This window comes from Gilliamella sp. M0364 (genome assembly GCF_016100565.1).
GTDB classification, from domain to species: Bacteria; Pseudomonadota; Gammaproteobacteria; order Enterobacterales; family Orbaceae; genus Gilliamella; species Gilliamella apis.
The window spans coordinates 603636-826876 of the sequence record NZ_JACFSF010000001.1 but is presented as its reverse complement, the minus strand read 5'-3'; the positions used below and the strand labels follow the sequence as shown (position 1 = coordinate 826876).

Sequence of the window (223241 nt, the reverse complement as noted above, 5' to 3'; positions counted from 1 at the left end):
ATAACTTTTGGGGCTTTTCTCGTTGGAGTGGTTTCCCAACCACGGGTTTTCAAAATGCAGCATTTACGTTAATCGGTGCAGGTGCGGACCAAAGTCGTTATCGATGTTATTCACATAATGGGGGAGGCAAAATATGGTTATCGACCATCAATGGTTATGGTGAAAACTGCACGGTTAATTATGCGGCAGAACAAAAATGGCAATTTATTGAAAATGGTACGCCGGTAATAACCATGGAGTACTTTAACGGCCGAGATTGGATTTGGATGGATAGTTTTACCATACCGGTACCGAGTAAATGGCCATCGAAAGGAGGTAAACGTTTAGGATTTACCAATTATGCTGAATCATCAGAATCATCAGAATCATCAGAGATACGTTACAGAACATTCGAACGTTTTACTGAAAGACAGACTTTTCTTGTATTAGATTATTGTACAGGAAGAGAGACTCCTGGTGGTTATAATCCTAGACGAGTGCGATTATATGAAGCATTGGATGACAACTTCCGTCAACAATATTTGTATAAATCAGATGAAATAAGAATGAAAAATCCCAATAGTAATAGTGGTTGGGTACGTTCAGTCGGTAATTTTATGGGAGAATGGGGGAAATTAAAGGGATATAATATAGGACTGTGGGGCGATAGAGGAATATGGACAGCAGATAGAGGTATAGACAGGAATGATGCGGGAAATGGTCTAGTAATAACGCATACAAGTCCAGTTTATGTTTACCATGATGGCACTATTTATCATGATAATTGGATAAATATATATCATGCTGTAGAAGCAGTTTGTCGTGGAGATTAACCCGAGATTATGTTAACGACTACCAACATGGTAAATATAACTTTATTTTAAAAACGATGATAAGTTGTGTTAAGAATTTTATGAGTGACCTGATAATTTAGTGTATAAATAACTAAAAACTCAATGTGATTAAAAAAACAATGATAAATAATTGAGGAACGGGGTTTTTAAAGCCCAAAATCTTCTAAAAAAACAATTCTACGGTATTAGGTTGCGCAAAAACAGCTATTTGCCTTTTGCTGTACAATCTCCCAGACTATGTTTATAGTAGTTTATATTTTGAATTAATATTGGTTTTAATTACTAACGATATTATGAAGCTTCAACAATTACGTTACATTTTAGAAATTGCCCGCTCAGGCTCAATCAATGAGGCTGCTAAAAATTTGTATATTACTCAACCAAGTTTATCAACTGCAGTGAAGGAGTTGGAAGCTGAATTTGGTATTGAAATTTTTGTACGGACATCTAAAGGAGTTTCATTATCGACTGATGGAGTTGAATTTTTAGGTTATGCAAAACAGGTTTTAGATCAAGCTCAGTTGCTAGAACAGCACTATGCTAAAAAAGTACCTTCCAAACAATTGTGTAGCATATCTACCCAACATTATGCATTTGCGGTAAACGCTTTTGTTAATTTAATCAAAAAGAATCATACTGATGAATATGAGTTTACCCTACGTGAAACTCGTACTTACGATATTATAACTGATGTGGCTAATTTACGTAGTGAAGTAGGTATTTTGTATCTAACTGATTTTAATCAAAAAGTTATTTTACGTTTGCTTAAAGAACATCGTTTAACTTTTAATCCACTATTTGAGGCTGATCCACATGTATTTATCAGTACCCATCATCCTTTGGCGGCCATGAAGTCTTTAACATTAGATGATTTAGAGGATTTTCCCTATCTTTCATTTGAACAAGGTGAATATAACTCTTTTTATTTTTCCGAAGAGATTTTAAGTACTGTGTATCATAAAAAGAGTATTCATGTCAGTGATAGGGCAACTTTATTTAATTTATTGCATGGATTAAATGGTTATACCATTAGTACCGGTGTGCTCAGTACTGATTTAAATGGTTCAGACATTCTATCTATCCCTTTAGATGTCGAAGAAAAGATATTAATTGGCTGGATAACATCACAAAAAGCACAGCTAAGTTTATCAGCACAAAATTATATCGAAGCGTTGAAAAAGCTTATTCAAGAAGAGTATGGTTTTAAGCTCAAATAAGCGTTTGCGATTAATAAATCAAATTGCTATTTCAGTAAATTCTAGTATAATTGCGCACGATTCATATATTTATTATATGGATGCCGAGGAATGTCTGAATTAGAGATCGGTCATTCCATTTTTTATATTTATATTAAGAGGTTTATTATGTCTCTAACTGTAGAAGCTAAAGCGAAAATCGTTGCTGAATATGGTCGTGGTACTAACGACACTGGTTCAACTGAAGTTCAAGTTGCTCTTTTAACTGCACGCATTAATGACTTACAAGGTCATTTTTCTGAGCATAAAAAAGATCACCATAGCCGCCGTGGTTTATTACGCATGGTGTCTAGCCGTCGTAAATTATTAGATTATTTACGTCGTAAAGACTTTGAACGTTATAGCCAATTAATTCAAAGACTAGGTTTACGTCGCTAATTATTTATCTACTTGAAAAGAGGCCTAGGCCTCTTTTTTCGTTGTGAAAATTCAAGGCTTTGATATAATGCAGAGTCCGAAAAGCTAAATAAATGCTTTGAAGATAGAAATTAATAAAATAAAAGATTGTATCTCATGTTTCGCGCGACTAATGAGAGCTCTATAGTTTATAGATTTGTCATTAGTCGTGACAGTGAAATAATCTTTTGTTTAGTATCCCACACATAGTTGAAGTGTGTATCAATATGTTCCAGCGTCATGCTGCTTCCTGTCGAAATATCAAACTTCAACGTGATTTATTACAAGAGGACATTATTTTGTTTAATTCGACATATCAAAAATTCCAATATGGTCGCCATACTGTTACTTTAGAAACGGGTATTATGGCGCGTCAAGCAACTGCTGCAGTTATGGTTAACATGGACGATACTGCGGTATTTGTCACTGTAGTTGCTAATAAAAAAGTTAAAGAAGGACAAGACTTTTTCCCTTTAACCGTTAACTATCAAGAACGTACTTACGCTGCTGGTCGTATTCCTGGTGGCTTTTTCAAACGTGAAGGTCGCCCAAGTGAAGGCGAAACATTAATTGCCCGTTTAATCGACCGTCCACTTCGTCCATTATTTCCTGAAGGTTTTGTTAATGAAATTCAAATCATTGCAACAGTGGTATCAGTGAATCCTGAAGTAAGCCCTGATTTAGTTGCTATGATTGGTGCATCAGCTGCACTTTGTTTATCTGGCGTTCCTTTCCATGGCCCAATTGGTGCTGCTCGTGTAGGCTTTATCAATGATGAATTTGTGTTAAATCCATCAGTAAAAGAATTAGCAACTAGTCGTTTAGATTTAGTTGTAGCCGGTACCAAAAGTGCGGTATTAATGGTTGAATCAGAAGCCGATTTATTAACTGAAGACCAAATGTTAGCGGCAGTGGTATTTGGCCATGATCAACAACAAGTTGTAATTGATAATATCAATGAATTTGTTGCTAAAGCGAACTGTGAAAAATGGGATTGGGTTGCACCAGCTAAAAATGAAGAGCTATTTAATGCGGTTTCTGAATTAGCCAAAGATCGTTTAGGTGAAGCTTATCGTATTACTGAAAAACAAGCTCGTTATGCGCAAATCGATTTAATTAAAGAAGAAGTGTTAGCAGCACTTAAAGAAAAAGATGAAGAACTTGACGAAAATGAAGTTATTAACATTATTGTTGATTTAGAAAGCCAAATCGTTCGTCAACGTGTTATTGCTGGTGAACCACGTATCGATGGTCGTGAAAAAGATATGATTCGTGCTCTGGATATTCGTACCAATGTATTACCAAGAACTCATGGTAGCGCATTATTTACTCGTGGCGAAACGCAAGCATTAGTTACCGCAACTTTAGGTACTGAACGTGATGCACAGATTATTGATGAGTTAACTGGTGAATATACCGAACGCTTCCTTTTACATTATAACTTCCCTCCATATTCAGTTGGTGAAACAGGTATGGTTGGTTCACCAAAACGTCGTGAAATTGGTCATGGTCGTTTAGCTAAACGTGGTGTTGCTGCGGTAATGCCAAGCAAAGAAGAATTTCCCTATACTGTACGTGTAGTTTCTGAAATTACTGAATCTAATGGTTCTTCTTCAATGGCTTCAGTTTGTGGCGCATCATTAGCATTAATGGATGCTGGTGTACCAATTAAGTCTTCTGTTGCTGGTATTGCCATGGGCCTTGTTAAAGAAGGCGATAACTTTGTAGTATTATCTGATATTTTAGGTGATGAAGACCATCTTGGTGATATGGACTTTAAAGTAGCTGGTACCCGTGAAGGTGTAAGTGCACTACAAATGGATATCAAAATTGAAGGTATCACGAAAGAAATTATGCAAGTTGCCTTAAACCAAGCTAAAGGCGCTCGTTTGCATATTTTAGGGGTAATGGAACAAGCGATTAATAAACCTCGTCAAGAGATATCTGAATTTGCTCCTCGTATCTATACGATGAATGTTAATCCAGATAAGATCCGCGATATTATCGGTAAAGGTGGTGCAACGATTCGTGCATTAACTGAAGAAACCGGTACTACTATTGAAATTGCAGATGATGGTACAGTGAAAATTGCAGCATCGGATGGTAATAAAGCACAAGATGCAATTGCCCGTATCAATAATTTAGTTGCTGATGTTGAAATTGGTAAAATCTATACCGGTAAAGTAACACGTATTGTTGATTTTGGTGCTTTCGTATCAGTTATTGGTGGAAAAGAAGGACTTGTTCACGTTTCACAAATCGCTGATCATCGAGTGGAAAAAGTTGCTGACTACTTAAAAGTAGGTCAAGAAGTGAATGTTAAAGTACTAGAAATTGATCGCCAAGGTCGAATTCGTTTAAGTATGAAAGATGCGGTTGAGTCAGCGCCAGAAGTTGCGCCAACAGCTGAATAAAATATGATTCACTAGGAGCTTAATATGAGATTATTCAACCTGCGAATGTTGTGCTGTATTTTTGCAGTCATTATCTTGTCAGGTTGTTCTAATTCTCTGCCTTTACTTGCTGTTCCTGAGCAAGTTTCGTATGATGATGAGTTGAAAATAGCTGAAATCAGTCAACAGTTATCAAGACGAGATCTTGATACTGTTTCTCGAATGCAGCTGATTTTTGAACGAGGAATTGTTTACGATTCATTAGGTTTTAAAGCATTTGCACAAAGTGATTTTAATCACCTTTTAAGCTTCAATCCTGAGATCCCAGATGTTTATAATTTTCTTGGTACTTATGCGCTAAGAGATGGTGATTTCGATAATGCTATGATGGCATTTAATACTACACTAGAAATAGATCCATCTTATGCTTTTGGTTATTTGAATCGTGCAATTACTTTATATCGTACAGGACATTATCAAGCTGCACAGCTTGATGCACAAAAATTCTATCAATTTGACGTCAACGAACCTGTTCGCGTTTTATGGCTTTATTTGATTGAAAAAGAAATAGATAAACAAGCTGCCTTAACTCAGTTACAAAATCGTTACGATAAACTAAGCGATAAAATGAGTTATGGTGGTGATATCATTGCATTTTATTTAGGTAATATTAGTGAATCTAAATTAATGCAAAACCTTCAACAAGGTGTTGAAAATGACCGGCAATTAGCCGAACGCCTATGTGAAGCGTACTTTTATTTAGGTAAATATTACCAAGGTAAAGGTAACAATGAGCGTGCCAAAATATTATTTAAATATGCTTTAGCTAATAATATTTATAACTTTGTTGAACATCAACAAGCACTCTACGAAATTAAGTTACTTGAAGAAAAGTAACAAGGGTCATGCCAGTTTTAAAAGTGAAAATATTGTTATAGCGTAGTTCTGATTTGCCCATAATATTCTCAATTATTTTTATGCTATCTATCTTTTGTATTAAATAAAGTAATTATTTAAGCAACAGTTATGCATATTTGATTGCGTGATTATTGGCAGTTAGTTATTGGGGTGAGTTGTAAATTTTCAATTTAGTGAGCTGGCATAAATTTATATAGTGTTTTATTTAGGTAAGCTAATATTTTATGAGCAATATTGTAATCCTCATAAATTATCTTGATTAGTAATTATCAGGTGTGTTGCTAACTTAAAAGTAAGCCTATATATCCAATTTGCAAGCGAGTTTACATGACAACAGAAATATCTTTTATTGACCTTGGTTTATCTGAGGAAATCCTTAACGCATTAAATGATCTTGGTTTTACTAAACCATCGCCAATCCAAGCAGAATGTATTCCTTTACTTTTACAAGGGAACGATGTGTTGGGTATGGCACAAACTGGTAGTGGTAAAACAGCTGCTTTTTCCATTCCTTTTTTGATGAATATTGATGCTAATTTAAAAGCACCACAATTATTGGTTTTAGCACCAACTCGTGAATTGGCAATTCAAGTTGCTGATGCCTGTGCTGAATATGCAAAATATGTGAAAGGAGTAAAAGTTTTACCACTGTATGGTGGTCAACGTTATGACGTGCAATTACGTGCATTAAAACAAGGTCCACAAATTGTAGTGGGTACTCCAGGTCGATTATTAGATCATTTAAATCGTAAAACGTTAGATCTTTCAAACCTTAAAGGTTTAGTTTTAGATGAAGCCGACGAAATGTTAAGAATGGGCTTTATTGATGATGTTGAAAGTATTATGGCTACGATCCCAGAAGATCATCAAACAGCACTGTTTTCAGCAACAATGCCGGCACCAATTCGTCGTATTACTAAACGTTTTATGCATAATCCGAAAGAAGTGCAAATCAAAGGGACTAAGCAAACTGCACCAGATATCGATCAGAGTTATTGGTTAGTGCGCGGCATGCGTAAAAACGAAGCAATTGTACGCTTTTTAGAAGCTGAAGATTTTGATGCAGCAATTATTTTTGTTCGTACCAAAACAGCAACATTAGATGTCGCCGAAGTATTAGAAAAAAATGGTTATAGTTGTGCTGCATTGAATGGTGATATGACCCAGCAACTTCGTGAGCAAACGCTTGATCGTTTGCGTAATGGCCGATTAGATATCCTAATTGCAACTGATGTGGCTGCTCGAGGTTTAGATGTTGAGCGTATCAGTTTAGTTATTAATTATGATATCACTCTTGATTCAGAATCTTATGTTCACCGTATTGGGCGAACTGGTCGTGCTGGTCGTGCAGGACGAGCAATTTTATTTGTTGATAGTCGTGAACGTCGTTTACTTAAGAATATTGAACAAACAATTAAAAAGCCGATTCCTGAAGTAGCATTACCATCTAAAGAGTTGCTTGAAAAACGTCGTTTAGCGAAATTTACTCAGAAGATTCAGCAACAATTAGAAAGTGCCGATTTAGATCAATATCAAGCGTTATTAGAGCAAATCCAAGCAGATAGTGGCGCAGATCTTGAAACGATTGCAACAGCATTATTGAGATTAGCTCAGAGTGATCGTCCGTTAATTCTACCGCCAGATCCAGTATTTAAACCATCAAGAGAATTTCGTGATCGTGATAATCGAAGTGGTGAACGTCGCTTACGTGGCGATAATCGTGAATCACCAAAACGTCGTGAACGCCGAGATGTGGGTGAAATGGATATGTATCGTATCGAAATTGGTAAAGAAAACGGTGTTGAAGTGCGTCATATTGTTGGTGCAATTGCTAATGAAGCCGATATTAGTAGTCGCTATATTGGTAATATCAAACTTTATGAAACTTATTCAACCGTTGAGTTACCAAAAGGCATGCCGAAAGATATCCTTAAGCACTTTGAACGGGTTAGAGTACTTAATCAACCAATGAAAATGAGCTTGGTAGCAGGTAAGCCATCTGAAGCTAAACGTGGACGTAAAAGTAGTAAACCAGAATCTAATGACAAAGGTTTTGCGAAAAAACGTGGCCGTCCTAGTGCACCTAAGTTCTAATACTTTTTAGGTTTGATTCTTAAGAACCTCTGCCAAATGGCAGGGGTTTTTTATTGCTTATCTTTTAGATTGTTACCTGCATTTTTTGGCAAGGTAATAAAGTCAATCATTGCTAACAAGGTCATTCCAGCTACCATTAATAGTGCTAAGCTAAAATCTTCCACCATTAAACCCGTTTGGCTATGGCCATTATAGCTAGATGCAATAAATAGAAATAAAGCACTTAACACAATGCCGAGTACGTTATTTAGCTGCTGGAAAATGGTAGATAAAATGTTAGCGCTCTGTATTTCTGTTTTATCAATTTCTGAAAAACTAAGCGTGGTGATGGTAGTAAATTGAATAGAACGAGCACCACCGGAAAAGAATAGAACTAATATAATCCAGATGATAGGTGTTTGTGGCGTGAAAAGGGCACATAACACAAAACTTGAAGATAATAACAGCCCATTGATAATCAGAATTTTGCGGAAGCCAAACTTATGAATTAAAGGTGTATTTACTGTTTTAAGCAGGATATTGCCGGCAAATAATGATAGCAGTAGTGAACCTGCAGTTAACGGTGACCAACCAAAACCGACTTGAAACATTAGCGGTAAGATAAACGGAGCACTATTTAAGCCAATACGTATTAATGAACCACCAAAAAAGGTCATTCTAAATGTGCGTTTAGAAAAAGCATATAGACTAATTAATGGATGTTGAGTATGAGCTAAATGATAGTAAGCAAAGATTAATATTAGGCTACCGACTAAAGATAGTGTTACGCCTACCCAGAGACTACCATTTGAATGAGAAATCATTTCAAGCCCATAAACAAATAGTAAAAGGCCTAAACCACAGGTGATAAATCCAACACCGTCAAATGTACGTTTTTCAGGTGATTCTTTGGGTAATAATCGATGAGCAAAAAATAGGGCGATAAAACCTAATGGAATATTAAGAAGAAATATCCAGTGCCATGTTAGATATTGCGCAAAGAAGCCACCAATAATCGGCCCCATTAATGGCGCAATTAAGCCTGGCCAAACTAAAATAGAAATAGTGCTGACTAAATGTTGTTTTTCCGTTCGACTTAATACCACCGTTCTGCCTACAGGCACCATTAATGATCCACCTAAACCTTGAATTAATCTTGCGACGGTAAACATGGTCAGATTAGTCGATATGGCACACAATATTGATGCTAACATAAATAAAACAATCGAAATCGAAAAGACTCGATAGGCGGTAAAACGGTTGGCGATCCAGCCACTGGCCGGTAAACCAATTGTAAGTGCAAGCATATAGGCACTAATCCCAATAGATAAATCTTGAGGATTGGTTAAAAATGATTTTGCCATAGCTGGAATTGCCGTGGTGATCACTGTAGCGTCTAGATTTTCCATGAAAAACGTTGCAGCGACTAAAATCGCCATTTTTCGGACGTGACTATTCTGTTGCATCATGTAATTTGATTAATTCGGAAAAATAATAATAAAACTTTAATATACGCCAAAAATTTGTGTTGTGGTAAAGGTTTTTAACATTTTGCCCTTAATAGTGATTAAGAGTATACTAATGCCATATTAATCGGTAAAACAGAGGTAGAGGTACACAATGACAGATTCTTTAAATAAATGTAAAGCTAACGAAACACCTGCATGTTGTTGCGTTGATGTAGGTACAATTATAGATAATGAAGATTGTAGTGCAGAATATGAGCATGTTTTTACATCAGAATCAGAAGCAAATGCCAAATTAGCTACATTAACTCAAGCGGCAAAAGCTGTTGAAACAGAGCCTTGTGAAATTAACAGCAGCATTGATAAAGTTGAAAATGGCTATAAATTAACGGCCAAATTTACTTTCTGTTGTGGCGCTGAATGTATGATTTTCCAATTGAAATTACGTTAATCATTCTTTTATGAAAGTTTGTATTATGAGACATGGTGAGGCAGGTTTTGCTGCTTCATCTGATGCAAGTCGTACTTTAACTAATTATGGTTTAAAACAAGCCTGTCAGGCTGGACTATGGCTTAATCAACATAATTTTAAATTTGATTTAGGGTTAGTTAGTCCTTATTTAAGAGCTCAACAGACCTTCACTGAACTATCCTCACACTGCCGAGTTTCTCAATTCGAAACTGATAATCTTCTGGTACCTGGTGGTAGCCCTTCTCATATTGCTGATTTATTAATGACACTACCCGATCGTGGTATCGAAAATGTGATTATTGTTTCGCATCTACCTCTAGTTGGTTATTTGGTTAATGAGTTATGTCCAGATGTTTCACCGCCAATGTTTCCTACAGCTGCTATTGCTTGTGTTGATTTATCCGCCAATACGGCAGGAAAGCTAGAATGGTTTCATGTAGTGAAATAAAAAAGCTTAATTTATTTGATTTACCTTTAACTGGTCGAACGCTAATCGAAGCGTCAGCAGGAACAGGTAAAACCTATTCGCTCGCATTTATTTATCTGCGATTATTATTGGGGATTGGTAAAAACAGTTATCCCATACCTCTTGATGTTAATCAGATTTTAGTGGTGACCTTTACTAAAGCCGCTACTCAAGAACTGCGATCTCGTATCAGGCAAAATATTCAAGAATTACGATTAGGGTTGTTACAAGGTCATCATGATGATCCAATTTATCAACAATTAATTGATTTAGTTGATGATAGCAACCAAGCGATACAAAAATTAACCCAAGCTCAACAATCAATGGATGATGCGGCGATTTATACGATTCATGGTTTTTGTCAACGTATATTGACTAGTCATGCTTTCGAATCAGGTGTACTGTTTGAACAAACATTGATAACTGATGAACAAGATCTAAAGTTACAAGTTGTGCAAGATTTTTGGCGTCACTACTTTGTTCCTCTCGACAAAGCATTAGCCTACCTGATTCTTGACTATTGGCAGGATCCAGAAAGATTGCTATCCGACATCAGACCTTATTTAAATTTTGAATTTGATGAGCAGCAAGAAGAACATATTGATATCAGTGGCAAGATTCAGCAATTTCATCAAAAATATTTTCAGCAGATCAGTCTGATCAAAAAACAGTGGTTAGATTCAATTGCCGATCTGCCAGAAATAATTGCTCAATCAGGCGTTAATAAACAATCCTATAGTAGCCGTAATTTACCTAATTGGTTGGCTAAAGTTACTGCCTGGGCGCAGATGCCAATCCGTTCATTTAAACTACCTAGTGAGTTAACTAAATTTAGTCAGTCGATTTTAATTGAGAAAACCAAGCAAGGTAAAAATCCTCCGCGTCATGCTGTTTTTGAGGATATTGAAGCGTTATGTAATAGTTTTATTGATTTACGCGGCGAAGTTCTAATGGATATCGTTAAAGTCATTCAAAAGCGTATTTATATTCAGAAGATCAAACGTGGTGAAATGAGTTTTGATGATCTCTTAAGCCAGTTGAACCGAGCTCTACGTGCTAGAAATGGTAATCGATTAGCAGAGAGTATTGCGAAAAAATACTGTGTAGCGCTGATTGATGAATTTCAAGATACCGATCCGGTGCAGTATAAAATTTTTGATCGTATCTATAATCGTTATCCGAAAGAGACTGGGTTACTGTTTATTGGTGATCCTAAACAAGCGATTTATAGCTTCCGTGGTGCAGATATTTTTACATATCTAAAAGCAAAATCATCAACCGGTGAAAATAATTTTACTATGCAGGTCAACCACCGTTCTTCATCATCGATGGTGAATGCGGTTAATGCATTGTTTAATCATCATGATAATCCGTTTATTTTTGAAAATATTCCATTTTTACCAATGGAAAGTGCCGAACGTAATCAACAAAAAGGTTTAATTATAAATAATCAGGAGGTTAATGCTTTAGCGGCATATTTATTACCTGATGAAGTTAGCACAAAAATGGATTATCAAGAACATATCGCTAACTGTTGTGCTAAGCAGATTGTGACGTGGTTGATGGATCCGACCATTTTATTGAAGGATAAAGATGGTCAACGACCAATTACAACTGCTGATATTGCCATTTTAGTCCGTACCGGATACGAAGCAGAGATCATCCAACAAAAGTTAACCAGTGTTGGGGTTAAAAGCGTTTATTTATCTAATCGGAGTAGTGTCTTTCTAGCTAAAGAGGCACAGGATGTCCTGTGTTTATTACAAGCAGTGCTTATGCCAGAAAATGAATCGGCTCTACGCTTAGCTTTAATGACGACACTGTTGGGTCAAACCATGACTGAACTTGAGCAAATAACTGACGATCAAGATATATGGGAAGGTTTAATAGAAGAGTTTAAACAGTATCAGATTATCTGGCAATATTATGGTGTGTTAGTCATGTTGCGCCGGATGATGAAAAAACGTCAGTTAGCTGAAAATATATTAGCTAGCCCAAATGGTGAACGTACTTTAACTAATTTGATGCATCTAGGCGAGCTATTGCAAGAAGCGGCAGACGAACTTGATGGCCCACATGCTTTGGTTCGTTGGTTATCAAGGCAAATTGTCAGTCCTGATGCAAATTTAGAAAATCATGAACAACGATTGGAAAGTGATGAAAATTTAGTAAAAATTATCACTATTCATAAATCTAAAGGTTTAGAGTTTCCTATTGTTTGGTTACCATTTGCTGCTCAATTTCGGAATTCAGATAGTCAGTTTTATCATGACAAAAATAATGACTATCAACCAACTTATGCTTGGCTATTAACCGATGAAATAAAACAACAGATTGAAGATGAACGTTTAGCCGAAGATTTACGTTTACTTTATGTTGCTATGACACGTTCAATCTTTCATTGTAGCGTTGGTTTAGCATCATTAAAAAACAGTCAGTCTGCGATTGATTATTTATTAAAAGGTGACTTACGTTCAATTGCTAAATTTGCTGATTTGGTTGAATTACAATTACCTATTTTAGGTGAGCAGTATAATGCTGAATTTGCAGCCAATCTTTCACTTAGCGCCAATGTATTTAAACGTAAATTATCTAATAGTTGGCGTGTAACTAGCTATACCGAATTACAAAAGCATAATAATTTGGTTGGTTTTAATTCGACTATACTTAGTGATTGGCGTGAAAATAATCTCGAATCCGCCGATTCATTATCAACTGAAGAGCAATATGATATCCATCATTTTCCAAAAGGTGCATATGTTGGTACATTGTTGCATTCCATTATGGAAAATTTAACACCAACTAATGCCGAGGATTTGTGCGCTAGTACGATTAAAAAATTGAGTTTACCACCGCATTGGTTAACAGTGCTAATTGATTGGTTACAACAGGTTTTAGCAACGAACCTAAATAAAAGACAAGATCAAGATGGGCCGTTATTAGCCGATGTTTTAAATAGCCAATGTATTAATGAATTACAATTTTATTTTCCCATTCGCAGTGCTGTGACCAGTAAACAATTAGATAGTTTATGTAAAGAGTATGATGATTTATCCAAACAATGTCCTCCTTTAGATTTTGAAACTGTACAAGGCATGCTAAAAGGATTTATCGATTTAGTGTTTGAGTACCAGGGTAAATATTATATTGTAGATTATAAATCAAATTGGTTAGGTGATGGGGTAGAGGCTTATACCGAGTCAGCCTTAAATCAAGTTATGTGTGAGCATCGTTATGAGCTTCAGTATCAAATTTATTGCTTAGCCTTGCATCGATTTTTACGCAGCCGTTTAGCTGATTATCGATATGAAACGCATTTTGGTGGTGTTTATTATTTATTTTTACGGGGACTTCCTAAACAAGGGATATTTTATCATCTACCAAAGCAACAGTTTATAGAAAAACTCGATAAGTTATTTGATGGGAAAGATTTAACTTAAATAACGAGGCACAAATACTTGTGATTTTGTGATATCTGGACAACATAATGGCAAAGAAAATCAAATTAGTTTTGGTGTGCAAACTGAAGTTTGGTTTTAGGTAGTCTTATCTGGGTAAATAGGTCAATGTCGAAAACTGTTATTATAAAGTTTTCGACATTTCCTAGCGCCTTGTTCGTTTTAAACTTAATCTTAATTAGCGAATATTATTAACGGAGTATCGTTTAGTTAACGTTGGAATAAATACATTGATTAAATTTGCTGGAGGTGGTTCTCCTTTTGCTAATTGTAATGCAAGTTCAGCTGCTTGTTTGGCCATTGTGTGTAGTGGATAACGAATCGTTGTTAGCTTAGGATGTAAATATCTAGCAATTAACAGATCATCAAAGCCAATGATTGAAACATCACCCGGAATTTTTATATCATTATCATATAAAACTGACATAGCACCAGCAGCCATTGAGTCATTGTAACAGGCAATCGCCGTAATTTGTCGATTTCGCTCTAAAAGAGACATCATTGCTTGTTCTCCTCCTTCTTCATTAGGCGAGGCGAAGGCAATAAAATTATCATTAATATCAATATTATGTTCGATTAATGCATCTTTATAACCTTGTAATCTGTCTGCTGCGTCTGAGACACTATGGTTGGAACATAAATATCCAATGTTAGTATGACCATGCTGAATTAAATGTTTAACTGCTAGGTATGAACCATAACGACCATCAAGCGTAATACAGCGTTTTTCAAAGCCTTTCAATATCCGATTAATTAGAACCATACCAGGAATTTGCTGCATTAGCTTTATTAATTGATCATCCGCTAGCATTTTTGCATGCACGACTAAAGAAGAACAACGATGTTCTATAAGATTGGTTATAGCATTATATTCTTGTTTTTTATTGTGGTAACCATTGCCAATAAGCAAAAAATGACCGTTTTTCGCTGCAACTTTTTCAACAGTACTAATCATCGCGCCAGAAAATGGATCGGATAGGTCTGCTACCACGATGCCAATAGTATTAGAGTTTTGTTGGGATAAAGCTCGGGCGTTAGCATCAGGATAATAATTTAATTTTTCCATGGATTTTTTTACTGTTTCACGTGTTTTATTACTGACATTGTCAGCGTTATTAATCACCCGTGATACCGTTGCAACGGAAACTTTTGCTAACTTTGCAACATCTTTGATTGTCGCCATAAAAAATCCTTTTAACTTTTTTTAACTTATTGCCAATATAGAGTTTTCAAATTATCGATTGATTAGAATAAATAGCTCGTAAATTGGCTGAAAACCTAAGATTCAAATATTACGATTACATTTGCTATTGTTGTTGCCCGTAATATTCTGAATATCAACTTAACTGGTTATAATAGAACAAAATTTTTAGTTTGCCAATAAGCTCATTTTTATATGAATTGTTTCAATAAAAAATATATTAATGTAGAAGATTGAAAATGCTAAGCTGTTAAATTGAATGAAAAAAGTAAATATTTTAGTTTGTTATTACGTCTATTAACATGGTTTAACTGGGTTTGGTTCTAGTAATAGTAAATAAATATTTATTAACCAATGGTGTTGGATAATAAATTGCATAGCATAATTATTGACTATTAACTTTATATTTTGCTGAGTCCTAAATAATGTGATGATTTTTTTTATTTATTCACATCATTGGATTATTGTTTTGTTATTTATATTTTGTTTAATGTAATCGGTTTCATTTATTGTTAATAAAATTTGAGACTATCAAATTTTTATTATAATTGGTTGTGCGAAAAGGCTACTTTTTGTGTTATCATGTTTTTATTGTGGGTAAAAATTTAAAATATTATGAAAAAACAGAATATTATTACTTTACTTTCTTTTATTGCTGTAGCTTTTAGTGCAAATGCAGTTGATAAATATGTTACTGAAAATGTTGATATTTATCTACGCCGAGGCCCTAGCTCTCAATATGCTTATTCAAACGCAGTTAAAGCCGGTCAAAAAGTAATTGAACTTGAAAAAAGTGCTGATGGTAAATATACACGAATACAGCTTCCTAATGGTAGTTCAGCTTGGATTGAGTCTAATAAATTAAAAGATCAACCTAGTTTTAAAGAACTTGTGCCATTATTAGAAGCACAACTTGCTGAGTATAAAGATAAAGTTGATAATGCAGAAAAAAATCAACAAAATGCTATCCAAGATTATGCCGAAAAACTACAAAAAGCTGAACAATCGATTGAAAGCTTACAAGCTAAGAATAATGAGTTAGAACAACTTAATAAACAGCAAGAGATGAAGCTTGAGTCTATGTTAAATCAAGTTGATGATAAGCGCCGTGATCTGATTGTAACTTGGTTTACTTATGGTGGATTAGTTGCTGGTGGTGGTTTTCTTCTTGGTCTGATTTTGCCGGCTATTATGCCTGGTCGTCGTAAAAAAGATCGTTGGATGCGTTAAATGAGTAAAATCTATCTTGTTGGCGGTTCAGTTAGAGATAGATTGTTACATCTCCCTGTTGTTGATCGAGACTGGGTTGTGGTTGGTGCAACCCCAGATGAACTTTTAGCATTAGGTTATCAACAGGTTGGTAAAGATTTTCCTGTTTTTTTACATCCCAAAACTAAAGAAGAGTATGCTCTAGCTCGAACAGAGCGGAAATCAGGTAAAGGCTATACAGGCTTTATTTGTGACTTTAGTAAAGATATTACTTTAGAGCAAGATCTTATTCGACGAGATCTTACTTTAAATGCGATTGCCATGGATCAAGAAGGCAATATAGTCGATCCTTATCATGGTGTTGATGATATTAAGCTTAAATTATTACGCCATGTTTCTCCTGCATTCAGAGAAGATCCCCTACGAGTTTTGCGAGTGGCCCGTTTCGCTGCCCGTTATCACCATTTAGGTTTCAGAATTGTTGATGAAACGAATAATTTAATGAAAGAGATGGTCTCTGCTGGTGAAATAAATACCCTTACAGCAGAACGGGTATGGAAAGAGACTGAAAAGGCGCTAGCGACCGAGGATCCGCAAGTTTATTTTCAAGTACTGGAACAATGTGGTGCTTTAGCATTATTATTTCCATCACTCAAACTTTCCAGCACTATTACTGATGCATTAAAAAAATCGACTTTACTGACGAATGATCTGACCGTGCGCTTTGCAGTCTTGTGTGGTGAATTTGTATCCAAAACTGAGCTAGAAAAACTTTGTTTACAAATTAAAGCCCCTAATCAATATACGAAATTAGCAATTATGGTGCAGCAATTTCATAATAGTGTTACTAACGTGATACAATTAACTGCGGAACAAATTATCGAATTGTTCAATAAAATAGATGTATGGCGCAACCCAGCCCATCTTAATCAATTGATAATTGCTAGCCAATCTTATGCTAAAACGGAATTATTTCCTCAAGCTCAATACCTTGAACAAGCATATAAATTAGCTCAAGCAGTCGATGTTCAAAATATAATTGCCGAAGGTTATACTGGAAAGTTAATTCATAATGAGTTACAAAAAAGGCGAATTGAAGTGATATTAAACGGTATTTGATTGCATCTTAATCAATCGTCACTTTTTTTTAAAATATCTAAAAAAAAGGGTTGACGATTTGCCGTAACACAAGCATAATGCGCCTCGCAGTGTTGGTTATGACGTTGCGAATGAAATGGCTACGTAGCTCAGCTGGTTAGAGCACATCACTCATAATGATGGGGTCACAGGTTCGAATCCCGTCGTAGCCACCATTAAGATTAGTTTGTACTTTTACCGAAAGTATACAGTGCGGGTGTGGCGAAATTGGTAGACGCACCAGATTTAGGTTCTGGCGCCGCAAGGTGTGTGAGTTCAAGTCTCTCCACCCGCACCATTTTAATCTTAATGTCTATCCTTTATTGGGGTATAGCCAAGCGGTAAGGCAGCGGGTTTTGATCCCGCCACGCCCAGGTTCGAATCCTGGTACCCCAGCCATTCCAATCTGCTCATATTTTTATATCCGACTTTTTAGTCTATTTTTATATTGGAACTTTGCCACTATAATCAATTCTATAAAAATATGCGGAATTAGTATATTTATCAGATATCTAATCTCCATTCATATTGGGGTATAGCCAAGCGGTAAGGCAGCGGGTTTTGATCCCGCCATGCCCAGGTTCGAATCCTGGTACCCCAGCCATTTAATTTTCAAACATTATCTATGTATCACTCTTTTGAGTGAATTGATTAATGTCAATTGATAGTCATAGTTGAAAAATCAGCCACTAGTTATTTTTTGGATTAAGTTTATTTATCTTATTTAATATATAAATGATGAGTTGCTTTTAACAGTAAATACTAAAGTGGATTATCTGCTTTTTAAAAGCGAAATTAAAATTATTTTAACTATAATAACAATGAAAATTGCGTTATATCATCTTATAACGCAATTTATGAATAAATTTTCTATTTCAGCACACAAACAAAATATAATTCATTATCTTTCAACTGCCATTCAATAGCCCCTTTTGTTGAACCTACTGCATATTGGTTATTACTATCTCTTTCGTCTGAAGTCCAATATAAATGTCCTCTAGGAAAATGGTTACCGGGATAAGTGTGATGATAATAGTTTTCTTCGTTAGTTACATCACCCCATTCAGCTAGAAGATTGTTTCCAACCTGACGATAATAGTGATTTGTTGTAATGGCTAGGCAATTATCTGAGTTATTATCAGATTGGCAAGCACCGCCACTAGTTATAAGACCTTGGTCACTGTTGGTTAAATCTTCAATAGATGGAACGATATAGTTTCCCTGACAAACACTTCTACTTTGATTATAAGGATAAAAATCTTGGCTGGGTGCGGAGAACCATTTCTTAATAGTAAACGAATAAATATCTTCACCGTTGGATTTTATAGAAAATGTAGGATTTGCTTCAGTGGCTTCTCCTAGCAATTTAACTTGAACAGCCGTGTTAGCCAGGTGGCTATCTACATCATTATCACTAATTGTGTTTATTTGAACATTTACTCCTTTTGAACTATTTGATGATGTTATTGTCGATAAATCAAAAGGTGCACCAGCTATAAACATGAGAAATCGTGCTTGATCAAATCCAGTAGTTGGAAAACCACCAGCACTGACTTTATTGACGAAGCCAGAATCAACTATGTGTTGATTGTTATCACCCCAAGTTAAATGTGCCCAGTCACCAGTGTAATCTCGATTTTCGAAAGGGAATGAATATACAATTGATGGTCGATTTGCACAAACGGTAGGTTTGATCGCATTGTAAATCAAAAAGTCACTTTTAGGCGTAGAATAAATTGTATAATTTGGCATGCCATATTCAGAAACTAAAGCGATAGTGCCTGAAATTCTGATATATGGGTTCCACCCCAACCGTGCTAGCTCACAAAAGGTTCTATTTCTATCTGGCTCCAATAACAAATAGGATATATTGGCAGCTCGATAGAACCAATCTATTTTAAAACCGCCATCAGGTGGGGTTATTGTAGTTATAACATCGCCGTCATCATCAGAGACGTTCTGGCTATCAATTGGATTAGTAGGTGAAAATGGCATTATTATAGGTTCAAAACCATAATCAGACTTTAACATAGTTAACAATTGATTTGGTGTGGTTGTATTAGGATCAACTTGAGGGAAATTTATGGACTTTATTGTGTCGTTTAAACTATTTAATTCAGAGTTTATTGTAGTTTGTAATTTTACTCCAAAATAGTGAAAGTTTTGTTGATTATATTCTCGAGATCCATTTATGCCTATCGCATCTGGGTTAATAAAATAGGGAGCGGAACCATGAATAACCTCTACTGTTTTTGTATCCAATGCCAAAGCTAATCCGCTCATTAAAAACACTGAAATTAAAAAGAATATGATAAATCGTGTTAAGCATTGAAATTGAGAACACAGAATAAATTTAAATCCTTTCAATAACATCATCTTACCTTACCTTTTAATTCTTAAATTTAAATAAAAAAGATATATTTATTGTGTTTAAATTATGCTGATACTTATTACTACAAACTTAAATCGTGAAAAGCTTAATTCTTGGATAAAAATCTTTTTTATGAATTGCATTGTTAGGTAGAGCTTGAAACTAAAAGTTAATTTTTGTAAAAAATCCATGTGTAAAAATATGATATTTAACACATGGATAATTATGTAGTGGATCGTTATTTATATAAATTTACATAAACTGTTTGAGCGGTGCCGGCACGATTGGCAGAGACTTCTTTGACATAATAGAAATGAGCATCATTAGCGATAGCATATTTTTGTGCAGCAGCACTAATTTCGCTAGTATCATTAAATGTGCCATGGAACACAATAGTTTGATAAGGTTTCATCACTTTGAATGCATCACTAGTGATTTCATAAGCATCTTGACCTGCAATGGCTTTAGAGATAATAAAGTCACGGACTGGTGCATCTTTTTTAAATAAAGCAACATCAATTTCCTGCTCATTATTTTTAACATCATCGGCAGTAATTGAATACACATAAAATGCATAAGCATTTTTTTCCGCAGCTATTTTACTTGCTGAATCCATTATTTCAGCGGTATTGTTATAGCTACCTTTGTATTTAACTATTTCAAATGGTAAATAATAAAGTGCTTTAGATCGAGGATAAAGCACAATGCCATTATGGGTAGCTTCATCTTTGCTGACAGCAATTGGCGCATTTGATAAATAAATATCAGCATAAACAGTAGCACGATCGGTTGAAGTACCAGTAGCTGGTTGTTCAATACCAGTGATATGATAATATTTTGCTCCAGCTTCATCAGCAGCTTTAGATATATCATCTGCTGCATTTTGTGCTTGTAAATAGCTACCAGTTACTGAAATTTCTTTATAAGGAATGAGGTTATTACTTTCCTCAGCTGTTAATGGTAATGCCGCATAAATATTGGCAACAGGTAGAGATAATAGTAAAGCTAATGCAATAGATGATTTATTAAAACGTTTCATAATAATGTCCTTCATATTTATGTTATAAAAATTAAAAAACAATTTGTAACGCTTATTTTATGGGGGTATTGCATGAGAGTTTTGAAAAACGAATAACGCTCTCGAAATAAATCTTTTACTAATTCTTTCAGACAGCTAGATAAAACAGGGTAGAAATGATAGAAATGAGAAATAACCGATTAATAGTATATATTAATCAAAATATTTGTGTAGGTACCACTTGGTTTTTTTTGAAAAAATTTTTCTTAAAGCATTTTATGTTAAAGTCAGAACTGAAGCATATTTAATTTAACTGTAATTTATAATTTAGTATTACTTTTGATGGTACTTATAAAACTATTAATAATTTGTGCAGTCAATCCCCAAATAACAAAATTATCATATTGATAAAAATGAACATTATGTTGAGATTTTTGTTGCCAATTTGCGGTTCGATTAGGTACCAATTCAAATGGAAAATTGTCATCAGGCTTGAAACCGACTAACATGTTAGCTTGCTTCGGTGGATGGTTAATAAACCAGTCAAGTGGAACCGTAAAAACAGATTCAACTTCATCTTGATTAAGTAGCAAGTTATCTAAAGATTCAATTTTTGCGACAAATGGATAAATCATCATACCTAACGAAGCAATAAATTTCGGCAATTGCCCCAAAATAGTTATTTGATCAATGGTAATGCCTAATTCTTCAAAGGTTTCACGTTTAGCTGTATATTCAGGGCTATCATCAGTTACTTCAACTCGACCACCAGGAAAACAAATATCCCCGGGTTGCCATTTAAGTTTCTTTGAACGTACTTGAAAAAGTAGGTGTAATTGATTTTTGATAGAGATAATGGGTATTAATACTGCTGCTTTATTAATGGTGTGAAATTGTTTTTTGGTTTTTTTTAAAGATTGTGATATTTTTTCGATTGTGGTCATAATATTTATTTCGTTTTATTTTTAGGTTTACATTCTTTTTACGTTATAATATAAAATTATTGGAGAAATTGTTCGTCAATAGTACATCTGTTTCACCTGAATAATACTATGCAATACGATATTAATAACATAAAAAAAGAACTTGATGATCTTGCTATTCTGAAACATGAGCGAGCTCGAAGTGGAATGCCTTTGGAATTCCAACGAGTTTTTACCTTGTTACCAGTGCTTTTTCATTTTCATCATCCAGATCTTCCCGGTTATCAAAATATAGATACCCCATCAGGTATTGCATACTATCAACCTTCAAATGAGATTATTGAACAACTACAACATTGTTTCAATTTTAACAACGCTACACAGACAAAATATTCTGACATATCTGCACTATATTCAATGGGGAGTACCTGCTCTATAGGACAGGCGGTTACCTCTGATCTTGATATATGGGTTTGTATCGAAAATAATTTATCTACAGTTAAAAAGCAAGCTTTAATAACGAAGTGTCGATTGATTGAAGAGTGGGCTGAGGAACTAGGTGTAAAACTTACATTATTTGTCGTTGATGTCGATCGATTTATCAACCAACATCATGAATGTTTGATGGGTGAAAACTGTGGTTCAGCACAACATATTTTATTGCTGGAAGAGTTCTATCGTTCCGCCAATCTTTTAGCTGGTAAACGACTACTATGGTTTGCAGTTCCAGCTGATTTTACTATTAATGATGTTACTTACCCAACTTATGAAAAATGTGTTCAAGCATTAGTGGTCGCTAATATAATCAAACGTGAAGAATGGATCGATTTTGGACCACTCACTGGATTGTCTGCCGAAGAGTATTTTGGCGCAAGTTTATGGCAACTCTATAAAAGTATTGATTCGCCATTTAAAGCTGTATTAAAAACATTACTACTTGAAGCTTATTCTTCTATCTATCCTGAAAATAGACCAATTGCTTATGAAATGCGCGAGTATATTCAAAAAGGTGAAATTCACGTTCATCATTATCTTGATTCATACTCTATGTTATTAGATCGGATTTCTAATTATCTAATTGAAATTAGAGATTTTCAACGCCTTGAATTGGTAAGGCATTGTTTTTATTTAAAAGTAAATGAAAAATTATCAGATAGTGATCAACCATCGTCATGGCGTCGTAAAATATTAAATGAATTAGTACAACAATGGGGATGGAAGCATAAGTTATTGGTAAAATTGGACGCCAGTAAAACATGGAAAATAGAACAAGTACGTGAAATACACGAAATATTGCTCCATACCATGATGACAGGTTATCGTAATTTACTCAATTTTGGTCGTCGTAATAACTTAGATTCACTTATTAGTCCACAAGACTTGGCTATACTGACTCGTAAATTATATGCCTCTTTTGAAGTTCTACCGGGTAAAATTTCAACATTAAAACTTAATATTTCGGATAATCTGCAAGAAGATGTATTAACTTTTATCCATGTCAAAGAAGATCGTATCAATCGAGCCGGTTGGTATGTTTACAATCAAACACCTAAACTAAATTCTATTATTGGTCACCAATACTTAGAATATAGTAAATACTTGGTTAAATTAGTTGGTTGGTGTTACTTTAATGGTTTAATTTCTGATTCAACCAATTTTTATTATTACGATGGTGATGAGCGAGATAATCAAAAAATAACCAAGCTCATCGAAGATCTGAAAAATTATTTTCCGATAGATGTACCTACCGCAACGGAGGAACAGTTATATGGGCCTTGCGAAATACGCCATTTGGCGATTATCTTGAATTTAGAAGATGATCCAACTATTAATTTAGAACTTGAGGATGAAATTAGTACTAATGTTTTAAATTATGGCAAGCAAGAGGTAAGTTTAGTTGGTTCTATAGATTTACTTTATCGTAACTCATGGAATGAAATTCGGGTATTACATTTTAGTGGTTCTTTATGTGTGCTGGAAGCCATAAAAGCGTTACTTAATCGTATGCATAAAGATGCTGATTTACCTAATTCGGTCGAAATTTTTTGTTATAGTAAACATCTTAGTCATGAAGTCTGTAAACAAATGAAAAAACTGATGGATGACTGTGTTGATTTACGATTGACGACTACTAAAAATAACTTAACCCAAGTCAAACCACTTAGAATAGATGGTGCTTCATGGTATCTATTTTTTGAACGATTTGGCGTTTCATTTCATCAATTCGAAAATGCTATTGATTTTTATGGAGCGGTATCGAATAATAAAGTTCAAGGTAGGCCGTTAAATATCTTAGATGAAAGTAATGAATTACCTAAAGAGATAGATAGCGTCGCTTATGAAGGTATTATTCAATTCTTCTTTGAAGATACCACTACAGGATTTGATTTATATATTTTAAATGAACATAATCAAATAGAAATATACCGTAATTGTAATGGTACTAAAGAAAATATGGTTAAAGATATCAATGATTTTTATGTATTATCTGATGACCGTTTTACTTTCACTACCAGTAGTTCAGTTAATTTTAATTTACCGCAATTTTATCAAATCACATATAACGATGCGGGCGAGCGCGAAATCTTCTTATTGAATTAATTATCTAAAAAATTTTTTATCTAAAAATTTAATAAAATCATTGTCTTTTAGTATATAAATAATTAAAAATGAAAATGATTGATTAAAAAAATGAAATTTCTATTAAAATAATGGGAACTTTTTTTAAATTTACGAATCTAACTGTTAGAGTGCACAGTTTTGGGCCAACTAATAGTTATTAACATAATGAGGAATGGCCTTTAATGGGGGAGCAAATAACAGACCAAGTTTTAGTTGATCGCGTTTTAAACGGAGATAAAAATGCGTTTAATTTACTTGTCGTTCGTTATCAAAATAAGCTAGCTCATTTGGTATCACGTTATGTTTTACCTTCTGAGGTCCCTGATGTTGTGCAAGAAACCTTTATCAAAGCTTATCGTTCGTTAAGCTCTTTTAAAGGGGAAAGTATTTTTTATACTTGGTTGTACCGAATTGCGGTTAATACAGCAAAAAATTATTTAATTTCGCAAGGTCGACGACCGCCATCTTCGGATATTGATGCTAGTGAAGCTGAAAGTTACGAAGGTGCCGACTCATTGAGAGATGTCGATAACCCAGAAAGTTTAGTTCTTTCTAAAGAAGTTGAAAAAGTTGTATTTGAAGCAATTGAAGCATTACCTGATGATTTGAGAACAGCTATCACATTACGTGAAATTGACGGTCTAAGTTATGAGGAAATTGCCGAAATTATGGGAACACCGGTTGGAACAGTTAGATCACGTATTTTTAGAGCTCGTGATGCTATTGATGAAAAAATTAAACCTTTAATTGGTTAAATAAATTAAGTAGCAAGAAATTTAAGGTATCTACTATGCAAATAGAACAGAAACAGCAACTTTCATTATTAATGGACGGTGAGTTAACTGATCAACACTTTGTTGAGATGGTTAGCCATGATGAAAGTTTGCAATCCTGCTGGCATCGTTATCATATTGCAAGAGACGCAATGCGAGGAGAATTGCACGGTAGTTCATTAACATTAGATATTACCAATCAAGTTGCTATGGCGATTGCTGATGATGACTTATATCCACAATTAACTGAGCAGCCATCCCAAAGTGAGATTTCAATTCCAAAAGCCGAAAATTTATTCTGGATTCGAATGAAAGATATTATGGCTAAAGTTAGTCAAATTGGATTAGCTGCTTGTGTTACCTTAGCTATTATTGCTGGAGTCCAATATCATCAAGGTCAATCAGATGATGTTAGTGGTGCGCCTACGCTAAATACTATCCCTATGGGGGTAAACGTTGCGCCTGTTGGTGGTATACAACAGCATAATGATCAGCAACTTCTTGAAAAAAGACAATATGATAAGATTAGGTTGTTGGTTCAAGATTATGAATTACAAAAAAGGTTAAATGCCCGTTAACTAAAAATGAATTTTCTTTATTCTTTGATAAAATTTATGTTAAAACAGAGTAATAATTTTTTTATTACTCTGTTTTTTATATTTTTTTCCGCATCTGTTATGGCGGAAGAAACGCATGATGCGTTGAGTTTACTCAATAAAATGACCAAAGCTGTGCAGACGCGTGACTATCAAATTCATTTTATTGCGCAAGATAAAGATCAATATGCAACTACCTTTGAATATAATCATTTAGGTGCTGACAAAAAAGAAAATATCAATGCTCAACTGCTTTATCTTGAAGGTCCAGCTAAAGAGATAATTTTACATAATAATACCACTAGTTATTTTCAACCTGATAGTCCTTCTTTTTCGATTTCAAGTTCTCGTATAACAGAAGCTTTTCCTGACGTTATTTATAATGATTTTAATTCATTAGCTAATATTTATGATTTTATTTTATTAGGTAAGGCTAGAACGGCTAATCGAGGAGCTCAATTAGTCAAAGTCATTGCTAAAGATAAAGATCGTTATAGTTATGTTATATGGATCGATGACGAAAATTTTTTACCTCTACGCATTGATTTATTAGATGAAGATAATGATATTGTTAATCAATTAAAAGTGATTGATCTTGATAGAGATTTTGATGCAAAAAAATTTAAAAATTATATTGATAATCGAACCTACCCAATTTTATTATCAATTGAAAAACAGAATAATCTTCTTGATGCTTGGCGTTTAGCATGGTTACCTAAAGGGTTTAAAGAGATTGCTGCTTATAATGTTAACTTTTATAGTTCTGATATAGCGACTAAGCTGTTTTCTGATGGTGTATTTTCATTTACTGTAAATGTTTCTTTAGAGCAGGCAAGTCAATTAAATCAAATTATTCAGCAAGGTGGCCGAACGATTTTCTCAACTAACATGGGTAATAAAAATATCATAATTATTGGTAATTTACCACAAGTAACAATAGAAAAAATTGCACAAAATATTGTTGAGAAATCACCGGAAAACTCTCGATAACACTATGCTTACTCACTATTAATGTGTAGAATGTCTGCTTTCAAATTCGTGATTATTTGACTTGTTATTTATAGCCAATAACATTAATGATAATTAACAGTACATAACTAAAATATAACTTATTGATATGAATAAAAATATCCGCAATTTTTCAATTATTGCTCATATTGACCATGGTAAATCAACGCTTTCTGATCGTATTATCCAAATTTGTGGTGGACTTTCTGATCGCGAAATGGAAGCTCAAGTTCTAGACTCGATGGATTTGGAACGTGAACGAGGGATTACGATTAAAGCTCAAAGTGTTACTTTAGATTTTCATGCTAAAGATGGCCAAACATATCAGCTGAATTTTATTGATACTCCTGGACATGTTGACTTCTCTTATGAAGTATCACGTTCGTTAGCTGCATGTGAAGGCGCATTATTGGTAGTCGATGCTGGACAAGGTGTTGAAGCGCAAACACTGGCCAATTGTTATACGGCACTTGATATGGATCTAGAAGTCGTACCAGTACTTAATAAGATCGATTTACCTGCGGCTGAACCTGAACGAGTGGCGGAAGAGATTGAAGACATTGTTGGTATAGATGCTAGCAATGCAGTCAGATGTTCCGCTAAAACCGGTGTTGGAGTGGTTGATGTACTTGAACAACTTGTTCATGATATTCCTGCACCCGAAGGTGATTCCAATGCACCATTACAAGCGCTAATTATTGACTCATGGTTTGATAATTACCTAGGTGTTGTATCACTAATTCGTATTAAAAATGGTGAACTACGCAAAGGTGAGAAAATCAAAGTTATGAGTACCGGAATGACTTATAATGTTGATCGTTTAGGTATTTTTACACCAAAACAAGTTGATAAAGACTGTTTACATTGTGGTGAAGTAGGTTGGGTGGTTTGTGCTATTAAAGATATCTTAGGTGCACCAGTCGGTGATACCTTAACATCAGCTAGAGCACCTGCTGAGAAAGCATTACCAGGTTTTAAGAAAGTAAAACCACAAGTCTATGCCGGTTTATTTCCAACTAGCTCAGATGATTACGAAGCATTTCGTGATGCATTAGGTAAATTAAGCCTTAATGATGCTTCACTTTTTTATGAGCCAGAAAATTCAGGCGCATTAGGATTTGGTTTCCGTTGTGGTTTCCTTGGCTTGTTGCATATGGAAATCATTCAAGAACGGTTAGAACGCGAATATAACCTTGATCTTATTACTACAGCTCCAACGGTTGTTTATGAGGTTTTAACTACTCAAAATGAGATCATTTATGTTGATAGCCCGGCTAAACTACCGGCCGTAAACAATATTCAAGAACTACGTGAGCCGATAGCTGAATGTAACATTTTAGTACCACAAACTTACTTAGGCAATGTAATAACATTATGTGCTGAAAAACGTGGTGTACAAGTTAATATGGTTTATCATGGCAATCAAGTTGCATTAACTTATGAAATACCAATGACCGAAGTTGTATTGGATTTCTTTGATAAACTTAAATCGACTTCACGTGGCTATGCATCTTTAGATTATAGTTTTAAGCGTTTCCAAGTTGCTGATATGGTAAGACTTGATGTATTAATCAATGGTGAACGAGTTGATGCATTAGCGCTTATCACGCACAAAGATAATGCACCTTACCGTGGCCGAGAACTAGTGGAAAAGATGAAAGATCTTATCCCTCGTCAACAGTTTGATATAGCAATTCAAGCGGCAATTGGTAATCATGTAATAGCACGTTCTACAGTAAAACAATTACGCAAAAACGTATTAGCCAAATGTTATGGCGGTGACGTTAGTCGTAAAAAGAAACTTTTACAGAAGCAAAAAGAGGGTAAAAAACGTATGAAGCAAGTAGGTAATGTTGAACTACCTCAAGAAGCGTTTTTAGCAATTTTGCATGTAGGAAAAGATTAATCAGTTAAAGAGGAAAACAAATGGCTGGAACATTTGCCATCATATTAACATTAGCAACTTTTATTACCGCTATCTTCTGGTTTTTAGAAAAATTTAGATGGAAACCAGCTAGACAACGTAAAGTAGAAGAAGTGCGTAAAGCCCATAATGGTGAGGTTGATGGGCGAGTCCTTGCTGAGGTTGGAAAACCAAAAGGTTGGGTTGAAAGCTTAGCATCTTTTTTTCCGGTTTTATTCGTGGTTTTTGTTATTCGTTCATTTATTTATGAACCCTTTCAGATTCCTTCAGGATCGATGATGCAAACTTTATTAATTGGTGATTTTATTGCGGTTGAAAAATTTTCTTATGGCTTAAAAAATCCAATTAACAATAAAGTACTAATTGCTACAGGAAAACCCCAAAGAGGGGATGTTGCTGTATTTAAGCATCCTAACATACCGCAAATGGATCTAATTAAACGTGTGGTTGGTTTACCTGGTGATAAGATTGTTTATCTGGTTAATGAAAAGAAAATAGTTATTTATCCTGCTTGTCAAACAACGGATAGTAATTGTGTTGGTCAACGATCTGAGCCATTAGATTTGCACTATACTCAACCACAGCCAAGCAATTGGAAACAAGTACACGAAAAAGATAAATCTAACCCAAGTTTTTATACCTTGGAACAATATAAGGACAAAGGTATTGTTGATTCTCAATCCATAAGAACGTTTGATATAAAAATTCAACAAGAAACCTTGGGTAACAAGTCGCATGATATTTTAACCACGTCAGGAATAGAGGAAGATCCGAGTTATTATTATCATCAAAAAGGTCAACCTGTTGCTACTTGGGTAGTACCACAAGGTAATTACTTTATGATGGGCGATAATCGTGATAATAGTGGTGATAGCCGATATTTTGGTTTTGTTCCCGAAGAAAACTTTGTTGGTCGTGCAACCGCTATTTGGATTAGCTTTGAAAAACAACCTGATGAATGGCCTACAGGAATTCGATTCAGCCGTATCGGTGGGCTCCATTAACTGTGATAACTATGAAAAATTTGAATCAAATACAACAATCGATTGGTTATCAGTTTAAAGATACATCTTTGCTACAACTCGCACTGACTCATCGCAGTGCGAATAAAATGCATAATGAACGGCTAGAGTTTTTAGGTGATTCAATCCTTAGTTTTGTTATTGCTGATGAGCTTTATCATCGATTTAGCAAGCAAGATGAAGGAGATCTTAGCCAAATGAGAGCAAGTTTAGTTTGTGGCCAAACTCTTGCTGAAATGGGTAAAGAGTTTAAATTAGGTAATTATCTTATTTTAGGTCAAGGCGAATTAAAAAGTGGTGGTTATCGCCGTGAGTCGATTATTTCTGATGCCGTGGAAGCTATCATCGGTGCTGTTTACTTAGATAGCGATATTGAAAATATTCGGCAGTTAATTTTAGCTTGGTATACAACTCGTTTAAATGAAATTAAACCCGGCATTAAGCAAAAAGATGCTAAAACACGATTACAGGAATATTTGCAAGGTATTCGACATGAACGACCATGCTATTTAATTCTTGAAGTTACTGGTGATAATCATGAGCAAGAGTTTCTCATTCAATGTAAAATTGACAATGATGATCATCAATATTTAGGACGAGGTTTAAGCCGTCGTAAGGCTGAACAAGCCGCAGCTCAAGAAGCACTAAACCAATTAGGTATAAAATGACAGAATCAAAACAACATTGTGGATTTGTTGCCATCGTCGGTAGACCGAATGTCGGCAAATCAACTTTATTAAATCAACTACTTGGCCAAAAAGTATCAATCACTTCACGCAAGGCACAAACTACACGCCACCGTATTGTAGGTATTGATACTCAAGGTGATGATCAGATTATCTATATTGATACTCCCGGTCTTCATATTGAAGAAAAAAGAGCAATTAACCGTTTAATGAATCGTGCTGCTAGCAGTTCAATTGGCGATGTTGAATTGGTTATCTTTGTTGTTGAAGGTACACACTGGACTGATGATGATGAAATGGTTGCAGGCAAACTTAAAGATTGTAAAGCGCCTGTATTACTGGTGATTAATAAAATTGATAATGTGACAGATAAAACCGAGCTATTGCCTCATATTCAAGAAATCAGCCAAAAAATCAAATTCTTGGATGTTGTGCCCATTAGTGCTGAAAAAGGTGAAGGCGTTGATATCATCAAAGACATTGTAAAAAAACATTTACCTGTTGGTGGACATCATTTCCCCGAAGATTATATTACTGATCGTTCACAACGGTTTATGGCTTCAGAAATCATCCGTGAAAAACTAATGCGCTTTTTAGGTGATGAACTACCTTATTCTGTCACGGTTGAAATAGAACAATTTAAAGTCGATGAACGTACCGGCATGTACCGTATCAATGGGTTAATTTTGGTTGAACGTGATGGTCAAAAGAAAATGGTCATTGGTAATAAAGGTGAAAAAATCAAAAAAATTGGCATAGAAGCACGTAAAGATATGCAATTATTTTTTGATAATAAAGTTCATTTAGAATTATGGGTAAAAGTTAAAGCTGGCTGGGCTGATGATGAGCGAGCTCTTCGAAGCTTAGGCTATAGTGACGATTAATCCAAATCCTTTTGTATAAATATCAGGCAAAGATTTTGCCTGATGATTACTTTCTAATTTATCAACTCCTGTTCCGATTTATTTTTCAAAAGTTAATGCTAAACATCTACTCTGGTTTTATATATAATAGCCTTTCACTGACTTGGATTTAGAATTTTAATTTCGGAGCTTTTTCATGCAGCAGTTTCGTCCTATCCGTCGTGCTCTACTTAGTGTTTCTGATAAAACAGGAATTATTGAATTTGCCAAAGCTTTATCAGATCGTAATGTAGAACTCCTTTCCACTGGTGGTACCGCCAAACTATTAATCGACAACCATATTCCTGTTACTGAAGTATCTAATTATACAGGTTTTCCTGAAATGATGGATGGTCGAGTTAAAACCTTACATCCTAAAATACATGGTGGTATTTTAGGCCGTCGAGGTGTTGATGATGACGTTATGCAACAACATAAGATCGACCCAATTGATATGGTCGTTGTGAACTTATACCCTTTTGCAAAAACTGTTGCTGGTCCAAACTGTAGTTTAGAAGATGCGATAGAAAATATCGATATTGGTGGGCCAACTATGGTACGTTCTGCCGCCAAAAATAATAAAGATGTTGCGATTGTGGTTGATTGTCAGGACTATAACACAATCATTGATATGTTGGATAACCAACAAAATTGCCTTTCTTTTAAATATCGTTTTAGTCTAGCAATAAAAGCTTTTGAACATACTGCTCAATATGACGGTATGATTGCTAACTATTTTGGTAAACTTGTCCCATCATATTATGGCGACACTGATAAGCCTGCTGGAGAGTTTCCTCGAACTTTAAATCTACAGTTTATTAAAAAACAAGATATGCGATATGGTGAAAATGCTCATCAACAAGCTGCATTTTATGTTGAAGAACAGCTTGAGCAAGCCTCTATTGCAACTGCTAAACAGTTACAAGGTAAGGAATTATCTTATAATAATATTGCCGATACTGATGCCGCATTGGAATGTGTAAAATCCTTTGATGAACCTGCTTGCGTAATTGTTAAACACGCCAATCCATGTGGTGTTGCAGTGAGTGATAATATTTTAACTGCATATTTAAATGCTTTTAAAACTGACCCAACCTCTGCATTTGGTGGCATTATTGCTTTTAATCGACCTTTAGATGCTAAGACCGCTCAAACTATTGTCGATAAACAATTTGTTGAAGTGATTATTGCACCTTCAATTGACCAAGATGCTTTAGCTATCACACAAACTAAAAAGAATGTTCGTGTACTTGAATGTGGTAGTTGGTCAAATAATTCTACAACTAGTTTAGATTTTAAACGTGTTAATGGTGGGGTTCTTGTACAAGAAAGAGATTTAGGTATGGTTACTAAAGATCAGTTAAAAGTTGTTACCAAACGTCAACCAACTGAAAAAGAACTATCCGATGCACTATTTTGCTGGAAGGTAGCAAAATTTGTTAAATCTAACGCCATTGTTTATGCCAAAGATAATATGACAATTGGTATTGGTGCAGGGCAAATGAGCCGTGTTTATTCAGCGAAAATTGCCGGTATTAAAGCAAAAGATGAGAACCTAGAAGTTGCTGGTTCAGTAGTTGCTTCTGATGCATTCTTTCCATTTAGAGATGGCGTAGATGCAGCCGCTGCGGTGGGCGTTACTTGCGTTATTCAACCGGGTGGATCGATTCGTGATGATGAAGTGATTCAAGCCGCAAACGAGCATAATATTGCGATGTTTTTTACCAATATGCGTCATTTTAGGCATTAATCTTTAAAAGTATTGAAAGGACCTTGTATGAAAGTTTTAGTTATTGGTAATGGTGGGCGTGAACATGCCTTAGCATGGAAAGCAGCACAATCACCATTAGTGACCAAAGTATTTGTTGCGCCGGGTAATGCAGGTACCGCACTTGAAGCAGATTTAGAAAACATCAATATAAAAGCAACCGACATTGCCGGACTATTAAATTTTGCACAGGAGCAACAAATAGACTTAACCATAGTCGGACCAGAAGCGCCATTAGTAATCGGTATTGTTGACAGTTTTCAAAAAGCTGGATTGAAAATTTTTGGCCCATCTAAAGCTGCTGCACAGTTAGAGGGATCAAAAGCTTTTACTAAAGACTTCTTAGCTCGTCACAATATCCCAACGGCTGAATACCAAAATTTCACCGAAATTGAGCCTGCTATTGCATATATTCGCCAAAAAGGTGCGCCAATAGTGATAAAAGCCGATGGGTTAGCTGCTGGTAAAGGTGTGATTGTCGCTATGACGCTAAAAGAGGCTGAAGATGCTGTACATGATATGTTGGCTGGTAATGCCTTTGGTGATGCAGGTCATCGAGTTGTCATTGAAGAGTTTCTTGATGGTGAGGAAGCCAGTTTTATTGTTATGGTCGACGGTAAACATGTTGAACCAATGGCAACTAGCCAAGACCATAAACGAGTGGGCGATGGGGATACAGGTCTTAATACCGGTGGAATGGGGGCTTATTCACCCGCACCAGTGGTAACTGATGATGTATTTACTAAAGTGATGGAACAAGTCATCTATCCAACAGTTAATGGCATGGCGCAAGAAGGTAATGTGTATGTCGGCTTTCTTTATGCTGGTTTAATGATAGATAAACAAGGTAATCCAAAAGTTATTGAATTTAACTGTCGATTTGGTGATCCTGAAACCCAACCAATCATGATGCGAATGCAATCTGATCTGGTTGAACTCTGTTTAGCTGCCGTAGAGGGTAAATTAAACACAGTTAAATCACAATGGGATCCAAGACCTGCTTTAGGGGTAGTTCTTGCTGCAGGTGGATATCCTGGCGATTACAATACTAAAGATGTTATTTTAGGTTTAACTGCTGAAACAGATAAAGATTGCAAAATTTTCCATGCTGGAACCAGTTTAGAAAATGGACAAGTATATACTAATGGTGGGCGAGTTCTTTGTGTCACTGCATTAGGTAACTCGGTATCAGATGCTCAAAAAAATGCTTATGAACAACTTAAAAATATCTATTGGCATGGTTGTTACTATCGTCATGATATTGGTTACCGAGCTATTGAAAGAGAAAAAAATAGTTAGAAGACTAATGAATAAAATAGCGCTGTATAGCGCTATTTTTTATCTGTTAATAAGAAGTTAAAAAAGTTGAGGAGAGGGGTTTTTAACCCAAAAAGTTAAGTATAGTTTCTTCATGGCACTGATAGAGCCCCAAAAACTTTTCCTAAAAAATATTTTGGGGATATTGTGAGTGAATGTATAAATAAACTATATTCTTTTGATAACAATTGAGGTATTAATACCACCAAAAGCAAAATTATTAGTTTGAAAGTATTCGATATCTAAATTTCGCCCAGCCCCGACAATATAATCAAGATCTCCGCATTGCGGATCCACATGATTTAAGTTGATAGTTGGGTTAAACCAACCTGAATGCATCATTTCTAATGTTAACCATGCTTCTATTGCACCACAAGCACCAAGGGTATGACCAAAATAACTTTTTAATGATGATATTGGTGTTTTATTACCATAAATATTTGCAACTGCGTTACTTTCAGCTACATCTCCTCGTGCGGTAGCGGTGCCGTGTGCACTAATGTAACCAATTTGGTTGGCATCTAATCCTGCATCTTTTAATGATTGTTCGATACAATACTGGATTGTTTCTTGTCTTGGCTGAGTAATATGACTGGCGTCACAGTTGGTTTTAAAGCCAATAATTTCACCATAAATTTTCGCTCCACGAGCTTTAGCATGCTCATATTCTTCCAAAATTAATGCTCCTGCACCTTCACCAATAACTAAACCATCGCGATCGCGATCATACGGCCTTGGTGATAGTTTTGGTGTGTCGTTAAGTTGACTAGTAGCAAATAGAGTATCAAAGACTGCTGCTTCTGAAGGACATAACTCTTCAGCACCACCAGCTACCATGATTTTTTGCATACCGTATTTTATTGCTTCGTAAGCATAGCCAATCGCCTGGCTACCAGATGTACAAGCACTTGATGTGGTGATCAATCTACCTTTCAAACCAAAAAATAGGCCAGTATTAACAGCGGTAGTATGCGGCATCATTTGAATATAGGTTGTTGCTGTGATGTTATTAGTATGCTTTTCATTTAACATAGTCGCAAATGATGCAACTGGTTGAGTACTACCCGTTGATGATCCAAATGCGATGCCAGTATTACCATTAGTGAGCTCGGGGGCATCTAACAATCCAGCCTTTTCCAAAGCAATTTCAGTTGCCTTGGTTGATAGTAGGGATACTCTGCCCATTGAACGGGTTTTTTTTCTTGTATAGTGATCAGGTAATACAAAATTATCAATAGGAGCACCAAGTTTGGTATGTAAACCGTCATAGATTTCCCATTCCGGCATGTATCGAACTGCATTGTCTAATTGTTTTAATTTGTGTTCAATTTCAGCCCATTCGTTACCAAATGCAGTAACACCACCAATCCCTGTTATGACTACTCGTTTTGTCATACCATTCCTCCATTTATTGAAATGACTTGCCGTGTTATATATCCAGCGTTGTCTGACATTAAATAACTTGCAAGTCCTGCGACTTCATCAACGTGTCCCATTCTTTTTAATGGAATCATGTTCATTGCTTCTTTTAAAGCTATTGGTTCCATATCCAATATCCCTGTATCGATTAGGCCTGGTGCAATGCAGTTAACGGTAATTTTACGTTTAGCTAGTTCAAGGGCTAACGCTTTGGTTGCGCCAATTACACCGGCTTTAGCTGCACTGTAATTAACTTGGCCACGATTCCCAACGATGCCTGAAACTGATGATATAACAACAATTCTTCCTCCATTACGTAATCCAATCATCGGCATGAGACAAGGGTGTAATACATTGTAAAAACTATCAAGATCGGTATGAATCACAGCTTTCCAATCATCTTGGGTTAAAGCAGGAAAAGCCCCATCACGTATAATACCTGCATTATTCACCACTCCGTAATAAGCACCATGTTGTTCAATATCGGCTTCAATTACTTGTTGGCATTGTTCCGTATTGCTGATATCAAATTGTATGAGTCTGCTTTTTTGACCTGTTTGTTCGATGAATTTTTGCGTTTCAAGCGCACCTTGTTCATCACGATGGTAGTGTATAACAATATCAAAACCATCTAACGATAATTTGCAAGCAATTGCTTTACCAATTCCTTTACTTGCTCCAGTGACAAGTATTGTTCGATTCATTATCATAATCCTCCTAGTCGCTGGGAACCAAAAAGTTGATCTAATTCATTGTGATCGGGTTCATAAACATTTAGTTTGCCTGATGAAACACATTGTTGATTGATGGTAATTTGGCAATCAAAATTAGCCAATTTTGTATCAAAAAGTACTAAATTAGCGGTTATTAGTAATTCACTATTAAGAGGAAATGCTGGTAATGTATTTTTTATTGCTCGACCGCCTAGTAACATACCCAATTGTGGTGAATGATTTTTTTTTGCATCATGATATCCATTCCAAACGCCAATGGTTTGAGCCATCAATTCGATAGCAAAAAAATTGGGTAGTTGATTATCTCTATTTAAAAATGGAGAGAGTATGCCATCTTTAGTAACTTTAACACTGCAAATGCTTTGTTTATTGTTAACTAAATGAACTTTATCGATCATGATCATTGGTGTCTTGTGTGGTAAATAGGAATTTACTGATTGATATTGCATTATACTTTTCCAATAATAAGTGATGCATTATTGCCACCAAAAGCGAAAGAATTTGACATTATAATTGGTGTTTGTAGCATCATTTTTTCTGTAACTATATTGATTTTATCTAGATTCATGTCATAGGGTGATATCGAAAAATCTTGCTGCGGTAAATAAATATTTTGGTTAAGTAACAAATAACCTATGGCCAATTCAGTAATTGCTGCACTACCCAATGTATGCCCAGTTAGATGTTTAGTTGAACTGCAATAAGGCAAGTTTTGATTAAATAAACGATAAACCGCCTTACTTTCAGCTTGGTCATTAAGAATTGTTGCTGTGCCATGTAAGTTAAGATAGCCAATTTCATTAGGTGTTAAGTTAGCATCATTTAATGCCATTTCCATTGCAGCTTGCGCACCAATTCCTTCTGGATGAGGGGATGAAATATGATAAGCATCTGAAGATTCCCCGGAGCCTAATAGAACAATTTCACTTGATTCTTCTTTGGTTAATAAGATTATGCCACTAGCTTCACCAATGTTTATGCCGTTACGATCTTTAGCAAATGGCATGCAAGGGCTATCTGATAGAGCCTCGAGTGCATTAAAGCCATTGATTGGCATTCTGCTTAAGCTATCAGCACCACCAACAATCGCAGCATCAACTAGACCTAATTCAATCAATCGTTGTCCACTCATTACTGCTTTTGCACTAGAAGTACAAGCAGTTGAAATGCTGTAACTAGGACCTTTTAAGTTGAGTAATTCTGTTAAAAATCTAGACGGATCACCCAGTTCTTGTTGATGGTAATGAAAATTTGGCTGACAATGGTGTGTTTTTAGGTAATATTTAATATTGTTGTCACCTTCATGTATTCCCGAAGTACTTGTACCCATTATGACGGCTATTCGTTTGGTACCATATTTTTCGATAGCTTGTTGTATTGGTTGTTTGATTTGCAAATATGCAGCATAGAGTAATTGATTATTTCTTGTTGAATATTGCACCAGATGTTCTGGAATTGAGGGCAAATCATCGGTAACTTTACCTAACCAGGTATTATGGCCATTTAGTAACCAACCGTCTTGTTTCGTTAAGAAATGTTTCGCACAATAATTCTCTGATAAATTATTGGCTATTTGTTGTTTGTTGTTTCCTAAAGTGTTTATTGCGCCAAGCGCTGCAATATAAATCATCTATTATTGTTCCATACTCTGAATTGCAATTTGATAACCAAATACAGCATGTTCAATTTTAATTGGTTTGCGTATAACAGTTGAGGACTGTTTATTATAGGTGATATTAATAATGGTTTCGTGTAGGTCATTAATAAGTGTTCTAGATAAATCTTTATCAATGAGCTGCCAATTGCTAGGTAATACTTTTTGCCATGCAACTGTTGGCAAAATGCTTAACATGATGTCCGATAATACTTGTTCTGGTGGAGGTAGTTGTTGGATAAATAAATGTTGTTTCGCTTTGACTTCACTGCCGTTATATTGGATTTCAAATAGACGAATACCGATAGTAGAAAGTCCCATTACAGTTAAATGGTTGTTTTTGATGTCAACGATTGTGATAATTGAGTTTTCTTGATTATTGTATTTAAAAGTTAACAATTGTTGATCGTGATAATCTTGGTTGAGATCTAATTTTGGCAAGTTAACTTTAGTTCCTTTGGTCAACCAAGCTTCTGATTTAGGTTGAGATGAGCAAGCTGAAATCAATAGACTTAATAATAGCAAAGTTAAATTTAAATATTTCTTCATCCTTTTGTACCTAATATTTCATTATTCGTTTTATTTATTATTGATAACTAATGGCGCAAATAAAAAAGCAGTAAAAATACCACTGGTTAATACCAATCCAAAACCTTTGATTGCGACAGTATGGCTTATTATTAGTAAGCCAAAAGATAATATTGTGGTTAGTGCTGCCATTGTGACGGCTAATAACGCACTTTGGGTTTGGCTTTTATCATTACTAAGAAATAAACTATAGTCGATACCAATACCAATAACAAGAATTAGTGCTAACATTGAAAATAAATTAAGTGTTTGGTTAGTTATGCCATGCATAGCTAATGCGATACCAATCGATAATAAGGTTGGCAATGTGCTTTTTAATGCTGCTTTTAAACCATATTTACGATGATAGAATATAAAACATAGGCAAATAATAGTTACTGCTCCAGCAATAAGTTGGGATAAGTGTATTCTATAAAAGGTAAACATAGTGTTAAATTCATCTCGACGATCAAGCCAATAAATACCTTTATCAATTTCAGATAATTTTTTAATTTCACTGATATTTTTAATACCGCTAATTGGAATTAAAGTAGCACTTTGTCCTGTTTGTAAGGTTAACCAAAGTAATTTTCTCCCCTGACTAAGTTCACTTTGTTGCCATTGCTCTGGTGTAATAATCGCTTGTTTCTTATTAAGGTCAGGTAACTTAGTTTTAATTCCCATTTGCGTTAATGAGGATAAAATTTCTGGACTGTATTGTTTTACTAATTCAATATTTTGTTGCTGTTTTTGTATCGAAGGTAAATTTATACTTTGATATTGTTCAAAATAACCTGCTAATTTGGCTTGTTCAAGTTTGAGTGAAAATTGTTCTAGTCGTTGCAAGGTTTGTTCAGCTGTATCACCAAACACGATAAACCATTTTTGATCAGTTGTCTGATGGGTGATGCTGATAATTTTTTGTTCTTGTTGTTGTAATTGTACTGGTAATGCTTGTAGTTTTCCAATATCGTCATCGACCTTTAAATTAATTAAGCCATAACCAATAAATAATACTGCAATCGATACCATTAACCATTGCATCTGTTTATATTGCCATAAATTTAACCAGCGATTTAATAATTTATAACCAACATGTTCACGGACAGGCAATTTGTTAACTAGTAATGGATACCAGCATATAACGGTTAAAAAAGCACCTATCAAGCCAAATACTGCAAATATGGATAGCTGTTTTAAACCAGGAAAAGGTGCAATTAGTAAAATAATATAAGCAATAAAACTTGTACATAATGCTAAAGTTAGCGTTGATATTAGTTTTTTTAAACTGGCATAAGGTGATTCTTGATTCCCATGTAACAGTCGTTCTGTTAAGTAGTGAAGTGAATAATCAACGGTTATACCTATGACACTAGTGCTCATAACTAGTGTCATAATATGAATTTCACCAAATAGAGTTAAAACCGCAATTAAACCACAAATTAAACCAATAAAAATTGACAGTAAAGATAGAATTATCGGCCTTATGGATCGAAATATGCTAATAATTAATATTACAATACCGATAATAGATAGACTACCAATTGTGGTGATATCATCTTTAGCTTCACTACTGGCATAATCGCTATAGAACAGCACACCTCTTTTTAAAATTTCAACACTTGGCCATTGTTCATGTAATTGTTTGGTAAGATCATTTAACTGAGAGGTGATCTGATGTGATTGACTCATATTAAATGATGAATCATTTAACTCAGCGTAAATCATATACCATTGATTGCCTAGGTTGTCTTGTCCAGACAACCAATTATTTTGGATAGTTAATCCACCTGAGTTTGCTAGTTGATTCAATTGTGATGAGCGTGTTAGTAAAAGCGGATCATTTTCTAATTCAGTCGCACTTATCCCGCTAAAAGGAGAATATAATTGGCTTTGAATCCAATTTAGTTGCGTATGATTTTTTAATCTTTCTTGGGTTTTCGTATCGAGCAATTGGTAGCGATATTTGAATGCAAACTCTCCCCACTTTGTTTGAAATTGTTCGTCGAAATAACCATTTACTTCACCGATAAAAGATTGCTTTTTTAAAGTTTGATACCACCAATTTACAGGTTCTAATTCATTATTTTCCGGCTTAATTAACCAGACTAACTGTTTGTCCAATCGATTTTGGAAGCCGTCAATGAGTTCAGTTGGAACATTGTTGGTTTGTTCTTTTGGCAATAAAGATAAAACACTACTATTGATTTTACTGCTAACTAAAAGATTATATGCAGTAAAAATCAGACAGATCACTATTATTAACCATAGAATTGCTCTTCTTGTTAATATTAATCGATTATCGGAATAACAATTGTTCATTTTGACTTAATTTCATTGTTTTATGATTTGCGAATGTCAGCTCTGTTTTATCATTTTGCATATCATTAATGGTAACTTTTTCCAAATAAGATTTACCATTGAGAATTATCTGTTTGAAAATTTTGTTTAAAGGAGCTAATTTTGGTTGTAGTGTTACGGTCCAATATTTATTTTGTTCGGTTAGCGTTATATCAAAATTACTTTCAAGCATATCTTTATCGGCAGTGAAAATTGCTGTTAAGAGATGGTTAAATTGAAAAAGTTGTGGCTGTTTTTCAGCAGTTATAATTTCTGGATCTTGGCCTTCTATTCGTTGTTCCATCCGTTGTTGATTCATTTTTAATGTCATCGCAAAAGGTGTCTTTTGTTGCCACCATAATCCTAATTCTTTGGATATGATCATTTTTCCTGTTGAATGAATGGGTGCAGTTAAACCATTAATATAGCGATCTTGAACAAAATCAGCACGAACAACTTGGTTTTTACTAAATAACTGTTGTAAATCAGTTAACGTTATTGCACTGGATATAGTTGAAAAGGTTAATAGTAGTGCCGAGAATAAAATAGTAAGGTATTTTTTCATTTGATTAATCCAAAACATTGCAAAAATATGTCAGGTGTGACAAAGGTCATTTCTTGATTGGTAGCCGATACAGCAACTTGAGTTGTATAGCCTGAGGTTGTTTTTTTACCTGTTTTTTTATCTTTTATCAGGTAACTTATTTTTATTCTATGTTCATATTCTTCAAGTTTGGCAAAAATTTCTAAAGTTTGTTCAGCTAGCGCTGGTGCTGTATATTTGATTTTTGCATCCACAATCGGCCATAGATACCCCGAATCGATCATTTCTTTATAACCATAGTTAAATTTTCTAAATAAGGCTTCGCGAGCTTTTTCGAAAAATTTAAGATAATTACCATGCCAAACAACACCCATAGCATCAGTATCATGAAAAGATGGGGTATAGTCGATTGTGATATAGCAGTTGTTAAAATTATTCATCTTTATTTCTAAGTGTTTCAGGTGGATTAAATTGCCAAAAATCGAAAAAATTGAACCAATCAAGTGGTGATTGTAGACAATAATATTCTAGCCTATTAGCGTAAAACTGTACGGTTTGTTCAAGTTCTTCTTGTCTGTTTTTTCTTGATAGTTTTAACTCATCAGTAAAGTGTTCAAGGTATATTTGGAATCGCCCGTTTGGTTTTAATCCCCAGCAAAAGTAAACAGGAAATTTTAATGCAGAAGATAATACAAACGGTCCTTTAGGAAAGGGAGCAGGTTTACCAAGAAAGTTTGCCCAAATAATTGAGTTTTCGGGTACTCTCTGATATGGATTAACCGAAGTCCTATCTGCAATGATAGCGACCCATTCACCAGCTTCTAGTTTTTGCTGAAGTAATATGGCTGTATCTGCACCTAAAGTTGCGACTTCAATTAAATTAATAATCGAAGCTTCATTAACTTGTTTTAATACTTGATTAAATCGTACTGCATTACGTTTATGAACTAGGGCATTAATTTTCACATTATGTGATATTTCAGCTAGTGCTCGACACATTTCAATATCACCTAGATGGGAACAAATTAATATAATGCCTTTTTGTTCCGAAACTAACTTTAAAAATTCGTTTTTATTCGGTGCATAAATGTCATCAAGTTTTATATCACCTTGCCAGCTGGCAAGTTTGTCTAAGAGTGATTCACCAAAATGTTGAAAATGTTGGAAAGAAGTTAATTTTTTCTTCTCTATTAAAGGAACATTTTGATATTGTTTAAGAATTTTTTCTAAATATATTTTGGATGCTTGCCGTTGTTTTTTTCCAGTTAACCAGAAATAACTAATTACCGGGAACATGATTATTTGAGCCGCTCGACGACCTAATAGGCGATATAACATTAAAATTAATTTAATACCAAATAGACCTTTGCGTTCTTCAGTTTGTGACCAGTGCGTACTTTTATTTTTCTTCAATCGGTTATGTTTTATTAATTTTGGTATTCGTGGCAACATGCTAAAAAAAAGTCGTGTATGCATCCAACTAATTAATAGGTTATCTTTGCAGGCTTTAAAGTGAGAAACTCCATCAATGGGATAAGTCACATGAGTTGGTACAAAAACTGAATCGATGCCTTGCCAATATAATCGAACCATGATGTCGGTATCAAAGTCCATTTTTTTACCAATTTGGTATTGTTTTATCAGTTTACATGTTGGTTTTAAAGGATAAATACGAAATCCGCACATACTGTCTTTTATATTAAAAGATAAGGTTTCTATCCATACCCAAAAATGGGTTATATACCTCGCAATGAGGCGATGTTTTGGCACTGAATCATCATAGACAGGACAACCAGATATCAATGCATTCGGGTTTAATTTAGATTGTTCGATAAGTTGCCTTACAATTTTACTATCATGTTGACCATCTGCATCAATCTGTATGGCATAATCAAAATTTTGATTAAATGCATGGTTAAATCCACACATCACAGCCGCACCTTTACCTTTATTTGAAGATAATCGAACTAGATTTACCCATGGGTACTGATTACTGATTTCAATTAGTTTTTGTGCTTGTTCATATGCACTACCATCATCAATTAAAAAGCAAGGAATCTGGTATTGCTCAATATTTTTGAGTACATTGGCTAATGCATCACTATGATTATAACAAGGGATAATAAAACAATAACTATCAGACAAGTGCGGTGCTGCTACTGACATAGGGTAAGCTTTCCTGTGCTTGCTATCTTATTGTTATTGTACTTGGTAATAAAACTATAAGTAAATTTTAGTTTTTGGGTATCTTTATCCCAAATTAAGGTTAATTTTAGATGATCATTGGGTAATATCGGTGATTGAAATTTTACTACTTCAATAGATGATATTGATAAATTAGAATTGAATAGCTTTTGGGCATAACTAATAACCCAATTAAGCTGTGTCACCCCAGGCAATACTGGTTGTGTAGGGAAATGCCCTTGAAACCAAAAAAGATCTGATGGTATGGTCATTTCAATATTAGCTTCTGTTTCAGTTTTTATAATGTTTATTTCTGTGGCTAACTCTTTTTTCATATCTTATCTGTTGCATCAAATAATGCTTTTAAGTCAGTATAAGTGCATTTACCCTGTGAATTTTTCGGAAAATTTTCAATAAAACGCCATTTTTTTGGCGTTTCAACTAATGATAATGTATCTTTTATTAAATGTCGAAAATATTGTGTAAGTTTAAAGTGGTTAAAGTTATCTATCTCTTTACTGTTGGTTGAGTCTATTTTGATAATGGCGCCTAAAATAGTTCGATTATTTTGTTCTAATGGAATAACAATTACTTCTTCAACTACTGCTAGTTTATTTATTTGCTTTTCTATAAATGTAAGGGATAGGCGCTGTTCGGCAATCTTGACTATTTTATCTATGCGACCTTTTAAATAGAATTTCGTATCATCTATCTTTTGTAATTTATCGCTTAGTAATTCAGCTTGCTGCAGTAATGGTGATATCAATAGTGGTTGATGATCTGGGGTGTATTTTATTTGAATTGGATAAAAAAGTTCCCAAGGCGTATTTAACGATTTTTGCTTTCTTTTTGCTATAATTCCTGTTTCACTTGAACCATAAATTTCACAAGGTAATACGTTGAAATTTTGTAAGCAAAATTGAGCATTGTCGAAACTCAGTTTTCCGCCAGAAGAAAACACATTTTCACACTTAATAATCGGTAATTTATTATCTAAATTTTTAACAATTGATGGCGTTGTAATGTAAGTTATTTTTTTTGATTGGTAAGTTGCTAATTGTTCTTGATAGAGTATTGTTTCGCATACAAAAGGTATTTTACAACTTAACGATAACATTATTTTAAAAGTTAACCCATACATATGTTCATGTGACACAGAAGCAACAAATAGATCATTGGTTGGTCCGCCTAAATTATTTATTAATATCGCAATTTCATTTTCAAGTTGAGAAATTGATTTCTCAATTGGTTTGGGTAATCCAGTTGAACCTGAGGTAAATAATGTCAATGATGTTTGTTTAAAGTTTAGATTGATTGTACTAATTTTCTCATCTAGTTGAGGCTGATTGATATCAATGATTTGTAGCGTAGTTGGTAAATTAATATTTGCGATATCGATATCAGTTAATATTGCCTGATAATAGTGTTGTAACTCAATATAGTTAGGATTTAGTAGCAGTGGATGTTTTCCTGAATATAGGAGAGCGAAAAGTCCTGCAACAAAATTAAAACTGTCATCCATGAATAAAACCCAGTTTTTTTCTGGATGTTTTCTGATTTTGCTGATAATAGTATTGGTTAGTTTTTTTAAATCACCAACTGTTAGTGGTTGGTGTTTTCTGTATGCTATTATTTCATAATCAGGGCGTAATAATTGCTCCGATAATAAAACTAATGTTTTAGTTTTTGACGAACAATCCATTCTCCCCCCATTAATAGTCCAGTAAAGATATAACTTATTAATCCGTTATATATTGTCCACCAATACATATCATTAATGAAACATGTAATTAGTGCAATTGAACCATTTAATATAAAAAGTAAACACCAACAAATAGTTACTTTTCTTGTATATTTAATTGTACTCGGTGTTAAATTACCTTCTTTTAATCTGGCAAATTTTTCAATAATATTTTGTGGTTGATATAATGAGTAGCCAAAAAAGATTAAGAATAGTAGGTTAGTTGTTACAGGGTAATAAAGTAAGAATTGAAATTCGTTAAATATCCAACTAATTAATGCTAATAACAACCCAAAGCACGTTACAACTTTAGCTAACCAACCTATATTTGAAAATAAATTGGGTAATGTAATTAGTCTCAATATTAACAATGTAACAATACATAAAATAGCAATATTGATTACTTGATATTTGAAAGATAAGTAAATAACTAAAGGGTAGCAAAACAGGATAACCCCTGTTATTGCTTTTATTATTAACTTTACCTTATTCATTATGCTATTTGGTATTCATTAAATTGTCTACTGCATCAACAACGTCTTGAACGGTTCTAACTGCTTTAAATGTTTCTGGATCTACTTTTTTACCAATCTTTTTTTGTAAATGTACGACTAAATCTACAGCATCAATACTGTCTAAGTCTAATTCTTCAAAAAGTTTAGATTCTGGCTTAATCTGATCGGCAGGTAATTCAAAAAGTTGCACTAGTGCAGATTGAACTTGTTGAAAAATTTGTTGCTTATCCATTAAAAAACTTCCTTATTACTGTTGAGAACTAATTAAATCAGCTAAAGTTGCAACTGAGTAAAATGCTTTTTTGGTTTCTTCACTTTCAGATGATAAAACAATACCATATTGATTTTTGATCGCAAGACCTAGTTCTAGTGCGTCTATTGAATCTAAACCTAATCCATCTCCAAATAGTGGAGCTTGGGTATCAATATCTTCAGGTGTGATATCTTCTAAATTAAGAACATCAATTATTAATGCCTTTATATCATGATGTAGAGTTTCCATTTTATTTCCTTTGTATCTGTTATTCTTTTAATTGTTCTAGGGTTAACAATGATGCAAGATGTCTTGTCAGTTTTCTTGCGGCAATAGTGGTATTTTGGTCTAAAAAGTCTTCAATTTTAATCTTTTCACCGACATTGATATTGAAAACTGCCTTTCTTTTAGGAATGTCATACCATTTTTGTTGTTTTATCAACCAAGGTGGATTGCATTGAATATGTATGATTCGAATATCTGCATGGCAACGTAATGCTATGTTTGCAGCACCTCTTTGTAATGTTATAGGGTTATTGGGTATGCTTCTTGTTCCTTCTGGGAAAATCAAAATTTTACCCTTGTTAGACAAGATTTCGTTGCATTGTGGTAGTATCCTGCTTGATTCTCCATTAAGAATATAACCTGCCGTTTTAATAATGCGACTGATGAAAATATTATTAAGTAAAGCTCCTTTAACCAAGCAATCACATCTACGCATAACGGATACCAGCAATACCACATCTAATAAAGAGGGATGATTTGCAATGATTAAACATCCTTCATCGTGTTTTAATTTTTCAATTCCTGTAAATTGATAATTAAAAATACCTAGATATTTTATTATCCACAAAAATACTTTAAAACTTATACTAATGCTATATTGAGCAATTATTGTTCTTTTTTGTTTATTCCATACGAATAACCTCAATAAACTAAACCAGATTATCGAAAGAACGATTAACCCATAAAGACCAAATATAATAAAACCCAATGCAGTTGCGAATAATCGCCACCACTGATTTAAGGTATATGGTTTTCGTTTTTTTATGTATTGAGAGTCCATTGCCAATCTTGAGATAAACCTTTTATGATGAATTGTTGCTGTTTATTTAAAAATGCATTTAAAAAAGCTAACGATTGAGGATAGTCGATTTGATTTGATTGTGATGTTTTTTCAATACTTTGACAAGTAAATTGATTACCTTTAGTTAAAATATATCCTACCGCATAGTAAGGAATTAATTGGTGAACAATTGTTTGATAAGATTGAGGTATCATACCATCAAAATCAATTAATAGTACTTTTTTATCTTTTTGAAGTAATATCGGTAGTGCTTCTAACAAACTTTGCTGAAAACTATCATCATTTGCACTAAGTGAAGTGACGGGCACTTTTTGTTTGGCAATAATCGTGAATAATCCTGATGCTGTATTATGTACTGATAATGCGAAGTCAGTTGGTGAAATATCAACATTTTGATTTAATGCTGTAAGTATTTTATATGTTCTTTCAAGTTCACCATGCCTACTTGAGAATATTGCTAAGTCAAGTTTGTTATTTTCAATAAGCTCCAAACCAACTTCAACAGCTAGGCGTGATGAAATACTCATCCTCCTTGCTTGCATCATAGGTAGTTTATTGAGTTTGGGTAGTGGTAAATCCCAATTGTGGTTAATCTGTTTTGACCATAATTGCCAGTCAGATTTAGAAGATAAACCCGCAGATAAAGCAAACCAATTTTCGATTGAAAAAGAAAATTTCATAGTAATGTTTTTAATTAATTCTTTACTTAGTTACTTTTTGTAATATTATTAAATCAATAATTCTTGAGAAACATCAAATTTAATTTATACAATACAGTAAAACAATAAAAAGGCAAGAGATTGACAGAACAAGAAAACAGCAAGTATGGATTTAATAAAGAAATTTATACTGCATTAGAAGCAATTACAGAAGCCCAAAAAATTGCCTTTGCACCAATTTTATTCCAAGCAATCATCGCTATTAAAAATCATGGGATTTTATCTCAAATTGATCAGGCTGGAAAAAATGGTATTAACTTAGATGACCTAACTAAAAAAGTTTCTTTATCTTCTTACGCAATTGAACTACTGTTAGATGTTGCACTTAGCATACGTGTCATTTATCAACAAGATTCAAACTATATTTTAGGTAAAATAGGTCATTTTTTATTACATGACAAAATGACAGAAGTTAACCTCAATTTTTCCCAAGATATTTGCTATCAAAGCATGTTTTTTCTTCAAGAAGCGCTTGAAAAGGGTGAACCAAGCGGCTTGAAAATTTTTGGTGAGGGAAAAACGATTTATCCAATATTACAATCATTACCAAAACAAGCTAAAAAAAGTTGGTTCGAGTTCGATCATTTTTATTCGGATCACTCTTTTCCTGCTGCTTTGCCTTATATTATTCAATTAAAACCAAAACATATTTATGATATTGGTGGAAACACAGGTAAATGGGCGATTTTTTGTGCTAAGCATTTAGAGAAAACTCAAGTAACAATCTTAGATTTACCTGAACAAATAGCTGTCGCTAACGAAAACATCAAACAAGCAGGTTATGATGATCGTATTGATGGTGTCTCTGTTAATTTATTGGATGCTCAAATTTTACCCAATCAAGCAGATGTATGGTGGATGAGTCAGTTTCTAGATTGCTTTAGTTTGGATCAAATTACCCAGATATTAAAATTAATCCATCGTAGTATGCATGATGATGCTACAGTCTGTATTATGGATCTTTTTTGGGATCGTCAAAATTTTGAAGCAGGAGCTTTAAGCTTAAATGCTTCCTCTCTCTATTTTACCTGTTTAGCTAACGGTAATAGTCGTTTTTATCATTCTAAAGTGTTTTATCAATGTTTAAATGAAGCTGGTTTTCACGTTGAGAAAGATATTGATGGACTTGGATTTGGTCATACTTTACTTATATGTAAAAAACGTTAATAAAAATAATCTTAAAGGAGTAAACAATGAAATTTTTTAAATATATTGCTGCATTTTTCTTAGTTTCACTATTATTTGGTTGTGCCGGTAAATATCAAGCACCACACAATATCACTACCCCTGTTAGTGGTTTAACTAAAGAACAGGTTAAACAAGCTATTTTGGATAGTGGAACAAAAGGTAAAGCAGCATTCGGTACTTGGAAAATGGAAGTCTTAAATAGCAATACAATTAGAGGTCATTTATTCAACCGTAAATTTGAAATTGTAGTTGATATCCCTTATTCTGCAACAAGTTACTCAATCAATTACGTGTCTGTTAGTCCAAACTTGCAAGATAGTAAAGGAAAAGTACATCGTAATTACAATCGTTGGGTAAATAATCTTGATGTTAAAATTAGAGAAAGTCTTTTCAGAGCTAAATAAAAATTTAATCTAAAAATAATTTTTATTTTCAAAGAAAGAACCACTAAGCCCAAAATTTGTTTGGGCTTTTTTATGTTGAATTCATTATTGATATTATATTTTTCCATTCACTACTTTAGACAATATAATGTTATTTACTGACAATAATATTAATCGTTAAAATTAACTATCTATTCTTGGTATTGAAGTTTAAAATATATCCATATTCATAAATTAGTATGAATATTATTCAAGTTCCAATCTTTTCTTTTCTATCTTTTTCTATTTCATAAATCTTAGCACTTGAGGACAATTATTATGTTTCAATGGCTTTCAAATTGGATTTTAGATGGACTTAAGCATTCACCCGAAATACTTTTATTTCTCTCTTTAAGCTTAGGGTATTTGATTGGTGGAATTCGAATTGGTAAATTTCAATTAGGTGGTGTTGCTGGTTCATTATTGGTAGCAGTGGCATTAAGTGTATTTGGTGTTACTGTCGATGCTGGCGTTAAAGCGGTGCTTTTCGCTTTATTTATCTATGCTGTTGGTTTCGAAAGTGGACCACAATTCTTCCGTTCATTAGGGGTTAAAACTCTTCGTGAAATCTTTTTAGCATTATTTATTGCTGTTGCCGGTTTTGTAACAGTAGTTGTGTTAGCCAAATTATTCCATTTAGATAAAGGTCTTGCTGCTGGTTTAGCCGCAGGAGGATTAACTCAATCAGCTATTATGGGTACGGCATCAGATGCGTTAACTCAGCTAGGTTTAAGCCCAGAAGAGTTAAGCCGATTACAAGGTAATGTGACCATTGGTTATGCAGTGACTTATATCTTCGGTTCACTTGGCGCGATTATTGTTTGTGTCAACATTTTGCCGAAAATTATGGGGAGAGAAATTAACGACGATGCAATTAAGGCCGAAGCAGAACAATTACATGGCTCACTTTTATTAGGTAGTGGTCAAAACTTTGCTTTATCTGATGTAACTGGTCGCTTATATCGTATTACTAATAAGGTTAATCAAACCGTTGAAAGTTTAGAAAAGGTGATTAATGGTATTAGTATTGAGCGAATCAAACGTGGCAATCGTATTATTGAAGCTGCACCTGAAACCTTATTAAAAGCCAAAGATATTATTTTGGTTGTTGGTCATCGGGATGCCATGATTGCTGCAGCTGATTTATTGGGTGAAGAAGTGAATTCAGCACAGGGTATGGATGTGGTGATGAATACCCAAGATGTTGAAATGCGTAATACTCGATATGTCGGTCAAAATTTAACGCAAGTGCTTTCATCTGACGAAGTGATGAAGTTAAAGCATGGTATTTATTTAATTGCTGTTCATCGTGATGGACAACCATTGCCATTAAATAATGATATGGTATTTAAATTAGGTGATGTCATTACTATTTATGGTACTGATGGTGATTTAAGGCGTGTAGTGGATAGAATTGGTGCGCCGATTACCAAAAGTGAAAAAACTGACTGGATATTCCATGGTTTAGGTCTGGTAGTTGGACTTATTATTGGTCTTATTGTGATCAGAGTCAGTGATATTCCAATCACTTTAGGTGCAGGTGGTGGTGCATTATTATCAGGCTTATTGTTTGGTTGGTATCGCTCCTTACATCAAACTGTTGGAAATATTCCAACCGGAGCAGTGCAATTACTTAAAGATTTTGGTCTAGCTGGCTTTGTAGCAGTGGTTGGTCTCAGTTCAGGTTTACAAGCCATTAATACAATTAAAGATCAAGGTCTTTCATTATTCTTAATCGGTGTTGTGGTGACTTTATTGCCGATGTTACTTGGTATTTATTTTGGTAAGTATGTCTTGGGTTATAAAAATTCAGCGGTATTTGCCGGGGCTTTAGCTGGCTCTCGCAGTGCGAATCCTGCTTTTGGTGAAGTACTTAATAAAGCGGGTAACTCAACGCCTACCAATTCTTTTGCTATTACCTATGCTTTAGCTAATGTTTTCCTAACGTTATTAGGACCATTAGTTGTTGCTTTTGTTTAATTGACATCTCAAATTAAGGATACATGGTTATGAAAAGTAATAATGAATATGCAAAATATGCGAATTTAAGTCCTTTTGAATTGAAAGATAATTTAATTAAACTAGCACAAAGCCATACTGACCGTGTGATGTTAAATGCGGGGCGTGGTAATCCTAATTTTTTGGCAACATGGCCACGACAAGCATTTTTTCAACTTGGTGTTTTTGCGTTACAAGAATCCGAAATGTCTTTTTCATATATGAATGAAGGTGTCGGTGGTATGCCAATTAAGGCTGGTTTAACTGGTCGTTTTGAACATTTTGTTCGTCAAAATTATCAAACTCCGGGTGTGTCATTTTTAGGTAAAGCATTTTCTTATATTCGCGATCAGCTTGGCCTAGATGAAAATGCATTTTTACAAGAGATGGTGGAAGGTATTTTAGGCTGTAATTACCCTGTACCTGACAGAATGCTACGTTTTAGTGAGGAGGTAGTTAAAGCATATGTTCTCACTCAAATGGGGGCACAATATCTTGGTCGTGATGATCTGGATCTGTTTGCCGTTGAAGGCGGTACAGCAGCAATGGCTTATATTTTCAATTCTATGAAAGAAAATAACTTAATCCAAAAAGGTGACAAAATTGCCATTGGCGCACCTATTTTTACACCATATTTAGAAATTCCAGAGCTTAATGATTATCAATTAGTAGAAGTTTTAGTTAACTCTGATCCTGATGCCAATTGGCAATATCCAGAAGCGGAACTGCGCAAATTAGAAGATCCTGCTATTAAAGCTTTCTACTTAGTTAACCCATCAAACCCACCATCAGTAAAAATTGATGATAAAAGCTTACAGATCATTGCTGATATTGTGAAAAAACGTCCGGATTTAATTATTTTGACTGATGATGTTTATGGCACATTTGCTGATAACTTCCAATCCTTGTTTGCTATTTGTCCAAAAAATACCATTTTAGTTTATTCATTTTCTAAATACTTTGGGGCAACCGGTTGGCGTTTAGGTGTTATTGCAACAGCACGTGATAATATATTCGATAAAAAAATTAAGGCATTACCAAGCAAAACGAGACAGATTTTAAATAAACGCTATAGTTCTATTGTAACTGATCCTGAAAACCTAAAATTTATTGATCGTTTAGTGGCTGATAGCCGTGCAGTTGCACTAAATCATACCGCTGGGCTTTCAACTCCACAACAAGTACAAATGGTATTATTTGCATTGTGTGAGATGATGGATACCGATCAAAGTTATAAAGCTGCATTAAAATCATTGATCCGTCGTCGAGCGGCTTCGTTATATCAACATTTAGGGCTTGCGCATCATACTGATGAAAACAGTGTTGATTACTATACCTTAATTGATCTAGAACATATTTGTCGTGAGCTTTATGATGACAAATTTGCTAAATGGATCCTAAAAAATAAGAATCCATCTGAGATGTTATTTAGAATTGCCGATGAAGCAGGGGTTGTTTTATTACCTGGTAAAGGATTTGCTGTACAGCATCCTTCGGCTCGAGCTTCATTAGCCAACTTAAATGAATATCAATATGCAGCGATTGGCTTATCAATGCGAAAACTTGCTCAAGAGTATTATGCTGAGTATCAAGGAAAAGCGAAGAAAAAATAGTTAATCACTTAGATTAATTCATCTGTCTACATATCAAACCCTAGTTTAACTAGGGTTTTTTATTTTATATATCATTTAACTTGATTATAAATTTTAGTTATTCCTTCTGAATAAAATCAAGTTAATTTAATAATATTGATTTTTTTAAACAGCTATTTGACAGCTTATTTTCTAATCTATATGATCGCAAATGAAAATCATTATCAACTTTAGTATATTCGGATGAAAAAAATAACTGTAAAATTTAGTCTATTTAGTTTGTACTTTATGTCCTCATCTTCTCGATATAGTACTTATCAACAACCACGACAAGTAGGTATTTCTGCACAAATAAACTATTGATAAATCAGTTAAATATTAGATGCATAAAGGATATAAATTTGTTTTTGTTTTACAAAACTGATTGTTTTAAATTTACCGAATTATGAGTGGTAAAGGGTTATTAAAATATATTTGTACTATTAAAGAATGATATTAATGAAAATATTATGACCACAAAATAGGTACTGCAAAAGGAAAATGAGTAAATGAATGACAAAGCAACAATTAGATTACCTAAAAATGTATGGTTTTTATTTGTAAGTCTTTATATTACAGAATATGTTGGTATTGGCTTTTTGACTATCGCCTTAGCTTTAATCCTAAGGAAAGATGGCATGGAGTTAGATCAATTAAGTCTTATTCCTTTAATGATGTTACCAATTGGTTTAAAAATTTTATGGGCACCGGTTATTGATAAATATTTAAAAAGACGGATATCTCATTATCGCAATTGGTTGTTTATCTCTTTAACTTTAATGTTAGTCTGCTTGGTGTATATAGCTTTATTAGATCCTATACAACAGTTTTATATCATTTTACCCATCATCTTTATTTTTTCGACCATGACTGCAACTCAAGAATTAGCCATATCAGGATTAGCCTGTAATATTTTTTTAGTTCAGCAACGTTATCTTATTTCAAGTATCAAAACCAGTGGTTCTATGATAGGTAATATTTTAGGCGGCGGAGTAATTTTACTACTTTATGCCTATATTGGTTGGATGGGTTGTTTATTATTAATTACTATTTTAATTGGATTTACATTAATTCAACTTTTCTTTTTTGCAGAGTACCGTTACTGTCAAAATAAACCAATATATGAAAATATGGATCCTAAATATTGGAAAGATCTGATTATCATCTGGAAAGGTAGAATTAATTGGTTAATTATTTTGATACTTATGCCGTTTAGTTTCCTACCGGCTTATAATCTATTATCACCAATACTTGTCGATGAGGGTTGGGCATTATCAGATATTGCTATTTTATTAAAAGTATTTGGATCCATTGTTAGCTTAGTGGCTGTTATATTAGTGGCAAAAATCCTCAAACGATTATCTAGGAAACAAAGTTTAACCTATTCATTACTTTTTCAGGCGTTTGCTTTACTTGCATTCATCCCGATCTCGTTAGGTTATGTTAATATTTTTAATGTCTATTTAGCCTGTTTTCTTTACTTCTTTAGTTTACCTTTAATGTCTATTGCGATTACTGCCATCATAATGGACAACTCAGATAGTTCACAGGCACGTTCTACTGCCTGTAATGCTCAATCGGCACCAAGTTTTATATGTGGATTTATCGTGATATCACTAAGTTATTATCTTGCAAAAAAATTTGGTTATTTTCCAGTTGTAATCGGCTCAATAGTATTGGCATTTTTAAATGCATTCTATGCAAGCAGAACAATGGGAAAATAGGAGCAGAATAGGTAGATAGGATAACTTTATAGTGTAATTGGATGGATAATTAAATTAGTATGCTTATTGCTCAAGATATTGAATACCAAATTCAAAATACCCTTGTAGTTATTGGTGTTATTACGGTGCGGAACGCAGTGTGGTAGGAACGCTTAACTATAAATGGTAGTTATCAACTATAAACTAACAAAATGCAAACAATTGTTTGCATTTTTTATACTATTTAAAAAAAGATATCATAAAAATAAAATAGTAAGAAAGTTCACCTTGTTGATACACTTGAACAGTTTAAAATGAAATTATCTTTCTATATTATGGTTTGACTTTTGGTCCATAGCCCCAATCTAGAATGTATGGTTTATAATTAATATCTTGTTCATTATACTTTATAGAAGAGTCCATACCTTCCTCTTCATCTTCCTCTGACGGAATTTTACCAACAAAATCATTTAAATCACCTACTTTAGGTATTGTAGCAAATTCTTCAATAGTGACTAATTTATCATTTTTGACGTAAGTGATCTTCCAAATGTAATTTGTAGGATCTTCACCATGATAGAAAGTATCAGCAAATTTTTCTACCGGGGTTAATAATGTAGGTAATTCACCACATAGATCAGTTTCGTCGACACAAAACTCAACTAAAACTACACGATAAATATTGTTACCGACGATATATCTCGCAACCGCTTCTCTGGAATAATCGTTTTTATCAGAATAATTATTAACAATAAATACAAAGCGACCATCATCAATATCTGCTGAGTAAGTTAAATATTCTATTCCATCATTTAAAACTTCCTTCTGTTTTTTAAATATGGATATGTTTTCAGTAGTTGGGTTGGCAAATAATGGGGCTGCAAACAACAAAGATAATAGAGTGATTTGTTTTAATAGTTCTTTCATGTGTTCTATTCCTATATTTTTATATGCAACAAATAATCTAAGTATGCATTTCAGTAAAGATTGTTGTTTATTGTATTTTAATTTTGTTATTGTACAAATATTTGGCGTTCAATATTGCCAATAAAATTGGTAGATAAGAGTTAAAAACAGATATTTTTCATAAAAACTCTAATATAAATAATCTTCTAATAAATAGATGCTAAAAGCAATGTTTCCCTTTAAAAAAACTCACTTTTTTGTTGGTTTTTGATAAACTAATTATCAATAAACTATATAATCTTAAAAGATATCATATGTAGCATTGGTTCTATTTTAGTATTTGTTTAAATTTTTTATTTAGGAAAAACCGTGCGAGCTTTTTTTCAGCAATCAAATTTTACTGATGGAGCACTAGCTTTAGCGCTTTCGCCTGCTTTGACGCCAACAGGTATTGTTCATCATCCGGTATTTTTTTCTGGTTTTTCGCTTTACCCGCAAATTATTGCAAGAGGCTTGCTTGTATTAGCAGACATTACTTCTACGAACTATTTCCAGTATAAGCCTGAGTTTCAAAAAGATCCGGTACTTTCAGCGCAAGGTGATCGTGTAAGAGCAGAGTGTTTTTCTGCCTGTAATGGGGTATATGCACGTTTAGATTTATTAAGAGAAGGCCTTGATGGAGAGATTTATCGAGGTACTACTAATGTTGATATTGGTATTGGTTTAAGACAAGCGCTTGCTAAGGTTAATAGTAAAGACAGACTTCATTTAAATATAGGTGATCAAGGGTTAGCAACACGGCATATAGAGGATAAAGGCAATCATCTCAATGGGTTAGATAAAATCATTTTACAACGGCCTGTTCAAATGCCTAATCGGTGGATAAGAGCTTTAGGCAATATCGCTGAAATTCATAAAAACATGAAGCCAGTTTTTACAATAAAAGGACTTCAAGCACAAATGTTTGTGAGTACTCTACCTAATGTAACGAGTAAAAATCAATCTGGTTGGCTTGTATTATCGCGTTCAGGTATTAAATTAATGTCTAGAAGTGATACGCATAGTGTTTATATATCTGGCTTGCATCGTCTCAATGCACTTAAGCGCCTAATAACTAATATTAAAAGTTTAACCTTTTACTGTTTGCAAAATAACGAGCAGGGGCCATGCATGATTGAAGTAAGCCTTTTAGGTGCTCGTTTAACACTTAGTTTAACAGCTGAAACATGGCAAGGATATTCTGGTGAAGGAGCATTGTTAACATCTTTAGTTTCATCTGCAGAACAAAAAGATTCAAAAATAGTGAATGATCTTTTACAGTTTGATGCGCTTATTAATAAAGAACAATTGTCAAATGCTTCAGCATTAGAGGCTTATCGTATTGAGCGCGCACTTGCTTATCTTGCCGTTTCTGGAAAACTTGGGTTTGATGCATATGAAGGTTCTTATTTTCATCGCGAATTACCAGAAGATCCGAACCGAGTTTTAAAAGATAATCCACGTCTTATTGGTGCGCATAAATTAGTTGATCGGATCGAAAAAATTGATGAGATGACATGGATGGTCAATTCTACAGATGATTGTTATCGAGTGTCTATTCCTACAAATCAACTGAATTGCAATCCACAATGTACATGTACTTGGTATCTTAAAAATCAACAGAAAAAAGGACCCTGTAAGCACGTTTTAGCTGTACAAATCAAGGAAGGTATTTATGAACTCTAAGCTTGAAGAAGCCGTTGCTATTTTTAACTCTTTGGGATGGGAAAAAGTAACTATAGATACCATATTACAGCAACCACTAGGCACAAAAGAACAACAAAAAATAGCGCTGAATGGTCTAAAAAATGGAGACTGGGAGCGTCTTATTAAAAGAGAGGCAAACAGCGATTACAGCAATGAAGGATATATTGAATGCAATCTCAAACATATCACATTGTATGCTATTAGGATTGGCGTTTCTATCACCCGTGCTCTAGAGTTTGCTTATTTTGCTGATAAGCCCTTATTACTGCCTATTATTAAGGATAAAGGTGAAAAATATGCGACTAACTTTATCAGTAAAGCTTGCGTATCCAGAAGAAGAGTATTTGAACACTCTTCAAGTGTATTTGGTGATATTGCCGTTCAACTTGTTGATCAGTTAAATTTAGCTATTCCTGAAAGCTACGAATATATGAAAGATTGGGCTGTTTATGCTGCTTTGTCTATGGGATTACCTGCTGAAGACTATTCTAGAGCAGTATCGACTCAAGAGTTACCAACACAAGAACAAATAAAACGCAGATTTTCTGAGCATATTAAAATAGGGATTGCCGTCAATGTACCTGCAACTGGACCATTTTTTTCTGTATTTATCGAAGGTGTTAAACAAGGTTGGCTCTCAAAACACGATGCAATAGAGTTTATCTTTTTTGCGTTAGATATTGCCAGTCGACCTGGGGATAGAAAGGTTTGGATTAGTGCAATAGAGGGGTTGGGGATAAGTACTACAACGTTATGTGAAAGAACAGCTGTTTTGATTCCTTTACTTGCCAAAGGTGAATCAGATGTAATTGCAAAAATTGCGCCTATATTGATAAAGAATGTTGATGATGAACTTTTAAATGAGGTAATGATAGCTTCATTCTCAGCAAAGGTTAAATCAACAAAACAGTTAGTTTTAAAAACAGCAATGACAAGAAAAGCCGCTAGTGATGTAGCGCAACTCACACCATGGCTGGCGATATGGTGTGACGATAAAGATAAATCTATTGCAAAGCTAGCTCGTCAATTGGCTTACCATTGGCAACTCAATTATGCACAAATTGAAGAAAGTCATACACAGGACATTAAATATCTTTGGCAAAAAACACCATCTTTGTGGACATGTCCTCAATTTGATTGGGGAGAAGTTACACCTCAAGCACTAACAGAGCTTGCCAGTGAACTGGTTAGTCGAAGAGAGTTTGTTTGTGATACTGTTGCTGAAAGATTTTTAGCTGTTGCAAATAAGATCGCTTATAACGATCCTCAATCGGCTAGAACAAGTTTGACGGGGGTGAAACCAACATCTGTTGATGTACTACTTAATTTGATTGCTTGTTGGGTGAAAGGAATTGAACCTGAAGGCTATTGGGGAGCAGATCAGAAAGATATGGTACATGAAGTACTGCATGCTCGTAATTATGTAGTTTGCAAAAATTTAGATCAATTGCCTTGTATTTTATCAACTCCCAGTAAGAATGACCTTTCAATTACAGTAGATGATCTTTGTAAACGACTAGAAAAATACCAGAAAAATAATATTGATGCACTTGAAGCGGATATATTTTTAGCTTTAACTCGTTTGGATACCAAAACACAAAGTAGTAAAAATTTAAACTTATTAAAAACGTTAAAGGTTGATGTCATTTTACAATCAGGTAAAAAAATGCCTGTTAACGCTGGTAACATAGTTTTAGCTTATCTTGATTGCCCTGTAAAAGAAGTTTTATTAGATTATAATGAGGAATATTTTTGGGATATAAAAATTCCAACCACTCCATCATTACAATATTTCCCTAAACGATTTGATTCTTTAGGTGATTTGACTAATGCGTTTTCAGTGTTTCCGCTCTGGGGTGATGCTGCTATACGACTGAGTGTTTCTTGTTTCAATGAAACGGAACATGTCAAGGGTCTCATTTTTAGACAAATTGCTAGGAGGCAAATACCGTTAACTGCTGGCGCGGCAATGAATTTTCTTGCAGCACAGCGTTCAGCATCATCTCGTGCTATAGCTGATATAGCCTTAGCCGTGAATGAGGCATGGGAAAGAGGCTTACTTATCCCAGGAATTGCTGATGTTTTCTTGCTAGATTGGGCAAATAGAACCCCTTCTAAATTAGTTAGCTTAGTTGCAACGCTGTCAAATATTGCTCAGCAAGGGCTTTTATCCGTTGTATGGCCAATTTTAGATGAATTAATTTTAGCATCTTTAAAAGCGCCGAGATTGCTATTAGGAACTGATGAAATTGTAGATGCTATGGCAGAATTTTTACCCGAAGTTCAGTTTGCAGTTACCAATGGACTTGCGTCGCCAAACCAACTGGATCTTTTAGGTTTGAGAGCTTTAGCTGAAAAAACAGGTAGTTCACGAGCAATCAGTGTAGCAAAATATATTATTACCCAATTACCAGACATTAAGTCTGTTAAATCAAAAAATTCTGATGAAGTTAATATAACTGATTTTGATAAAATTTGGCCTAAAAAAGAAAGAAACATTCCGGTACTTGATGATGGCGCTATTATCTCAATTGATTTATTTGAGCAAAGCAAATCTAATTCCGCTTTCATTTTTACATTGAAACTACCAGATATTAATGACCGTGTTTTTCATATAGTAAAAACAAATTGGTTTTTTGATTTAGAAATAGAAGGGCAATGTCAAGCATATCCGGCTCCCATGGAACACCCTAAATTTACAACAGATAGCCAAGAAAGTGTTTATTTGCATTGGGATAATGATAAAAAAGCCTTACTGGTGAGCAAATATCGAAATTGGTTAAAAAATGAAGATGGCCCATTGTCAAGTACAGAAATACCAGCATTATCGAATACTTTATTAATAATTGTTATTGGACTTCTCGCTCAAGATGGCGAGGGGGCCTATTTTGCTGAAAATTATGTTTTAACGAGTCGCATTGATGAAGAAACTGTTCGTAGAGCAATTTTACTATTTTTAAAAAATCCCATTGTAAGTCCTGCAAAACTTATTAGGTCATTAGAGAAAGAAATTAAATTTTTACCATTACTTTGGCCTATTTTAATTGAATGTGTTCGTTTTGTTGGTAATCTCGTTAGCCGAGGAGAAAAAATACCAGTCTGGACAAATCGTATTTTAGACATATCGTTACAGTATTCCGCTTATTTGAAAGAAGCTGCATTGCGTGGTTACATCAAAGATGCTAAATGGGAAGGTCTGCACGAAATAGCTTCATCAAAATTAAAGTCAACAGCAGTGGCGAAAGCAAAACAGTTACAAGAAGCTTTGAATATTAACCTTTAATCAAAGACTGTTACAGTACTATTAAATCTAAATTTATTTAGGTTATTGCTAGTGTATTATCAATTTTAATGCCTAGGTAGGATGTTATATTTTTGTAGTAGTATGTCTATTTAGGTAATAGTTTTAGTTAAAATGAGCCTTAAGCATAGCTAATTCCTTTATCCATAATCATCCAAACGAGAGTGCTTTATTAATCCCCAAATATTAATTTGATGGTATACACTCCTCAATTATTTTTACAAATAAATGATGGAGTGATACTACAGGGAAGAAAGATAACTAACACTACAATAAAAATGACTTATCCTGAAATCAGTTATTTCTTTACCAAAAAATTCCAGATAGAATACTTGCAAATATATATTTTTTATATAGTTATATTCTCGGTTCAACGTATATTGATTAAATTTAATTTTTTATCATAATAACGATGTGTATGAGGAATAGGTGTTCCTCTAGTTTTGTACTCAATATGAAAATGTAACATACTATCTTCAATATTTATCAAGTGTATTTTTTCCATATTCGGATGCATTGTTAATTGTTTACATAATGATTCAAAAGAGCAATTAGTCGTTTTATCTAATCTGCAAAGTATTAACTCAATCTTAATTCATCAAAGTATAAGTGCTTGCGAACGCTTGATACAACTCAATGGTATTGCGATTAATCAAATGCAATCTTTGGTCAATATTTCTGAAACGAAGAATCTTATATTCAGTTAGTAGTATATAAACGATAATACAGTGTATTTTAGGTATGTAATGCCTGAAATACGCTGTACAAACAGTAATGTTTTCCGCATATAGTGTCTTTATTATCAATTATTAAAGCTCGTTTGAGTTGTGATGGTCTCAGCCCCAAACTAGATAAACATGTTCTGCTAAAATGAGCCGAATCAGAAAATCCCATATCATTGGCTAATTTTGTCAGCGTTGTATGGGAGTCGAGTGTATCAATTACATCCTGCAATCTTTTCCACAATAGGTAACCCCTGAAATTAATACCCAACTCAGAACGAAAAAGATGAAGAAAGCGACTTTCAGAAAGGTGTATTTTTTCGGCGATTTCCCTCGATGAAATTTGCTTTATAGGTAATGATGAAATAATAGAGACTGCTTTATTAATGCGGTTATCTTGATCACATGAACAATTAGGATCTGACTCACATAATAACTTATAGACGTGATAAAGCTCAAATGGTTGGCTAACAGTAACAGATTTCATAAAATAACTGGCAATTTTTAATGCTTCTTCTTTAGTAAGAAAATAAACAGGATTAGTTTCAGTAAAATGCGATAATAAGTGATAATAGGGATCTTCTGGGTCAATAAGCAAATTAATACAACAGACATCTGGTGCGCGCAGTTTATGGGGAACATTTGATTGAATAATAAAACCAAACACATCTTTTTTTTCATCTGGTGTTTCTAGCTCAAAAGACATATTGTGCAATGATATTGTCAATTGAAGAGAAGGGTGACGATGCCAATCCGTCGTGATATTGTTTATAAAAAGCAATGTAGATAAATTTTGTCGGTGCACTTTAACTAACAAATCATTGTCTAACATGATATTTTATCCCTGCTAAATAAACATCCTTGTCATTAAAAACAGTAACATAAACCATATTTAAAGACTATATATATACGTAATTCGATTAACTTTAACTAACTAAAGGATAACACATATCATGTATAAAGTTAATCAAGAACAATACAAACGTATTTTTGGTTATTTTAAACCTATCACCAAAAACTTTATTATAGGATCGCAAAATATTTCGCAATCTTTTTGCCATTTTTCAGTAGATAATTTTAATATTAATAATTTTGATAATTTACTATTAAAATTAAAAAAAGATGTTAAATAATTTCCAGTAAGAAGAAAAATAGAGTTCTTAGCTGGTAGAGTGTTTTCTGCTATGGCATTAGAAAACTTATTGCGTGAGGGAGAATATTACTGGAGACTAAAAAGTTCCAACGGAGCCATTTTATGACCTAAAAACATAGCTGGTTCAATATCTCACTCTAATAATTTTGTAACTGCGGTTACAATAAAACACTCAAATGAGGTTCAAAGCATAGGAGTTGATATAGAAAAAATAATGTCCACTCAAAAAGCAATTGATTTAAGTCAAACGATCCTAAAATGCTCTATTCCCAGTGACATGATAATGGACATAACACATTACATTACTTTAGTATTTTCAGCCCAAGAGAGTTTATATAAGGCGTTTAGCTCAACTGGTATTACACTTTCATATGAAAATATTTTTTGCATAGGTATAAACAAAGAAAAAACATGTACATTACATGTAGCTAATCCGATCAATAAAGTTTGTGAAGTTCATTTTTATTTTTCAAAATATTATAATCTTGTTATTAATTAAGGGATTATATAACCAACTATTTTTCTATTTCATTCTTTGATGTAATGGTTGATTTTGCAAACCAAACAACTATGATTAATAGTAGAAAAATAATTCCATATAGCCAAAAAATTTCGTTGGTTGAGATTACCAGCCCCTGATTAGTAATATTTTGTGCCAGTTTTGCCGAAGCTTGAGTTTCAGAAAAACCTTGCAGCTGAAACTGCTGATATGTGTATTCTAGCGTTTGTATATTTTGATTCATTAGATCAGTTAGTTGGTTGTGATGAATTGCTTCACGATGTTCCCATAATGAATTTGTTAAAGAAGTACCAATGGAAGTAGATAATGTTCTAAAAAAATTAAATAAACTTCCTGCTGCCGCTAACTTGTGAGAAGGTATATCAGTTAAAATTATTATATTCAAAGGCATAACAAAGCAAGCTATCGCAAATCCTTGAATGAATTGGGGCCATGCAGAACTCGAAAAATCCATATTAGGCTCAAACGAGTAAGCTCTCCAAAAAAAGCACAAAGCAAAAACAATGAAACCAAAAGTCACAAGCTTCCTCATATCTAAATAAGGAACCAAACGGCCGACAATTGGAGCAAGAACGATAGGAACTAAACCGATGGGAGACAATGCTAATCCTGCCCACGTTGCAGTATAACCAAAAACTCGTTGTAATAGCTGTGGTTGCATAACTAATGTTCCTATATGTAGCAAAAATGCCAAACTTATGCAAATCGTCCCTACTGTAAAATTTCTTGATCTAAATAAAGATAGATCAACAATAGGATGATTCGATGTCATTTCCCAAAGAACAAAAAAAGAAAGTGTTACTAACGCTATCACAGATAAAATAATAATTTCAGATGAATTAAACCAATCCAGTTCTTTTCCTCTATCTAAAATAAGCTGTAAACTACCAACACCAAATATTAATAAAGCAAGCCCGATAGTATCTATTCGAGATTTACTTATTTCTGTTTCTCGTCCTTTTAATAATATTCTAATACTTATCCATGCTATTAGACCAATTGGCACATTTAGTAAAAAAATCCAGCCCCAAAATAAATTGTCACTTATCCATCCACCCAAAATAGGTCCGCAGACGGGAGCAATAATAATAGTCATCGACCATATTGCTAAAGACATATTTTTTTTGGAATCTGGAGAGTTAGCTAATAATAAGCTTTGAGAAAGAGGAATAATTGGTCCAGAAACCGCACCTTGTAGTACTCGTGAAATAATTAACATTTCAAGGCTGTTGGAGACACCACATAACCAAGAAGCAAATACAAACAACAAAATTGAAAACAAAAATAATTTAACTTCCCCAAAGTACTTAGCTAGCCATCCAGATAAAGGAATTGAAATGGCATTGGATACGGCAAATGATGTAATTACCCATGTTGCTTGGCTACTTGATGTTCCTAGGTTTCCAGCAATAGTAGAGAGAGCTACATTGGCAATTGTTAAATCTAAAATTTGTAAGAAGGCCACTGTTGCCAATGCAACAATAAGCCCAATTAATTTTGCACCTGATAGATATAATGGTGACATTTTATGATTCACTGAATATTACTCTCTAAAATTAAGTTATTTTGCATAATTTCTCGTACTAGTTGCTCGAATTCATCTAAGTCGTAAGCAAGTACATCTGTTTGATATTTAATTTCTTGAGGTGAAATATCAGTAAGTAATTTTCCACTTACATCACTGGTATCCACTGTTACATACATAGATAACCCTACCCGTAATGGATATTCCTTAATTTGCTCTTTATTCAATTCAATACGAACAGGTAAACGCTGAACTACTTTAATCCAATTTCCTGTTGCATTTTGTGCTGGTAATAACGAAAATGCACTTCCCGTTCCCATAGCAATTCCTGTAATCACCCCGTCGAATTTAATATCATCTCCATAAAAATCACTAGTTAACTTAACTTTTTGTCCTATTCGAATGTGTTTTAATTGAACTTCTTTAAAGTTAGCTTCTACCCAAACTTGATCCAAAGGAACAATAACTAATAATCGTTCTCCTCTATTAACCTGTGTTCCAACTTGGACTTGGCGCCTCGAAACATATCCAGTGACAGGGGAAACAATTGTTACTCGTTTTAAGTTAAGCCAAGCTTCCTTTAGTTTAGAAATAGCTTGCTGAATACGTGGTTGTTCTAATAATGAATTCTGCATTAATAGGGCATTATTAATTTCTAACTCTTGCTTGGAAATTTTTAAGTCATTTAACGCAATTAATACATCTTGCCTAGCATGCTCTATTTCTTCTTTTGAAATAGCATTACGAGACCAAAGGCCTTCTCTCCGAGCTAAATCTTTTTCTAATTTATCTAATGTCGCTTGCTTTAATTGAATACTTGCTGACAATTTTTCAGTTGTCAGTTTGATCTGTTGAATTTCTCTTATTACCTTGGCTAATTCATTTTTTGCATAACTAAAATTATTTTCAGCATCAATTGATTCTAATTGAGCGATAACATCTTTTTTTCTCACAAAGTCATTATCATCAACGTAAATGGAGGAGATTCCTCCGCTTATTTGAGTATGAATTGGAATTTGATTTCCCATAACATACGCATTATCTGTAGATTCTGTAAACCGAGAAAACATGAACCAAAAAATGAAGTATCCTATCCCTGAAACTAGGAAAATAACAGATAAAATAATCAATTTTTTATATCGTTTTAAACCATTGAATTGTCGGCCATCGGTGTTGTTTTCCATCCTACACTCCATTTACATCTTTCATTTTAATCATTGCTTCTATGAACAGCATCACAAAATGCTGTTTCATTAAGCAGACATTCCACCATCAATAACTAGAGTTTGACCCGTAATATAATTACCCCTACAACCGAGTAAAAAATTCACAGACATAGCCACTTCCTTATTATTTTCCATTATGTTACTCCATCTCTTGTTTGGTTATTAGATTGTGAAAAGTTAACTGCATTATATAAATGGGTGAGTAATATTGTCTTGAACAAATAAGCTGACTTCATTTTATAAAAAAAAATTATTCATTTATTTAACTCTCTATATTTCAAATAGTTATTTATTCTTTGACAATTATTTTCATTTAAAAAAAAGAATGAGAGATTTAATATAGCTAGTTTATTCAATTAAATAACCATTGAATTGATATATGCTCACCCAACATATATCTATTAGAGGATATAATTAATGACTTACGACTGTGTTTAGCATCATTTCTGACTAAAAAAATATTACTGTTCTTATATTAGAAAGAGATGAACGTAAAGGAGACGTCTGGCGTAGACGACCAGATAGTATGCGGTTATTTACACCAAGAGCAATGAATCAACTAACAGGTTTAATTATGACTGGTGATCAAAGAGGGTATCCAGATAAGCATGAAGTGGCTGATTACTTAGAGTTTTACCCTCAACATAACAAATTACATGTATTGCTAAATAAAAACCAATAAAATTCCGAATAAAAAAGGAGTTAGGCTTTACTCTAAACTTACTTTTTTAATTAGTGTTTTAAATTTAAAAAAATTTCATTATTTTTTTACTAATTCGGCTAAATTAGCCGTTTTAGCCATAAGTTAGTGCGTATTGACTTAAAATATTGGCAGATGAGAACTTATTTAAGATTGTAAGATTATTTAACTAAAGTGGTATATTAGATGGAATACTAAAAAAATTCTATTTCAACTTTTTGATTTTTAGATAATATTTAAAGAAGATGGCGGAAGCGCAGAGATTCGAACTCTGGGAGGGTCGCCCCTCGCCGGTTTTCAAGACCGGTGCTTTCAACCGCTCAGCCACACTTCCGCAATGGCTGTGAATATTAAAGGAGACGGACTTGTTTGTAAATAGTAAATTTAATATTTTTTATCGACTGCTTTAATTTTCGCCAAATTCGGATGAAATTCAGCAAAACTAGCTTGTTTACTCGCCAAAACTAGTGTTGCAATCTTATTAATCGAGTATAATACGCAGCAAATATTAAGTTATGTTTTGAAAAATGTTAAATCAAATAGACACTGATGATAAAGGGTATTTAAAAAATTGGCAGGATTGGACTGTTGATTTAGTACCTGAATTAGCTACTTTAGAATCTATAGAGTTAACTGATGCTCACTGGGAAGTGATTTTATTTGTTCGTGATTTTTACTTAGAATATAAAACTTCACCGGCAATTCGTGCATTGGTTAAAGCAATGGAAAAAAAATTTGGTCCAGAAAAGGGCAATAGTAGGTATTTATATAAGTTATTTCCTGATGGTCCAGCTAAACAAGCAACTAAACTAGCAGGCTTACCAAAACCTGTTAAATGTATTTAAGTTAAGAGATAAATTAAACTTATGATTAGGTGGAAAATTCCATTTTTATTACTACTAGTGCTGGGTTATTTACAGTACTCATTGTGGTATGGCAAGAATAACATTTATGATTATCAAGAAAATGTGCAAATGTTACAGAATCTGCATCGAGAGAATGATATGTTGAAAGCACGTAACGAACAGATGTTTGCGGAAGTTGACGATTTGCAAAAAGGCTATGAAGCGATTGAAGAAAGAGCGCGCAGTCATTTAGGCATGGTTAAAGCCAATGAGTATTTTTATCGAATAATTATTGATTCTCAAGCAAAACAATAAGGTATTACGTGACAAATAATAGTGATATTATCGCAATCGTTCCTGCTGCAGGAGTGGGTTGTCGCATGAAAAGCCAATTACCTAAACAATATCTAAAAATTGGTCCAATGACAATATTGGAACATACTATACAAAAATTGTTAACTCATCCCAATATTTCCTGTGTAGTGGTGGTCATTAGTCCTGACGATAAGTTTTTTAATACCCTTGAACTCGCTTCGCAAAATAATGTTAAAGTGGCTTATGGTGGTGAAACTCGAGCTGATTCTGTTTTAGCAGGTTTAAATTTAGTTAATGATAACCAATGGGCCTTAATTCATGATGCCGCAAGGCCATGTGTTACTCATGAAGATATTACAAAATTAATTAATCGAGTATTACAAGAAAATAAGGGTGGAATATTAGCAACACCACTAAGTGATACGATTAAACAAGCTTATAAAGATGATCAAACTGTTATTGCTCACTCTATCGATCGAACTTATTTATGGGGAGCTGCTACGCCGCAATTATTTAATGCTGGTGAACTTAAAATGTGTTTAAGTAAAGCCTTAAAAAATAATATTGCAATTACTGATGAAGCATCGGCTATAGAGTATTGTGGTGGTCATCCATTATTGGTGGAATGTCGTCGAGATAATATAAAAATTACTCGACCAGAAGATTTAAACTTAGCATCATTTTATTTAACTAATCAAAATTAATATAGGTAGATTATGCGAATCGGTCATGGGTTTGATGTCCATAAATTTGGTGGTGAAGGGCCAATTACATTAGCTGGAGTGAAAATCCCTTATCAGTTTGGTCTTGTTGCTCATTCTGATGGTGATGTGGTATTACATGCTATTACTGATGCATTAATTGGTGCATTGGCTTTAGGAGACATTGGTAAATTATTTCCAGATACAGATCCTAAATACAAAGGTATAGATAGCCGATTATTATTGAAAGAAGTGTATGGTATTATCCAATCTAAAGGTTATAAATTAATTAATTTAGATACTACTATTATTGCACAAGAACCTAAAATGAGACCTCATGTAGATCAAATGCGGGTTAATATTGCTGAAGATTTGCAAATTCATTTTGATCAGATTAGTGTCAAAGCAACGACGACTGAACAATTGGGTTTTACTGGCCGTAAAGAAGGCATAGCTTGTGAAGCCGTAGTGTTATTAGCAAAGAAATAGAGATAAATTAGACAATAGGCGATTACGTGTTAGCAGAGCTCAATTATTTTTATGGTAAACCTACAAGCCATGGTTTATATAAGCAACAATATGAAGATTTTATTGTTATCGAAGAACTAGGTTTTGATTTAACTGGTGAAGGTGAACATGTTTTAGTTTATCTCGAAAAGATAGATTGTAATACGGTATTTGTGGCTGAACAGTTAGCTAAATATGTTGGCATTTCAGCGAAAAATGTCAGTTATGCAGGCCTTAAAGATCGCCAAGCTGTTACCCAACAATGGTTTAGTTTGCATATGCCTGGCCAAGATACCCCAGATTTTTCACAATTTGATTTAATTGGCTGTCAAATATTGCACGTTACTCGGCATAATAAAAAATTGAAAATAGGGGCTTTAAAAGGTAACCGATTTAAAATTGTTTTAAGAAATTTGACTGGTCAACAAGAAGTCGAATCAAAATTAGACTTAATTAAACAACATGGTGTTCCTAATTATTTTGGCGAACAACGATTTGGACGTGAGCAAAATAATATTAATCAAGCAATAAAGTGGGCTAATGGTGAAATGTCAGTTAAAGACCGTAAAAAAAGAAGCTTTTATCTTTCTGCTGCACGTAGTGCTATTTTTAATGATATAGTCAGTCAAAGGATTCAACGCCAGATTCAGCAAACAGTTGTTGATGGGGATATATTACAATTATCAAAAAGTAATAGTTGGTTTTTGTCTAAAACAGAGGAATTATCACTTTTACAACAACGTTTACAAAATGGTGAGATTAATATTACCGCTCCTTTGGTGGGGGATTCAGGATTAGGTACTGAATCTATTGCTTTAACATTTGAACAAAATTGTTTGGAAAATTGGGCTTGTTTTGCTGAGTTATTTAGAAAGGAACGGGTTGAAACGATGCGACGCTCAATATTGTTGCGTCCTGAGCATCTAGAGTGGCAATGGCGAGATGAAAATAACTTGGACATCAGTTTTTATTTACCTTCAGGTTGTTATGCAACAAGTGTATTACGTGAATTGATTATTGGAAATGAGTAATTTAAATGCAAAGTTTAAAAAGGCAGCAGTTGATTGACTTATTACGCCAGCAGGGCATAAAAGATGATCGTGTTTTAGAAGCTATAGCTTCAATACCACGTGAAAAGTTCGTTGATGAAGCGCTTTCACATCAAGCTTATGATGATCGCTCGTTACCTATTGGTAGTGGTCAAACTATTTCTCAACCTTATATTGTTGCTAAAATGACCGAATTATTAAACTTAACGCCTAATGCTAGGGTACTTGAAATTGGTACTGGTTCAGGATATCAAACAGCAGTTTTAGCCAAACTAGTTAATCATGTTTTTTCAGTAGAAAGAATAAAAAGCTTACAATGGAATACCAAACGACGATTAAAGTTACTTGATATCCATAATATTTCAACTCGGCATGGTAATGGTTGGCAAGGTTGGCCAGAACGTGGGCCATTTGATGGCATAATTGTAACTGCAGCAGCAACCGAAGTGCCTTCAAGTCTGCTGACACAACTAGCTGACAAAGGGCGACTAGTGTTACCTGTAGGTAAAAACCAGCAAACGTTACAATTAATTGAGCGAGATGGTGATAATTTTATTACTCAGAATATCGGTGAAGTGAAATTCGTACCGCTTGTAGATGGCGATATAGAATAATGAAAAAAGGAGCAAATAATTTGATTATTTGCTTCTTTTTCAATTTAACTATTATCTTTCATTTATCGAAAATTAATTTTTCTTCTCTTTTTCTTTTTGTTCGGAAAGTTTCCACTCACAAATACCGTATACTGCATTAAACAGATAAATTAAATACTGAGTTGCGATAACAATATTGTCAGTATAAATATTTAAACTAATAACTAATACATTTAATAAGACCCATAAATACCAATTAAAAGCATATCTCATCATTAATAAAAGTTGAGCAACTACGCCTAGCCCGAATATAAAGCAGTTGGTAATAAGTTGGTAGGAGGTATTTATTGCGCCGATTTCATTAGTTAAATAAATATTGAAAAAAGCAGCCGCAATGAGGAATATTAACGCATATAAAAAGGCATTTTCATTTAAAGTACGAACTTTAACGCTTTTATTATTATCAAGATTTTTTTGCCAAGTTAATATGCCATAAATATGTGAGCCAAAATAGTAAAACGTTGGCAAACCCGCCCCAATATTACCACCAAGGAAATTTGCACAACATTCAGCAATTACCGCTAGCATACCAAGCACATTACCTAAATTTTTTCGTTTTGCTAATAAGATCACACATAACAATCCTAAAAATGCACCAGCGTATGATACTGCATAGCGTAAATTGAAATCATTAATTGGATCCGTATATATATATGCTCCGGTGACACAGATAATACAAAACAATGGATAAAATTTATTGCGGCCAATAGCTATGGCAAAATGGCTTAATTTATTCATAATCATTACTCTTCATCATTAATAAGTTGATTGACTAGTTCGATACTTCGCAAATAACGCTCTTCATAATCTGGTGAATCAATTTGGATGTATTTAATATGATTTTTTTTTAACAATGAGATCAGCAATTGTTGAAAATCTTTTCGCTGTTTTGGACTGCCTAAACTTCTTAATCCGTCAGCAACCCACGGTGTGTTATTACCTAATAAGATAACTAGATCGAATCGATAATTATTGATCATAGCTTGTAAAAAAGGATGTTCTTTACCTTCATATTTTTTACAAAACGCTTGAGTGGTAATAAAATCGGTATCAATAAATGACACTTTGTTAGCATGTTTTATTGCGAAATCAATATATTGAGCATGCCCTAATGCAATTTTATCATAGTCAGCATATTGCAATGCTCGTTCATCGCCACCAAGGTGAAAAAATACATAATCACGGCCATATTCCCAAGCACTAGTGGTATTAAACATATTGGCTAATTTATTTACTAGTGTCGATTTACCGCTTGATTCACCACCAAGAATAGCTACCGTTCTCACAAAAAATGGTCTCACTTCTGTTGGTATATATTGCCAATTTTTTAATGGGGCTTGACGAATTTGAGTACCACTGACTTGCATAAATTGCCGAGTAGGATCGATAAGTACTGTGTCTAAATCGAATAAATCTTTATACATGGCTACATCTTGTGGTTCACTTGAATAGACGCAACTAGGATTAATGCCTTTTTCTTTAAATAATTTTTTGACTCTATCACTCCATTCATTCCAACCATTTGGATAAGCCGGAATACCATCTTCTTCTAAAAGTTCAATATGGATATTTTTTTGATATTTGAATGTTTGTAACAACCAACGAATCCTATCATTGATCGTTGGTTGGCGTGACATAGCACTTTCTTCAAATAACGCCATATCCCGGATAGTATCGGAACAAAGAATAATATAAAGTTCATCAACTTGGCTAATTGCACGTTGAATCAAATAAATATGGCCAGTATGCAATGGATAAAATTTGCCAAAAATCACTCCAACTTTTTTATTTTTGCTAGCTAAGTCTATTTGCAAATAATGATGAAGTGATTGTAATTTCTGTGCGCTTGGATTTTTAATTTTATCATTGATCAATTGACTCAAATAACCTTTAGTCATCTGACAAGCATCAGCAACAGTCTGTAATGATAATTTTTTGCGTTTTATGGCTGCTTTTAAATAATTGAAACCATCCATACCGCCTCCTTTTGTTTTTTATATGTAACAAAATTTACATTATTTTTAATAAATGTTCAATGTACTAAACAAAAAATAAATAATTTAGATTTGTAATTTAAATCTTATGCTGATTAAATATAAAATAATGAATATTTTTTGATCATAAAAAACTGTAGATAATTATATTTTTATTAATTTATATTTAATAGATTAATAAATAAAATCATCATGATATAGGGAACTGCTAATATGAAAATTCACAAAATTGCATTGGCTATTGCATTAATTTCAGGAAGTGCTTGGGCAAATAATAATGTTACATTAAATAAAGTAACTTTGTTTTTACAAGGTGCCGAATTGCAAGGACAATCCACTGTTTCATTAACTAAAGGTGAAAGTGAAATCATATTAACAGGTATCGCAAATAATGTTAAGCCTGATTCAATCAATGTTGGTTTTGGTAATAATGATGTCAAAGTATTGTCGACATCATTAAATAATAAATATGCTGGAAATGTAAATAATAGTCAAGATATTCAAAAGCTTATTGATAATAGGCAACAGTTACAAGAAAAGCATGATATTGTAGAAATTCAACTAAAAGTGGTGAATGAACAAGTTTCACTTTTGCAAGGTAATCGCTTAGATAGCTTAGTTAAAAGTGAATCTGCTGATTTAATTGCCATGAAAAATGTACTAGATTTTGTAAAAGCTAATCTAACTGTGACATTAAATGAGCAAAGTCGATTACAAAAAGAAATTGATTGGTTAGATGAACAAATTAAACAATGCCAAACCCAAATAGATGAAATGCAAGAAGCTGACAAATTACATAATGCAGTTGTTGTCAAAGTCATTTCCAATAAAGATATTACATTACCTATTACACTTTCATATGTTACCTCTGAAGCTGGTTGGGAACCGATTTATGATGTCCGAGTTGCCGATATTAATTCGCCTTTACAATTGACCTATAAAGCAGCAATTTATCAAAACAGTGGTTTAGATTGGCAAAATGTCGATTTTAGTTTATCAACCTCTAATCCGAGTAAAGGTATATCTGCCCCTGAAATTAATCCATGGTATATTGATGTTTATAGTGAAAAAAGTGGTCTATTTTTTTCCAAGTCCGAGAAAGAAGAATATTACGAACGAGAATCAAAATCAAGATTGGTAGAGCCTGGCCAAAATACCAAAGTTAATACTTTAGGTATCAATACCCAATTTGATGTTAAATTACCTTATACTATCAAAACCAATAGTGAAAATAATATTCTTACATTGCAAACAAATGAAGTTGAAGCTAATTATCATTATATTTCAACGCCTAAATTAGATAGTAGTGTTTATTTACTAGCACAGATAAGAGACTGGGATAAACTGAATCTATTCTCAGGAAAAGCCAATATCTTCTTTAATGGAGATTTTGTTGGTGAGACAACTATCTCAACCCAAAGTGCTAAAGAGACATTGGATTTTTCATTAGGACGTGATAAAAACATTTTAATCGCCCGCAATCGTAATGTTAAAGAAACCTCAACTCCATCACTATTTGGTGATGATATTTCACAAAAGTATGCTTATACTATTGATGTCAAAAATAATAAAATATTGCCAATTGATATCGTAGTTAATGATCAGCTACCGGTGATTTTAAATAAAACCGTAATACTTGATGATGCTAAATATGATGGTGCTCAATATGATAAACAAACCGGATTATTAACTTGGCGATTTACTTTAAATCCAAGTGAAACTAAAGATCTTAATTTAAGCTTTAAACTCACTTATCCAAATGATAAAGAAAAAGATATATATGGTTTATAAACCTCATAAAATAAAGTACAAACAATGTTAACTAATTGGTTTGAGCAATTTAAACAGAATAGTCAGATAAGTTTACTCGATCTTCATTTGGCACAATTTTTGGTCAATAAAGTTGATGGCAACGATGAAATTATTAGTAAACGTTTTGCCTTTTTAATTATATCGTTAAGTCAGGAAGTCAGGTCAGGTCATGTTTGTCTTGATATTACTCGCCTGAATCAACAATTTATCGATCCACAACTTTGGCAGGAACTCAATGCTCCAACAGTTGAAGATTGGGTTAATGTACTCTGTGTAGCTTCATATAAACAGGTAGTAAGTGATGGGAAGCAACTTGCGCCACTTATTTTTATTGAAAATAAACTTTATTTTCAACGTATGTGGCTAGATGAACGTCATGTTGCACAGTTTTTTAATCAACCACAGTTGAATATTACATCAAGTAAACCGATTGACTTAAAAAATATTCTCGACCAACTATTTGTTGATGATAATACAACTATTGATTGGCAAAAAATTGCGGTTGCGGTGGCGCTAACTCGTAAAATTGCCATTATTTCAGGTGGCCCAGGTACAGGTAAAACAACCACAGTAGCTAAAATCTTAGCAGGAATAGTCTTAAATGATCCTACCACGCGAATCGTGGCAGCAGCACCAACTGGCAAAGCTGCATCAAGGTTAACCGAATCTCTCAGTCGAGCAATTGAACAGTTATCTTTTGAATCATTAAATATTCAAACTGAAGCCGTGACTCTGCACCGTTTATTAGGTGCAAAAACTGATAATCGCTCATTTAATTATAATAAACACAACCAATTACATATTGATGTTCTTGTAGTTGATGAAGCGTCAATGGTTGATCTGAATATGATGGCAAGAATTATTGAGGCTCTGCCTGATTGTGCTCGCTTAATCTTATTGGGTGATAAAGATCAGCTATCTTCTGTTGAAGCAGGTGCAGTATTTGGTGACTTATGTGGCTTTATTTTAAATGGATATAGTCAATCTAGGGCTGATGAACTAAGTCAATTAACTGGCTATACTATTCCAATCGCAGACCAACCAGCAAGTATGATCACCGATAGTATCTGTTTATTGAAAAAAAGTTATCGTTTTAACGAGTCTTCAGGAATAGGCTTGTTGGCTAATGCCGTTAAAGAAGGTCAATTGCAAGTGGTTAAAAAACTGCTAGCCAATGAAGCTTTACCAGATGCTTGTTATTATGAATTATCTTCATGTCAAACTTACCAAGCTGTTTTAGATGATTGTGTAGCACATTATAAAAATTACCTAAATGCTATTAAATATCATCAATATAATGATATTACCAATGTTTTAAGTAAATTTGCTGAGTGTCGTTTACTTTGTGCTGTACGTGAAGGTAAATTTGGGTTAGGTGGGTTAAATAAGCAAATTGAATCATTATTAGCCAAACATAAATTGATTAAATTAAATAATCGTGATCAATGGTATATTGGTCGGCCAATTATGATCTTACGCAATAGTACCGCATTAGGTTTATATAATGGTGATATTGGTATCACTCTTATGGCTGAACATGATCACTCAAAATTACGGGTTTATTTCCCTTTTTCTGATGGTTCTATTAAAGGCTTTTCTCCCTATCGATTACCGGAGCATGAAACAGCCTATGCAATGACGATCCACAAATCTCAAGGTTCTGAATTTGATCATGTTAATATCATTCTACCAACAGAATTTTCGCCACTACTTAATCGATCATTACTCTATACGGCAATAACAAGGGCTAAAAAAACAGTCTCAATTTATTCTGATGCTAAAATTTTAGATCGTGTAGTGAAAAGTCAAATTCATCGAGAAAGTGGCCTAGTTGAACAAATAAAAAATGTTCTACAATAGTAGCGACACTTAAATTATTGCTGATATAGATAAAGCACCAACTTATTGTATTATAGCTGGTGCTTTTTTATCTATTAGTGAATGATCTTAGCTAAAAAGTCTTTAGCACGATCTGATTGCGGATTGGTAAAGAATTGCTCTTTTGAGGTATCTTCAATGATTTCACCAGCATCCATAAAGATCACGCGATGTGCAACTTTACGTGCAAAGCCCATCTCATGGGTAACAACCATCATGGTCATGCCTTCATAAGCTAATTCAACCATAACATCTAGTACTTCATTAACCATTTCCGGATCAAGAGCCGAGGTTGGTTCATCAAATAGCATAACGACAGGATCCATACATAGTGCTCGAGCGATTGCAACACGTTGTTGTTGACCACCAGATAGTTGAGCTGGGAATTTATCTGCATGAGCCAATAAACCAACACGATCTAATAGCGATAGCGCTTTTTCACGCGCTTCTTCGTTTGATCGGCCTAATACCTTAATTTGAGCAAGTGTCAAATTTTTCAAAATTGTTAAATGAGGGAAAAGCTCGAAGTGTTGAAATACCATTCCCACTTTTGAACGCAGTTTTGCTAAATTAGTCGATGGATTTGTAATCTCAGTACCATCAATAATAATTTTACCTTGTTGAATAGGTTCTAGAGCATTTACGGTTTTGATTAGTGTTGATTTACCTGAACCAGAAGGCCCACAAACAACAACAACTTCACCTTTACCTACTCTTGTAGTACAGTTTTTTAATACTTGAAATTTTCCGTACCATTTTGATACATTTTCTAAGGAGATCATCGACTTATCCCTTTCTTGAAATAATTAACTAAACGAGAAGCAGTATAACAAATTATAAAGTAACTTATTGCTGCAAAAATAATCATTGAATATTTAACAGTACCACCCTGAACCGTACCGATTTGGGTAACACTGGCGCCAAATAAATCAATTAAGCTCATCACATAAACCAAAGAGGTATCCTGGAACAAGATAATACCTTGTGTTAACAACAATGGCACCATTGATCTAAATGCTTGTGGTAATATTATCAAACGCATTGCCTGACTTTTGGTCATACCTAATGCGTAAGCCGCATGATATTGACCTTTAGCAACCGCATTAATCCCTGCACGAATGATTTCAGAATAGTAAGCTGCTTCAAATAAAGCAAATGCGATCATTGCTGAAACAATCCTAACATCAGCATAAGGCGGTAAATTAAATATATGTTTAATAACTTGTGGTAACGCTAAATAGAACCATAACAAAACTAATAGTAATGGAATGGAACGGAATAAATTGACATAACATTTAGCAAAAATATTTAGTATTTTATTATTTGATAAACGCATTAAAGCTAATACTGTCCCCCAAACAATACCAAATACGACGGCGGTAAATGTAATTTTAGCGGTTAACCATAACCCACTTAATAGTAGATGATAATTGTCTGATACTAATGAAGGTATATCTGCAATCCAATTTAGTAGTTGCATGTTATCCTCCATGATTCATATTAGGTAAGCGGGTTTGTTTTTCAACAAAACGCATAATGGTTAGTACGGCATAGTTTATCAACATAAATGCAATCGTTACTCCACATAAAATTTCAACAATGCTGTTAGTTGCATCGTTAATGCGATCTATTTGGCCAATCAAATCTATCAATCCAATAGTAGATGCAACTGATGAATTTTTAATGATATTGGTCATTTCAGACGTTAGTGGTGGAATAATACGACGATAAGCATTAGGTAGTAGAACGTACATATATGCTTGTCGATTTGTTAAACCAAGTGCAATAGCGGCATAACGTTGACCTTTGGGTAAAGTTTGAATACCTGTTCTAACTTGTTCTGCAATACGCGCAGAAGTAAACAAACCTAAAGCAATTGCTGCTGTGATAAATGCACTGACATCAGGTGATAAGCCAGATATAAACCATGTTTTTAAACTTCCAGATAGAATTTCTGGAAATAACATATACCATAAAAACATTTGCACTAGTAATGGGATATTACGGAATAGTTGGATATAACCGGCTGCAAAACGATTTAGAAATTTATTTTCTAACGTTCGGCAGATTCCCACTAGTGATCCTAGTATGAATGCAATAATCCAAGCAGTAACTGCTAATGAAACGGTAACAACAATACCATCCCAAAGCCAGTTTAAATAAATTCCATCACCATACGGAGTGGATTCAAAAAATAGTGTCCAATTGAAACTCATAATATATTTATTTCACTAAATTAGATTATGTACTAAATGCAACATACATTTAGTACATAGGATTAGAAAGATAAGAAAAGTATTAATCTAATGCTTTATCATTTGGATTTGCAAAAAGCTCAACCATTTTTGGTGAAATTTCAAGAGCCATATTCGCTCCTTTTGGTGGAACAGGTTGAGTAAACCATTTGTTATAAGATTCTAATGCTTTTCCTGATTTTTGAGCATCAGCAATGGTTTTATCCATTAATTGTTTAAATTGGGTATCGCCTTTTCTTAACATACAACCATAAGATTCATAAGATAATGGCTCACCGACAATCTTCCATTCTGCAGGGTTAATTGCACGTGAACGCTCACCGGCTAAAAGTGCATCATCCATTAAAAATGCCACTGCACGACCCGTTTCGAGAGCATTGAATGCATCACCATGATCTTTCGGCGTAATAATACGAATATCTAACTTCTCTTTATTATTGATTTGGTTTAAACGGACTTCAGATGTAGTACCAGCGGTAGTCACCACATTTTTTCCTTTTAAATCTTCAATACTATTGATATTGCTATCTGCTTTAACAAGGAATCGGGTACCTACAATAAAAATACTGTCAGAAAAATCTACTGTCTTTTGACGTTCAAGATTGTTTGTTGTGGAACCACACTCAAAATCATAGGTATAGTTATTTAGTAATTGAATTCGAGTTTTAGAAGTAATTGGTAAATATTTAACTTTAAGATCCGGCAAGTTTAGTTCTTTTTTTACTGCATCTATAATTAGGTTAGAGTAATCTTGAGAATAACCGATAACTTCTTGTTTTTCACCATAGTAGGAAAATGGGATAGAAGACTCTCGATGACCAACAACAATCACACCGCTTTCTTTGATTTTAGCCAATGTACCACTTAGTTCCTCTGCAACAGCGGCACCACTCATTAGGCCTAGCATTGCTAATGATAACACTAATTTGGTTAGTTTTGTCTTTTTGTACATACTCATCTCCTACTGTTTAATTTGTATCATATTAAATAAATTTAATATTTTTACAAAGGGCGTATATTATAACTTATTTTTTAGCATAAAAGTACTTTTTACTGTTTATTTATCGTTTAAAAGGACAAGCTACAGTCAAGAAATTCGATGATTTTTACCAATTCTTAACATAGCCAATTTTTTGAATTTCAATATTATATAAGCAATATTTATGCCAAAATATTGCTTAGCGACGATTTCTTACAAAAATCAAAATAAATAATAATGAAATAATCAGATAATAGAAAAGGTTTCCAAACCTTGCATAAGGGGTTAAACCAACAGTGGGGGATAATTTGTAATTTAAAACCTGAGTTTGAAATTGTGGTAATTGTTCAACAATTTGACCATGATGATCAATAATTGCTGTAATACCTGTATTGGTACTACGAATCATTGGTCTGCCAAACTCTAAGGCTCTTGCTTGCGCCATTTGTAAATGTTGTTTGGGGCCAATACTGTTACCAAACCAAGCATCGTTAGACACAGTTAGTAAAAAATCTGTGTCTGCGGTAAAGTTTTTTAAAATCAAATTGGATAAAATAACTTCATAGCAAATTGCTGTAGTAAATTTGAAGCCTTTTATCTCAAGTGGTGGTTGTTTTTCAGCACCAGCCTGCATGGATGACATTGGGATATCAAGCATTTGCCCAATAGGATCAAGTAATGATTCTAAAGGAGTAAATTCACCAAACGGTACCAGATGATGTTTTTGATAACGGTTGGTGTTAGGGTATTGATATGGTGTTTTTCCACCTAACACTAGCAATGTGTTATAAATATTAGGGTTCTCTTGATAACCGTAATTTCCTAAACGGTAATCAATAATACCAACAGCTATTTCACTATTATTTGCCCTTGCTTCGTTATCTAAAAACTGGAGGAAAGGTTGCTGATTGATTTCGTAATCGGTAATGCTTGCCTCAGACCAAATAATAATTTTATCTTTAGCAAGATTTTGTTCAGTCAATGAGCCATAAGTTTGCAGAGTTTTATTTAGTTGCTCTTTGGTCCAGCGGAGAGATTGTGAAATATTACCTTGAATTAAGCTAAAATCAGCAGAGCGGCTGTGGTCAATTGTTGTCCAATTAATTGAATTGAATGATATTGGTGCAATAAAGAGCATTAATAGTGCGAAAATTGCACCAATTGGGTGCTTTTTAGGGGAGCGATTCAATGTCATATTTAAACAATAGATGATTAAACCACAGCAGATAGTCAATATTAATGTGACACCATTTATTCCAACTATCGGGAAGTAGCCTCTCAATGGACTATCTAGTTGACTATATCCTAGTTCTAACCACGCAAAACCGGTTAAAATATAGCCTCGTAAAAATTCAGTAAGCTGCCACAAAATAGGGGTGAGCAAAACCAATTGTTTTATCGAGAATTTTGGTGCGAAACGATCACATACTCTTAGCAATAATGCAAATAACATAGGGTAAAATGCTAAGTATGCGATTAGTAGTCCTAAAATAATTACTGCTACCGATGTTGGTACTTCACCATATTGTTTAATGCTTATATAAACCCAATGAGTACCCGCTAAAAAATAGCCAATACCCCAGCTAAAACCAATAAGCATTGCTCTCTTTTTCGGTTTATCAGCGATTAACCACAAAAGGCCGGCAAATGCTACAAATGCAAGTGGCCAGATATGAAAGGGTGCGTAACTAAATACCGCAATTGCACCAAAGATAAAGCTTAATAAAATTTGTTTAAGCATTTTCTGATTGCTCTAAATTAGGTATGTTTGCATCTTCAGGGATCGTGACATGCAATTGAATAATACGTCTTCGGTCAACAATGGTTACTTTAAATTGATAACCATCAATAGTAATCGTTTCGCCTCGGATTGGTAAACGTCCAAAATGTTGCATGACTAATCCGCCAATAGTATCCATTTCATCATCACTAAACGTGGTGGCAAAAATTTCATTAAAATCTTCTACAGGAGTAAGGGCACGGACAGAATAAACTGATTGTGATAAACGGCGAATATCGCGATCTTCAACTTCATCGTATTCATCTTCGATATCACCAACTATAAGTTCTAAAATATCTTCGATAGTGACTAAGCCTGAAACACCACCAAACTCGTCAATGGCCATTGCCATATGATAGCGTTGCATGCGGAATTCTTTTAACATATGGTCAACGCGTTTACTTTCAGGAACGACAACAGTTGGTCTTAGGATCTTTTTCAAATCAAAATCGTTGACACCTTGTCGAATATAAATGAGTAAATCTTTGGCTAATAGTACCCCTTCGATATGGTCTCGATCTTCACTAATTACTGGATAACGTGAATGACCATGTTCAGAAATAATATCTAAACATTCATCAAGGGTGAAATTATCTTTGATTGTTACAATTTGAGAGCGAGGTATCATGATATCACGAACGCGTTGATCGGCTATATCCATTACACCTTCGATCATATCGAGGGTATCAAGATCAATGAGTTGATTTTCTTCAGCCTCACGAATAACTTCGATCAGTTCTTCTTTATCTTTTGGTTCTGAATTGAATAATTGACTTAACCATAATGTAAACCCTTTTTTGGGTCTCCGGTGATTATCATCACTCATTTTGCTCTCTTCCTTTTTGTAATATCAAATATAGTTCGATTTATTGTTATTGTTCTAATATCTAAACAGATTATTAGTCACACTTATTTAATCAATTAGTTGATAAGGGTTATCAAAACCTAATTGTGCCATGATGTCGATTTCGATATTTTCCATTTCTTCAGCTTCTTCGTCAAGGATATGATCATATCCTAATAAATGCAAACATCCATGGACAATCATATGTGCCCAATGTGATGTTAATGATTTATGTTGTTCGCTAGCTTCGATTTCAACCACTTGTTTACAAATCACTAAATCACCGAGTAACGGCACATCAATTTCAATTGGTGATTCAAATGGGAATGATAAAACATTTGTCGGTTTATCTTTATTACGATAAGTGTAATTAAGATGTTGGCTCTCTTCTTTATCGACAATTCGTATAGTGATTTCGGCATTATCCATAAACTGCGGTAAGATCACTTCTAGCCATTGCATAATTTGTTGTTCTGTTGGGAGATTCTCATGATGCTTACAGGCAATTTGCAAATCTAAAATAATAGTACTCATTTTATTATCCGATCTATTCACGATGATAAGGATGATTAGCCGTTAAACTCCATGCACGATAAAGACTTTCAGAAACAATTACTCGTACTAATGGATGAGGCAATGTTAAAGGTGATAATGACCAACTTTGTTCAGCCGCCGCTTTACATGCTGGCGACAAACCTTCAGGACCGCCAATTAACAAACTGACATCACGACCATCGGTTTTCCAACGTTCAAGTTGTTTTGCTAAATCGTGGGTTGTATAAGGTTTGCCTGGAATATCCAGTGTGACAATGCGATTACCTTTGCCACATGCAGCTAGCATTAATTCACCTTCTTTATCTAAAATTCGCACAATATCAGCATTTTTAGTCCGTTTTCCTGCTGGTATTTCAATCAGTTCTAAAGGCGTATCTTTGGGGAAACGGGATTGGTAATCATTAAAAGCAGTGGTCACCCAATTGGGCATTTTATTGCCAACAGCAATAAGCTGTATTTTCACGTCACTAACTCCAAAGTTTCTCGAGTTCGTAAAGTTGCCGACTCTGTTCTTGCATGATATGTACAATGACAGAATCCATATCAACTACCACCCAATCAGCATCATTTTGGCCTTCACTACCTAATACAAGATGGCCTTGTTTTTTTGCTTCATCAAGTAAGTGTCCTGCTATTGATGCAACATGACGGTTAGATGTGCCTGTACAGATAATCATATAATCGGTAATACTTGATTTACCTCGAACATCAAGGGTAACAATATCTTTGCCTTTAAGGTCATCAATTTTATCAATAATAAAATCTTGTAATGATTGTTGCAAAATAATCTCTCTACTATTTTAAATAAAGTTGTAGTATAGCATATTTTTTCTAAATCGCCTTGAAAATAGTGTGTCTCAGCAATAGCCCTCTATATTTAAAAAGTCACAAAAATAATTTTATGGAGAGCTATTTTAATCAAAAAAAGTTGAGGAGAGAGGGTTTTTAAAAGGGAAAAATATGATTAAACCGCTTATCTCACTAATAATATTTACAAAAGTTAACAATTTAGCTTTTTAAATCAGTTGCATAGATTATTTTCAATCACTATACTTTTAGATGATTTTTAGCGCAATAATAGGCTGTTATTTAGTTAAATTAACTTAAAAAAGCCAAATAAAACATGGAATTACTTGACAAGGCTGTTGTTATGAACTATAATTTTAAACACCAAACACCAAACACCAAACCTGCCCAACTTATACTTTAAATTCATCTCGTTATTGCAATCAACGTTTAGTCTTTTCTAATAATTTATTTTTTCCTCGATTTTTAAGGTTATTTTTATTCTCGCCACTTTTTAGTGTTTTCGCCGTTACTTTAGTTTTATTCTTTTCATCAAGTAGTTATGCACTAACATCCCTAAGAGCCAGTACCGTCAAAGTTATTACCGGGAATTCTCCCTATATTATATTAGGTGATGGTTTTAACCCTTTAACTGATTTGCGTCAAATAATAGGTTTGAATTTTCCTAATGGTCAAGGTGGTTATAATTGGATAAGCGCCTGGGATGCCGGGGTTGCCATCAAAGCACCGCCCGGTATGCATTTTAATCAAGTCTTGTCCCATAGTGTCATCAGTGATGGTAATGCTCATCATATCCCTTCTCTTTATATTGGTGATGCAGATGGTGATGAAGCGGGTGGATATATATCAGGTTATCTAAAAGCGACATGGTATGAAAATGGCGTACAAATTCCGAATGATAGGTTAGGTAATGAATTATGGGGCTGCGGTGGGCCTTATAAATTAAGAGTAGAGGTTAGGGATATTAAAGCTAATACCCCTTATGGTGTACCGAATAATCGTTATTATGGTAATAGTTGGGTGGAATATACCGTCATTCCCTATAATCCCAGTATCTGCTATTTAAGACCAAATGATATGGACGATTATGGTGGTTATGACGGAAATGTATTTCATAACTTTTGGGGCTTTTCACGCTGGAGTGGTTTCCCGACCACGGGTTTTCAAAATGCGGCATTTACGTTAATAGGTGCAGGTGCAGACCAAAGTCGTTATCGCTGTTATTCACATAATGGGGGTGGCAAAATATGGTTATCGACCATCAGTGGTTATGGTGAAAACTGCACGGTTAATTATGCGGCAGAAAAAAAATGGCAATTTATTCAAAATGGTACGCCGGTAATAACTATGGAGTATTTTAACGGTCGAGATTGGTTTTGGATAGATAGTTTTACGATCCCGGTACCGAGTAAATGGCCATCGAAAGGAGGTAAACGTATGACATATACCAATGTTAAATCAGAAGCAAAAAAAGATTCAAGAGCATTCGAAAAGTTTACAGATAAACTGACTTTTTATGTATTAGATTATTGTACAGGAAGAGAACTTCCTCCTGATAATGTAGGACACTATAATCCTAACCGAGTGCGATTACATGAAGCATTGGATGACAACTTCCGTCAACAATATATGTATAAATCAGATGAAATAATAATGAAAAACCCCAATAGTAATGATGGTTGGGTTCGTTCAGTTGGTAATTTTATGGGAGAATGGGGGATGTTAAAGAAATATAACGTAGGATTGTGGGGAGATAGAGGAATATGGACAGCAGATAGAGGTGTAGACACAAAGTATACAAGTCCAGTTTATGTTGCATCATATGGTATTATTTATCATGATAATTGGACAGATATATATCATGCTATAGAAGCAGTTTGTCGAGGAGATTAATCCTATGATGTTACCATTGATAATCTGACAAATACAACGTAACAAATTGTACCTATCAATAAGTGTATAAATACAATAAGTTGCGTTCAACCTTTAACAAATCAGGCATCGAATGTAGATTGACTGCATAGCATATCTTTGAAGAGCGCACTTTTTAAACTCAAGAATTTGAGGAGAGGTGAAGGGTTTAAACAGTGCGTTAACAGCTTATCTCACTAATAATATTTACAAAAGTTAACAATTTAGCTTTTTAAATCAGTTGCATAGATTATTTTCAATCACTATACTCTTAGCAGATTTTAAGTACAATAATCGACTGTAATTTGCTCGAACAGACTTAAAAAATTAAATAAAACATGGAATTACTTGACAGGACTGTCGTTATGAGCTATAATGTTAAACACCAAACACCAAACACCAAACCTGCCCAACTTATACTTTAAAATCATCACGTTATTTTAATCAACGTTCAGTCTTTTCTAGTGGTTTATTTTTTCCTCGATTTTTAAGGTTATTTTTATTCTCGCCACTTTTTAGTGTTTTCGCCGTTACTTTATTTTTATTCTTTTCATCAAATAGTTATGCATTATCGTCTTATACAACTAATGTTATTCATGGTAGTGCACCCTATTTAACATTTGATGAAGGACAGACTAAAGTTACTGATACCAATCATTTATTAGCTATCCGTTTATCTGATGGGCGATTATTTACAAATGAATCAAATAATTCAACGGCGACTAATCCTATTGTATTAACTAATTTGGGTGAAAGCTTCGCTGATATAAAGATGTTTATACCAACCAATACTAATTCAATCCGATTAAATACACTTATTGGCGCGCCTTATAACTATTGGCGCGATGATGATGGCGATGGTCAGGGGAGTAATGGTATTTCAGCTACTGGTAATTTAACTTTAACTATTGTTGATAATAAAAATCAAGTAGTAGCACGTAATCATGTACTAAATATTTGCGAAGCACCATATAAAGTCACAATAACAAGTACTGATGGCTTATTAAATACTCAGTATGGCGTTCCTAATCGTAGCACTTTTAGCGCTAGTAATGCTACATATTACATTAGCCCTAAAGCTATGCCAACGATCTGTTTTGCTAAACCAGAGCTAAAGTCTGGTACAGGCATATATGCTGGACCTAAATCGATATGGGATCCTGAAAGGGGATTTCTAGTCCAATCAACTACTCCATCATCTTATGCACGAAATTTTCCAACTACTGGAGCAAATGGTTTATATTTTGATTTAAGTATTGGTGGTAGTTATGAACCTTTGAGTTGGTCTGTTACTAATAGCGGTAGCGGTATTAGTGCTGATGTGAAGTATTTAAATGAATCAGATACCAGTGTTGTTCGGGTCACCTTAACGGGTCCCTTTGCTATAGATGAAAAGATACTTGTTCCATCATTGCCTCAGACATTTGAGTTAATAGGTAAAGATAGTGATGATAATGATGTGGTGAAGTATGGTTTTCAGGTAAAAAAGTGGTTTATCAACCGAGGAAATGTAAAAGCTAAAAATGGTGACCAACGTTCGTGGTGCAAAAAAATTGGCTATCGTCTTGCACAAGTAAAAGATTTAACTAATGCTTCTTGTCAAGGAAAAAATGCTGATGATCGTTGTGTAGGTGCTGTCGGTGCGACGCCATTGTCACCTAATAATTATTATCAACGTATAATTAATGCAGGTTTTTTTTCGGAGTGGGGATATATGATTAAATATGATGGAGCTAACTTTTTTAATGACTATTATTGGACAGACGACACAAAAACGAATGGGGTTTATACTGGTATATTTGTGGTTTTTCCTGATGATGGAGACATTCATTATAGAAGTTTTAGCAAAAAAACTTATGCCGTCTGTGTTACACCTTAATGATTAATCTCTGATTAGCTTGCTAAAAACGATAAATAATACAGTTAAATAAAAAATGGTCGTTATTGCTTTGTATTTAATACACCCTATATCATCTATAGATGGTATGGGGTGTATTAAATAGTCACAATTCATAAATATGAGATATCTTTACATAAATTAACAATTTAGATTCTAAAATCAGTTGCATAGATTATTTTCAGTCACTATACTTTTAGATGATTTTTAGCGCAATAATAGGCTGTTATTTAGTCAAATTAACTTAAAAAAGCCAAATAAAACATGGAATTACTTGACAAGGCTGTTGTTATGAACTATAATGTTAAACACCAAACACCAAACACCAAACCTGCCCAACTTATACTTTAAAATCATCTCGTTATTACAATCAACGTTTAGTCTTTTATAGTAGTTTATTTTTTTCTCGATTTTTAAGGTTATTTTTATTCTCGCCGCTTTTTAGCGTTTTCGCCGTTACTTTAGTTTTATTCTTTTCATCAAGTAGTTATGCACTAACATCCCTAAGAGCCAGTACCGTCAAAGTTATTGCCGGCAATTCTCCCTATATTATATTAGGTGATGGTTTTAACCCTTTAACTGATTTACGTCAAATAATAGGTTTGAATTTTCCTAATGGTCAAGGTGGTTATAATTGGATAAGCGCCTGGGATGCCGGGGTTGCCATAAAAGCACCGCCCGGTATGCATTTTAATCAAGTCTTGTCCCATAGTGTCATCAGTGATGGTAATGCTCATCATATCCCTTATCTTACTATAGGTGATGCAGATGGTGATGAAGGGGGGGGATATGTGTCAGGTTATCTAAAAGCAACATGGTATGAAAATGGCGTACAAATTCCGTATGATAGGTTAGGTAATGAATTATGGGGTTGTGGTGGGCCTTATAAATTAAGAGTAGAGGTTTGGGATATCCAAGCTAATACCCCTTATGGTGTGCCGAATAATCGTTATTATGGTAATAGTTGGGTGGAATATACCGTCATTCCCCATAATCCCAGTATCTGCTATTTAAGACCAAATGATATGGGTAATTATGGTGGTTATGACGGAAATGTATTTCATAACTTTTGGGGCTTTTCTCGTTGGAGTGGCTTTCCGACCACGGGTTTTCAAAATGCGGCATTTACGTTAATAGGTGCAGGTGCAGACCAAAGTCGTTATCGCTGTTATTCACATAATGGGGGTGGCAAAATATGGTTATCGACCATCAATGGTTATGGTGCAAACTGCACGGTTAATTATGCGGCAGAAAAAAAATGGCAATTTATTCAAAATGGTACGCCGGTAATAACCATGGAATACTTTAACGGTCGAGATTGGATTTGGATGGATAGTTTTACCATACCGGTACCGAGTAAATGGCCATCAAAAATGGGCAATGAGAGTAATTTTACCAATCAAGTGATTCTTGACGGTATGCACGAGCCTGGAGATCGAAATGTTTGGGATGGAGGTGCTGAACATGGAAAATGGGTACATGTTCCTAAAACAATTTATTACATATTGGATTATTGTAGTGGCAGAAATAGTAACAATGTAAAACGCCGAACCCAAACAGCGGAAGCGGTGGATGACAATTTTCGCAGGGGATTGCTATATACGCTTGTAGAGCTTAAAGGTAATAATAATACACGAGGTTTTGTTCGTGGTTTAGGTAATTTTATGGGCGAATGGGGGGCATTGAACAGTTATAATTCACTTTGGGGAGATAAGATATGGACAGCAGATAGAAATGATGCTTACAAGCCTTTTTATGTTCGAGTAGATGGATATGCTATTACACCAAGTATAAACCGTAATGGAGTGACAATTTCAGCCAATTCAATATGTCGTGGAGATTAATCCTATGATGTTACCATTGATAATCTAGCAAATATAACGCAACAAATTGTACCTATCAATAAATGTATAAATACAATCAGTTGCGTTCTGCCTTTAATAAATCAGGTATCGAAGGTAGAATTAACTGCATAGCATATCTTTGAAGAACGCACTTTTTAACCTCAAAAATTTGCGGAAAGGAGTTTTAAAAAGGTTAAAACAGTGCGTTAACAGCTTATCTGACTAATAATATTTACAAAAGTTAACAATTTAGATTCTAAAATCAGTTGCATAGATTATTTTCAATCACTATACTTTTAGATGATTTTTAGCGCAATAATAGGCTGTTATTTAGTCAAATTAACTTAAAAAAGCCAAATAAAACATGGAATTACTTGACAAGGCTGTTGTTATGAACTATAATTTTAAACACCAAACACCAAACACCAAACCTGCCCAACTTATACTTTAAATTCATCTCGTTATTGCAATCAACGTTTAGTCTTTTCTAATAATTTATTTTTTCCTCGATTTTTAAGGTTATTTTTATTCTCGCCGCTTTTTAGCGTTTTCGCCGTTACTTTAGTTTTATTCTTTTCATCAAGTAGTTATGCACTAACATCCCTAAGAGCCAGTACCGTCAAAGTTATTACCGGGAATTCTCCCTATATTATATTAGGTGATGGTTTTAACCCTTTAACTGATTTACGTCAAATAATAGGTTTGAATTTTCCTAATGGTCAAGGTGGTTATAATTGGATAAGCGCCTGGGATGCCGGGGTTGCCATAAAAGCACCGCCAGGTATGCATTTTAATCAAGTCTTGTCCCATAGTGTCATCAGTGATGGTAATGCTCATCATATCCCTTATCTTAGTATAGGTGATGCAGATGGTGATGAAGCGGGGGGATATATATCAGGTTATCTAAAAGCGACATGGTATGAAAATGGTGCAAAAATTCCGAATGATAGGTTAGGTAATGAATTATGGAGCTGTGGTGGGCCCTATAAATTAAGAGTAGAGGTTAGGGATATCAAAGCTAATACCCCTTATGGTGTACCGAATAATCGTTATTATGGTAATAGTTGGGTAGAATATACCGTCATTCCCCATAATCCCAGTATCTGCTATTTAAGACCAAATGATATGGGTAATTATGGTGGTTATGACGGAAATGTATTTCATAACTTTTGGGGCTTTTCACGCTGGAGTGGCTTCCCGACCACGGGTTTTCAAAATGCGGCATTTACGTTAATAGGTGCAGGTGCAGACCAAAGTCGTTATCGCTGTTATTCACATAATGGGGGTGGCAAAATATGGTTATCGACCATCAATGGTTATGGTGCAAACTGCACGGTTAATTATGCGGCAGAAAAAAAATGGCAATTTATTCAAAATGGTACGCCGGTAATAACCATGGAGTACTTTAATGGTCGAGATTGGATTTGGATGGATAGTTTTACGATCCCGGTACCGAGTAAATGGCCAGCGAAAATAAATCAAAACCTTCTTGAATTTACTAACCAGTTATCAGACGATATTAGCGATCCCGGAGATCGAGATGTTTGGCGTGGAGGTGGAGATCGTGGTGGACATTGGGAGCATATTCCCAAAACAACTTATAAAACATTAGATTATTGTCGTAACGATGACCACTCATCGCTCATAAGATATAAAACAACAAGAGATGAAGCTTTAGATGACAATTTTCGTAGGGGATTGCTATATACACTAGAAGAATATAAAGGAAATAGTGATTGGAATCCAAATTTTATACGAGGAGTAGGCAGTTTTATGGGCGAATGGGGGGTATTGGGTAATTATAACTCTCTTTTTGCAAACGAGATATGGACCGCTTCTAAAACGGCTTATAATAGTCTTGGTGTTACACGTTTTTATCCGCTTGGTTTGAGACAAAATGGTCAGGTTGTATTCCATATGGGCGGCAAAAATCAAGGAAATTCTAATATTATTAATATTGCTATTTTTAACAAAAGAGCGATATGTCGTGGAGATTAATTCTATAAAGTTAATGATTGATAATCTGGCAAATACAACGCAACAAATTGTACCTATCAATAAACATATAAATACAATAAGTTGCGTTTAACCTTTAACAAATCAGGCATCGAATGTAGATTGCCTGCATAGCATATCTTTGAAGAGCGTACTTTTTAAACTCAAGAATTTGAGGAGAAGTGAAGGGTTTAAACAGAGCGTTAACAGCTTATCTCACTAATAATATTTACAAAAGTTAACAATTTAGACTTTAAAAGAAGTTGCATAGATTATTTTCAGTCACTATACTTTTAGCGGATTTTAAGTACAATAATCGGCTGCAATTTGTTCGAACAAACTTAAAAAAGTTAAATAAAACATGGGATTACTTGACAAGGTTGTCGTTATGAGCTATAATATTAAACACCAAACACCAAACACCAAACCTGCCCAACTTATACTTTAAAATCATCTCGTTATTGCAATCAACGCTTAGTTTTTTCTAGTAGTTTATTTTTTCCTCAATTTTTAAGCTCATTTTTATTTTCACCATTTTTTTTAGTTTTAGTGACTATCTCAGTTTTATTATTTTCATCAAGTAGTTATGCATTATCGTCTTATACAACTAATGTTATTCATGGTAGTGCACCCTATTTAACATTTGATGAAGGACAAACTAAAGTTACTGATACCAATCATTTATTAGATATCCGTTTATCTGATGGAAGATTATTTACAAGGGAATCGAATAATTCAACGGCGACTAATCCTATTGAATTAGCTAATTTGGGTGAAAGCTTCGCTGATATTGAGATGTTTGTACCAACCAATACTAATTCAATCCCATTAAGTACGGTTATTGGTGCGCCTTATAACTATTGGCGTGATGATGATGGTGATGGGCAGGATAATCTTGGCATTACTATTACAGGTAATTTAGATCTGAAAATTACTGATAAAGATAATAAGGACGTGTCCCGCAATGAAACGTTAGATCTCTGTAAAGCTCCTTATAAAGTGACATTAAGTAGTACTTCAGGAACTTTGAGTACAAGTTATGGTGTTCCCAATAGTAGTGATTTTATTGGCAATAGTGCGACCTATTATATTAATCCTAAGGTCATACCAAAGGTTTGCTTTGCTAAACCCAATATGGATAGAAGTAAAAATGAGTTTGCTGGTCCTGATTCAATGTGGGATCCTGAAAAGGGATTTTTAGTCCAATCAACTACTCCATCATCTTATGACAAAAATTTTCCAACTACTGGAGCAAATGGTTTATATTTTGATTTAATTATTAGTGGCAGTCATGAACCTTTGAGTTGGTCTGCCGTCCCTAATGATGGTAAAGGAGGTATTACTATTGATGTGGGGTATGATCCTAAAAAACCAGATACAAGTGTTGTTCGGGTCAAAATAAAAGGTTATATTGCGGATAATCGACAACGGAAGTCAGACTCTCCTTCCCATGTGAAAAAGCCAACATTACCTCAAACTTTTGAGTTAATAGGTAAAGGTAAAGATATTCACAATAATGATGTTGTTGTGAAGTATGGTTTTCAATTACAAAAGTGGTTTATCCTTCGAGGACAGGTATTAGGTGATTTTACGCCTCAAATAGAATGGTGCGATAAGATTGGTTATCGTGCAACTAAAATTAAAGACTTGACCAATGCAAAATATGAAGGCGTCGAAAGTGCCACACCTTTGTCGTCAGGTAATTATTTTCAGCGCCACATTGGTGCAGGTTTTTTTACAGAGTGGGGCACTATGCAAAGGTATAGTGGTGCTGAGTTTCCAGATATTTATAATTTTTGGCAAAACGATGAGTATAAGAAAAAACCGTATGTTGCGAGCCAGACAAATGGATTTATCCGTAACTACGCTGTCAAACATTTTGGTGATGGTGGTCATGTTCTTTGTGTTACTCCTTAAACTTGGTACCTATTTTTTTAAGCAATAAGAAAATATTAACAAAATGTGGGTAAGCAATTATAGGATAGTTATTAACTAAAATATGGCTAATGAACTAATATTTGTTTAGAAATGCTAAAAAAGCACATTACAATACTCAATATTTTTTAAATATAGGCATTATATTAAATATCACTCGATAAATTAATCAAGTTATATTTAATATAAAAAATTGTGGATTAGAGTTTGAACTATGAGTATAACGATATTTTACATATATAATGCAAAAATTATAAGTTTATAATTCGATCAAACAACGGATTATTGGTTAATCTATGGGTGACCATTAGTAATGTTTTATTTTTACAGGTTTGTTTAATCAGCTCGATGATCTGATGTTCGGTTTGTTGGTCAAGACTTTCAGTTGGTTCGTCCATTAGGATCAGTGGTGAATTATGTAATAATGCTCGAGCAATACCGATACGACGAATTTCGCCGCCTGATAGAGCGCGCCCACCTTGTCCTAATGGTAAATTTAAACCTTGATCGTTCGCTAATAATTTTGATAGTTCAACTTGATGTAATACATCGATCAACTGTTGGTCAGATGCCTGTTGATTACCAATTAGCAAATTTTGTTTAAGTGTATCACTAAAAATAGTAATAACCTGAGGTACAACCGCAATGATTTGTCTAAGTGTGGTTTCATCGAGTTGATCAACCGGAATATCATTGATCAAAATTTTGCCGGAATTTGCTTCCCATGTGCGTGTAACTAAATTAAGCAGTGTTGATTTGCCACAGCCAGTTTTACCTATTAAACCAACATGTTGACCGGAATTAATAGTTAATGAAAAGTGACTTAAAATAGCAAAAGGTTGATTAGGATAACTAAAACTAATGTCATCGAATTGTAGTTTAGCAATAGATAAATCAATAGTTTTGCCTTGTTCAATAAATTTGATATCAGGTGTTTGGTTAAATAAGACTGTTGTGCGTGTTGCGGATGTTAATACCTGCCCTAAAAAGATAAATGCTCCTGGAATGGGCGCTAAAATTTCACTACTAGCCAAGCAAACAAAAACAAATAAGGCAACTAAAGGTGATAATGTGTATTGAGTAATCAACCACAACACCAATAAAGTTAAAAAACCAGCAATCAACACGACGAGTGCACTTGATAGTGCCATTAATGTTGATTGACGTTGTTGATGAAAAAGCCAGTCTGATTCAAGTTTATCTAGTTTTGTACGGTAACGATGTTGCGCATTAAATAACGTTAGTTCAGCTTGACCTTGTAAATAATTAATTAATAACGCCCGATATTCACTTTGTTGTTTAGCTAATGTTTCTCCTAACTGTTTGCCTGCATGATAAAAAATGACAGGTATAGCGAGTAAGGTAATTGTTAATACGATAGTAATGATTAAGGCAATGGGTAAATTGATATAACTTAGTCCGACAAACAGCAACAAAATTATGACTAATGCTGTAACAATCGGTGAAAATAGTTTTAAATATAGATGATCAAGTGCATCAATATCGACAATAAAACGGTTAAGTAAATCAGCTTTTTGATATTGAGCTAATTGGTTAGCACTGAGTGGTAAAATCTTTCTAAATGCTAACGTTCTTAAATAAGCTAAAATTTTAAAAGTAGTGTTATGATCAACTAAACGCTCTACATAGCGTGATGCTGTTCGGGTAATTGCTGCTGCTCGTACACCAGCTGCAGGTAACATGTAATTAAAGGTATATAAACCGGCAACACTAACAACGGCTGTAGAGGCTAAAAACCATCCCGATAATGAGAGCAAAAAGATACTGGCTAATAGCGTAAGAATAGATAAACCAAGTCCAATAACAATTTGCCAAAAGTAGTGCTTATAAAGTGCAATATAAGGGCGTAATAGCGTTAGCATAAACTCTCCTTAATGGCGTTAATTTGTCCTTTTGACAGTTTCCAAACTAGCTCAAAATCATGCATATCATCATGTTGATGAGTTATGGTAATACTGTTAGTGGCAATATCATATGGTGCTAACAATTCTACTGTCTGTTTATCTAAACTTGCGGTTGGTTCATCTAGGATTAGTAATTGGCAAGGTTTTAGCATTGCTCTGGCCAGCGCTACACGTTGGGCTTGTCCTACTGATAATCGTACCGCATCTTCACCGACCTGTGTCTCCACTCCTTCAGGCAGTTTAGCGATAACATCAGATAATTGTGCTTTGGCTATCACTTCATTAAGCTCATTAGTGGTTGCTGTGGGTTTACCAAGTAGAATATTTTCACGAATCGAACCGTTAATGAGATAAGGATTTTGGCCAAGCCAACTGATTTGTTGTTGCCAACTCTTTAAATCTAAATGATTAAATTCAATACCATTAATTTTGAGTGAACCTTGATAAGGCAAAAATCCAAGTAATACTTGCATGAGCGAGCTTTTTCCTTCACCACTAGTGCCAATTAAGGCTAGTTTAAAGGGCGCATGTAATGAAAAGCTAAGTGGCCCAACAATTGGCAGAGCTTCATTGGATAGTACGATCAGATCTTTGGCTTCAATTGTTTTTAAAACTCCAATATCTAGATAATTGTTTGCTTGCAATTGGTTCAAGTTATTTTTTGGCTGAGCGTTATCAACTTGTTGCGGTAAATTTTTATTTAAAAAAGTTTCGATATTATCAGCAGCAGCAATAGCTTCGGCTTTAGCATGATAATAGACTCCGAGATCTCGTAAGGGTTGAAAATACTCAGGTGCTAAAATTAATGCAAAAAAACCAGCAAATAAAGTAACAGTTCCATTATAGGCACCAAAATCAAATTCGCCTAAATATGAAAAACCAAAATAGACTGCCACTATAGCAATTGAAATTGAGGTAAAAAACTCTAACACAGCAGAGGATAAAAAGGCCATTTTTAACACTTGCATGGTTTTAACTCGGAAATCTTCAGATGCTCGAGCGATTTCTTCCGTTTGTTGTTCACCTTGATTGAATAAACGAATGGTGTTAAGTCCTTTTAATCGATCTAAGAAATGGCCACTTAAATAAGCTAACGCTTTAAAATGGCGTCGATTAATATCAGCTGCTCCCATTCCTACTAAAATCATAAAAATAGGGATCAGGGGGGCGGTGCAAAGCAAAATAATGGCTGCAGCCCAGTTGAAAGGGAAGATAGCAATACAAATTAATATTGGTACCATGCTGGCTAAACGCATTTGCGGTAAATAACGAGCAAAAAAGTCATGTAAATTATCGACTTGTTCAATAACTAACGTACTCCATGCTCCGGTAGTGCTTTGATTTAAATAAGCTGGACCAAACAATTCAAACTGATCGATTAATTTTTGTCTAATTTGCTTACGGATCTTTTGCCCTAAAGCAAAGTTAATCTTTTCACGAAGATAAATTAACGATCCTCGAGCCAGTAAAATGATAATTAAAGATAAAAAATAAGGAATGACCGTCAAAAAAGACTGTTGTTCAATAATTAATCTTTGTAAAATAATCGCCAAAAAAGCTGCTTGAGCAATCATTAAAATACTTAACATAAATCCAGTCAAAACCGAAGCACGTAAATCTGACTTGTGTATTTTGGTGTGTTGTTTTAACCAGTTAAGTAAATAAGTTTGGCGTTGTTTATCTAAAGACATATTATTTAGCTGATTCTATTTTAAATTATCTAAATAATGTTCAGCATCTAACGCTGCCATACATCCCGTTCCCGCCGATGTAATTGCTTGTCGATAAATATGATCCATAACATCACCGGCAGCAAAAATACCCTCAATGCTAGTTTGAGTTGCATTACCTTGAGTGCCTGATTGCACTTTTATATAACCATTATTTAGTTCAAGTTGGCCGTCAAAAATAGCAGTATTAGGTTTGTGGCCTATAGCAATAAAAACGCCCATTACATTAATTTCTTCGCAAATATTGGGATCTTGGCTACTACGAATTCTAACACCTGTCACGCCCATATTATCACCTAGAATTTCATCAATAATTTGATGAGTATGCAATATAACTTTACCTTCTTGCACTTTTTCAGCTAAACGGTTCATTAATATTTTTTCAGCCCTAAAACTATCACGACGATGGATCAAATGAACTTCGCTAGCGATATTGGCTAAATAGAGGGTTTCTTCAACAGCAGTATTACCCCCACCGACGACAGCAACTTTTTGGTTACGATAGAAAAAACCGTCACAAGTAGCACAAGCTGACACACCTTTACTTTTAAACGCTTCTTCCGATGGTAAACCAAGATATTGTGCTGACGCGCCTGTAGCTATGATTAATGCATCACAACTATATTCGGTATCACTACCAAAAAGTTTGAATGGTTTTTGGCTAAAGTCAACACGATCAATATGATCTAAAATGATTTCTGTATTAAATCGTTCTGCTTGTTGTTGCATTTTTATCATTAATTCTGGTCCGGTAAGTTCTGGATCGCCAGCAGGCCAGTTTTCGATTTCGGTGGTTGTAGTCAGTTGTCCACCTTGTTGTGTACCAGTAATTAATACTGGTGATAAGTTTGCTCGTGCAGCATAAACAGCAGCTGTGTAGCCAGCAGGTCCTGACCCTAGTATCAATAAGCGGGCATGTTTGGTGTTCATGTAATATCCTTCTTTATTCTGATATTCTGGCTAATTTAAATACGGTTAGCGCAATTTATAGTTGATAAGTCTAACATTATCAAGCATTATCGTGCAAAAAAATTGGTTATCATAGCGATAGGTAGCATTGATAATTTGAATCGCTATTGAATTTTTTATTTCTTTGTATTTTTATTTTTTTAATTAGGTTTTTCTTTATACGTTTTGTGTTGTTTATATTAATTTTTTAAGTTTTCAATTAGATCTTAAAAATTATTTTTTATTAAATAATAATGAGATTAAATCAGTTTTATTTAAAAGCAAATACTATGATCACATCCTCACAATAAACAGTGAACGCTCTGTTAGCTGAAATAAAATGGGTAAAAACTCCAAATTCCACGCAAAAAATATTAGTGATCTGCAAATTGGTAATATTTTATCTGGTATTGAATTTATTTTGCAGTCGTTATCAACTGATGTTGAAATACTGTATACGTTGATGAAATGAGTTTTTAGGCTTTGATCTTCATGCCGCCAATTGGCGACAGAAGAGATTTTGTTATTAATTATGATAAATAAGTCGTCACATCTTGAAGTGACCAACGAATATGCGGTTGCTGTTCATTAACTCGATAACCAAATGCTAAACAGAGTCCAACGCCAAAAGTTTCACCACTAAACTGTGGAATATGTTTTTCTAAAATCTGGATGACTTTATCATGTTCAAATCCACCAATAGCACAAGAATCAATACCATGATAAGCCGCTGCTGTCATCATATTTGCTGCCGCTAAGTAATCTTGCATTTCTGACCAATGATTTACCGTTAAACCATTTGCTAAGCCAAATTTAGTAAAATTAATAAAATCTTGGCAAGCAATATCAATGGCGGTTTGATCATTTTGATTAGGTAACGTTCTTGCTACCGCTTGACGTAAATAATGACTTTGTGAAGTAAAGTTATTGGCTTTACGGTAAAGTATAATCACATAGTGTGAGCAACTAGTAACTTGCTCTTGGTTATAACAAGCAGCACGTAATTCAGTTTTAATATCTGCATTATCGACAACTACAAAATGCCAAGGCTCCATCCCAAATGAGGAAGGAGATAAACGACCAGCCTCTAAAATTGCTTCAAGATCTGTATGATTAATTTTTTTTGATTCATCAAACAGTTTACAAGCATGTCTAAACTCAAATGCTAGAGATAGTTTGTCCATAAAGTCTCCTAAGATTTTAAATTCCATGGCGCTACTTTTAATAATAACACCATACCAGGTATCGCTAACATCGTACATAAACCGAAAAAGCTTGTCCAGCCTAAATAATCAACCATAATTCCTGTTGTCGAATTAATAAGTGTTCGAGGAATAGAGGCAATACTGGTAAATAACGCAAACTGTGTTGCGGTATATAATGGATTAGTGGTCTTAGCAATAAAGGCAACAAAAGCAGCTGAACCAAGGCCAACACCTAATGCTTCAAATCCTATTACTAATGCTAATAAAATTTTTTGATGAGTATTAATCTCATCAAAAGGTCCTTCGATTGATAACCAAGCAAAACCTAAAATAGAGATAACTTGGACAAAGCCAAAACACCATAAAGCGCGATTAATTCCTATTTTTATCATTAATATACCGCCAAATAGAGCTCCCAATACACTTGGCCATAATGATGCATTTTTAGCAATCCAACCCACATCAAAACGGCTGAAGCCCATTTTTAGATAAAATGGGGTAGCTAAGGACGTTGCCATGCTATCCCCTAATTTATATAAAAAGATAAAAGCTAAAATCAATACGGCACTTTTAACACCTTGGCGTGTAATAAATTCACTAAAAGGTTTAATAATAATTTCATCCAAACTATGAGTCTTGGGAGTTTGATTGATTGGTTCTTTAACCAGTAATGTCATAATAATTGCTGGTAACATAAATAATGCGGTAATGAGAAAAACACTGTTCCACGGTAAATAACTTGATAGTATCAATGATAGTGAACCAGGTACTAATCCGGCAATACGATAAGCATTAGTATGAATACTATTACCTAATCCAAGTTCATTATCGAGTAACAATTCACGCCGAAAAGCGTCTAAAGCAATATCTTGGGTTGCTGAGAAGAGTGCGATAATAAAACAGATATTAGCTATTAACCAAATATTTAACGTAGGTGACAAAATACCTAAAATTGCAATCGAAAAGAGTAAAACTAGTTGTGATATAAACATCCAACCTCGACGTCGTCCAAGTTTTAATAGAGAAATATTATCCATAAATGGTGCCCAGAGAAATTTGAAAATATATGGCATCTGGGTTAAAGATAAAATCCCAATAGTTTTTATGTTGATATCTTCACTAGCCAGCCATGCAGGTAATAGTTGTATTAATAAATAAAAAGGCAATCCTGACGCAAAACCTGTGAAAATGCAGATTAGCATTTTTGTATTAAAAATAGTTTTGAAAATAGAATTTTGCGGGTTATTCATTACATAACATTATTGGTGAGTTTTTAGGGAAGTGCTATCATAGCATAATAAAAAAAAAAGTAATTGCTAAAGCCATCATAAAACGTTTTACTATATATGTAGATTTGTTGATGCCCAGTTTTCAAGGCTAAAATAGCCAATTAAATCAAAATAAATCAAAACTCAGCATTCAATGTTGTCAAAATTAGCATGTGACAATGTGTTTCAATCATCATTTAAAATCAAAACAATACATCAATTTATCTTAAAGGGAGTAGCCATTATGAAGAAAACTGTGAAAGTTGCTGTTTTTAGCAGTAAACATTACGACAAAGAACATCTAGAAATCACAAATAAGCATTTTGGATTTGAAATTGAATATTATGAGCATAAATTAAGTCATAAAACAGTGGTTACTGCTGAAGGATATGATGCTGTATGTGTGTTTGTAAATGATGAAGTGGATAAACGAGTATTACAAAAATTAGCTCATTATGGGATTAAAATATTAGCCTTACGCTGTGCTGGTTTTGATAATGTCGATCTGGCTGAAGCTAAGAAATTAGGCATTACTGTAGTTCGTGTTCCTGCTTATTCGCCAGAGGCAGTGGCCGAACATGCTGTTGCATTAATGATGACATTAAATCGTAGAACACATAAAGCTTATCAACGTACACGTGATGCTAATTTTTCTTTAGAAGGATTGACAGGTTTTAATATGCATAATCGTACGGCTGGGGTTATTGGTACAGGTAAAATTGGTCAAGCTGTTATTCGTATTTTAAAAGGATTTGGCATGAATATTTTAGCTTATGATCCTTATCCTAATGATATTGTCGTTGAATTAGGTGCGCAATATGTTCAATTAGATGAACTCTATACTAAATCCGATGTGATTACTTTACACTGTCCGATGTCACCAGAAAATTATCATCTACTCAATAAAGAGTCATTTAATAAAATGAAAAATGGTGTGATGATTATTAATACTAGTCGTGGTGGTTTATTGGATGCAACCGCAGCCATTGAAGCTTTAAAACAAACTAAAATTGGTGCGTTAGGCATGGATGTGTATGAAAACGAGCGAGATCTTTTTTTCGAAGATAAATCCAACGATGTTATTTTAGATGATGTATTCCGTCGCTTATCATCATGCCATAACGTGCTGTTTACTGGTCATCAAGCATTTTTAACCCAAGAAGCATTGTTAAATATTTCTGATACAACATTAAATAATATTGCTCAAATTGCAGAAGGGAAAGAATGTCAAAATATTGTTAAATAACAATAAATAATTTAATATATCGCCGTTATTTTAATTAATTAAATATGGATGATTTATGCAACGTATCGTTATTTGTCTCATGATGATTTTATGGCTTGCTGCTTGTTCTAGTGGCGGTTCTTCTAAAACACCTATGCAGAAACATCGAGGGTATTCAGATGTAAAAGGTGGTGTTTATTTAGAGAAACAGCATGAACAGCCGAAACCTATTAGTGCACCTTTATCTGTTGATAAAGAAAAGTTTATTACCATGATGGTAAAAAAACATGGTTTTAATCGTCAACAGCTTCGTACAGTTTTAGAGCAGACAAACAAACTTGATTGGGTAATTGGTCTAATGGATAAGCAAGCACCTAAATCAGGCTCTTCAAATGTACCGAATGGCGCTTGGATTCGGTATAAAAATAAATTCATTACACCAAATAATTTGCCTAAAGGCGTCGATTTTTGGAATAAATATGATAAAGATTTACAACGAGCATATAAAGAATACGGTGTGCCCCCTGAAATCATTGTTGGTATTATTGGCGTTGAGACAGGTTGGGGCCGAGTAATGGGCAAAACAAAGATAATCGATGCATTATCAACGTTAGCATTCCATTATCAAAGACGATCACAATATTTTGCAAAAGAGTTGGAAGACTTTTTAATTATGTGTCGTGATGAAGGGGTAGATCCCTTTGATTTGAGTGGATCATTTGCCGGCGCTATGGGATATGGTCAGTTTATGCCATCGGCATTTAGAAATCATGCTGTTGACTTTAATCATGATGGTCATATTGATTTATGGGATCCAGTTGATGCGATTGGTAGTGTGGCTAATTATTTTAAATCACATGGTTGGCAACGCAATAAAAAAGTGGCGGTCATTGCTGATGGACAAGCGCTTTCTCTTGATACAGGTTTTAGTACCAAATATTCAATTGAGCATTTAGCTCAATCAGGATTAAAGCCAAAAAGTTCATTAGAAGGTCATAAAGAAGTTAGTTTGTTACGTTTAGATATGGGCGATAGTTATCAATTTTGGTATGGTTTACCTAATTTTTATGTAATTACTCGTTATAATCATAGTACACATTATGCTATGGCGGTATGGCAATTAGGATTAGCTGTTAAACAAGCCAGATAAAATAACGTTAAATCACAAAATTAAAGGCCGCAAAATGCGACCTTTTTTATTAATTCCAGTAAACTCTGTTCAAAATTTGAGGAGAGGGGTTTTTACAACTTTAAAATTAGTTAAATCAAAGCAAATAACTATTCAAGTTGTTGGTAAAAATACAATCAGTTCTTGCAATATTTTCTTTTACTGTTAAAAATAATTTTCAAGGCTTATGCTATTAAATTGCCCTTACAATCAAGGACATTAAGGATAGAAAATATCAAAGGCTAGTTTGTTAATATCTAATAAAAAACTGGTTAATCAAATAGTGGTTAATTTTCAGTATAATTATATTAATAAAATTTAACGAACGTTAAATAATCCTGGTAAAACTAAACCGTCTTTAATAATCAATCTTAAAAAGCTAAAATAGCTTAAGATTATCCTAATTACTTAGAATCAATATCAATTCATTCTGTATCAAAATAATTGTTTTTACAAAACTTAACAATTTTTAGACAAAAAATTGTTGCGTAGTTTTTCCTAATAATTATACTTCTTTAAATCACATAAAAAGTGATTAGATAGACTATAATTTAGTCATTTAAATAGGAAAAGTTTAAATTAAACATGAAGTTACTTGACGAGGTTGTCTCGATGCGTTATAATGTTTAACACCAAACACCAAACACCAAACCTGTAAAACCAACTTTATTTTTAAGTTTATTTTTATCGAGTCCGCTCTATTTAGTTCCAGTACTACTTTTTTTATCGCTTCCATTTAGTAGCTATGCTTTGACTGCTAGTACAACAAATTTTATTCATGGTAATGCACCTTATTTAACCTTCGATGGTGGTCAAACTCGCGTTACTGATATGAATAATTTACTTGGTATCAGCTTATCTGATGGTAGAACTTATTCGCCAAATAATAATTCGTCGACCAATCCGATTGTATTGCCGGATATAAATGAGACATTAATTAATGTTAATATGTTAGTACCAACCAATGCGAATTCAATTGCATTAAATACACTTATTGGAGCGCCCTATAATTATTGGGGGGATGATGATGGCGATGGTCAAGGCAGTAATGGTATTGCAGTTACAGGTAATTTAACGCTCACCATTACTGATAAAAATAATCAAAAAATATCGCGTAATACCGCATTAGATATTTGTAATGCACCTTATAAAGTGGTATTGAGTAGTGATGGTGGTACATTATCTACCCAGTATGGTGTACCTAAAAGTAGTGATTTTAGTGGTAGTAGTGCGACTTATTATATTAATCCTAAAGCTCCTCCAAAGATCTGTTTTGCGAAACCTACATTAAGATATGGTTCAGATACTGAGATTAGTGGTATAGACTTTCGTGGTCCGGCTTCAATGTGGGATCCAAGTACATGTTTTATTGTGCAGTCTAGGGATCCTTCATCTTATGGTTTGAATTTCCCAACAACTGGTGCTAATAATCTATATTTTGATTTAGATATTGGTGGTGTAGGGCCATTGAGATGGGATCCGGTTACTCATGATGGAATAACTGCTACCATGACGCCGAACTCTTCCGGTACCACTGTTCGCGTTATACTTACCGGTCCTGTTGCTAACGAAGCTCAATGGCAATCAGATTCTCCTGGTATTATATATAGACCTTCTTTACCTCAGACATTCGAGTTGGTTGGTAGAGATAGTTTAGATAATGCAATTATTAAATATGGTTTTCAATTAAAGAAATGGTTCATCAATCGAGGTAATAAAAGTTCTAATTATAGTTTAGCATTATCATGGTGTAGGAGTATTGGTTACAGTGTACCTCAAGTTAAGGACTTAACTAATGCGGTTTGTTCAGGACCATGGAGTGCTGATAACTGTCAGGGTGCTATCGGAGCCATACCATCATCTACTGGTAATCACTACCAGCGTCGAATAAATGCTGGATTTTTTACTGAATGGGGATACCTAACCAACTACATTGGTGCGGGTACAGGTCACTATTATTTGTATTGGACTAGAGATCAATCAGGAAGTGAGCAGTTTATCGTTTACCCTTATGGCGGTGATGTTATATGTACAATCCAGCCATTAACTTTTATGAACCCTACAGTTTTTATGCTCTCTGTACTTCATCTTAATTGTTGTTTCTTAAATCAAGATTGAATAACTAAAATAGAGTCAGGTAAAATTATTCTTGTTTAGAATAAATAGAGAAGTCATATTAATCGCGCCAAATAAGAGCGATTAATATTTTTGAGAACAGGGATTTTAAGTATAAATCAAGAAACGATAAGTTTGACTGAAATTAATAATAAGAAGATACCAAAATATCTAATTAGTTTATTTATTGGTAATTTTTGAGTAATTTGAACTCCGACTTTTGCCATTGGTATGCTAGCTAACATAATTGATAATACTGCGGGTAAATAGACGAACCCTAAACTGTATTTTGGTAGTTCTTGGATATTCCATCCAGCGATGATGTAACCAATAGTACCGCCAAGGGCAACAGGTAAGGTAAATGCCGCAGAAGTACCGATTGCTTTTCGCATATCCACTCCGCATTTCTTTAAAAAAGGTACCACTAACACACCACCACCTACACCAACTAATGCAGCGAATACACCAATTAATCCGCCGATGAATACATAGATTATGTTAGGTAATGATGTCGATTGGTTATCTTGTTTTTTCGCAACTTTTCCAGTTTTTAGAATAAATTTACTGCCTGTATAGATGAGGAAAACAATAAAAATCCATTTGAGCCAAATACCGGGAATATAAGGTGTCATGTAGGAGCCACCAATAGTGCCAATAATACAACCTAACACCATCTTTTTTAAGATCGACCAGACAATATTATGATTTTTATTTTGAACCCAACTTGATGATAAACTAGTACCAATGATCGTTGCTAGAGATGAAGCCACAGCGATATGGTTTATCCATTGCCCGCCATGACCAAAATAATCGAGTAGCATAAGTAATGCTGGTACAATTAACGCTCCACCACCAATACCAAACATACCTGCCAGTAATCCAGCCAATGCGCCTATACAAAGCAAGATAATAAATTCAATAATCATACTCTATCCTTAAATTGTGAATTCATAAAACTAATTATTTGATTATTTATTAGTTATAATGACTTTTTTGGCAAGTCTATTTAAAATAGTATTGGTTCTGTACTATGGCAATATTGTACTGAGGCTAGCTAAAAATACCAGTAGATAGTTAATTATTGATGACTTATATCAGAAAAAATAATTCAAAAGATGACATATCGTTTAAAAAGACTTATGTTATTTAGCAATTAATATGAATAAATATGTTTAGTTAATTTTTGATGAAAGGGGAAAATAATGAAAGATCGTTTGAAATGGATTGATGAGTTTGGTTTTTTAGCTGAAACTGCAAGTGGGCATTCCTTGGTAATGGATGGCGGTCTTGAACATGGCGGTCGAAACCGAGGTGCTAGACCTATGGAGCTTTTGTTACATGGTGCTGCAGGTTGTATGGCTTACGACATTATTGCTATTTTGAAAAATAATAAAAAGGATGTTCGAGATCTTTGGATCGACATTGATAAAACTCAAGCCACCTCTTCGCCAAAAGTGTATACCTCAATTAATTTTCATATTGTAATTACTGGTAATAATATCGATAACGAGGCTGTTGAAAAGGCGATTAAACTTGCATCTGAAAAATATTGTAGTGCTTCAATTATGTTAGGTAAGACAGCCAAAATGTCCTACACTTATGAAATAAGGGATCATGTTTAATAACTTTCTTATAACAGATAGTTATAAGTAAATAACCAGCTGATATTAGTCTGCATTGTTTAATCTATTGTTGGCGCTTTATGTGCATTTATTATGTTACATGTATCAGTGATAGGTTATTTTAAGTTTAAAAAACGTTCGAATGGTTGGCGAGCTAATTTATTTGATATTTTAATCCCTATTATTGGCATTGTAGTATTATTACCTGTATTGTTACATATTGATAATTATGCAAAAATCATCGGTGGTGTTTGGTTAGTTATAGGAATAATCATTCTTATTTTAAATAAAAATAAATGCCAAATCGATTGGTTAGAGACAAATAAATAATCAAGATTTTGTTTAATCAAGCTATTAGTTGTCTGAATTTATAATGGATAAAATATTTTAAAAGCATTTTCTAAGCTAAAAAATTTGAGGAAAGGGGGTTTTTTTACCTCTTCCTCTAAGTAATCGTAAGTTTTACTGTAACGAATAATAGGAAGATAGCAAAATAGTTAATCAGTTTCTTTATTGATAGTTACCTTGCAATTTATCTAACAATGTTTGCTATAAGCTTAATAGAAAATACTACCGCTTTTACCAATCTAAAAATAAGCTGATAATTTTATTTGTGCTAAATAAGATAATAAACTCAACGATAATAAAACTTTGTTGTTTACATTTTTAATTAATCATATTTCGATTAGTTAACTTCCAGATTTTTAATGATTAATAATTGTATGACTGTTTTTTTATAAAGGATGCATAATCATTGTTGTTTTAATAGTTATACGCATAACCTTTTTGTATAATGCTTCTTATTTACGATGTTAAGTTCAATGCTGACAGAAATATTACGTGGCTCGATGATTTCGGCAAGTTTGATTATAGCTATTGGTGCACAAAATTTGTTTGTACTTAAGCAGGGGTTATTAAAAAATCATATCTTTTTTGTCGCTGGTATTTGTTTTATCTGTGATTTTACCTTGATGACTATCGGTATTTGGGGAGTCGGAGCATTTATTAGTCGTAATCCTATCATTACCGACGTGCTTGCCATTTTGGGCGCTTTATTTTTGATTTGGTATGGATTTAATGCCTGCAAGAGTGCAATACAAGGTAACAGCACTATGCAAATTGATTCTACTCAGCAACAAAAGAATGCGTTAACTAAGGTTATATTGTCTACTTTGGCTGTTACTTTACTTAATCCCCATGTTTATTTAGATACAATTGTAATTGTTGGTGGTATAGCTGGCACTTTATCAACTGAGCAAAAATGGGCATTTTTAATTGGTGCTGTTTGTGTTTCTTTTATTTGGTTTTTTGGTATTGGTTACGGTGCTAGGTTACTTATACCATTATTTAAACAAAAAAGAATGTGGGTTATATTGGACTCAATTGTAGGAGTCGTTATGTTCTATATTGCTTACCGACTTATTTTTTATATTATTTATGGCAGTTGAATGTTGTTAATTTCCCCACAACATTCAACTTGAAAATCAATTAGCATTAGCCTGAGTACAACTTTCTTCATAGCCATTTTGACAAGCTAGATAATAATAATGTCTGGCTCGTTCTGGATCTTTATCAACTCCCAAACCTTGTTCATAGATAATTGCTAACATGTATTGGGAGCCTGCTTCATTTTGAGCGGCTGCAAACTCAAATGATTTTCTGGCTTTGGTATAGTCTTGCTTAAAATAAGTACCTTCATAGAAAAATAAGCCTAAATTGTATTGTGCTAATGGTGATCCTTGTTTGGCAGCTTCGATATCCAATTTTACACCTTTAGCCAAATCTTTGGTTAGTCCAGCATAACCATTGTAGTACATTATAGCCAAATTATGCTTTGCATGACGATCACCACCTTTTGCAGCTATTTCATAATATTTTCTTGCTTTAAATTCATCTTTTTCAACACCACGACCATTTGCATAAAGAACGCCTAAATTATAAGTTGCTTGCATATTTCCTTGTTGTGCGGCTTTTTCATACCATTCTCTAGCTTTGACAAAGTCTTGATAAAATCCACTATCATCTATATTTTTTTCAATTCCTTTGTATGTCTTTTGGGGTTCGGCTTCTTCATATAGAACACCAAAGTAAAATTGACCGATGGGATCTCCACTTAATGCTGATTCTTCAATCAGTTCTTTACCTTTTTGTTTATTTTTATCAATTCCATTACCAAAAAAGTACATTGAACCCAAAACTGCTTGTGCACTCATATGATGTTGTTCGGTTGCTTTTTCAAACCATTCCTTTGCCTTGGTAAAATCTTGTTTAACTCCTTCACCCTTTAGATACATGCGGCCTAAATAGAATTGAGCTTCAGCATCATTTTGCTGCGTTGCTTTTTTATATTGCTCATCAAAAAAAGCCTCAATATTTTCAACTGCAAAGCTGGCATTTATTGCAAATAAAAATAAGCTAATCATTACTATTAATCTGGTCACTGTTTCACCTTATTTGTCACTAAAATTTAATATCTATTGTTACTAAATACATTCATATATGTAGCATTATTTAGTTAATTGGCATTAAAAATTTTTATCATTATCAATGTATAACTAGAATATGTTTAGTTAATCTAATAATAACGTGATATTTATCACAATTATAATATTTTTTGTTTATGACAAAAGTAAGTTTTTAATATTATGCTAATTTATAAATTAGGATTGTTACTGTTTAGTTCACATAACTATTCAGGCAAAACCTAAACATCTTACTCAACAAGGTGTTTAGGTTTTTTTGCTTTAAGAAAGCCAAATATATTAATAACTAGGGAATATCTGTTTTAGCGGCTATGCAAAATTAATTGGATACTGAGTAAATAGACAAGGGGTTCTTATGACAAATAAACTAGTGAAATTAGCATTATTGGTTAGTGCGGCTTTGGCTGTTGGTCAAGCTGTTGCTATTGAGCAGGTTGAGATTAAAAACCATCAATTAAAGAAAATTGTAATTGATAATCTAGAATTTAAAGACTTTGATAAAGATGGCAAATTGTCTCCTTTTGAAGATTGGCGTTTGTCGCCTGAAGTTCGTGCTAAAGATCTACTTAGCAAATTGTCGTTAGAAGAAAAAGCAGGGCTGATGATGCATGGTAATGCCAAAAGTTTAGGCGATGAGCTTGGTCATGGAGATAAGTATAATTTAGAAGAAATTAAACAGTTAGTGCTTGATGATAAGGTAAATAGTTTAATTACTCGTTTAGAGGTGAATCCAAAAGATTTTGCTGAGCAAAATAATCAATTACAACAAATTGCAGAGTCCTCTCGTCTGGCTATTCCTCTTACCATTAGTGTTGATCCTCGAAACACTTTCTATTATGGCTATAAAGTAACGAGTAAAGCTGGATTTAGCCAATGGCCAGGGACATTAGGTATGGCGGCGATTGGTAATGAGTCAATTATAAATGAGTATGGAAACATTATTCGACAAGAGTATCGTTCACTAGGGGTAACTCAGGCTTTATCTCCTATGGCAGATTTAGGAACTGAGCCACGTTGGTCTCGTTTTGAAGGTACATTTGGCGAAGATCCAATGCTAAGTAAAAGTATGGTGCGTGGTTATATTTCAGGTATGCAAAATGGCAAACTTGGCTTAAATTCACAAAGTGTGGCTGCCGTCGTTAAACATTGGGTTGGTTATGGTGCTGCAGAAGAGGGGTTAGATAGTCATAACTCTTATGGTAAATATGCACTCTATACTCATAAAAACAGTTTAGAACAACATATCATACCATTCACTGGTGCATTTGAGGTCAATGTGGCTGCAATTATGCCGACTTATTCTATTTTAAAAAATGCCCAATTAAATGATCATAAAATTGAACCTGTCGGCGGAGGTTTTAATCGCTATTTATTGAAAGATCTATTACGAGATACTTATCAATTTAAAGGGGTGATTATTAGTGATTGGAATATTACAAAAGATTGTAATGAAGTTTGTATCAACGGTAACCCGCCTGATATAGCTCCTAAAGCGGAAGGAATGCCATGGGGAGTAGAAGATCTTACTGTTGAGCAACGTTTTATTAAAGCTATTCAAGCCGGTGTTCAACAATTTGGTGGAGTGAGCAATAGCTCTGTTATTGTGTCAGCTGTAAAAAACAATAAACTGGATGAAAAAACTATTGATAGTGCAGTTTTAGCAATCTTGACGCAAAAATTTGCTTTAGGACAATTTGAAAATCCTTATGTTGATCCTAATGAAGCAAGCCGTTTCGTTGGCAATCAAGATTTCCAAAAAGTTGCTGATAAAGCGCAATTTGATTCATTGGTTTTATTAGAAAATAAAGATAAGATTCTGCCATTGAAATCCAGTAGTAAAGTCTATTTATATGGTTTTGCTGAAGATGCTAAAAATACCTTAAAAGGTAAAATAACTATTGTTGATAAATTAGATCAAGCTGATGTGGTTGTTGCTAGAGTTAATGCGCCTTATGAACAAAAACATAAAAATTACTTCTTTGGTGCAAGATATCATGAAGGTTCACTAGAATATACTGCTGATGATAAAGATATAAAATTTATTAATGACGCAAGTAAAAAACATCCCGTTGTAGTCACTGTTTATTTAGATAGACCTGCAGTTTTAACTCCGGTAAAACAAATAGCAAATGCAGTGGTTGCAAATTTTGGTGTAAATGATGATGTGTTATTTAAACGATTATTGGATAGTCAACCATTCAGCGCTAAATTACCATTTGCATTACCAGACTCAATGAATAGTGTTATAAAACAATCTTCTGATTTAGCAAACGACATGCAGGCATTATATCCATTAGGTTATGGTTTAACGCTTTAAGTTGTCTATTTTGTGCTATTGAATTTAGTTAAGGCAATAGCACAATTATTATTTTCAGTGGAGTTTTTAACTATAAATAAGCAATAAATTAAAAAATATGATAATTTTTTTCTGCTTTAACTACATCCACAATCTACACTGCTAGTTTTTTGTTTTTTTGCTTGATTATTTTTCTTGATAATTGCCTGAACTTTTTTGGAAACTACTGCCAAATGGTCTTTAGAATCTAAATAGTTTTGTTCTGCAGCTTTAGCAAACCATTGTTTAGCTTTAAAATAATTTTGTTTAACACCGGTGCCTTTATAATACATAGTTGCTAAAGTATATTGTGCTACAGGATCTCCTTTTTGCGCTGCTTTAGTATCCCATTCAATACCTTTTAGATAATTTTGCTTTGTACCTTGTCCGTTATAATACAACATAGCTAAACTATGTTGAGCGCCAATATGTCCTTGTTTAGCTGCTTTTTCAAACCATTCTTTTGCCTTGCTATAATCCGGTTCAGTTTTTTGTTCGGGCTCATTAATTGCCCCTTGTTCAATACCTTTAAATATCCGTTTTTTAACTGTATAACCATTAAAATACATTATTCCAACATGATATTGAGCCTCAGGATCATTTTGTTCTGTAGCTTTTTGATATTCACTTTCAAAATTTAATTCAGGTTGTTCATCAGCAAAAGTTGAACTATAGGTGAACAAACCTAATAATAGGATTAGAATTAATTTTTTCATTATATACCCAGTAATTTTATTACTGTAAAAGGACTGTAGCGAATTTATTCGTTATAGATAAATCTATTGTCGTTATGTAATTTAGCTATTTTATAAGCAAGTTTACAAAAGTATCAATAATTTTCTTTTGGTTAGTAAAAATGTTGAGTCGTGAGCTAGATTGTTCGGCACATCGTGAGCCTCACCTTTTCAGGGCCAACACTTTGTGTTGTTCAAATTCGTTCCAGACGAATTTGTCGAACGCTAGCGTTCTCATCGCTAAGTAATTTATCTGTAGTGGAATAGGTGAAAGAGAAAAAAGTGGTGGGTCGTGAGCGATTCGAACGCTCGACAAACGGATTAAAAGTCCGCTGCTCTACCGACTGAGCTAACAACCCATTAAGATAGTAAAAGTGGTGGGTGATACCGGGTTCGAACCAGTGACCCCCTCCTTGTAAGGGAGGTGCTCTCCCAACTGAGCTAATCACCCCAAGTGTTTTATTTCTAAAACATCACGGTAAGAATTGGTGGGTGATACCGGGTTCGAACCAGTGACCCCCTCCTTGTAAGGGAGGTGCTCTCCCAACTGAGCTAATCACCCTTACCGTGTGGATGTGCATTATAAGGCACGTCTTATTTCAGTCAACCTTTTTTTTTAATTTTCCTTAAAATTAACCCTGTTCGGTTTAATTTTAGACATTTTTTGGATGATACTTCGCAAATATGCATATTGTTGGCTTATTTACAGCTACTTATGATTATTATTTTGTGATATCACTAATCAATATTATTTAAGATACATATGATATTTTTTAATAAAAAATGTGCTGTTATTACAATCGAACCAGAAATATTAAGCTATCAAGTGGTAACTGTTAAAGCCCTTAACGAACATTCTAATAATAAAAATTTAGCTGATATTCCTTATCAAAACTCGACTGATATTGAGCAACTGATACAAAATTTAAAAAAACAGCAGCCAAAATTAACCGCAATAGCACTGAATTTAGGCCAAAGTTACGTTCAGTTTCAGAAAACGGCTTATCCTGAGGTGAAATTAAATTCAGCAGAATTAACTTTATATGTAAAAGCAATAATCAGTAAACTATTTCAGTTACCGGCAAACAATATGTTTTTCGATTTTGTGTCATTAGCAGGTCATCCTAAAACTATTATGATTGCTATTTGTGAGAGTGATACAGCCAATTATTGGATAGATTTATCCAAAAAACATGGTTTAAATTTGCTTTCTATTAATAGTAAGTTTGATAATATTAGATTTAATTTTTTACCGTGGCGCCAGCAAAAAGCAAGGCAGCATCAGTTTCAATTACTACTTTTCATGGTTAGCTTTATTGGTTTATTGAGTTGTTTCTTCTTTTATCTTTTACTTGATAGCCAAACTACATTTACTCAATATTCGAAACAGCTATCAACACAACAAGCGCTAGAACAGCAATTGTCTGCTCAATTAGCAAGTTTTATTCCTAATCCTTCACCAAGTCAAAAACAGATTCAACAATCGCTACAAATGTTTGCAGAAATTCTGCCGGAGACAATTTGGTTAAGATTGTATGAATATGAAGCACAAAAGATAAAAATTACCGGTCAAAGTATTAATTATGTAGATATTATTAATTTTAATCAGCAACTTTTATCCAGTCATGAGGTAAATAGTAGCCAGGTGAAAAATATTGAAAATATTGGAGACAGTTTGTTATTTCAAATGGATATTGAATTAAATGAATAATGATTTTTTTTATAGACCTATTTGGCAACAATATTTAATCAGCCTTTTGTTACCTTCAATTGTGTTTTTTATCTGTTATCAGTTTTTTATTCAAGAATTAAAACAACAAACTGAGATGCAAATTGCAATATATGAAGAAAAGAAAACGACAATTAAATTACTTCAATCAAAAATTGAACGTTATCAATCTGCTAAAAATAGTTCGCTAACTTTACTAACAGAACTTGAGTTTGCTAAAGCAATCAAACGTAATCAATTGCACTTAACTTCCTTTAAATATGAGAAAAATGAATCGTCAAGTTATTGGCATATTGAGCTACAAGGGCAGTTTATTAATTTTATGCAATTTATTAGTGAATTAAATGACAATTTTTATTATTTAGATTTTCAGAATTTTATTATTGATAAACAAGATACTTATTTGCTAATTAAATTTAGCATATTGATTAAAAGGGATATTAAATGAATCATTATCTTATTATCAGTTCTTTTTTATTAATGATTTGTTGTTTTAATGTTAATGCAGATATTCATTTAACAAGGGATCCTTTTTTACAAACTATTAATTTTAGTTGTCAGGAGCAGACAGATATTCTTAATAAACAGATCCAAGTTTGGCAATATAAAGGTTATATCCATCGCATAGAGAACCATTACCAACAATTATGGCTTTTTTCTGAAAATAATTGGTTAGCGATTACTGATAATACTATACCGCATATTTTGTTTCCATGGACTATAAGTGCTGTATTAGACGATAAACTTTTATGGCAAGCAAGTTTACCTAACTATTGCAATCATAATGTGTTATGGACAATGCCGTTGACAAAATAAGTGACTATTCTAGTTTAAGGTTGTGATTAATGTTTAAAATTGGCCTGATTTTAAAAAATTTTGCAAAAAAATATTTAAATATTGTTATTTTAGCTATTCTTTTTTCTATGTCATGTTGGGCAAATCCTAAAACTTTATCAAGTGCTGAATCGGACGATCTAGTTTCTATAAATTTTTATCAAACAGACATTGCCATAATTTTGCAAGCACTTGCTGACAATAAACAAATGAACTTAGTCATGGTCGATGATTTGTCAACCAAACAAACCATTAAACTACAAAATGTTACATGGCAAAAAGCATTAACAGTTGTTTTAAATTCTGCAAATTTACGCGCTGAAATTGACGATAATATCTTATTTATATCAAAAGCTGATGATCCAGAGGAGTTGCTTCAAAAAAAATTACTAGAACAAAAAGAACTGCAGTTAAATGAGCCTCTAACTTTACTAACTATTCCAGTTAATCATGCTGACCTTAGTAATCTAGTTGAAACAATTCAATCACAAGGATTATTATCTGAGCGAGGTAAAGCGATTATCGATAAAAGAACTAACTCAATTATTATTACCGATATGTCTAAACAATTTTCTAACATTAAAAAATTAGTTAAAAGTTTGGATCAGCCAATTCCTCAAGTACATATTTCGGCTCATATTGTCACAATGAATAAGCAAAGTATGGATGAGTTAGGCATAAAGTGGGGATATACGGGGCACTCATCACAAGTATTGAGTAAGTTTGATGTTGACTTTGGTGTCACCAATGCAGCATCTTCGGTTGGCTTCAATTTAGCAAAACTTTCAGGTAGTTTGTTAAATCTTGAACTTTCGGCACTAGAATCAGAAAACCAGTTAGAAATTATAGCAAGTCCGAATTTGTTAACGGCAAATCAAAATATGGCTTCGATAAAACAAGGCACAGAAATCCCTTACGAAGTTTCAAATGGTGGTAATGGATCAACATCCATTGAATTTAAACAAGCTGTATTAGGTTTAGAAGTTACCCCGAAAATTATTGCTAACGATCAAATGATATTAGATTTATATATCACACAAAATACGGCTGGTCGTTCAATAAAGCGACGTGATGGGGGCGAAGCGCTAGCTATTGAAACACAGGAAATTAGAACACAAGTCAAAATTAAAAGTGGCGAAACTGTTGTATTAGGTGGAATTTTCCAACAAATTAATAATGTTAGTAAAAATAGCGTTCCAGGCATTAGCAATGTACCCATTATCGGTAATGCTTTTAAAAACAAAGCAAAAAAACAACAAAAAAGAGAATTAGTTATCTTTATTACGCCGCAATTAGTTGAGTAAATAGTCATGGAGTTGTATCATACTCAATCTTATTTTGTTACTTTGTTTTGAGCATATTAACTCACAGCAAAATATAGTCGCTAAAATTACAATTTATTATAAAAGTTGAGAATATCATGTTTCATTTTGTCGCTTCTGATTTAGATGGTACTTTGCTAAATACTGAGCATAGCTTATCGCCATTTACTAAAAAAATTCTTCAAGCTTTACGTCAAATGGGAATTCACTTTGCCTTTGCTACTGGTCGACACCATATCGATGTTGGCCAAATGCGCGAAAATATGGAAATCGATGCTTTTATGATAACCGCAAACGGCGCCAGAGTTCATGATAGTCGTGGTAATTTAGTTTTTAGTCGCAGTTTTGAAGCTAATATAGCTTGTGAATTAGCACAAATTTGTCAGGACAGTCCATATATTTATACACATGTTTATCGTGGTGATGATTGGTTAATTAATAAACCAGATGCATATTCGCTTAGTTTTTTCACTGATACAAAATTTAAATATCAATTCTTCGACCCGCGTAACTTTGCTGCTGATGATATTGCCAAAATTTATTTTACCACTTCTGATGTTGCACATAACCATCACTTAGTCGAACTAAAACACAAAATTGAACAACAATTTGGTAAAAAAGTTAGTATTGCTTTTTCCACAGCAAACTGTCTTGAAGTAATGGCGGAAAATGTAACTAAAGGTAGTGCATTAAAGTTAGTGGTTGAAAGCTTAGGTTATCAACTTAAAGACAGTATTGCCTTTGGTGATGGTATGAATGATTATGAAATGTTAAAAATGGCAGGGAAGGGCTGTATTATGAAAGATGCGAGCCCTGAACTTAAGTCGTTACTTCCTGAACTTGAAGTAATTGGCTCTAATGCTGATGATGCTGTACCTCACTATTTAGCTAATCTTTTACTTTAATTTGAATAGTTATATTAACCATAAATATGATTGTTGATAAAGATCTTAATACTCTGGGCCTGCGTTGCCCAGAACCCATTATGTTAGTTCGTAAAGCGATTAGAGAATTAGCTGTTGGCCAAATTCTACATGTTATAGCTGATGATTTGGCTACAACTCGTGATATTCCTAGCTTTTGTCGGCATATGGACCATCAATTAGTTAACGCGCAAATTGAATCAGTACCATTTGAATATTGGATTAAAAAATCACATTAATAAATTGATCTGAATAATTCTCAATTAAATTTATTTTCATTATGATAAATCAATTTGTTTTAAATGATAGTGTAGTGTGCGCCAATCATTAGGCGCAAGGTTATCGATCATTAAAAACAGTACTCTTCTTTTGCCATCGCGACATGATTTTAGATTTAAAATTACCATATAACGTAAAAGTAGTGGTTTTCGTATTAAATGCCAACGTTGTTTATGCCAATAAATTTGATGTATATAATCAAATAATGCCAGTTCTCCGTTAATAGTTCTGAAATAATTGACACTACGCCACCATTCAACGATTAAAACTAAAATTAAAATATAGGTATAACAATTTAGATATGTATTGGCAAACTGAATTAAGCTGATGATTATTAAAATTAAATAAAAACAGCAAGAACCTAATAATTGTAAAAAAGATGGAGTAAGGTTTGTGCTCCACATATTGTTACTCTTTAATTAGATGTAAAACACAATTATTTAATCAATTTATTTGTTTTATTTAAAAATATAAAAATATTGTGAGATAATACGTAAAATCCTTGAATAATTTACTGGCAATACAGTTAAAATCGACAATTTGTTCACAATTTTTGCACTGTTCTATCATGTATTGATGGTAATTTATTAATCAACGTATTAGTAACGAAATATAAGAATTGCAATTAATTTTAAGCTAAATTTCTCATTTAAATTAAAAGAGTTAATGGTTAAAAATCTGATTCAAATATTATTTGAAATATAGATAATTACTGCTTTTTATTTTGAGTCTTATCGAGTAAGTAGTATACTCGTCGGTTAAAAATGATTTGATATAATAAATATAACAACAGTTTTATTATCTTTTTTTGATCAAAAAATCAATTGGATAGGAATGATTTGTGATAATACTAAAAATATTAAAATTTTGTCTTAAACTTTTTATAGGTTTATTTCTTTGTGGCTTAATTATAGGTATAGCTGGTTATAGCTATTATTCAAAAGATTTACCGGATGTTGCAACATTAAAAGATGTTAGATTACAAACACCTATGCAAGTGCTAAGTAAAGATGGTGAATTGATTGCTGTCTTTGGTGAACGTAGACGAATACCATTAAAATATGATGAAATTCCACCAATTGTCGTAAATGCTGTTATTGCTACCGAAGATGCTCGTTTTCATGAACATTTTGGGATTGACCCAATTGGTATTGTACGAGCAATGTATGTAGGATTAAAACAAAAAGGCTTTTCACAAGGTGGTAGTACTATTACTCAACAAGTTGCTAAAAACTTTTTCTTAACACCGGAAAAAAGCATATCTCGTAAAGTAAAAGAGATGATTATTGCTATTCGTATGGAGCAAGAATTATCTAAAGACGAGATAATGGCGTTATATCTTAATATGATCAATTTTGGATCGCGAGCATATGGTATTGCTGCCGCATCATTTACCTTTTTTGGTAAAACACCTGATCAGTTAACCGTAGATGAAGCCGCATTACTTGCTGGTTTACCAAATGCTCCTTCAGCGTTTAATCCGATTTCTCATCCAGATAAGGCGTTAATTAGACGTAACTGGGTCTTGGGACGAATGTTAGACCAATCTTATATTACTCAAGCTGAATATGATGAAGCAATTAAGAAACCTTTAAATGCCAGTTACCATACGCCAAATATTGAATTTTCTGCACCATATGTTGCTGAAATGGCAAGACAATTTATGTACGATAAATTTGGTGAAAATGCCTATACTGACGGTTATAAAGTTTATACAACCATCTCTAAAACTGATCAAGTTGCAGCAACTGAAGCAGTTCAAAAACATATTATTGATTATGATATGCGACATGGCTATCGAGGCCCCGAAAAAGTCTTATGGGAAAATAATGAGCCAGCATTAAACGAAGAGCAAATCCAAGAAGCCTTACACAAATATATTTGCTATAGCGGTATGTGCCCAGCAGTGGTATTAGAATCGAATGATAAGGAAGCAACAGCTGTATTATCTGACAAAAGTAATATTAATATTGCTTACCAAGATATGAAATGGGCAAGAAAATTTATTAATGATAATCAACAAGGTGCATTGCCAAGAAAAGTTAATGACACGTTAAAAGCAGGTCAACTAATTTGGGTAAAAAAATCTGGTGATAATTGGGGCTTAGCGCAAATACCAGCTGTTAATGCCGCATTGGTTTCTCTTGATTCGGATAATGGTGCTATTAAGGCAATTGTTGGTGGTTATGATTTCAATTTAAGTAAATTTAATCGTGCAACACAAGCATTACGTCAGTTAGGTTCTAATATAAAACCATTTATTTATACAGCAACTTTAGAACAGGGCTTAACCATGGCTACGCTACTTAATGATGCACCTATTGTGCGGACTACTGGAAGTGTAACATGGCGTCCAAAAAATTCTCCTCCTAACTATGCAGGTCCTTTAAGAATGCGAATCGGTTTAGGAATGTCTAAAAACGTGATGATGGTAAGGGCGTTACGTGCTATAGGTATTGACTATGCGGCAACCTATTTAGAACGTTTCGGATTCCCGAAAGAAAATATTTCTCATAATGAATCGTTAGCCTTAGGTTCTGCATCATTTACACCTTTACAAGTTGCTAGAGCATATTCAGTAATCGTGAACGGTGGCTATTTAATTACGCCATATTTAATTGAAAAAATTGAACACGACAATGACAGTGGTGTTATTTATCAACACCAACCATTAATTGCTTGCCATAATTGTAACGATGAGGTTGTTAAATTTGATTCAGTTTCTGTATCGTTAGATAACGTTGAAAATGAATCGAATGAAATAGGTAATGAAGAGCCAGAAGAGGCAAATCTTAAGTCAGAAGATAATCTAATCCTACCTGATATTAATAATGATAACAAAACCGTTGATGTAACACCTAAATATGCGCCACACACGGTTGATAGCGGTATTGCTTATATTATGAAAGATGGATTACGTACCATTGTTTTTGGTGGTTCGGATTGGCAAGGTACAGCATGGCGTGTAAAAGCCTTAGGTCGAAAAGATGTTGGTGGTAAAACTGGTACCACTAACCAATCGAAAGATGTCTGGTTTTCTGGATTTGGTGGCAATATTGTCACATCGGTTTGGATGGGCTTTGATGATCACCGTCGTGCTTTAGGGCGGACTTTCCGTGCCGAAGCTGGTGCAGTTACAGCTAACCCAGTCTGGGTTGACTATATGAAAGTTGCTCTTGAAGATGTGCCAGAAAAACAAGATGTAAAACCAGATAATGTGATTTCAGTGACAATTGATCAACGAACCGGAATGTTACCAGGTTCTGGTGCAAGAACAATGTCTGAATACTTTATTAAAGGAACTGAGCCAACTACATATGGATCACAAGAAGTTGGTACTAGTGTGACGGATTCACAAGGCAATACTCAAGAACTATTCTAAGTAAGGTTATTATATGAATGGTTCAATAAGAATTATTGGTGGTAAATGGCGCGGTAGAAAATTATCAGTTCTTGATAAACAAGGCCTGCGTCCAACCACAGATAGGGTAAAAGAAACTTTGTTTAATTGGTTAATGCCAATTATACAAAATAGCAATTGTTTAGATTGTTTTTCAGGTAGTGGATCATTAGGTTTTGAAGCTGCATCACGTGGAGCTCAATCAGTCACATTATTAGAGAAAGACAAGCAAACAGCTAATCAGCTGAAAAAAAATAAACAACTCATTGCCAGTAATAATATTGATATTTATGCAACCGATACTTTTCAATGGTTAGATAAACCTGCGCAAAAACAATTTGATGTTGTTTTTATCGATCCGCCTTTTCATCAATCATTGATTGAAAAGACAGTACAACTCCTTGAAAATAATCATTGGCTTACTTCATCAGCTTATATTTACATCGAGTCTGAAACAAATCATGATCTAACTAGTTATATCCCATCAAATTGGTATTTACATCGGGAAAAAACCGCCGGCCAAGTTCATAGTTATTTATTTATACGAGAAGAAAAATAATGTTTATACTTTTGGGCAAATCAATCTATTCATTTATATGGTTATTTTTATTATTTAACTTAGTTCATCCATTTCCAAAGCCAGCCAATATTGTTGCTTACGTTGGATTGGCTGCATTTGTTATAACTCATGGCTTACAAGCTTGGTTATTACAATCAACAATGACCAACCAAGAAAAGCAGCAGGATAAATTTAGAGCACTTAGACTTTTTATTTTTGGTGTTTTTGAAACACTTAGCTGGAAGAATAAAAAATAACGGTTAAAAAAGGTTGCCATAGACTAATATTTTTGTATAATGCTCACCACTTCTTTCGAAGCAATCAATATGCGGGAATAGCTCAGTTGGTAGAGCGCAACCTTGCCAAGGTTGAGGTCGCGAGTTCGAACCTCGTTTCCCGCTCCAATTCAAAAAAACTATTCAAATCAATTAGTTGTAATATCGGTTCGAGTTGTATAAATATTTTTCTTTTGTATTTAAAATATTGATATTACTAATAAATATAGCTTACCCCCTCTTTTCATACCCACTCCAACCAAGCATAAGTGGCACCTAATTTAGTACATCAGAAACTGGGTAGTACTTCAGATAAAGACCTGTAATATTATGATTTTATTTATTATATAAAGCTTATCCCATAAGCCCTTGTGAAATTCATGTTTTAGGTTAAAAACTTACTTTATTACAATCGTTTGCAACGTAAGATATCATATGAGTACTGTGTACTTGATTTAGTACCTCGGAAGCCAGGTAGTACATTGGCTTTAAACTTCAGTGTATAATTATTTCATTGAAATAATGAGTCTTTATCTCTATGGAATTAATAAATTTAATGGTCTAATGATTAAAGCCTGAGAAAAAAACTACTCAATTCTTGATGATGTCAAATATTGTTGAAAAGTACAACACGAATCTAAAAATATTCAGGTGCAGGAAAGTAATCCTAAATATAAGCAAATGGGCAATCCAGAGGTTGGTTTTGTTGAACCTTCTTTGAAGAGATTTAGCAAGATTGACCACAATTTTATTCGCTGTGGAATGAGCTAGATTATCAATCAACTCATCAAGAAAATATAACTAGATGTTTAGAAAAAATATTTAATTCTTTTTAAAAACCTAATTAGGTATATAATTAAATCATTAAAAAGCATCATTAAAGGGCCTATTATGAATTTAAGCGGACAAGTAAAATCTATTACCTACTTAAAAAACAATACGGGTGAAGTCATGAGCAAATTAGCTGAAGATAGACAGCCGTTAGTTATTACCCAAAACGGTGAAGCTACAGCTGTTTTAGTGGAAGTGAGTGAGTATGATAGGCAAATGAATACGATTGCTATGTTAAAGCGACTTGTTATCTCAAGTCAACAACGACAAAAAGGCCAAAGTCGTTCAGTCGATGAGGTATTTGATGAGATTCTAAGTAAAGATAGCGAAAGTTAATCATGACGGTCAAATATAGAGTTGAAATCGTTGATATTGCCAGTAAAGATATCAACCAGATTTACCAATATATTAAAAAATATGATTGTATTGAAAATGCTAGATATGTATTTAATCAGCTTAGAGAGACTATTAAAAAACTTGAGATACTTCCCCAACGTGGTTCTCATCCTTATGAACTTTATGAGTATGGGATGATAGAGTACAGAGAGATCAACTTTAAGGTTTATCGGATTATTTATTATATTGATGAAACAACAAAGATAGTTTCTGTTGAAATGGTGATAGATAGTCGTAGAAACTTGTATGCACTATTAGACGATCGTTTCAAGTAACTATGTTTAAAACTGTACTAATGCTGACTTGTGGCCATTAGTACTATAACTCCATTTTTAATGGTATTATCCTAAACTTTAACTGTCACGTTTAGTGGATAGAAATCAATTAAATCTTACTAATCTTGTTTGAACGATTAGCAGACATCATCCGTGCCTTCTATATAACGTTTATCGTTTTTAACGAGTTTTATATCCATTATGAGGTACACTGTGTAAGAGTGAGTTTGTTAATGTTATCAATATAACATAATTCCATAGAATAAAAAGTCATTGATGGTATAGCAATAACGGCTAATTATTAGCCTTATAACCCCTAATTTGTAATACACCCTACCTTAATAAACGCCGCGTTAATAATGCTTGCATATCACGTCTGTCATCGGAATTTAAAAAGATAACGACCTGTTGGTGGATGATTTTGTAGATAAGCCGGTAGGATTTAAACAAGGTTTGACGATAATCACGATTGCCTAAATCTAGTAACTCTTTAGGAATACAGCATTTTTCATTAAAATGGCTTAAATTCTTAGCAGTTTTTAATAGTTCATCCAATACGTAATTGGCATTTTCAAAGCAGTCATACTCTGCTATATAGTCATAAATGGCAGCTAAGTCAGCCTCTGCATCTTGAGTTAAAGCGACATTATACGCGAGCATTAGCTTTAGAATTATCTTCATCAAATATACAAGTGAATGCCATTGCTAAAGGTGTAATTGATACCCCACTAAATGCAATTCATAATGCACAAGATAGAGAAAATTTAGCTAAAATGTCTCCTATGGGCAAAATTGGCAATCCGCAAAATATCGTTGATGCAGCTGTTTATTTAACGCAAAGTGAATTTGTGACTGGAATGACAATGATAGTAGATGGTGGCGCCTCAACGGGTGTTTGGTAGAAAAATAACTAAAATTAAATAAAACTGCAAGTAATAACTATTTATATATTATTGATTGATAAATGTATAATCATACAGCAAAATTAGCTAATAATTTATTTACTTGCCAATTGAGTTAGTGATGGATGGTAAGAAAACAAATATTATTAATAAATTAAATAATTTATTAAACCATCAGGTAACTTTAATTGCGGAAGATATTAATTATTTAAGTTACCAAACTACCTCTCTTCCTAAAGATATTTCTGCTTATGACGCTTATAGAATGATGACTCAATCTCAACCGAAATGGCTTAAAATATTATTTCAGATGAGAGATTTTTTAGGCCTAATGGTTGGAATTAGAACAATAAAAGGTTTTGAACAGTTAGGTGAAAATATACCTAATATTGGTGATATAGTGCATTTTTTTAACGTTATTGAGTTAGAAAAAGATAAATTAACTTTAATCGTTAGAGATCATCATCTAGATGTTTGTTTACATCTTCGTTTAATTGAAGATAATGATAAACAAAATAAATTATATGTAATTACATCAGTCAAAAATCATAATTTTATCGGCAAGGTATATATGGCACCAGTGTCTGTACTACATCCACTGATAGTTAATAGACTATTGAAAAATCTTAAAGCTAAAAAATGAATTTACTAGTAAACCCGGATTGATTTTTTGATTGCACAATTAACCATCGTTAATTTTTTTATGATAAAAGATCACAATAAGCCAAACTTTTTAGTTCTGAAAAATTTAGCTAAAGATTTATCTAAATAATTTAAAATATATAAGGAATATATAATGATAATTGTAACTTTTAAATTTAAAAAACCTTTGGAAGAATTGTTAGCTAAATTTGAAGAACATAATAAATTTTTAGATGAGTATTTTGCCAACAATAAGTTTATCGCGTCAGGTCCTTTAGAGGATAAAACAGGTGCAATTATTGTAGTAATGAGTGATTCACTTGAAGAAGTTAAAAATATTATGAAATTAGATCCGTTTTGTATTTATGATCTTGTTGATTTAGAATTTACTTTATTTCAAGCGAATAAAATTTCGTCTAACTTATTAAATAATTAAGTTTATATTATCTGATCCGAGCAGATAAAAGGCTGTTGCGTATAATAGATTGAATAATTTAGGAAATACTAAAAAAATTCACTCGTATAAAACTCATTTTCTTTTTTAGACGCATTAATATATTTTATTCTTTTAATTGCCAATTTACCTACTATGTGGTAAAAATGGCACTCTATTCCCGTCAGTTTTCTTTTTGTAAAATTTAAATTATTCATAATATAGTTTTTCTTTTTCTTTTTTTAATTATTTACTAATTTTGTCTTATTGTTATTGATAAATAAAGTCTTTTTTATTTATTCGAAATTTTGCCCGCTCCACAGTTGTATTGATTTCTTAGCTGTAATAAGCAAATTGCCATGCACTTAATAGCACTACTTAAAAATTCTCTATTAGATTTTTCAAATAAAAATGTTGTTTTACCAATATAGATTTATTTTGGAGAGGAAATAATGAATAAAGTATTTAAGTTAGTTTGGAATGCACAACGTCAAGCCTACATCGTTACATCAGAAAAAGCACAATCTAAAAGTCGATTATTTTTACTTAATTTATTACCAGCTATCAGTTTAATATTAGTCATGACACCAATGAGTTATGCTCAGTGTGATAATTCATTACTCGTTAATAATTGCAGCCGAAAAGTTACTAATGAGATTGCCAATAAAAATTTATCTAATAATCAATTATCTAATAAACAAATCAATGCTTATATTAACTCACTTTTTGGTGCCACTAACTTTAACAATCCAGTAGAAATATTACTATCCAGTCATATTGAATCTGATGATGATGGTTATAACTATACTGGTGATAATAGTGTTAGTGACATTACTTTATATCAATCTGCTGGAGATATTATTGGTGGCAAAAATGGTATTAATATTAACCATAATGGTAATGGTTCAACAGGTATTACGATTTCTAGTGATGTCACGGGTAAACAAGGTGATGGAATAAGAACTATAAATAGTACCTCTACTCAAGATCTAAACATTACCGAACTTGTTGGTGCCAATGTTCATGGGCAAGCCAATGGAATTAACGCCGTAAATAATGGACATGGTATAACAATAATTTCAACTGCGGACTCGGTTATCGGTGATGAACTTGATGGTATTTCGGCGGTAAACGATGGTGATACTCAAGGTTTAAAAATAATTCAATCAGCAGGTAATATTCATGGGAAAAAAAATGGTATTAATGCTAATAATAGAGGTAAAGGAAGAACAAATATTACTACCAATGGAGAAGTGGTTGGTGATGAAAATGAAGGTATTAATGCCGTAAATGAACAAAATGCCGGTGATTTACTGATTTCACAAAATGGTGGTTCTATTACTGGTGGACTTAATGGTATCAAAGCTAATAATCAGGGCAATGGTTCTACCTCAATTACGGTTACAGCTAATATTATTGGTCAACAAAATGATGGGATCAATGCCAATAATAGCAGCAATACGCATGATTTATCGATAACTCAATATTCAGGGGTTATTAATGGTAAATTAAACGGTATTAATGCTGTTAATAATGGCAATGGATCAACTATTGTCACAACTTCAGGCACAGTTACTGGTAATGAAAAAGATGGTGTAAACATTACTAGTCAAGCCAATACTAATAAATTAACCTTTAATCAATTAAAAGGTGAAATTACGGGTAAAGAATACGGCATAAATATAGTTAATAATGGTAATGGTATAACTTCGATTTCAAGCCATGGAGCGATCGAAGGACAACAAAAAGATGGTATACAGGTTACGGGTAGTGCCAACACAACTGATCTAAACGTTAATCAAACCGATGGTAGTATAAAAGGTGCACTTAATGGAATGAATTTGGCTAATCAAGGGACAGGTTCAACTTTAATTACTACTAATGGCGAAATCAGTGGACAACAAAATGATGGCCTTTATGCAATTAATCAAGCTAATACCCACGACATGACGGTTAATCAATCGGCAGGAACTATTTTGGGTCAATCTAATGGTATTAATATTCACAATGGTGGCAATGGATCTTCTATTATTGGTAGCTCGGGTGATATAACCGGTAGGACTAATTATGGTATTGTCGCTGTTAATGAGACTAATACCAAAGATCTTACAATTATCCAATCATCAGGTAATATTAGTGGTAAACAAGATGGTATTAATATTGAACATAAAGGGACTGGGTCTACAACGATTTCAACTGCAGGACAAGTATTAGGCTATCAAGGTAATGGTATTTATGCTGTAACTCAAACAAACAGCCAAAATTTAACTGCAAAACAATCATCTGGCCGTATCTATGGTAAAAAAAGTGGTATTAATTTTAATAATAATGGTAATGGCTCTACATATGTTAATACTTTTGGTGATGTCATTGGCGAAGAGAATGAAGGGATCTTAGTCAATAATGACATTCATAGCCAAGATGTCAATGTGATGCAGACATCAGGCCAGATTAAAGGTAATGCTAATGGGATTAATATTACTAATAAAGGTAGAGGTAAAACAACAGTAACTTCATCAGGTGATATTATTGGTAGTCAATATAATGCCATTACATTACTCAATGATCAAAATAGCCAAGATATCACGGTGTCACAATTAGATGGTAATATGCAAGGGGAGTCATACGGCATGTATATTACTAATAATGGCAAAAGTACCACCGCAATCACAACTTCAGGCAATGTAACTGGTGATCAGAATGATGCAATCCGTGTGATTAACAATAATAGTGCTACGGATTTAAAAATCAATCAGTTAAAAGGTAATATTACTGGTAATCAAGATGCTATAAATATAGAAAATAATGGCCAAGGACTAACCAATATTACTACTTCAGATAACGTTATCGGTAAACAACGTGATGGTATAGCAGTGAAAAATGGTACTAACTCTAAAAATCTTACTGTTATCCAATCAGCTGGTGAAATCAATGGTAATCGCTACGGAATATATGCAGTCAATAGTGGTCAAAACTCAACGGTAATTAGTATTGCAGGTAAAGTCATAGGTAAGAATAGTGACGCTATTTTTGCTGTTGCAGAGTCTGCTACTTATAACTTACTTTTTAGTCAAAATAGAGGTAGTGAGATTAATGGCAAGCTAAATAGTGTCAATCTTACCAACAATGGGCAAGGTTCAACGAATATTAAAGTTGCAGGTAAAATCATTAGCCAAACATTAGATGCTATCATTGTAGCTAATGATGCCAATACTAGTAGTCTATCCTTTAAACAAGAAGCGGATAGTAATATTCAGGGAGAGATAAATGGCGTTAATCTCACCAATAAAGGACGAGGGTTAACTAATGTTATAGCTCAAGGTGATATTAGAGCTAATCAAGGATCAGGCATATTAGCTGCTAATGGTGATACCGCAACAGATTTATTTGTTAAACAATTCAATGGCATCATCAGTGGTTTTGATAACGGTATTATGGTGACCAATAATGGTACAGGTATGACTGAACTTGATATATCAGGAAAGGTAGTTAGCCAAAATAATATCACGGGTATAGGTATTAATACTTCTGGTAAAGAAGGTCTTAAAACTTATATCAATTTAAATCAGGGCGCTGATGTCTCCTCGGCTAGTGGTATTGCGATTAAAAATGAAACAACTGATTCAATTATTGCCCTTAATAATGGTTCTAAAGTTAGTGGTCAAATTAGATTGGGTACTGGCAATGATACCTTATTTATCAATGAGGGTGCAGATATATCACAATTGACAGTCGTTGATGGGGGGAATAAATTATCTCGCGTAGATGGATCGTCTGATGTTGATAGCCTTAACCTTAATACTCATCTTATTGGTTCATCAACCTCTAATGGTTCGATAGGTGATGTGGCTATTATTGGCTGGGAAAATATTAATCTTAGTAGTATTGCTAGACTAACACTGACAGGCGATTTAAATACTGATAAATTAACTATTAATACAGGTGCTATGGTGGATCTTAAATCTGGTCTGCACCAATCTAATATTAGTGGTAGTGTTTATAATAGTGGTGTGATTACCCTTGGTAATCAATTTGCAGGTGACCGTTTAACGATTACCGGTGATTATATTGGGGATGATGGTAAGTTAATCTTTGACACAGTTGTACAAAATAGTGATAGTCCAACTGATCGATTATTTGTACAGGGTAATGTTTCGGGTAATACTTTTATAGAGATTAATAATATTGATGGTTTAGGTACTGATACTAGTAATACAAATGGTATTGAATTAGTGCATGTTGATGGATCAAGTAGTAATGATGCTTTTAAAATGCGACAAGAGCATCTAGATGTGGGTGCATATGAATATTATTTACATAAAGGTGATCTTAACAATCAAAATAATAACTGGTATTTGCGTTCTTACTTACCTAATAATCCAACTGTCCCTACAGATCCTAATGAACCGACACATCCAGTCGATCCTACAACTCCAATTAAACCAATAGACCCAACTGAACCTACGAGACCAATAGATCCTGAACCAGAAAAACCAGGTAAACCAGCCAGAATAAAAACTTATCGTAAAGAAGTATCGATGTTTGGTGCAATAGCTGAACAACTTCGTTTAGCAGATAACCTTATGCAAAGTAACTTACATCAACGTATTGGTAATGCGCCATTGTTGGATTCATCAATAGGGTGGGGAAGAATTATCACTAAACGTATTAATGTAAAACAGAATGGTACAGCAAATGCACACAGTAAAGGCAACTACTCAGGTTTCCAATTGGGTAGTGATATTTGGCAAAATGACGATTGGCGAATTGGGGGATATTTCGGTTATCTACATGGTAATTTAAGTGTTGATGGCTTTGCTAGTGGTAGATATGGACGGGTAGGTAGCAATGGTATTAATTCATACTTTATGGCTGCTTATAGCACCTATATGCAAAACGATGAGGGGTATTTAGATATGGTTTTACAAGCTGCTCGTCACCGAGCTGATGTAAATCCAAATAGTAATAAAAATAGCAAACAAAAAGCAAATAGTTTGAATGCCTCCATTGAAACGGGCAAACCATTTGGGTTATTCGATAGTAATTGGAAAATCGAACCTCAAGCACAAATTATTCACCAATGGTTAGACTTAAAAGATAGTCATATCAATGGTAAAACTACAGTAAAACATAGTGATAATAATGCTTTGCTATTCCGTATTGGGGCTAGATTTGAAGGTGACTATAAAGTTGATAATGAATTATGGCGCCCTTATGCACGGGTAAACCTTTTCTATTCACCAAGTGGTGCTGATCATGTAACTTTTGCTAGTAAAAGTGCTGCTACTAAGTTTAGTAATGGTGCTAAATCTTTCAGTTCTGAATTAGCTATTGGTGGTAGTTATGAAGTTAATAATCAAATTAATGCATATAGTGAAATTGGTCACACATTCACTCATGGTGGCGATGCCAGAGTGAAAGCTCCAATTAGTGCTTCTGTTGGCATACGAGCTAAATGGTAAATGTAAAAAAAATCACAATAAATTTGTAAAGCCGATATTGTATGTTAACTATCGGCTTTTTTTAGATTTTTCTATATATAGTAAATTTTTTAAAACTAAATATTTGGTCGACGTTGAGTCAACCACTCTACAATGGCCGGATCGCTATGTGAAAAAAATGCACTGGTTGCAGTATCAATCGCGGTGATATCGATCATATCCTTATCTGAAAGTTGAAAATCAAATAGATTAAAATTCTCCATCATACGCTCTTTTCTAACTGATTTAGCCAAACTGACAATTTGCCGTTGAATTAACCAACGTAAAATAATTTGACCTACCGACTTATTATATTTTTGGCCAATTGCGGTTAAAATTGGATGATTGAAGATATCATTCTTTCCTTCAGCAAATGGTGCCCATGCTTCCGGCTGAATAGTCTTACTTTGCATCCAAGGGGCTGCTTGTAATTGTTGATTAAAAGGGTTAACTTCAATTTGATTTACGGCCGGTTTTATTTTATTAAATGCCATTAAATCGGCTAAACGATCCGGACTAAAATTACTAACACCAATTGCTCTGATTTTTCCTTGCTCATAAAGTTCTTCCATCGCATGCCAAGCGCCATGAATATCACCAAAAGGTTGGTGGATTAAATATAAATCAATATAATCTAGTTGTAGTAAATTTAATGATTGTTCAAATTGGATTTTAGCACCTTCATAGCTAGCCCGATTTAACCAAAGTTTGGTAGTAATAAAAAGATCTTTTCGGTCAATTCCACTAACTTTAATCGCATTTCCGACTTGGCGTTCATTTTGATAGGCCGTTGCGGTATCAATCAGACGATAACCAACATCAATTGCATCCAACACCGCTTGCTGACACTGCTTTTCATCAATTTGATAAACACCAAAGCCTAGAATAGGCATTTCAATGCCATTATTTAATTTTGTGCTTTTCATAATGCGCACCTCTAACATTAGAATTAACTGAAAATATTAACGGTTGTCTTTTTGAATGATTATTTATTAATCTCAATATCAAGTAAAGCGGAAATGTTATCTCATCAGTCAACAAATAACCTGTTTTATAGTAGTTTTTCAAGCTATTTACCTTTATGTTTATCTTTAAAAAACCCCCTTTCCTCAAAATTTTTTTAGTATTAAGTAAATTATTATGAGTTATTAAAGTGATTATTATTTGAATAAACTTTAATCATTTGATAAGCGTATAAAATAAGATAGATGGATTATAAGTGGAAAGATAACTGTGTTAGTTGCCCAATTATAGTGCAATGGTCATTTAAATTAATTTACAAATTATTATAAAAATAACTATCTTTGAAAAAAATATAATATTTATTTTTAAATTATTAGTAATTATTATTTAGTTTTTTGCTAACTTCATTAAGTTATAGCATGATTATTAAATGATTTTAATTATCTCTATAGTTTTATTCTTTGCACATTATTAATCATTATAATTTTTTTTAATTAGTTTTTTGTTAAAAAAATAGTAATTATATTTGCTATTGTTTTTTGAAATATGTTAGAAATATTGGCATAGTAATTGCATATATTGATATCAGATTAATCATAATTATAGAGAAGTTTAGTAAAGAGGAACATGCGTATGGAAAATCATAGCAGCAGTACCGTTGCTTTTGTAAAAAATAGGCGAGCATCGCTGATTAGTGCAATCTTTTTGATGGCAACTTCGGCAATTGGTCCCGGTTTTATCACTCAAACAGCTACTTTTACCGTGACACTTGGCACTGCTTTTGGTTTTGGTATTTTGGCCTCTATCATTATAGATTTTGTGGTTCAGCAAAATATTTGGCGAGTAGTTGCATTAACAAAAATGAACTCATCCGATATCGCTAACAGTACTATACCTTTTAGTGGCTATATATTAGCAATATTAGTTATATTTGGTGGTTTAGTTTTTAATATAGGCAATATAGCTGGAGCCGGTTTAGGTTTAAATGCATTAGTTGGCCTTGATCCTAAGTGGGGAGGAGCAATCAGTGCTCTAATGGCGGTTTATATATTTTCATCACGTAAAGCGAGTAATTTTATTGATCGCCTAATGATTGGTTTAGGTTTATTGATGATCATTTTGACGCTTTTTGTTGTCTTTGCTTCTCATCCACCTGTCGGTGAGGCTTTAAAAGAGACAGTTATACCATCAAATATTGATTTTGCTTCAATTACAACTATTGTTGGTGGTACTGTTGGTGGTTATATCTCCTATGCTGGTGCTCATCGCTTACTTGATAAAGGTATGGTTGGCGTAGAACATATAGACTATGTATCTGGTGCAGCAACAAAAGGGATCATGGTTGTTGGTTTAATGCGTTATATTTTGTTTTTAGCCATTTTAGGTGTAGTAGCCAGTGGCGTAACAATCGATATTTCAAGTTATGCCGCTAATCCTGCATCACAAGCATTCCAAGCGGCTTTAGGCGAATTAGGCTTGCGTATTTTCGGTTTGATACTATGGGCAGCAGCCATCACGAGTATTATCGGAGCGGCTTATACTTCGATGACTTTTATTACACCTTTTAAACGTAATATTAGTGAAAAACAACGCCAATTTGCGACTATTGTTTTTATTGCTGCCTCATTGGCGATTTATTTAATTATGGGTACCGCTCCGGTATCATTGCTGGTTTTTGCTGGTGGGTTTAATGGTTTAGTATTACCGCTTGGTTTAACTATCTTTGTTTACATAGGATGGAAACGGGCTGATTTAATGTCTGGTTATTATTATCCTAGATGGCTATTGTGGTCAGGACTTTTGGTTTGTGCTATCACATGGTATATGGGAGCAATGTCTGTTTTCACTATTTTTAATTATTTAAAATGAAGGGCATCATGATTACTAATAAGATTATTGATTTAAACAGTGATCTTGGCGAAAGTTTTGGTCAATGGCAAATGGGTAATGATGAAGCAATGCTAAAAGTTGTTAGCAGTGCCAATATTGCCTGTGGCTTTCATGCCGGTTCCCCAGAAGGGATTTTAAAAACATTAAAAGCAGCCAAGTTAAATAATGTAAGTATTGGTGCTCATGTTGGGTATCCTGATTTAGTTGGTTTTGGCCGACGAAATATGGATATTAGTTCTGAAGAATTAATTGCTGATGTTATTTATCAGATTGGCGCATTAACTGGATTAGCAAAATCTATTGATGCTAAAGTTAGTTATGTTAAACCGCATGGTGCTTTATATAACACGATAGCGCATGATAAGCGCCAAGCAATGGCAACGATTGATGCTATTCGACTGATTAATCCTCATCTTGTGTTAGTTGCTTTGGCTGGATCACCATTAATCAGCTGGGCTAAAGAAAGTGGCTTGAAAGTTGTTGCTGAGGCATTTGCTGATAGAGCGTATCATACCGATGGTACATTAGTCTCTCGTAAGGAGGCTGGTGCAGTCTTACATGATCCAGATATTGTTGCCAATCGTATGTTACAACTTGTTAATGAAGGTGGTTTGATATCAATTGAAGGTGAGTTTGTTGAGATTGATGCTGGATCAATTTGTGTTCATGGTGATAGTATGGGCGCTTTAGCGATGGCGCAAAGAGTTAGCCAACAATTACAAAATAATGGCGTTAAAATTGCTTCATTTACCGATGTTATTAATGAGTAATTTGCAGTAGATATTGCAACAATATAATTCAATTATTTGCCGTAATTATCAAATAAAGATTTACTTATAAGCAATCTTTTTTGCGGTGTTTAGAGGTGTATAATGCGTTTTTTACCAGTTAATATTGATGCTCTGCTTGTCGAGTTAGAGACTCTAGAACAAGTGATGGCATTAACTGATGCATTACAATATAAAAAAGATGTATGGAATATAAATGAAATAATACCAGCCGCTCGGACTGTGTTAGTTCGATATAATTCCATTATTATGGATGGAAATAAACTTGCCCAATATATAGCGCAATTAGATGTATCCTCAGGGCAATTAAGAACGGGTGAATTAGTTACCATTCCAGTTAGTTATAATGGTGAGGATTTAGGCTTTGTAGCAGAATATTTAGGCATTAGCGTTGCTGATGTTATTTCTAGACATACAAGTAATGAATATCAGGTTGCTTTTTGTGGATTTGCACCTGGCTTTGCTTATATGGTAGCGAAGGATATTCAGCTTAACGTTCCTCGCCGTCAATCTCCCCGGGTTCGTATTCCTGCTGGCTCTGTAGCCCTAGCTGGTGAATTTAGTAGTGTTTATCCACAAGCAAGTCCCGGAGGTTGGCAACTGATTGGTGTTACCAACGTTAAAGTCTGGGATATTTATCGTGACGAGCCGGCACTCTTTAAACCAGGTACACGAGTAAATTTTATTGATGCAAGTAAAACTGTCACTAAATATAGCTTACCACAATCGAAAAAAGTAACCTTGCCGGTTGAACAACAAGAGCAATCGCAAGATATTGAGATATTAGCCACTGGAATTCAAACTTTATTACAGGATAATGGCCGCATAGGACAAGCTGAATTAGGTATTTCAGAATCAGGTGCAATGGATAAAGCAGCTTTGCATAGTGCCAATCGTATACTAGGTAATCCAACTAATGAGGCTGTTTTAGAAATAACTCAAGGTGGTTTTAAAGCTCGTATTAATAGCGCTATGTTAATTGCTGTGACAGGGGCGTCATGTGAGATTAAAGTTACTACAGTTAGCGGTGAAAGCTATTTTGCTAATATGTATCAACCGATCCAATTAGAACAAGGTGATATTGTTCATTTAGGTAACGTACAGTATGGCGTACGTAGTTATGTTGCTGTGCGTGGCGGTTTGCAAGTTCAGCCGATCTTAGCTAGTTGTTCTTTTGATACTTTGGCGCAAGTCGGTCCGAGTCCGCTAAAAGTTGGTCAAACATTGACCATCAAGAATGGTCAAACTTTTAACGCGCTTTCTTTAACAGAAACTCCCGCTATCTCTTATCCATGTAAAGATGATGTTGTCGAATTGGATATAATGTTTGGCCCTCGTACCGATTGGTTTACACAACAAGCTATACAACAACTAACTTCACAATTGTGGCAAGTGACCCCGGCATCAAATCGTATTGGTTTACGTCTTTTGGGTGAAATTCCTTTAGAGCGTGAAAAACAACAAGAATTACCAAGTGAAGGCACTTGTATGGGGGCAATACAAATTCCTGCTAATGGACAACCGGTACTATTTTTAAATGATCATCCTCTAACAGGTGGTTATCCGGTTATTGCAGCAGTATGTAATTATCATTTGGATTTGGCTGGTCAAATTCCAGTTAATGCCAAAATAAAATTTAATCCGATTGGAGTTTTTAAAGAATTTGAAGGGAGCCATGTTAATCATGTCTGAAATTAATAAACAAGTTGCACACAAAGTATTGATTGCTAATCGTGGTGAAATTGCCGTTCGGATTATTCGTGCTTGTCGAGATATGAATTTTGCATCGATAGCGATTTATGCCGATGTTGATATGGATGCATTGCATGTGCAAATGGCTGATGAAGCTTATGGATTATCAGGTAATACACCGAGTGATACCTATCTAAATATTGATAAGATTATTGCGATTGCGCAAAAATCTGGAGCAACAATGGTTCATCCCGGTTATGGTTTTTTGTCTGAACGAGTTGAATTTGCCAAAGCGGTACAAGATGCTGGTTTAATTTGGATTGGTCCTAAACCTGAAACAATAGCTATTTTGGGCGATAAAGTAAAAGCGAGACAACTTGCTATCGAAGTCGGGGCACCACTAGTTACCGGTACAGATAAGCCTGTACAAAATGCCAAAGAAGTTGTTGAATTTGCGCGTAAGCATGGATTACCAATTGCAATTAAAGCCGCATTTGGCGGAGGAGGTCGAGGACTTAAAGTTGCTTGGCAAATGGATGAATTAGAAGAACTCTATGATTCAGCTGTTCGTGAAGCAACGGTAGCATTTGGTCGTGGTGAATGTTTCTTAGAGCAATTTTTACATCATCCTCGACATATTGAAGCACAGGTTATCGCTGATGCACATGGTAATGTTGTTGTAGTTGGTACTCGTGATTGTTCTTTACAGCGTCGTAATCAAAAGTTGATAGAAGAATCACCAGCACCTTTTTTAGATGAAAAAATAGAAAAACAAATAGTTAAAGCATCAATCGATATCTGTGCTAAAGCTAATTATATTGGCGTTGGTACCGTTGAATTTTTACTGAGTCAGGATGGTAAACTGTCTTTTCTAGAAGTAAATACTCGATTACAAGTTGAACATCCAGTGACCGAAGAAACAACAGGAATTGACCTCGTTATCGAACAGTTACGGATAGCGCAAGGATTACCTGTTAGTATTAAACAAATGCCTCAACCGCGAGGGCATGCTATTGAATTTCGCATAAATGCTGAAGATGCTGCTAATGGTTTTTTACCTGTGGCCGGAACGATAACTCATTTTGATATACCGACAGGCCCAGGTGTTCGTTTAGATAGTGGCGTGATTGCAGGTTCAGTGATCCCTGCTACATTTGATTCGCTCATGGCTAAACTTATTATTGTTGGTAATAATCGCCAACAGGCTTTGGCAAGAGCTCGTCGTGCATTAGCTGAGTTTACCATTGAAGGAGTTGCTAGTGTGCTACCATTTGATCGAAAAGTGATAGACCATCCTGATTTTTGCCAGCAGTTTAATGTGCATACTCGTTGGATTGAAACGGATTTTAAAGCAGAACTTGAACCAGCAAAAAGGCAACTTCCGCAGCAAGAAGATTTACTGACCCATACCTTTATTGAAATTGATGGTAAACGTTGTAAGCTTGGTTTACCAGCGAAACTATTTTCTGGATTATCTATCAGCCAGACCAATAGTGAAGCCCAATCAGTTGTAACTACTAACACAAATCTTGATTTAATTGTTCCAGCTCCAGTGTCTGGCAATTTGTTTAAATGGTTGGTTGAGGATAATCAAAAGGTTGAACACGGTGATATGATTGCAATTATCGAGGCAATGAAAATGGAAATTCAAGTAATAGCTCATCGTGAAGGTATTTTGAAACATTCTCATACCGAAGGTACGTATGTTAATGCTGATGATCCTATTGCTGAAATTATTTAGTATTAAAAATAATTTATAAATTAATAATAACAATATGTTTTATTAGATTCTTGCAGTTGGTAAAACATATTGTTTTTTTATATTAAGATTATTAGTATTGCCTTTTCGAAACAGTTATATCGGCGATTAATATGTAATTTAAATTTTTGATATTAACCTCCCTAATCTTATTGTTGAGCTCTTAACTTATAAATTAAACGATATAATCACGAATATTTATCTCGAATTTGAATTAATTATCCAATGCTATTCTCGTTTTATCATTCTCAAAAACCCCTTTCCTCAAAATTTTTTATTGAATGATAATAGTTATTGGCGACTCTTTCTAACCCCTATCTAGATTCAGGATAATAATTAAACTTAATAATTGAATAAAGTAATATAAAAAATAGTTATCATGATAATTTTTTTATAGTTTTTGTTTTAATTTATGATAAGGTTGCCGTTTTGTATTTTATACATAGGGAAGCACTATGACACATTCAACCAATAAATTGGTTCGTTTTTATTTCAAAGTAGGATTAATACCACAAATTATTTTGGGGTTAATCTTAGGTATTGCGTTAGCGGCAATTTCAAAAGATGTTGCATTAGATATGTCCTTTATAGGATCACTTTTTATTAATGCTTTGAAATCAGTAGCTCCAATCTTGGTACTTATTTTAGTTATTGCTTCAATATCTAATCACCAACATGGTAAACGGGCCAATATGGGAGAACTATTGGCACTTTATTTTGCCGGTATGATGTTAGCGGCATTATTAGCAACTGTTGCTAGTTTTATCTTTCCTTCTGATATCTCTTTAGGTGATACTGCTAATCAAACAAAATTAACACCTCCAGGTAGTATTCTTGAAGTACTAAAAACGTTATTTAATAAGATGATCGACAATCCAATTAATGCGCTGGTTAATGCTAACTATATTGGTCTTATTATTTGGGGTGTTGGTATTGGGATTGCATTAAGACATTCAAGTGAAACCACGAAAACAATGATGAATGATCTTTCTGTAGCTATTTCATTTATCGTTAGAATTATTATTCGTTTTGCGCCATTAGGTGTATTTGGTTTAGTCGCTTCAACGCTTGCAGAAACAGGATTTGGTGAATTACTTAAATATGCCCATTTAATTCTTGTGTTGGTATCTTGTATGTTAGTTGTGGCATTGATCATTAATCCTTTATTGGCGTATATGGTCATGCGTAAGAACCCGTATCCATTAGTTTTAACTTCATTAAAAGAGAGTGCTATTCCAGCTTTCTTTACTCGTAGTTCGGCAGCAAATATACCGGTTAATATGGAAATTTGTCGAAAACTAAAAATGGATGAAGATACCTATTCCGTCGCGGTACCGTTAGGGGCAGCCATTAATATGTCAGGTGCAGCTATCACTATTACTATTTTAACCTTAGCAACTGTTAATTCATTACATATAGAAGTTGATGTCCTTTCTGCGGTATTGCTTTGTATTGTAACGAGTGTTTGTGCTTGTGGAGCATCGGGAATTGCTGGTGGTTCATTACTGTTGATTCCTGTTGCTTGTAGTATGTTTGGCATACCTAATGAAATTTCAGCAAAAGTCATTGGTATCGGTATTGCAATTGGTGTAATTCAAGACTCAGTTGAAACTGCACTTAATTCATCTAGTGATGTGGTATTTATTGGCGCTGTTTCAGAGAAAGTACAGCGTAATAAAGCAAAATAGAATCAATTTATTCGTTAGCCAATTTATAATGACTATTAAGCCTGATAGATATCAGGCTTTTTTATGAATTGAAAACACAATCAGTAGCTCAATGATTGCATTTACTCTAATGACTATTTATCATGATTTACATATTAAATGTACTAAGGAATTATCATGTCATTCAATGCAATTATATTAGGGAAAGATGAGGTTACTGGATTTTCAAATTCCTTAAAGACAATTACTAAACAGCAGTTATTGCAGCAGCCGGGAGATACTTTAGTTCAAATCCATTATTCAAGCATCAATTATAAAGATGCATTAGCCTTGACAAATAAAAGTCCTATAGTTCGACAATGGCCAATGGTGCCGGGTATTGACGGTGTGGGTACTGTTATTGAGTGTCAAAGTGGCCATTATCAAGTCGGTGACTTGGTTATTTTAAATGGCTGGGGATGTGGAGAAACTCATTGGGGATGTTTAGCTCAATATGCCTATCTAAAATCAGATTGGTTAATCCCTTTACCTAATAACCTGACTACTTATCAGTCAATGGCTATGGGTACCGCTGGTTATACCGCTGCACTTTGTGTAAAACGCATTATTGATTTTGGTATTAAACCACAAGATGGCAAAATTTTGGTAACCGGTGCTAGTGGTGGTGTCGGTTCTGTGGCCATTGCCTTATTGTCTAGATTGGGTTTTAACGTTACAGCATCAACAAGTAAAACTTCTGATAAAGAGTATTTATCAAAACTAGGTGCGGTTGATATTATTGATAGTCAATCATTAAAAACGCCGAATAAACCGTTACAAAAAGAGTTATGGTCAGCAGCAATAGATGTTGTTGGCTCAAGCACATTAGCTAATATTTGTGCTCAAACTCAATATGGTGGCATAGTCGCATGTTGTGGTTTGGCACAAGGTATGGACTTACCTGTAACCGTGGCACCATTTATTTTACGCGGCGTAACACTATCGGGAGTTGATAGTGTGATGGCAAGTTATGATAAACGGGTTGCAGCTTGGCAATTAATAGCAGAAAACATGGAAGAGCAACTGTATACTCATATAGCTAAAACCATTACATTAGATCAATGTTCTGAGATAGCAAATAAGATGATCGCTGGCGAAATTAAAGGACGCTTTGTGGTTGATGTGAATAGGTGATTTCATCTTTAGTCGTAGAACAATATATAGCGGTGTAAAAATACACCGCTATATAAGTGTTAATATTAATCGAGATGAAAATTAATACTATCAATTGCGTGATAATACTTGTATTTCGGGTAAAATAAGACTAAATTCAATCCAACTTAACTATTTTTCTGTGATGTTCGCAATTACCAATCAAAGTTATCAATAATCTGTGATTAATTTCGAGGGGGAATGTGATATGCCATATCAAACAAGAGAAGATTTACCTGAATCAGTCCGACATGTTTTACCTACCCATGCTCAAGATATTTTTAAAGAAGCTTTTAATAGTGCCATAAAAGAGTATCAAGATCCGAAGAAACGACGCGACAACAGTGATGCTGAACAAGTTGCTTTTCGTGTTGCTTGGTCAGCGGTTGAAAAGGTCTATCATAAGGATGAGCATGGCAAATGGGTAGCTAAATAAAACTTAAAACATTATAGATAGCTTGTTTTATTATTGAATAACGTTATAAATAATAAGTAAGAATAAACGCTAAGCCGACATGGATAGTCGGCTGAATTAATTTCCATTTCCGCATCTGTTAGAGTAGGGGCAACTATGGCTCATTGTTTATTAGCAACGCGATTATTTGCACAAAAAATGGTTAACACCTGAGTATTATTGTTTAACTGACAGCTATTTAGTTATAAATTAGCTGCCAAATTTTTATTTTCTTAAGTTTAAATTTACAACTCCCTGTTTTCTTCCTAATTCTCTTCGTTATCCAAATTTAAGATAAATTTTCCTTATTCTATTTACAATTTTCCTTATCAATACGGAAAAAGTTGGTTAGTAATTATTTATTTTTCCTCTTATACTAAATTTGAATCATCAATAAACATAGGTAATTGATTATGAATAATAAAGGTTTACCAAAAGATTTTCTATGGGGCGGTGCTGTTGCTGCTCACCAATTGGAAGGTGCTTGGCAAGTTGGCGGCAAAGGTATGAGTGTTGCTGATGTGATGACAGTCGGATCACCGAAAAGCTATCGCAAAATCACTGAAGGTATTATTCCTGGTGAGTATTATCCTAATCACGAAGCTATCGATTTTTATCATCATTATAAAGATGATATTAAGTTATTTGCTGAAATGGGGTTTAAGTGTTTTCGAACTTCAATTGCTTGGACGCGAATTTTTCCAAAAGGTGATGAGCTTGAACCAAATGAAGAAGGTTTGAAGTTTTACGATGATTTGTTCGATGAATGTTTAAAATATAACATTGAACCTGTAGTCACTCTTTCACATTTCGAATTACCTTATTATTTAGTAACCGAATATGGTGGTTTTCGTAATCGTAAATTAATCGATTTCTTTGTTCGCTTTGCCGAAGTCTGTTTTGATCGTTATAAAAATAAAGTGAAATATTGGATGACCTTTAATGAGATTAATAACCAAGCTAATTTTAACGAAGATTTTGCTCCTTTCACTAATTCTGGTATCTATTATAAAGAAGGTGATAATCGTGAGGAGATCATGTATCAAGCCGCTCATTATGAATTAGTTGCCAGTGCAAAAGCAGTTCAAATTGGTCATGCGATTAACCCTGATTTTCAAATTGGATGCATGATTGCACTAGTGCCAATTTATCCTGAAACTTGCAAACCAAGTGATATTTTAATGGCGCAAAAAGTGATGGAACGTAAGTACTTCTTTACTGATGTCCATGTGCATGGCAAATATCCAAATTACATTCAAAAATATTGGCAACGAAAAAATATCAAACTCGATATTACCCCGCAAGACTTAGAAGTATTAACGAAAGGAACGGTTGATTATATTGGATTCAGCTATTACATGTCGAATGTGGTTAGACACAATAAAGGTAATGATCATTATGATTATAATGAAAAAACCGATTTAGTCGGCAATCAATATGTCAAAAAATCCGATTGGGGCTGGCAAATTGATCCAGAGGGCTTACGTTATACCTTAAATTGGCTAACTGACACCTATCAATTACCGCTATTCATTGTAGAAAATGGTTTTGGTGCTTATGACAAAGTTGAATCGGATGGTAGTGTTCATGATAGTTATCGAATTGAATATCTACGTGAACATATCAAACAAATGAAGTTAGCCGTTATTGAAGATGGCGTTGACTTGATGGGTTATACACCATGGGGTTGTATTGATCTCGTTTCTGCTGGTACTGGTGAAATGGAAAAACGTTATGGTTTTATCTATGTCGATAAAGATAATAAAGGCAATGGTACCTTAAAACGTAGTCGTAAAGATTCTTTTGCTTGGTATAAAAAAGTCATTGAGTCAAATGGTGAAATTTTATAACGATTTAAATTCATTAGGAGAAATTATGAAAAAAGCGTTAATTATTTGTGCAGCAGGTATGTCATCATCACTTATGGCTAAAAAAGTTACTGAATTTTTTGCTAGCCAAAATAAAGCCATTGAACTTGATGCGGTATCAGCAACTGAAGGTAGTAGTAAGATTAAAAATAGTGATTTTTCACTGTTCTTAATTAGCCCTCAAACCATGATGATGTTTGATAAATTAAAAACGTTGGGCGATGAAGTAGGAAAACCAGTGGTGAGTATTCCTTTTCAAGCATATATCCCAATACCGTCTGGTATTGAACAATTAGCTAAATTAGTCGAGGATAATATTAACTAATATTCAAGAAAATCTTTGTTCTACCGATCTTAATATGATGCGAATCTTTTATGAAGGCTCGCATCATAAAATGGCTTAAGTTTAATATTGCCATTTTAGTAACTTAACCCTTTGGATAAATTTCATTAATAGTTAAGGTGTAGTAGATAATGATAAAACAAAAACAACGAGAACTAATTAGTTTACTTGTTCGTTCTAAAAATGAATATAAAAGTAGTCAAGAATTAGCTACGCAATTATCGTTATCTGATCGTACCGTACGTACCTACCTTAAAGATTTAAAAACTATAATTGAAAGTAATGGCGGCAATATAATAAGTAAACAAGGTTACGGTTTTCAATTACAAATTGAAGATCGAAATGCATTTAATTTATTTTTAATTGAACACCATTTATTAGATAAAAATGTTGAACAATTTCAATGTCGAGAAGCGAGTGAACGAAAACATTATATTTTGAATTTATTGTTATTAGAGAGTCAAAAAATTGATGTTGAAGCATTATCAGAACAACTATTTATCAGCTCATCTCAATTAAATAAAGATATTGCCGAAATTAAATCTCAATTACTTCCTTATGAACTAACAATTAAAAAAAATCATTCTCTAGTTTTTGTTGATGGTGAAGAAAAAGCTAAACGTCATTTTATAATGAGCTATTTTTTTCATGAGGATTCAATTAATTTTCTACACCATTTGTCCTATTTTAATCAAGCTTGTGAAACCATTAGTTTTGATTCATTAACTATTATTATTTTAGATGAATGTCGTGAGGCAAATATTAAATTATCTGACGTGATGATACAAAATATTGTCTTGCATTTATCATTAAGTATTAAGCGTTTACAATCGGGACTTTCGATTCAGAATCTTGATTTGCCTGTTTCAACAAATTCATCACTTGAATATCAAGTTGCCGAGCGAATCATCGCTCGCATTGAATCGATTATTGGTTTTCATTTTCCTAAAGAAGAACAGATGTACCTTACTCTACATTTGATGAGTAAATCTAATTTAATTCAAGATGATCTGGATGATGATTTAGGTTTGTCATTAACAAATTTGCTATTAAAGATCCAACAAGAAACAGGCTATCCTTTTTTGCATGATGAACAATTAAAAAATGGATTAATCCAACACTTAAAACCAATGTTAGTACGTTTACAACAGAATATTAAATTAGATAATCCATTAATAGATGAAATCAAACACCAATATTGTGAAGTCTTTGGGTTAGTTAAGCGTTATTTCAATCAATTACCCAATTTACAACAATATGAAGTGAATGATGATGAATGGGGATATTTAGCACTGCACTTTTTAGCATCACTTGAAAAACTAAAAAATGAACAGAAAGCCAAAGTGTTAATTATTTGTGCAACGGGTCTTGGTAGTGCTCAATTACTTAAAAATCGAGTAGAAAGTGAATTTGATGAAAGAGTGAAAATTGTGGCAACACGAGGTTATTATGAAATTGATCCAGAAATGTTAAATGACATCGATTTTATTATTTCTTCGGTCGATTTATCGTCAAAAATATTTAAAGTACCGGTATTTCATGTTTCAGTATTTTTTTGTGAAGAAGATGTTCAAGCTATTCGCCGTTATCTTTCCCATAGACAAAAACCTAATTCATTGCCAAAAAATTCATTTGTGACAACATTTGATGATAAACAGCAAAATCATTCGCATTATATTAGTCAAATCTTTGATGATATTGCCGCAGATTATTTTTATTTGTGCTCAAACAAACCATCTAAACAAGCTGTTTTGGATCATTTGCTTGATCTCTTGTCTATTAATGAGGCAAAAAGCTTTAAACGTGAAATGCAAAAGCAAATGGAAAAACGGATGGTTATTGGTGAAATACTTTTTAGTCCAACCATCGTGGTTCCTCATCCAGCTATTCCAGTAGGTAAAATAGCTAAAATAGCGATTGCCATTATTCCAGAAGGGCTTTGTTGGGATGAAAACTACCCAGATGTAAAATTCGTTTTTATGATTTCACCGTCAATTTATCAAAATTCTCATTTAGCAATGATGACTAAAGCAATTGTCAATTTAATCGATGATTCGGTCATGCAACAAGCCATGTTAAAAATTGCAAATTTTAATCAGTTTAAATCACTTTTTATCCAACTTATTGAAAAAGGATCGTAACAATGAATGACCAAATGAGCTCAGAGGATATTCAAATTACCGCATTTAATATTATTTTACATAGTGGTAATGCCAAAACCAAAATTCATGCTGCTTTCAAAGCAATGAGAAACGCAGAATTTGATACAGCAAATCAGCTCTTAGAAGAGGCCAATGAGGAAATATTAGAAGCACATAAATCGCAAACCGATCTTCTACAATCTTATGCTAATGGTTGTAAAATTGAGATGGAAATTATCATGGTGCATGCTCAAGATCATCTAATGACAACAATGACGTTACGCGAAGTTGCCATTGAGATGTGTTATCTCTATCAAAAAACCTATCAGTTATCAAATCAATAAAGAGGTTAGCGATGAATACTCCACTAGAAAGCCAACTTAAAATGCATAAAAAAGTCAGTTTGACTAATCTTTATTTTAATCGCTTTTTAGCGGTTCGTTATGCGACAGCCTTCTTTCTATTTATTAACCTTTATTGGGCTGTCTTTCTGTTGGGGAGCTTATCAATTGCTATAGTACTACCACTGTTGCTTATCGTGATGGCTACATTAACTAGTTTTGAACAAATTAAGCTTTATCGTAATCATAAAAATCATTTACGTTATGCCAGTTTATTGTACCGAACATTATTAATATCCATTATCGTGTTAATGGTTTTGATTTATACCCCATTGTTTCACTTTTTCTTTCCATTTCTAAAAAATTCACCGGAGGCGGTAAATATTATATTAGGCATTTTGGCAGCAAGTTTAGTTTTTACTATTTTTATACTGATAAAACTAAAAAAAATTGAGCGTAATGAGGATAAACATTTTAAAAGAATCCAAGCTTATCAAGAAATCATCAATTGAATGAGGAAAACAAAATGAATACCGGATTTGTGTTGTTACAAAAGTATCTAATGACTCCGATGGCTAAAATATCGCAGTTTAAGATTGTTCGAGCAGTAATGGCAGCTGGAATGGCGTCAGTGCCTTTTTGTATAGTTGGATCGATGTTTTTGGTGTTTAATACGTTGCCGATGACATTTACTGGCTTAGAAACAGTGTTTGAAAATACTGTTTTCAAAGTAAGTGATCTTTATATGATAGCAAATACAGCGACAATGGGGATATTAGCACTCTATTTTAATATTGTTGTCGGTTATGAATTAACTAAAATTGAGGAAGAAGAAACTGGTTTAAAAGTAAATGCACTTAATGGTGCTATGTTATCGGTATTTGCTTTTGTTATGACTTTACCAGAATTGGTAATGCAAAGCGGTGCAATGGTTTTACTTAATGACCAAAGTGAATTAGTTTTTAACGGATTACGTTTAAAACCGTTTATTTATCGCTTAGGTACATCTGGTATCTTTATTGCCATTGTTATGGCGATTATTGCAACACAGTTGTATTTCCTCTGTGTACGTCGTAATTGGGTGGTTAAAATGCCGGAAACCGTTCCATTAGGCGTATCCCGATCATTCACTGCATTAATTCCAACTTTTGTTATTGCATTCACAATTCTTATTCTAAACGGAATTTTGGTGTATTTTGGTACGGATATATTTGATATTATCGGTGTTCCATTTACCTTTGTAACCAATTTAACTAAAAGTTGGCTTGGTATAATGGTGATTCTATTTTTAATCCATGCGCTTTGGGTTGTTGGTATTCACGGTGCTAGTATAATTGGGGCATTTATTACGCCTATAATGCTTAGTAATATGAATGAAAACGTTGGCGGCGCACATATTCCATTTGCTGGTGAATTCAATAATTCATTGGTAATTTTAGGTGGTTCAGGTTCAACGTTACTTATGACTTTCTTTATTGCTTTTTGTGCTAAATCGAGTCAATTAAAAATTTTGGGGCGAGCTTCAGCAGTCCCAGCAATTTTTAATATCAATGAGCCAATTATTTTTGGTATGCCGATAGTGTATAACCCATATCTTGCCTTACCGTTTTTATTAGCACCAATGGCATGTGGTACTTTAGGTTATTTTGCGATTAGTAGTGGGTTTATGAATCCAATTATTGCATTAATACCATGGCCATCACCAATGGGATTAGGAGCGTTTATTGGTACTGGTGGGGACTATCGAGCTATGTTTGTTGCGATACTTTCAGCAATTTTAGCGTTAGTAATTTATCTACCTTTTGTCAAAATGTACGACAACAAGCTTTATAAAGAAGAACAAGCCAAATCTGAAAGCAAAAGTCAAACAGAGGAATAAATTGCAGGTTGGTGTCGAATCTATTCTTGTTTTGATAAAAAACCCGTTTAATTAAACGGGTTTTTTATTGCTATTTATTTGATGATTATTCAGGAATAATATCAACAATAACTTTTGCAAAAGCTTCGCTGTGTACTTGGAATAACACTTCGTGTTCACCAGTAGTACGCAATACGCCATTTGGTAAACGAACTTCGCTTTTTGATACTTGAATACCACGAGCTTTAACTGCATCAGCGATATCACGAGTACCAATTGAACCAAATAAACGACCTTCATCACCTGCTTTAGAAGTAATAGTTACTTTACCTAAAGCATTGATTTCAGCAACGCGTTGTTCAGCTGCTTTTAATGTTTCAGCTAATTTTGCTTCTAATTCAGCACGACGAGCTTCGAAGAATTCAATATTCTTTTTAGTTGCTGGTACTGCTTTACCTTGTGGAATCAAAAAGTTACGAGCGTAACCCGCTTTAACATTAACTTGATCACCTAAGCTGCCTAAATTAGCAACTTTATCGAGTAGAATAATTTGCATTATATGTTCCCTCTGTTGCTAATTACTGATGATTGTCAGTATATGGTAATAATGCCAAGTAACGAGCGCGTTTGATAGCGCGAGCTAGTTGACGTTGATATTTTGCGCTAGTACCAGTAATACGGCTTGGTACGATTTTACCACTTTCTGTGATATAGCTTTTTAATAAAGAAACATCTTTATAATCAATTTCTTTAACGCCTTCTGCTGTAAAACGGCAGAATTTGCGACGACGGAAGTAACGTGCCATTTGGCTATTCTCCTAATAGTTCAATTTGGTCAGCATGTAAAACTATTTGACTGGTTTTATCTCGTTTAGTATGTGTACTAATAAAGCCACTTACCAAAACTTTGCTGCCTTTTTTAATACTGTAACTTAACTCTTGTTGTCCACTGACAATAACGGGCATTATGCACCATGCTTGTCTTGGGAGTCCTGCTTCAATTTGTTCAGAAACATGTTCTAAATAAAACTGACAGTGTGATATCCCACTTGGACTCATTTTTTTAATCGGGGTTTTGGTAACCAATCCCGATAAAACTAAACGATTATTCTTCCGAATCATCGTCCATGTTTGCATCGCTAAAATCTTCTTCAGAACTACGACGTTCATCTTTAGCTTTTAGCATTGGTGATGTTTCAGTTACAGAATGTTTAGTACGCATAATTAAACTGCGAATTACTGCATCATTAAAACGGAAGTTATCTTCAAGCTCATTTACTGCTTCTTGAGTAGCTTCAACATTCATTAACACATAATGTGCTTTATGCAATTTTTCGATAGGATATGCTAATTGACGACGACCCCAATCTTCTAAACGATGGATTTTGCCACCATCAGTGGTTAACGTACCAGTATAACGTTCGATCATACCAGGTACTTGTTCACTTTGATCTGGGTGAACCATAAATACAATTTCGTAATGACGCATTATCGCTCCCTACGGATTAATCAGCTTTCTGTCGGGGCAACCGCAACCCATTGAAAGCAAGGAACATGAAAATTAAGCGGTTGAAATCGACGGCGCATTATATATCAAAATAATTACTTTAACAAATGAATAAATATTAAAAGTGTTATTCGTTTTTTATAATAAAAATAATCTGTTAATCATAACTAAAAATTTTAACTAATAATCGATTATAAATAGAATAAAAAAAACTTTTCGGCAAAGTTTTTACTTGAATAAGTGAATTAGGTGTAAAAATGTAACGATATCTATACATCTTTGTTATTAAAATATGTTATTCTTTATAAAATAAAAGTTTAATATTAATAGCTATTTTTAAAGGAGTGCTTATATGGCTGAAGAAACCATTTTTAGTAAAATAATTCGCCGTGAAATTCCTGCTGATATTGTTTTTCAAGATGATCAGGTCACTGCCTTTCGGGATATTTCTCCTCAAGCCCCTACACATATTTTAATTATTCCCAATAAATTGATCCCAACCGTAAATCATATTGCAGAGTCTGATGAAGCACTGCTTGGTCATATGATGGTTGTTGCGGCTAAAATTGCCAAGCAAGAAGGGATTGATGAAAGTGGTTATCGTTTAATAATGAATTGTAATAAAGATGCAGGACAAGAAGTCTTTCATATTCACATGCATTTATTAGGTGGTAAAAATTTAGGGCGATTAATAGGTTAATTTATATGAAACAGTTTAAACGTATCGTTGGAGTGGGCATACTTGCTTTTAGTTTAGCTGGATGTCAACTTCTTGGTTATAATCAAAAAACTGAAGTCAATCCACCAGTAGAAATCCCCGATAACACTGGGGTGGTAGATACTCCGCCACAGATAGTTAAAACAACTGATTGGAATGATATATTATCTCCAGTTGTTAATAAAATATTGCAATCTTCATCAGCAATTGAAGGTAATAAACTGTTGTTAATTAGTGATATCCAAAATCGTAGTGGCGATTATTTAGCAACAAATCAGATTGATACAACGTTACATAATATACTGAATAAGCAAAGCATTTTCTCTGTGGCTGATAGACAATCGATCAGTCAAGCTAAACAAGCGTTAGGTATTTCTGTTGATGATAAACTTGTTTCTCGCAGTAAAATGATCGGTTTGGCTAAGTCAATAAATGCAAGCTATGTGCTTTTTACCACACTTTATAAGTTACCAACCGAAAATGAAGATGCCAACCTTTCTATGGAATTACTTTCAACCCAAACGGGTGAAATTTTACAACGTGTGACAACAAAGGATATCCAATCCAAAAATTCTGCTAATCCTGATCCTTCTCAAGGAGCTGCTGAATAATGGGGCCTTTATTGATTGATGTGCCGAGTACATCATTAACTAATGATGATATGGCGCTTTTAAAAAATCCAATGGTAGCAGGGATTATTTTATTTAGTCGCAATTATCAGTCGCCTGAGCAATTGACTGACTTGATAAAGCAAATTCGTTCGGCGACATCAGAACGTTTATTAATTTCGGTTGATCATGAAGGTGGTCGAGTTCAACGTTTCAAGCAAGGCTTTACTCTTATTCCTCCTGCACAATCTTTTGCTTTGCTTAATGATTTAGAAAAAGCGAAATCATTAGCATTTGACGCGGGTTGGTTACTAGCGATGGAATTGATTGCTTACGACATTGATTTAAGTTATGCACCTGTACTTGATTTAGGTCATGATTGTTTAGCCATAGGTAGTCGATCATTTCATCAAGATAGTTATATTGCTTATCAAATCGCATCGTCAATGATTGATGGTATGCATTCGGCAGGCATGAAAACAACTGGTAAACATTTTCCTGGTCATGGTCATGTTATTGCTGATTCTCATAAAGAAACACCAATTGATTATCGTTCGAAAGAACTCATTGAAAATGATATGCAGATTTTTGCTAAATTAATCGCTGAAAAGAAACTTGATGCCATTATGCCTGCTCATGTTATTTATCCTGAATTTAATGATAAACCTGCCAGCGGGTCAGAGTTTTGGCTAAAAACAGTGTTACGTGAAAAGTTACATTTTGATGGTGTTATATTTTCTGATGATTTATCGATGGAAGGTGCTTCTGTTTTGGGTGATCACGCTGAACGAGCTAAAGCAGCGCTTAATGCTGGTTGTGATTTATTATTGGCTTGTAATAATCGAAATGGCACATTAGCTATTTTAGATGCATTAATTCGTTTAAATGAAAAACAGCCATTATTAACTGATAAAGCAAAACTACTATTAACTAATACCAAAGTAAATTATGCCGATTTGATAAAGAGTCATGATTGGCAGAATCGTCATCAAAATTTAATGAAGTTGAATGAAAAGTGGGAGCATTATAATGCAAGCAGCCATCATTAAAATCGACAATAATACACAATTAGTTGCTTATAATGATGCAGCAAAAGCATTATTTTCTAGTAATTTATTAAGCTTAGATCAGCCATTTGATTATCGAAATGCATTTAATTTAGATACAACATTCGATTTATCTGAACATGATGATACGATTATTGTATTGAACTCGCAGTATTTTTTATTGCAAAAAATTAATGAATCATCCCTTATTACCTTTGTTTTGCAACCAGTTGAATATCTAAAAAAACGGTTAGCAAAAATTAATGTTGTTGGACATCATGCTTTTGATATTTTTGCTGTTAAAAGCCAACCAATGCAAAAATTAATTGCTCAAGCTAAAGCTTTTTCAATGCAAAGGGAGCCACTATTGATTACCGGTGAAACTGGCACCGGTAAAGATTTATTGGCTAGTGCATGTCATCAATATAGCCCTAGAGGGGATCAAACCTTTTTAGGTCTTAATTGTGCTGCTATGCCTGATGATGTTGTTGAAAGTGAGCTTTATGGTCATGCCGCAGGGGCTTATCCAGGAGCACTAGAAAGCAAAAAAGGTTTTTTTGAGCAGGCTAATGGTGGTTCTGTATTACTTGATGGCATTGATGAAATGTCATTCCAAATGCAAACCAAATTATTGCGTTTTATTAATGATGGCTTTTTTAGACGAGTCGGCGATGATAACGAAGTTTATGTTGATGTTAGAATCATCTGTGCAACTAAAGTTGATTTAGCTGAATTGGTGGAACAAGGAAAGTTTAGGAAAGATCTTTATTATCGCTTGAATGTGTTGTCCTTAAATTTACCTTCACTACAAGAGCGTCAGGAAGATATTGCACCGCTTACACAAATTTTTATTGATGAATTTGCTAATAAGCAGGGCATTACACCGCCAACAGTTAATCAAGATGTTATTCCTTATTTAGCTCAATATTCATGGCCAGGAAATGTAAGACAGCTTAAAAATGTACTTTATTCAGCATTGGCTCAGTTAACATCTTCACAATTGACAGTAAAAGACATTGTTTTACCAGCAATAACTTCAACTCAGATCTCATTGATTAGCGATATTGACAATAAAACGCTAGATGAAATGACTAAAAACTATGAAAAAGAAGTCCTAAAAAGTCTCTATGTCAAATATCCAAGCTCAAGAAAACTTGCCAAAAGATTAGGGGTATCACATACTGCAATTGCGAATAAGCTTAGGGATTATAGCATAGGGAGGTAAATATTGTGAGCATATTAATAATGGTATGTTTGTTAAGCAATGTTTAATATTAGTTAATAAAAACAAATATGATTTAACTTTCTTTACGCAAAGCATAATGATATATTTACAATATTAACATTTACTATAAGCATTGAGAATATTTCAAGTTTAATTAAATATAACAGGAATTTATTATGATAAACCGGAACATTTTTTTATTGTTAGGTGGAAATAAGTTAAATTATGGTATTTACCAAAAATTTAAAAATAAAAATATGTTGGTTTATGTTGTTGATTGGAATGAAAAACCAGATATTGTTGGCGATAAACATTATCGTTTAGATGTTAAAGATGGTAAAAGTATAGAAAGAGCGCTTGAAAAAGACGGAGTAATTAATGATGTAATTTTTGCTTACTCGTCTATAGACCTAGCAGTGGAAGCGGTTGCATATTTAAATAAATTATTTGGATACAAAACGTTAAATGATCATGGTGTTGCAAATGCTTCATCGAAATCAATGATGACTAAAAAATGGAATGAAGCAGGTCTATTAAATCGATTTTCCAGAGCTTATTCAAGTTATGATTCATCTATTTTGGTACAAAATAAACATGTTTCACTAATATTTAAGCCAGACAATTCTAGTTCTTCAAGAGGAATTACAATATGTCCTAGAGCTGATGATGAGATAAACTTGCATAATGCTTTTATAAAAGCTTCGACTGAAAGTTCGAATGGATTGGTTATAGTTGAAGAATTTGTAATAGGAACCGAATTTACCGTTGAAATGTTAGGAGATAGTAATTCAAATGTTAGTGTTTACGGAATTTCTAAAAAATCACATACTCCATATAATAAGAACAACAAAATTGCAGTTAAATTGCATTATAATTCAATTAGTGATTCTTTACAGAATAAAATTGCTAACTATGCTATACAGTGTTACCAAGCTTTAAATTTCTCATCGTCATTAGGACATTTAGAGATATTATTAAAAGAAGATGGGACATTATCACCGATTGAAATAGGTGCCAGATCAAGTGGTTTCATAGCCTCAGATCTTGTTGATATTGTTTCGGGACGCGATTATTTAATGGATTTATTAGATGTATATAAAGGTGGACTTGTCTTTCATGGACTTCTTCCTCAAACTAATTTTTCATCGATGTATTATTTTTATGATTTTCCAAATAATTTCACAATTAAGAAACAATGTTCACTATTAGACTTTTGCGATAAAAATATTGTGAGCCTTTATTCAGATCATTCCTCTCTAAAATCAGGTGCTTGTTTTAATATTATTGATAATGATAATGCTAGAGTGGGATTTGAAATTTTGAAAGGTGATAAAAGTATATTAACTAAGGACTATATTGATCTACTTGAGAAAAATATGTTAATGGGAATGGGGGGGTAAATGTTTTTTGATAGCCATATACACACTAAAACAAAAGAAAGCGGTGGATTTATCATTGGTCTTGAAGGATCTCCTAAATTTGCAGATACAATGAATAATCAACAAGCATTAACTTATCATTCTCCTCAAAATGGTTATGTATCATACTTTTATGTTACAAAAAATATGTTGCATGAAGTGATTGAACATAAGTTTTTAAAATATCATCCTCGTAGAGAACATTATACGCCTGAGCAAGTTATTCAATCGATATATCTCAATAAACCGCATTGTGTTATGATCGATACTTTAAATGAACCTTATTGGCAACCTTATGATTATTGGCAAATAGCACGTATTTTCCCCGATATTATTTTTATATTTCCTCATTCTGGGGGATATTTAATTAATGACTTTATAAAAATATGTCATTTTCAGAAAAACATATGGATTGATTTCTCTTTAACACATACTGTTTTAGGCGGTTTAGGAAAAGGACTTGCCTATATAAATGATGCAATTTTATATTCATGCAAAAGTGCTTTCGCAGAAAGAGTTTTATTGGGATCTGATGCTCCTTTTTTTAATCAGCAGGATGTTGTGGATTTTTATAGGCGATTTGATTTGATAGATTCATTAAATTTGAATTTTAAAAAGTTGTTGGAGAAGATTAATGAAATTAAATGATAAAGTTGTAGCCATTCCTCCTGCTGCATCAATTTTGATAAATCAAATTGTATATGATAAAAGACAGCTAGGTGAAAAAGTATATACTTATTCTTTAGGTGAGGCTTTTTTTGAAATACCACGATTTGATATAACTGATGAAGAATTTATATTAGGCTACCATTACTCCAGTAGTTTAGGGCAATTACTTTTACGGAAAAAAATTGCTGAACTTTACCAAAAATATTATCAAGTTGGAGTTGATGCTGATTCTGAAGTTTTGATTAGTGCTGGCTCGAAAGTTATCATCTATATGTTATTGATGACGATAATCAATCCTGGGGATGAAGTGCTTGTTTCTGAACCGTCATGGTTAAGTTATAAAGAACAAATATCATTGGCAAATGGAGTTTATGTAGGGATACCTTTCGCTGAAAATATTAATCAATGGGAAAAATATATTACTGATAAAACGAGAATTATAGTTATAAATAATCCTAACAATCCATCAGGCTATTTATATTCTGAATCTGAATTAAGTTTTTTACTAAATTTAGCTAAAAAATATAATTTAATCATTTTATCTGATGAGGCTTACAGTGATTTTCTTCTAAAAGATGATAAATTTATCTCAATTTTAAATTTAGACAAACACAAAGAGCATTCTATTGTTGTTAATTCCCTCTCTAAAAATATGGGGATGTCTGGTTGGAGAGTCGGTTATGCTATTGCTAATAAAATTATTATTTCTCAATTGTTAAAGCTTAACCAACATTTAATTACGTGTGCACCGACATTATTACAAAATTATTTAGCTAAAAATTTTGATTCAATTTTAGATCATACTATACCTCAAGCTCGTCAAATGGCTGAAAAAAGGAAACAAGTACAATTACTTATTAATGAGCACAAACTTAATGTACTACCTGGTATTGGAACTTTTTATTTTATGATTGATGTTTCAAAATTCCCAGGCTCTACAGATGAGTTAGTATTAGAATTATTATTTAATCATAATATAGCTACTGTTTCTGGTAGTGCATATGGAATAAGTACAAGTGATTTTATTCGATTCGGTATAGGAGTTGAAAATCTTAATGATATAAATAAAAGTTTAAGTGTTATTTCCTCATATTTGAGGTTGGATAAATATGATAATAAAGCTTTAAGGAAACAATTAACACAATCTAGTAATAAATAAATTATCTTAAATTTTTCTTTCAAATAAGTTTGGTGAATAATTATGGCAAATATTTTAGTTTGCGCTGATGGTTTTTTTCGGGCAATATCTCCGTTAGCTTTAGAACCACTAATAGAAGGATTTGTTGAATCTCTCGTAAAAAATGGAAATAATGTTTTACTATATATTAAAAAAGATTTCCCAGAAGATAAAAGTTTATCTACCAAATTATTGGAATTTAAAGCAACTAAAGAAGTAAAAACTTTTAACCCTGAAATAATATTTACTTTTAATAATTGTATAAGAAAAAGTTTCCTACAGGTAACAAATTGTCCTGTTTATATAATTGCATCAGATACTCCTGTATATTGGAATAGAGGAAGCCTGATAGAAAAATTTAATTCAAGATATCATTTACTGTATTTTAATGATGATTTTTGTGAGGATGTAAAGAATTTATATAAAATTGGATTTGAGAAGCAGCAGCGAATTCCTTATGTTACCGCGATAAATGCAAACCCAAAATTACCAAAGAAATATGATATTTCTTTTATAGGAAATTTTTATAATGTTTCTCAATTTTTATTTGAGAATATTATCTATGAGCTTCATGTTAGAAAAGATGAAAAAACTTACAATGAATTTTGTGAACTTGTTGACGATATTATAATCTCAAAGAAAAAAACATCTAATATTCAAAGTAAGTGGCAACAGATTAAAGATAAGATAGGTAAAAATATATCCTTGGATTTATTAATTAAAGAAGTCTTTTTAATGAAAACTTCTGATATAAGACAAAGCTACTTGTCTAAAATTTCAGATATGGATTTACATATTTTTACTTGGATCCAAAATTTAAGAATTTCTTCAAATAATTTTAATCTTGCGAAGAGTACTCATATTTTGCCAATCTATGATATAAAGGGTAATGAAAAAATTTATAATTCATCAGTCATATCCTTAACATTACCTCATGCTCAAGTTGATACGGGATTTTCATGGAGAGTTTGTGATATTCTGGCGTCTAACTCTATGCTACTCTCTAATCCGAGTAAAGATCTTGATAAAATATTTAACGGTATTATTCCTGTGTATAAGGACCCTTCTTCGCTACGAGATTTATGTAAATATTATATAAAGAACTCAAAAGAAAGAACAGAAATTGTATCAGAATGTCAAAGAATAATAGATAAAAATTGCAGATACGATAACTTTTTAGATATTTTATATGATTTTACAAAAATAAATTTTAAAAATTGTCAAAATATTGGTAAATTGATTAACTTTAAAAGTGTAGAAACCAAGCAGAATAAGTATTTTGCAATTAACAAATAAAACAAAATCAATTTGTTTTACTAATTTAAAAATTTTTATAGAGCAGATGTTAAGATTAACATCTTGGTTGATATTTTATATGAAATATAAAAGTGTGAACAATGCATACAATTATTGATTTTAACGTTAAAGGCGATGAACGAGGGAATTTGGTTGCTTTAGAGCAATTTAGTGGTTGCCCTTTTGACATCAAAAGAGTGTATTATATTTGGGGAACCCTTAAAGGAGTCGTTAGAGGAAAACACGCTCATAAAGATTTAGAACAGATTATAATATGTGTATCTGGAAGTTGTGATTTTATTTTAGATGATGGAGTCAGTAGAGAAATAATTCACTTAGATACCCCTAAAAAAGGGTTATATATTAAAAATAAAGTTTGGCGTGAATTCACAAACTTTTCGAAGGATTGCGTCGTGATGGTTTTGGCTAGTGAACGCTATAATCCTGAAGATTATATTAATGATTATGAGGAATTTATAAAAGAAGTGAGGACAAATAAATGATCAAATTTCTCGATTTATATAAAATAAATGAACAGTATCGCTCTGAAATTGATTGTTATTTTAACAAAGTCATGGATAAAGGCTGGTATTTACTTGGTGACGAAAACACTTCTTTTTGTAATGCCTTTGCTAAATATTGTGGTACTAAATATGCTTTAGGTGTTGCTAACGGACTTGATGCCTTAAATTTAATTATTAAAGCATACGGGTTTGGTCCTGGAGATGAAATCATAGTTCCAGCTAATACTTATATAGCTTCTATACTTGCTATCTCAGAAAATGGCTGCAAGCCCATTCTAGTTGAACCAGATATCAATACCTATAATATCAATCCCAATCTTATCGAAAAAGCAATAACACCAAAGACCAAAGCTATTATGGTTGTCCATTTGTATGGTCAAGCAGTAGAAATGGAAACTATATGGCGATTAGCTGAAAAGTACAATTTAAAAATAATAGAAGATTCAGCACAAGCTCATGGTGCAATGTATAAAGGCCGTAGAGTTGGTAATTTAGGTGATGCTAGTGGTTTTTCCTTTTATCCTGGAAAAAATTTAGGTTGTTTAGGTGATGGTGGCGCTATAACTACAAATGATGAAGAGTTATATTTAAAAATCAAAGCAATTGCAAATTATGGTTCTGATAAAAAATACGTCAATATTTACAAAGGGGTAAATTCTAGATTAGATGAATTACAAGCTGCTGTAGTAAATGTAAAATTACCTCATTTAGATGAAGATAATAATAAGCGACGTAAAATAGCCAATTACTATATAAAAAATATAAATAATCCATTAATTGTATTACCGAAATCACCAAAAGAAAATATGCATGTATGGCATCTCTTTGTTATAAGAACTGAAAATAGAGATAAATTACAAAGTTATCTGCAAGCTAATGGAATACAAACTCTTATTCATTATCCTATTCCTGTTCATAAACAGGAAGCATATAAAGAATGGGGAAATCTTAGCTATCCTATTAGTGAAAAAATACATAAAGAGGTTTTATCTTTACCTATTAGTCCAGTAATAACAAGTGATGAAATGATTAAAGTTGTAGAAGTGATAAATGAATATAAGTAAATTACCGTTAGTTTCTGTTGTTATTTCTGCATATAACCATGAAAACTATATACAAGAGACTATTAACTCTATTATCGCACAAACGTATGAAAAAATAGAACTAATCATTATCGATGATGGTTCAATAGATTTAACTTTCGAAAAAATCCTTGAAATGGAAAATGTTTGTAAAGAACGTTTTATTAATATTATATTTAAAAAGCAAAAAAACCAAGGAATTGGTACAACAGCTAATAATCTAATAAATTTATCTCAAGGAAAATATATATACTATATTGCTTCAGATGATTTAGCTAAGCCTACAGCTATATATGAAGAAGTCTCATTTTTAGAGAAACACGATGATTATTCACTAGTTGTTGGTGACAATGAAATCATTGATAAAAATGGAATAATTTGTTATTGGGATAAATCAAGAAATTTGATTTATGAAGAGAGTGCCGCTACCCACAAAACATATGGTGATTTTTTGAAGATTAAAGAATTAGGCAATAATTTTGGGCGATATTTATATTTATACAAAGGTAACCATATTCCTAATGGTTATCTAGTTAGAAAAGAAATATATGAAAAAACAGGTATAAATAATGAAAAAGCACCTTTAGATGATTGGTTTATGAACCTTCAAATAGCCAAGTATGCTAAAATTAAATATTTAGATAAAGTTTTATTTTCCTATAGATGGCACCATACAAATACTAGTAAACAAGGTCAAAAGATGCAATTGTTATATGATTTAACAATACAATATGAAAATGATTTACTCTCAAAAACTGATTTTAAATTAGTTCATAAAGATGCTTTATATTGCTTTTTATTTGGAAAGATTATAAAGAAAGTAAGTATAATAAATAACAAAATTGAATTTCATAAATATAGAAAAAATAATATTAAAATGTGGGTATTACATATTTTGGGATGTGAATTTATCATCAGAAAAAAATTTCTATCAAATGATTAAAAAACATTCTTTTAGTGGTGATATTGAAAAAATTAATAGAGTTATAAATTAAATTTTTAACAATTTTTTTTGTTTATTTTTTATAGAAGAATAGGATTGATTTTTATCCAATCCTCAAGTTGTTATATGATATAGTTTAACAAATTATATCTTATTGAAGTATTTAATAATACAATGAAGATTAAAAAATAAAATAAATAATATTTTTAATCAATTAATTATTTTTTGGTTATTTTTAAAAATTAGTATTTGTTGGCCTAATATTTTTTTCAATACTCATCCCAGATCTAGGATGCTGTTTTGTTATAACACACTTTATAAGTTTTAAAAAACTTATAAAATTCAAATTATCTTTTTTCTTCATTTTATATGCATAAAATAAGTTGCGTCTAATTTGTTTTTTTGGATTTTGTTTTCGAAACATTCTTAATAACATTTTAGCGTATGCTATTTCAAGCCTTGCTCTTTCACTAAGTTCTCCTAATGAAAGCTCACAGGTCATGTCATGCTGCATTTGACCAATACATATTCCTTTTAAATTAGCCGATTGAGGAGTGTCATGAATTAAATCAAAAAATCTATGGTCAGTATGGTAAAAAGCAAATTTTTCATCAAAAACATAATTATTAATCGAAATTAATGTATTAACCAAATTTTTTGAAATAGCAGTTCCCGAATTTATAGTGCGGATATCACCTAATGTAAATTCACCTAATGGAGTTATTATCTCTTTTTGCTCATAATCTGAAGGAAATTGATGAATACCTTTATTTTTTTGTGGATAAATAGCTGGGCAAATCAAAGCATATTGCGAATTACCATGAATATTTTCAAAAAAAGATGGATCGATTTTAGAATCTTGGTCAAAAATAACAAAAAAATCGTAATTAGTCTTATAAATAAAATTATTATATATTTTGCTTAATGATAAATTACGTATATCTTGATAAATGGATGTTACTATACCTTTGTCTTTGCTTTTAATTAAATAATCATTAATATCTTTTTCTTCAAGTAACGTAGGTCCATTATTCCAAATAATCAAATTCAACTCTATATTGTCTAATTTTGTATCTAGAAGTGATTTTAATGTGATCGAATCAGATAGAGAAGAATTATATAAAACTGTTAAGAGATTTATTCTCATAATTAAAAATTAAAAATTAAAAAAGTTAAATATCATTTTACCATATGCACTACATAATTGTTAATATAAATTCTTAGCTCAAATTACTATATTAAGATTTATATTAAAAATGTAAGGATTATCTATATATAATATTGCTATTTATTTACTTTGTTATTATCATTTTATAATAGTTTTTTAAGAGGGAAGATAAATGAAATTGATTGTAACTGGTGGTGCTGGATTTATTGGCTCTGCTGTTGTTAGATATATTATAGAAAAAACGGAAGATGAAGTATTAGTTATCGATAAATTAACTTATGCTGGAAATTTAGAGTCTTTAGATGAAGTATCTAAAAGTAATCGATTTTATTTTAAGCAAATTGATATTTGTGATAGAAATTCCCTAAGGAGAGCAATAACAGATTTTCAACCTGATATTATCATGCATTTGGCTGCTGAAAGTCATGTTGATCGTTCTATTGATAATCCATCCACATTTATAGAAACTAATGTAATAGGTACTTTTTCTCTTTTAGAAGAGTCTTTAGCATACTGGAAAAATATAGATTCTACCAGAAAGGCAAATTTTCGTTTTCATCATATTTCGACAGATGAAGTTTATGGTGATTTGCATGGAACAACAGATTTATTTACAGAAAAAACTCCTTATTCACCAAGTAGTCCTTATTCTGCATCAAAAGCATCAAGTGATCACCTTGTTCGAGCTTGGTATAGAACTTTTGGATTACCAACGGTGATTACTAATTGTTCTAATAATTATGGACCTTATCATTTTCCAGAAAAGTTAATTCCGTTAATGATTTTAAATGCTTTAGAAGGTAAGCCTTTACCCGTTTATGGCAATGGACAACAAATTAGAGATTGGTTGTATGTTGAAGATCATGCTAAAGCGCTTTATCTCGTTGCAACTCAGGCGAAAATTGGTGAAACATATAATATCGGTGGACATAATGAACGAAAAAATATCGATGTTGTTAATATAATTTGTGAACTACTTGAAGAATTAGTACCAAATAAACCTACTAATGTTAAATCTTATAAAGAGCTTATTATAAATGTAACAGATAGACCAGGTCATGATCAACGATATGCTATAGATGCTTCTAAAATACATTGTGATTTAGGTTGGAAACCACAAGAAACTTTCGAGAGTGGTATGCGAAAAACAGTTGAATGGTATTTAAACAATCAAGCTTGGTGTGATCATATTAAAGATGGTTCATATGCTAGATTTAGACAAGGTATATTAAAATAATAGGTTAAATTATGAAAGGAATAGTACTTGCAGGTGGATCGGGAACTCGTTTATATCCAATTACTCGAGGTATATCAAAACAGTTACTCCCTATATATGATAAACCAATGATTTATTACCCTTTATCAGTATTCATGTTAGCTGGTATACGTGACATTTTAATCATTTCTACCCCTGATGATTTACCTATGTTTAAGCGATTATTAGGTGATGGCTCGCGATTTGGTATCAAACTTAGTTTTGCTGAACAACCTAGACCTGAAGGCTTAGCACAAGCATTTTTGATAGGTGAAGAATTTATTAATGGTCAAAAATGTAGCTTAATTTTGGGGGATAACTTATTTTTTGGTGAGAGTTTCGGTAAAAAATTAGAAAAAGTTGTATCTCAAAAGACAGGTGCAACAATTTTTGGTTATCAAGTGATTGATCCGGAACGTTTTGGTGTTGTTGATTTTGATAAAAATTTTAAAGCATTATCAATTGAAGAAAAACCAATAAAACCAAAATCCAATTGGGCAGTTACTGGACTTTACTTTTATGATGAAAATGTTGTTGAGATGGCAAAACAGGTCAAACCGTCAAATAGAGGTGAATTGGAAATAACTACGCTTAATCAAATGTATTTAGAAGCAGGATTATTAAATGTTGAGATCCTCGGAAGAGGGTTCGCATGGCTTGATACAGGAACTCATGACAGTTTATTAGAAGCATCATCTTTTGTTCAAGTTATTGAAAAACGACAAGGCTTAAAAGTGGCTTGTCTTGAAGAGATTGCATATCGTAATGGTTGGTTAAGTATAGAACAAGTTAAAGAAGAAACTGTACACTTAGGTAAAACAATGTATGGTCAATATTTAGCTAGATTATTAGAACAGTAGTAGGTAAATGAATGCAAGTAACTGAAACAGAAATTCCGGATGTAAAAATTGTTAAACCCAAAGTATTTGGTGATGAAAGAGGTTTTTTTCTTGAAACTTTTGAACAGAAACGTTATCAACAAATGTTAGATATAAATTTTAATTTTGTACAAGATAATCATTCACGTTCTCAGAAAGGTGTTCTAAGAGGTCTACATTTTCAAAAACAAAATCCTCAAGGAAAATTAGTAAGAGTAGTAAGAGGGCAAGTATATGATGTAGTTGTTGATATTCGCAAGGATTCAAAAACTTTTGGTAAATGGGTAAGTATTATTTTGTCAGAGGAAAATAAAACACAACTCTGGATCCCTCCTGGACTTGCTCATGGATTTGTAGTTTTATCTGATATTGCAGATTTTGAATATAAGTGTACAAATTACTATGATCCCAAGTCAGAAGAAAGTTTATTGTGGAATGATCCTACAGTGAATATTGATTGGCCAATTACAAATCCAATATTATCAACTAAAGATAAACAGGGTAAAACATTAATGGAGTTAGTATAGGCATATGAAAGTTTTGTTAACAGGTGCTAATGGTCAATTAGGTAATTGTATAAAAGCTATATGTCCCTTGAATTATGAATTAATTAATACTGATAGACAACAACTTGATATAACTGACATTTTAGCTATTGAAGCTATTATTAATAAATATAAACCTGATGTGATTATAAATTCTGCTGCTTATACAGCAGTTGATAGAGCTGAAGACGAGCCAACGTTAGCTAATCAAATTAATGTTATTGGACCACAAAATTTAGCAATTGTAGCAAAAAAGTATAATATAAAACTCATTCATATTTCTACAGATTATGTTTTTGATGGCAATCAAAATATTCCTTATAATGAAAATGACGTAACTAATCCTATTAATGTTTATGGCAAAACAAAACGCCATGGAGAAATTACTGTTTTAAATAATGATCCATCTTCAATTATTATTAGGACATCTTGGGTTTTTAGCGAATATGGTAATAACTTCGTCAAAACGATGTTAAAATTATCTAAAACAAGAACTGAACTGTCTGTAATTAATGATCAAATAGGTAATCCAACCTATGCTGGCGATATAGCATTAACAATTTTTGATATACTTGAAAAGAATATTCCCGGTGGTATTTATCATTATTGTGGAGATCAGTCTGTCAGTTGGTATGAATTTGCTAAACGTATTTTTGATATTGAACAACAATTAAATTCAACAATTAAAAAATCACCGGTTAATGTTTCACCAATTTTAACCAAAGATTATCCTACAAAGGCATGTAGACCTTTATATTCTGTTCTAGATATGCAGAAAATAAATTTATTAACTGGTATTTCGGGATCAGATTGGAACAAGGCGTTGAGACATGTGATCCCTCGAATAAATTTATAATAACTGTTTTGTTTTCATAGGTATACGAGATCTAGGATGTTTTCGAGTTACTAAACATTTAAATAGATTTAAAAAAATAGTTAAAGAGTATTCTTTTCTGACGAACCTTCTTAGTAAATATAAAAATACATTTATACTATTTTTATTATCATAAAATAATTTATTCAATACTTTTGAATATTCCATTTCAAGTTTTCTTGATGGACTAATTTTGGTTCTATCTTGTAAATTAAAATTTAAAGAATGATTGATTTTCCCAATACATAACCCTTTAAACGTTGTTTTGCTTAATGATTTCAAATCAATAAAAAAACATGTATCTATAGCATATAAAGCGTAATACTCATTAAATATATGCGTTCTCGTACTCTTTAGATAATCTATTAACTTATGTGATAATGTTAATCCAGAAGAAATAGATTCTATTTCACCCATCTTAAAGATATTTTTATCTAATAATTTTTCAGTTTGCGAATAAGTAGGAAAGCAAAGTGAATTTTCTTTTGTTCGCCATCCAGCAGAATAGATAGAAGGAACAATAATATCAAAATTATTGTTTAATAATATATTTTTAAAGAAGTCAGAAGCTAAAACTGAATCTTGATCTAGGATTGAAAAAAAATCGTAATTTTCCTTGTTAATAAAAAAATTATAGATTTTACTCAATGCTATATTGTTTGTGTCTTCATATATTGAAAGCTGAACACCAAGTTTGTTAAATTTAGATTTAAATTCTTCACATTCATTAATATCAAGCTGTTGAGGACCATTATTCCAAATGATTAGATTTAAATTAGTATCTGTTTTTTCAGTGTTTAATAATGATTGTATAGTTTCAGAATTTTTTATTAATGAGTTATATAAGATGACTATCGCGGTAATGTTCATACTTGATCTAATTAATTGTAAAAAATGTTAATATTGTATCTTTTTATTATGAACAAAGATAGAATATTATACATCTAATTATTTAGATAACTCATTCTTTAAACTAGATTAAAATTTTATTTTGCATTCCAATTTATTAAGATTATTCACTTTATAAGTAAAAGGCGGTTGTTATAAAATAATTAAACTAACGAGACGTCCCTCATTTATAGTATAATAAATATTAAATTAGAAATTCACTTTTTATTATGTCTAAGAAATATAATTCTCTGAATACACTTGTACAACTGTGGCCATTCGTTAAACCGTTTAAAAAAGCTTTATTTATTGCAGTACTAGGGCTTTTATTAAATGCGGTTACTGATTCGGCTTTAATATCTTTGACTAAACCTTTACTTGATAATGGTTTAATGGATAAAAATTATTCTTTATTAATTATCATCGCTATATCGATCATTGGGTTAATTGCATTAAGAGGATTATCAAATTACGCTTCTACATATTGTCTCTCTTGGTTATCAGGAAAAGTTATAACTAAATTTAGACAAATGATATTTGATCATCTTGTAAAATGCCCAGTAAGTTTTCATGATAAACAAACTGTTGGTGATCTTGTATCTATCATAACTTATAACACACAAATGTTATCTAAAGCTTCATCTGATGCCTTGATTATATTGGTTCGTGAAATAACTTATGCCATTGGGTTATGTGTTGTTATGTTTTATGGTAATTGGAAATTAGCATTAGTGTTAATTATATTGGTACCATTTATTATTTGGGTTGCGCAATTTATTGCTAAGAAATTTAGGAAAAAATTGATGTCCATGCAAAAAGGGATGGGTGAAATTACCACTGCTGCTGATGAGATGCTGAAAGGGCACAAAGATGTTTTGGTTTTTAATGCTAAAGAATTTGAGAAAACTAATTTTAACAAAATTACCAATATATTTAGATGTGATATGTTAAAAATAGAATTAATATCACGATTATCAACACCGATTGTGCAAATGATTGCAACTTTAGGTTTAGGATTTATATTATTTTTAGTTGCAAGTCAAAGTTTAGATATTACGCCAGGTTCTTTTACTGTCGTTTTTTCTGCTATGATTGCAGTAATGCGACCTTTAAGAGAATTAACCAGTTTACACGTCGAATTACAAAAAGGTGCTGTTGCATGTGAATCTTTATTTGGACTTTTAGGCACTCCACTTGAAGATGATAGCGGTAAAATCGTAGCTAAAAATGTTAAAGGAAATATTGAATTTAAAGATGTAACCTATCAATATCCATCAGGCAATAATCCTATACTTAATGATATTAATTTTAGAATTGAGGCTGGACAAACTATTGCTTTAGTAGGTAGATCGGGAGCTGGTAAGTCAACTATTGCAAGTTTAATTCCTAGATTCTACGATTTAGAAAAAGGTCAAATCCTTATTGATGATATTAATATTAAAGATTACACATTAAAATCGTTACGTAACCAAATAGGATATGTTTCTCAACGAGTGCATTTATTTAATGGAACTATTGCCGATAACATTGTTTATGGTGAGAGAGGGTTGCATAGCAAGGAAGAGATTATTAATGCTGCTAAATTAGCTAATGCTATGGAGTTTATTGATAAGTTAGAAAAAGGCATAGATACCGAAATTGGCGATAATGGTATTTTATTGTCAGGCGGGCAACGTCAGCGTATCGCAATTGCTAGAGTATTATTACGCAATAATCCAATTTTAATTTTGGATGAAGCGACATCTGCACTAGATAATGAATCTGAACGACTTGTACAAGAAGCTATAGAATTATTACAGAAGAACCGAACTTCAATCATTATTGCCCACCGATTGTCCACAATTGAAAAAGCAGATCGTATTTTAGTGATTGATAATGGAAGAATTATTGAAGATGGAAATCATCAGACACTTATTAGACTAGATGGTATTTATGCATTAATGCATAAAATGCAATTTAATTCATAAAATAATTAATTTATTAAATAAATAACAATATGAGTAATAAACATAAAAACCTTGATCAAGATATATCAACTTGGCGAACTTTTTTAAAGCTATGGCCATATATTACACAGCATAAGTTTGTGTTGTTCATATCAATAATGTTGTTAATTGTTAGTGCATTCGCTGATACTTCATTGATTGGTTTATTGCGTCCTTTACTAGATTTGGGTTTTTCTATGAATGACCAAGAGTTTCTATATATGGCGCCTTTATATATATTTGGATTAGTGTTGATTAGAGGGATGGCTAATTATGGCTATTCAGTCTTATTAGCATTTATTTCCGGTAAAATCATAATGCGTATTCGTCAGCGACTCTTTGCCCATTATGTTGATGCCCCTGTTAGCTTTTTTGATAGGTCATCAACAGGAAGATTATTATCGCAAATTACCTACGATACGGATCAAGTTGCTGCATCTTCTTCTGATGCTTTAATTACCATTATTCGCGAATCAGCGTTTATTTGTGGGTTATTTTATACTATGTTTTACAATAGCTGGCAACTATCATTATCTTTAATCATAGTTACTCCTATTGTAATCGCGTTGATTACTTTTATTTCCGTCAAATTTAGAAAGTTAGCAAAAAGTATGCAAAACTCAATGGGTAATGTCACTATGTCAGTAGAACAAATGTTGAAAGGACATAGAGAGATTATTGTATTTGGCGCTCAAGAAGAAGAATCTAAAAATTTTGAAAAGGTAAATAATAAATTTCGTAGAGATGGTATGAGATTAGTTTCAGTTTCGGCACTATCTACACCAATCATTCAATCTGTTATTTCATTAGCTATTGCTTTTGTACTACTAACAGCAAGTGATCCAAATTTAAATATTACACCAGGCGAATTTACGGTTGTTTTTTCATCGTTAGTTGCTTTAATGCAACCTATTAAAAATTTAACCAGTGTTAATGCAAACTTCCAAAAAGGGATGGCAGCATGTCAAACATTATTTTTAATTTTTGAACAACCACGTGAGGTTGATAAGGGCATTATTAATGTAGATCGTGTGCAAGGGAATATCTCATTTAAGAATGTTTCTTTCGGTTATGAAACCAGACAAGATTTAGCTCTAAAGGATATTAGCTTCTCTGTACCTGCTGGAAAAATGGTTGCATTAGTCGGGCGTTCAGGATCAGGTAAATCAACAATAGCTAGCCTAATAACTCGATTTTATGATGTATCAAAAGGAGAAATTTTAATTGATGATAATGATATTCGTAATTTTACACTATATTGTTTACGTAACCAAATTGGTTTAGTTTCCCAAAATGTTCATCTATTTAATGACACAATAGCTAATAACATAGCTTATGGTCGAATTGGCGAATATTCTCAAGAACAAATTGAAGAAGCTGCTAAAAAAGCCTATGCATATGATTTTATTATGCAATGTGAACATGGGTTTGATACTAAGGTAGGTGAAAGTGGAATATTATTATCAGGAGGGCAAAGGCAAAGAATTGCAATTGCACGTGCACTTTTAAGAGATAATCCAATTTTAGTTTTGGATGAAGCTACATCAGCATTAGACACTGAATCAGAACATGCAATACAAAAGGCTCTGAATGATTTACAGAAAGGAAGAACATCTATTGTTATTGCACATAGATTATCAACTATCGAAAATGCCGATAATATATTAGTTATTGATTCTGGAGAAATTGTTGAAAGTGGGACCCATAAAGAATTGCTCCAAAAAAATGGAATTTATACAAAATTATATCAAGCAAATCAATTATAGTTTATTCAATATAATAATTTAGCTATTGAGTAAATTAAGGAATATAAGGTGTACAATGAGTATCAGCAGGATTGTTATTGATTGTGTTAGTTTATTTGTAAAAGACAAAAAAAAGAAATATTTTCTAAAGAAAAAATATGGCAGCAATCCTCCTTATATTTTGACGAGAAAAAACGCCAAAGTTTATAAAGATATTTATATTCCAATTTATAAACATAATGTTCAATTATGCCCAGTTGAACCTGAAATTTATAATAAAAAAGGCGAGAGATTAAGAGTTATTTTTTTAAGGGATAACTATAAGCCCAATGCTTCTGCTCAAACAAGTAATTTAATATATTGGGATAAATATAATTTTGAACTGCCTCTACACCTTTATACTCATGGAAGAATGTTGGAAACTATGGGGTCTCCAAGTAGCCGTTTTGGTGCTTTAGTTGAGACAAAAGGTATCAAACCAGATAGTTATGAAATTTTTTCAAAATATCAAGGTTTAGAAAAAGATTTTGATTTAATATTCACTTATGATGAAAAAATACTAAATGATATACCAAATGCTCGATTTGTGCCTTTTTGTGCTGATATAAAACTTTTTGCCAGTGATTTTGTTCTGTTACCCAGCCTAGATGAAATATTCCAACAAGATTTATTTTATGAAAAAAGTAAAAACATATCTATGTTATCATCGAATAAAAAATTATGTGATCTACATTTAAAAAGAATTTTAACGGCAAATAAATTAAAACATAATCCTAATGTAGATACTTTCGGTACATTTGATGGTGGCCAATTTGTTGATCCGTATGAAACTTTACGTGATTACCGTTATTCAATTGTTTTTGAGAATGAAATATCGCCTTATTGTTTTACTGAAAAATTAACTAACTGTTTTGCTACTCAAACTATCCCTATTTATATTGGAGCAAGTAAAATAGGTGAGTTTTTTGATGAGGACGGTATTATAAGAATTAGTGAAAATGAAATTGATAATATAGAAAATATTATCAAACAGTGTAGCGAAGATGATTATATCTCCAGAAAAGATGCAATAATGAAAAATTTTTTAGCAGTTCAAAAATTCAGTAATAATGAGGATTACATGTATAAAACTTATATAAAGAATCAATTTTAATTTGCATATATCAAATTTAAAAATTATTTTTAGCTAATTGAGTATTTTCATTTAAAATAAAACATTAGATTGTTCAATAAGATGGAATTGGTAATGATAGATATATATGGGTGTGTTGAAGACAAAAAAGTTATCACTTTCAATAATAAAGAAGTTGATAACCCATTACATGTTTTGCTTTGTTTTGATGATGATTATGCTTTTCCCGCTGGTGTTAACATGTATTCTATTATTCGTAATAATCCTCATAGAGGATTACATTTTCATTTGTTTATGCAAAATGTAAGTATTGAAAATCAATCTAAAATCGCAGAACTTTCATCAAATCTTGTTTCAATTACTCAATATTCAATTAATAATAAATTTAGAATTCATTCTAATAATACGAAATCTTTTCCTATTTCGGCTTGCTTACGTATTATTGCACCTTTAATTATATCCCAAAATGTAAACAAGTTACTTTATCTTGATAGTGACACAATATGTTTATCCTCGCTAGATGAAATTTTTAATGCAGATATTAATGATAAAATTATTGCGGCCGTAGCAGATGTTGAAAACACTCAAGTTTCTCAGTGTAAAAAATTTCAATTAGAATATGGTAGTTATTTTAATTCAGGAGTGTTGCTATATAATCTTGAAAACTGGAATCAGGCTAATATAACTGAACAGGCACTTAATTTATTAAATGAAGGAATAGAGTATAAATTTCCAGATCAAGATGTATTAAATATTTTATTAAAAGATAAAGTTTATTATCTTCCTAAAAAATTTAATAGTTTAACATTATTAACAGTTCAAGGTTTTGAAGATCAACAAAAAGCCGCAATGGGAGCGACTATTATACATTATACTTCGGGGAGTAAACCTTGGTTTAAATTGTATTTAACTCCAATCTATAAAAAATATATAGATAATTCACCATGGAAAAATACAAAACTGCTATTAGCTAACAATCATTCCCCATCTACAACACGACGTTATTCAAAATATTTATCACGACAGCATAAATATTTTCGTTCTTTCTTTTATTATGTGTTATATCTAAAACATAAGTTTTTTAAAGCGTAATTTATTAGTAATATTGTGTAGCTAATTATGATTAAGGTTTAATATGAACAATTCCCCACTTATATCTGTTATTATTCCTGCATACAATACAATAGATGTTATTGAAGAAACGTTGAATTCAGTAGAAGCACAAACCTATCAAAATTACCAAATTGTACTTATTGACGATGGATCTACAGATGGGACAGGAAAATTTATTGATAATTATTGTAAGTATAATAAGAAAGCAATAGCTTTTCATCAAGATAATTCTGGTGTGTCAATGACGCGTAATAAAGGCATTAATTATGCAACAGGGGAGTTTATTTGTTTTTTAGATAGTGATGATACTTATGCAACGACTTTTTTAGAGAAAATGTTAAATCGTCAGCAACAAACAAATTCTAATGTAGTTTATTGTAGCTTTAATCGTATTAAAAAAAATAATATTGTTGAAGAGATCTTACCTTTTGAAGAAGGGAATATCCTTAAAAGTTTTATTGAGAAAAGCTTCCATTTCTCAGGGATGCTATTTAAGCGTTCTTTTTTGCTCCAGAATAGTATTTATTTTGATGATGATCTTAAAATTTGTGAAGATATTTTTTTTACTATCAAAGCAATAAGTCAAACTGAAGCTTATACAGTTAAAGAACAGTTGTTTAATTATTTTTATAGAAATCAATCAGTTACTAACTCTATTTATAATGCTGAATTATATGAAAATGATATTAAAACATGGTCACGAATTCAGTCTTATTTAAGAGAGAATTATAATAAAGAAGATAAAAAAGATATTATCCAACTAGTTTATTTTATATTAGTTAAATTAAAGATAAGACTTTTAACTGAATATTTAAAAGATTTTAAATATAAAGAAATTCGTGATTATTTAAACAAGGACTATAATCTTAATGATGATTTAATGAGTCTTAATGATAAATTCTTACATAAAAGTGATAGAAAAAAATTCAATATCATAAAACGAAATAATTTAATTGTATGGCTTTGGGGCAGTATATATTATCGATATGTTAGGCGTGATATCAGAAAATAATAAAATTTAAGTCATTGATTAAAAATAATATTGTAAAGGTTATAATAAGGATTTTTTAGAATGAAAGATAACACGATAAATATTGCCTTTTGTACAGATAAAAATTATCTTGAATTTGTAGCGATATCTATTAAGTCAATTCAATTAAATAATTTGAATAATGATATTCAATTTCATGTGTTTTTGTATGATGTACCTGTTAATGATATAGAAAAATTTAAAAAATTAAATATTCCAATTAAAACTTATTTTATTGAAAAAGAGCAATTAGAACAATATCAGACTGAGCATAAATTAAAGCATATTAATCGATCAATGTATATTCGACTTCTTGTTCCACGTTTATTGAGACATGAAGTTGATCGATTCATTTATTTGGATGCAGATGTATTATGTTATAAAGATATTTCGTCGATCAATAGCATTAATATTGATTCAGTTGTTTGTGCGGTTGTTTCAGACTCTTTAAATAATAATAACCTGAAAAAAAACATTAATCGTTTGAAGTTAAATTCAACAAACTATTTTAACTCAGGATTTCTATATATTAATACTAAAAATTGGTGTGGTTATGATATTGAAAGTAAAGTCAATCAGGTTTTATTAAACTCTGATAATACTCAACTTATCTATCCTGATCAAGATGCTTTAAACATAGTTTTAAATAATAAAGTTCTCTACATTGATAGTAAATGGAATTATCTTTTTACTTGGATGAATGAGGAAGAAAAACAAAATTTTTTTTATGATAGTGAGTTTTTACCATTTATTATACATTTTACAGGCGCTAGAAAACCTTGGTATAAAGAACATGTTGGACTCGCACAGAACTTATATTTATTTTATAAACATTTTACGCCGTGGCATGATACTCCTTTACAAAGTTATTTGCCTAAAATGAGAGTTAATGATTATCGTATATATGCAAAAAATTATTTTAAAAAAGGAAAAATTTTTAAAGGAATAAAATTTTTCACACAATATTTATTACTAAAAAATGTTAAAAAATAATAACAATAGTTAAGTTTTATAGGAAATCTTCAGTATGAGTCGTATTATGTGGGAAATAAAATTTATTCGAAAAAAAATTAAATTATACATTTCAAATTTATTAAATCGAATTGTGATGTTTTCCTTTCCTAAAAGGAAAGAAAAGTTTAGTCCTGAAAATATAAAATCAATTTTAATTGCACGTAATGACAAAATTGGTGATATGGTTGTAACTACATCGTTGATTAAAAATCTTGCTCTAGCCGGCTACGATGTCTATGTTTCATCTCAGCAATCAAGTTTAGAAATCCTTAAGAACAATCCTTATGTTAAAGGAACGTTTAGTTATAATGATTATTCATATAAAGATTTATTTGAGTCAATAAAGAAAATAAGGAAGTTTCATTTTGATCTTGTAATTGACACAAGACCCTTCTATTCTTTTGAGATGAAAAAAATTATTTTTTGTGCATTTACTAATTCGACCCATTTAATGGGGTTTAATAAAAGTAATGTGAAATCATATAATATTTCAATTCCTTATTATAACAATGATTCACATATTACCAATCAATTGAATAAAATATACGATTATATAAATATTCAAAACTATGATAAAAGCTATGATTTATATATTGCTGAAGATAATAAAAAGTATATTAATAAATTTATAACAAAATATAATATAGCTAAATTTGTAATTATTAATCCTTTTGGTGGAGCAAAAAAGCGAGAATTATCTCAATGGCAAATGGAATATCTCGTTGAAATATTAAAAAAAATAAAGCCAGATCATACAATTGTTTTTATTGGTGAACAAAATAAACTTAAAAATATTGATCCTAATTTAGGATTAAAATTCCAATCAAACTCTATTTTAGATGTTATTGCTCTAATAAAAGAAGCGTCATATGTTGTAACGGTTGATACTTCCATTGTTCACATAACTTCAGCATTTGGTTTACCATGTTTAACAATTTATTCAGAATCAATATTATTTGAAAAAACAGATGATATTAATTTAACTATGCGGAAAAAGTGGAAGGAATACTATCGTAATGCATGTAATAATTTAGTTGATAAATCCTATTTAAAAAAGAATAATTTATTGGTTGAATTACCATATTGTTACGATCAGCTATGGTCTCCTAATAATCCAAATGCCAAACAAATTGTATTTTACAAATCTTTTTTAAGTAAAGTTGATAATGAAGAATTTAGTCAAAGGATATTATCTTGTATAAAATAGTATTACTATGAAATTATATTTATAATAAATAGGTAAAAATTTAATTCATAAACAAATGTAAATAATTATTTACATAATTGTAAGAATAGCTGCGATATTTGTTAAATAATTTCTATTTTTTATCATTAATAATTATAGTGCTTTTTTATTATAAAAATGGTTAATTATCCAATTTAATGACTATTTTTTCATACCGATTTTATGAGGGCGTTATATTTTACTAACGTTAATTATTTCTTTAACAAATTTTCTAAAGTATATAAATAGGGCTTATCTTTTGATTAGGTGTATTTTAAGTGATTGATGATTTTGCAGAAAATGGTTTACTTGCGACAGCTATTGATGGCTTTGTTGCAAGAACGCCACAAAAACAGATGGCAAACAAAGTCACTAAAGCAATACAAGCACAACAATCACTGGTGGTTGAAGCGGGAACCGGTACAGGTAAAACCTTTGCTTATTTAGTTCCAGCATTACGAAGTGAGAAGAAAGTCATCATTTCAACTGGCTCGAAAAATCTACAAGAACAGTTGTATAGTAAAGATTTGCCGATTATCAAAAAAGCTTTGAACTATACCGGTAAAATTTCACTTCTTAAAGGTCGAGCCAATTATCTTTGTTTAGAGCGTATGTATCACCAATATGCGGCAGCAGGCGATTTAGATAAGAATTTACATACAGATCTTGTCCGCGTCAAAAATTGGTCTATTAAAACTAAAGACGGTGATATTAGTAAATGTACAACGGTAACCGAAGATAATCCAATTTGGCCAATTTTAACTAGCACTAACGATAATTGTTTAGGCAGTGAATGCGAGCACTATAATGATTGTTATGTGGTTAAAGCTCGTAAGCGAGCGTTAAATGCTGATATTGTTGTGGTCAATCATCATCTGTTTTTAGCTGATGTAGTGGTAAAAGATACTGGGTTTGGCGAACTGATTCCTAAAGCTGATGTAATGATATTCGATGAAGCTCATCAACTGCCAGACCTGGCATGCCACTATTTTGGGGAACAGTTAACCAGCCGACAATTGTTTGATTTAGCCAAAGAGATAAATTTAGCTTATCGAACCGAAGTCAAAGATATGTCTCAGTTACAGCAATGTGCTGATAAACTGCAAAAATGTACCCAAGACTTACGATTATTAATAAATCAGCAAAATAATAAAGGCAACCTGCGTTATCTATTTAATCAAGCTAACATTAAACAAGAATTATCTTATTTATTTGATGCTCTTGATTTTTGCAAAGAAGTACTTTTATTAGCGATAGGGCGCTCTACCACGTTAGATAATTGTTTTGATCGTGTTAACCAGTATCGATTATTATTGAAGGGTCTAACAGAAACACATGTATCTGGTTTTAGTTATTGGTATGAGAGTTCATATAGTTCTTTTCTGTTCGCATTAACACCATTGTCGGTAGCTGATAAATTTGCAGAGTTATTAATCGAGCGCAAAGGAAGTTGGATCTTTACATCAGCAACCTTATCAGTTGATAATCAATTAGATTATTTCACCAAACGTTTAGGGTTAACTAATTCTGACTCATTGATTTTAGAAAGCCCTTTCGACTATAACAACCAGACAATATTGTGTGTGCCACGTTATATACCATCACCAAATGAGCAAGGTAATGCTGAAAAATTAGTTAATATTCTATTACCTATTATTGAAGCTAACAAAGGACGCTGCTTTTTCCTCTGTACTTCATATGCCATGATGAATGCTTTAGCGACACAATTTCGAGAATTGACTAAATTACCTGTGTTAGTTCAAGGTGATACCAGTAAAGTAAAATTATTGGAGCAATTTATTCATAGTGGTAACGCTCTATTAATTGCAACTAGCAGTTTTTGGGAAGGAATCGATGTTAGAGGCGACACACTTTCTTGTGTTATTATAGATAAATTACCTTTTACTTCACCTGATGATCCTTTAATTAAAGCTCGAATGGAAGATTGCCAAATGCAAGGTGGTGATGCATTTAATGAGGTTCAATTACCCGAAGCTGTTATTACCTTAAAACAAGGAGTAGGGCGATTAATTCGCCATCACAATGATCGTGGCGCAATTATTATTTGTGATAATCGATTAGTCATGCGACCATATGGCGCAACATTTATTAATAGTTTACCACCTTCGCCAAGAACGCGAGATATAAATAAGGTCATCAATTTTTTATTATCTAACAGTGAATCGATAACCGATAATTTGGAAAGCAAATGAGTACTATTTTAGCCATTGATACTTCAACAGAAGCTTGTTCAGTCGCATTATTTTATCAAAATGAAATCACTCATGATTTCATTATTTCAGAGCGAGATCACACCAAAAAAATCTTACCCATGGTGGATAAAATTTTGCATCAAGCTGGGTGTAGCCTTTCACAACTAGATGCAATTGCTTTTGCTCAAGGCCCTGGTAGCTTTACAGGAGTGCGAATAGGGATTGGAGTGGCTCAAGGTTTAGCGCTTGGTATTGATGTTCCAATGATAGCTGTATCGACATTGCAAACTTTAGCACAAGGTGCTTATAGAACTAAATGTGCAACTAAGGTTATTCCAGCAATAGATGCTAGAATGGGAGAAGTCTATTTAGGACAATACCATTATCAAGATCAACAATGGCAAGCGATCATTCCTGAATGTGTGATTAAACCTGAGGATGTGGTAACTAAAATCCAAAATATTGATAATGATGATTATTCGGCTGGCACCGGTTGGCAAACTTATCCTGATATGTTTGCAGAGATTAAGCAAAGTGAAGTATGGTTACCAGAAGCACAAGATTTGGTGGTTATCGCCCAGCAAAAATGGTTAAGAAAGGAAGTGGTTAAAGTTGAAGATGTTGAGCCAACATATTTGCGCAATGAAGTTACATGGCAAAAATTACCAGGTCGATGACAGCAGATAAGCGATCGAAATGCGTTATCTGCTGTGAAATTAGGTTTACTGCTTATTCTTGAAATAATCCCAAATTAGCTTTGGCATAGGCTTCAAAGTCAGTGCAACCACCAATTGGTTTTTCATCGATAAAAATTTGGGGTACGGTTTCGACCGGTTTACCAACACTTTTTGAAAGATCTTCTTTGGTAATACCTTCAGCATTGATATCAACATAACGATATGAAAAGTCATCTCGTTCTTGTGATAATTTTTTTGCTAATTCTTTAGCTCGTACACAATATGGACATCCTTGACGTCCGAAAATTACAGCATACATAGTTCACCTCTAATAGTTAAATTTAATTGTTCGATTAACTATACTTCAGTTTTAAATAAAAAAAAGTAGTTAAATCTAGTTGATATAATAGATTATACCTATTGACATTACGCTTGCAAAGTTAGCAAGGTATACGTTTTAATCATTTAGATACTTTATCGAGTATTTTTTCTGTTATGACAAAAAAATATTGAGGAAAGGGGTTTTTTAAGCCTCAAAAATAGTGCTAATTTGATATTACTCGCTATAATTTTAATTTTAACCATTAAATGGATGTCAGTATGTTAAAAAAAATGATATTTATTTTGTCATTAACTTTATCGATAACCACGTTTGCAGCACAAAAAGAGTGCCCTGTAAAACCAAGTTACGATATTGTGATAAATAAAGACAGTATCCATATATATAATAAATCAAATGATTTATCTATTAAGAATGATGGCCAGGTGATATTAAATAAAAAAATAATATCACCAAATCCATCATTGCGAAAAAAGCTTGATCAGTTTGAGAAAGGTTTACGCTCACAATTACCTCAACTAGAGCAGCAATCATTAAGCTTATTGTCTGAAGTGAAAGTCGCTTTTGATCAGGCAATCACCAAAAAGTTGAGTGATGATCGTGAACTGCATAGCGAGTTAAATAAATTATATAAAAGATTAGTGAAACTATTACATGGCTCTCTTATTAGCGAGAATGGCAGCACAAAATTTTATTATCAAAATTTTAATAAATTGAAAAAAGATGGGCATGATATTGGTGAACGTATTTTTTATAATGTTATTGGTGGTAGTATTTTAGATTTTAATTTGTTTAAAAACATAGCTGCGATTAAAGATATTTCGAAAAATGAATGGAAGGCTCAAAAACCAAAACTTAAAGCCTTTGATGCTCATATTTGCTCGGTTATTACGGATGTGGATCAACAATATCAACAGATTTTAACAGAACTTAATCAATCGGCCGACAAGTAAATAGACAATAATCAAAACTTTTGCGAAAATATCTTATCTACAATCATCAGGTAAAAGAAGTAATCAGCTTATGACAGCGAATATAATTGATGGCAAAGCGTTAGCATTGCAAATACGCAATGAAATTGCTCAAAAAGTAAAAAAACGTACTGAACAAGGTTTATCTGTTCCCGGTTTGGCTGTTATACAAGTTGGTTCGGATCCGGCCTCGAAGATTTATGTAAAAAATAAACAAAAAGCTTGTGATGATGTTGGTTTTGCTTCTTTTGCTTATGATTTTCAAGCGTCAACCACTGATGAATTATTAGCATTAATTGATGAATTGAACCAACGCTCCGATATTCACGGTATCTTAGTTCAATTGCCTTTACCGGATAATATTGATAAAACTAAAGTGCTAGAGCGTATCGATCCTCGTAAGGATGTCGATGGTTTTCATCCTTATAATATTGGTCATTTATTACAACGTGATCCAATACTACGACCATGTACACCATATGGTGTCGTTAAAATGTTGGAATCAACCGGTATTAATTTATCGGGGTTAAATGCAACAGTTGTTGGGGCGTCGAGTATTGTTGGTCGTCCTATGGCATTAGAGCTATTACTTTTAGGATGCACAACCACAATCACCCATAGTCGAACAGTGGATGTAGCAAAGCATGTCAGTAATGCAGATATTGTTGTGGCTGGTGTCGGTATACCTAATTATGTCAAAGGTGAATGGATAAAACCGGGTGCTATAGTGATTGATGTTGGTATTAACCGTTTGCCTGATGGGAAATTAGTTGGTGATGTGGAATTTGATGTTGCTAGCCAACGAGCCGGCTGGATTACACCGGTACCTGGTGGTGTTGGGCCGATGACGGTAGCAATGTTAATGAGTAATACATTAGATGCATGTGAAAGATTTAGTGAGTAAGCATATTAAAAGATATTGCTCACCTTTTAACAATTTTTACGTAATAGAATGAAATTAAGGAACATTTTATGATTATATTTCATACTTCATTAGGCGATATTAAGATTAATACTTTTGAAGATAAAGCTCCAGAGACAGTTAAAAATTTTGTTGAATATTGCCAAGAAGGTTTTTATAACAACACCATTTTCCATCGTGTCATTAATAATTTTATGATTCAAGGTGGTGGTTTTGAACCAGGTATGAAACAGAAAAAAACTAAAGCACCGATTAAGAACGAAGCTGATAATGGTTTAAAAAATAATCGTGGTACATTAGCCATGGCGCGTACCAGTGATCCTCATTCTGCGACAGCACAATTTTTTATCAATGTCGTTGATAATGATTATTTAAATTATCGCTCATCGGATATCAATGGCTATGGTTATTGTGTTTTCGCTGAAGTTGTCAATGGTATGGATGTAGTTGATAAGATTAAAGCGGTTAAAACTGGTCGTAGTGGCATGCATTCTGATGTTCCTGTAGAAGATGTCATAATTAAGAGTGTAGCGGTTGAATAATCCGGTTCGCTTTTTTATTGCAGATATTCATCTTGCAGACAATCAGCCTGCTGTAGATCATTTTGATATAACAGCAGGTTTTTTATCTTTTCTTAAACAATTACCTAATCAATGTGAGCTTTATATACTTGGTGATTTGTTCGATTATTGGGTAGGTGATGATGTACAGTCAATATTACATAATCAAATTGCTGATGCCTTAAAAGAACTCTCCTTACGCCATATTAAAAAATTCTTTGTACATGGCAACCGTGATTTTTTAATTGGTAAGCATTACGCTAAACGCTGTGAAATGACTTTGCTAGGCGATATTAATTGTTTGTTGAATCAAAATAAAAATATTGTATTTTTGCATGGTGATTTGCTTTGTATTGATGATCCTCAATATCAAAAATTCCGCAAAATCATGCATAAAAAATGGCTACAAAAATTATTTCTATTACTACCATTAAAAATACGTTTAAAAATTGCCACTAAATTACGTAAAGAGAGCAGCCAACATAATCAAATCAAATCTGAAACTATTATGGATGTAAATCCAAAAGCTGTCATTGATATGATGATTGCCAATAACGCTAGTATTATGGTCCATGGACATACTCATAAACCTGCTACACATCATCTTTATATTAATGGCGAGCCTGCGACTAGAATTGTGTTAGGAGCTTGGCATGATGGCATTTCGTATATAAAACAAGAAAAAAATAGCACCACTTTAGAACTTTATAACCACTCTTTCAAATAATCACTTTGTAGAATTTGTTCAGTATCACCATAGATTTGTAATTTCCCTTGCTCTAAAACTGCTACTTGTTGTGCAATGCGTTTAACTTCATTGATATTGTGCGTTACATAAACAATAGGGATATTGAGATCATTTACTAGTTTATCAATATAGCTTAATAGCTCTTTTTTACGGGGCATATCTAAAGCTGAGAGTGGTTCATCCATTAGTAATAATTTTGGTTCTGCTAATAGCGCTCGACCAATGGCAACACGTTGTTTCTCACCACCCGATAACATTGCTGGATAACGATTGAGAAGTGAATCAATATTGAGCACCGAAACTATTTCGTCAAATTTTTCTGTATTCAATGATTTTGCACCATAAGTTAAGTTTTTTATTACTTTATAATGGGGAAAAAGCAATGCATCTTGAAAAACAGTACCAATTTGTCTTTTTTCTGGTGGAGTAAAAATTCCTTTTTCAGTATCAACCAAAGTAGTTTGATTTAGTTTAATATAACCGATATCTGGTTTAATCAAACCATTAATAAGGTTAATCAGAGTTGATTTTCCTGAACCGGAGACACCTAAAATTGCCGTCACGCCATGACAGGGAATTTCATGTTTAAACTGGAAAACAAACGAGGCGAATTTTTTGCTCACATTTATATTTAACATGATGAACTATCCTGTTAACTTCTTTTTATGCCAACGATTAAGCATTTCTGATAAAAATAAAGCAATTAATGATAATAGTATCGAAACAATGCAAAGCCGTAATGCACCGGATTCGCCATCAGGGATCTGTAATAAAGTATACATAGCTAAAGGAATAGTACGGGTTTCACCTTGAATATTTGAAACGAAGGTAATTGTTGCTCCAAATTCACCTAAACAACGCGCGAAACCAAGTACGGTTCCCATTAAAATGCCTGGAAATGCTAATGGTAATGTAATGGTCATAAAAACACGGAATGGTTTAGCACCGAGGGTTCTTGCGACTTTTTCTAATCTTGAATCAATTGATTCAATCGCTAATCGAATCGATCTGACCATAAGAGGGAATGCCACCACAGCAGAGGCTAAGGCAGCACCTTGCCAATTAAAACTGAAACTGAGATGGAAATAGTTATTTAACCATTCGCCAATAATACCATGACGTCCCATCGTTAAAAGTAGTAGATAGCCTAAAACAACAGGCGGTAAAACTAATGGAAGATGAACAATACTATCAAACAATGATTTACCTATGAATTGACATCTTGCTAAAATCCAAGCAGTTAAGATCCCTAAAGGTAGGCTAAAGATTATCGCTGCTCCAGCTATTTTTAAGCTTAGCAGTAATGTTTGCCATTCAAATTCAGTTAATATCATCTTTTCAGAATACTAATTAGTTAAAAAAACATATTTTTGAAAAATATTTTGTGCTGTTGGTGAATTTAAATATTGATAAAACTCTTTTGCTTCAGGTTTCAATAATGTTATTGGATATTCAATAGCTTTGAATGTATCGGCAGGAAAACTACCAACGACTTTCACTTTATCACTTACTTTTGCATCAGTGCTATACACAATCCCTAATGCAGCTTCATTGCGTTCAACTAACATTAACGCATCACGAACATTACTTGCTGGAGCCATTTGTGGTAACAATTTATCAAATACGCCTAAATTAGTTAAAGACTCTTTAGCATACAGTCCGGCAGGGACATGGTCAGGATCACCGACAGCTAATCTTTCGCCTTTGGGTAAAATTGTTTGCCAGTTAGTCTCTGTATTGATATCTACTTTGTCTAATTTAGATTGTTTTGGCGCTATTAAAACTAAGCCGTTTTTTAACAAATTTTGTTTTTCTGTTGTAATTTTATGTTCAATAAGATAATTCATCCATTTTTGATCTGCTGACATAAAAATATCTGCTGGAGCACCTTGTTCAATTTGTTTAGCTAAAACAGAAGAAGAAGCAAAGGAAAATACGATTTCGGTATCTTTATGCTCTTTTTTATAACTAGTTGCGATATCTTGCATTGCATTAGTCAGCGATGCTGCTGCAAATACTGTGATTTTTTGACTGGCTGTTGCAGATAAACTCACAAATAAAGCTGTTAATATTATGATTAATCCAGTGATTTTTTTCATATTATCCCTTATTTTCGTTATATAAAATAATGCATAACGATGCTATCAAACTTTACCGATAATGTACAATTAATCTTTACTTGTTAGTGAAATTTTATTGTTCATAAAGAGATATGATTACAATTTTTGGTGGAAAATAAAAAAACGTCTACAATAGAATAACTTTACCATTAATAATGGTTTATTTAATCTAATAAGGCACAAAATAATGCTGTCACCAGAAATTTTATTAACTTTAAACTTAAATCAGCAATTATTTACTGATCCACGGCGAATTGCCCTACTAAAAGCGATAGATCAAACAGGTTCATTAAGTCAAGCCGCCAAACAAATCGGTATAAGTTATAAAACTGCATGGGATGCGATTAATGAAATCAATAATTTGGCACCAACCCCTTTTTTGATTACCGCTACAGGAGGAAAAAATGGTGGCGGTACCAAACTTAGTGCTTACGCAGTTAGATTTATACAACTTTACGATCTATTAACTCAGCTACAATATAATGCATTTAATATTTTAAATGATGACAATATTGCGCTGGATGATATTTTAAAAATCACAGCTAGATTATCATTGCAAACCAGTGCTCGTAATCAAATTTATGGTAGTGTTGCAAATATTGAAACTAGTAATATTGCCGGATTTGTAAAGGTTAAATTAAATGATAATCAAACGGAACTAAAAGCTTATATAACTCAGCAAAGTATTGAACATTTAAAAATAGATGTTAATAAAACCGTGCTTTTACTTATTAAAGCCCCTTTGATTGAATTGAATAATTTAAATGAAAATCAATTAACGGTTAAAGTTGAAAAAATAATCACTGATGGTCAGTTATCTGAAATTTCATTTTCATTGCCATCAGGTATGATACTTTACGCAAGCAAATTAACCAGCGAAGTTAATCGTGTAAAGTTAATCGAAGGTCAGCAAACAACCATATCTATCGATCCTCAACATATTATCATTGCTACATTAGTTTAGTCATTTGAGGTATTTATGTTACAAATTGAAAATACAATATATAAAATTAGTGATTTCCGCGTTTTTACTATCGAGTCTTTGACGATTAATGCTGGTGATATTGTTGCTTTTGTCGGCCGAAATGGATCGGGTAAGTCAGTATTAGCTAAAGCATTAGCTGGTGATCAAACAGTATTATCAGGGAAAGTAATTAATCATTTTAAATCTGTTGCGCATATATCCTTTGAGCACTTACAGAAAATAATCGATGATGAATGGAAACGAAATAATACCGACATGCTAAGCGATAAAGAAGATGATACTGGATTAACTACGGCTGAGATTATCCAAGAACATAATCAAAACCAAGCACTTTGTGAAAGTTTAGCACTACAATTTGGTATAGCAGATCTTTTAAATCGTCGTTTTAAATATCTTTCCACCGGAGAAACTCGTAAAACCTTAATTTGTCGCACATTAATGAGTAAACCTGAACTATTAATTTTAGATGAGCCATTTGATGGTTTAGATGTTGCATCTCGAGCTAATTTAGCTGAAACACTCAGTCAACTATCAAAACAAAATATTACTATTGTAATGGTATTAAATCGTTTTAATGAGATTCCTCCATTTGTTAAATATATTGGATTACTGGCTAATTGTCAGCTATTGAAATATGGCACAAAAGACACCATATTAGATGACGTAACCGTTAAACAACTTGCTAATTTAGAACATTTATCTAATTTTACTTTACCAGAGCCTGATGAAGTTTCTGTGCCATTACCCAACGATTTAGATCGGATTATTTTAAATAATGGTTTTGTTCAATATGATGGTAAAGCAATTATTAATGGATTAAATTGGTTAGTAAAAGCTAATGAAAATTGGCAAATAGTTGGGCCAAATGGGGCAGGAAAATCGACATTATTGAGTCTAATAACGGGTGATCATCCTCAGGGATATAGTAACGATTTGACACTGTTTGGACGTAAACGAGGATCTGGTGAAACTATATGGGACATCAAGCGTCATATTGGCTATGTAAGTAGTAGTTTTCATCTAGATTACCGAGTTAGTTTAAGTGTGGAAAATGTATTAGTATCAGGCTATTTTGATTCAATTGGCGTATATCAAACAGCTAGTGATAAACAATTAAAATTAGTTAAACAGTGGTTGCAATTATTAGATTTAACCGAATTAGCTGAGAAACCGTTTCAATCGCTTTCATGGGGGCAGCAACGTTTAGTCCTAATTGCTAGGGCTTTAGTGAAACACCCAACGTTACTGATTCTAGACGAACCATTACAGGGACTTGATTATTTGAATCGTGAATTGGTCAAAAGTTGGATTGATAATTTAATTGATAGAGGTAATACACAATTATTGTTTGTTTCCCATCATACAGAAGATGCGCCAAAATGCATCACTCATCGATTAACTTTTGTGCCTAATGAGACTGTTGGCTATCAATATAAAATAGAAGGTATTAAAAAATTGTTTAGATAAAAACTATTAAATTAAGTTTTAAAAATAGGAATAATCAATAAAAAAAGTTTTTTAAATAGCTCAAAATTTAGTCAAAATTTGGAAAAAAGTTTATATTGATTATACTTAGCAAGTTATCCCCTATGCCTGTGGATAAGTCTGTGAATAGTTGATTGAAAAGTGTGTTAACCTCAATGCTCATCAGGTTTTTGTTTGATTTGATTACAACTTAATCATGATTTTGAATATTTATATATATCAATTAGTTATCATAAATCAAGGGTTGTTTGTTAAGGCGGCTTTACATTCTTTTAGCTTAACTGAACAAAAAATATAACATTTCTAAAGGTCAAGTGTTTTTTGGGGATAATTTTTATTAATAGGTAAAATTTTAGGTTGCGAGTAATGAGAAAATTTAAATTATGTTCTGATTTTAAACCTGCTGGCGATCAGCCCGCGGCAATTGATCGGATAAATCAAAATCTTGATGATGGGATAGCGCATCAAACATTATTAGGTGTTACAGGTTCAGGTAAAACATTTACTATGGCCAATGTCATTGCCAAGCATAATCGTCCAACTATTATTTTAGCACCTAATAAAACTTTGGCGGCGCAGTTATATGGTGAAATGAAAGCATTCTTTCCTGATAATGCGGTGGAATATTTTGTTTCTTATTATGATTATTATCAACCAGAATCATATGTGCCTTCTACTGACACATTTATTGAGAAAGATGCCTCAATTAACGAGCATATTGAGCAAATGCGTTTATCGGCTACTAAATCGTTATTAGAACGCCGTGATGTAGTGATTGTGGCTTCAGTATCAGCCATATATGGTTTAGGTGCACCTGAAACTTATATGTCCATGATTTTACATTTAGCAAGAGGTACCATCACTGATCAGCGTTCAATCTTAACGCGTTTAGCTGAATTACAATATACCCGTAATGAAATTGGTTTTAGTCGTGGTACGTTTCGGGTACGAGGTGATGTTATTGATATATTCCCTGCTGATTCAGATGAACTAGCTGTACGTGTTGAGCTTTTTGATGATGAAGTTGAACGGATAGTTATGTTTGATCCATTAACTGGCAATGCGATTAATGAAGTACCTCGTATTACAATTTATCCCAAAACGCACTATGTAACCCCAAGAAATATTATGGACAATGCGATTGCTGAAATTAAGCAAGAGCTTCAAGAACGCCAAAAAGTTTTGTTGGATAATAATCGACTTTTAGAAGAACAACGATTAACTCAGCGGACTCTATTTGATATAGAGATGATGACCGAACTTGGTTACTGTTCTGGAATTGAAAATTATTCAAGATATTTAGCTCAACGTAAAGCCGGAGATCCACCCGCAACATTGTTTGATTATTTGCCTGCTGACGGCTTATTATTTATCGATGAATCTCATGTGGCAATTCCGCAATTGGGGGCGATGTATAATGGTGATAGATCACGTAAACTTAATTTAGTTGAATATGGTTTTCGTTTACCATCAGCATTAGATAACCGACCGCTAAAATTTTCAGAATTTGAAAACATAATGCCACAAACAATTTATGTTTCAGCAACACCAGCTAAATATGAAATTGAAAAATCGGGTGGTGAAATTATCGAGCAGGTTGTTAGACCTACAGGTTTATTAGATCCGATTATTGAAGTTAGACCGGTTGCTACTCAAGTTGATGATCTATTATCTGAAATTAAAGTGAGAATAAATCAAGATGAGCGAGTATTAGTCACTACTTTAACTAAACGTATGGCTGAAAACTTAACTGATTATTTATCTGAACATAATGTTAATGTTAAATATTTGCATTCGGATATTAATACTGTAGAAAGAATGGAAATTATACGCGATCTTCGTCTCGGTAAGGTTGATGTGTTAGTCGGTATCAACTTATTACGAGAAGGATTAGATATCCCTGAAGTATCATTAATTGCAATTTTAGATGCTGATCGCGAAGGCTTTTTGCGTTCAGAAAGTTCATTAATCCAAACGGTTGGTCGTGCAGCTCGAAACGTGAATGGTAAAGCGATTTTATACGCCGACAAAATCACACCAGCTATGCAGAAAACGATCGACGAAACAGCGCGCCGTCGTAAAAAACAGGAAGATTTTAATGAAGCTCATGGTATTACGCCAAAATCAGTACGTAAAGAAATTAAGGATGTTTTAGATGCTGGTTTAAGCACGAAAAAAGCTACGGCTAAAGTACAAGCTTTTGAACCTGGTGGACAGTATAATTATGTTTCGGTCAAAGAAGTTCAAGCAAGAGTTAAAGAGCTTGAAGCTATGATGTATGAAGCTGCCCAAAATCTAGAATTTGAAAAAGCAGGTGTTTTACGTGATGAGATCAAAAAATTACGATCTGATTTTATCAAAGTATCTTAATAAAAAGTTTTTAAGGAAAATATAATGACAATTACTCGTATAGATCCCGAAGATAGATGGTCGGAAGCGGTGATCCATAATAATGTGATCTATTATACAAGTGTGCCAACAGATTTACGTGATGATGCTTATACGCAAACCCAAAGTGCCTTAGCTGAAATAGATAAAATTTTAGCAAGAGCAAATAGTGATAAAAGTCGTATTTTAGATGCGACCCTTTTTTTGGTAAATAAAAGTGATTTCCCTGCCATGAATAAAGCGTGGGATGAATGGGTAGCAAAAGGGAAAGCTCCAGTTCGTTGTACTGTTCAGGCAGGATTAATGAAAAAAGAGTATTTGGTTGAAATTAAAATCGTTGCAGCCGTTAATCCATAAATTTATATCATTATCCGCCATATATTGGCGGATTTAATAACGTTATATTATGAGATTAGCTGTTTTATTTATATATTAGCTTAAATTGTCCGAATATTCAGTTTAACTTATTGATAAGAAGTCATACTTCTTGCTATCCCATTTATCAAATTTTAGTGTATACTTTCGACACTTAATATTTACATCTCCTTATAATCATCTATGCATACTCAACCAAAAATTGCCATTGTAATGGGTTCGAAAAGTGATTGGGCTACTATGCAGCATGCTGCTGATATTTTAGATACTTTAGCCATTACTTATCATGTTGAAATTGTTTCTGCTCACCGTACTCCAGATAAATTATTCGAATTTGCTGAACATGCTAAAACAAAAGGTTTTGATGTCATCATAGCTGGTGCTGGTGGTGCAGCTCATCTACCTGGTATGTTAGCGGCAAAAACCTTAGTTCCTGTTTTAGGTGTGCCAGTTCAAAGTGCTGCATTAAGTGGTGTGGATAGTCTTTATTCTATCGTACAAATGCCAAAAGGCATTCCTGTAGGAACTTTAGCTATTGGTAAAGCTGGAGCCGCAAACGCAGCCTTATTAGCTGCGCAAATTCTCGCATTACATAACCAAGAAATTTATCAACGTTTATCGAATTGGCGATTAAGTCAAACTGATGAAGTTTTAAATAATCCTGATCCGAGAGTAGCGATATAATATGACAATTCGATCTGTTTGTGTGTTAGGGAATGGCCAGTTAGGGCGTATGCTTCGACAGGCAGGTGAACCATTAGGTATTCATGTTTATCCTGTAGGACTAGATGTTGAACCTGTATCGATCCCTTATCAAGATTCTGTTATTACTGCTGAAATTGAACGTTGGCCTGAAACGCAACTTACGCAAATTTTAGCTAGTCATCCTCAGTTTGTTAATCGAGATGTATTTCCTATTATTGCGGACCGTTTAACTCAAAAACAGTTACTTGATGAACTGAACTTACCAACAGCTAAATGGTTTGCTGTTAATAATCAGCATGATTGGCCGAATTTTTTTGAAAACTTAGGTGATCTACTAATTGTTAAGCGTCGAACCGGTGGTTATGATGGTCGTGGGCAATGGCGACTTTCTGTAGATGATGACATCACTGTGCCAAATGACGTTTATGAAAATGCTATTGTTGAACAAGCGATTCCTTTTGAAAAAGAGCTGTCGCTGGTTGGGGCTCGAAATGCCAAAGGGGAAACTGTTTTTTATCCTTTGACTAATAATTTGCATCAAGATGGCATATTAAAAATGAGTGTTGCTATCCCATGTGAAAATGAGACATTACAGGCAAGCGCTGAGCAGATGCTAGCAAAGATTATGCATAAGCTTAATTATATCGGCGTAATGGCAATGGAATGTTTTGTCATTGGTGATAGCTTATTAATTAACGAATTGGCTCCAAGGGTACATAATAGTGGTCATTGGACGCAAAACGGTGCTTCTATTAGTCAGTTTGAATTACATTTACGGGCTATTTTAGATTTACCGTTACCTAAGCCAGATGTTTTTTGTCCATCAGTGATGGTGAATTTAATTGGTACCGAATTCAACATTAATTGGTTAGCGGTAGATTTAGTTCATTTGCATTGGTATGAAAAAGAAGTAAGAGTAGGGCGTAAAGTTGGCCATATCAATTTAAGCCATCAACATCGTCAAAAATTGATCGACGCTTTAAATCAACTTGCTTCTATGCTACCAGCAGAATATGGTTCACCAATCGAGTGGGCAAAACAGAAATTATAGCTGATTGAACCTCAGGTTGCGATATGATCGATTTTAATAAAAAAATTAATTATCAACGATATGCCAGTAAACAACGTCAAGCGTCGGATGAATATTCTGTCTTGCGCTTTTTTGAAAGTGATCGGGGTCGCATTCTTAATTCAGCAGCGATACGGCGTTTACAGCAAAAAACACAAGTATTTCCTTTAGAGCGTAATTCTGTTGTGCGAACTCGGCTTACTCATTCAATGGAAGTACAACAAGTTGGTCGTTATATCGTCAAGGAGATTGTTAATCGTCTTAGTCTCTCTGGAAAATTAAAGACGTTTGGCCTAGATAAATCCGTCATGTCTATAGAAAGCTTAGTTGAAATGGCTTGTTTAATGCATGATATTGGTAATCCACCATTCGGCCATTTTGGTGAAGCAGCGATCAATCAGTGGTTTACTGCGCGTTTGGGAATTGATAATGATTCAAGCTATCCAATACTTAATATTAATGAGACCGATAAGCAATCACTCAAATCATTAAAATTAAAAATTCGCCAAGATCTTGCAAACTTTGAAGGTAATGCTCAAGCAATTCGATTGGTGCATACAATTCTTCGACTTAACTTAACTTATTCACAAATCGCTTCAATTCTAAAATATTCCAAACCTGCTTATTGGTCTAATGATATTCCAGATGAATTCAGCTATTTGATGAAAAAACCTGGATACTATCTGTCTGAAGAATATTTTGTTAATGAATTATCACAGCAACTGGATATCCAACCATTTCATCGCTATCCACTTACTTATATTATGGAAGCGGCGGATGATATTTCTTATTGTATTGCTGATCTAGAAGATGCTGTAGAAAAGAAAATTTTAACTGTGCAACAGCTTTACCATTATTTAAAAGATGCATGGGGCCCAGTTAAAAAAGGTGATTTATTTGATGAAGTTGTTAATAAACCTTATGACAATTTGAAAAAAAATGAATTTGAAGCGATAGGTATTGACCAATTCTTTATGTATTTACGGGTAAATACTATTGCTAAATTGGTACCTCATGCAGCTGAACGATTCATTGAAAATATAGAAACAATCTATCATGGTTCATTTAATCACGCTTTACTTGAAGATCATGAAGCTGAATATAAATTACTGAATATATTTAAAACAGTTGGATTTGAACATATCTTTAATCATGAGATGGTTGAAAATATTGAATTACAAGGTTATCGAATAATCACGGGTTTATTGGATATTTATAGTCCACTGCTAAATATGTCAACAGATGATTTTATTAACTTAGCCAAAACAAGTAATCATAAAAACTATCCTATCGAAACACGGTTGTATCATAAATTATCGGCAAAACATTGTGTTGCTTATCAACAAGCTATTGCATTATTGGACAAAGGGCATTGTAGCTTTAAATGTTGGGAATTTTATTATCGTTGCCGGTTAATTCAAGACTATATTAGTGGTATGACTGATCATTTTGCTTATGACGAATATCGCAAACTAATGGTAACATTCTGATTATTAATATCTATCGGCACCAAAAATAGGCATAAGCACCAAATTGGTGCGCTAGAAAGCCTATTTTTGTCTTTAAAAACCCCTTTCCTCAAAATTTTTTACATAATAATAATCATCAACCAATTTTAAAAATAACAAATATTTCAATGGTTAATCATTCTAGACTAATTTTGGCATGCTCCTTGCATTAACTTTAATAACATTAATAGTAATAAGGAGTAATGGATGAAATTTGTCACCGTAGTTATAAAACCTTTCAAATTAGAAGAGGTCAGAGAATCACTATCCAATATTGGAATTACTGGTTTAACTGTTACTGAAGTTAAGGGATTTGGGCGACAAAAAGGTCATGCCGAGCTGTACCGTGGAGCAGAATATAATGTCAACTTTCTACCTAAAGTTAAAATTGAGCTAGCAATTAGTGATGAATTGCTTGATGAAGTAATTAGTACCATCAGTAAAGCTGCTTATACGGGAAAAATAGGGGATGGGAAAATTTTTGTTACTCCGCTAGAACATGTCGTTCGTATTCGTACTGGTGAAACTGATGAGTCAGCACTGTAATTATCAATAAGGATATCATTATGTTGAAAAAATTTATTCTTTGTTTCGGATTGGCTTTAGCTAGTCCAGTGTTTGCCGATGAAATAGTAGTTGCAGATAAAGCTGATAATGGTTTTATGATGATTTGTACCGCATTAGTTTTATTTATGTCAGTACCAGGTATTGCACTTTTTTACGGTGGGTTATTAAGATCTAAAAACGTTTTATCCATGTTATCGCAAGTATTAGTGACATTTTCGTTGATTGCTGTGTTATGGATAGCTTATGGCTACTCTTTAGCCTTTGGTGAAGGTAACTGGTTTTTTGGTAATTTTGACCATTTTTTATTGGCTAATGTCGGTATTACTGATGTTTCTGGTTCGATCTATGAAATGATCTGGATTGCATTTCAAGGTTCTTTTGCTTGCATCACTTGCTGTTTAATCTTGGGGGCCTTTGCAGAAAGAATTCGTTTTTCGGCAGTTCTTATTTTTATGGTGTTATGGTTCACTTTCTCATATATTCCGATGGCGCATATGGTTTGGGGGGGGGGAATTCTTGGTGATGAAGGCGCATTGGATTTTGCTGGTGGTACTGTGGTACATATCAATGCCGCTGTTGCTGGTTTACTCGGTGCCTATATGCTTAAAAATCGTATTGGTTACAATCGAGAACCATTAAAACCGTTTAACTTACCTTATGTTTATTTAGGTGCAGCTATATTATATATCGGTTGGTTTGGTTTCAATGCCGGATCGTCAACACATGCTGATGAAATTGCTGGTTTAGCTTTTATTAATACCGTTGCCGCAACTGCTGCCGCTGTTTTAGCGTGGTCATTTGCCGAATGGATATTACGTGGTAAACCATCATGTTTGGGGGCAGCATCAGGTGTGATTGCTGGATTAGTTGGTATCACTCCAGCTGCAGGATTTGTTGGTGTTGGCGGTGCAATGTTAATTGGTCTTATTTGTGGGGTTGCCGGTGTTTGGGGTGTGTCATCTTTAAAAAGGATATTAAAAGTTGATGATACCTGTGATGTATTTGGTGTACATGGTGTATGTGGTATTGTTGGTTGTCTATTAACTGGAGTTTTTGCTTCTGAGTCATTAGGCGGAACAGGTTATGCCGATGGCATCACTATGACAAGTCAAGTTGGTATACAGTTAATGAGTGTTATCACTTGTGTAATTTGGACGGCAATCATTGCTTATATTGCCTATAAAATTGCTGATTTTAGTGTTGGTTTACGGGTATCTGAAGAGCATGAACGTGAAGGACTTGATATCAATAGTCATGGTGAAAGTGCATTTAATAGTTAAAATTATTTAGAAGGTTAAAATAAAAAATCTACAGTATGTCAATACTGTAGATTTTGCCTTATTAATTATTGTTAAGTTTTTTTAGTCATCCCAAAGCATAATAGTATTATCTTCAGTTAAGACTAAGGGTGGAGCAAAAAGGTAATCTTTAAATCTGGGTGGTAGAGATTGAACATTATTCAAGTTAAATTGTATTTCAGGGTAAAACTTCGCAAATTCCTTTAAACGATCATTCAGCAATTTCTTTACTCTATTTGATTCTTTGGCAATTAAGAGCTCATCTTTCAACATACCAATTTGTTTTTTATGATGTTCTGATTCAAATATTTCTTGAAAAATAAAAGAAAAACCTGACTTATTATTTTGTTTATCATCATGATATTCCCTATATTCAGAATGGTGAAGTTTCAATTCCTTAATACGTAAACCAATAATTTCATCAATATGATCTGTATAATCATTTAATGTTGGGTCAAGATACGCTAAGGTTTTATGCTCAGGTATAGCATCATTGCTATGCACTAAGGTGAATAATGGTTTTTTATATGTCTTCATTCTGTAACTTCCTTTTAATTCAGGGTAAAAATAGAACAATAAATTTGACAATAAAACAGTGTTAATACTCATTATTGTCAAGGCATATCTGTTTAACTTTATGTTTACACATACAAAACAACTAAGACTGTTACTATACTGCTATTTACTACTGACTATTAAAACCAATGATTTAAGAAAAAATCATCTTGTTACGATATAAATAAGACTAACATGCTATTTAATAGCTTGTTTTAAACCTACTATTTTGCTGAGCCTCCTGTTATTAAAATACAAGCCTTGGCTAATATTTACTATATCTATAATACATATAGTAATAACTATGTAGCTTTTATTAATTGGTTTAAGATAAATTAGATAAATCTTAATATGCTTGTTTATCAAGTTATTAATCTATAATAATAAACTGCATGTCTTAGGATGATGATTTAGATTTGAGATATATTGATACCTCGAATGCCAATCACTGGTTGATATAAGTCCATTTTAGAAGTATCAAACCTTCTGGAAAACGTTCACTAAAAAAGGATAGACTTTATTAAATTATCATATTGGACTTAATTTTATGTTATTACGCTACTAAAAATATCTTTTGAAAAACAACTTATTCTTATCAAAGAAACGCTAATCATTCTTAATTTAGAATATCAATAATGATATTGAGACGATCAATAAACTTTTCAATACCTACAGATAACATTACTTCATTTGTGTCATTTTACTAAATGTACTAAATAACAAAATATATCAACCACGGTAAAGACTTTATTTTATAGATATTAAAACTTATAAAAAATATAGATTACTTTTATCTAGTATCCTAGATAATACTACACTTTTTACAATAATAAATACTAGTATTTTTTGTTTTTTTTGTCTAGTATTTGACAAATGATCTATTGTTAACTTTGCATGAGCTAAATTGTTGCAACATAGACATCACATTAACCGGATAAAAAATAGTGGCTTTCCGAACGGTAATAGATTAGATTAGTAGAATGATCTTTTATAGTGTTCTTTGGGATCACTGCAAATGCATAGTGAAGATAAAGTATCAAATAGTAGCCGTTTTATTAATCGTTATCAGTTATCAAAGTTACATACATTTGAGTCTGCTGCTCGCCATTTATCTTTTGCTTCTGCCGCTGAAGAACTCTGTATTAGTCCAAGTGCTGTAAGTCATCAAATCAACAAACTGGAAGAAGAACTCAACTTTAAATTATTTAACCGATTTCATCGAAGGATAACTTTGACCAATGATGGTAAGAATTTATTTGCTGTGGTTAAAAAATCATTAAGTATTTTAAATCAAGAAATTGTCGATATTAAAAATAAGGATGTTACCGGTGCTATCACTATCTACTCTTGCCCCTCTTTTATTCAAGAATATTTGCTCCCTAAATTATCGCAATTTACAGAACTTTATCCGCATATCAATTTGAATATGATATCAGGAAATGCACCTATTAATTTCAACCAATATCCAGTTGATTTAGCAATCTATTATGATTCTTTGCATTATGATGAATTAGATTGTGAACATTTAATTAGTGAAACACTTATTCCGGTATGTACCCCTGATTATGCTAAGCAATTTAATCTACTTTGCAATATCGAAAATTTAAAAAAATGTATTTTATTACATTATAATTCAGGTGATATGCTAGATTTTAGTTTTGATGAATGGTGCACATGGGCAAATTACTTTTCGTTATCTTTTGATTTTATTAAAATGCAAAATTTGTTATTCGATCGTTCAGACCATGTCATTGCTGCTGCAATCAATAATGCAGGAATTGCCATTGGTAGAAAGCAGACTATCAAAAAATATCTTGAATCGGGTCAGCTGATAGCCCCTTTTTTAGATATGGAAGCACCATGTGCACAGCGTTATTATATTTGCCGCTCACATGAAAGATATAATCCTAAAATAGATGTTTTTGTACAATGGCTTAAAAGCCATGTACAAGAGTAATTATGATACAGACAATTAAGTGCAGTAATTTTATTACTACACTTAATACATTGCAGGATTATTATTTTTTCAGGTGTTTTAAATTAGGTAAGGCAATTGCCAACAAAATAATGATCACCCCAATCCATTGGTTTAAATATACCGATTCTCTCAAATAGAAATAAGAGCATGTTACCGCAACGGGAAGTTCTGCCGCTGATAAAATAGCACTTAATGAGATGCCAATTTTTGGAATACCTACCGAGAATAAAAAAGGTGGTAAGACAGTACCTAATAATGCCAGTAAGAAACCTAATTGGTAAATTTTATCATCAATATTTAATTCAAAGAAAAATAGTGGTGGAAAAATAATAAAGGTGACAATACAAGCACCGGTTATCATGAGTGCACTTTTTTCTAATTTTGGCAATTCGTTACCAATATTGCTACTAGTGGTAATAAAAAGCGAATACATTAAAGCAGCTAAAAAGCCAAATAAACACCCCGTTAAATTCAACTTAATGGTCTGATTGAATATACCTGCTGCTAAACAGCTTCCAATGATAATTGTAATGATAGTCACTAACTGAATAGGTGTTGGTTTATTTTTAAAAATAACAAAATCAATAATTACACTTATCCATAAATATTGCATAAGCAAAATAATAGCTATAGATGCAGGAACCAATTGCACGCATTGATAATAACAAATCCCAACTAAACCGGGAAATATACCAACGGCACATACATGCCATTTTTTAGTTGAGCTTTTTTTGTGTTTATTCGTTACTTTATTTTTATTGGTAGCTTTTACTATAAAATGGATCCCCCATAATATCAGCATACCTAAGAAACATTGAACTCCAGTCACTTGGCCAAGTGTATAACCTGATTTATAAGCGGTCTTGACAATAGAAGAGAGAACGCCGAAGCTACAAGCGCCTAAAAAAACTAATAAACCACCTAAAAATTTTTCTTTCATAACTAAATCTCATTACTTTTAAAACTATATGTGTCGTCAATTATTGGCACATAAAAATTATAACCAACAAGAAATATCTTGTGGCTTTATGTCACTATTTTTACGGTATGGGAATACTCAAAAAAACAGAGGATAAATAAGGGATGGGTTATCCCTTATTTATATTGATAAGTTATTACTTCGCAGATTCGGTTTTATGTTGATCATAATTAAAGGTAAAATAAAATACTATACCTAAAACTAATGCGTAAGCAGCAAAACTTAACCATATTGAGTGCCAATCTTTTAATCCATCATGTGTATTGATATCAACCACAATACCACTAATAAATGAACCTATAATCGCACCGATACCATTAACCATGGTCATAAATAACCCTTGGGCACTAGCACGTATATTAGCATTAACTTCTTTTTCAATAAAGATGGAGCCTGAGATATTAAAGAAGTCAAATGCACAACCATATACAATCATTGATAGCATCAATAATACAAAACCAAATGGTGTTGGATCACCATAGGCAAAGAAGCCAAATCTAAGTGTCCAGGCTATTAAGCTGATCATTATGACTTTCTTTATGCCAAATTTGTTAAGAAAATACGGAATAGTCAAAATAAAAGCAACTTCAGCCATTTGCGATACAGATAATAATATCGCTGGATGTTGAACAATTATGCTGTCTTGAAATTCGGCAATTCTGCCAAAATCTTTTAAAAACGCACCACCAAAGGTATTAGTAATTTGTAATATAGCGCCTAACAACATCGAAAACAGAAAAAATATCAACATTACTGGTTTTTTAAATAACACAAATGCATCTAAACCTAAACGTGAAATCCATGATTGTTGTTGGTTTTTGGTGATTCCAATATTGGGTAATGTCGCACTATAGATAACTAAAATAATGGAAGCCCCACAAGCAATATAGAGTTGGGCATTGCTTATATCGAATTTTAGTAAACTGATGGTCCACATTGCGATAATAAAACCTACAGTTCCAAAAACACGGATTTTTGGGAATACCGTAACAGTGTCTAAATTACTTTTATCTAAACAGTGATAACTTAATGAATTAGATAATGCTATAGTTGGCATAAAAGCCATTGCATTAACCAGCATCACCCAATACAGTTGATTGGGTGTTGTTACTGAGGCTGCATAAAATAATGCAATAGCACAAATAGTATGACAAAGCATAAATAAGTATTTAGGTGGAATAAATTTATCGGCAATAATACCAATAATAAATGGCATAATTAATGCAGCAAAGCCTTTAGTACTGTAAACCAAACCAACGTCATAACCAGAAAAATTCAACGTATTGATCAAATAAATACCAAAAGTTGTTAACCAGCTTCCCCAAATAAAATATTGGAAAAACATCATGACTTGTAATCTATGTTTTATGTTCATTATTTATATCCAAAATAAAGTGAACTGCTAATATAAAATTATAAAAAATTACTTTTTAGAATGACTTATTAAAAACTAAAAACGAGCAATTGTTTTAGTAATCAATTGTAAGAAAGTTGATTTAACTCGTTCAGCGGTTTCAATAACTTCTTCATGACCTAAAGGTTGATCTAAAATGCCACAAGCCATATTGGTTAAACATGAGATTCCGATGGTTTTAATACCTGAATGATGAGCAATGATTGCTTCTGGTACGGTTGACATACCAACAGCATCAGCACCTAATACTCTAATCATTCTAATTTCTGCTGGCGTTTCATAAGTCGGACCAGTCCACCATGCATAGACACCTTGTTGTAACGTGATATTAAGTTCTTTTGCTACTTCGCTAACAGTTGCGCGTAATTGTTTATTGTATACTTCGCTTACATCAAGAAAACGTACGCCTAATTCTGGATTATTTGGCCCCATTAATGGATTATTAGCGGTCAAGTTAATGTGATCTGTAATTATCATTAAATCACCAGGTTTAAAGCTAGTATTAACTGCACCACAGGCATTAGTAATGATAAGTTTTTCTACGCCAAGCATTTTCATTACCCGAACAGGGAAGGTAACTTGATCTAATGAAAATCCTTCGTAGTAATGAAAGCGCCCTTTCATGGCAACAACGGTTTTATCGCCACAGTTACCAATAACTAATTCATTAGCATGACCGACAGCAGCAGATTTGGCAAAATGAGGGATATTGTCATAAGGAATATGTACTGCATCTTCAAGAGTATCGGCAAAAGGGCCTAAACCAGATCCAAGTATAATTCCGATTGTAGGTTTTTTATCTGTTTGTTGTTGAATATAGTTTACTGCTTGTTGTATATCTGCTGTTTGATGCATGACACTATCCTTTCAAATTTAAGTATACGCTTAATTGATAACACGATTAAAAATCATTATTTAAGAAACTTTTTTACTAATGATTTAATTTTAAATTCAAGAAAATCATTATGATTACTAATCAGTTATGTAAAATTATTTATAATATCAATAACTGATAATTGATTAAAAATAGAACAATCATTTAAAAAAGAATATATAATAAAAACAAAGTTGTTCTTATTTTCGGCGTATATTATGATGATCTTCGATAAATAAAGAAAGGTGTGAAATAATATATATTGAACTAAATTTATTTTTATATGAAAAATCAATAAATTGAATGATTAATTATTTTATTGGTTATGTAAAATAATTGTTTAGTCTGAATTTATTATTGATAGCCTATTTCTCAGTGATTCGTTCACTATCGGTATAAATTACTCCTTGGGTGTTTCTAAAAAAACCAACTAAAGTTAAATTACTTTGTTTGGCTAGTTCAATTGCCATTGTCGTTGCTGCTGATACGGCAAATAGAATTTCTACACCACAACGAGCTGTTTTTTGTACCATTTCATAACTAGCTCGGCTAGAAACAAGAATTATTCCTTGTATGTTTTGCTTAGTTTCTTGTTGTATTTTTGCTCGATAACCTAACAATTTATCTAATGCAACATGTCTGCCGATATCTTCAAATCCAGCAATAAAATTACCGGTTAAATCCAACCATACAGCCGCATGCGTACAACCGGTTTGTCCTCCAACAGTTTGTACTTTGGTTAGATAATCAAGGGCATGATGAAAATCAGATAAACGGATTTTATTGTTTGATAAAAGAGGGGGAGTAAATTGACAAACTTGCTCTATTTGTTCTGTACCACAAATACCACAACCAGTACGACCAGTTAAATTGCGACGCTTTTCTTTTAATTGCATAAAACGTCTTGACGATAGTTCAATATGGACTTCAATACCTTGTACTGTTTCAATAATATCAATGCCATAAATTTCACTAACTGATTCTATAATTCTTTCAGTTAATGAAAAACCAATAGCAAAATAATTGAGATCTTTCGGGGTTGCCATCATGACGACATGAGAAATACCATTATAAATTAGCGCCACTGGCTTTTCTGTGGCTACAGTATCATCTTCAGACGGCTGTAATTGACCATGTTTAAATTTATTTACATTAAAGTTTTTAATGCCCACTGTCATGGTTTATCTCGTAATAATTGTATGACTAAATCTAGCTATCATTTTAAATATAATAACTTAGCTTAGCAGCAATAAAAAGGCCAATATTTAGGTTGGTTGATTTTGTTAGATTCTACCAATGATTAGTCCAATTAGAACTATCATATATTTGTTGTGTTAAAATAAAGCCTATCTAAAATAATTATGGTTGACAACTTTATGTCATTAAATGAAATTACGCATACAATTATGCAATTTATTGAAACTCATCAAGTGTGGTCGCTGCCAATTATTTTTTTATTAGCATTTGGTGAATCATTGGCTATCATTTCTTTACTTGTTCCTGCTACCGCAATTTTATTAGGAGCCGGAGCTTTGATTGGAACTGGGGTGATTTCGTTTGTTCCTGTTTTGATTGCTGCATCATGCGGGGCTATTATCGGCGATCTAATATCTTATTGGTTAGGCAAACATTATCATCAACAGGTAATAGCTTCATGGCCATTGAATAAATATCCGAAAATGGTATTTCGTGCTGAACAGTTTTTTCAGCGTTATGGGACTTTTGGGGTGTTTATTGGCCGATTTTTTGGTCCTTTGCGAGCAGTCGTTCCTTTGATAGCTGGCACCATGCATATGCCAGCAACAAAATTCAATATTGCTAATGTGGCTTCTGCTCCTATCTGGGCATTTGTCCTATTGGCACCAGGAGCTTTTGGGGTGCCATGGTTAGAAACAATTTTTGGCTAAACTGTGCCAATAGTGTAACTTCGGCGACCACTTTTACGACCAAGTGCTTCTAAGTTCGTTTGCAATGGCGGGAATGGTAAGGTCAAGTTATGACGTCGATAAGCATCTAAAATGAGTTTATGTATGGCACTGCGTAATTTCATTCGATGTCCCATTTCTGCCGCAAATACCCGTAATTCAAACAGTTGGATTCCTTCTTGAATATCAACTAAAAAGACTTGTGGTTCTGGATCGTTAAGTACAAATTCACACTCTTCACAAGCTTGTTGTAAAAGCTTCATAACCAGTTCACTATCTGCATCAATGGTTGCTGGTATGGTTAATACTATACGAGTGATTGAATCGGATAATGACCAATTGACTAATTGTTCGGTGATAAACGCCTTATTCGGCATGACAATTTCTTTACGATCCCAATCGACTATAGTAATAGCTCGTGTACTAATTTTAGTGATATTACCAGTTAAATCGCGAATCGTAACGGTATCACCAATCCTTACCGGTTTTTCAAACAAAATAATTAAACCGGAAATAAAATTAGCAAAGATCTCTTGTAGACCAAAACCTAAACCAACACCAAGTGCAGCAATTAACCACTGAATTTTAGCCCAATCTATACCAATGAATGAAAAAGCAATCATACAACCTATCATCAAAATAATGTACTTTGATACTGTGGTAATCGCATATCCAGTGCCTGGAGCTAAATCTAAATGTTGTAAAATGCCTAACTCAAGTAATGCAGGTAGATTTTTAACTAATTGAACAGTGATGGTCATGACTAAAATAGCGATACACACCGCACCAAGTGTAATATGTTGTTCGATCTCATTACCATTGATAATGGTACTTGTGCCCCAAAGCTTTATATTATTCATAAAGGCAAAAGCCGAATGAAGTTCCGACCAAAGTAAGATCATACTAATTAAGGCTATTAGCATAATAATCGATCTGACTAATTGTAATGACTGAGCACTAATCGCATCTAAATCAATAATAGGTTCATCAACATTATCATTGATTGCAGTTATATCTTCTTCTATACCTTTGGCGCGTTGCATTCGTTCTAATCGGCGCTGTTTAGTCCGTTCGAATTCAATACGACGTTTTTGTATCCACATCCAACGACGAATCATAAAATAAATAACTAATAAGCCAAACCAGATTATGACTGAGGCTTCTAATCTGCCCAGTAAAACTTCTGCTGTCGACAAATAACCTAAACAAGCAGCAATGATGGCTAGCCAAGGTGCACTTAATAGCATAAACCACAAAATATGACTTAATACATTATCACCCGAACCTTTCTTATCAATATAAAGAGGAACGCCAGCTCGATGAATTGAATTAGTCATAAACACTAAGGCAAAACAGAGGATAATAAAGGCTATACGACCAATAGTTGCAGCAAATTGGCGATTACTAAACTGATCAAAACTCATCACAATGACAACTAATGGGATCACGACCCAAACAGATAGTTGATAGTATTTCATTGCGTGACGAACATTTTGTTTTGCCCAACCAAAGTGAGTGATAAATAATCCATTTGGGGAAGCAAAGTGTGCCGTAATAATGAACACCCACAAAATAGGTGCGGCGGCATTGACACCATAGCCTAAAGCAACTGCGACAGGGTAATCCCAATTAATTTGTAGTGCATAACCTAATGCAGCCCACAAAATAGGTACAGGTAATGCCATTATCAATGAAAAAATAATGACTTTTAAAGTCAGAGAATAACTATCTTGGGTGACTTTACCGACTCGAGTAGCTGATTTATTTAAAAATGTGTTGTATTTGCCACGCATTTTAAAATGCACATATACAAACATTATTGATAATACTAAAAAGAATAGTGGTTTTGGTGCGCTAAGCACTTCTAAACTAGCATTGTAGAGTTGTGATAGTGTATCAATTGAAACGGTGACATAAACCACATCTTTGGCTAAGTCTAAAGGAAAACTAAGTGAAATAGGGTTAACATCAGCAACCCAAAAGAAGTAACGATGCGCCGCATCATTAACTTCATCAATGGCATTGGTTAATTGTTTATTGGAAATTTTTAATTTAGTTAATTCAAGAATCGTGGTATCAGTTCCTGAAATTAATGTTTTAAGTAGTTCACTTTGTTCGCGTAACAATCGTCGATATTGGCTGGCAGATTTAAGATTATTAAGAGGAATACTTAATGTTGGGTAATTCTCTAATCCGTTTAAGGTATTTGAATAATTAAGTTGTTGAACTTTTGCTTCAGCGATTTCAGCATCAAGTGGTTGTGACTTAGGTTTTTCTGGTAATCGCAATAGTTGTTGGCGCAGAGTTTCACCTAACGCCGTTGAAAAACTTAACCATTCGCCTTGTTCAGCAAGCGTGGCAAGGGTATTTTGAACATGTGAAATTTGGGTATTAATATTATTTTGTTCATTAATAATGCTGGTTAAATGTGATTTTTGGTACTCCATATTCTGACGAAGATCTTCATTTTTTTCATCAAGTTTAGTGATCACTTCTGCAAGTTGATCTTCATTATCAATAACAGGTATTGATTCTTCAGCTACAGCAAAGCATGAAATAGCAAGTAATATCCAACACAAAAAACCACGCATTAACATAACGTTAGATCCTTTCGGCTAGTTTTTGACCTACTCGCGTGATATCTCCATATTTTAAATGGCTATCAAATTCAACTGCGTTGGATGCAAATAAGGTGATAACGGTTGAGCCTAATTTAAAGCATCCCATATCTTGGCCTTTTGCTAATTTAACTTCACCAGCATAAGTCCAACGTTTCATCACTCCATCACGAGGTGGTGTAATTATACCAGCCCAATTTAATTCAATACTACCAACGATAGTCGCGCCCACCATAATTTGTGCCATTGGTCCAAATTCAGTTTCAAATAAACAAATTACTCGTTCATTTCGGGCAAAAATATTTGGAATACTTTCAGTTGTAGCTTGGTTAACTGAAAATAGAGAGCCTGGTACATAAATCATTTCACGTAATATACCATCACAAGGCATATGAAAACGATGATAGTTTTTAGGTGATAAATATGTGGTAGCAAAAGAGCCATTTTTAAAAAACTTTATCATATCTGGATGACAAGCAAGCAGAGATTCTAATGAGTAAAAATGGCCTTTAGCTTGTAACAATAAATTATCTTGAATATTACCGAATTGACTAATTACACCATCTGCCGGCATGACAATTGAACTTTCTGAAGGATCAATAGGTCTCGCATCTTCATTGAGTTCACGAGCAAAAAAGTCATTAAATGTTGGATAATCTTTAGCATCAGTTAACTTCGCTTCACTTAGATCAATTTTGTATAGCTTACAAAAGCCAATAATCATCCATGTGGTGACTTTACCTAAACGTTTATTAGCTAACCAACCAAATATAACGGTTAATAACTGTTTAGGTAAAAGATACTGAATTATTGCTTTTAATTGATTTAACATAAATAGCTCTCAATTTATTTACTAAATGAACCATTATATCAATATTTGTTATGAAAGTATAAAAACACCACCTTTGTTCTTATTTTGTGGTACAGATCACAAGCATTTTAAAAATTTTGCCAAACTTATTCAACAATGGCCATCGATTAAAAGTGTAAATCAAAATAGTTCACTAGACTGTCTTCATTAGTAAAAGTGAGGGTAGTTATAATGGCAAATAGATATATTGCTGCAATCGATCTAGGCGCATCAAGTGGCAGAGTCATGTTGTCGAGTTATCGATCTCAAACAGGAAAATTAACGCTAACTGAGATACATCGATTTAGTAATGGATATAAAAGTGATGGTAAAAATTTTTGTTGGGATTTGACGTACTTAGAACAAGAAATCATAACCGGATTAAACAAAATTATTCAACAAGATATCAAACTCGATAGTATCGGTATTGATACATGGGGGGTTGATTATGTGTTGCTTGATAAACAAGGTCAAATTGTCGGCCCTACTTACTCTTATCGAGATCATCGTACTGACAACATTATGTCAAAAGTACAAGATGACATTGGTCTAGAAAATATTTATCAAAAAACGGGAATTCAGTTTTTAACCTTTAACACACTTTATCAACTTAGGGCAATGATGCTTGAATCACCAGAGTGGTTATCACGAGTAACCGATTTTGTCATGATTCCTGATTATCTGATTTACCGATTAACCGGTGTATTAAATCGAGAATACACCAATGCAACCACCACACAACTTGTCAATGTGACGACTCAAGATTGGGATAAAGATTTACTTGATTATCTTGGTATACCACGTAAATGGTTTGGTGATATCAGTAAGCCTGGAAATCAAGTTGGATATTGGCAAAGTGCCAAGGGTGATCATATCCCTGTAATTGCAGTCGCAAGTCATGATACTGCTAGTGCGGTTATTGCTGCACCAATCATCAATTTACATAGTGCTTATTTATGTTCGGGTACTTGGTCATTAATGGGATTGGAATCAAAACAACCACTGATAAGCAAACAAGCATTAAAAGCCAATATTACCAATGAAGGTGGTGTAGATGGTAATTATCGAGTATTAAAAAACATCATGGGATTATGGTTATTTCAACGGGTTTGTGCTGAAAATAACGTTAAAGATATTATTGAATTAATCGCATCGGCAAAACAAGAACAACCTTTTACGTTTCTTATAAATCCCAATGATCCACGGTTTTTAAATCCGGACTCCATGACAGAAACCATTAAACAGGTTTGTTTAGAAAACAGTGGTCAAATTCCTGAAAACCTTCCTCAATTAGTCAGATGTATTTTTGACAGCCTAGCTCATTTATATCGAGATGTATTACACGAATTATCGACACTGAGTGGTAATCCCATTAAGACATTACACATTGTCGGTGGAGGTTGTCAAAATGCTTTTTTAAACCAGTTATGTGCTGACTTATGCAATGTTAATGTCACCGCTGGACCTATTGAATCTTCGGCATTAGGAAATGTTGGCTATCAGTTAATTTCATTAGGTGAAATTGCGGATATTGATGCATTAAGACAGTTAATTTCACAGAATTTTGACACTAAATTTTATCAACCAAATTTTATTGAAAATTTTTATATTAATTAAGGAGTGCTACATGAACACTATTGAAAATGCTTATCAGATCGCTAAAGCAAGATTTGCTGAAATTGGGGTAGATACAGATGCTGCAATAGTAGCAATGGCAAAATTACCGATTTCAGTTCATTGCTGGCAAGGGGATGATGTTGGTGGTTTTGAAAAGCAAGAAGGTGAATTAACTGGTGGTATTCAAGCAACTGGTAATTATCCAGGTAAGGCTCGTACAGCTGATGAATTAAGAGCAGATTTAGATAAAGCCTTTAGCCTTATACCAGGCCCTAAACGACTAAATCTACATGCTTCTTATTTAGAATCAGATCAAAAAGTCGATCGTAATGAAGTTAAACCGGAACACTTTGCCAATTGGGTCAAATGGGCTAAAAAACATCAAATCGGTTTAGATTTTAATCCAACTTATTTTTCACATCCTTTAAGTAATGAAGGCACTTTAACCCATGTTAATCCAGAAATTCGACAATTCTGGATAGAACACGGCAAAGCATGTCGTAAAGTATCAGAATATTTTGGTAAAGAATTAGGTACACCTTCTGTTATGAATATCTGGCTACCTGATGGTATGAAAGATATTACTGTCGACAAATTTAGTCCTAGACAACATTTAGTTGAATCATTGGATGAAATTATTCGTGAAAAAATTGACCCAAAATATCATATTGATGCGGTTGAAAGTAAATTGTTTGGTATTGGTCTCGAATCTTATACCGCTGGTTCAAATGAATTTTATCTAGCTTATGCGACATCACGTAAAACTGCATTATGTCTAGACGCAGGGCATTTCCATCCAACGGAAGTGATTTCCGACAAAATTTCTGCAGTTATGCCGTTTGTTGAACATCTATTACTTCATGTCAGCCGCCCTGTTCGTTGGGATAGTGATCACGTGGTGCTTTTTGATGATGAAACACAAAATATTGCCAGTGAAATCATTCGAAACAAACTATTTGACCGTGTGCATATTGGTCTAGATTTCTTTGACGCTTCTATTAACCGTATTGCAGCATGGGTAATTGGTACTCGTAATATGAAAAAATGCTTATTAAAAGCATTATTAGAACCAACAGAAAGATTAAAAAAATATGAACATGATCGTGATTTTACCTCACGACTCGCATTACTAGAAGAACAAAAATCATTACCTTGGCAAGCAGTTTGGGATCAGTACTGTTTATTAAATGAAGTTCCAGTTGGTGGTCAATGGCTAGATGAGGTTCGTCAATATGAAACAACTGTCTTAACTAAACGATCTTAAGGAACATAAAATGCAACAGATTCTTTCTTCTTGGTTTGTAAAAGGAATGATCAAAGCCACTTATGATATGTGGCTAAAAGGCTGGGATGAGCGTAATGGTGGTAATGTCAGTTTAAGGTTACTTGAAAGTGATGTGATCTCTTTTCAAAATGATTTTTATGAAAAACCACGTCATGTATCTTTGACGCAAGATGTCACTAAACTTGCTAACCAGTACTTTATTGTCACTGGATCTGGTAAGTATTTCCGCAATGTCATATTAGATCCTGCTGACACGTTAGCTATTGTTAAAATCGATGAACAGGGCAAAGGTTATTACATTATGTGGGGATTGATAAATGGTGGTTTACCAACGTCTGAACTAGCTGCTCATCTTCAATCTCATATCGTAAGAATTGAGCAAAGCCAAGGAAAAGATAGAGTCATCATGCACTGTCATGCAACTAATTTAATTGCTTTAACATATGTCCTAGAGCTTGATACTGCGGTAATTACCAGATGGCTGTGGGAAATGAGCACCGAATGTTTAGTTGTATTTCCTGATGGTGTTGGTGTTGTGCCTTGGATGGTTCCGGGTAAAGACGAGATTGGTTATGCCACTGCAAAACAGATGGCAAAACATAGTTTAGTTTTATGGGCTTTTCACGGTGTATTTGGAACAGGTCCAACCTTAGATGAAGCTTTTGGCTTAATTGATACAGCTGAAAAATCGGCAGAAGTTTTAGTCAAAGTGTTATCAATGGGAGGAAAACGTCAAACTATCACCTCGGAAGAGTTCAGATTGTTAGCTGAGCGTTTTGGTGTCACTCCAATGGAAGATGCTATAAAAAGTAAAAATTGCTAATAAAAATATAAGGATAAGGATATGGGTAGTTCAATTATTTTAGGCATATTCTGGCACTTTGTTGGTGCTGCTTCTGCTGCTTGTTTTTACGCACCACTTAAAAAAGTAAAAAACTGGTCATGGGAAACCATGTGGTCAATCGCAGGGTTATTTTCTTGGATCATATTACCATGGTCAATAAGTTATTTTTTATTACCAGACTTTTGGGCTTACTATGGTTCGTTTGGTTCAGACATATTAATTCCGGTCTTCTTATTCGGCGCAATGTGGGGAGTCGGTAACATTGGTTATGGCCTAACAATGCGTTATTTAGGTATGTCGATGGGAATAGGTATCGCTATTGGGATAACCTTAATCGTCGGCACTCTTATGACCCCAATATTACAAGGTAAATTTGGTGAATTATTGGCCTCGACTGGCGGTAAAATGACATTATTAGGCGTAGTCGTTGCTGTTATTGGGGTTGCTATAGTAACTTACGCCGGCTTATTGAAAGAAAAAACGTTAGGTGTACAAGTTGAAGATTTTAACTTAAAGAAAGGCCTTCTTCTTGCCATCATGTGTGGTATTTTCTCGGCTGGTATGTCATTTGCTATGAGCGCAGCAGTACCTATGCATGAAAAAGCGGCTGAGCTTGGTGTGGATCATTTATACGTGGCACTTCCAAGTTATGTCATTATCATGGGTGGGGGGGCAATTATTAATCTCGGTTTCTGTATAAGTCGACTCTGCGTTAAAAAAGACTTATCCTTCAAAAAAGATATCTCTGTTGCCAAAGCCTTATTAATTAGCAATATTCTTTTTGCTATCTTAGGTGGTGCAATGTGGTATTTCCAATTCTTCTTCTATGCTTGGGGGCATGCAAATATTCCAACAGAATATGGCTTTATGAGTTGGATGTTACATATGAGTTTCTATGTACTTTGTGGTGGGATTGTTGGTTTAGCACTAAAAGAGTGGTTTGGTACCGGTAAAAAACCAGTACGTATTCTTTGTATTGGTTGTTTAGTAATCATTGTTGCTGCCAATATTGTTGGTTTAGGAATGACTAGTTAATTAAAAGGAAAACATTATGGCTTATAGAATGATTTTAAATGAAACATCTTATTTTGGTGCAGGCTCAATCAGTCAAATCGTAGATGAAGTTAAAAAACGTGGTTTTAAAAAAGCGTTAGTGGTTACGGATAAAGATCTAATCAAATTCAAAGTAGCAACTAAAGTAACACAATTACTAGATAACAATGGTTTTTCTTATCAAGTATTCGATGAAGTTATGCCAAATCCAACCATCAGTATTGTTCAAAAAGGGGTTGAAGTTTTCAAACAATCTGGTGCAGATTATTTGATTGCGATTGGCGGGGGGTCACCGCAAGATACCGCAAAAGCTATCGGTATTATCATCAATAATCCAGAATTTGCGGATGTTCGAAGTCTTGAAGGCGTTGCGCCAACTAAAAAACCAGCCGTATCTACGATCGCAATTCCTACGACAGCAGGTACAGCTGCCGAGGTGACCATTAATTACGTAATCACAGATGAAGAAAATAAACGTAAATTTGTCTGTGTTGATCCACACGATATACCGGCTGTTGCAATTATTGATTCAGATATGATGACAAGTATGCCTGCTAGTTTAAAAGCAGCAACTGGTGTTGATGCCTTAACTCACGCGATCGAAGGTTATATAACTAAAGGGGCGTGGGAATTATCAGACATGTTCCACTTGAAAGCGATTGAAATTATTTCTCGCTCATTACGTGACTCAGTAAGCGGGATCGCAAAAGGTAGTGAAGATATGGCATTAGGACAATATATTGCTGGAATGGGTTTTTCAAATGTGGGCTTAGGATTAGTTCATGGAATGGCACATCCACTCGGAGCTTTTTATGGTACACCTCATGGTGTGGCTAATGCCGTCCTTTTACCTCATATAATGGCTTACAATGCTGAATTTACTGGTGAGAAATATCGCGATATCGCTAAAGCAATGGGAGTCGCTGCGACGGAAAACATGACAATCGAACAAGTTAGAAAAGCTGCTGTTGATGCAGTTAAACAACTTAACGTTGATGTTGGTATTCCTGCAACATTAAAAGAGATCGGCGTAAAATTAGATGATATTCCTGCGCTAGCCCAAGCTGCTTTTGATGATGTTTGTACCGGAGGTAATCCTCGCGATACTAACGTAAGAGAAATTGAGCAACTATATCATTCTATTTACCAATAAAAATGACACAATGATAGTGAAATAGGTTAAACACAAAGTTAACCTATTTCAAATAAAAAGGAATTATTATGATAAGAAAAGCGAGTATTATGCAGGTTCATCCTGATAAACATGCAGAGTATAAGAAGCGGCATGATGAAATATTTCCTGACTTAGTGAAGGAACTTAAAGCTCATGGAGCTCACAATTACTCAATCTTTTTAGACAGCAAAAGAAATCTACTTTTTGCCTATGTCGAAATTGAATCTGAGGAACGTTGGGATGCTATAGCTAAAACAGTTGCTTGTCAAAAATGGTGGGCTTTTATGCAAGATATCATGCCAAGCAATTCTGATAACAGCCCGATTAGTGAATCATTAACTGAAGTTTTTTATTTATTGTAAATTATTCCTCTCTTTAATACACATAAAAGAGAGGAAACTAAATAAATAATCATTTCTACACACTCAATTATCACTTCTTATCGTTAAATTGGGCTCGATATTCGGAAGGAGTCTGATTGGTCAGCTTTTTAAACACAGATGAAAAATAGTTACTATCATCATAACCACATTCAGCGGCAATCTTACTAATCGAATAATTAGTCGTTCGAAGTAAAGACATAGCATCACATAAACGTCTTTTTTGTAAATAGCCGGTAATAGTCATCCCTGTTTGACTTTTAAATAAGCGACTAAGTGAACGGCTCGCAATATGATTTTCTTTGCAAAACACATCAATATTAAATGGCGTTGCAATACTGTTATGTAGCGCGGTAAATAATAGATCTAACTGATGAGTCGCGGTAGGCAGAGCTACCGTTGGAGCTTGTTTAATCCGATCTAACAAAATAACCAACTGTAAAAAAAGAGCCTCAGATAAATGAACGGAGGCTAAATTGTTTTTCTTAGACTCAACATCTAACTGTTCAATAAGTGGTGATAAAAGTTTAAGGGATGAAGGTTGAATACGCCAAGAACGTTCATTATGTCTAGCAGTCACTTTAGGTAAATAAGACTCAATAGTGGATGATAAAAATAGTGATTCTCTCAAATATAAAATATTATCCAATCTAAGGTCATTAACAGATTCATAGCCATGCACATCTTTCGGATTAATATATAAAATATCACCACTGGTAATAGGATAAACGTAATCATTCCAATGATGCAGACCGTTACCAGAACAGACAATCACAATTTCATTAAAATCGTGGTTATGCAAAGGAAAGGGTTGTTGATGATCACGTCTTTCGACAGTAACAGTATTTATCTCCGAAATAAAATAGTCTTGTTTATATAAACGTAAACATTTTTCCATAGACTGTTCCTGATTGATTAATGATAACGTTTATCTGGATTATTACGTAATGTTTGTGGCGAAAACGTAAATTCTTGTTTAAAACAGGTTGAAAAATAAGCACTGTCATTAAAACCACACTCTTGTGCAATAGTTGTGATGGATTTATTGCTGTAAATTAACTGTGTGTAAGCATTAGCCAACCGTAGCTTTATTAAATATTTTTGTGGTGTGATACCAATTTCATTCTTTATATGTCGATGAAAAGAGCGTAATGATAATGAAAATTGCTCAGTTAATTGTGCCCAATTAATTGGCTCCTTAAAATTGATTTGTAACCAACGTAGAAGTTGTTTAACGCGATTATCATAGGAACCAGAACCCTGATTAACATAAAGATTATTATTAAAAATCAAAAGTAATTGTAAAAATAAACTCTCCTGAATAGCATTTGATTGATTTGGCGTTAATTGCTTAATAATCGATTTAATATTTTCATCAGTTTTTTTATCAAAAAAGTAATGTGACTGAGTTGGATCAGGATTTGGGATTAACTGGTTTATCCCATTGATAAAATGAAAATTTTCAGGGTCTCTAAACAAAATATTGGTCAAATGCAAATCATGAACGTTCTCGTATAAATGACAGTCGGAAGCCTTAATATAAAACATCATGCCTGGATATAAATCAAAAAGTCGCCCATTCAATATGTGTTTACCGTATCCGCTAGTTACAATAACGATCTCATTGAAATTATGGGTATGTTCAGGATAAACAGGTTGTGGTGTTCGAGGCTCAATGGCGATATTTTGATCGCTAGACGAGAAAAAATCTTTATCAAGTAACATTTCAATCATTCTGAACCTCACTTCTTTTTAAAACTTACAACCACATTCTAAAAAGTAAATCGAAATCTCACCTTTAATATTTGGACAGCTAACATAATATTTTGGCTATAAATTATAGCTATGCAGGACTTTTTATTAAAAATGTGCGAAGCTTCACATTTTTAAAATTTTTCCGTTTAAAAGTTCATCAGAACGCGATTGAATACCAAGCAGTTGAAGTTTTTTATAGAATAAAATTCTAAAATTCTTATTTGTTTCGATAACGTTAGTTATAATATTTTTTGTTTTTCTGATTTGGTGAGGGTGTTTTTTATACAAAATAGCAGAGCATTTTTAATTATCATCAAAACTTTCAGGTATATCTGTTTCTTTCAAAATGCAAAAAAATAATTAACCGTGAACTAAAAAACGACTCAAGTCACTCTGACTTATTATTATGGAGGTGCTCATTTTTTTAGTTATAGTTTATTGAGCGATGTTAGCAAAGATAATAAAAGAGAAAAAAATACTTAAGGGAAGCCAACAGAAAGAGCTGTTGAATGTTAGCCTATCATAGTTACCCACACAAATTCATAGATGTTGCAATTGAAATTTATCTTAATGTTTTATAACGAACAATGGAACATTTACAATACAAAAAATACCAAATTATCAATAATAAATATTGGAATTAAAATCCCTATTGACCATTTCATATAGCCAAAAAAGCTTGGCATATTAATTTTATGTTGTGTGGCAATACTTTTAACCATAAAGTTAGGTGCATTACCAATGTAACTTAATGCCCCCATAAATACGGAACCCATTGAAATTGCCAATAGTGTGTCTGCATAAGTGGTCATTAAAGTAGTTGCATTACCGGATGCTAAATTAAAAAACACCAGATAAGTTGGTGCATTATCTAAAAATCCTGACAATGAACCCGATAACCAAAAATACATACTGTTTATTGGTGTGGCTTGTTCACTGGTGACCAATGATACTACTGAACTTAACGTGCCATCATTGCCGGCACGTAAAATTGCCAGAACGGGTACTATAGTAATAAAAATACCAATAAACAATTTGGCAACTTCTTTGATTGGATCCCAATTGAATTCATTGCCAGCTCGTACTTGCTTTGGCGTGATCAGTATTGAAAGAATCGTTATAGCAATAAAAAGGCCATCACGAACTAGATTTTCTAATTCAATTTGCGATCCTAATAGCGTGAAGTTTATCGCTGGATGCCAAATGCCAGATAAAAGCACACTAGCAATTATCGCCATTAGCAAACCGATATTTTTTAGACCGTATAATTTAACTACTTCTGATCTATAAGAAAGGGAAATATTGCCATATTGCTTAACATAATAATATCTATCGATAAAATAATAGATGATAAGTAATAAACCTGATGTAAAAATAACTGGCAATAACATATGGTTAACAGTCCAGAAAAAATCCACACCTTTTAAAAAACCAATGAATAATGGTGGATCACCTAACGGCGTCAAACCACCGCCAATATTAGCGACTAAAAAGATAAAGAAAATTACTGTGTGAACTGAATGGTGTCGTTGCCGATTAGCTCGCAGTAATGGCCGAATCATTAACATAGCTGCGCCAGTTGTTCCCATAATTGAAGCGAATACCACACCAATGGCTAATAAAATAACATTTGATTTTGGCGTACTTATTTTATCGCTTTTGATAAGGATACCACCAGAAACAGTGAACAATGCCAACAGTAATAATATAAAAGGGATATACTCTTCAATAATGGCATGGGCTGTTAATTGAATTGTGGTAGATAAGCCAAAAGAAAACAATGCAGACCCTAAAAATAGTAATGTCCAAACCAAAACAATTTTGCCATAATGATGATGCCACAGTCGTGCTAAAAATAGTGGACATAATGCGATAGAAAGCAAAATTCCAACAAATGGGATAGCCCAAAATAACGATAACTCCTGCCCATTAAACTCGCTTGCATGTAGTTGAAAAGAGATTAGCATTAAACTAATAAATGGTATTATTGATAATTTGGATAGACGTTTCATTGCGTTATTATGTGAATTGAAAGTGGCAGATTATAACAAATCTACAGTTAATTTTCGAATTAGTTACACTTAAATAAAATTTAGTTTAACAGTAATAAAAAATTTGAGGAGAGGGGTTTTTTAACCTAAAAGCTTTGGCTATTTTCGCATATTTATGTAAAAAGGCTATAATAGCCGGCAATTTTTCATATCGGATTATTCATGCAGACAACATCGCCAATGATTAATAAAGATGTTTTACATCGACGTAATAAGCATATTAATGGTTACCCATTTGATTTACTTATTAAAACGTTACCAGCATTATCTAACTTTGTTAAACCTAACCAATATGGTCGGGTAACGATTGATTTTTCTAATCCTGTTGCTGTTAAGATGCTAAATAAAGCACTTTTATTGCACTATTATCGACTCTCTTATTGGGATATTCCAGACGATTACCTATGCCCTCCAATTCCAGGACGAGCAGATTATATCCACTATTTGGCTGATTTATTAGCTCAAGATAATCAGAATAAGATCCCAACAGGTAAGAGAATTAGCATGTTAGATATTGGGGTTGGTGCCAATGCCATTTATCCAATTATTGGTTGTGCTGAATATGATTGGTCATTTGTAGGTAGTGATATCAATCCAACATCAATCAAGGTTGCGTCGTTAATAGCAAAATCTAATGAATTATTAAAAAATAACCTACAATGTCGTTTACAACCGAACAGCGATGCTATTTTTGCAAATATCATTAAGCCGAAAGAATTTTACTTGGCAACTTTATGCAATCCTCCTTTTCATAATTCAAAGCAACAGGCTCAAACGAGTGCTCATACAAAACTACAAAAATTGGGTAAATTAAGTTCAGAAAAAGATCAAGTTGTGCTTAATTTTGGAGGACAACATGCTGAACTTTGGTGCAAAGGAGGAGAAAGTGCATTTATAGCCAAAATGATTGCTGAAAGTGTTAACTATAAAACACAATGTCTATGGTTTACTTCGTTAGTGTCGAAAAAAGAATCGCTGACAAGGATAAAACAACAATTAAAAAAAGTATCCGTAACTGAATACCAAATTATACCCATGGCTCAAGGTCAAAAAATTAGCCGTTTTGTTGCATGGACTTTTTTCGATCGAGAACAACGACAAAAACAGATCAAAAAGTTTTGAGGAAAGGCGAGAACTGTAATAAGAGTTTTTTAATTGTAAAATGAATAAATTGTCCATCAATGTAAAGTATTTCATTAACAAATTTTTACATAAAAAGTTATTACAAATCTAATATTTTACTTTACTATGTAACAGATGTATTTTTTTACATTCACCATTTAGAATAATATTGTTTTTTTTATGATATTTAATGTATGTGTTTGAAAATTATATGTAAATTATAGCAAGGATTAGCGAAAATATGTTAAAATATGGTCTTAATCGGGCATCGGGCATCGGGCATCGGGCATCGGGCATCGGGCATCGGGCATCGGGCATATAAACACTTATCAATAAAAAATTTTAGTCAATTACGTATAAAGATACGTTATTCATATAAATCATCCAATTTAATTTATTCATTATATTTATTCTCCTTATTATTGAGCTTTAATATTAATGCTTTAACCGTTCAAACTGTTAACGTTATTCACGGGAATAACCCTGAAGTTATAAATACACAAATAGCTGCAGATAAACATGGTTTTATGGTAAACGGTGTATTTTATAGTGAATTTAGCGGTAATATCAAAGAAAACGAAATTAAAGAGTTTGATGCTAATTTAACTTTTAATCAATTTGCCATACAGCGATTTAATTATCAATCATTAGACAATCGAATGAATTATCAAGATCTAGACGGTGATGATATCGATCCTATTCAACCATTTCTAACCACGGAAACCACTTGGCAATGGTTTGATGCTAATGGCAATAAAATTTCTACTAGCGATAAAAATAAGATAATTGGTTGTGGAAGTGGTTATCCAATGCCATTAATGTTAGAAATAACTAATCAAGTACAAACTTTCTCGCAATATGGTCAACCGAGAAAAAGTGATTTTGTAACAATAAAAAAGGTCTACAAAATTGCAGTAAAATCTGAATTGTGTTATGCCAAACCTTATGCGACAGAACTAGTGCCTGAATATCAATGGGATGGTATCAACCCAGATGATAGTTATAGTTGGAATGATCCTAATTTTACGCAAAGGGATCCAAAGAATGGCGGTGGTTATTCAAGTGATTATATCCCTAATATGGGCTATAAAGTTAATCCGACTGAGTCATCAGGGAGAAAATTTCCAACTACAGGATTTTCTGGGGCAAAATTTCAGCTAGTTATGACGGGGTCTCAAACGGATTATCAATTTAGTATTCCAGTTAATCCTGATAATAAGGTCAGTATAGATAGTAGGGGTTATATTACATTAAATGATAAACCTACAGGACCAGTTACTGTACGTGCAACACTGATTCGAAATAATAATGTCATCCATGAGTATACTTTTAATCCTACTGATATATGGGTTATTCCACATATTGGGCAGATCACTATTGAGCAAGCAGTGCAGATTTGTGGCGGTCGTAATAACATGCTATCTATAACAGAACTTTCAGATTCACCTAGAGCTTATGATTTTTATAACCTAACCTCTTTAGATCATCTTAGTAATAGTGCTACCAGACAAATCGGGAAATCTGTATTTGGTGAGTGGGGATGGGTTACTAAGGATGGTTATCCTGATTCAAATTGGCAAAAAATGAGCCGTGATATAAGTTCATTTGTTGGAAATTATTGGGCTAAGGAAATTAATAAGGATAATCCTAGATTGGGATTTGTAGTTCATAGTCATGATGGTTTTGTCGGGCAACAACCATATGATTTTTTTGTTGGGCCAACATATCGTACTCACTATGCGAATGCTCTTTGTAGAAAATAAATTGGGTTATTACTTATTAGACAAGAATCATTATGAATATGTTACAAAAGTTTTATCAACAAGATCAATTCAAAGGTATATTACTATTTAAAGAAGGTATGTTTTTGCGTGCTTATAATCAAGGCGCTTTTCTTTTAACTGAGCATTTAGGCTGTTGCCTAAATCTACGGTTTATGCAGTTTAAAAAATATCCTAATCGTCAGATTGTGGTGTGTGGTTTTCCCGAATCAAAGTTGACCGAGCGATTGCCAAAAGCGGTGAAAACCGTTTTTGGCGCTGAGCTTAGAATGGATTACGATACTGAACAATATCATCAGTGGTTAAAGCGACGTTGGCATGAAGAGAGAGTAGCGAACGAAATGTCAAAAGCCGACATCGAGCCGTTGAAAACGAGCAAGGCGTCGGCGTCGGAGCCAGCGGATATAGATAAAAAACTATACAAAATAGAATTAAAATTAAGTAAACAACAACTCATTTATTTAAAATATTGGCAAAGCGATAGCCATATAATCGATACAGATAAAGAGTTCATCAAAAATATAAAAAAACAATTATTCAAAACATGATCTAGTTACTTTCTGAAATTATTATTAAGTAGGTTATTTTTCGTATAATTTCAGATAAGTATGATATATAGGCACTATATATCAAATAGTTAGATTTATTAATAATTGGGTAATCCTCAAATTTTGAGGAAAGGGGTTTTTCAGTGACAGCTTAATAACGATATCGTTAATTAACTATAAATTAACTTATATTTTCATAGTCAAAATTAATAGTATTAGCTATTTTTTGTTGTATGATGTTTCTGTTATATCAGCAATATAAGGATCATCATATGCAAGAGAAGCCAAGAAAAGCAATTATTAATGCGTTATTAACAGTTATTAAAGTTAAACAGTTATCCCATAGTTTTTTACGTTTGCATTTTAGCTGTGATAAGCCGTTGATGGTCAATCCTCGTTGGATTTGTCCTCATTTAAAATTACTCTTTGCTGATCCTTTGACTGATGAAATTACTTTTCCGCAATTAGACGAAAATAATAAAATCATGGTCAGTGATCGAATTCGCCAATTAGCGCGTAGCTATAGTATTCGTAGTTATGATGAATCCACCAATCAGCTAATCATTGATTTTGCTATTCATTCTCATGGATTAGCGACGTGTTGGGCTCAAAAGGCTAAAGTAGGCGATCAAGTTGGTATTGTTGGTACCGCAGGTAAATTAGAATTTGATAATCAATTTTTAGTTTTGATGGGCGATATTTCTGCAGTGCCAACTATATGTTATACTGTAGAAAATTTGCCTAGTTCTCAAAAAGCATTAGCTTTTATTGAAGTTAACCACAAAACGGATATTGTTGAGCTCCCAATCAACAAAAATGTAACAGTTCAATGGTTCGTTAAGGATGTAAATGCTCCTAATCAATTAATTGAAGCTGTAATGAACATTGATTTGAGTGATCAAGAAAATATATTGTTTTGGGGAGGAATGGAAAGATCATTAGCACAACAATTACGCCATTCAATCAAAGATAAATATCTTAATTTAGAACCTAATGCTATTCAGATCACCAGCTATTGGCGAGAAGGATTTGCTGAAGGCGAATTTAAACATCGTGATTGATGGCTGGTAGAGAGTTGTGAATATTCTTGCGCATTTACATTTAGCAACAATTGCCAATAGCTCGCTAATTGGCAATAGTGTTGCTGATTTTGTAAAAGGTGATCCTTATCAACAGTATCCGACAGAGATAGCTGATGGCATTATGTTGCATCGAAAAGTTGATAATCTTACTGATAGTTTTCCCTCTGTTAAACAGGCAAAAATGTTATTTAGAAATAGTCATCAACGTGTTGCTCCAATTACGCTTGATATTGTTTGGGATCATTTTTTATCAAAGTATTGGCATGATTTTGGTTCAAGTCAAACTTTATCGTCATTTAATATTATGACTAAAAGGTATATTCAGCCATATATTATTGATTATCCTAAAAATTACCAATCTTTTATGAATGCAATGTGGCGAGAATCTTGGCTAGAAAATTACGCTTCAATCGATTTTATTGCGAAAGTATTAAAAGGTATGGCACAGCGAAGACCAAAGCTTTATTTATTGCAAGAAACTATTATTGATATCAAGCAAAATTATAATGCATTAGAAATACTTTTTTTTGATTTATACCCGAAAATATGTACGATTTGTAAAATCGGCATAAGTTAATGAGACAATGGTTATCGTATAATTTAGTTATATAAACTCATTCGATAACCATTAAAAAAATCAAATAGTTTTATTAAGGTAAAGCGATTTTTTTATCTTCCAATATTATTAAGTTATTGATATCTGGTTTTTGAGTTATTGGTACTAAGTTTTCAATTGTCGCTTGCGGAGCTTGACCAATGCTGCCTCCTCTTGGCTTAGTACGAATTATCTGGCTTTCAGGTAATGTCGTATTGTTAGTTAGATTAGCCCATAACCACTCAATGGCATCTTCACCGTAATAATCAATAGCCAATAATGTATTATCAAATGGTGATTTGCCGTCGAGATAACTAGCATTTTCAACTTCGATATAACGTAGTTGTGATTCTTTTCCTTCTACTGCACTATTTAAAGCAACATAAGGGCGAGATGTATGATCTATTAACTGTTTGACATTATTTTGTCCATGTACAATAAACGTTTTAATTTTATTTAAATTTCCGGTTGCTTGTACTTGTTTGAGTCCATCAATAACTCGTTTCTCGGTTATTTTTTCTCGTAAACAAATTGCTCCTTTAATACCATAATCTATTTGATTTTCAATTTCAGAACTTGAGTACCATGCTCGTCTTGGTGAAACGATATCTTTATTTACAACAAGATCAATAGCGGTAACATCTTTATCTGCCCAAATAGGTAAATGACCATTAGATAGTGACCATATTTCAGAGAAGTTTACTTCTTTTAACGGCATTACTTCGCCAAAATTATAGAGTCGATCTTGTTGAGTACTGGCCACAGAATAATCGCACATGTTTTCTGTAACATCAAAACGACCATATGAACTGATAAATTGATACGGAAAGGCAATAGACTCTTTATAATAAAAATAGGGTAACTGGATCGCCATCTCTGGTCGCCAACCATAATCATGTAATTTGTCTAGGGCTTCTTTAGGTGTTCCTGTAGTTAATAATTTAGCTTTTTTTAGTGCATCACAGCGATTTTGTGAATAAAAATATTTCAACGCATAAGGAACATAATTGTCTGACTTATTAGGCTCAATTGCCGGGATGGCACAAGGAATATAAAGTGCTGCTAAGGTAGCATAATCAGGAATTGAATTATATTTTAAACTTCTAGAACTAGTTTTATTTTGGATTGAAAGTGAGGTAATATCTGGGTTTGGTTGTATTTGTGGATTAACCGCAACAATACCATCAATGATACCATTTTTATCTAATTCACCAGCCTTCAAAGCTGCACTAGCACCATCCTCAGCACCATAGATTAATATCAACGTATTATCCGCGTTAAAATCGCGAGTGTTTGTGGCTGAAAATCTATCATTTATTTCATAAAGTGCAAATTCAATAGAATTTAAAATATATTTGCCCCAATTATGTTCAGGATTTTGTTTTGAATGTAACTGTTTAACGGCATATCTATTTGGATTATTTTCGATAAAAATTTCTCTATTTTTAATCTTAGGATTAAATAATAGATTATCTTTTGCAATTTTTCCTTCTATAGTGAAACCTTGCTGATTTGTAATATCGTAAATACCATTCCCCAATCCTTTATCGTTATAAACTACTGCACAATTGTGTTTTAGTCCCCAAAGCCCACGAATTTGCATATCTTTGGCGTTATATAAACCGTCATAATTGCTAGCAGGAACGGCCACTATACATGGTTTTTTCTTATCAAAATCAACGGGAATTTGTAATAGAATACCGACATTTTCTTCTTTAAGTGTCGCTAAAATTTCGCTACCGGCTATTTTTCCGTCGAACAATGGTGATAAGTTTTTCTGTTTAAAGCCAAATAATTGACCCTCTCCAGTTTTTGTATCAATAAAACGATTTAGTTTGGCTCGACGAAGCTCCTGCGTCGTGGGATTAGCTGGATCAGCAAATTTGAATTTTTGTATCATTGATGATAAAGGTGTAAAGCCAATGCCGGCTGTGACCAGATCGTCGCTATCACCATCATAGTAGTTTGAACTGTGAATAGTAATCCATTGTGGTTTTGGTTTGTAGAGATTGTTTTGATCGGTATAGCCTATATTCGGAATTGTAACTAGTGGTAAAAATAGTAATGATATTAAAGTTTTTTTATTTCTGATTATTAAGGTCATTACAGTAGCTTCCCATTTTTTAATTAGTTTAGTTTTCCATTTTATGATTGATTATATAATTTATTCATTAGACGGTAAATTTTGCTTCCCAAGAGCCCAAAACGCCGAAATAATTTTTTCTGATAATCGTCTTTTTTGAACGCATATACCGACATCAAATGGTTGCATTAAATTGGTTGACCATTCAGTAATTCGCTCGCGTACTCTTTCTGGGCTGTTTTCCATAACCACTTTTGGCAATAATGCCACACCGCATCCTAAAGCAACCATAGATACAATTGCCTCATGTCCTGCAACTGTTGCATAAATTCTAGGACAGGTTATTTTTTGTTGTTTGAACCATAAATCAATTCTTTGTCGGCTGGGGCCATGTTCTGGCAAAATGAAAGGAATGTTATGCCAATCCGGCGTTTTTTGATGTAACTTATCACTAAATGAGCTATTGAGTTTAGGAATTAATAAGACCATTTCAATCTCACCTAATTTTATAAATTCAACACCAGCTGGTAATTGTTTAGGTTTGCCTGCAATTGCAAGATCAGCCTGATTGGATTGAATTTTTTCAACTGCATCAGCGGCATCACCAGTAGATAGTTTTATTTCAACTAGTGGATAATGCATGCGGAAGCGATCTAATATATCAGGTAAATGGCTATAGGCAGCCGTTACTGAGCAAAATAATGTTAATTCTCCGACCAATTGTTGAGTTGATTGATCTAACTCGTGCTTTAATTGTTGATGTAGATTTACAACTTGTAGAGCAAATCGTTTAACTTTTTCGCCTTCATGAGTAATTTGAACTTGTCGATTGTCGCGAATAAATAATTGATGGCCAAATTGTTCCTCAAGGCGTTGGATTTGCCTTGAAAGTGTGGATGGGCTAACATGCATTGCATCAGCGCTCATACTAAAATGACATGTCTCACACAAATGTAAAAACAATTTTAGGTCACGAATATTCATATTAATGGTTATTTTCAGATATTTCTAATATTAAACACTATTACCAAATAGTGATTATATCATCATCAGTATTAAATGCCGCTATTATGCATAGATATATCAATAAGGCAAATAGCAAAATAGTCTTCTTCAATGGCAATATAGATGTAGACCTGTTAGAATACGCCATTATTTTTGCTTAGCTAAATTGATTAATTTTATGACAGAACAAGCTTATTTAGACGAAGTTAAGGCTCGTCGTACTTTTGCTATTATCTCTCACCCGGATGCGGGTAAAACGACTATCACCGAAAAAGTATTGTTGTTTGGACAAGCGATTCAAACTGCGGGTACGGTTAAAGGGCGTGGTGCAAATGCTCAGCACGCTAAATCAGATTGGATGGAAATGGAAAAACAGCGTGGTATTTCTATCACCACATCGGTTATGCAATTTCCTTATAATG

Annotated in this window: 198 protein-coding genes, 9 tRNA genes and 1 pseudogene (1 of these 208 only partly in view); 135 read left to right on the top strand and 73 right to left on the bottom strand. The window is 33.3% G+C overall.

The genetic code is table 11. From position 1 onward, the window contains the following. From H3U96_RS03765 to H3U96_RS03740, 6 genes are all read left to right on the top strand, one after another. Positions 1-812 (top strand): hypothetical protein (locus H3U96_RS03765; protein WP_198195628.1); only part of this gene is annotated, 812 nt, incomplete at its 5' end. 314 nt (positions 813-1126) lie between these two features. Beyond that, positions 1127-2050, top strand: a complete 924-nt coding sequence (locus H3U96_RS03760; RefSeq protein WP_065578586.1) for a LysR family transcriptional regulator — start codon at positions 1127-1129, stop codon at positions 2048-2050. Between the two features lie 147 nt (positions 2051-2197). Further along, complete coding sequence (gene rpsO, locus H3U96_RS03755; RefSeq protein ID WP_065578587.1) at positions 2198-2467, top strand: 30S ribosomal protein S15; 270 nt, start codon at positions 2198-2200, stop codon at positions 2465-2467. Positions 2468-2784: 317 nt separating this feature from the next. Continuing rightward, positions 2785-4899, top strand: coding sequence for a polyribonucleotide nucleotidyltransferase (gene pnp / locus H3U96_RS03750; protein WP_370545628.1), 2115 nt, complete (start codon positions 2785-2787; stop codon positions 4897-4899). Between the two features lie 24 nt (positions 4900-4923). Further along, positions 4924-5775 carry a lipoprotein NlpI gene (gene nlpI, locus H3U96_RS03745; RefSeq protein WP_198195626.1) on the top strand — a complete coding sequence of 284 codons (852 nt, stop codon included), beginning with the start codon at positions 4924-4926 and terminating at the stop codon, positions 5773-5775. A 348-nt stretch (positions 5776-6123) separates the two neighbouring features. Beyond that, complete coding sequence (locus tag H3U96_RS03740; protein WP_081298862.1) at positions 6124-7890, top strand: DEAD/DEAH family ATP-dependent RNA helicase; 1767 nt, start codon at positions 6124-6126, stop codon at positions 7888-7890. A gap of 50 nt (positions 7891-7940) precedes the next feature. On the opposite strand, the gene H3U96_RS03735 is transcribed toward H3U96_RS03740, so the two are convergent. Then, complete coding sequence (locus H3U96_RS03735) at positions 7941-9338, bottom strand: MFS transporter (RefSeq protein WP_086360873.1); 1398 nt, start codon at positions 9336-9338, stop codon at positions 7941-7943. A gap of 151 nt (positions 9339-9489) precedes the next feature. On the opposite strand from H3U96_RS03735, the gene H3U96_RS03730 reads away from it, so the two are divergent. Genes H3U96_RS03730 through recB form a run of 3 tightly spaced genes read left to right on the top strand, consistent with a single transcriptional unit; the run spans position 9490 to position 13713 of the window. After that, positions 9490-9786: a YfcZ/YiiS family protein gene (locus H3U96_RS03730; protein ID WP_065651730.1), complete on the top strand. Its 297-nt coding sequence runs from the start codon at positions 9490-9492 to the stop codon at positions 9784-9786. Between the two features lie 25 nt (positions 9787-9811). Next, positions 9812-10255, top strand: coding sequence for a phosphohistidine phosphatase SixA (sixA, locus tag H3U96_RS03725; protein ID WP_198195624.1), 444 nt, complete (start codon positions 9812-9814; stop codon positions 10253-10255). Then, positions 10234-13713 (top strand): exodeoxyribonuclease V subunit beta, encoded by a 3480-nt coding sequence (recB, locus tag H3U96_RS03720; RefSeq protein ID WP_198195622.1) that lies wholly within the window; start codon positions 10234-10236, stop codon positions 13711-13713. Before sixA ends, recB begins: the two co-directional genes overlap by 22 nt. 196 nt (positions 13714-13909) lie before the next feature. Here the strand turns inward: recB and H3U96_RS03715 are convergent, their stop codons facing one another. Further along, a complete protein-coding gene (locus tag H3U96_RS03715) occupies positions 13910-14914 on the bottom strand; it encodes a substrate-binding domain-containing protein (protein WP_198195620.1) in 1005 nt (334 codons plus the stop codon). Between the two features lie 633 nt (positions 14915-15547). On the opposite strand from H3U96_RS03715, the gene H3U96_RS03710 reads away from it, so the two are divergent. From H3U96_RS03710 to H3U96_RS03685, 6 genes are all read left to right on the top strand, one after another. Beyond that, a complete protein-coding gene (locus tag H3U96_RS03710) occupies positions 15548-16162 on the top strand; it encodes a TIGR04211 family SH3 domain-containing protein (protein WP_065578593.1) in 615 nt (204 codons plus the stop codon). Next, complete coding sequence (locus H3U96_RS03705; protein ID WP_086360893.1) at positions 16163-17260, top strand: multifunctional CCA tRNA nucleotidyl transferase/2'3'-cyclic phosphodiesterase/2'nucleotidase/phosphatase; 1098 nt, start codon at positions 16163-16165, stop codon at positions 17258-17260. 117 nt (positions 17261-17377) lie between these two features. Continuing rightward, a tRNA-Met gene (locus H3U96_RS03700) sits at positions 17378-17454 on the top strand. A 37-nt stretch (positions 17455-17491) separates the two neighbouring features. Next, positions 17492-17576: transfer RNA gene (locus H3U96_RS03695), tRNA-Leu, on the top strand. 26 nt (positions 17577-17602) lie between these two features. Continuing rightward, positions 17603-17677, top strand: a tRNA-Gln gene (locus tag H3U96_RS03690). A gap of 130 nt (positions 17678-17807) precedes the next feature. After that, a tRNA-Gln gene (locus H3U96_RS03685) sits at positions 17808-17882 on the top strand. Positions 17883-18148: 266 nt separating this feature from the next. Here H3U96_RS03685 and H3U96_RS03680 read toward each other — a convergent pair. The 3 genes from H3U96_RS03680 to H3U96_RS03670 form a co-directional block, all read right to left on the bottom strand. Next, positions 18149-19561, bottom strand: a complete 1413-nt coding sequence (locus H3U96_RS03680; RefSeq protein WP_198195618.1) for a hypothetical protein — start codon at positions 19559-19561, stop codon at positions 18149-18151. A 326-nt stretch (positions 19562-19887) separates the two neighbouring features. After that, on the bottom strand, positions 19888-20688 hold the full coding sequence (locus tag H3U96_RS03675) for a YdgH/BhsA/McbA-like domain containing protein (protein ID WP_165755094.1): 801 nt from the start codon (positions 20686-20688) through the stop codon (positions 19888-19890). Positions 20689-20987: 299 nt separating this feature from the next. After that, positions 20988-21611, bottom strand: a complete 624-nt coding sequence (locus tag H3U96_RS03670; RefSeq protein WP_086360896.1) for a CoA pyrophosphatase — start codon at positions 21609-21611, stop codon at positions 20988-20990. Between the two features lie 108 nt (positions 21612-21719). On the opposite strand from H3U96_RS03670, the gene H3U96_RS03665 reads away from it, so the two are divergent. From H3U96_RS03665 to purD, 10 genes are all read left to right on the top strand, one after another. Beyond that, complete coding sequence (locus H3U96_RS03665; RefSeq protein WP_086360897.1) at positions 21720-24191, top strand: class I adenylate cyclase; 2472 nt, start codon at positions 21720-21722, stop codon at positions 24189-24191. Positions 24192-24394: 203 nt separating this feature from the next. Then, complete coding sequence (gene rpoE / locus H3U96_RS03660) at positions 24395-24967, top strand: RNA polymerase sigma factor RpoE (RefSeq protein ID WP_065614532.1); 573 nt, start codon at positions 24395-24397, stop codon at positions 24965-24967. A gap of 35 nt (positions 24968-25002) precedes the next feature. Further along, a complete protein-coding gene (locus H3U96_RS03655; protein ID WP_065578600.1) occupies positions 25003-25563 on the top strand; it encodes an RseA family anti-sigma factor in 561 nt (186 codons plus the stop codon). 99 nt (positions 25564-25662) lie between these two features. Continuing rightward, entirely contained in the window at positions 25663-26571 is a 909-nt protein-coding gene (locus H3U96_RS03650) for a MucB/RseB C-terminal domain-containing protein (RefSeq protein ID WP_165755095.1), read from the top strand. Between the two features lie 127 nt (positions 26572-26698). Beyond that, entirely contained in the window at positions 26699-28495 is a 1797-nt protein-coding gene (gene lepA, locus H3U96_RS03645) for a translation elongation factor 4 (RefSeq protein ID WP_065578602.1), read from the top strand. A 20-nt stretch (positions 28496-28515) separates the two neighbouring features. Further along, positions 28516-29517 (top strand): signal peptidase I, encoded by a 1002-nt coding sequence (lepB, locus tag H3U96_RS03640; RefSeq protein WP_065578603.1) that lies wholly within the window; start codon positions 28516-28518, stop codon positions 29515-29517. An 11-nt stretch (positions 29518-29528) separates the two neighbouring features. Then, positions 29529-30203 carry a ribonuclease III gene (gene rnc, locus H3U96_RS03635; RefSeq protein WP_086360904.1) on the top strand — a complete coding sequence of 225 codons (675 nt, stop codon included), beginning with the start codon at positions 29529-29531 and terminating at the stop codon, positions 30201-30203. Beyond that, positions 30200-31105, top strand: a complete 906-nt coding sequence (gene era / locus H3U96_RS03630) for a GTPase Era (protein ID WP_086360899.1) — start codon at positions 30200-30202, stop codon at positions 31103-31105. The genes rnc and era overlap by 4 nt, the downstream gene beginning before the upstream one ends. A 175-nt stretch (positions 31106-31280) precedes the next feature. Next, positions 31281-32873, top strand: a complete 1593-nt coding sequence (gene purH, locus H3U96_RS03625) for a bifunctional phosphoribosylaminoimidazolecarboxamide formyltransferase/IMP cyclohydrolase (protein WP_086360900.1) — start codon at positions 31281-31283, stop codon at positions 32871-32873. 27 nt (positions 32874-32900) lie between these two features. Further along, entirely contained in the window at positions 32901-34190 is a 1290-nt protein-coding gene (gene purD, locus H3U96_RS03620) for a phosphoribosylamine--glycine ligase (RefSeq protein ID WP_086360901.1), read from the top strand. A 186-nt stretch (positions 34191-34376) separates the two neighbouring features. Here purD and H3U96_RS03615 read toward each other — a convergent pair whose 3' ends face one another. The 16 genes from H3U96_RS03615 to H3U96_RS03540 all read right to left on the bottom strand — a co-directional run bounded on the left by H3U96_RS03615 (position 34377) and on the right by H3U96_RS03540 (position 47926). Further along, the gene (locus tag H3U96_RS03615) at positions 34377-35603 is read right to left on the bottom strand and encodes a beta-ketoacyl-ACP synthase (RefSeq protein ID WP_065578608.1); all 1227 of its coding nucleotides are present in this window, start codon (positions 35601-35603) and stop codon (positions 34377-34379) included. Continuing rightward, positions 35600-36331: a 3-ketoacyl-ACP reductase FabG2 gene (locus H3U96_RS03610; RefSeq protein WP_065578609.1), complete on the bottom strand. Its 732-nt coding sequence runs from the start codon at positions 36329-36331 to the stop codon at positions 35600-35602. The genes H3U96_RS03615 and H3U96_RS03610 overlap by 4 nt, the downstream gene beginning before the upstream one ends. 2 nt (positions 36332-36333) lie before the next feature. After that, on the bottom strand, positions 36334-36810 hold the full coding sequence (locus tag H3U96_RS03605) for a hypothetical protein (protein WP_065578610.1): 477 nt from the start codon (positions 36808-36810) through the stop codon (positions 36334-36336). Then, complete coding sequence (locus H3U96_RS03600) at positions 36810-37991, bottom strand: beta-ketoacyl-[acyl-carrier-protein] synthase family protein (protein WP_065578611.1); 1182 nt, start codon at positions 37989-37991, stop codon at positions 36810-36812. The genes H3U96_RS03605 and H3U96_RS03600 overlap by 1 nt, the downstream gene beginning before the upstream one ends. 3 nt (positions 37992-37994) lie before the next feature. Continuing rightward, positions 37995-38564, bottom strand: a complete 570-nt coding sequence (locus H3U96_RS03595; protein ID WP_065578612.1) for a DUF3261 domain-containing protein — start codon at positions 38562-38564, stop codon at positions 37995-37997. Between the two features lie 30 nt (positions 38565-38594). Beyond that, entirely contained in the window at positions 38595-40838 is a 2244-nt protein-coding gene (locus tag H3U96_RS03590) for an MMPL family transporter (protein ID WP_081298865.1), read from the bottom strand. A gap of 43 nt (positions 40839-40881) precedes the next feature. Then, on the bottom strand, positions 40882-41487 hold the full coding sequence (locus H3U96_RS03585) for an outer membrane lipoprotein carrier protein LolA (protein WP_165755097.1): 606 nt from the start codon (positions 41485-41487) through the stop codon (positions 40882-40884). After that, a complete protein-coding gene (locus H3U96_RS03580) occupies positions 41484-41906 on the bottom strand; it encodes a thioesterase family protein (RefSeq protein ID WP_065578615.1) in 423 nt (140 codons plus the stop codon). Before H3U96_RS03580 ends, H3U96_RS03585 begins: the two co-directional genes overlap by 4 nt. After that, complete coding sequence (locus H3U96_RS03575; protein ID WP_198195615.1) at positions 41899-43632, bottom strand: glycosyltransferase; 1734 nt, start codon at positions 43630-43632, stop codon at positions 41899-41901. The genes H3U96_RS03580 and H3U96_RS03575 overlap by 8 nt, the downstream gene beginning before the upstream one ends. After that, positions 43623-43985 carry a hypothetical protein gene (locus tag H3U96_RS03570; protein WP_065651747.1) on the bottom strand — a complete coding sequence of 121 codons (363 nt, stop codon included), beginning with the start codon at positions 43983-43985 and terminating at the stop codon, positions 43623-43625. Before H3U96_RS03570 ends, H3U96_RS03575 begins: the two co-directional genes overlap by 10 nt. After that, complete coding sequence (locus H3U96_RS03565) at positions 43982-45352, bottom strand: AMP-binding protein (RefSeq protein WP_198195613.1); 1371 nt, start codon at positions 45350-45352, stop codon at positions 43982-43984. The genes H3U96_RS03570 and H3U96_RS03565 overlap by 4 nt, the downstream gene beginning before the upstream one ends. Continuing rightward, a complete protein-coding gene (locus H3U96_RS11200; protein WP_232347713.1) occupies positions 45322-45681 on the bottom strand; it encodes a hypothetical protein in 360 nt (119 codons plus the stop codon). The genes H3U96_RS03565 and H3U96_RS11200 overlap by 31 nt, the downstream gene beginning before the upstream one ends. A gap of 208 nt (positions 45682-45889) precedes the next feature. Beyond that, the gene (locus tag H3U96_RS03555; RefSeq protein WP_034904287.1) at positions 45890-46138 is read right to left on the bottom strand and encodes an acyl carrier protein; all 249 of its coding nucleotides are present in this window, start codon (positions 46136-46138) and stop codon (positions 45890-45892) included. Between the two features lie 15 nt (positions 46139-46153). Next, positions 46154-46408 (bottom strand): phosphopantetheine-binding protein, encoded by a 255-nt coding sequence (locus H3U96_RS03550; RefSeq protein WP_065578618.1) that lies wholly within the window; start codon positions 46406-46408, stop codon positions 46154-46156. A gap of 19 nt (positions 46409-46427) precedes the next feature. After that, complete coding sequence (locus H3U96_RS03545) at positions 46428-47225, bottom strand: lysophospholipid acyltransferase family protein (protein WP_065578619.1); 798 nt, start codon at positions 47223-47225, stop codon at positions 46428-46430. Next, the gene (locus tag H3U96_RS03540; protein ID WP_065578620.1) at positions 47207-47926 is read right to left on the bottom strand and encodes a beta-ketoacyl synthase chain length factor; all 720 of its coding nucleotides are present in this window, start codon (positions 47924-47926) and stop codon (positions 47207-47209) included. The genes H3U96_RS03545 and H3U96_RS03540 overlap by 19 nt, the downstream gene beginning before the upstream one ends. Positions 47927-48046: 120 nt before the next feature. On the opposite strand from H3U96_RS03540, the gene H3U96_RS03535 reads away from it, so the two are divergent. The 5 genes from H3U96_RS03535 to H3U96_RS03515 all read left to right on the top strand — a co-directional run bounded on the left by H3U96_RS03535 (position 48047) and on the right by H3U96_RS03515 (position 54928). Beyond that, a complete protein-coding gene (locus H3U96_RS03535; RefSeq protein ID WP_108720845.1) occupies positions 48047-49132 on the top strand; it encodes a class I SAM-dependent methyltransferase in 1086 nt (361 codons plus the stop codon). Between the two features lie 26 nt (positions 49133-49158). Next, the gene (locus H3U96_RS03530; protein ID WP_034904273.1) at positions 49159-49557 is read left to right on the top strand and encodes a hypothetical protein; all 399 of its coding nucleotides are present in this window, start codon (positions 49159-49161) and stop codon (positions 49555-49557) included. 297 nt (positions 49558-49854) lie between these two features. Continuing rightward, positions 49855-51555: an aspartate-alanine antiporter gene (gene aspT, locus H3U96_RS03525; protein WP_086357074.1), complete on the top strand. Its 1701-nt coding sequence runs from the start codon at positions 49855-49857 to the stop codon at positions 51553-51555. A gap of 29 nt (positions 51556-51584) precedes the next feature. After that, a complete protein-coding gene (locus tag H3U96_RS03520) occupies positions 51585-53186 on the top strand; it encodes a bifunctional aspartate transaminase/aspartate 4-decarboxylase (protein WP_086320576.1) in 1602 nt (533 codons plus the stop codon). Positions 53187-53713: 527 nt separating this feature from the next. Then, positions 53714-54928: an MFS transporter gene (locus H3U96_RS03515; RefSeq protein ID WP_198195609.1), complete on the top strand. Its 1215-nt coding sequence runs from the start codon at positions 53714-53716 to the stop codon at positions 54926-54928. Positions 54929-55240: 312 nt separating this feature from the next. On the opposite strand, the gene H3U96_RS03510 is transcribed toward H3U96_RS03515, so the two are convergent. Continuing rightward, positions 55241-55834, bottom strand: coding sequence for a hypothetical protein (locus H3U96_RS03510; RefSeq protein ID WP_198195607.1), 594 nt, complete (start codon positions 55832-55834; stop codon positions 55241-55243). A 348-nt stretch (positions 55835-56182) separates the two neighbouring features. On the opposite strand from H3U96_RS03510, the gene H3U96_RS11390 reads away from it, so the two are divergent. Next, on the top strand, positions 56183-57538 hold the full coding sequence (locus tag H3U96_RS11390) for an SWIM zinc finger family protein (RefSeq protein WP_198195605.1): 1356 nt from the start codon (positions 56183-56185) through the stop codon (positions 57536-57538). Continuing rightward, on the top strand, positions 57528-60842 hold the full coding sequence (locus H3U96_RS03500; RefSeq protein WP_198195603.1) for a hypothetical protein: 3315 nt from the start codon (positions 57528-57530) through the stop codon (positions 60840-60842). The genes H3U96_RS11390 and H3U96_RS03500 overlap by 11 nt, the downstream gene beginning before the upstream one ends. A 753-nt stretch (positions 60843-61595) precedes the next feature. Here the strand turns inward: H3U96_RS03500 and H3U96_RS03495 are convergent. Next, positions 61596-62414, bottom strand: coding sequence for a helix-turn-helix domain-containing protein (locus H3U96_RS03495; protein WP_198195601.1), 819 nt, complete (start codon positions 62412-62414; stop codon positions 61596-61598). 121 nt (positions 62415-62535) lie between these two features. Here H3U96_RS03495 and H3U96_RS03490 point away from each other — a divergent pair, with 121 nt between their 5' ends. Then, entirely contained in the window at positions 62536-62715 is a 180-nt protein-coding gene (locus tag H3U96_RS03490) for a hypothetical protein (protein WP_198195599.1), read from the top strand. Between the two features lie 535 nt (positions 62716-63250). On the opposite strand, the gene H3U96_RS03485 is transcribed toward H3U96_RS03490, so the two are convergent. After that, complete coding sequence (locus H3U96_RS03485; RefSeq protein WP_198195597.1) at positions 63251-64780, bottom strand: DHA2 family efflux MFS transporter permease subunit; 1530 nt, start codon at positions 64778-64780, stop codon at positions 63251-63253. Positions 64781-64788: 8 nt separating this feature from the next. Next, a complete protein-coding gene (locus H3U96_RS03480) occupies positions 64789-65964 on the bottom strand; it encodes an efflux RND transporter periplasmic adaptor subunit (RefSeq protein WP_086360595.1) in 1176 nt (391 codons plus the stop codon). 568 nt (positions 65965-66532) lie between these two features. Between H3U96_RS03480 and H3U96_RS03475 the strand changes: the two genes are divergently transcribed. Then, on the top strand, positions 66533-66688 hold the full coding sequence (locus H3U96_RS03475) for a hypothetical protein (RefSeq protein ID WP_198195586.1): 156 nt from the start codon (positions 66533-66535) through the stop codon (positions 66686-66688). 264 nt (positions 66689-66952) lie between these two features. On the opposite strand, the gene H3U96_RS03470 is transcribed toward H3U96_RS03475, so the two are convergent. Beyond that, a tRNA-Ser gene (locus tag H3U96_RS03470) sits at positions 66953-67040 on the bottom strand. 193 nt (positions 67041-67233) lie between these two features. Here H3U96_RS03470 and H3U96_RS03465 point away from each other — a divergent pair. Genes H3U96_RS03465 through H3U96_RS03440 form a run of 6 tightly spaced genes read left to right on the top strand, consistent with a single transcriptional unit; the run spans position 67234 to position 70737 of the window. After that, complete coding sequence (locus H3U96_RS03465) at positions 67234-67551, top strand: TusE/DsrC/DsvC family sulfur relay protein (protein WP_034902173.1); 318 nt, start codon at positions 67234-67236, stop codon at positions 67549-67551. A 21-nt stretch (positions 67552-67572) separates the two neighbouring features. Then, on the top strand, positions 67573-67866 hold the full coding sequence (gene ftsB, locus H3U96_RS03460) for a cell division protein FtsB (RefSeq protein ID WP_034902171.1): 294 nt from the start codon (positions 67573-67575) through the stop codon (positions 67864-67866). Positions 67867-67874: 8 nt separating this feature from the next. Next, a complete protein-coding gene (ispD, locus tag H3U96_RS03455; protein WP_086357069.1) occupies positions 67875-68570 on the top strand; it encodes a 2-C-methyl-D-erythritol 4-phosphate cytidylyltransferase in 696 nt (231 codons plus the stop codon). A 12-nt stretch (positions 68571-68582) separates the two neighbouring features. Beyond that, on the top strand, positions 68583-69056 hold the full coding sequence (gene ispF / locus H3U96_RS03450; RefSeq protein ID WP_232347712.1) for a 2-C-methyl-D-erythritol 2,4-cyclodiphosphate synthase: 474 nt from the start codon (positions 68583-68585) through the stop codon (positions 69054-69056). A gap of 26 nt (positions 69057-69082) precedes the next feature. Next, on the top strand, positions 69083-70105 hold the full coding sequence (gene truD, locus H3U96_RS03445; RefSeq protein ID WP_086360594.1) for a tRNA pseudouridine(13) synthase TruD: 1023 nt from the start codon (positions 69083-69085) through the stop codon (positions 70103-70105). Between the two features lie 5 nt (positions 70106-70110). Beyond that, complete coding sequence (locus tag H3U96_RS03440; protein WP_034902158.1) at positions 70111-70737, top strand: protein-L-isoaspartate(D-aspartate) O-methyltransferase; 627 nt, start codon at positions 70111-70113, stop codon at positions 70735-70737. Positions 70738-70809: 72 nt separating this feature from the next. Here the strand turns inward: H3U96_RS03440 and pnuC are convergent, their stop codons facing one another. Further along, entirely contained in the window at positions 70810-71514 is a 705-nt protein-coding gene (gene pnuC / locus H3U96_RS03435; RefSeq protein WP_065578644.1) for a nicotinamide riboside transporter PnuC, read from the bottom strand. Positions 71515-71519: 5 nt separating this feature from the next. Continuing rightward, positions 71520-72752, bottom strand: coding sequence for a multifunctional transcriptional regulator/nicotinamide-nucleotide adenylyltransferase/ribosylnicotinamide kinase NadR (gene nadR / locus H3U96_RS03430; RefSeq protein WP_086360593.1), 1233 nt, complete (start codon positions 72750-72752; stop codon positions 71520-71522). A 231-nt stretch (positions 72753-72983) separates the two neighbouring features. On the opposite strand from nadR, the gene H3U96_RS03425 reads away from it, so the two are divergent. Beyond that, a complete protein-coding gene (locus H3U96_RS03425; RefSeq protein ID WP_034902154.1) occupies positions 72984-74561 on the top strand; it encodes a DUF4139 domain-containing protein in 1578 nt (525 codons plus the stop codon). Positions 74562-74585: 24 nt separating this feature from the next. After that, positions 74586-76442, top strand: a complete 1857-nt coding sequence (gene recD, locus H3U96_RS03420; protein WP_086360592.1) for an exodeoxyribonuclease V subunit alpha — start codon at positions 74586-74588, stop codon at positions 76440-76442. A 74-nt stretch (positions 76443-76516) separates the two neighbouring features. On the opposite strand, the gene H3U96_RS03415 is transcribed toward recD, so the two are convergent. The 9 genes from H3U96_RS03415 to rsfS form a co-directional block, all read right to left on the bottom strand. Next, the gene (locus tag H3U96_RS03415) at positions 76517-77242 is read right to left on the bottom strand and encodes an amino acid ABC transporter ATP-binding protein (RefSeq protein ID WP_034902152.1); all 726 of its coding nucleotides are present in this window, start codon (positions 77240-77242) and stop codon (positions 76517-76519) included. After that, complete coding sequence (locus tag H3U96_RS03410; RefSeq protein ID WP_034902150.1) at positions 77239-77940, bottom strand: ABC transporter permease subunit; 702 nt, start codon at positions 77938-77940, stop codon at positions 77239-77241. Before H3U96_RS03410 ends, H3U96_RS03415 begins: the two co-directional genes overlap by 4 nt. A 1-nt stretch (position 77941) precedes the next feature. Beyond that, positions 77942-78676 (bottom strand): amino acid ABC transporter permease, encoded by a 735-nt coding sequence (locus H3U96_RS03405; RefSeq protein ID WP_034902149.1) that lies wholly within the window; start codon positions 78674-78676, stop codon positions 77942-77944. An 82-nt stretch (positions 78677-78758) separates the two neighbouring features. Next, positions 78759-79667, bottom strand: a complete 909-nt coding sequence (locus H3U96_RS03400; protein WP_065614560.1) for a glutamate/aspartate ABC transporter substrate-binding protein — start codon at positions 79665-79667, stop codon at positions 78759-78761. A 226-nt stretch (positions 79668-79893) separates the two neighbouring features. Further along, entirely contained in the window at positions 79894-81435 is a 1542-nt protein-coding gene (lnt, locus tag H3U96_RS03395; protein ID WP_086360591.1) for an apolipoprotein N-acyltransferase, read from the bottom strand. Further along, the gene (gene corC / locus H3U96_RS03390) at positions 81428-82300 is read right to left on the bottom strand and encodes a CNNM family magnesium/cobalt transport protein CorC (RefSeq protein WP_086360590.1); all 873 of its coding nucleotides are present in this window, start codon (positions 82298-82300) and stop codon (positions 81428-81430) included. Before corC ends, lnt begins: the two co-directional genes overlap by 8 nt. An 87-nt stretch (positions 82301-82387) precedes the next feature. Beyond that, positions 82388-82852, bottom strand: a complete 465-nt coding sequence (gene ybeY / locus H3U96_RS03385; RefSeq protein ID WP_086360589.1) for an rRNA maturation RNase YbeY — start codon at positions 82850-82852, stop codon at positions 82388-82390. A gap of 13 nt (positions 82853-82865) precedes the next feature. After that, a complete protein-coding gene (gene rlmH / locus H3U96_RS03380; RefSeq protein WP_086360588.1) occupies positions 82866-83336 on the bottom strand; it encodes a 23S rRNA (pseudouridine(1915)-N(3))-methyltransferase RlmH in 471 nt (156 codons plus the stop codon). 4 nt (positions 83337-83340) lie between these two features. Continuing rightward, a complete protein-coding gene (gene rsfS / locus H3U96_RS03375; protein ID WP_034902136.1) occupies positions 83341-83658 on the bottom strand; it encodes a ribosome silencing factor in 318 nt (105 codons plus the stop codon). 676 nt (positions 83659-84334) lie between these two features. On the opposite strand from rsfS, the gene H3U96_RS03370 reads away from it, so the two are divergent. From H3U96_RS03370 to H3U96_RS03350, 5 genes are all read left to right on the top strand, one after another. Further along, complete coding sequence (locus tag H3U96_RS03370; RefSeq protein ID WP_165601595.1) at positions 84335-85573, top strand: hypothetical protein; 1239 nt, start codon at positions 84335-84337, stop codon at positions 85571-85573. A 790-nt stretch (positions 85574-86363) separates the two neighbouring features. Continuing rightward, positions 86364-87470 (top strand): hypothetical protein, encoded by a 1107-nt coding sequence (locus H3U96_RS03365; RefSeq protein WP_065578637.1) that lies wholly within the window; start codon positions 86364-86366, stop codon positions 87468-87470. 620 nt (positions 87471-88090) lie between these two features. After that, positions 88091-89332, top strand: a complete 1242-nt coding sequence (locus tag H3U96_RS03360; RefSeq protein WP_065578638.1) for a hypothetical protein — start codon at positions 88091-88093, stop codon at positions 89330-89332. A 702-nt stretch (positions 89333-90034) separates the two neighbouring features. Continuing rightward, a complete protein-coding gene (locus tag H3U96_RS03355) occupies positions 90035-91330 on the top strand; it encodes a hypothetical protein (RefSeq protein WP_086360584.1) in 1296 nt (431 codons plus the stop codon). A 546-nt stretch (positions 91331-91876) separates the two neighbouring features. Continuing rightward, complete coding sequence (locus H3U96_RS03350; RefSeq protein WP_198195584.1) at positions 91877-93244, top strand: hypothetical protein; 1368 nt, start codon at positions 91877-91879, stop codon at positions 93242-93244. 269 nt (positions 93245-93513) lie between these two features. On the opposite strand, the gene cydC is transcribed toward H3U96_RS03350, so the two are convergent. From cydC to trxB, 3 genes are read right to left on the bottom strand one after another with little or no spacing between them, the layout of a single operon-like run. Next, positions 93514-95145, bottom strand: coding sequence for a cysteine/glutathione ABC transporter ATP-binding protein/permease CydC (gene cydC / locus H3U96_RS03345; RefSeq protein ID WP_198195581.1), 1632 nt, complete (start codon positions 95143-95145; stop codon positions 93514-93516). Continuing rightward, positions 95139-96878 (bottom strand): cysteine/glutathione ABC transporter permease/ATP-binding protein CydD, encoded by a 1740-nt coding sequence (gene cydD / locus H3U96_RS03340; RefSeq protein WP_198195573.1) that lies wholly within the window; start codon positions 96876-96878, stop codon positions 95139-95141. Before cydD ends, cydC begins: the two co-directional genes overlap by 7 nt. Positions 96879-96893: 15 nt before the next feature. Next, positions 96894-97847 (bottom strand): thioredoxin-disulfide reductase, encoded by a 954-nt coding sequence (gene trxB, locus H3U96_RS03335; protein WP_034902790.1) that lies wholly within the window; start codon positions 97845-97847, stop codon positions 96894-96896. A gap of 358 nt (positions 97848-98205) precedes the next feature. On the opposite strand from trxB, the gene H3U96_RS11315 reads away from it, so the two are divergent. After that, complete coding sequence (locus H3U96_RS11315; RefSeq protein WP_255545798.1) at positions 98206-98337, top strand: hypothetical protein; 132 nt, start codon at positions 98206-98208, stop codon at positions 98335-98337. Positions 98338-98395: 58 nt separating this feature from the next. On the opposite strand, the gene H3U96_RS03330 is transcribed toward H3U96_RS11315, so the two are convergent. Both H3U96_RS03330 and H3U96_RS03325 read right to left on the bottom strand, forming a co-directional pair. After that, positions 98396-99049 (bottom strand): NAD(P)H-dependent oxidoreductase, encoded by a 654-nt coding sequence (locus H3U96_RS03330; RefSeq protein WP_034902787.1) that lies wholly within the window; start codon positions 99047-99049, stop codon positions 98396-98398. 8 nt (positions 99050-99057) lie between these two features. After that, positions 99058-100320 carry an AmpG family muropeptide MFS transporter gene (locus tag H3U96_RS03325; RefSeq protein WP_034902784.1) on the bottom strand — a complete coding sequence of 421 codons (1263 nt, stop codon included), beginning with the start codon at positions 100318-100320 and terminating at the stop codon, positions 99058-99060. A gap of 274 nt (positions 100321-100594) precedes the next feature. Here H3U96_RS03325 and H3U96_RS03320 point away from each other — a divergent pair, with 274 nt between their 5' ends. The 3 genes from H3U96_RS03320 (at position 100595) to H3U96_RS03310 (ending at position 104849) form a co-directional block, all read left to right on the top strand. After that, positions 100595-101584: a 2-hydroxyacid dehydrogenase gene (locus H3U96_RS03320; protein ID WP_065579384.1), complete on the top strand. Its 990-nt coding sequence runs from the start codon at positions 100595-100597 to the stop codon at positions 101582-101584. Between the two features lie 55 nt (positions 101585-101639). After that, entirely contained in the window at positions 101640-102713 is a 1074-nt protein-coding gene (gene mltB / locus H3U96_RS03315) for a lytic murein transglycosylase B (RefSeq protein WP_086360803.1), read from the top strand. Between the two features lie 768 nt (positions 102714-103481). Further along, entirely contained in the window at positions 103482-104849 is a 1368-nt protein-coding gene (locus H3U96_RS03310) for a hypothetical protein (RefSeq protein ID WP_086360802.1), read from the top strand. Between the two features lie 116 nt (positions 104850-104965). Here the strand turns inward: H3U96_RS03310 and H3U96_RS03305 are convergent, their stop codons facing one another. Continuing rightward, positions 104966-105772: a sulfite exporter TauE/SafE family protein gene (locus H3U96_RS03305; protein WP_086360801.1), complete on the bottom strand. Its 807-nt coding sequence runs from the start codon at positions 105770-105772 to the stop codon at positions 104966-104968. Positions 105773-106048: 276 nt separating this feature from the next. On the opposite strand from H3U96_RS03305, the gene H3U96_RS03300 reads away from it, so the two are divergent. The 3 genes from H3U96_RS03300 to H3U96_RS03290 all read left to right on the top strand — a co-directional run bounded on the left by H3U96_RS03300 (position 106049) and on the right by H3U96_RS03290 (position 107916). After that, complete coding sequence (locus H3U96_RS03300) at positions 106049-106468, top strand: OsmC family protein (protein WP_034902772.1); 420 nt, start codon at positions 106049-106051, stop codon at positions 106466-106468. A 93-nt stretch (positions 106469-106561) separates the two neighbouring features. After that, the gene (locus tag H3U96_RS03295; RefSeq protein WP_086360800.1) at positions 106562-106798 is read left to right on the top strand and encodes a hypothetical protein; all 237 of its coding nucleotides are present in this window, start codon (positions 106562-106564) and stop codon (positions 106796-106798) included. A gap of 491 nt (positions 106799-107289) precedes the next feature. Next, positions 107290-107916, top strand: a complete 627-nt coding sequence (locus H3U96_RS03290) for a LysE/ArgO family amino acid transporter (RefSeq protein ID WP_198195563.1) — start codon at positions 107290-107292, stop codon at positions 107914-107916. Positions 107917-107952: 36 nt separating this feature from the next. Here the strand turns inward: H3U96_RS03290 and H3U96_RS03285 are convergent, their stop codons facing one another. Continuing rightward, positions 107953-108909 (bottom strand): tetratricopeptide repeat protein, encoded by a 957-nt coding sequence (locus H3U96_RS03285; RefSeq protein ID WP_198191782.1) that lies wholly within the window; start codon positions 108907-108909, stop codon positions 107953-107955. A 397-nt stretch (positions 108910-109306) separates the two neighbouring features. Between H3U96_RS03285 and H3U96_RS03280 the strand changes: the two genes are divergently transcribed. Further along, positions 109307-111268 (top strand): glycoside hydrolase family 3 protein, encoded by a 1962-nt coding sequence (locus tag H3U96_RS03280; protein ID WP_198195555.1) that lies wholly within the window; start codon positions 109307-109309, stop codon positions 111266-111268. A 116-nt stretch (positions 111269-111384) separates the two neighbouring features. Here H3U96_RS03280 and H3U96_RS03275 read toward each other — a convergent pair whose 3' ends face one another. The 4 genes from H3U96_RS03275 to H3U96_RS03260 all read right to left on the bottom strand — a co-directional run bounded on the left by H3U96_RS03275 (position 111385) and on the right by H3U96_RS03260 (position 112582). Next, positions 111385-112002 carry a tetratricopeptide repeat protein gene (locus H3U96_RS03275; RefSeq protein WP_086360797.1) on the bottom strand — a complete coding sequence of 206 codons (618 nt, stop codon included), beginning with the start codon at positions 112000-112002 and terminating at the stop codon, positions 111385-111387. Between the two features lie 301 nt (positions 112003-112303). Further along, positions 112304-112379: transfer RNA gene (locus tag H3U96_RS03270), tRNA-Lys, on the bottom strand. 16 nt (positions 112380-112395) lie between these two features. Then, positions 112396-112471: transfer RNA gene (locus tag H3U96_RS03265), tRNA-Val, on the bottom strand. A 35-nt stretch (positions 112472-112506) separates the two neighbouring features. Next, positions 112507-112582 (bottom strand) — tRNA-Val (locus H3U96_RS03260). Between the two features lie 201 nt (positions 112583-112783). On the opposite strand from H3U96_RS03260, the gene H3U96_RS03255 reads away from it, so the two are divergent. From H3U96_RS03255 to tusA, 6 genes are all read left to right on the top strand, one after another. Then, positions 112784-113731: a PilN domain-containing protein gene (locus H3U96_RS03255; protein ID WP_086360796.1), complete on the top strand. Its 948-nt coding sequence runs from the start codon at positions 112784-112786 to the stop codon at positions 113729-113731. Then, positions 113724-114197, top strand: a complete 474-nt coding sequence (locus H3U96_RS03250) for a hypothetical protein (RefSeq protein WP_065613434.1) — start codon at positions 113724-113726, stop codon at positions 114195-114197. The genes H3U96_RS03255 and H3U96_RS03250 overlap by 8 nt, the downstream gene beginning before the upstream one ends. After that, positions 114194-114565 (top strand): hypothetical protein, encoded by a 372-nt coding sequence (locus H3U96_RS03245; RefSeq protein WP_086320361.1) that lies wholly within the window; start codon positions 114194-114196, stop codon positions 114563-114565. Before H3U96_RS03250 ends, H3U96_RS03245 begins: the two co-directional genes overlap by 4 nt. Before the next feature lie 29 nt (positions 114566-114594). Continuing rightward, positions 114595-115887, top strand: a complete 1293-nt coding sequence (locus tag H3U96_RS03240; protein WP_198195553.1) for a secretin N-terminal domain-containing protein — start codon at positions 114595-114597, stop codon at positions 115885-115887. 116 nt (positions 115888-116003) lie between these two features. Continuing rightward, on the top strand, positions 116004-116810 hold the full coding sequence (locus H3U96_RS03235) for a Cof-type HAD-IIB family hydrolase (RefSeq protein ID WP_198195551.1): 807 nt from the start codon (positions 116004-116006) through the stop codon (positions 116808-116810). A gap of 26 nt (positions 116811-116836) precedes the next feature. Further along, the gene (gene tusA / locus H3U96_RS03230; protein WP_034902442.1) at positions 116837-117067 is read left to right on the top strand and encodes a sulfurtransferase TusA; all 231 of its coding nucleotides are present in this window, start codon (positions 116837-116839) and stop codon (positions 117065-117067) included. A 39-nt stretch (positions 117068-117106) separates the two neighbouring features. On the opposite strand, the gene H3U96_RS03225 is transcribed toward tusA, so the two are convergent. Then, positions 117107-117511 (bottom strand): protein YgfX, encoded by a 405-nt coding sequence (locus tag H3U96_RS03225; RefSeq protein WP_198195550.1) that lies wholly within the window; start codon positions 117509-117511, stop codon positions 117107-117109. 437 nt (positions 117512-117948) lie between these two features. On the opposite strand from H3U96_RS03225, the gene H3U96_RS03220 reads away from it, so the two are divergent. The 6 genes from H3U96_RS03220 to H3U96_RS03195 all read left to right on the top strand — a co-directional run bounded on the left by H3U96_RS03220 (position 117949) and on the right by H3U96_RS03195 (position 122843). Then, a complete protein-coding gene (locus H3U96_RS03220) occupies positions 117949-120489 on the top strand; it encodes a penicillin-binding protein 1A (RefSeq protein WP_217332407.1) in 2541 nt (846 codons plus the stop codon). Between the two features lie 13 nt (positions 120490-120502). Beyond that, positions 120503-121066: a 16S rRNA (guanine(966)-N(2))-methyltransferase RsmD gene (rsmD, locus tag H3U96_RS03215; RefSeq protein ID WP_065579351.1), complete on the top strand. Its 564-nt coding sequence runs from the start codon at positions 120503-120505 to the stop codon at positions 121064-121066. Further along, entirely contained in the window at positions 121066-121323 is a 258-nt protein-coding gene (locus H3U96_RS03210) for a DUF1145 domain-containing protein (protein ID WP_034902452.1), read from the top strand. Before rsmD ends, H3U96_RS03210 begins: the two co-directional genes overlap by 1 nt. Before the next feature lie 71 nt (positions 121324-121394). Then, positions 121395-121470: transfer RNA gene (locus H3U96_RS03205), tRNA-Gly, on the top strand. A gap of 762 nt (positions 121471-122232) precedes the next feature. Further along, complete coding sequence (locus H3U96_RS03200; RefSeq protein ID WP_065651277.1) at positions 122233-122508, top strand: type II toxin-antitoxin system Phd/YefM family antitoxin; 276 nt, start codon at positions 122233-122235, stop codon at positions 122506-122508. A gap of 2 nt (positions 122509-122510) precedes the next feature. Beyond that, positions 122511-122843: a type II toxin-antitoxin system RelE/ParE family toxin gene (locus H3U96_RS03195; protein ID WP_086360793.1), complete on the top strand. Its 333-nt coding sequence runs from the start codon at positions 122511-122513 to the stop codon at positions 122841-122843. A 333-nt stretch (positions 122844-123176) separates the two neighbouring features. Here the strand turns inward: H3U96_RS03195 and H3U96_RS03190 are convergent, their stop codons facing one another. Continuing rightward, complete coding sequence (locus tag H3U96_RS03190) at positions 123177-123503, bottom strand: type II toxin-antitoxin system RelE/ParE family toxin (RefSeq protein ID WP_065651275.1); 327 nt, start codon at positions 123501-123503, stop codon at positions 123177-123179. A gap of 32 nt (positions 123504-123535) precedes the next feature. Here H3U96_RS03190 and H3U96_RS03185 point away from each other — a divergent pair, with 32 nt between their 5' ends. The 4 genes from H3U96_RS03185 to H3U96_RS03170 all read left to right on the top strand — a co-directional run bounded on the left by H3U96_RS03185 (position 123536) and on the right by H3U96_RS03170 (position 130282). Further along, on the top strand, positions 123536-123745 hold the full coding sequence (locus H3U96_RS03185; protein ID WP_254422568.1) for an SDR family oxidoreductase: 210 nt from the start codon (positions 123536-123538) through the stop codon (positions 123743-123745). Positions 123746-123866: 121 nt separating this feature from the next. Then, positions 123867-124388, top strand: a complete 522-nt coding sequence (locus H3U96_RS03180) for a DUF2867 domain-containing protein (RefSeq protein ID WP_198195549.1) — start codon at positions 123867-123869, stop codon at positions 124386-124388. A 153-nt stretch (positions 124389-124541) separates the two neighbouring features. Then, positions 124542-124823 carry a YciI family protein gene (locus H3U96_RS03175; protein WP_198195548.1) on the top strand — a complete coding sequence of 94 codons (282 nt, stop codon included), beginning with the start codon at positions 124542-124544 and terminating at the stop codon, positions 124821-124823. 449 nt (positions 124824-125272) lie between these two features. Next, on the top strand, positions 125273-130282 hold the full coding sequence (locus H3U96_RS03170; RefSeq protein ID WP_198195664.1) for an autotransporter outer membrane beta-barrel domain-containing protein: 5010 nt from the start codon (positions 125273-125275) through the stop codon (positions 130280-130282). 95 nt (positions 130283-130377) lie between these two features. Here the strand turns inward: H3U96_RS03170 and H3U96_RS03165 are convergent, their stop codons facing one another. Beyond that, on the bottom strand, positions 130378-131226 hold the full coding sequence (locus H3U96_RS03165) for an aldo/keto reductase (protein ID WP_086354349.1): 849 nt from the start codon (positions 131224-131226) through the stop codon (positions 130378-130380). 670 nt (positions 131227-131896) lie between these two features. Between H3U96_RS03165 and H3U96_RS03160 the strand changes: the two genes are divergently transcribed. The 13 genes from H3U96_RS03160 to celB all read left to right on the top strand — a co-directional run bounded on the left by H3U96_RS03160 (position 131897) and on the right by celB (position 147276). After that, complete coding sequence (locus H3U96_RS03160) at positions 131897-133132, top strand: NRAMP family divalent metal transporter (protein ID WP_198195547.1); 1236 nt, start codon at positions 131897-131899, stop codon at positions 133130-133132. Between the two features lie 8 nt (positions 133133-133140). Then, complete coding sequence (locus H3U96_RS03155) at positions 133141-133923, top strand: LamB/YcsF family protein (RefSeq protein ID WP_198195546.1); 783 nt, start codon at positions 133141-133143, stop codon at positions 133921-133923. A 102-nt stretch (positions 133924-134025) separates the two neighbouring features. Next, the gene (locus H3U96_RS03150) at positions 134026-135633 is read left to right on the top strand and encodes a 5-oxoprolinase/urea amidolyase family protein (protein ID WP_198195544.1); all 1608 of its coding nucleotides are present in this window, start codon (positions 134026-134028) and stop codon (positions 135631-135633) included. Next, positions 135626-137374, top strand: a complete 1749-nt coding sequence (locus tag H3U96_RS03145; protein WP_198195542.1) for a biotin carboxylase N-terminal domain-containing protein — start codon at positions 135626-135628, stop codon at positions 137372-137374. Before H3U96_RS03150 ends, H3U96_RS03145 begins: the two co-directional genes overlap by 8 nt. 473 nt (positions 137375-137847) lie before the next feature. Beyond that, positions 137848-139080: a serine/threonine transporter SstT gene (gene sstT / locus H3U96_RS03140; RefSeq protein WP_065579342.1), complete on the top strand. Its 1233-nt coding sequence runs from the start codon at positions 137848-137850 to the stop codon at positions 139078-139080. A 156-nt stretch (positions 139081-139236) separates the two neighbouring features. Beyond that, positions 139237-140232 carry an MDR family oxidoreductase gene (locus H3U96_RS03135; protein ID WP_198195540.1) on the top strand — a complete coding sequence of 332 codons (996 nt, stop codon included), beginning with the start codon at positions 139237-139239 and terminating at the stop codon, positions 140230-140232. Between the two features lie 226 nt (positions 140233-140458). After that, entirely contained in the window at positions 140459-140686 is a 228-nt protein-coding gene (locus tag H3U96_RS03130; protein ID WP_034902480.1) for a ChaB family protein, read from the top strand. A 431-nt stretch (positions 140687-141117) separates the two neighbouring features. Beyond that, positions 141118-142554: a 6-phospho-beta-glucosidase gene (locus tag H3U96_RS03125; RefSeq protein WP_198195538.1), complete on the top strand. Its 1437-nt coding sequence runs from the start codon at positions 141118-141120 to the stop codon at positions 142552-142554. Between the two features lie 25 nt (positions 142555-142579). Continuing rightward, positions 142580-142897, top strand: coding sequence for a PTS cellobiose transporter subunit IIB (locus H3U96_RS03120; RefSeq protein WP_065579381.1), 318 nt, complete (start codon positions 142580-142582; stop codon positions 142895-142897). 149 nt (positions 142898-143046) lie between these two features. After that, entirely contained in the window at positions 143047-145056 is a 2010-nt protein-coding gene (locus H3U96_RS03115) for a transcription antiterminator (RefSeq protein ID WP_198195536.1), read from the top strand. A 2-nt stretch (positions 145057-145058) separates the two neighbouring features. Further along, positions 145059-145400 carry a PTS cellobiose transporter subunit IIA gene (locus H3U96_RS03110; RefSeq protein ID WP_065613416.1) on the top strand — a complete coding sequence of 114 codons (342 nt, stop codon included), beginning with the start codon at positions 145059-145061 and terminating at the stop codon, positions 145398-145400. 11 nt (positions 145401-145411) lie between these two features. Continuing rightward, complete coding sequence (locus H3U96_RS03105; RefSeq protein WP_065613415.1) at positions 145412-145909, top strand: hypothetical protein; 498 nt, start codon at positions 145412-145414, stop codon at positions 145907-145909. 14 nt (positions 145910-145923) lie between these two features. Beyond that, the gene (gene celB / locus H3U96_RS03100) at positions 145924-147276 is read left to right on the top strand and encodes a PTS cellobiose transporter subunit IIC (RefSeq protein WP_086357389.1); all 1353 of its coding nucleotides are present in this window, start codon (positions 145924-145926) and stop codon (positions 147274-147276) included. A gap of 85 nt (positions 147277-147361) precedes the next feature. On the opposite strand, the gene rplI is transcribed toward celB, so the two are convergent. Genes rplI through rpsF form a run of 4 tightly spaced genes read right to left on the bottom strand, consistent with a single transcriptional unit; the run spans position 147362 to position 148744 of the window. Beyond that, complete coding sequence (gene rplI, locus H3U96_RS03095; RefSeq protein ID WP_065579335.1) at positions 147362-147811, bottom strand: 50S ribosomal protein L9; 450 nt, start codon at positions 147809-147811, stop codon at positions 147362-147364. A 22-nt stretch (positions 147812-147833) separates the two neighbouring features. Beyond that, entirely contained in the window at positions 147834-148061 is a 228-nt protein-coding gene (rpsR, locus tag H3U96_RS03090) for a 30S ribosomal protein S18 (protein WP_025314965.1), read from the bottom strand. Between the two features lie 4 nt (positions 148062-148065). Next, positions 148066-148377 carry a primosomal replication protein N gene (priB, locus tag H3U96_RS03085; RefSeq protein ID WP_065579334.1) on the bottom strand — a complete coding sequence of 104 codons (312 nt, stop codon included), beginning with the start codon at positions 148375-148377 and terminating at the stop codon, positions 148066-148068. Next, positions 148361-148744: a 30S ribosomal protein S6 gene (gene rpsF / locus H3U96_RS03080; protein ID WP_065579333.1), complete on the bottom strand. Its 384-nt coding sequence runs from the start codon at positions 148742-148744 to the stop codon at positions 148361-148363. Before rpsF ends, priB begins: the two co-directional genes overlap by 17 nt. 370 nt (positions 148745-149114) lie before the next feature. On the opposite strand from rpsF, the gene H3U96_RS03075 reads away from it, so the two are divergent. From H3U96_RS03075 to H3U96_RS03025, 11 genes and pseudogenes are all read left to right on the top strand, one after another. Beyond that, positions 149115-149462: an HIT domain-containing protein gene (locus H3U96_RS03075; protein WP_065579332.1), complete on the top strand. Its 348-nt coding sequence runs from the start codon at positions 149115-149117 to the stop codon at positions 149460-149462. Between the two features lie 5 nt (positions 149463-149467). After that, entirely contained in the window at positions 149468-150091 is a 624-nt protein-coding gene (locus tag H3U96_RS03070; RefSeq protein WP_198195534.1) for a penicillin-binding protein activator LpoB, read from the top strand. Then, positions 150091-151137, top strand: a complete 1047-nt coding sequence (nagZ, locus tag H3U96_RS03065; protein WP_065579330.1) for a beta-N-acetylhexosaminidase — start codon at positions 150091-150093, stop codon at positions 151135-151137. Before H3U96_RS03070 ends, nagZ begins: the two co-directional genes overlap by 1 nt. Before the next feature lie 352 nt (positions 151138-151489). Then, positions 151490-152359 (top strand): annotated as a pseudogene (locus tag H3U96_RS03060) (sigma 54-interacting transcriptional regulator); the annotation flags it as partial. Positions 152360-152535: 176 nt separating this feature from the next. Then, a complete protein-coding gene (locus H3U96_RS03055; RefSeq protein WP_086360882.1) occupies positions 152536-153759 on the top strand; it encodes an acetyl-CoA carboxylase biotin carboxylase subunit family protein in 1224 nt (407 codons plus the stop codon). After that, complete coding sequence (locus H3U96_RS03050; RefSeq protein WP_086360881.1) at positions 153760-154425, top strand: amidohydrolase family protein; 666 nt, start codon at positions 153760-153762, stop codon at positions 154423-154425. Beyond that, positions 154412-155605: a pyridoxal phosphate-dependent aminotransferase gene (locus H3U96_RS03045; RefSeq protein WP_086360880.1), complete on the top strand. Its 1194-nt coding sequence runs from the start codon at positions 154412-154414 to the stop codon at positions 155603-155605. Before H3U96_RS03050 ends, H3U96_RS03045 begins: the two co-directional genes overlap by 14 nt. Positions 155606-155647: 42 nt before the next feature. Continuing rightward, a complete protein-coding gene (locus tag H3U96_RS03040; protein WP_198195532.1) occupies positions 155648-156919 on the top strand; it encodes a glycosyltransferase in 1272 nt (423 codons plus the stop codon). A 101-nt stretch (positions 156920-157020) separates the two neighbouring features. Beyond that, on the top strand, positions 157021-157422 hold the full coding sequence (locus H3U96_RS03035; protein ID WP_086360878.1) for an FdtA/QdtA family cupin domain-containing protein: 402 nt from the start codon (positions 157021-157023) through the stop codon (positions 157420-157422). Next, entirely contained in the window at positions 157419-158507 is a 1089-nt protein-coding gene (locus H3U96_RS03030) for a DegT/DnrJ/EryC1/StrS aminotransferase family protein (protein ID WP_086360877.1), read from the top strand. Before H3U96_RS03035 ends, H3U96_RS03030 begins: the two co-directional genes overlap by 4 nt. Then, positions 158494-159468, top strand: a complete 975-nt coding sequence (locus tag H3U96_RS03025; RefSeq protein WP_198195530.1) for a glycosyltransferase family A protein — start codon at positions 158494-158496, stop codon at positions 159466-159468. Before H3U96_RS03030 ends, H3U96_RS03025 begins: the two co-directional genes overlap by 14 nt. 235 nt (positions 159469-159703) lie before the next feature. Here H3U96_RS03025 and H3U96_RS03020 read toward each other — a convergent pair whose 3' ends face one another. Then, a complete protein-coding gene (locus tag H3U96_RS03020) occupies positions 159704-160513 on the bottom strand; it encodes a hypothetical protein (RefSeq protein ID WP_086361314.1) in 810 nt (269 codons plus the stop codon). 295 nt (positions 160514-160808) lie between these two features. Between H3U96_RS03020 and rfbB the strand changes: the two genes are divergently transcribed. From rfbB to rfbD, 4 genes are read left to right on the top strand one after another with little or no spacing between them, the layout of a single operon-like run. Further along, a complete protein-coding gene (gene rfbB, locus H3U96_RS03015) occupies positions 160809-161873 on the top strand; it encodes a dTDP-glucose 4,6-dehydratase (protein WP_086362430.1) in 1065 nt (354 codons plus the stop codon). A gap of 11 nt (positions 161874-161884) precedes the next feature. After that, complete coding sequence (rfbA, locus tag H3U96_RS03010; protein ID WP_198195528.1) at positions 161885-162751, top strand: glucose-1-phosphate thymidylyltransferase RfbA; 867 nt, start codon at positions 161885-161887, stop codon at positions 162749-162751. Between the two features lie 11 nt (positions 162752-162762). Beyond that, on the top strand, positions 162763-163296 hold the full coding sequence (gene rfbC / locus H3U96_RS03005; protein ID WP_086361229.1) for a dTDP-4-dehydrorhamnose 3,5-epimerase: 534 nt from the start codon (positions 162763-162765) through the stop codon (positions 163294-163296). A gap of 4 nt (positions 163297-163300) precedes the next feature. Beyond that, positions 163301-164170 carry a dTDP-4-dehydrorhamnose reductase gene (gene rfbD, locus H3U96_RS03000; RefSeq protein ID WP_086361230.1) on the top strand — a complete coding sequence of 290 codons (870 nt, stop codon included), beginning with the start codon at positions 163301-163303 and terminating at the stop codon, positions 164168-164170. Here rfbD and H3U96_RS02995 read toward each other — a convergent pair. Beyond that, complete coding sequence (locus H3U96_RS02995) at positions 164165-165058, bottom strand: glycosyltransferase (protein ID WP_086361231.1); 894 nt, start codon at positions 165056-165058, stop codon at positions 164165-164167. The genes rfbD and H3U96_RS02995 overlap by 6 nt on opposite strands. A gap of 248 nt (positions 165059-165306) precedes the next feature. On the opposite strand from H3U96_RS02995, the gene msbA (H3U96_RS02990) reads away from it, so the two are divergent. The 9 genes from msbA (H3U96_RS02990) to tsaB all read left to right on the top strand — a co-directional run bounded on the left by msbA (H3U96_RS02990) (position 165307) and on the right by tsaB (position 177210). Further along, positions 165307-167043 (top strand): lipid A export permease/ATP-binding protein MsbA, encoded by a 1737-nt coding sequence (gene msbA, locus H3U96_RS02990; protein ID WP_198191764.1) that lies wholly within the window; start codon positions 165307-165309, stop codon positions 167041-167043. Between the two features lie 29 nt (positions 167044-167072). Continuing rightward, entirely contained in the window at positions 167073-168827 is a 1755-nt protein-coding gene (msbA, locus tag H3U96_RS02985; protein WP_086361233.1) for a lipid A export permease/ATP-binding protein MsbA, read from the top strand. Positions 168828-168882: 55 nt separating this feature from the next. Further along, positions 168883-169959, top strand: a complete 1077-nt coding sequence (locus H3U96_RS02980) for a glycosyltransferase family 10 domain-containing protein (protein WP_086357364.1) — start codon at positions 168883-168885, stop codon at positions 169957-169959. A gap of 93 nt (positions 169960-170052) precedes the next feature. After that, positions 170053-171030: a glycosyltransferase family 8 protein gene (locus tag H3U96_RS02975; RefSeq protein WP_198195526.1), complete on the top strand. Its 978-nt coding sequence runs from the start codon at positions 170053-170055 to the stop codon at positions 171028-171030. 43 nt (positions 171031-171073) lie between these two features. After that, the gene (locus H3U96_RS02970) at positions 171074-172063 is read left to right on the top strand and encodes a glycosyltransferase family 2 protein (RefSeq protein WP_198195524.1); all 990 of its coding nucleotides are present in this window, start codon (positions 171074-171076) and stop codon (positions 172061-172063) included. A gap of 60 nt (positions 172064-172123) precedes the next feature. Next, positions 172124-173074 (top strand): glycosyltransferase family 8 protein, encoded by a 951-nt coding sequence (locus H3U96_RS02965; protein ID WP_198195522.1) that lies wholly within the window; start codon positions 172124-172126, stop codon positions 173072-173074. Between the two features lie 34 nt (positions 173075-173108). Beyond that, a complete protein-coding gene (locus H3U96_RS02960; protein ID WP_086361300.1) occupies positions 173109-174302 on the top strand; it encodes a glycosyltransferase family 9 protein in 1194 nt (397 codons plus the stop codon). 296 nt (positions 174303-174598) lie between these two features. Continuing rightward, positions 174599-176533, top strand: coding sequence for an ATP-dependent DNA helicase (locus H3U96_RS11385; protein ID WP_086361294.1), 1935 nt, complete (start codon positions 174599-174601; stop codon positions 176531-176533). Continuing rightward, entirely contained in the window at positions 176530-177210 is a 681-nt protein-coding gene (gene tsaB, locus H3U96_RS02950) for a tRNA (adenosine(37)-N6)-threonylcarbamoyltransferase complex dimerization subunit type 1 TsaB (RefSeq protein ID WP_086361295.1), read from the top strand. Before H3U96_RS11385 ends, tsaB begins: the two co-directional genes overlap by 4 nt. Positions 177211-177262: 52 nt before the next feature. Here the strand turns inward: tsaB and H3U96_RS02945 are convergent, their stop codons facing one another. Continuing rightward, the gene (locus H3U96_RS02945; RefSeq protein ID WP_086361296.1) at positions 177263-177529 is read right to left on the bottom strand and encodes a GrxA family glutaredoxin; all 267 of its coding nucleotides are present in this window, start codon (positions 177527-177529) and stop codon (positions 177263-177265) included. 281 nt (positions 177530-177810) lie between these two features. On the opposite strand from H3U96_RS02945, the gene H3U96_RS02940 reads away from it, so the two are divergent. The 4 genes from H3U96_RS02940 (at position 177811) to H3U96_RS02925 (ending at position 180730) form a co-directional block, all read left to right on the top strand. After that, positions 177811-178503, top strand: coding sequence for a DUF2884 family protein (locus H3U96_RS02940; protein ID WP_198195520.1), 693 nt, complete (start codon positions 177811-177813; stop codon positions 178501-178503). A 70-nt stretch (positions 178504-178573) separates the two neighbouring features. Next, the gene (folD, locus tag H3U96_RS02935) at positions 178574-179425 is read left to right on the top strand and encodes a bifunctional methylenetetrahydrofolate dehydrogenase/methenyltetrahydrofolate cyclohydrolase FolD (protein WP_086360404.1); all 852 of its coding nucleotides are present in this window, start codon (positions 178574-178576) and stop codon (positions 179423-179425) included. A gap of 68 nt (positions 179426-179493) precedes the next feature. Further along, positions 179494-179985, top strand: a complete 492-nt coding sequence (ppiB, locus tag H3U96_RS02930; RefSeq protein ID WP_086360405.1) for a peptidylprolyl isomerase B — start codon at positions 179494-179496, stop codon at positions 179983-179985. Beyond that, the gene (locus tag H3U96_RS02925; RefSeq protein WP_086360406.1) at positions 179978-180730 is read left to right on the top strand and encodes a UDP-2,3-diacylglucosamine diphosphatase; all 753 of its coding nucleotides are present in this window, start codon (positions 179978-179980) and stop codon (positions 180728-180730) included. Before ppiB ends, H3U96_RS02925 begins: the two co-directional genes overlap by 8 nt. Here the strand turns inward: H3U96_RS02925 and modC are convergent. Genes modC through modA form a run of 3 tightly spaced genes read right to left on the bottom strand, consistent with a single transcriptional unit; the run spans position 180709 to position 182850 of the window. Next, positions 180709-181389: a molybdenum ABC transporter ATP-binding protein gene (gene modC / locus H3U96_RS02920; protein ID WP_086360407.1), complete on the bottom strand. Its 681-nt coding sequence runs from the start codon at positions 181387-181389 to the stop codon at positions 180709-180711. The genes H3U96_RS02925 and modC overlap by 22 nt on opposite strands. A gap of 6 nt (positions 181390-181395) precedes the next feature. Further along, on the bottom strand, positions 181396-182085 hold the full coding sequence (gene modB, locus H3U96_RS02915) for a molybdate ABC transporter permease subunit (RefSeq protein ID WP_065613372.1): 690 nt from the start codon (positions 182083-182085) through the stop codon (positions 181396-181398). Positions 182086-182097: 12 nt separating this feature from the next. Next, positions 182098-182850, bottom strand: coding sequence for a molybdate ABC transporter substrate-binding protein (modA, locus tag H3U96_RS02910; protein WP_086360408.1), 753 nt, complete (start codon positions 182848-182850; stop codon positions 182098-182100). A 208-nt stretch (positions 182851-183058) separates the two neighbouring features. Between modA and H3U96_RS02905 the strand changes: the two genes are divergently transcribed. From H3U96_RS02905 to amtB, 9 genes are all read left to right on the top strand, one after another. Next, on the top strand, positions 183059-183835 hold the full coding sequence (locus H3U96_RS02905) for a TOBE domain-containing protein (RefSeq protein ID WP_086360409.1): 777 nt from the start codon (positions 183059-183061) through the stop codon (positions 183833-183835). A 15-nt stretch (positions 183836-183850) separates the two neighbouring features. Next, positions 183851-185323, top strand: coding sequence for a molybdate ABC transporter ATP-binding protein ModF (gene modF, locus H3U96_RS02900; RefSeq protein WP_086360410.1), 1473 nt, complete (start codon positions 183851-183853; stop codon positions 185321-185323). A gap of 384 nt (positions 185324-185707) precedes the next feature. Next, on the top strand, positions 185708-187711 hold the full coding sequence (gene uvrB, locus H3U96_RS02895) for an excinuclease ABC subunit UvrB (protein ID WP_086360411.1): 2004 nt from the start codon (positions 185708-185710) through the stop codon (positions 187709-187711). Positions 187712-187735: 24 nt separating this feature from the next. Next, the gene (locus H3U96_RS02890) at positions 187736-188086 is read left to right on the top strand and encodes a RidA family protein (protein WP_065613362.1); all 351 of its coding nucleotides are present in this window, start codon (positions 187736-187738) and stop codon (positions 188084-188086) included. Positions 188087-188287: 201 nt separating this feature from the next. Beyond that, the gene (purE, locus tag H3U96_RS02885; protein WP_065579296.1) at positions 188288-188788 is read left to right on the top strand and encodes a 5-(carboxyamino)imidazole ribonucleotide mutase; all 501 of its coding nucleotides are present in this window, start codon (positions 188288-188290) and stop codon (positions 188786-188788) included. A 7-nt stretch (positions 188789-188795) separates the two neighbouring features. Next, the gene (gene purK / locus H3U96_RS02880; protein WP_086360443.1) at positions 188796-189860 is read left to right on the top strand and encodes a 5-(carboxyamino)imidazole ribonucleotide synthase; all 1065 of its coding nucleotides are present in this window, start codon (positions 188796-188798) and stop codon (positions 189858-189860) included. A gap of 23 nt (positions 189861-189883) precedes the next feature. Beyond that, positions 189884-191368, top strand: coding sequence for a dGTPase (dgt, locus tag H3U96_RS02875; RefSeq protein ID WP_086360412.1), 1485 nt, complete (start codon positions 189884-189886; stop codon positions 191366-191368). 225 nt (positions 191369-191593) lie between these two features. Further along, positions 191594-191932 (top strand): P-II family nitrogen regulator, encoded by a 339-nt coding sequence (gene glnK / locus H3U96_RS02870; RefSeq protein ID WP_065579294.1) that lies wholly within the window; start codon positions 191594-191596, stop codon positions 191930-191932. A 20-nt stretch (positions 191933-191952) separates the two neighbouring features. Next, entirely contained in the window at positions 191953-193233 is a 1281-nt protein-coding gene (gene amtB / locus H3U96_RS02865) for an ammonium transporter AmtB (RefSeq protein WP_086360413.1), read from the top strand. Positions 193234-193314: 81 nt separating this feature from the next. Here amtB and H3U96_RS02860 read toward each other — a convergent pair whose 3' ends face one another. Further along, entirely contained in the window at positions 193315-193788 is a 474-nt protein-coding gene (locus tag H3U96_RS02860) for a hypothetical protein (protein WP_086360414.1), read from the bottom strand. 1033 nt (positions 193789-194821) lie between these two features. Between H3U96_RS02860 and dsdC the strand changes: the two genes are divergently transcribed. Continuing rightward, the gene (dsdC, locus tag H3U96_RS02855; protein ID WP_065579291.1) at positions 194822-195763 is read left to right on the top strand and encodes a DNA-binding transcriptional regulator DsdC; all 942 of its coding nucleotides are present in this window, start codon (positions 194822-194824) and stop codon (positions 195761-195763) included. Positions 195764-195824: 61 nt separating this feature from the next. Here the strand turns inward: dsdC and H3U96_RS02850 are convergent, their stop codons facing one another. The 4 genes from H3U96_RS02850 to fdhD form a co-directional block, all read right to left on the bottom strand. Continuing rightward, the gene (locus tag H3U96_RS02850) at positions 195825-196724 is read right to left on the bottom strand and encodes a DMT family transporter (RefSeq protein WP_065579290.1); all 900 of its coding nucleotides are present in this window, start codon (positions 196722-196724) and stop codon (positions 195825-195827) included. A 175-nt stretch (positions 196725-196899) separates the two neighbouring features. Then, a complete protein-coding gene (locus H3U96_RS02845; protein ID WP_086365464.1) occupies positions 196900-198138 on the bottom strand; it encodes a nucleoside permease in 1239 nt (412 codons plus the stop codon). A 75-nt stretch (positions 198139-198213) separates the two neighbouring features. After that, the gene (locus H3U96_RS02840) at positions 198214-199032 is read right to left on the bottom strand and encodes a purine-nucleoside phosphorylase (protein WP_086365465.1); all 819 of its coding nucleotides are present in this window, start codon (positions 199030-199032) and stop codon (positions 198214-198216) included. Between the two features lie 384 nt (positions 199033-199416). After that, positions 199417-200229, bottom strand: coding sequence for a formate dehydrogenase accessory sulfurtransferase FdhD (gene fdhD, locus H3U96_RS02835; protein ID WP_198195518.1), 813 nt, complete (start codon positions 200227-200229; stop codon positions 199417-199419). Between the two features lie 198 nt (positions 200230-200427). Here fdhD and H3U96_RS02830 point away from each other — a divergent pair, with 198 nt between their 5' ends. Then, the gene (locus H3U96_RS02830; protein ID WP_086320258.1) at positions 200428-200958 is read left to right on the top strand and encodes a DedA family protein; all 531 of its coding nucleotides are present in this window, start codon (positions 200428-200430) and stop codon (positions 200956-200958) included. Here the strand turns inward: H3U96_RS02830 and mscM are convergent. After that, the gene (gene mscM, locus H3U96_RS02825) at positions 200955-203573 is read right to left on the bottom strand and encodes a miniconductance mechanosensitive channel MscM (protein WP_198195516.1); all 2619 of its coding nucleotides are present in this window, start codon (positions 203571-203573) and stop codon (positions 200955-200957) included. The genes H3U96_RS02830 and mscM overlap by 4 nt on opposite strands. Before the next feature lie 4 nt (positions 203574-203577). Continuing rightward, positions 203578-204426: an archaetidylserine decarboxylase gene (gene asd, locus H3U96_RS02820; protein ID WP_198195514.1), complete on the bottom strand. Its 849-nt coding sequence runs from the start codon at positions 204424-204426 to the stop codon at positions 203578-203580. Positions 204427-204636: 210 nt separating this feature from the next. Between asd and rhaB the strand changes: the two genes are divergently transcribed. The 6 genes from rhaB to rhaM all read left to right on the top strand — a co-directional run bounded on the left by rhaB (position 204637) and on the right by rhaM (position 210779). Next, positions 204637-206061 carry a rhamnulokinase gene (gene rhaB / locus H3U96_RS02815; protein WP_198195512.1) on the top strand — a complete coding sequence of 475 codons (1425 nt, stop codon included), beginning with the start codon at positions 204637-204639 and terminating at the stop codon, positions 206059-206061. A 10-nt stretch (positions 206062-206071) separates the two neighbouring features. Further along, complete coding sequence (locus tag H3U96_RS02810) at positions 206072-207325, top strand: L-rhamnose isomerase (protein ID WP_198195510.1); 1254 nt, start codon at positions 206072-206074, stop codon at positions 207323-207325. A 10-nt stretch (positions 207326-207335) separates the two neighbouring features. Further along, positions 207336-208169, top strand: a complete 834-nt coding sequence (rhaD, locus tag H3U96_RS02805) for a rhamnulose-1-phosphate aldolase (protein WP_198195508.1) — start codon at positions 207336-207338, stop codon at positions 208167-208169. 21 nt (positions 208170-208190) lie between these two features. After that, entirely contained in the window at positions 208191-209225 is a 1035-nt protein-coding gene (rhaT, locus tag H3U96_RS02800; RefSeq protein ID WP_065579280.1) for an L-rhamnose/proton symporter RhaT, read from the top strand. A 16-nt stretch (positions 209226-209241) separates the two neighbouring features. Continuing rightward, entirely contained in the window at positions 209242-210396 is a 1155-nt protein-coding gene (gene fucO / locus H3U96_RS02795; RefSeq protein WP_198195506.1) for a lactaldehyde reductase, read from the top strand. A 68-nt stretch (positions 210397-210464) separates the two neighbouring features. Further along, positions 210465-210779, top strand: a complete 315-nt coding sequence (gene rhaM / locus H3U96_RS02790; protein ID WP_198195504.1) for an L-rhamnose mutarotase — start codon at positions 210465-210467, stop codon at positions 210777-210779. Between the two features lie 70 nt (positions 210780-210849). Here rhaM and H3U96_RS02785 read toward each other — a convergent pair whose 3' ends face one another. The 3 genes from H3U96_RS02785 to H3U96_RS02775 form a co-directional block, all read right to left on the bottom strand. After that, complete coding sequence (locus H3U96_RS02785; RefSeq protein ID WP_198195494.1) at positions 210850-211695, bottom strand: helix-turn-helix domain-containing protein; 846 nt, start codon at positions 211693-211695, stop codon at positions 210850-210852. 17 nt (positions 211696-211712) lie between these two features. Further along, complete coding sequence (gene rhaS / locus H3U96_RS02780; RefSeq protein WP_081298926.1) at positions 211713-212531, bottom strand: HTH-type transcriptional activator RhaS; 819 nt, start codon at positions 212529-212531, stop codon at positions 211713-211715. 617 nt (positions 212532-213148) lie between these two features. After that, on the bottom strand, positions 213149-214564 hold the full coding sequence (locus H3U96_RS02775) for a sodium:proton antiporter (RefSeq protein WP_198195492.1): 1416 nt from the start codon (positions 214562-214564) through the stop codon (positions 213149-213151). 201 nt (positions 214565-214765) lie between these two features. On the opposite strand from H3U96_RS02775, the gene rlmF reads away from it, so the two are divergent. From rlmF to H3U96_RS02750, 5 genes are all read left to right on the top strand, one after another. Then, positions 214766-215725, top strand: coding sequence for a 23S rRNA (adenine(1618)-N(6))-methyltransferase RlmF (rlmF, locus tag H3U96_RS02770; RefSeq protein ID WP_198195490.1), 960 nt, complete (start codon positions 214766-214768; stop codon positions 215723-215725). A 251-nt stretch (positions 215726-215976) separates the two neighbouring features. Continuing rightward, positions 215977-217488 (top strand): hypothetical protein, encoded by a 1512-nt coding sequence (locus H3U96_RS02765; RefSeq protein ID WP_198195487.1) that lies wholly within the window; start codon positions 215977-215979, stop codon positions 217486-217488. Positions 217489-217520: 32 nt separating this feature from the next. Continuing rightward, the gene (locus H3U96_RS02760) at positions 217521-218054 is read left to right on the top strand and encodes a hypothetical protein (RefSeq protein ID WP_065613331.1); all 534 of its coding nucleotides are present in this window, start codon (positions 217521-217523) and stop codon (positions 218052-218054) included. Positions 218055-218326: 272 nt separating this feature from the next. Next, entirely contained in the window at positions 218327-219115 is a 789-nt protein-coding gene (locus tag H3U96_RS02755) for a siderophore-interacting protein (RefSeq protein ID WP_165755061.1), read from the top strand. A 16-nt stretch (positions 219116-219131) separates the two neighbouring features. After that, complete coding sequence (locus H3U96_RS02750; protein ID WP_086360429.1) at positions 219132-219713, top strand: ACP phosphodiesterase; 582 nt, start codon at positions 219132-219134, stop codon at positions 219711-219713. A 73-nt stretch (positions 219714-219786) separates the two neighbouring features. Here the strand turns inward: H3U96_RS02750 and H3U96_RS02745 are convergent, their stop codons facing one another. Beyond that, on the bottom strand, positions 219787-221835 hold the full coding sequence (locus H3U96_RS02745; RefSeq protein ID WP_086360430.1) for a 3-hydroxybutyrate oligomer hydrolase family protein: 2049 nt from the start codon (positions 221833-221835) through the stop codon (positions 219787-219789). Positions 221836-221895: 60 nt separating this feature from the next. Further along, positions 221896-222798 carry an HTH-type transcriptional activator IlvY gene (gene ilvY / locus H3U96_RS02740; RefSeq protein ID WP_034901974.1) on the bottom strand — a complete coding sequence of 301 codons (903 nt, stop codon included), beginning with the start codon at positions 222796-222798 and terminating at the stop codon, positions 221896-221898. A 199-nt stretch (positions 222799-222997) separates the two neighbouring features. On the opposite strand from ilvY, the gene prfC reads away from it, so the two are divergent. Next, positions 222998-223241 carry the start of a peptide chain release factor 3 gene (prfC, locus tag H3U96_RS02735; RefSeq protein ID WP_086357175.1) on the top strand. The gene runs 1349 nt beyond the window's last position, so the window shows 244 of its 1593 coding nt (coding positions 1-244); its start codon is at positions 222998-223000; its stop codon lies off the right edge, out of view.

Excerpts from the sequence above, each read along its gene's own strand:
- H3U96_RS03760 (WP_065578586.1), top strand. The coding sequence starts at position 1,127 with ATGAAGCTTCAACAATTACGTTACATTTTAGAAATTGCCCGCTCAGGC.
- rpsO (WP_065578587.1), top strand. The coding sequence starts at position 2,198 with ATGTCTCTAACTGTAGAAGCTAAAGCGAAAATCGTTGCTGAATATGGT.
- nlpI (WP_198195626.1), top strand. The coding sequence starts at position 4,924 with ATGAGATTATTCAACCTGCGAATGTTGTGCTGTATTTTTGCAGTCATT.
- H3U96_RS03740 (WP_081298862.1), top strand. The coding sequence starts at position 6,124 with ATGACAACAGAAATATCTTTTATTGACCTTGGTTTATCTGAGGAAATC.
- H3U96_RS03735 (WP_086360873.1), bottom strand. The coding sequence starts at position 9,338 with ATGATGCAACAGAATAGTCACGTCCGAAAAATGGCGATTTTAGTCGCT.
- H3U96_RS03730 (WP_065651730.1), top strand. The coding sequence starts at position 9,490 with ATGACAGATTCTTTAAATAAATGTAAAGCTAACGAAACACCTGCATGT.
- sixA (WP_198195624.1), top strand. The coding sequence starts at position 9,812 with ATGAGACATGGTGAGGCAGGTTTTGCTGCTTCATCTGATGCAAGTCGT.
- recB (WP_198195622.1), top strand. The coding sequence starts at position 10,234 with ATGGTTTCATGTAGTGAAATAAAAAAGCTTAATTTATTTGATTTACCT.
- H3U96_RS03715 (WP_198195620.1), bottom strand. The coding sequence starts at position 14,914 with ATGGCGACAATCAAAGATGTTGCAAAGTTAGCAAAAGTTTCCGTTGCA.
- H3U96_RS03710 (WP_065578593.1), top strand. The coding sequence starts at position 15,548 with ATGAAAAAACAGAATATTATTACTTTACTTTCTTTTATTGCTGTAGCT.
- H3U96_RS03705 (WP_086360893.1), top strand. The coding sequence starts at position 16,163 with ATGAGTAAAATCTATCTTGTTGGCGGTTCAGTTAGAGATAGATTGTTA.
- H3U96_RS03680 (WP_198195618.1), bottom strand. The coding sequence starts at position 19,561 with ATGAGCGGATTAGCTTTGGCATTGGATACAAAAACAGTAGAGGTTATT.
- H3U96_RS03675 (WP_165755094.1), bottom strand. The coding sequence starts at position 20,688 with ATGAAACGTTTTAATAAATCATCTATTGCATTAGCTTTACTATTATCT.
- H3U96_RS03670 (WP_086360896.1), bottom strand. The coding sequence starts at position 21,611 with ATGACCACAATCGAAAAAATATCACAATCTTTAAAAAAAACCAAAAAA.
- H3U96_RS03665 (WP_086360897.1), top strand. The coding sequence starts at position 21,720 with ATGCAATACGATATTAATAACATAAAAAAAGAACTTGATGATCTTGCT.
- rpoE (WP_065614532.1), top strand. The coding sequence starts at position 24,395 with ATGGGGGAGCAAATAACAGACCAAGTTTTAGTTGATCGCGTTTTAAAC.
- H3U96_RS03655 (WP_065578600.1), top strand. The coding sequence starts at position 25,003 with ATGCAAATAGAACAGAAACAGCAACTTTCATTATTAATGGACGGTGAG.
- H3U96_RS03650 (WP_165755095.1), top strand. The coding sequence starts at position 25,663 with ATGGCGGAAGAAACGCATGATGCGTTGAGTTTACTCAATAAAATGACC.
- lepA (WP_065578602.1), top strand. The coding sequence starts at position 26,699 with ATGAATAAAAATATCCGCAATTTTTCAATTATTGCTCATATTGACCAT.
- lepB (WP_065578603.1), top strand. The coding sequence starts at position 28,516 with ATGGCTGGAACATTTGCCATCATATTAACATTAGCAACTTTTATTACC.
- rnc (WP_086360904.1), top strand. The coding sequence starts at position 29,529 with ATGAAAAATTTGAATCAAATACAACAATCGATTGGTTATCAGTTTAAA.
- era (WP_086360899.1), top strand. The coding sequence starts at position 30,200 with ATGACAGAATCAAAACAACATTGTGGATTTGTTGCCATCGTCGGTAGA.
- purH (WP_086360900.1), top strand. The coding sequence starts at position 31,281 with ATGCAGCAGTTTCGTCCTATCCGTCGTGCTCTACTTAGTGTTTCTGAT.
- purD (WP_086360901.1), top strand. The coding sequence starts at position 32,901 with ATGAAAGTTTTAGTTATTGGTAATGGTGGGCGTGAACATGCCTTAGCA.
- H3U96_RS03615 (WP_065578608.1), bottom strand. The coding sequence starts at position 35,603 with ATGACAAAACGAGTAGTCATAACAGGGATTGGTGGTGTTACTGCATTT.
- H3U96_RS03610 (WP_065578609.1), bottom strand. The coding sequence starts at position 36,331 with ATGAATCGAACAATACTTGTCACTGGAGCAAGTAAAGGAATTGGTAAA.
- H3U96_RS03605 (WP_065578610.1), bottom strand. The coding sequence starts at position 36,810 with ATGCAATATCAATCAGTAAATTCCTATTTACCACACAAGACACCAATG.
- H3U96_RS03600 (WP_065578611.1), bottom strand. The coding sequence starts at position 37,991 with ATGATTTATATTGCAGCGCTTGGCGCAATAAACACTTTAGGAAACAAC.
- H3U96_RS03595 (WP_065578612.1), bottom strand. The coding sequence starts at position 38,564 with ATGAAGAAATATTTAAATTTAACTTTGCTATTATTAAGTCTATTGATT.
- H3U96_RS03585 (WP_165755097.1), bottom strand. The coding sequence starts at position 41,487 with ATGAAAAAATACCTTACTATTTTATTCTCGGCACTACTATTAACCTTT.
- H3U96_RS03580 (WP_065578615.1), bottom strand. The coding sequence starts at position 41,906 with ATGAATAATTTTAACAACTGCTATATCACAATCGACTATACCCCATCT.
- H3U96_RS03575 (WP_198195615.1), bottom strand. The coding sequence starts at position 43,632 with ATGTCAGTAGCAGCACCGCACTTGTCTGATAGTTATTGTTTTATTATC.
- H3U96_RS03570 (WP_065651747.1), bottom strand. The coding sequence starts at position 43,985 with ATGAAAAAAGAGTTAGCCACAGAAATAAACATTATAAAAACTGAAACA.
- H3U96_RS03565 (WP_198195613.1), bottom strand. The coding sequence starts at position 45,352 with ATGGATTGTTCGTCAAAAACTAAAACATTAGTTTTATTATCGGAGCAA.
- H3U96_RS03555 (WP_034904287.1), bottom strand. The coding sequence starts at position 46,138 with ATGGATAAGCAACAAATTTTTCAACAAGTTCAATCTGCACTAGTGCAA.
- H3U96_RS03550 (WP_065578618.1), bottom strand. The coding sequence starts at position 46,408 with ATGGAAACTCTACATCATGATATAAAGGCATTAATAATTGATGTTCTT.
- H3U96_RS03545 (WP_065578619.1), bottom strand. The coding sequence starts at position 47,225 with ATGGACTCTCAATACATAAAAAAACGAAAACCATATACCTTAAATCAG.
- H3U96_RS03540 (WP_065578620.1), bottom strand. The coding sequence starts at position 47,926 with ATGAAATTTTCTTTTTCAATCGAAAATTGGTTTGCTTTATCTGCGGGT.
- H3U96_RS03530 (WP_034904273.1), top strand. The coding sequence starts at position 49,159 with ATGAAATTTTTTAAATATATTGCTGCATTTTTCTTAGTTTCACTATTA.
- aspT (WP_086357074.1), top strand. The coding sequence starts at position 49,855 with ATGTTTCAATGGCTTTCAAATTGGATTTTAGATGGACTTAAGCATTCA.
- H3U96_RS03520 (WP_086320576.1), top strand. The coding sequence starts at position 51,585 with ATGAAAAGTAATAATGAATATGCAAAATATGCGAATTTAAGTCCTTTT.
- H3U96_RS03515 (WP_198195609.1), top strand. The coding sequence starts at position 53,714 with ATGAATGACAAAGCAACAATTAGATTACCTAAAAATGTATGGTTTTTA.
- H3U96_RS03510 (WP_198195607.1), bottom strand. The coding sequence starts at position 55,834 with ATGAAAGAACTATTAAAACAAATCACTCTATTATCTTTGTTGTTTGCA.
- H3U96_RS03500 (WP_198195603.1), top strand. The coding sequence starts at position 57,528 with ATGAACTCTAAGCTTGAAGAAGCCGTTGCTATTTTTAACTCTTTGGGA.
- H3U96_RS03495 (WP_198195601.1), bottom strand. The coding sequence starts at position 62,414 with ATGTTAGACAATGATTTGTTAGTTAAAGTGCACCGACAAAATTTATCT.
- H3U96_RS03490 (WP_198195599.1), top strand. The coding sequence starts at position 62,536 with ATGTATAAAGTTAATCAAGAACAATACAAACGTATTTTTGGTTATTTT.
- H3U96_RS03485 (WP_198195597.1), bottom strand. The coding sequence starts at position 64,780 with ATGTCACCATTATATCTATCAGGTGCAAAATTAATTGGGCTTATTGTT.
- H3U96_RS03480 (WP_086360595.1), bottom strand. The coding sequence starts at position 65,964 with ATGGAAAACAACACCGATGGCCGACAATTCAATGGTTTAAAACGATAT.
- H3U96_RS03475 (WP_198195586.1), top strand. The coding sequence starts at position 66,533 with ATGCGGTTATTTACACCAAGAGCAATGAATCAACTAACAGGTTTAATT.
- H3U96_RS03465 (WP_034902173.1), top strand. The coding sequence starts at position 67,234 with ATGTTAAATCAAATAGACACTGATGATAAAGGGTATTTAAAAAATTGG.
- ftsB (WP_034902171.1), top strand. The coding sequence starts at position 67,573 with ATGATTAGGTGGAAAATTCCATTTTTATTACTACTAGTGCTGGGTTAT.
- ispF (WP_232347712.1), top strand. The coding sequence starts at position 68,583 with ATGCGAATCGGTCATGGGTTTGATGTCCATAAATTTGGTGGTGAAGGG.
- H3U96_RS03440 (WP_034902158.1), top strand. The coding sequence starts at position 70,111 with ATGCAAAGTTTAAAAAGGCAGCAGTTGATTGACTTATTACGCCAGCAG.
- pnuC (WP_065578644.1), bottom strand. The coding sequence starts at position 71,514 with ATGAATAAATTAAGCCATTTTGCCATAGCTATTGGCCGCAATAAATTT.
- nadR (WP_086360593.1), bottom strand. The coding sequence starts at position 72,752 with ATGGATGGTTTCAATTATTTAAAAGCAGCCATAAAACGCAAAAAATTA.
- H3U96_RS03425 (WP_034902154.1), top strand. The coding sequence starts at position 72,984 with ATGAAAATTCACAAAATTGCATTGGCTATTGCATTAATTTCAGGAAGT.
- recD (WP_086360592.1), top strand. The coding sequence starts at position 74,586 with ATGTTAACTAATTGGTTTGAGCAATTTAAACAGAATAGTCAGATAAGT.
- H3U96_RS03415 (WP_034902152.1), bottom strand. The coding sequence starts at position 77,242 with ATGATCTCCTTAGAAAATGTATCAAAATGGTACGGAAAATTTCAAGTA.
- H3U96_RS03410 (WP_034902150.1), bottom strand. The coding sequence starts at position 77,940 with ATGCAACTACTAAATTGGATTGCAGATATACCTTCATTAGTATCAGAC.
- H3U96_RS03405 (WP_034902149.1), bottom strand. The coding sequence starts at position 78,676 with ATGAGTTTCAATTGGACACTATTTTTTGAATCCACTCCGTATGGTGAT.
- H3U96_RS03400 (WP_065614560.1), bottom strand. The coding sequence starts at position 79,667 with ATGTACAAAAAGACAAAACTAACCAAATTAGTGTTATCATTAGCAATG.
- lnt (WP_086360591.1), bottom strand. The coding sequence starts at position 81,435 with ATGCTTAAACAAATTTTATTAAGCTTTATCTTTGGTGCAATTGCGGTA.
- corC (WP_086360590.1), bottom strand. The coding sequence starts at position 82,300 with ATGAGTGATGATAATCACCGGAGACCCAAAAAAGGGTTTACATTATGG.
- ybeY (WP_086360589.1), bottom strand. The coding sequence starts at position 82,852 with ATGAGTACTATTATTTTAGATTTGCAAATTGCCTGTAAGCATCATGAG.
- H3U96_RS03365 (WP_065578637.1), top strand. The coding sequence starts at position 86,364 with ATGTTTATACCAACCAATACTAATTCAATCCGATTAAATACACTTATT.
- cydC (WP_198195581.1), bottom strand. The coding sequence starts at position 95,145 with ATGCTAACGCTATTACGCCCTTATATTGCACTTTATAAGCACTACTTT.
- cydD (WP_198195573.1), bottom strand. The coding sequence starts at position 96,878 with ATGTCTTTAGATAAACAACGCCAAACTTATTTACTTAACTGGTTAAAA.
- trxB (WP_034902790.1), bottom strand. The coding sequence starts at position 97,847 with ATGAACACCAAACATGCCCGCTTATTGATACTAGGGTCAGGACCTGCT.
- H3U96_RS11315 (WP_255545798.1), top strand. The coding sequence starts at position 98,206 with ATGGGTAAAAACTCCAAATTCCACGCAAAAAATATTAGTGATCTGCAA.
- H3U96_RS03330 (WP_034902787.1), bottom strand. The coding sequence starts at position 99,049 with ATGGACAAACTATCTCTAGCATTTGAGTTTAGACATGCTTGTAAACTG.
- H3U96_RS03325 (WP_034902784.1), bottom strand. The coding sequence starts at position 100,320 with ATGAATAACCCGCAAAATTCTATTTTCAAAACTATTTTTAATACAAAA.
- mltB (WP_086360803.1), top strand. The coding sequence starts at position 101,640 with ATGCAACGTATCGTTATTTGTCTCATGATGATTTTATGGCTTGCTGCT.
- H3U96_RS03305 (WP_086360801.1), bottom strand. The coding sequence starts at position 105,772 with ATGATTATTGAATTTATTATCTTGCTTTGTATAGGCGCATTGGCTGGA.
- H3U96_RS03300 (WP_034902772.1), top strand. The coding sequence starts at position 106,049 with ATGAAAGATCGTTTGAAATGGATTGATGAGTTTGGTTTTTTAGCTGAA.
- H3U96_RS03295 (WP_086360800.1), top strand. The coding sequence starts at position 106,562 with ATGTTACATGTATCAGTGATAGGTTATTTTAAGTTTAAAAAACGTTCG.
- H3U96_RS03290 (WP_198195563.1), top strand. The coding sequence starts at position 107,290 with ATGCTGACAGAAATATTACGTGGCTCGATGATTTCGGCAAGTTTGATT.
- H3U96_RS03280 (WP_198195555.1), top strand. The coding sequence starts at position 109,307 with ATGACAAATAAACTAGTGAAATTAGCATTATTGGTTAGTGCGGCTTTG.
- H3U96_RS03275 (WP_086360797.1), bottom strand. The coding sequence starts at position 112,002 with ATGAAAAAATTAATTCTAATCCTATTATTAGGTTTGTTCACCTATAGT.
- H3U96_RS03255 (WP_086360796.1), top strand. The coding sequence starts at position 112,784 with ATGATATTTTTTAATAAAAAATGTGCTGTTATTACAATCGAACCAGAA.
- H3U96_RS03250 (WP_065613434.1), top strand. The coding sequence starts at position 113,724 with ATGAATAATGATTTTTTTTATAGACCTATTTGGCAACAATATTTAATC.
- H3U96_RS03245 (WP_086320361.1), top strand. The coding sequence starts at position 114,194 with ATGAATCATTATCTTATTATCAGTTCTTTTTTATTAATGATTTGTTGT.
- H3U96_RS03240 (WP_198195553.1), top strand. The coding sequence starts at position 114,595 with ATGTTTAAAATTGGCCTGATTTTAAAAAATTTTGCAAAAAAATATTTA.
- H3U96_RS03235 (WP_198195551.1), top strand. The coding sequence starts at position 116,004 with ATGTTTCATTTTGTCGCTTCTGATTTAGATGGTACTTTGCTAAATACT.
- tusA (WP_034902442.1), top strand. The coding sequence starts at position 116,837 with ATGATTGTTGATAAAGATCTTAATACTCTGGGCCTGCGTTGCCCAGAA.
- H3U96_RS03225 (WP_198195550.1), bottom strand. The coding sequence starts at position 117,511 with ATGTGGAGCACAAACCTTACTCCATCTTTTTTACAATTATTAGGTTCT.
- rsmD (WP_065579351.1), top strand. The coding sequence starts at position 120,503 with ATGAATGGTTCAATAAGAATTATTGGTGGTAAATGGCGCGGTAGAAAA.
- H3U96_RS03210 (WP_034902452.1), top strand. The coding sequence starts at position 121,066 with ATGTTTATACTTTTGGGCAAATCAATCTATTCATTTATATGGTTATTT.
- H3U96_RS03200 (WP_065651277.1), top strand. The coding sequence starts at position 122,233 with ATGAATTTAAGCGGACAAGTAAAATCTATTACCTACTTAAAAAACAAT.
- H3U96_RS03195 (WP_086360793.1), top strand. The coding sequence starts at position 122,511 with ATGACGGTCAAATATAGAGTTGAAATCGTTGATATTGCCAGTAAAGAT.
- H3U96_RS03190 (WP_065651275.1), bottom strand. The coding sequence starts at position 123,503 with ATGCTCGCGTATAATGTCGCTTTAACTCAAGATGCAGAGGCTGACTTA.
- H3U96_RS03180 (WP_198195549.1), top strand. The coding sequence starts at position 123,867 with ATGGATGGTAAGAAAACAAATATTATTAATAAATTAAATAATTTATTA.
- H3U96_RS03175 (WP_198195548.1), top strand. The coding sequence starts at position 124,542 with ATGATAATTGTAACTTTTAAATTTAAAAAACCTTTGGAAGAATTGTTA.
- H3U96_RS03170 (WP_198195664.1), top strand. The coding sequence starts at position 125,273 with ATGAATAAAGTATTTAAGTTAGTTTGGAATGCACAACGTCAAGCCTAC.
- H3U96_RS03165 (WP_086354349.1), bottom strand. The coding sequence starts at position 131,226 with ATGAAAAGCACAAAATTAAATAATGGCATTGAAATGCCTATTCTAGGC.
- H3U96_RS03160 (WP_198195547.1), top strand. The coding sequence starts at position 131,897 with ATGGAAAATCATAGCAGCAGTACCGTTGCTTTTGTAAAAAATAGGCGA.
- H3U96_RS03155 (WP_198195546.1), top strand. The coding sequence starts at position 133,141 with ATGATTACTAATAAGATTATTGATTTAAACAGTGATCTTGGCGAAAGT.
- H3U96_RS03150 (WP_198195544.1), top strand. The coding sequence starts at position 134,026 with ATGCGTTTTTTACCAGTTAATATTGATGCTCTGCTTGTCGAGTTAGAG.
- H3U96_RS03145 (WP_198195542.1), top strand. The coding sequence starts at position 135,626 with ATGTCTGAAATTAATAAACAAGTTGCACACAAAGTATTGATTGCTAAT.
- sstT (WP_065579342.1), top strand. The coding sequence starts at position 137,848 with ATGACACATTCAACCAATAAATTGGTTCGTTTTTATTTCAAAGTAGGA.
- H3U96_RS03135 (WP_198195540.1), top strand. The coding sequence starts at position 139,237 with ATGTCATTCAATGCAATTATATTAGGGAAAGATGAGGTTACTGGATTT.
- H3U96_RS03130 (WP_034902480.1), top strand. The coding sequence starts at position 140,459 with ATGCCATATCAAACAAGAGAAGATTTACCTGAATCAGTCCGACATGTT.
- H3U96_RS03125 (WP_198195538.1), top strand. The coding sequence starts at position 141,118 with ATGAATAATAAAGGTTTACCAAAAGATTTTCTATGGGGCGGTGCTGTT.
- H3U96_RS03120 (WP_065579381.1), top strand. The coding sequence starts at position 142,580 with ATGAAAAAAGCGTTAATTATTTGTGCAGCAGGTATGTCATCATCACTT.
- H3U96_RS03115 (WP_198195536.1), top strand. The coding sequence starts at position 143,047 with ATGATAAAACAAAAACAACGAGAACTAATTAGTTTACTTGTTCGTTCT.
- H3U96_RS03110 (WP_065613416.1), top strand. The coding sequence starts at position 145,059 with ATGAATGACCAAATGAGCTCAGAGGATATTCAAATTACCGCATTTAAT.
- H3U96_RS03105 (WP_065613415.1), top strand. The coding sequence starts at position 145,412 with ATGAATACTCCACTAGAAAGCCAACTTAAAATGCATAAAAAAGTCAGT.
- celB (WP_086357389.1), top strand. The coding sequence starts at position 145,924 with ATGAATACCGGATTTGTGTTGTTACAAAAGTATCTAATGACTCCGATG.
- rplI (WP_065579335.1), bottom strand. The coding sequence starts at position 147,811 with ATGCAAATTATTCTACTCGATAAAGTTGCTAATTTAGGCAGCTTAGGT.
- rpsR (WP_025314965.1), bottom strand. The coding sequence starts at position 148,061 with ATGGCACGTTACTTCCGTCGTCGCAAATTCTGCCGTTTTACAGCAGAA.
- priB (WP_065579334.1), bottom strand. The coding sequence starts at position 148,377 with ATGATTCGGAAGAATAATCGTTTAGTTTTATCGGGATTGGTTACCAAA.
- rpsF (WP_065579333.1), bottom strand. The coding sequence starts at position 148,744 with ATGCGTCATTACGAAATTGTATTTATGGTTCACCCAGATCAAAGTGAA.
- H3U96_RS03075 (WP_065579332.1), top strand. The coding sequence starts at position 149,115 with ATGGCTGAAGAAACCATTTTTAGTAAAATAATTCGCCGTGAAATTCCT.
- H3U96_RS03070 (WP_198195534.1), top strand. The coding sequence starts at position 149,468 with ATGAAACAGTTTAAACGTATCGTTGGAGTGGGCATACTTGCTTTTAGT.
- nagZ (WP_065579330.1), top strand. The coding sequence starts at position 150,091 with ATGGGGCCTTTATTGATTGATGTGCCGAGTACATCATTAACTAATGAT.
- H3U96_RS03055 (WP_086360882.1), top strand. The coding sequence starts at position 152,536 with ATGATAAACCGGAACATTTTTTTATTGTTAGGTGGAAATAAGTTAAAT.
- H3U96_RS03050 (WP_086360881.1), top strand. The coding sequence starts at position 153,760 with ATGTTTTTTGATAGCCATATACACACTAAAACAAAAGAAAGCGGTGGA.
- H3U96_RS03045 (WP_086360880.1), top strand. The coding sequence starts at position 154,412 with ATGAAATTAAATGATAAAGTTGTAGCCATTCCTCCTGCTGCATCAATT.
- H3U96_RS03040 (WP_198195532.1), top strand. The coding sequence starts at position 155,648 with ATGGCAAATATTTTAGTTTGCGCTGATGGTTTTTTTCGGGCAATATCT.
- H3U96_RS03035 (WP_086360878.1), top strand. The coding sequence starts at position 157,021 with ATGCATACAATTATTGATTTTAACGTTAAAGGCGATGAACGAGGGAAT.
- H3U96_RS03030 (WP_086360877.1), top strand. The coding sequence starts at position 157,419 with ATGATCAAATTTCTCGATTTATATAAAATAAATGAACAGTATCGCTCT.
- H3U96_RS03025 (WP_198195530.1), top strand. The coding sequence starts at position 158,494 with ATGAATATAAGTAAATTACCGTTAGTTTCTGTTGTTATTTCTGCATAT.
- rfbB (WP_086362430.1), top strand. The coding sequence starts at position 160,809 with ATGAAATTGATTGTAACTGGTGGTGCTGGATTTATTGGCTCTGCTGTT.
- rfbA (WP_198195528.1), top strand. The coding sequence starts at position 161,885 with ATGAAAGGAATAGTACTTGCAGGTGGATCGGGAACTCGTTTATATCCA.
- rfbC (WP_086361229.1), top strand. The coding sequence starts at position 162,763 with ATGCAAGTAACTGAAACAGAAATTCCGGATGTAAAAATTGTTAAACCC.
- rfbD (WP_086361230.1), top strand. The coding sequence starts at position 163,301 with ATGAAAGTTTTGTTAACAGGTGCTAATGGTCAATTAGGTAATTGTATA.
- H3U96_RS02995 (WP_086361231.1), bottom strand. The coding sequence starts at position 165,058 with ATGAACATTACCGCGATAGTCATCTTATATAACTCATTAATAAAAAAT.
- msbA (WP_198191764.1), top strand. The coding sequence starts at position 165,307 with ATGTCTAAGAAATATAATTCTCTGAATACACTTGTACAACTGTGGCCA.
- msbA (WP_086361233.1), top strand. The coding sequence starts at position 167,073 with ATGAGTAATAAACATAAAAACCTTGATCAAGATATATCAACTTGGCGA.
- H3U96_RS02980 (WP_086357364.1), top strand. The coding sequence starts at position 168,883 with ATGAGTATCAGCAGGATTGTTATTGATTGTGTTAGTTTATTTGTAAAA.
- H3U96_RS02975 (WP_198195526.1), top strand. The coding sequence starts at position 170,053 with ATGATAGATATATATGGGTGTGTTGAAGACAAAAAAGTTATCACTTTC.
- H3U96_RS02970 (WP_198195524.1), top strand. The coding sequence starts at position 171,074 with ATGAACAATTCCCCACTTATATCTGTTATTATTCCTGCATACAATACA.
- H3U96_RS02965 (WP_198195522.1), top strand. The coding sequence starts at position 172,124 with ATGAAAGATAACACGATAAATATTGCCTTTTGTACAGATAAAAATTAT.
- H3U96_RS02960 (WP_086361300.1), top strand. The coding sequence starts at position 173,109 with ATGAGTCGTATTATGTGGGAAATAAAATTTATTCGAAAAAAAATTAAA.
- tsaB (WP_086361295.1), top strand. The coding sequence starts at position 176,530 with ATGAGTACTATTTTAGCCATTGATACTTCAACAGAAGCTTGTTCAGTC.
- H3U96_RS02945 (WP_086361296.1), bottom strand. The coding sequence starts at position 177,529 with ATGTATGCTGTAATTTTCGGACGTCAAGGATGTCCATATTGTGTACGA.
- H3U96_RS02940 (WP_198195520.1), top strand. The coding sequence starts at position 177,811 with ATGTTAAAAAAAATGATATTTATTTTGTCATTAACTTTATCGATAACC.
- folD (WP_086360404.1), top strand. The coding sequence starts at position 178,574 with ATGACAGCGAATATAATTGATGGCAAAGCGTTAGCATTGCAAATACGC.
- ppiB (WP_086360405.1), top strand. The coding sequence starts at position 179,494 with ATGATTATATTTCATACTTCATTAGGCGATATTAAGATTAATACTTTT.
- modC (WP_086360407.1), bottom strand. The coding sequence starts at position 181,389 with ATGTTAAATATAAATGTGAGCAAAAAATTCGCCTCGTTTGTTTTCCAG.
- modB (WP_065613372.1), bottom strand. The coding sequence starts at position 182,085 with ATGATATTAACTGAATTTGAATGGCAAACATTACTGCTAAGCTTAAAA.
- modA (WP_086360408.1), bottom strand. The coding sequence starts at position 182,850 with ATGAAAAAAATCACTGGATTAATCATAATATTAACAGCTTTATTTGTG.
- H3U96_RS02905 (WP_086360409.1), top strand. The coding sequence starts at position 183,059 with ATGCTGTCACCAGAAATTTTATTAACTTTAAACTTAAATCAGCAATTA.
- modF (WP_086360410.1), top strand. The coding sequence starts at position 183,851 with ATGTTACAAATTGAAAATACAATATATAAAATTAGTGATTTCCGCGTT.
- uvrB (WP_086360411.1), top strand. The coding sequence starts at position 185,708 with ATGAGAAAATTTAAATTATGTTCTGATTTTAAACCTGCTGGCGATCAG.
- H3U96_RS02890 (WP_065613362.1), top strand. The coding sequence starts at position 187,736 with ATGACAATTACTCGTATAGATCCCGAAGATAGATGGTCGGAAGCGGTG.
- purE (WP_065579296.1), top strand. The coding sequence starts at position 188,288 with ATGCATACTCAACCAAAAATTGCCATTGTAATGGGTTCGAAAAGTGAT.
- dgt (WP_086360412.1), top strand. The coding sequence starts at position 189,884 with ATGATCGATTTTAATAAAAAAATTAATTATCAACGATATGCCAGTAAA.
- glnK (WP_065579294.1), top strand. The coding sequence starts at position 191,594 with ATGAAATTTGTCACCGTAGTTATAAAACCTTTCAAATTAGAAGAGGTC.
- amtB (WP_086360413.1), top strand. The coding sequence starts at position 191,953 with ATGTTGAAAAAATTTATTCTTTGTTTCGGATTGGCTTTAGCTAGTCCA.
- H3U96_RS02860 (WP_086360414.1), bottom strand. The coding sequence starts at position 193,788 with ATGAAGACATATAAAAAACCATTATTCACCTTAGTGCATAGCAATGAT.
- dsdC (WP_065579291.1), top strand. The coding sequence starts at position 194,822 with ATGCATAGTGAAGATAAAGTATCAAATAGTAGCCGTTTTATTAATCGT.
- H3U96_RS02850 (WP_065579290.1), bottom strand. The coding sequence starts at position 196,724 with ATGAAAGAAAAATTTTTAGGTGGTTTATTAGTTTTTTTAGGCGCTTGT.
- H3U96_RS02845 (WP_086365464.1), bottom strand. The coding sequence starts at position 198,138 with ATGAACATAAAACATAGATTACAAGTCATGATGTTTTTCCAATATTTT.
- H3U96_RS02840 (WP_086365465.1), bottom strand. The coding sequence starts at position 199,032 with ATGCATCAAACAGCAGATATACAACAAGCAGTAAACTATATTCAACAA.
- fdhD (WP_198195518.1), bottom strand. The coding sequence starts at position 200,229 with ATGACAGTGGGCATTAAAAACTTTAATGTAAATAAATTTAAACATGGT.
- H3U96_RS02830 (WP_086320258.1), top strand. The coding sequence starts at position 200,428 with ATGTCATTAAATGAAATTACGCATACAATTATGCAATTTATTGAAACT.
- mscM (WP_198195516.1), bottom strand. The coding sequence starts at position 203,573 with ATGTTAATGCGTGGTTTTTTGTGTTGGATATTACTTGCTATTTCATGC.
- asd (WP_198195514.1), bottom strand. The coding sequence starts at position 204,426 with ATGTTAAATCAATTAAAAGCAATAATTCAGTATCTTTTACCTAAACAG.
- rhaB (WP_198195512.1), top strand. The coding sequence starts at position 204,637 with ATGGCAAATAGATATATTGCTGCAATCGATCTAGGCGCATCAAGTGGC.
- H3U96_RS02810 (WP_198195510.1), top strand. The coding sequence starts at position 206,072 with ATGAACACTATTGAAAATGCTTATCAGATCGCTAAAGCAAGATTTGCT.
- rhaD (WP_198195508.1), top strand. The coding sequence starts at position 207,336 with ATGCAACAGATTCTTTCTTCTTGGTTTGTAAAAGGAATGATCAAAGCC.
- rhaT (WP_065579280.1), top strand. The coding sequence starts at position 208,191 with ATGGGTAGTTCAATTATTTTAGGCATATTCTGGCACTTTGTTGGTGCT.
- fucO (WP_198195506.1), top strand. The coding sequence starts at position 209,242 with ATGGCTTATAGAATGATTTTAAATGAAACATCTTATTTTGGTGCAGGC.
- rhaM (WP_198195504.1), top strand. The coding sequence starts at position 210,465 with ATGATAAGAAAAGCGAGTATTATGCAGGTTCATCCTGATAAACATGCA.
- H3U96_RS02785 (WP_198195494.1), bottom strand. The coding sequence starts at position 211,695 with ATGGAAAAATGTTTACGTTTATATAAACAAGACTATTTTATTTCGGAG.
- rhaS (WP_081298926.1), bottom strand. The coding sequence starts at position 212,531 with ATGATTGAAATGTTACTTGATAAAGATTTTTTCTCGTCTAGCGATCAA.
- H3U96_RS02775 (WP_198195492.1), bottom strand. The coding sequence starts at position 214,564 with ATGAAACGTCTATCCAAATTATCAATAATACCATTTATTAGTTTAATG.
- rlmF (WP_198195490.1), top strand. The coding sequence starts at position 214,766 with ATGCAGACAACATCGCCAATGATTAATAAAGATGTTTTACATCGACGT.
- H3U96_RS02765 (WP_198195487.1), top strand. The coding sequence starts at position 215,977 with ATGGTCTTAATCGGGCATCGGGCATCGGGCATCGGGCATCGGGCATCG.
- H3U96_RS02760 (WP_065613331.1), top strand. The coding sequence starts at position 217,521 with ATGAATATGTTACAAAAGTTTTATCAACAAGATCAATTCAAAGGTATA.
- H3U96_RS02755 (WP_165755061.1), top strand. The coding sequence starts at position 218,327 with ATGCAAGAGAAGCCAAGAAAAGCAATTATTAATGCGTTATTAACAGTT.
- H3U96_RS02745 (WP_086360430.1), bottom strand. The coding sequence starts at position 221,835 with ATGACCTTAATAATCAGAAATAAAAAAACTTTAATATCATTACTATTT.
- ilvY (WP_034901974.1), bottom strand. The coding sequence starts at position 222,798 with ATGAATATTCGTGACCTAAAATTGTTTTTACATTTGTGTGAGACATGT.